The 227,779-nt window shown below is 62.5% G+C and carries 206 protein-coding genes, 3 tRNA genes, 6 rRNA genes and 4 pseudogenes (2 of these 219 cut by a window edge); 112 read left to right on the top strand and 107 right to left on the bottom strand.

Annotated features, from left to right (window positions below; translation table 11 throughout):
* Window positions 1-1,021, bottom strand: the 5' portion of a protein-coding gene (locus ACSSVG_RS10355; protein WP_492418759.1) for a bifunctional phosphatase PAP2/diacylglycerol kinase family protein. Its footprint begins 482 nt before the window's first position; the window shows 1,021 of its 1,503 coding nt (coding positions 1-1,021); the start codon lies at window positions 1,019-1,021; its stop codon lies off the left edge, out of view.
* Window positions 1,022-1,109: 88 nt separating this feature from the next.
* On the opposite strand from ACSSVG_RS10355, the gene ACSSVG_RS10350 reads away from it, so the two are divergent.
* Entirely contained in the window at window positions 1,110-1,814 is a 705-nt protein-coding gene (locus tag ACSSVG_RS10350) for a phosphatase PAP2 family protein (protein ID WP_492418757.1), read from the top strand.
* Here ACSSVG_RS10350 and ACSSVG_RS10345 read toward each other — a convergent pair.
* The 8 genes from ACSSVG_RS10345 to ACSSVG_RS10310 form a co-directional block, all read right to left on the bottom strand.
* Entirely contained in the window at window positions 1,759-2,946 is a 1,188-nt protein-coding gene (locus ACSSVG_RS10345) for an MFS transporter (protein WP_231338812.1), read from the bottom strand. The genes ACSSVG_RS10350 and ACSSVG_RS10345 overlap by 56 nt on opposite strands.
* Window positions 2,943-3,710, bottom strand: a complete 768-nt coding sequence (locus ACSSVG_RS10340) for a DeoR/GlpR family DNA-binding transcription regulator (protein WP_231338811.1) — start codon at window positions 3,708-3,710, stop codon at window positions 2,943-2,945. The genes ACSSVG_RS10345 and ACSSVG_RS10340 overlap by 4 nt, the downstream gene beginning before the upstream one ends.
* A 155-nt stretch (window positions 3,711-3,865) precedes the next feature.
* The gene (locus ACSSVG_RS10335; protein ID WP_231338810.1) at window positions 3,866-5,548 is read right to left on the bottom strand and encodes an ABC-F family ATP-binding cassette domain-containing protein; all 1,683 of its coding nucleotides are present in this window, start codon (window positions 5,546-5,548) and stop codon (window positions 3,866-3,868) included.
* Window positions 5,549-5,596: 48 nt separating this feature from the next.
* Window positions 5,597-6,853, bottom strand: coding sequence for an FAD-dependent oxidoreductase (locus ACSSVG_RS10330; RefSeq protein WP_492418754.1), 1,257 nt, complete (start codon window positions 6,851-6,853; stop codon window positions 5,597-5,599).
* Between the two features lie 14 nt (window positions 6,854-6,867).
* Window positions 6,868-8,856 carry a penicillin-binding transpeptidase domain-containing protein gene (locus ACSSVG_RS10325; RefSeq protein WP_492418752.1) on the bottom strand — a complete coding sequence of 663 codons (1,989 nt, stop codon included), beginning with the start codon at window positions 8,854-8,856 and terminating at the stop codon, window positions 6,868-6,870.
* Window positions 8,857-8,961: 105 nt separating this feature from the next.
* A complete protein-coding gene (locus ACSSVG_RS10320; RefSeq protein WP_492418750.1) occupies window positions 8,962-12,810 on the bottom strand; it encodes an NPCBM/NEW2 domain-containing protein in 3,849 nt (1,282 codons plus the stop codon).
* 116 nt (window positions 12,811-12,926) lie between these two features.
* The gene (locus ACSSVG_RS10315) at window positions 12,927-13,583 is read right to left on the bottom strand and encodes a response regulator (RefSeq protein WP_231338806.1); all 657 of its coding nucleotides are present in this window, start codon (window positions 13,581-13,583) and stop codon (window positions 12,927-12,929) included.
* The gene (locus tag ACSSVG_RS10310; RefSeq protein ID WP_231338805.1) at window positions 13,580-14,857 is read right to left on the bottom strand and encodes a sensor histidine kinase; all 1,278 of its coding nucleotides are present in this window, start codon (window positions 14,855-14,857) and stop codon (window positions 13,580-13,582) included. Before ACSSVG_RS10310 ends, ACSSVG_RS10315 begins: the two co-directional genes overlap by 4 nt.
* Window positions 14,858-15,052: 195 nt before the next feature.
* Between ACSSVG_RS10310 and ACSSVG_RS10305 the strand changes: the two genes are divergently transcribed.
* A complete protein-coding gene (locus ACSSVG_RS10305; RefSeq protein WP_492418749.1) occupies window positions 15,053-16,132 on the top strand; it encodes an ABC transporter permease in 1,080 nt (359 codons plus the stop codon).
* A 24-nt stretch (window positions 16,133-16,156) separates the two neighbouring features.
* Entirely contained in the window at window positions 16,157-16,858 is a 702-nt protein-coding gene (locus tag ACSSVG_RS10300) for an ABC transporter ATP-binding protein (protein WP_253465264.1), read from the top strand.
* Window positions 16,859-16,906: 48 nt separating this feature from the next.
* On the opposite strand, the gene ACSSVG_RS10295 is transcribed toward ACSSVG_RS10300, so the two are convergent.
* Window positions 16,907-17,305: a winged helix-turn-helix transcriptional regulator gene (locus ACSSVG_RS10295; RefSeq protein ID WP_253465267.1), complete on the bottom strand. Its 399-nt coding sequence runs from the start codon at window positions 17,303-17,305 to the stop codon at window positions 16,907-16,909.
* 95 nt (window positions 17,306-17,400) lie between these two features.
* Between ACSSVG_RS10295 and ACSSVG_RS10290 the strand changes: the two genes are divergently transcribed.
* Window positions 17,401-18,006 (top strand): NAD(P)-dependent oxidoreductase, encoded by a 606-nt coding sequence (locus tag ACSSVG_RS10290; RefSeq protein WP_231338801.1) that lies wholly within the window; start codon window positions 17,401-17,403, stop codon window positions 18,004-18,006.
* A 6-nt stretch (window positions 18,007-18,012) separates the two neighbouring features.
* Here ACSSVG_RS10290 and ACSSVG_RS10285 read toward each other — a convergent pair whose 3' ends face one another.
* The 5 genes from ACSSVG_RS10285 to ACSSVG_RS10265 all read right to left on the bottom strand — a co-directional run bounded on the left by ACSSVG_RS10285 (window position 18,013) and on the right by ACSSVG_RS10265 (window position 23,947).
* A complete protein-coding gene (locus ACSSVG_RS10285) occupies window positions 18,013-19,458 on the bottom strand; it encodes a phytoene desaturase family protein (RefSeq protein ID WP_231338800.1) in 1,446 nt (481 codons plus the stop codon).
* A 6-nt stretch (window positions 19,459-19,464) separates the two neighbouring features.
* The gene (locus ACSSVG_RS10280) at window positions 19,465-20,967 is read right to left on the bottom strand and encodes a glycosyltransferase family 87 protein (protein ID WP_231338799.1); all 1,503 of its coding nucleotides are present in this window, start codon (window positions 20,965-20,967) and stop codon (window positions 19,465-19,467) included.
* A 176-nt stretch (window positions 20,968-21,143) separates the two neighbouring features.
* A complete protein-coding gene (locus ACSSVG_RS10275; RefSeq protein WP_231338798.1) occupies window positions 21,144-21,284 on the bottom strand; it encodes a hypothetical protein in 141 nt (46 codons plus the stop codon).
* A gap of 615 nt (window positions 21,285-21,899) precedes the next feature.
* Window positions 21,900-22,481, bottom strand: a complete 582-nt coding sequence (locus ACSSVG_RS10270) for a histidine phosphatase family protein (protein ID WP_089597061.1) — start codon at window positions 22,479-22,481, stop codon at window positions 21,900-21,902.
* The gene (locus tag ACSSVG_RS10265) at window positions 22,478-23,947 is read right to left on the bottom strand and encodes a CCA tRNA nucleotidyltransferase (RefSeq protein ID WP_231338797.1); all 1,470 of its coding nucleotides are present in this window, start codon (window positions 23,945-23,947) and stop codon (window positions 22,478-22,480) included. Before ACSSVG_RS10265 ends, ACSSVG_RS10270 begins: the two co-directional genes overlap by 4 nt.
* Before the next feature lie 196 nt (window positions 23,948-24,143).
* Between ACSSVG_RS10265 and ACSSVG_RS10260 the strand changes: the two genes are divergently transcribed.
* The 5 genes from ACSSVG_RS10260 (at window position 24,144) to trxA (ending at window position 30,030) form a co-directional block, all read left to right on the top strand.
* Entirely contained in the window at window positions 24,144-24,647 is a 504-nt protein-coding gene (locus ACSSVG_RS10260; protein WP_026541026.1) for an NUDIX hydrolase, read from the top strand.
* A 26-nt stretch (window positions 24,648-24,673) separates the two neighbouring features.
* The gene (murJ, locus tag ACSSVG_RS10255; protein WP_231338796.1) at window positions 24,674-26,683 is read left to right on the top strand and encodes a murein biosynthesis integral membrane protein MurJ; all 2,010 of its coding nucleotides are present in this window, start codon (window positions 24,674-24,676) and stop codon (window positions 26,681-26,683) included.
* Between the two features lie 141 nt (window positions 26,684-26,824).
* Complete coding sequence (locus ACSSVG_RS10250) at window positions 26,825-28,510, top strand: ABC transporter substrate-binding protein (RefSeq protein WP_492418745.1); 1,686 nt, start codon at window positions 26,825-26,827, stop codon at window positions 28,508-28,510.
* A gap of 202 nt (window positions 28,511-28,712) precedes the next feature.
* Entirely contained in the window at window positions 28,713-29,669 is a 957-nt protein-coding gene (gene trxB, locus ACSSVG_RS10245) for a thioredoxin-disulfide reductase (protein ID WP_492418743.1), read from the top strand.
* Window positions 29,670-29,703: 34 nt separating this feature from the next.
* Window positions 29,704-30,030: a thioredoxin gene (trxA, locus tag ACSSVG_RS10240; RefSeq protein WP_014923339.1), complete on the top strand. Its 327-nt coding sequence runs from the start codon at window positions 29,704-29,706 to the stop codon at window positions 30,028-30,030.
* Between the two features lie 6,430 nt (window positions 30,031-36,460).
* On the opposite strand, the gene ACSSVG_RS10235 is transcribed toward trxA, so the two are convergent.
* The 8 genes from ACSSVG_RS10235 to rpmH all read right to left on the bottom strand — a co-directional run bounded on the left by ACSSVG_RS10235 (window position 36,461) and on the right by rpmH (window position 42,080).
* A complete protein-coding gene (locus tag ACSSVG_RS10235) occupies window positions 36,461-37,669 on the bottom strand; it encodes a ParB/RepB/Spo0J family partition protein (protein ID WP_492418742.1) in 1,209 nt (402 codons plus the stop codon).
* A 67-nt stretch (window positions 37,670-37,736) separates the two neighbouring features.
* Window positions 37,737-38,792: a ParA family protein gene (locus ACSSVG_RS10230; RefSeq protein WP_231338793.1), complete on the bottom strand. Its 1,056-nt coding sequence runs from the start codon at window positions 38,790-38,792 to the stop codon at window positions 37,737-37,739.
* An 87-nt stretch (window positions 38,793-38,879) separates the two neighbouring features.
* Window positions 38,880-39,530, bottom strand: a complete 651-nt coding sequence (gene rsmG, locus ACSSVG_RS10225) for a 16S rRNA (guanine(527)-N(7))-methyltransferase RsmG (protein ID WP_231338792.1) — start codon at window positions 39,528-39,530, stop codon at window positions 38,880-38,882.
* Between the two features lie 6 nt (window positions 39,531-39,536).
* The gene (locus tag ACSSVG_RS10220) at window positions 39,537-40,088 is read right to left on the bottom strand and encodes a Jag family protein (RefSeq protein WP_231338791.1); all 552 of its coding nucleotides are present in this window, start codon (window positions 40,086-40,088) and stop codon (window positions 39,537-39,539) included.
* A complete protein-coding gene (yidC, locus tag ACSSVG_RS10215) occupies window positions 40,088-41,059 on the bottom strand; it encodes a membrane protein insertase YidC (protein ID WP_231338790.1) in 972 nt (323 codons plus the stop codon). Before yidC ends, ACSSVG_RS10220 begins: the two co-directional genes overlap by 1 nt.
* Before the next feature lie 16 nt (window positions 41,060-41,075).
* Window positions 41,076-41,561, bottom strand: coding sequence for a membrane protein insertion efficiency factor YidD (yidD, locus tag ACSSVG_RS10210; RefSeq protein WP_492418740.1), 486 nt, complete (start codon window positions 41,559-41,561; stop codon window positions 41,076-41,078).
* A complete protein-coding gene (gene rnpA / locus ACSSVG_RS10205) occupies window positions 41,491-41,901 on the bottom strand; it encodes a ribonuclease P protein component (protein WP_231338789.1) in 411 nt (136 codons plus the stop codon). The genes yidD and rnpA overlap by 71 nt, the downstream gene beginning before the upstream one ends.
* 41 nt (window positions 41,902-41,942) lie before the next feature.
* Window positions 41,943-42,080, bottom strand: a complete 138-nt coding sequence (gene rpmH, locus ACSSVG_RS10200; RefSeq protein WP_011776797.1) for a 50S ribosomal protein L34 — start codon at window positions 42,078-42,080, stop codon at window positions 41,943-41,945.
* Window positions 42,081-42,545: 465 nt separating this feature from the next.
* On the opposite strand from rpmH, the gene dnaA reads away from it, so the two are divergent.
* The 11 genes from dnaA to ACSSVG_RS10145 all read left to right on the top strand — a co-directional run bounded on the left by dnaA (window position 42,546) and on the right by ACSSVG_RS10145 (window position 54,701).
* Window positions 42,546-43,964 (top strand): chromosomal replication initiator protein DnaA, encoded by a 1,419-nt coding sequence (gene dnaA / locus ACSSVG_RS10195; RefSeq protein ID WP_026541014.1) that lies wholly within the window; start codon window positions 42,546-42,548, stop codon window positions 43,962-43,964.
* 575 nt (window positions 43,965-44,539) lie between these two features.
* A complete protein-coding gene (gene dnaN, locus ACSSVG_RS10190; RefSeq protein WP_231338788.1) occupies window positions 44,540-45,664 on the top strand; it encodes a DNA polymerase III subunit beta in 1,125 nt (374 codons plus the stop codon).
* Window positions 45,665-45,705: 41 nt separating this feature from the next.
* Window positions 45,706-46,590 carry a phosphogluconate dehydrogenase (NAD(+)-dependent, decarboxylating) gene (gene gnd, locus ACSSVG_RS10185; RefSeq protein WP_231338787.1) on the top strand — a complete coding sequence of 295 codons (885 nt, stop codon included), beginning with the start codon at window positions 45,706-45,708 and terminating at the stop codon, window positions 46,588-46,590.
* A gap of 23 nt (window positions 46,591-46,613) precedes the next feature.
* Complete coding sequence (gene recF, locus ACSSVG_RS10180) at window positions 46,614-47,807, top strand: DNA replication/repair protein RecF (protein ID WP_231338786.1); 1,194 nt, start codon at window positions 46,614-46,616, stop codon at window positions 47,805-47,807.
* On the top strand, window positions 47,794-48,348 hold the full coding sequence (locus tag ACSSVG_RS10175; protein WP_231338785.1) for a DciA family protein: 555 nt from the start codon (window positions 47,794-47,796) through the stop codon (window positions 48,346-48,348). The genes recF and ACSSVG_RS10175 overlap by 14 nt, the downstream gene beginning before the upstream one ends.
* A gap of 337 nt (window positions 48,349-48,685) precedes the next feature.
* Entirely contained in the window at window positions 48,686-50,764 is a 2,079-nt protein-coding gene (gene gyrB, locus ACSSVG_RS10170) for a DNA topoisomerase (ATP-hydrolyzing) subunit B (RefSeq protein WP_492418734.1), read from the top strand.
* Between the two features lie 63 nt (window positions 50,765-50,827).
* Window positions 50,828-53,500, top strand: a complete 2,673-nt coding sequence (gene gyrA / locus ACSSVG_RS10165) for a DNA gyrase subunit A (protein ID WP_231338784.1) — start codon at window positions 50,828-50,830, stop codon at window positions 53,498-53,500.
* Window positions 53,497-54,201, top strand: coding sequence for a DUF3566 domain-containing protein (locus ACSSVG_RS10160; RefSeq protein ID WP_492418732.1), 705 nt, complete (start codon window positions 53,497-53,499; stop codon window positions 54,199-54,201). Before gyrA ends, ACSSVG_RS10160 begins: the two co-directional genes overlap by 4 nt.
* Window positions 54,202-54,314: 113 nt before the next feature.
* Window positions 54,315-54,388 (top strand) — tRNA-Ile (locus ACSSVG_RS10155).
* Window positions 54,389-54,435: 47 nt separating this feature from the next.
* Window positions 54,436-54,555 (top strand): DLW-39 family protein, encoded by a 120-nt coding sequence (locus ACSSVG_RS10150; RefSeq protein ID WP_235036161.1) that lies wholly within the window; start codon window positions 54,436-54,438, stop codon window positions 54,553-54,555.
* Window positions 54,556-54,625: 70 nt separating this feature from the next.
* A tRNA-Ala gene (locus tag ACSSVG_RS10145) sits at window positions 54,626-54,701 on the top strand.
* Window positions 54,702-54,825: 124 nt separating this feature from the next.
* On the opposite strand, the gene ACSSVG_RS10140 is transcribed toward ACSSVG_RS10145, so the two are convergent.
* Window positions 54,826-56,820 carry a glycoside hydrolase family 84 protein gene (locus tag ACSSVG_RS10140; protein WP_492418730.1) on the bottom strand — a complete coding sequence of 665 codons (1,995 nt, stop codon included), beginning with the start codon at window positions 56,818-56,820 and terminating at the stop codon, window positions 54,826-54,828.
* Between the two features lie 117 nt (window positions 56,821-56,937).
* On the opposite strand from ACSSVG_RS10140, the gene ACSSVG_RS10135 reads away from it, so the two are divergent.
* Complete coding sequence (locus ACSSVG_RS10135; protein ID WP_253465283.1) at window positions 56,938-57,846, top strand: DMT family transporter; 909 nt, start codon at window positions 56,938-56,940, stop codon at window positions 57,844-57,846.
* 39 nt (window positions 57,847-57,885) lie between these two features.
* On the opposite strand, the gene ACSSVG_RS10130 is transcribed toward ACSSVG_RS10135, so the two are convergent.
* Window positions 57,886-58,761 carry a glycosyltransferase family 2 protein gene (locus ACSSVG_RS10130; protein WP_231338779.1) on the bottom strand — a complete coding sequence of 292 codons (876 nt, stop codon included), beginning with the start codon at window positions 58,759-58,761 and terminating at the stop codon, window positions 57,886-57,888.
* A 140-nt stretch (window positions 58,762-58,901) separates the two neighbouring features.
* On the bottom strand, window positions 58,902-59,873 hold the full coding sequence (locus ACSSVG_RS10125) for a hypothetical protein (RefSeq protein WP_492418727.1): 972 nt from the start codon (window positions 59,871-59,873) through the stop codon (window positions 58,902-58,904).
* A 153-nt stretch (window positions 59,874-60,026) separates the two neighbouring features.
* Here ACSSVG_RS10125 and ACSSVG_RS10120 point away from each other — a divergent pair, with 153 nt between their 5' ends.
* Together ACSSVG_RS10120 and ACSSVG_RS10115 are read left to right on the top strand one after the other, a co-directional pair.
* Window positions 60,027-60,569: a peptidylprolyl isomerase gene (locus ACSSVG_RS10120; protein ID WP_026541003.1), complete on the top strand. Its 543-nt coding sequence runs from the start codon at window positions 60,027-60,029 to the stop codon at window positions 60,567-60,569.
* A gap of 21 nt (window positions 60,570-60,590) precedes the next feature.
* Window positions 60,591-61,445, top strand: coding sequence for a rhomboid family intramembrane serine protease (locus tag ACSSVG_RS10115; RefSeq protein ID WP_492418725.1), 855 nt, complete (start codon window positions 60,591-60,593; stop codon window positions 61,443-61,445).
* Between the two features lie 44 nt (window positions 61,446-61,489).
* Here ACSSVG_RS10115 and ACSSVG_RS10110 read toward each other — a convergent pair whose 3' ends face one another.
* The 7 genes from ACSSVG_RS10110 to ACSSVG_RS10080 form a co-directional block, all read right to left on the bottom strand.
* Window positions 61,490-62,110 carry a GyrI-like domain-containing protein gene (locus ACSSVG_RS10110; RefSeq protein ID WP_492418723.1) on the bottom strand — a complete coding sequence of 207 codons (621 nt, stop codon included), beginning with the start codon at window positions 62,108-62,110 and terminating at the stop codon, window positions 61,490-61,492.
* A 777-nt stretch (window positions 62,111-62,887) separates the two neighbouring features.
* Window positions 62,888-63,487 (bottom strand): DNA-3-methyladenine glycosylase I, encoded by a 600-nt coding sequence (locus ACSSVG_RS10105; RefSeq protein WP_492418721.1) that lies wholly within the window; start codon window positions 63,485-63,487, stop codon window positions 62,888-62,890.
* Between the two features lie 136 nt (window positions 63,488-63,623).
* Complete coding sequence (locus ACSSVG_RS10100; RefSeq protein ID WP_231338774.1) at window positions 63,624-64,340, bottom strand: alpha-ketoglutarate-dependent dioxygenase AlkB family protein; 717 nt, start codon at window positions 64,338-64,340, stop codon at window positions 63,624-63,626.
* A complete protein-coding gene (locus ACSSVG_RS10095) occupies window positions 64,337-64,966 on the bottom strand; it encodes a methylated-DNA--[protein]-cysteine S-methyltransferase (protein ID WP_492418719.1) in 630 nt (209 codons plus the stop codon). The genes ACSSVG_RS10100 and ACSSVG_RS10095 overlap by 4 nt, the downstream gene beginning before the upstream one ends.
* Complete coding sequence (locus ACSSVG_RS10090; RefSeq protein ID WP_492418717.1) at window positions 64,963-65,493, bottom strand: RNA polymerase sigma factor; 531 nt, start codon at window positions 65,491-65,493, stop codon at window positions 64,963-64,965. Before ACSSVG_RS10090 ends, ACSSVG_RS10095 begins: the two co-directional genes overlap by 4 nt.
* Complete coding sequence (locus ACSSVG_RS10085) at window positions 65,493-66,002, bottom strand: methylated-DNA--[protein]-cysteine S-methyltransferase (RefSeq protein ID WP_492418715.1); 510 nt, start codon at window positions 66,000-66,002, stop codon at window positions 65,493-65,495. Before ACSSVG_RS10085 ends, ACSSVG_RS10090 begins: the two co-directional genes overlap by 1 nt.
* A gap of 45 nt (window positions 66,003-66,047) precedes the next feature.
* On the bottom strand, window positions 66,048-66,302 hold the full coding sequence (locus ACSSVG_RS10080; RefSeq protein WP_159700295.1) for a cell division protein CrgA: 255 nt from the start codon (window positions 66,300-66,302) through the stop codon (window positions 66,048-66,050).
* Window positions 66,303-66,475: 173 nt separating this feature from the next.
* On the opposite strand from ACSSVG_RS10080, the gene ACSSVG_RS10075 reads away from it, so the two are divergent.
* Window positions 66,476-67,288 (top strand): class E sortase, encoded by an 813-nt coding sequence (locus tag ACSSVG_RS10075; RefSeq protein ID WP_374202210.1) that lies wholly within the window; start codon window positions 66,476-66,478, stop codon window positions 67,286-67,288.
* A 170-nt stretch (window positions 67,289-67,458) separates the two neighbouring features.
* Window positions 67,459-68,100 carry an aminodeoxychorismate/anthranilate synthase component II gene (locus tag ACSSVG_RS10070; protein WP_231338770.1) on the top strand — a complete coding sequence of 214 codons (642 nt, stop codon included), beginning with the start codon at window positions 67,459-67,461 and terminating at the stop codon, window positions 68,098-68,100.
* 48 nt (window positions 68,101-68,148) lie between these two features.
* Here ACSSVG_RS10070 and pknB read toward each other — a convergent pair whose 3' ends face one another.
* Genes pknB through ACSSVG_RS10035 form a run of 7 tightly spaced genes read right to left on the bottom strand, consistent with a single transcriptional unit; the run spans window position 68,149 to window position 77,691 of the window.
* Complete coding sequence (pknB, locus tag ACSSVG_RS10065; protein ID WP_492418713.1) at window positions 68,149-70,044, bottom strand: Stk1 family PASTA domain-containing Ser/Thr kinase; 1,896 nt, start codon at window positions 70,042-70,044, stop codon at window positions 68,149-68,151.
* A 10-nt stretch (window positions 70,045-70,054) separates the two neighbouring features.
* The gene (locus ACSSVG_RS10060; protein ID WP_492418711.1) at window positions 70,055-71,890 is read right to left on the bottom strand and encodes a protein kinase domain-containing protein; all 1,836 of its coding nucleotides are present in this window, start codon (window positions 71,888-71,890) and stop codon (window positions 70,055-70,057) included.
* Window positions 71,887-73,344, bottom strand: coding sequence for a penicillin-binding transpeptidase domain-containing protein (locus ACSSVG_RS10055; protein WP_231338767.1), 1,458 nt, complete (start codon window positions 73,342-73,344; stop codon window positions 71,887-71,889). The genes ACSSVG_RS10060 and ACSSVG_RS10055 overlap by 4 nt, the downstream gene beginning before the upstream one ends.
* Entirely contained in the window at window positions 73,341-74,771 is a 1,431-nt protein-coding gene (locus ACSSVG_RS10050) for an FtsW/RodA/SpoVE family cell cycle protein (protein WP_231338766.1), read from the bottom strand. The genes ACSSVG_RS10055 and ACSSVG_RS10050 overlap by 4 nt, the downstream gene beginning before the upstream one ends.
* Window positions 74,768-76,453 carry a PP2C family protein-serine/threonine phosphatase gene (locus tag ACSSVG_RS10045; protein WP_492418708.1) on the bottom strand — a complete coding sequence of 562 codons (1,686 nt, stop codon included), beginning with the start codon at window positions 76,451-76,453 and terminating at the stop codon, window positions 74,768-74,770. Before ACSSVG_RS10045 ends, ACSSVG_RS10050 begins: the two co-directional genes overlap by 4 nt.
* 3 nt (window positions 76,454-76,456) lie before the next feature.
* Window positions 76,457-76,936: an FHA domain-containing protein FhaB/FipA gene (locus ACSSVG_RS10040; protein WP_090822625.1), complete on the bottom strand. Its 480-nt coding sequence runs from the start codon at window positions 76,934-76,936 to the stop codon at window positions 76,457-76,459.
* A 5-nt stretch (window positions 76,937-76,941) separates the two neighbouring features.
* Window positions 76,942-77,691, bottom strand: a complete 750-nt coding sequence (locus tag ACSSVG_RS10035) for an FHA domain-containing protein (RefSeq protein WP_492418706.1) — start codon at window positions 77,689-77,691, stop codon at window positions 76,942-76,944.
* 385 nt (window positions 77,692-78,076) lie between these two features.
* Here ACSSVG_RS10035 and ACSSVG_RS10030 point away from each other — a divergent pair.
* A tRNA-Leu gene (locus ACSSVG_RS10030) sits at window positions 78,077-78,159 on the top strand.
* A gap of 139 nt (window positions 78,160-78,298) precedes the next feature.
* On the opposite strand, the gene ACSSVG_RS10025 is transcribed toward ACSSVG_RS10030, so the two are convergent.
* The 10 genes from ACSSVG_RS10025 to ACSSVG_RS09980 form a co-directional block, all read right to left on the bottom strand.
* On the bottom strand, window positions 78,299-78,997 hold the full coding sequence (locus ACSSVG_RS10025; RefSeq protein WP_492418704.1) for a FadR/GntR family transcriptional regulator: 699 nt from the start codon (window positions 78,995-78,997) through the stop codon (window positions 78,299-78,301).
* 10 nt (window positions 78,998-79,007) lie between these two features.
* Complete coding sequence (locus ACSSVG_RS10020) at window positions 79,008-80,135, bottom strand: L-talarate/galactarate dehydratase (protein ID WP_492418702.1); 1,128 nt, start codon at window positions 80,133-80,135, stop codon at window positions 79,008-79,010.
* A 240-nt stretch (window positions 80,136-80,375) separates the two neighbouring features.
* Window positions 80,376-81,536, bottom strand: a complete 1,161-nt coding sequence (locus ACSSVG_RS10015; RefSeq protein WP_492418700.1) for an MFS transporter — start codon at window positions 81,534-81,536, stop codon at window positions 80,376-80,378.
* The gene (locus ACSSVG_RS10010) at window positions 81,526-81,876 is read right to left on the bottom strand and encodes a hypothetical protein (RefSeq protein ID WP_231338760.1); all 351 of its coding nucleotides are present in this window, start codon (window positions 81,874-81,876) and stop codon (window positions 81,526-81,528) included. The genes ACSSVG_RS10015 and ACSSVG_RS10010 overlap by 11 nt, the downstream gene beginning before the upstream one ends.
* Window positions 81,873-82,595 (bottom strand): cupin domain-containing protein, encoded by a 723-nt coding sequence (locus ACSSVG_RS10005; RefSeq protein WP_492418698.1) that lies wholly within the window; start codon window positions 82,593-82,595, stop codon window positions 81,873-81,875. Before ACSSVG_RS10005 ends, ACSSVG_RS10010 begins: the two co-directional genes overlap by 4 nt.
* Window positions 82,592-83,737, bottom strand: a complete 1,146-nt coding sequence (locus ACSSVG_RS10000; RefSeq protein WP_231338758.1) for a sedoheptulose 7-phosphate cyclase — start codon at window positions 83,735-83,737, stop codon at window positions 82,592-82,594. Before ACSSVG_RS10000 ends, ACSSVG_RS10005 begins: the two co-directional genes overlap by 4 nt.
* Before the next feature lies 1 nt (window position 83,738).
* Window positions 83,739-84,908, bottom strand: coding sequence for an acyltransferase family protein (locus ACSSVG_RS09995; RefSeq protein WP_492418696.1), 1,170 nt, complete (start codon window positions 84,906-84,908; stop codon window positions 83,739-83,741).
* Complete coding sequence (locus tag ACSSVG_RS09990) at window positions 84,883-86,487, bottom strand: FAD-binding oxidoreductase (RefSeq protein WP_492418694.1); 1,605 nt, start codon at window positions 86,485-86,487, stop codon at window positions 84,883-84,885. The genes ACSSVG_RS09995 and ACSSVG_RS09990 overlap by 26 nt, the downstream gene beginning before the upstream one ends.
* Complete coding sequence (locus ACSSVG_RS09985; protein WP_492418692.1) at window positions 86,484-87,380, bottom strand: VOC family protein; 897 nt, start codon at window positions 87,378-87,380, stop codon at window positions 86,484-86,486. Before ACSSVG_RS09985 ends, ACSSVG_RS09990 begins: the two co-directional genes overlap by 4 nt.
* A 95-nt stretch (window positions 87,381-87,475) precedes the next feature.
* Entirely contained in the window at window positions 87,476-88,249 is a 774-nt protein-coding gene (locus ACSSVG_RS09980; protein WP_231338754.1) for an SDR family oxidoreductase, read from the bottom strand.
* 160 nt (window positions 88,250-88,409) lie between these two features.
* On the opposite strand from ACSSVG_RS09980, the gene ACSSVG_RS09975 reads away from it, so the two are divergent.
* Window positions 88,410-89,006 (top strand): TetR/AcrR family transcriptional regulator, encoded by a 597-nt coding sequence (locus ACSSVG_RS09975; protein WP_231338753.1) that lies wholly within the window; start codon window positions 88,410-88,412, stop codon window positions 89,004-89,006.
* Window positions 89,007-89,283: 277 nt separating this feature from the next.
* Here the strand turns inward: ACSSVG_RS09975 and ACSSVG_RS09970 are convergent, their stop codons facing one another.
* Window positions 89,284-90,000: a TetR/AcrR family transcriptional regulator gene (locus ACSSVG_RS09970; RefSeq protein WP_231338752.1), complete on the bottom strand. Its 717-nt coding sequence runs from the start codon at window positions 89,998-90,000 to the stop codon at window positions 89,284-89,286.
* A 106-nt stretch (window positions 90,001-90,106) separates the two neighbouring features.
* Here ACSSVG_RS09970 and ACSSVG_RS09965 point away from each other — a divergent pair, with 106 nt between their 5' ends.
* From ACSSVG_RS09965 to ACSSVG_RS09955, 3 genes are all read left to right on the top strand, one after another.
* Entirely contained in the window at window positions 90,107-91,483 is a 1,377-nt protein-coding gene (locus tag ACSSVG_RS09965) for a flavin monoamine oxidase family protein (protein ID WP_492418689.1), read from the top strand.
* 105 nt (window positions 91,484-91,588) lie between these two features.
* Entirely contained in the window at window positions 91,589-92,479 is an 891-nt protein-coding gene (locus tag ACSSVG_RS09960) for a universal stress protein (protein WP_231338750.1), read from the top strand.
* Between the two features lie 22 nt (window positions 92,480-92,501).
* The gene (locus ACSSVG_RS09955) at window positions 92,502-94,013 is read left to right on the top strand and encodes an APC family permease (protein WP_492418687.1); all 1,512 of its coding nucleotides are present in this window, start codon (window positions 92,502-92,504) and stop codon (window positions 94,011-94,013) included.
* Here ACSSVG_RS09955 and ACSSVG_RS09950 read toward each other — a convergent pair.
* On the bottom strand, window positions 93,985-94,563 hold the full coding sequence (locus tag ACSSVG_RS09950) for a hypothetical protein (protein WP_492418685.1): 579 nt from the start codon (window positions 94,561-94,563) through the stop codon (window positions 93,985-93,987). The two genes, ACSSVG_RS09955 and ACSSVG_RS09950, sit on opposite strands and share 29 nt — an antisense overlap.
* Before the next feature lie 106 nt (window positions 94,564-94,669).
* On the opposite strand from ACSSVG_RS09950, the gene ACSSVG_RS09945 reads away from it, so the two are divergent.
* Window positions 94,670-95,053, top strand: coding sequence for a VOC family protein (locus tag ACSSVG_RS09945; RefSeq protein ID WP_492418683.1), 384 nt, complete (start codon window positions 94,670-94,672; stop codon window positions 95,051-95,053).
* 66 nt (window positions 95,054-95,119) lie between these two features.
* Here ACSSVG_RS09945 and ACSSVG_RS09940 read toward each other — a convergent pair whose 3' ends face one another.
* A complete protein-coding gene (locus ACSSVG_RS09940) occupies window positions 95,120-95,569 on the bottom strand; it encodes a DUF5997 family protein (protein ID WP_492418681.1) in 450 nt (149 codons plus the stop codon).
* A gap of 33 nt (window positions 95,570-95,602) precedes the next feature.
* Here ACSSVG_RS09940 and ACSSVG_RS09935 point away from each other — a divergent pair, with 33 nt between their 5' ends.
* Window positions 95,603-96,328 carry a LysR family transcriptional regulator substrate-binding protein gene (locus ACSSVG_RS09935; protein ID WP_492418679.1) on the top strand — a complete coding sequence of 242 codons (726 nt, stop codon included), beginning with the start codon at window positions 95,603-95,605 and terminating at the stop codon, window positions 96,326-96,328.
* Window positions 96,329-96,342: 14 nt separating this feature from the next.
* Here the strand turns inward: ACSSVG_RS09935 and ACSSVG_RS09930 are convergent, their stop codons facing one another.
* A complete protein-coding gene (locus tag ACSSVG_RS09930; protein ID WP_231342321.1) occupies window positions 96,343-97,041 on the bottom strand; it encodes a GntR family transcriptional regulator in 699 nt (232 codons plus the stop codon).
* Window positions 97,042-97,150: 109 nt separating this feature from the next.
* Here ACSSVG_RS09930 and ACSSVG_RS09925 point away from each other — a divergent pair, with 109 nt between their 5' ends.
* From ACSSVG_RS09925 to ACSSVG_RS09910, 4 genes are read left to right on the top strand one after another with little or no spacing between them, the layout of a single operon-like run.
* A complete protein-coding gene (locus ACSSVG_RS09925; RefSeq protein WP_231342320.1) occupies window positions 97,151-97,909 on the top strand; it encodes a LamB/YcsF family protein in 759 nt (252 codons plus the stop codon).
* A gap of 47 nt (window positions 97,910-97,956) precedes the next feature.
* Window positions 97,957-99,306, top strand: coding sequence for an MFS transporter (locus tag ACSSVG_RS09920; protein ID WP_231342319.1), 1,350 nt, complete (start codon window positions 97,957-97,959; stop codon window positions 99,304-99,306).
* Between the two features lie 6 nt (window positions 99,307-99,312).
* A complete protein-coding gene (locus ACSSVG_RS09915) occupies window positions 99,313-100,977 on the top strand; it encodes a 5-oxoprolinase subunit B/C family protein (protein ID WP_492418676.1) in 1,665 nt (554 codons plus the stop codon).
* The gene (locus ACSSVG_RS09910) at window positions 100,977-102,734 is read left to right on the top strand and encodes an acetyl/propionyl/methylcrotonyl-CoA carboxylase subunit alpha (RefSeq protein ID WP_492418674.1); all 1,758 of its coding nucleotides are present in this window, start codon (window positions 100,977-100,979) and stop codon (window positions 102,732-102,734) included. Before ACSSVG_RS09915 ends, ACSSVG_RS09910 begins: the two co-directional genes overlap by 1 nt.
* Window positions 102,735-102,737: 3 nt before the next feature.
* On the opposite strand, the gene ACSSVG_RS09905 is transcribed toward ACSSVG_RS09910, so the two are convergent.
* Window positions 102,738-103,985, bottom strand: a complete 1,248-nt coding sequence (locus ACSSVG_RS09905; protein ID WP_492418673.1) for a D-arabinono-1,4-lactone oxidase — start codon at window positions 103,983-103,985, stop codon at window positions 102,738-102,740.
* Window positions 103,986-104,114: 129 nt separating this feature from the next.
* On the opposite strand from ACSSVG_RS09905, the gene ACSSVG_RS09900 reads away from it, so the two are divergent.
* Window positions 104,115-105,119 (top strand): LacI family DNA-binding transcriptional regulator, encoded by a 1,005-nt coding sequence (locus ACSSVG_RS09900; RefSeq protein WP_231342305.1) that lies wholly within the window; start codon window positions 104,115-104,117, stop codon window positions 105,117-105,119.
* Between the two features lie 3 nt (window positions 105,120-105,122).
* Here the strand turns inward: ACSSVG_RS09900 and ACSSVG_RS09895 are convergent, their stop codons facing one another.
* The 3 genes from ACSSVG_RS09895 to ACSSVG_RS09885 all read right to left on the bottom strand — a co-directional run bounded on the left by ACSSVG_RS09895 (window position 105,123) and on the right by ACSSVG_RS09885 (window position 108,833).
* Window positions 105,123-106,118 (bottom strand): bile acid:sodium symporter family protein, encoded by a 996-nt coding sequence (locus ACSSVG_RS09895; protein ID WP_492418671.1) that lies wholly within the window; start codon window positions 106,116-106,118, stop codon window positions 105,123-105,125.
* A 105-nt stretch (window positions 106,119-106,223) separates the two neighbouring features.
* Complete coding sequence (locus ACSSVG_RS09890) at window positions 106,224-107,720, bottom strand: SulP family inorganic anion transporter (RefSeq protein ID WP_253465337.1); 1,497 nt, start codon at window positions 107,718-107,720, stop codon at window positions 106,224-106,226.
* A gap of 6 nt (window positions 107,721-107,726) precedes the next feature.
* A complete protein-coding gene (locus tag ACSSVG_RS09885) occupies window positions 107,727-108,833 on the bottom strand; it encodes a GTP pyrophosphokinase (protein WP_159700193.1) in 1,107 nt (368 codons plus the stop codon).
* 110 nt (window positions 108,834-108,943) lie between these two features.
* On the opposite strand from ACSSVG_RS09885, the gene ACSSVG_RS09880 reads away from it, so the two are divergent.
* Window positions 108,944-109,765, top strand: a complete 822-nt coding sequence (locus tag ACSSVG_RS09880; RefSeq protein ID WP_492418669.1) for an alpha/beta hydrolase fold domain-containing protein — start codon at window positions 108,944-108,946, stop codon at window positions 109,763-109,765.
* Between the two features lie 39 nt (window positions 109,766-109,804).
* On the top strand, window positions 109,805-110,740 hold the full coding sequence (locus ACSSVG_RS09875) for a carbohydrate kinase family protein (protein ID WP_231342294.1): 936 nt from the start codon (window positions 109,805-109,807) through the stop codon (window positions 110,738-110,740).
* A 9-nt stretch (window positions 110,741-110,749) separates the two neighbouring features.
* Here the strand turns inward: ACSSVG_RS09875 and ACSSVG_RS09870 are convergent, their stop codons facing one another.
* A complete protein-coding gene (locus ACSSVG_RS09870; protein WP_492418667.1) occupies window positions 110,750-111,808 on the bottom strand; it encodes a glutathione S-transferase family protein in 1,059 nt (352 codons plus the stop codon).
* Between the two features lie 96 nt (window positions 111,809-111,904).
* On the opposite strand from ACSSVG_RS09870, the gene ACSSVG_RS09865 reads away from it, so the two are divergent.
* Window positions 111,905-112,714, top strand: coding sequence for an HAD family hydrolase (locus ACSSVG_RS09865; protein WP_231342288.1), 810 nt, complete (start codon window positions 111,905-111,907; stop codon window positions 112,712-112,714).
* Between the two features lie 18 nt (window positions 112,715-112,732).
* Window positions 112,733-113,602 (top strand): isocitrate lyase/PEP mutase family protein, encoded by an 870-nt coding sequence (locus tag ACSSVG_RS09860; protein ID WP_231342284.1) that lies wholly within the window; start codon window positions 112,733-112,735, stop codon window positions 113,600-113,602.
* Between the two features lie 33 nt (window positions 113,603-113,635).
* Here the strand turns inward: ACSSVG_RS09860 and ACSSVG_RS09855 are convergent, their stop codons facing one another.
* Together ACSSVG_RS09855 and ACSSVG_RS09850 are read right to left on the bottom strand one after the other, a co-directional pair.
* The gene (locus tag ACSSVG_RS09855) at window positions 113,636-114,487 is read right to left on the bottom strand and encodes an isoprenylcysteine carboxylmethyltransferase family protein (protein ID WP_492419180.1); all 852 of its coding nucleotides are present in this window, start codon (window positions 114,485-114,487) and stop codon (window positions 113,636-113,638) included.
* 68 nt (window positions 114,488-114,555) lie between these two features.
* Window positions 114,556-115,422: an SDR family oxidoreductase gene (locus tag ACSSVG_RS09850; protein WP_492418664.1), complete on the bottom strand. Its 867-nt coding sequence runs from the start codon at window positions 115,420-115,422 to the stop codon at window positions 114,556-114,558.
* A gap of 133 nt (window positions 115,423-115,555) precedes the next feature.
* On the opposite strand from ACSSVG_RS09850, the gene ACSSVG_RS09845 reads away from it, so the two are divergent.
* Both ACSSVG_RS09845 and ACSSVG_RS09840 read left to right on the top strand, forming a co-directional pair.
* On the top strand, window positions 115,556-115,825 hold the full coding sequence (locus tag ACSSVG_RS09845; RefSeq protein ID WP_159700177.1) for a hypothetical protein: 270 nt from the start codon (window positions 115,556-115,558) through the stop codon (window positions 115,823-115,825).
* Between the two features lie 13 nt (window positions 115,826-115,838).
* Complete coding sequence (locus ACSSVG_RS09840; protein WP_492419178.1) at window positions 115,839-116,636, top strand: glycerophosphodiester phosphodiesterase family protein; 798 nt, start codon at window positions 115,839-115,841, stop codon at window positions 116,634-116,636.
* 60 nt (window positions 116,637-116,696) lie between these two features.
* Here the strand turns inward: ACSSVG_RS09840 and ACSSVG_RS09835 are convergent, their stop codons facing one another.
* The gene (locus ACSSVG_RS09835) at window positions 116,697-118,523 is read right to left on the bottom strand and encodes a glycoside hydrolase family 2 protein (protein ID WP_492419176.1); all 1,827 of its coding nucleotides are present in this window, start codon (window positions 118,521-118,523) and stop codon (window positions 116,697-116,699) included.
* Window positions 118,524-118,597: 74 nt separating this feature from the next.
* Here ACSSVG_RS09835 and ACSSVG_RS09830 point away from each other — a divergent pair, with 74 nt between their 5' ends.
* Window positions 118,598-119,560: a D-2-hydroxyacid dehydrogenase family protein gene (locus ACSSVG_RS09830; RefSeq protein WP_492418663.1), complete on the top strand. Its 963-nt coding sequence runs from the start codon at window positions 118,598-118,600 to the stop codon at window positions 119,558-119,560.
* Between the two features lie 60 nt (window positions 119,561-119,620).
* A complete protein-coding gene (locus ACSSVG_RS09825; RefSeq protein WP_253465354.1) occupies window positions 119,621-120,763 on the top strand; it encodes a glycerate kinase in 1,143 nt (380 codons plus the stop codon).
* On the opposite strand, the gene ACSSVG_RS09820 is transcribed toward ACSSVG_RS09825, so the two are convergent.
* Window positions 120,764-121,000 (bottom strand): DUF2630 family protein, encoded by a 237-nt coding sequence (locus ACSSVG_RS09820; RefSeq protein ID WP_253465357.1) that lies wholly within the window; start codon window positions 120,998-121,000, stop codon window positions 120,764-120,766. It abuts the gene before it with no gap.
* A gap of 91 nt (window positions 121,001-121,091) precedes the next feature.
* Between ACSSVG_RS09820 and ACSSVG_RS09815 the strand changes: the two genes are divergently transcribed.
* The gene (locus ACSSVG_RS09815) at window positions 121,092-121,535 is read left to right on the top strand and encodes a YdeI/OmpD-associated family protein (protein WP_492418661.1); all 444 of its coding nucleotides are present in this window, start codon (window positions 121,092-121,094) and stop codon (window positions 121,533-121,535) included.
* A gap of 12 nt (window positions 121,536-121,547) precedes the next feature.
* On the opposite strand, the gene ACSSVG_RS09810 is transcribed toward ACSSVG_RS09815, so the two are convergent.
* From ACSSVG_RS09810 to ACSSVG_RS09785, 6 genes are all read right to left on the bottom strand, one after another.
* Window positions 121,548-123,092, bottom strand: a complete 1,545-nt coding sequence (locus tag ACSSVG_RS09810; RefSeq protein ID WP_492418659.1) for a PucR family transcriptional regulator — start codon at window positions 123,090-123,092, stop codon at window positions 121,548-121,550.
* Window positions 123,093-123,195: 103 nt separating this feature from the next.
* Window positions 123,196-124,338: an S-methyl thiohydantoin desulfurase family protein gene (locus ACSSVG_RS09805; RefSeq protein WP_231341717.1), complete on the bottom strand. Its 1,143-nt coding sequence runs from the start codon at window positions 124,336-124,338 to the stop codon at window positions 123,196-123,198.
* A gap of 1 nt (window position 124,339) precedes the next feature.
* A complete protein-coding gene (locus tag ACSSVG_RS09800) occupies window positions 124,340-125,896 on the bottom strand; it encodes a hydantoinase/oxoprolinase family protein (RefSeq protein WP_231341716.1) in 1,557 nt (518 codons plus the stop codon).
* Window positions 125,893-127,236 (bottom strand): purine-cytosine permease family protein, encoded by a 1,344-nt coding sequence (locus tag ACSSVG_RS09795; RefSeq protein WP_492418657.1) that lies wholly within the window; start codon window positions 127,234-127,236, stop codon window positions 125,893-125,895. Before ACSSVG_RS09795 ends, ACSSVG_RS09800 begins: the two co-directional genes overlap by 4 nt.
* A gap of 122 nt (window positions 127,237-127,358) precedes the next feature.
* Entirely contained in the window at window positions 127,359-128,480 is a 1,122-nt protein-coding gene (locus tag ACSSVG_RS09790; RefSeq protein ID WP_231341714.1) for a VanZ family protein, read from the bottom strand.
* 135 nt (window positions 128,481-128,615) lie between these two features.
* The gene (locus ACSSVG_RS09785) at window positions 128,616-129,881 is read right to left on the bottom strand and encodes an MFS transporter (protein WP_492418655.1); all 1,266 of its coding nucleotides are present in this window, start codon (window positions 129,879-129,881) and stop codon (window positions 128,616-128,618) included.
* 50 nt (window positions 129,882-129,931) lie between these two features.
* Here ACSSVG_RS09785 and ACSSVG_RS09780 point away from each other — a divergent pair, with 50 nt between their 5' ends.
* Entirely contained in the window at window positions 129,932-130,885 is a 954-nt protein-coding gene (locus ACSSVG_RS09780) for an ArsR/SmtB family transcription factor (RefSeq protein WP_492418653.1), read from the top strand.
* Window positions 130,886-130,932: 47 nt separating this feature from the next.
* Here ACSSVG_RS09780 and ACSSVG_RS09775 read toward each other — a convergent pair whose 3' ends face one another.
* Complete coding sequence (locus ACSSVG_RS09775) at window positions 130,933-131,484, bottom strand: dihydrofolate reductase family protein (RefSeq protein ID WP_492418651.1); 552 nt, start codon at window positions 131,482-131,484, stop codon at window positions 130,933-130,935.
* 20 nt (window positions 131,485-131,504) lie between these two features.
* Window positions 131,505-131,825 (bottom strand): hypothetical protein, encoded by a 321-nt coding sequence (locus ACSSVG_RS09770; protein ID WP_231341710.1) that lies wholly within the window; start codon window positions 131,823-131,825, stop codon window positions 131,505-131,507.
* Between the two features lie 579 nt (window positions 131,826-132,404).
* Here ACSSVG_RS09770 and ACSSVG_RS09765 point away from each other — a divergent pair.
* Both ACSSVG_RS09765 and ACSSVG_RS09760 read left to right on the top strand, forming a co-directional pair.
* On the top strand, window positions 132,405-132,803 hold the full coding sequence (locus ACSSVG_RS09765; protein WP_231341700.1) for a hypothetical protein: 399 nt from the start codon (window positions 132,405-132,407) through the stop codon (window positions 132,801-132,803).
* Window positions 132,804-132,843: 40 nt separating this feature from the next.
* Window positions 132,844-133,359, top strand: coding sequence for a hypothetical protein (locus tag ACSSVG_RS09760; RefSeq protein WP_492418649.1), 516 nt, complete (start codon window positions 132,844-132,846; stop codon window positions 133,357-133,359).
* A 66-nt stretch (window positions 133,360-133,425) separates the two neighbouring features.
* On the opposite strand, the gene ACSSVG_RS09755 is transcribed toward ACSSVG_RS09760, so the two are convergent.
* The 5 genes and pseudogenes from ACSSVG_RS09755 to ACSSVG_RS09735 form a co-directional block, all read right to left on the bottom strand.
* On the bottom strand, window positions 133,426-133,911 hold the full coding sequence (locus tag ACSSVG_RS09755) for a DUF6578 domain-containing protein (RefSeq protein ID WP_492418647.1): 486 nt from the start codon (window positions 133,909-133,911) through the stop codon (window positions 133,426-133,428).
* Window positions 133,912-134,260: 349 nt separating this feature from the next.
* Window positions 134,261-134,710, bottom strand: a complete 450-nt coding sequence (locus ACSSVG_RS09750) for a peptidase inhibitor family I36 protein (RefSeq protein ID WP_017197419.1) — start codon at window positions 134,708-134,710, stop codon at window positions 134,261-134,263.
* Window positions 134,711-134,840: 130 nt separating this feature from the next.
* A complete protein-coding gene (locus ACSSVG_RS09745; RefSeq protein WP_492418645.1) occupies window positions 134,841-135,362 on the bottom strand; it encodes an ATP-binding cassette domain-containing protein in 522 nt (173 codons plus the stop codon).
* A 49-nt stretch (window positions 135,363-135,411) separates the two neighbouring features.
* Window positions 135,412-135,720: a hypothetical protein gene (locus ACSSVG_RS09740; RefSeq protein ID WP_492419293.1), complete on the bottom strand. Its 309-nt coding sequence runs from the start codon at window positions 135,718-135,720 to the stop codon at window positions 135,412-135,414.
* 54 nt (window positions 135,721-135,774) lie between these two features.
* A pseudogene (locus ACSSVG_RS09735) lies at window positions 135,775-135,945 on the bottom strand (hypothetical protein); the annotation flags it as partial.
* 140 nt (window positions 135,946-136,085) lie between these two features.
* Between ACSSVG_RS09735 and ACSSVG_RS09730 the strand changes: the two are divergent.
* Complete coding sequence (locus tag ACSSVG_RS09730; RefSeq protein ID WP_231341697.1) at window positions 136,086-136,334, top strand: hypothetical protein; 249 nt, start codon at window positions 136,086-136,088, stop codon at window positions 136,332-136,334.
* Between the two features lie 106 nt (window positions 136,335-136,440).
* Here ACSSVG_RS09730 and ACSSVG_RS09725 read toward each other — a convergent pair whose 3' ends face one another.
* Window positions 136,441-137,007, bottom strand: coding sequence for a type 1 glutamine amidotransferase domain-containing protein (locus tag ACSSVG_RS09725; RefSeq protein WP_492418643.1), 567 nt, complete (start codon window positions 137,005-137,007; stop codon window positions 136,441-136,443).
* A 192-nt stretch (window positions 137,008-137,199) separates the two neighbouring features.
* On the opposite strand from ACSSVG_RS09725, the gene ACSSVG_RS09720 reads away from it, so the two are divergent.
* The 6 genes and pseudogenes from ACSSVG_RS09720 (at window position 137,200) to ACSSVG_RS09695 (ending at window position 140,963) form a co-directional block, all read left to right on the top strand.
* On the top strand, window positions 137,200-137,691 hold the full coding sequence (locus ACSSVG_RS09720) for a DUF2975 domain-containing protein (protein ID WP_492418641.1): 492 nt from the start codon (window positions 137,200-137,202) through the stop codon (window positions 137,689-137,691).
* Window positions 137,691-137,903: a helix-turn-helix domain-containing protein gene (locus tag ACSSVG_RS09715; RefSeq protein ID WP_492418639.1), complete on the top strand. Its 213-nt coding sequence runs from the start codon at window positions 137,691-137,693 to the stop codon at window positions 137,901-137,903. Before ACSSVG_RS09720 ends, ACSSVG_RS09715 begins: the two co-directional genes overlap by 1 nt.
* Window positions 137,904-137,963: 60 nt before the next feature.
* Window positions 137,964-138,695, top strand: a pseudogene (locus ACSSVG_RS09710) (GH25 family lysozyme); the annotation flags it as partial.
* A 126-nt stretch (window positions 138,696-138,821) separates the two neighbouring features.
* Window positions 138,822-139,394, top strand: a pseudogene (locus ACSSVG_RS09705) (GH25 family lysozyme); the annotation flags it as partial.
* A 43-nt stretch (window positions 139,395-139,437) separates the two neighbouring features.
* The gene (locus ACSSVG_RS09700) at window positions 139,438-140,250 is read left to right on the top strand and encodes an alpha/beta fold hydrolase (RefSeq protein WP_492418637.1); all 813 of its coding nucleotides are present in this window, start codon (window positions 139,438-139,440) and stop codon (window positions 140,248-140,250) included.
* A 482-nt stretch (window positions 140,251-140,732) separates the two neighbouring features.
* Entirely contained in the window at window positions 140,733-140,963 is a 231-nt protein-coding gene (locus tag ACSSVG_RS09695; protein WP_253465441.1) for a hypothetical protein, read from the top strand.
* Between the two features lie 281 nt (window positions 140,964-141,244).
* Here the strand turns inward: ACSSVG_RS09695 and ACSSVG_RS09690 are convergent, their stop codons facing one another.
* The gene (locus ACSSVG_RS09690; protein WP_492418635.1) at window positions 141,245-142,600 is read right to left on the bottom strand and encodes a uracil-xanthine permease family protein; all 1,356 of its coding nucleotides are present in this window, start codon (window positions 142,598-142,600) and stop codon (window positions 141,245-141,247) included.
* 255 nt (window positions 142,601-142,855) lie between these two features.
* Between ACSSVG_RS09690 and ACSSVG_RS09685 the strand changes: the two genes are divergently transcribed.
* Window positions 142,856-143,461: a malonic semialdehyde reductase gene (locus tag ACSSVG_RS09685; RefSeq protein ID WP_231343430.1), complete on the top strand. Its 606-nt coding sequence runs from the start codon at window positions 142,856-142,858 to the stop codon at window positions 143,459-143,461.
* Window positions 143,462-143,519: 58 nt separating this feature from the next.
* Here the strand turns inward: ACSSVG_RS09685 and ACSSVG_RS09680 are convergent, their stop codons facing one another.
* Window positions 143,520-144,992, bottom strand: coding sequence for an MFS transporter (locus ACSSVG_RS09680; RefSeq protein WP_492418633.1), 1,473 nt, complete (start codon window positions 144,990-144,992; stop codon window positions 143,520-143,522).
* Between the two features lie 105 nt (window positions 144,993-145,097).
* Between ACSSVG_RS09680 and ACSSVG_RS09675 the strand changes: the two genes are divergently transcribed.
* Together ACSSVG_RS09675 and ACSSVG_RS09670 are read left to right on the top strand one after the other, a co-directional pair.
* Entirely contained in the window at window positions 145,098-145,754 is a 657-nt protein-coding gene (locus ACSSVG_RS09675) for a TetR/AcrR family transcriptional regulator (RefSeq protein ID WP_253465449.1), read from the top strand.
* A 204-nt stretch (window positions 145,755-145,958) separates the two neighbouring features.
* A complete protein-coding gene (locus ACSSVG_RS09670; RefSeq protein ID WP_492418631.1) occupies window positions 145,959-146,459 on the top strand; it encodes a hypothetical protein in 501 nt (166 codons plus the stop codon).
* Window positions 146,460-146,464: 5 nt separating this feature from the next.
* On the opposite strand, the gene pgm is transcribed toward ACSSVG_RS09670, so the two are convergent.
* On the bottom strand, window positions 146,465-148,126 hold the full coding sequence (pgm, locus tag ACSSVG_RS09665; RefSeq protein ID WP_492418629.1) for a phosphoglucomutase (alpha-D-glucose-1,6-bisphosphate-dependent): 1,662 nt from the start codon (window positions 148,124-148,126) through the stop codon (window positions 146,465-146,467).
* A gap of 203 nt (window positions 148,127-148,329) precedes the next feature.
* Complete coding sequence (locus tag ACSSVG_RS09660) at window positions 148,330-149,085, bottom strand: SDR family NAD(P)-dependent oxidoreductase (protein WP_492418627.1); 756 nt, start codon at window positions 149,083-149,085, stop codon at window positions 148,330-148,332.
* Window positions 149,086-149,304: 219 nt separating this feature from the next.
* Here ACSSVG_RS09660 and ACSSVG_RS09655 point away from each other — a divergent pair, with 219 nt between their 5' ends.
* The gene (locus ACSSVG_RS09655; RefSeq protein WP_492418626.1) at window positions 149,305-150,006 is read left to right on the top strand and encodes a DUF4190 domain-containing protein; all 702 of its coding nucleotides are present in this window, start codon (window positions 149,305-149,307) and stop codon (window positions 150,004-150,006) included.
* A gap of 190 nt (window positions 150,007-150,196) precedes the next feature.
* Here the strand turns inward: ACSSVG_RS09655 and ACSSVG_RS09650 are convergent, their stop codons facing one another.
* The 3 genes from ACSSVG_RS09650 to ACSSVG_RS09640 are packed head-to-tail and all read right to left on the bottom strand — an operon-like array spanning window position 150,197 to window position 153,923.
* Window positions 150,197-151,696 (bottom strand): peptide MFS transporter, encoded by a 1,500-nt coding sequence (locus ACSSVG_RS09650; protein ID WP_492418624.1) that lies wholly within the window; start codon window positions 151,694-151,696, stop codon window positions 150,197-150,199.
* A gap of 54 nt (window positions 151,697-151,750) precedes the next feature.
* Window positions 151,751-153,187 carry an amidase gene (locus ACSSVG_RS09645; protein WP_492418623.1) on the bottom strand — a complete coding sequence of 479 codons (1,437 nt, stop codon included), beginning with the start codon at window positions 153,185-153,187 and terminating at the stop codon, window positions 151,751-151,753.
* On the bottom strand, window positions 153,180-153,923 hold the full coding sequence (locus ACSSVG_RS09640) for a Type 1 glutamine amidotransferase-like domain-containing protein (protein WP_231341176.1): 744 nt from the start codon (window positions 153,921-153,923) through the stop codon (window positions 153,180-153,182). Before ACSSVG_RS09640 ends, ACSSVG_RS09645 begins: the two co-directional genes overlap by 8 nt.
* A 142-nt stretch (window positions 153,924-154,065) precedes the next feature.
* Between ACSSVG_RS09640 and ACSSVG_RS09635 the strand changes: the two genes are divergently transcribed.
* From ACSSVG_RS09635 to ACSSVG_RS09625, 3 genes are all read left to right on the top strand, one after another.
* Complete coding sequence (locus ACSSVG_RS09635; protein ID WP_026540906.1) at window positions 154,066-154,392, top strand: rhodanese-like domain-containing protein; 327 nt, start codon at window positions 154,066-154,068, stop codon at window positions 154,390-154,392.
* 30 nt (window positions 154,393-154,422) lie between these two features.
* Window positions 154,423-155,355, top strand: coding sequence for a prephenate dehydratase (gene pheA / locus ACSSVG_RS09630; protein ID WP_492418620.1), 933 nt, complete (start codon window positions 154,423-154,425; stop codon window positions 155,353-155,355).
* 105 nt (window positions 155,356-155,460) lie between these two features.
* Window positions 155,461-155,691: a hypothetical protein gene (locus ACSSVG_RS09625; RefSeq protein WP_231341174.1), complete on the top strand. Its 231-nt coding sequence runs from the start codon at window positions 155,461-155,463 to the stop codon at window positions 155,689-155,691.
* On the opposite strand, the gene ACSSVG_RS09620 is transcribed toward ACSSVG_RS09625, so the two are convergent.
* A complete protein-coding gene (locus tag ACSSVG_RS09620) occupies window positions 155,688-156,749 on the bottom strand; it encodes a diacylglycerol/lipid kinase family protein (protein ID WP_231341173.1) in 1,062 nt (353 codons plus the stop codon). The two genes, ACSSVG_RS09625 and ACSSVG_RS09620, sit on opposite strands and share 4 nt — an antisense overlap.
* A gap of 112 nt (window positions 156,750-156,861) precedes the next feature.
* Here ACSSVG_RS09620 and serS point away from each other — a divergent pair, with 112 nt between their 5' ends.
* A complete protein-coding gene (gene serS, locus ACSSVG_RS09615) occupies window positions 156,862-158,142 on the top strand; it encodes a serine--tRNA ligase (protein WP_492418618.1) in 1,281 nt (426 codons plus the stop codon).
* On the opposite strand, the gene ACSSVG_RS09610 is transcribed toward serS, so the two are convergent.
* Window positions 158,139-158,876, bottom strand: a complete 738-nt coding sequence (locus ACSSVG_RS09610; RefSeq protein WP_492418616.1) for a class I SAM-dependent methyltransferase — start codon at window positions 158,874-158,876, stop codon at window positions 158,139-158,141. The genes serS and ACSSVG_RS09610 overlap by 4 nt on opposite strands.
* A gap of 176 nt (window positions 158,877-159,052) precedes the next feature.
* On the opposite strand from ACSSVG_RS09610, the gene helR reads away from it, so the two are divergent.
* The 4 genes from helR (at window position 159,053) to ACSSVG_RS09590 (ending at window position 163,557) form a co-directional block, all read left to right on the top strand.
* Entirely contained in the window at window positions 159,053-161,266 is a 2,214-nt protein-coding gene (helR, locus tag ACSSVG_RS09605; RefSeq protein ID WP_492418614.1) for an RNA polymerase recycling motor ATPase HelR, read from the top strand.
* A gap of 79 nt (window positions 161,267-161,345) precedes the next feature.
* Entirely contained in the window at window positions 161,346-162,191 is an 846-nt protein-coding gene (locus tag ACSSVG_RS09600) for an HAD family hydrolase (protein ID WP_231341169.1), read from the top strand.
* 50 nt (window positions 162,192-162,241) lie between these two features.
* Window positions 162,242-163,081 carry a DUF6597 domain-containing transcriptional factor gene (locus ACSSVG_RS09595; protein ID WP_492418612.1) on the top strand — a complete coding sequence of 280 codons (840 nt, stop codon included), beginning with the start codon at window positions 162,242-162,244 and terminating at the stop codon, window positions 163,079-163,081.
* Window positions 163,082-163,161: 80 nt separating this feature from the next.
* Entirely contained in the window at window positions 163,162-163,557 is a 396-nt protein-coding gene (locus tag ACSSVG_RS09590; RefSeq protein ID WP_231341167.1) for a DUF1761 domain-containing protein, read from the top strand.
* Between the two features lie 4 nt (window positions 163,558-163,561).
* Here ACSSVG_RS09590 and ACSSVG_RS09585 read toward each other — a convergent pair whose 3' ends face one another.
* Window positions 163,562-164,302, bottom strand: a complete 741-nt coding sequence (locus ACSSVG_RS09585) for a GAF and ANTAR domain-containing protein (RefSeq protein ID WP_231341188.1) — start codon at window positions 164,300-164,302, stop codon at window positions 163,562-163,564.
* Window positions 164,303-164,439: 137 nt separating this feature from the next.
* Here ACSSVG_RS09585 and ACSSVG_RS09580 point away from each other — a divergent pair, with 137 nt between their 5' ends.
* Entirely contained in the window at window positions 164,440-165,036 is a 597-nt protein-coding gene (locus tag ACSSVG_RS09580; protein WP_492419174.1) for a sigma-70 domain-containing protein, read from the top strand.
* Here ACSSVG_RS09580 and ACSSVG_RS09575 read toward each other — a convergent pair.
* A complete protein-coding gene (locus tag ACSSVG_RS09575; protein ID WP_231341166.1) occupies window positions 164,983-166,065 on the bottom strand; it encodes an FUSC family protein in 1,083 nt (360 codons plus the stop codon). The two genes, ACSSVG_RS09580 and ACSSVG_RS09575, sit on opposite strands and share 54 nt — an antisense overlap.
* 184 nt (window positions 166,066-166,249) lie before the next feature.
* Between ACSSVG_RS09575 and ACSSVG_RS09570 the strand changes: the two genes are divergently transcribed.
* The 3 genes and pseudogenes from ACSSVG_RS09570 (at window position 166,250) to ACSSVG_RS09560 (ending at window position 167,551) form a co-directional block, all read left to right on the top strand.
* Window positions 166,250-166,591 carry a hypothetical protein gene (locus ACSSVG_RS09570; RefSeq protein ID WP_492418611.1) on the top strand — a complete coding sequence of 114 codons (342 nt, stop codon included), beginning with the start codon at window positions 166,250-166,252 and terminating at the stop codon, window positions 166,589-166,591.
* A pseudogene (locus ACSSVG_RS09565) lies at window positions 166,567-166,979 on the top strand (phage holin family protein). The gene ACSSVG_RS09570 and the pseudogene ACSSVG_RS09565 overlap by 25 nt, the downstream one beginning before the upstream one ends.
* Window positions 166,976-167,551 (top strand): DUF3618 domain-containing protein, encoded by a 576-nt coding sequence (locus tag ACSSVG_RS09560; RefSeq protein ID WP_492418609.1) that lies wholly within the window; start codon window positions 166,976-166,978, stop codon window positions 167,549-167,551. The pseudogene ACSSVG_RS09565 and the gene ACSSVG_RS09560 overlap by 4 nt, the downstream one beginning before the upstream one ends.
* A gap of 70 nt (window positions 167,552-167,621) precedes the next feature.
* On the opposite strand, the gene ACSSVG_RS09555 is transcribed toward ACSSVG_RS09560, so the two are convergent.
* From ACSSVG_RS09555 to ACSSVG_RS09525, 7 genes are all read right to left on the bottom strand, one after another.
* The gene (locus ACSSVG_RS09555; RefSeq protein ID WP_492418608.1) at window positions 167,622-168,092 is read right to left on the bottom strand and encodes a DUF8821 family protein; all 471 of its coding nucleotides are present in this window, start codon (window positions 168,090-168,092) and stop codon (window positions 167,622-167,624) included.
* A gap of 39 nt (window positions 168,093-168,131) precedes the next feature.
* Window positions 168,132-168,731, bottom strand: coding sequence for a hypothetical protein (locus ACSSVG_RS09550; protein ID WP_231341161.1), 600 nt, complete (start codon window positions 168,729-168,731; stop codon window positions 168,132-168,134).
* A 71-nt stretch (window positions 168,732-168,802) separates the two neighbouring features.
* The gene (locus ACSSVG_RS09545; RefSeq protein WP_492418606.1) at window positions 168,803-169,453 is read right to left on the bottom strand and encodes a hypothetical protein; all 651 of its coding nucleotides are present in this window, start codon (window positions 169,451-169,453) and stop codon (window positions 168,803-168,805) included.
* Window positions 169,425-170,060: a hypothetical protein gene (locus ACSSVG_RS09540; protein ID WP_492418604.1), complete on the bottom strand. Its 636-nt coding sequence runs from the start codon at window positions 170,058-170,060 to the stop codon at window positions 169,425-169,427. Before ACSSVG_RS09540 ends, ACSSVG_RS09545 begins: the two co-directional genes overlap by 29 nt.
* 47 nt (window positions 170,061-170,107) lie before the next feature.
* A complete protein-coding gene (locus tag ACSSVG_RS09535; RefSeq protein ID WP_492418602.1) occupies window positions 170,108-170,884 on the bottom strand; it encodes a hypothetical protein in 777 nt (258 codons plus the stop codon).
* Window positions 170,881-171,861, bottom strand: a complete 981-nt coding sequence (locus tag ACSSVG_RS09530) for a hypothetical protein (RefSeq protein ID WP_231341157.1) — start codon at window positions 171,859-171,861, stop codon at window positions 170,881-170,883. Before ACSSVG_RS09530 ends, ACSSVG_RS09535 begins: the two co-directional genes overlap by 4 nt.
* Before the next feature lie 165 nt (window positions 171,862-172,026).
* Window positions 172,027-172,515 carry an inorganic diphosphatase gene (locus ACSSVG_RS09525; protein ID WP_024818962.1) on the bottom strand — a complete coding sequence of 163 codons (489 nt, stop codon included), beginning with the start codon at window positions 172,513-172,515 and terminating at the stop codon, window positions 172,027-172,029.
* Window positions 172,516-172,723: 208 nt separating this feature from the next.
* On the opposite strand from ACSSVG_RS09525, the gene dacB reads away from it, so the two are divergent.
* From dacB to rrf (ACSSVG_RS09430), 19 genes are all read left to right on the top strand, one after another.
* Window positions 172,724-174,169, top strand: a complete 1,446-nt coding sequence (dacB, locus tag ACSSVG_RS09520; RefSeq protein ID WP_492418599.1) for a D-alanyl-D-alanine carboxypeptidase/D-alanyl-D-alanine endopeptidase — start codon at window positions 172,724-172,726, stop codon at window positions 174,167-174,169.
* 61 nt (window positions 174,170-174,230) lie between these two features.
* On the top strand, window positions 174,231-175,352 hold the full coding sequence (locus ACSSVG_RS09515; protein WP_231341186.1) for a zinc-dependent metalloprotease: 1,122 nt from the start codon (window positions 174,231-174,233) through the stop codon (window positions 175,350-175,352).
* 152 nt (window positions 175,353-175,504) lie between these two features.
* A complete protein-coding gene (tilS, locus tag ACSSVG_RS09510; RefSeq protein WP_308102731.1) occupies window positions 175,505-176,575 on the top strand; it encodes a tRNA lysidine(34) synthetase TilS in 1,071 nt (356 codons plus the stop codon).
* A 31-nt stretch (window positions 176,576-176,606) separates the two neighbouring features.
* Window positions 176,607-177,158: a hypoxanthine phosphoribosyltransferase gene (hpt, locus tag ACSSVG_RS09505; protein WP_026540856.1), complete on the top strand. Its 552-nt coding sequence runs from the start codon at window positions 176,607-176,609 to the stop codon at window positions 177,156-177,158.
* Window positions 177,159-177,354: 196 nt separating this feature from the next.
* Window positions 177,355-178,173, top strand: coding sequence for a hypothetical protein (locus ACSSVG_RS09500; RefSeq protein WP_492418597.1), 819 nt, complete (start codon window positions 177,355-177,357; stop codon window positions 178,171-178,173).
* Window positions 178,174-178,370: 197 nt separating this feature from the next.
* Complete coding sequence (gene ftsH / locus ACSSVG_RS09495; protein WP_231341154.1) at window positions 178,371-180,440, top strand: ATP-dependent zinc metalloprotease FtsH; 2,070 nt, start codon at window positions 178,371-178,373, stop codon at window positions 180,438-180,440.
* Between the two features lie 10 nt (window positions 180,441-180,450).
* On the top strand, window positions 180,451-181,086 hold the full coding sequence (gene folE / locus ACSSVG_RS09490) for a GTP cyclohydrolase I FolE (protein WP_026005412.1): 636 nt from the start codon (window positions 180,451-180,453) through the stop codon (window positions 181,084-181,086).
* 5 nt (window positions 181,087-181,091) lie between these two features.
* Window positions 181,092-181,997: a dihydropteroate synthase gene (gene folP / locus ACSSVG_RS09485; protein ID WP_231341152.1), complete on the top strand. Its 906-nt coding sequence runs from the start codon at window positions 181,092-181,094 to the stop codon at window positions 181,995-181,997.
* 12 nt (window positions 181,998-182,009) lie between these two features.
* Window positions 182,010-182,369, top strand: a complete 360-nt coding sequence (folB, locus tag ACSSVG_RS09480; RefSeq protein WP_159699993.1) for a dihydroneopterin aldolase — start codon at window positions 182,010-182,012, stop codon at window positions 182,367-182,369.
* The gene (gene folK / locus ACSSVG_RS09475; RefSeq protein WP_231341151.1) at window positions 182,366-182,911 is read left to right on the top strand and encodes a 2-amino-4-hydroxy-6-hydroxymethyldihydropteridine diphosphokinase; all 546 of its coding nucleotides are present in this window, start codon (window positions 182,366-182,368) and stop codon (window positions 182,909-182,911) included. The genes folB and folK overlap by 4 nt, the downstream gene beginning before the upstream one ends.
* Window positions 182,908-183,429: a DUF3180 domain-containing protein gene (locus tag ACSSVG_RS09470; RefSeq protein ID WP_231341150.1), complete on the top strand. Its 522-nt coding sequence runs from the start codon at window positions 182,908-182,910 to the stop codon at window positions 183,427-183,429. The genes folK and ACSSVG_RS09470 overlap by 4 nt, the downstream gene beginning before the upstream one ends.
* The gene (locus ACSSVG_RS09465) at window positions 183,410-183,922 is read left to right on the top strand and encodes a PH domain-containing protein (protein ID WP_231341149.1); all 513 of its coding nucleotides are present in this window, start codon (window positions 183,410-183,412) and stop codon (window positions 183,920-183,922) included. Before ACSSVG_RS09470 ends, ACSSVG_RS09465 begins: the two co-directional genes overlap by 20 nt.
* Before the next feature lie 20 nt (window positions 183,923-183,942).
* Window positions 183,943-185,520, top strand: a complete 1,578-nt coding sequence (locus ACSSVG_RS09460; RefSeq protein ID WP_492418594.1) for a PH domain-containing protein — start codon at window positions 183,943-183,945, stop codon at window positions 185,518-185,520.
* On the top strand, window positions 185,513-186,421 hold the full coding sequence (locus ACSSVG_RS09455; RefSeq protein ID WP_231341147.1) for a Rossmann-like and DUF2520 domain-containing protein: 909 nt from the start codon (window positions 185,513-185,515) through the stop codon (window positions 186,419-186,421). Before ACSSVG_RS09460 ends, ACSSVG_RS09455 begins: the two co-directional genes overlap by 8 nt.
* A gap of 5 nt (window positions 186,422-186,426) precedes the next feature.
* Window positions 186,427-187,329: a pantoate--beta-alanine ligase gene (panC, locus tag ACSSVG_RS09450; protein WP_492418592.1), complete on the top strand. Its 903-nt coding sequence runs from the start codon at window positions 186,427-186,429 to the stop codon at window positions 187,327-187,329.
* A 105-nt stretch (window positions 187,330-187,434) separates the two neighbouring features.
* Complete coding sequence (locus ACSSVG_RS09445; RefSeq protein WP_492418590.1) at window positions 187,435-188,928, top strand: DHA2 family efflux MFS transporter permease subunit; 1,494 nt, start codon at window positions 187,435-187,437, stop codon at window positions 188,926-188,928.
* A 766-nt stretch (window positions 188,929-189,694) separates the two neighbouring features.
* A 16S ribosomal RNA gene (locus tag ACSSVG_RS09440) occupies window positions 189,695-191,214 on the top strand.
* Between the two features lie 550 nt (window positions 191,215-191,764).
* Window positions 191,765-194,909 (top strand): 23S ribosomal RNA (locus tag ACSSVG_RS09435).
* 145 nt (window positions 194,910-195,054) lie between these two features.
* Window positions 195,055-195,171 (top strand): 5S ribosomal RNA (gene rrf, locus ACSSVG_RS09430).
* The 16S, 23S and 5S rRNA genes sit together here, the layout of an rRNA operon.
* Before the next feature lie 400 nt (window positions 195,172-195,571).
* Here rrf (ACSSVG_RS09430) and ACSSVG_RS09425 read toward each other — a convergent pair.
* Both ACSSVG_RS09425 and ACSSVG_RS09420 read right to left on the bottom strand, forming a co-directional pair.
* A complete protein-coding gene (locus ACSSVG_RS09425) occupies window positions 195,572-196,969 on the bottom strand; it encodes an HNH endonuclease (RefSeq protein WP_492418588.1) in 1,398 nt (465 codons plus the stop codon).
* A 189-nt stretch (window positions 196,970-197,158) separates the two neighbouring features.
* On the bottom strand, window positions 197,159-197,743 hold the full coding sequence (locus ACSSVG_RS09420) for an HhH-GPD-type base excision DNA repair protein (RefSeq protein WP_253465522.1): 585 nt from the start codon (window positions 197,741-197,743) through the stop codon (window positions 197,159-197,161).
* Between the two features lie 515 nt (window positions 197,744-198,258).
* On the opposite strand from ACSSVG_RS09420, the gene ACSSVG_RS09415 reads away from it, so the two are divergent.
* The 3 genes from ACSSVG_RS09415 to rrf (ACSSVG_RS09405) all read left to right on the top strand — a co-directional run bounded on the left by ACSSVG_RS09415 (window position 198,259) and on the right by rrf (ACSSVG_RS09405) (window position 203,733).
* A 16S ribosomal RNA gene (locus tag ACSSVG_RS09415) occupies window positions 198,259-199,778 on the top strand.
* Window positions 199,779-200,328: 550 nt separating this feature from the next.
* Window positions 200,329-203,473 (top strand): 23S ribosomal RNA (locus ACSSVG_RS09410).
* A gap of 143 nt (window positions 203,474-203,616) precedes the next feature.
* Window positions 203,617-203,733 (top strand): 5S ribosomal RNA (rrf, locus tag ACSSVG_RS09405).
* 46 nt (window positions 203,734-203,779) lie between these two features.
* On the opposite strand, the gene ACSSVG_RS09400 is transcribed toward rrf (ACSSVG_RS09405), so the two are convergent.
* Entirely contained in the window at window positions 203,780-204,643 is an 864-nt protein-coding gene (locus ACSSVG_RS09400) for a LysR substrate-binding domain-containing protein (protein WP_231339713.1), read from the bottom strand.
* Window positions 204,644-204,714: 71 nt separating this feature from the next.
* On the opposite strand from ACSSVG_RS09400, the gene ACSSVG_RS09395 reads away from it, so the two are divergent.
* Together ACSSVG_RS09395 and ACSSVG_RS09390 are read left to right on the top strand one after the other, a co-directional pair.
* On the top strand, window positions 204,715-205,599 hold the full coding sequence (locus tag ACSSVG_RS09395) for an alkaline phosphatase family protein (RefSeq protein WP_492418587.1): 885 nt from the start codon (window positions 204,715-204,717) through the stop codon (window positions 205,597-205,599).
* A complete protein-coding gene (locus ACSSVG_RS09390) occupies window positions 205,596-206,447 on the top strand; it encodes an EamA family transporter (protein ID WP_492418585.1) in 852 nt (283 codons plus the stop codon). Before ACSSVG_RS09395 ends, ACSSVG_RS09390 begins: the two co-directional genes overlap by 4 nt.
* Here ACSSVG_RS09390 and ACSSVG_RS09385 read toward each other — a convergent pair.
* From ACSSVG_RS09385 to ACSSVG_RS09375, 3 genes are all read right to left on the bottom strand, one after another.
* Complete coding sequence (locus ACSSVG_RS09385; protein ID WP_231339710.1) at window positions 206,444-207,277, bottom strand: alpha/beta fold hydrolase; 834 nt, start codon at window positions 207,275-207,277, stop codon at window positions 206,444-206,446. The genes ACSSVG_RS09390 and ACSSVG_RS09385 overlap by 4 nt on opposite strands.
* A 63-nt stretch (window positions 207,278-207,340) precedes the next feature.
* Entirely contained in the window at window positions 207,341-208,195 is an 855-nt protein-coding gene (locus ACSSVG_RS09380) for an alpha/beta fold hydrolase (RefSeq protein WP_492418583.1), read from the bottom strand.
* Between the two features lie 9 nt (window positions 208,196-208,204).
* Complete coding sequence (locus ACSSVG_RS09375; RefSeq protein ID WP_231339708.1) at window positions 208,205-209,101, bottom strand: alpha/beta fold hydrolase; 897 nt, start codon at window positions 209,099-209,101, stop codon at window positions 208,205-208,207.
* Window positions 209,102-209,177: 76 nt separating this feature from the next.
* Between ACSSVG_RS09375 and lysS the strand changes: the two genes are divergently transcribed.
* The 4 genes from lysS to ACSSVG_RS09355 all read left to right on the top strand — a co-directional run bounded on the left by lysS (window position 209,178) and on the right by ACSSVG_RS09355 (window position 214,194).
* Window positions 209,178-210,707, top strand: a complete 1,530-nt coding sequence (gene lysS, locus ACSSVG_RS09370) for a lysine--tRNA ligase (RefSeq protein ID WP_253465532.1) — start codon at window positions 209,178-209,180, stop codon at window positions 210,705-210,707.
* A gap of 2 nt (window positions 210,708-210,709) precedes the next feature.
* The gene (locus ACSSVG_RS09365) at window positions 210,710-210,883 is read left to right on the top strand and encodes a hypothetical protein (protein WP_200846829.1); all 174 of its coding nucleotides are present in this window, start codon (window positions 210,710-210,712) and stop codon (window positions 210,881-210,883) included.
* A gap of 129 nt (window positions 210,884-211,012) precedes the next feature.
* Window positions 211,013-211,339, top strand: coding sequence for a histone-like nucleoid-structuring protein Lsr2 (locus ACSSVG_RS09360; protein WP_211711044.1), 327 nt, complete (start codon window positions 211,013-211,015; stop codon window positions 211,337-211,339).
* Between the two features lie 362 nt (window positions 211,340-211,701).
* Window positions 211,702-214,194, top strand: a complete 2,493-nt coding sequence (locus ACSSVG_RS09355; RefSeq protein ID WP_231339706.1) for an ATP-dependent Clp protease ATP-binding subunit — start codon at window positions 211,702-211,704, stop codon at window positions 214,192-214,194.
* Between the two features lie 88 nt (window positions 214,195-214,282).
* Here ACSSVG_RS09355 and ACSSVG_RS09350 read toward each other — a convergent pair whose 3' ends face one another.
* Window positions 214,283-214,969 (bottom strand): TetR/AcrR family transcriptional regulator, encoded by a 687-nt coding sequence (locus tag ACSSVG_RS09350; protein WP_253465535.1) that lies wholly within the window; start codon window positions 214,967-214,969, stop codon window positions 214,283-214,285.
* Between the two features lie 109 nt (window positions 214,970-215,078).
* Here ACSSVG_RS09350 and ACSSVG_RS09345 point away from each other — a divergent pair, with 109 nt between their 5' ends.
* A complete protein-coding gene (locus ACSSVG_RS09345; protein ID WP_492418579.1) occupies window positions 215,079-216,296 on the top strand; it encodes a glycosyltransferase in 1,218 nt (405 codons plus the stop codon).
* Window positions 216,297-216,428: 132 nt separating this feature from the next.
* Window positions 216,429-218,531: a S9 family peptidase gene (locus ACSSVG_RS09340; RefSeq protein ID WP_492418577.1), complete on the top strand. Its 2,103-nt coding sequence runs from the start codon at window positions 216,429-216,431 to the stop codon at window positions 218,529-218,531.
* A gap of 10 nt (window positions 218,532-218,541) precedes the next feature.
* Here ACSSVG_RS09340 and ACSSVG_RS09335 read toward each other — a convergent pair whose 3' ends face one another.
* The gene (locus tag ACSSVG_RS09335) at window positions 218,542-218,742 is read right to left on the bottom strand and encodes a hypothetical protein (protein ID WP_492418575.1); all 201 of its coding nucleotides are present in this window, start codon (window positions 218,740-218,742) and stop codon (window positions 218,542-218,544) included.
* A 95-nt stretch (window positions 218,743-218,837) separates the two neighbouring features.
* On the opposite strand from ACSSVG_RS09335, the gene ACSSVG_RS09330 reads away from it, so the two are divergent.
* The 9 genes from ACSSVG_RS09330 to ACSSVG_RS09290 all read left to right on the top strand — a co-directional run bounded on the left by ACSSVG_RS09330 (window position 218,838) and on the right by ACSSVG_RS09290 (window position 224,638).
* Entirely contained in the window at window positions 218,838-219,347 is a 510-nt protein-coding gene (locus ACSSVG_RS09330; protein WP_231339701.1) for an amino-acid N-acetyltransferase, read from the top strand.
* Between the two features lie 170 nt (window positions 219,348-219,517).
* Complete coding sequence (locus ACSSVG_RS09325) at window positions 219,518-220,966, top strand: FAD-binding oxidoreductase (RefSeq protein WP_253465545.1); 1,449 nt, start codon at window positions 219,518-219,520, stop codon at window positions 220,964-220,966.
* 12 nt (window positions 220,967-220,978) lie between these two features.
* Window positions 220,979-221,167, top strand: a complete 189-nt coding sequence (locus tag ACSSVG_RS09320; RefSeq protein WP_231339699.1) for a hypothetical protein — start codon at window positions 220,979-220,981, stop codon at window positions 221,165-221,167.
* Window positions 221,168-221,321: 154 nt separating this feature from the next.
* Window positions 221,322-222,323 (top strand): dihydroxyacetone kinase subunit DhaK, encoded by a 1,002-nt coding sequence (gene dhaK / locus ACSSVG_RS09315; protein ID WP_231339698.1) that lies wholly within the window; start codon window positions 221,322-221,324, stop codon window positions 222,321-222,323.
* A 2-nt stretch (window positions 222,324-222,325) separates the two neighbouring features.
* Window positions 222,326-222,982: a dihydroxyacetone kinase subunit DhaL gene (gene dhaL, locus ACSSVG_RS09310; protein WP_492418572.1), complete on the top strand. Its 657-nt coding sequence runs from the start codon at window positions 222,326-222,328 to the stop codon at window positions 222,980-222,982.
* Entirely contained in the window at window positions 222,979-223,656 is a 678-nt protein-coding gene (dhaM, locus tag ACSSVG_RS09305; RefSeq protein ID WP_492418570.1) for a dihydroxyacetone kinase phosphoryl donor subunit DhaM, read from the top strand. The genes dhaL and dhaM overlap by 4 nt, the downstream gene beginning before the upstream one ends.
* 89 nt (window positions 223,657-223,745) lie before the next feature.
* Complete coding sequence (locus tag ACSSVG_RS09300; RefSeq protein WP_144653226.1) at window positions 223,746-223,922, top strand: CsbD family protein; 177 nt, start codon at window positions 223,746-223,748, stop codon at window positions 223,920-223,922.
* A gap of 92 nt (window positions 223,923-224,014) precedes the next feature.
* Window positions 224,015-224,275: a DUF4235 domain-containing protein gene (locus tag ACSSVG_RS09295; RefSeq protein WP_024818999.1), complete on the top strand. Its 261-nt coding sequence runs from the start codon at window positions 224,015-224,017 to the stop codon at window positions 224,273-224,275.
* A gap of 3 nt (window positions 224,276-224,278) precedes the next feature.
* Window positions 224,279-224,638 (top strand): VOC family protein, encoded by a 360-nt coding sequence (locus ACSSVG_RS09290; RefSeq protein WP_492418567.1) that lies wholly within the window; start codon window positions 224,279-224,281, stop codon window positions 224,636-224,638.
* Window positions 224,639-224,671: 33 nt separating this feature from the next.
* Here ACSSVG_RS09290 and ACSSVG_RS09285 read toward each other — a convergent pair whose 3' ends face one another.
* A complete protein-coding gene (locus tag ACSSVG_RS09285) occupies window positions 224,672-225,184 on the bottom strand; it encodes a VOC family protein (RefSeq protein ID WP_492418565.1) in 513 nt (170 codons plus the stop codon).
* A 79-nt stretch (window positions 225,185-225,263) separates the two neighbouring features.
* Between ACSSVG_RS09285 and ACSSVG_RS09280 the strand changes: the two genes are divergently transcribed.
* Entirely contained in the window at window positions 225,264-226,076 is an 813-nt protein-coding gene (locus ACSSVG_RS09280) for a helix-turn-helix transcriptional regulator (RefSeq protein WP_492418563.1), read from the top strand.
* Window positions 226,077-226,093: 17 nt separating this feature from the next.
* On the opposite strand, the gene ACSSVG_RS09275 is transcribed toward ACSSVG_RS09280, so the two are convergent.
* The 3 genes from ACSSVG_RS09275 to ACSSVG_RS09265 all read right to left on the bottom strand — a co-directional run.
* Window positions 226,094-226,579, bottom strand: coding sequence for a MepB family protein (locus tag ACSSVG_RS09275; protein ID WP_492418561.1), 486 nt, complete (start codon window positions 226,577-226,579; stop codon window positions 226,094-226,096).
* A 52-nt stretch (window positions 226,580-226,631) separates the two neighbouring features.
* Window positions 226,632-227,114, bottom strand: a complete 483-nt coding sequence (locus ACSSVG_RS09270) for a hypothetical protein (RefSeq protein WP_492418559.1) — start codon at window positions 227,112-227,114, stop codon at window positions 226,632-226,634.
* A gap of 123 nt (window positions 227,115-227,237) precedes the next feature.
* Window positions 227,238-227,779: the 3' portion of an HhH-GPD family protein gene (locus ACSSVG_RS09265; RefSeq protein ID WP_492418557.1), read on the bottom strand. The gene runs 409 nt beyond the window's last position; the window shows 542 of its 951 coding nt (coding positions 410-951); its start codon lies beyond the right edge, outside the window; the stop codon is at window positions 227,238-227,240.

Raw genomic sequence — 227,779 nt, 5'->3', positions numbered from 1 at the left:
CGGTGTTCAGCATGGCCAGCTCGGTGATCTCCGGAGTCTCCGGCAACCCGCGCTGGACCACGACGTGCCCCAGGTCAACGGACGCTGCCTGCCCCTTGGTCACCGCTTCGATGGCGTCGTCGATCGAGCTGGTACCCACGTCGCGGGCAAAGTGGTTGAGGGTTCCGCCCGGCAGCACCAGGAGCGGGAGTGAATGTTCGACGGCGGCCGCAGCCGCAGTGCCAACCGTTCCGTCTCCGCCCCATACGCCCAGTGCAACGGTGCCTGGTCGGGTTGCTGCGGCCTCCATCCCGGCCGCAATGTCATCGCCCTCCGCCAATTCCCGAATATGCGCTTTCGGGAATATCTCCTTCAGGAGCTCTCCCGTCTCCGGCGTGTAGGAACCACCCATGACGTTGACCGCAATACTGAGCCCCTCGCCGTCGTGAATTGCGGGCGCCTCCACCGGCGTGCGGCGGGGAGTTGGCTCCGGCGGCCGGGCTGGCCACCAGTTGCGTGTCACCAACGCGGCGCCGGCGCCGAGAGCCGAACCCAGCACCACATCGGAGGGCCAATGAGCACCGGTGTGCACGCGGGAGTAAGCCACCCCTGCTGCAATAGGGGCCAGGGCAAGTCCGATGGCCGGGGACACTATTCCGGCGCCCACAGCGAAGGCAACCGCAGATGCAGAATGGCCCGAAGGCATGGACGAACTTGTCGGCTGGGGATTCACGAAGCGGAACAGCGGAAGGTGCTCGGGAAGAGGCCTGGACCGGGGGAGTGCCCGCTTGAAGATGACGTTGGTGACGCCGGAGGCAACGCCCAAAGCCAGGAGGCCGTGAAGGGCTGCCCTGCGTGGCTTGCCGGGGAAAGCTGCCATGACTCCCGCGACACCAAACCACAGCTTCCCTTTGGTGGCAACGGCAGAGAGCCTGCGAAAGAAGACGTCGTGATCGCCCTGGGGTTGCCGGGACACCGCCCTCACCAGGAAATGGTCAAGCCGTGCAACCCGTTTGGGGCCCTTGCCCACGAAACCTCGCATCCCAACACAGTAACCCTTGTGGCCTGCCCTAGTGGCGTGAAGCCGATGTACGCAGCCTTGCATTGGCGGCCATGGCTACGATGTAGTGATGGTTCGCGACATCCTTCGGCGTCAACGGCCCGAGTGGCAGTTGGTGACTCCCGGCCTGCTCCTGCTGTGCGCTTTTGCGGTCCCGGCCGGGATGTTGCTGGCCGGGCAAGGCGAGCCGGCCTTCAACGGCGTGGACACCATGTGGCAGGCCTACTCATTCACCTTGCACTCGCCGTTCTGGGATGCCGTGAATGCGGTGCTCAATTGGGCCGGATATGTGGGTGTACTGATTTTCCACACGATGCTCGCAGTTGCGCTTGTTGTGGCGCGCCGACCCATGACCTCGATCTTCGTCGCCGCTTCCGGCATCTCCGCGCTGGCGCTCACGCAACTGACCAAAACAGTCGTGGGGCGAAGCCGGCCTGAAGGCGCAAAGGTTTTGACCGACACCGGTTCATACCCTTCAGGGCATGTATCGGCCACCACTGCTTTCCTGATGGTGCTGGTGGTACTCATCGCCCGCTGGTGGATGACTGCGATCGCCACCCTTGGAGTCATCGCCATGATGATCAGCAGGACCTATCTTTCGGCCCACTGGCTGAGCGATGTCCTCGGTGGCGCCTGCCTGGCTGCCGGCGTCGTCCTGCTCCTGTGGTGGCGCTTCCGGGATATATGCACCGAGGAGAACGCCAAAGCCGGCGGAAGAACTATTTGGGCGGCAAAGGCTTCGCGACCCCTGCAAGCAGAAGAGCGAGCAGAATAGGCGCTCCGATGGCCAGCAAGGCCAGGTGGATCCCGGTGTGGTCGCCCAGGTAGCCCAGAAGCGGCGGGCCTGCCAGGAAGGCGATATAGCCGATGGTGGAAACAACGGACACCCGGGCTGCGGCGTGCTTGGGGTCGTCCGCTGCGGCTGACATGCCCATGGGGAAGGCCAGGGCCGCCCCGATGCCCCACAGCGCGGCGCCGATCCCTGCCAGAACGACGTTGCCGGCAAAGACGAACAATGCCAGGCCAGCTGCGGCCGCTGCCATGCTGGCCCGGAGTACCGTCACACGGCCGAACCTGTCGATCGCCTTGCCACCGAGGAACCGCATGACCGTCATCGCCAGGACGAAGAGGGCGAACAGCAACGCACCCGTGGATTCGGAGGCGCCAAGACCATCAACGGCCGCCTTTGCGATCCAGTCGTTGCCCGCACCTTCGGTGAGGGTGGCACCCAGGACCACGACGCCGATGAGCAGCGTCCTGCCATCGCGCCAAGCCGAGGGGCCCTTCTCAGCCGGCACGCCGCCGTCGTGAATTTCCGTTGACTCGTGCGGCAGGAAGTATCTGGGGACCGTCAGCGCGAGGGCGACGGCAATGGCGGCGATGACCAGCAGGTGCTCTGGCAAACCAACGCCGAGCTGGGACAGTCCGGCGCCGATCAGCGCGCCCAGGAAGGCGCCACCGGAGAAGGCCGCGTGGAACTGGGGCATGATGGTGCGCTTGAGCCGGTGCTCAACGTCAGCTCCCTCGATGTTCTGCGCGACATCCCACAGGCCGATTCCGATGCCGAAGAAGAACAGCGCGATTGCCGTGGCCGGAACTGACGCGGCCATCAGCGAGAAGGCAATGGCTGCACCGGCAGCACCGGCAACGATCCCCGCAACGCGAACCGTGTTTGCTGTGCCGATCCTGCCAACCACCCAGCCGGCCGATGGCAGGGCAAGCAAGGACCCTACCGCTGTACAGAGCAGCAGGGTGCCCATCTGGCCTGACGTAAGGCTGAGGGCCTCGGTAACGGCCGGAATGCGGGCAGCCCAGCTGGCGAACACCAGACCGTTCATGCCGAAGATCAGGAAGGTCGCCACCGCCGCTGCATTGACGTTGGTGGTGCTTCTGGTGTTGGTGGTCATGCAATCACAACTTCCACGGAGAGTTTGTTGAGCCGGGCAAGATCTTCTGGGGATGGTTCCTGGTCTGTCACGATGACGTCCACGGCCTCCATGGCGGTAACCAGGGCCACGGCGCTGGCATTCCATTTACTGCCTGCGGACGCCACAATGACGCGCGCCGCCGATTCGAGGCCGGCGCGTTTCACTGCCGCATCATCAAGGTCGTGGGCCAGGAGGCCGTCCTTGAGGTTGAGGGCGCAGGGAGTTACGACGGCGGTGTCGAACCTTAGTGAGCGGATGTTGGCTTCCGCCATGGGTCCCCGGAATGATTGTTCGCCTTGGACAAGCCTGCCACCGGGGAGGATGAGTTCAGGTGCCCTGCCAGCCGTCTTTCCTGTCAAAGCCTCGACGCCGTGGAGGGACATGGGCATAACCGTGAGTTCCCGTGTGGCAAGCCTGCGGGCGATCTCCGTTGCGGTTGAGCCGCTGTCCAGCCACACGTGCTCCCGGTCCCTGATGAGGTCGTCAACGGCCGCCGCTATGCGGATCTTGGCGTCGTGGTCTTCCAGCTCGCGCTGCCCGTAGCCTGGGTTTTCTCCCCGGGCCAACAAGCTTCGTGCACCACCGTGGACGCGCTTCAGCACCCCGTTGGCTGCAAGGATTTCAAGGTCCCGGCGGATCGTGGCACCGGAAGCCCCCGTGGCATCCACCAGTTCATCCACAGTGGCTTGTTCGCGCGTGCGCAGCAGCTCGCCTATGAGCCGGTGGCGGTCAGCAGTTCCCATTCTCCAACCGTAGCAAGCTCTGCGCATTTAATCATGCGTTGTGATCATTTACGCACAGACGTTCTCTCACCTCCCGTCGCTTAAAGCGGAACGCTCTCGCAGCCAGTGCAAGAGCGTCCGCGGAAAATCGCCGATAGGTGAGAGTGGATCCGTGGTTAGCGGGCGCGCTCCACCCGTTTCTCGTCCCACACGGGCTCTTCGGATTCATAGACTTTGCCATCGGAACCGAAGATCAGGAAACGGTCAAAGGACTTGGCGAACCAGCGGTCGTGGGTCACGGCCAGGACGGTGCCCTCGAAAGCGTCGATCGCCCGCTCCAAGGCCTCGCCCGAGTGCAGGTCCAGGTTGTCCGTCGGCTCGTCGAGCAGCAGGAGCGTAGCCCCAGAGAGCTGAAGAAGCAGAATCTGGAAACGTGCCTGCTGACCACCCGACAAAGACTCGTACTTCTGCTCGGACTGACCGGCCAGCCCGTAAGAGTCCAGCGCTCCGGCAGCGGCCTCGCGGGGGAGACCCGAGCGGTGTTCGTCACCGCGGTGCAGGATCTCCAGCAAGGTCCGGCCCAGAAGATCCGGACGCACATGGGTCTGGGCGAAGAACCCGGGCCTGATGCGGGCGCCAAGCTTCACGGCCCCTTCGTGCGGCACTTCAGCAATAACGACGTCGGACACGGGCAGGTGCTCCCGCTCCGGGTCGGTGCCGCCGGTGGCGAGCAGCCGCAGGAAGTGGCTCTTGCCCGATCCGTTGGAACCCAGCACGCCCACGCGGTCACCGAACCAGATCTCGGTGGAGAACGGCTTCATGAGCCCGGTCAGTTCGAGTTTCTCCGCCACCACGGCGCGCTTGGCAGTGCGACCACCCTTGAGGCGCATCTTCACGTTCTGCTCGATGGGCAGCGCCTCGGGCGGTCCCGCCTCCAGGAACTTGGCCAGGCGGGTCTGCGCTGCCTGGTACCTGTTGGCCATGTCAGAGCGGAACGCGGCCTTGTTCTTGTACATGTTGACGAGTTCCTTGAGCTTGATGTGCTCCTCGTCCCAGCGCTTGCGGAGTTCCTCGAACCGGGCGTTGCGGTCGGCGCGGGCCTCGACATAGGAGCCGAAGCCCCCACCGTGGATCCATGCGCCGGCACCGTTGATGCCTGGCTCGAGCGTGACGATACGTCCGGCCGCGTTGTTGAGCAGCTCTCGGTCGTGGCTGATGAACAGCACAGTCTTCTTGGACTCATTGAGCTTGCCCTCCAACCAACGCTTGCCGGGGACATCCAGGTAGTTGTCCGGTTCGTCCAGGAGCAGGAGCTCGTCCGGGCCGGCAAAGAGCGCTTCCAGCACCAAGCGCTTCTGTTCGCCACCGGACAGGGTGGAGGCGCGGCGGAACTGCGCTTTGTCGAAGGAAATCCCCAACGCGGCCATGCAGACTTCGTCCCAGACGGTCTCGACGTCGTACCCGCCGGCATCGCCCCAGTCCACGATCGCCTGGGCGTACTTCATCTGCGTGGGCTCGTCGTCGTGCTCCATCATGGCGAGCTCTGCGTCCTCCACCGCCTTTGCAGCGGCAGCAAGCCCGGCCTGGGCCGTGGAAACCAAAAGGTCGCGGACGGTTGATTCGTCGCGGACCTGGCCCACGAACTGCCGCATGATGCCCATGTTGCCTGAACGGCCCACAACACCTTCGTCCGGCGTGAGGTCGCCGGAGATGATCTTGAACAGGGTGGTCTTACCGGTGCCATTCGGTCCGATGAGAGCGGTCTTGGTGCCGTCGGGGACCTTGAAGGTCACTCCGTTGAGCAGCTGGGTGCCGTCGGAGAGGAAGTAGTCGATGCCGGAAACGTCAATATGGGCCACGTTTCAATCCTCCCACGGCACGGGATAAGGCTCGACGGCGGTACTCGGCTACGGCTTCCGGCGGGCAAATTCCGGCGCGTGTTCTGGTCGCGGACCGAAGGCAATCATTCGCGCCGGCAGCTTCCCGAAGGAAGGCAAGTTCCTCGCCACGAAGACCAAGGGCTTGGGAGGCTTCGGTTGCTTGCCGGCCATGACCTGCGCGAACACCACTCGATGCAGGACCCGCTGGAAGGTCTGGACGATGACGGTGGGAAGCCAGCGCCGCTTTTGGACCGCGGCGAGGTGTCCGTCGTCGAGCGTTTCACCCAGCAAAGGCGACGCGAGCACGCGCGCTGCCGCCACCGCGTCCTGCACCGCAAGGTTGATCCCCACGCCGCCGGCTGGGGACATCGCATGCGCGGCATCCCCAATGAGCAATAGCCCCGGCCGGTGCCATCGGGACAGGCGGTTGAGTTTCACGTCCAGGAGGTGGAGGTCGTCCGTGGATTCGATGGTGTCCACTCGGTCGGCGAGATCCGGCCGCAGGCTGGCAACCTTGTCGCGAAAGGCCTGCACCCCAGCAGCCCGCAGTTGTGGGTCCGAGCCTTTAGCGGCCAAGTACGCGATCTGGTGATAATCCTTGCGGGTCAGGCTCAGCAGTACGTCAGAGGCGCCAAAACGCGGCGAGATGGAGGACATTGGTTCGTCCTCGCCCGCGGTTCGCGGCAGCCTGAACCACCACGTATCGAACGGCACGGGAAATTCATGCGGCACCAGCCCGGCCTTGGTACGGAGCACCGAGCCGCGTCCATCGCATGCCACCGTCAAAGGCGCCTTCAGTTCGGCGGTTGCTACAACAGAACCGGTCAGGGGATCGCGGGTTTGGTATGCCACTCCCGCAACAGCGCCCGAGGAATGGCGCAGCAAGTCCGTGGCCTCAGTGTTCATCAGCAACGTGAACGCAGGTTCCTGTCGAGCTGCTTCCACCAGGAAGTTGAGCAGGTCCCACTGCGGCACCATGGCCACGTAATTGTAGGGGGCCTTCAAGCGTCCAAAATCAGCGAGGACCACTGAGTCGCCTGGCCCGGTCGGTAGCCGGAAATTGCCCAGTTTGCTCTGGGGAAGGGCGCGGAATCCTTCTCCGAGGCCCAGCTCGTCCAAGAGCCGAATGGTTGAGGCGTGGACGGTATCACCCCGAAAATCACGCAGGAAGTCGGCGTGCTTCTCCAGCACAGTGACCCTGACGCCGGCACGGGCAAGCAGCAGCCCCAGTACGATCCCTGCCGGCCCTCCGCCGACCACCACACACTGGGTACCTGCCGTCATAGTCTGCCTCCGAATCAGCCCGCCGCAGTAAGGAACGACTTCAACAACGGCCCGCTGGTGGTAGCGCCAAGCCCGCCGTCTTCAACGAACACGGCGACTGCGAGGTCGCCGTGGGTAGCCACGATCCACGCGTGTGTCTTCGGCGGGTTGTCGTTGCCGAATTCCGCGGTACCGGTCTTGGCTCCTACGGGTGCCCCGGGCACCTCCGCCAGGAAGCCGGCGTGGCCGGATGTCACCACGGCGCGCATCATGTCCGCCAGTGCAGCGGCTTCTTCCTTGGTGATCGGCTTGGTGGACGCTGGCGCAGCGCTTGCTGTTGCGGAAGCGGACGACGGCGATGCGGAGCCACTTTCAGAGGGGGTCGAAGCTGCGCTGGGGTCCTGTGCTGCATCGGCGTTCAGCACCAGCTGCGGTGAAACCGGGGCGCCGTTGGCTACGGACGCGGCCATGACGGCTGCCGAGAGTGGCGAGAAGAGGACTTTGCCCTGGCCGATCATGGAAGCGGCGTGCTCGGTGCCTTCTGCGGCGCCGGGAACCGAGCCAAGGAACGCGTCAGCGCCCAGCTTGGGGGCTTCAACGGCCACACCCAAGGCCTGTGCAGCGGATTCGAGTTGGTCCTGGCTGACGGTTTCGCGGGCGTTGATGAAGGCAGTGTTGCAGGAGTGCGCAAACGCATCCCGCAGAGCCACGGAGCCCAGCGAGGTTTCGGGGTAGCCCTCGGCGTTCTTGAAGGTTCGGCCATCGACAGTCAGCGTGGAGGGGCATTCCACGGTGGAATCCGGGGTGGCTCCGTTGCGGAACATGGCCAACGAATCAACGATCTTGAATGTGGACCCGGGAGCGTACTGCCCCAGAAGTGCGGTGTTGTAGCCGTTGCTGCCCGGTCCGGACGCTGCGGCAAGAAGGGCGCCTGTGGATGGTCTGAGGGCCACAATGGCAGACGCCGGCTCGACTCCTGCCAATGTTTCCTCCGCCAGCTGCTGAAGCTTCAGGTCCAGGGTGGTCTTGAGGGTGGTGCCCGGCGAGGGAAGGGACGAGAAGAACACCTTGGTACCGGGGGTCTCTCCTTCGGCCTTTTCAGCCGGGGTGGCCACGACTTCCACGCCGTCCTTGCCGCGCAGCAACGAGTCGTATTTCTGCTGCAGGCCGCCGGTTCCCGTGGTGTCTCCGGCTCGCAGGACGCCATTGGATTTCTCGATCTGCTCTGCGCTGGCTTGCCCAACGCTGCCCAACAGCGCGCGGGCAAAGGTCCTGGTGGGAGCCAGGGCCATGGAGTCCAGGATGCTGACACCGCCAGGGATGGCTTTGATCCTGGCTTCAGTGATGTCCGCCGTATAGGCACGGAGTACAAGGCCTTCCACAAAAGCCTGGGGTCCCGAAGCAGCAACCTGCTTGGCGTACTCCTCGGCGTCCAGTCCCAGAAGGGCTGCCATGGCACGCGCAGAAGCATCGGCCTGTTCGGCGGGAACCTTGGTCTTGTCGATGCCTACCCGGAAGACAGGCCTGTCCTCAACAATCGGGGCGTCGCCGGCACCAAGGATCTGGCCGCGCTGGGCGGCAACGGTCTTGACCGACAAAGTTTCACCGTCGGAGAGCTGCGGCGCAAGCAGGGCAGGGTTCCATTGGACCGCCCACTTGTCGCCCGACTTCCTCAGCGTGGCTTCGGAGCTGTACTCCCACTTGGCCGAGCCAATGTTCCAACTGTAATTAAGGGGGAAAGTGGCGGTGTCGCCGTCGAGCTTGACGTCCCCGGACGCAACCGACGGCTTGGCGTCGAGGCCCTCGAAGACGGCTTTGAGTTCATCGTTGGCCGCGGCAGCGTCCTTGCCCTCCACGGCCAGCGAACCGACGTCGAGCGCTGACAGTGAGGAGGCCAGCTGCTTGGCTGCTCCCTCCGCACCGGCCCGTCCGTCGTCACAGGCGGTCAGTGAACCAACCATGACAAGAGTTACGAGACCAAGGACAAAACCCTGCTGCATTTTCAGTTTCCCCATTTGCGACATTATGCCCCGTTCCCCTGACAGTTTCTTGTCGTGCCCGGGAAGCGGACAGCCGCCGCCTGCCATCCCCGGGAAGAGGCGGCAAGCGGCGGCTGTCTGGAAATCAACCTAGGGAGCGCACGTGAACTTGGCATCACCCCAGACACCATGCGCGCCGTTGATGGAACCGGACGGGTCCACCACCAATTCCACGTAGGCCACGCCTGTCAGGTCAACAGACACCGATTCCGGAGCGAATCCGGGGGTGTACGTGCGCGACTGGTACTTGTTCACGCCGTCTGCGTTGACCTTGAAGATGATGTTGCCGCCGAAACCGCTCTCAAGGCCCACCTGCGAGGTGAATGTCGAACACTTGCCGCCCAGGTAGTACGTGATCTTCGAGGCAGCGTGGACGCCAAGACCCTTGGTGAACACGGGCTGCTGCCCGGTTGCGGGGTCCGTGTAATTGATGGCCAGGGGCTTGTCCGGGGACGACGCCGAGTCCTTGTTGGCCACGTTCTTGCCGATCACGCCGTAGCCGTTCAGGGCCTGGACCCAAGGTGTCTCGGAGGCATATACGGAGCCAACCGGGACGTTCGGCAGTGGCTGGGAGGTCACCTTCCAGTCGAAGAACTTCACCCGCGTATCGGTAGGCAGCGTCACGGACGCCAACTCCTTGGTGGGGTTCAACCGGACAGTGTTGGAGAACGCCTGGTACTTGTACTGCGTGTACTCCGGCGACGGGCCGTTGGCGTTGTTGCGGCCCTGTTCGGACACCGCCAACACTGCCCCGTTCAGCACGGACGGCTGCAACCAGTTGGGGAAGAAGATCGATTGCTTTTCCATGCTTCCATCGGCATATGTCAGGGTGAGCTCGGGACTGGTGCCGTTCCCAACGGCTGCGGATCCGAGGACAGCCAAGTGGGTTCCCTTGCCCTTGACGGCGATCGTTTGCGCGGACAATGCCACCGAGTTGGCTACGTCCGGCCCGACGGCCGGCCACGTGTAGTCCACCTGCGTAGGCTTCCCGGCGTCCACCGTTACCGTGCTGCCCGGTCGGACACCGCCAGCCGGTACCGTAGCGGCAGCCAGCTGCTCGGCCGCGAAGGTGGCCCCTCCGCCGTCGAAGTTTCCGAGTGCCTTACCTGCCACGGTGGTGACTGAAACGGTGTTGTACGCGGCGGCCAAGGAACCGTAAGCGACGTAGATCTGGTTGCCGCCGGTCACTGACTGGGCGGAGCCCGAAGCAGTGTACGACGCCGAAACCCGCACGGTCTGTTGGCCCGCCTTGGCGCTGGAGCCGGGTTTGATGACGAATGTTGCCGTCGTTGTCCCGCCGCCGTTGACCTTCGCCGCAGTTGCGCCGGTGGAAGAGACCACGGTCCACCCCTCAGGGAGAACCGGCGTCAGGACCACGTTGGTCTTGGCTTTGGTTCCGGTGTTCACGAAGGCCGCGGTGACGGTGGTTTCCTGGTCCTGGAAGACCTGCTGGCCAGTGGTCACGCGAACTTCGGCCGCCGTGTCTTCCTGGCTCTTGCCACCCAGCGGACCTGCTTGCTGGAGCTGAACCGTTGCGGACTGGTTAGAAGCGATGGAACCCGTCTTCACCCAGATGGTGCCGTTGTTGGCCTCATCGAAGTACCAGCCGGTTGTTGCTGAGGCGTAGGCGGCTTGGGTGGAGTGCTGCGTGAGCTTGGTTCCACCGATCTTGACGTCCTTGGGAGCTGCGCCAGCGTGGACTTTCAGCTCATACGGTCGGGCAGCGGCCTTGCCGGTGTACTCGCCCTTCCGTTCACCGATGGACACCTTGACGCTGCTGTTGCCCTTGCCCGGAGCGTCCACTGCGAACAGCTGGCTGGAGGACTTTCCGTCCTTGAATTCGCGGGTGACTTTGTCATCCTCGTAGAGCGTGAACGTGTCCTGGCCCTGGGCGTAAACGTCCAGGGTGATCATGGAATCTTCCGGAACCAAGGAGGCGTTGCGGGCCACGATGCCTTGCGGGATCACCGCTCCGGCACGAACGAACACAGGCAGCTTGTCCAAGGGTGCGTTATAGCCGTTGAGGATCTGGCCGCCCTGGTAAAGCTTGCCGGTCCAGTAATCCACCCACTGCTGGCCTGCCGGAAGAAATATGCCGTTACGGACATCTGTCTGGGTGAAGACCGGTGCCACCAGGAAGTCGGAGCCAAGCATGAACTGGTTGTTCGCCTCGGCACCGTAGGACCACTGCTGGTCAGGGAATTCGAGGGCCATGGAGCGCATCATCGATACGCCCGTGGTGGAGGATTCCTGCGCCAACGAGTAGATGAAGGGCATGAGCTGCTGGCGGAGCTGGAGGTATTGGCGGTTGATGGCCGTGGCTTCATCGCCGTAGAGCCATGGACGCTTATCCGTAGCCGCCCAGCCGGACATGGAGTAGAGCGCCGGCGCGAAGGCCTTCCACTGAAGGTCGCGGACATACGACTCCGCAGAGCCGCCAAAGATGCCGTCGACGTCACCCGTAGTGAACGCCAAACCCGAGTTGCCGGCGCCGGTGAGGGCCGAGACCTGCCAGCGGACGGCGTCGAGGTTTCCTGAATGGTCACCCGTCCACTGCATGCCGCAACGCTGGGAGCCGGCCCAACCTTCCACCATCAGCGAGGTGCCGCGGGCATTCGAGTACTGCTCGATGCCGCCGTGTGCTGCCTCGCAACCGGTGAGGGCCTGGCGGTAGCCCTGCCCCACCCACGCAACGTCAAGCTTGCGGAGCCGGACCCCGGCCTCACCTACTTCGTACTCCTGGTTGGTCAGGGAACGCTGGGTCCACAGGCCAACCTTGAGATCGGTTTCTTCCTCGATGTTGCTGACGGTTTCCGGGAGTTGCTGATATTCGCAGCCGTATCCGTCGTTGACCAGCATCCAGCCCGCGGGCATGTCGTTCTCGACGAACTTCCGCGCGGTCTTGATGGCGTCGGGCGTGCGCTGCTTGGCGCCGTCGGGATCGCCGTAGCCTGAGGATGAATAACCCGGGTTGGAGCGGTTGTAGCAGTCGGCATCGCCGTATTCCAGGGCGTAGACCGGAGGCATCATCGGCTTGCCGGTCAGCGTGGTGTAGGCGCCCAGGGACTGCTTGTAATCGCCCACGAAGTAGTAGGCGTCGAAGCGCTTTTCCTCATGCGTGGTGGTGGGCTGGCCGCCGAAGTTGTAGGAACCGCGGGCAAAGGTGTCGCGGAGGACGCCGTAGCCCTTGGAGGACATGTAATAGGGCACGGCGTTGGGGTAGCCGTCGTCGTCCCAGTCGAAGTTCTTGGCGATGTTGATGAGGGCGCCGGTGTGGACGGAGCGGCCGTTCTGCATGCCGCCGCCGATGAACTGCTCGCCATCCTGCTGCGCGAGGTGCTGCGTGGTGGAGTTCGCCCCAAAGGTGATGGGCGCGGACTCTTCCAGGACCAAGGAACCGTCAGCCCTGAGAACCCGGAGCTGGGTGGTGGCTTTGTTGATCTCAACGGTGATCTTCGCGGTCTTCAGGACCAGCCAGTCGCCATCCGTGACGGTTGGGGTGGTCCCGGCGAACTTGTCCTTGCCCACCACGATGTTGGCGGTCCTGGCCGGGTCGCCTTGGTCCGTGTTGGCGGGGTCCGTGAACTTTCCGCTGGGGTCCGCTTCAAGGCGGAAGTTGCCGTCGTCCAGGAACGTGACGCGAATGGCGCCGTTCCCGGTGGAAAGGTCGACGACGTTGCCGGACTGGGTAAAGCCTGTCACCGCACCAAGGGGTACTCCAGCTGCATCGACAGGTACTTCGGGGGTGACGGCTTTAGTGGCGGCGGGGTCGCCGGGCGCGGCATTGGCGGCCGCGGCAAACGTGAGCGCAGGGATGGCACCTGCGAGGAGGAGGGAGGCGAGGCCGAGTGACGCGGCCTTTCTGGCTAACGAACCTTTTTTGGCGCGTCCGGAGCTGCTGGGGGCAGCGCCGGACAGGCCCAAGGAGGGTGCGGACATGTGGGGCCAACTTTCGACGAGTGACTTTTTGTGATCTAACTCATAGCGAAACGTGCACTAATCGTCACTGCAAAAGAGCAAAAGGTCAACCGTTTCACCAAAATTGCCGACCCAACTTAGTGTCCGCGGATGATCCTGCGCTGCGTCGCAACCGAGATGGCCGCCGTGCGGTTGTCCACCCCGAGCTTGGCGTAAATGTGCACCAGGTGGGTCTTTACAGTCGCCTCGGAAATGAAGAGTTGCTTGGCCATGGCACGGTTGCTCATGCCCGTCGCGAGCAGTTCCAGTAACTGGACTTCCCGGGCACTCAACGCCGGCGCAGGATTCCGGATCCGCCCCATGAGCCGGGCCGCGACCTCAGGTGCCAGCGCAGTCTGACCGGCAGCTGCCGACAGCACAGCTTGGCGGATCTGCTCAGGCGGAGCGTCCTTCAGCATGTAGCCACTCGCGCCTGCCTCCACCGCGTTGAGGATGTCCGCGTCGGTGTCGTAAGTGGTCAGAATCAGCACGGGCGGCGGGGGAGTCCCGGCCTCACCCGCTTTGATCTTCCCGGTGGCCGTGACCCCATCCATGCCGGCCCCCATCTGGAGGTCCATAAGGACCAGGTCCACGGGCTCGCCGAGTGCATGCAGCTTGCTGAGCTCAGCCAGTGCAGCATCGCCGTCAGACGCTTCGGCAACTACCGTGACGCCCGGGAACTCAGCCAACATTGCGCGGAGGCCGGCACGGACCACGGGATGGTCGTCCACCAACAGGACACGGATTTCACTCATGCCACACCTTCATCTACCGGCAGCGGTACCCGAACGGCCACCACGGTTCCTTCGCCCGGAGCCGACTCGATCTCCAGGCTGCCTTCCAGCGCGGCAAGCCGCTCGCGCAAACTCATAAGTCCGACGCCGGTGCCGTCGCCCCGCGCCGTACGGGCCGCCGTCGAGGGCTCGAAACCTATCCCGTCGTCGAAAACGTCCAGTGTCACCTCGGCGCCAAGAAAGGACAAAGTCACGACGGCGGCACGTGCGTGGGCGTGCGCCCACACGTTCGCGAGGGAGGCCTGAGCGGCCCGGAGCAAGGTGGTCTGGTACGTGTTGGGCAGCTCCACGGGCGTGCCCACCAGTGCGAAACGGCACCGCAAGGCCGTTCCACGGGCAGCGGCCTCGGTCTCCGTCTTTCCACAGAGCCTGCGCAGGCTGTCCACCAAGCCAGACTGTTCCAAGGCAGGTGAACGCAGGCCCCGGACAAAGCTCCTGGCCTCCGCAAGGTTCGTCGACGCTGTGTCCTGCACGATCCTCAACCGCTCCTTGGCCGCCTGCGCGTCCCCATCGTCCAAGGCCTTCTCCGCGGACCTTCCCATCAGGATGATGCTGGAGAATCCCTGAGCCAGGGTGTCGTGGATTTCGCGGGCCAGCCGCTCACGCTCAGCCAGCATGCCGGCGTCGTGCTGGGTTTGGGCGAGTTCGGCGCGCGTCCGCCGGAGATCGTCGGCCACAACGCGTTGATTCTCGGCCTCCAGGAACAAAGCTCTGTACGCCAGCCCGGTCACCACTGCGAAGCCCGCCCCGAACACCGGTCCCAGGACCATGGCGAGCTGCAATCCGCCGTCGGCCGAACCCCGGCTATGGAACCACAAAGCACCAACCAACAGTGCCGTGCTGAGCGCAATAGCGGGCAACGACAAGCGCCGGGGCAACAGATGAAGCTGGAGGAAGAACAGGGGAAAGGCCACCCACGCGAAGTCGCTGCTGACCAGCAGGAGCAGCAACCAAAGCAGCATGACAGCGGCCAGCCACCACCGCGCATAGGGAGTGGGGTCGAACCGGCCGGCATCGCCTGAGTGGCGCTTCTCCAGGATGGTTCCGGCGAGGTAAACGAGGGCCAGCACGGCGGACAAGCCCAATCCACCCACCACAGCCACGGGAGAAGGCGCCCCGGCAGATCCGACACCAGTCAGCAAGCGCCCAATCGCAACCAGAAGGAGAATTGCGAAACCCACGTGCAGGCAGACGCGCAGGACACGGAGGATGGTGGCGGCACCGGTGGACTGCATGCCTCCCAGCGTATCCCTGGCGCTCCCTTTCAAGGCCCGGATTCGGCGCCGCGACGCGCGAATCAACCATTCGGATGATCGCCGGCTCAACCCCTCGGATCGCGCCAATCCATCCACCTCACGATGTCCCGGCGCGCCATCGCCGGAAGAGTGGAAAGAGCCGGGATCAAGCCCGCAATCAAGCAAAGGACTCTGATGTTTCTCGCCATCCGCGACATTCGTTTCGCCAAGGGCCGCTTCGCGCTCATGGGCAGCGTCGTCGCCCTGATCACCTTGCTGCTCGTCATGCTTTCCGGGCTGACGGCAGGCCTGGGCAATCAGTCGACGTCGGCCATTGCGGCCCTGCCCGTTCAGCAAATCGTGTTCGGCGCGCCTGCAGGCGGTGAGCCCAAGGCGTCGTATACCGAGTCGGAAGTCTCCGGCCAGCAGCTCGAGGCGTGGCGGGAACAGCCCGGCGTTGCTTCCGCCCAGGCAGTGGGAATCAGCCAATCCCGGCTTCAGCCCGTGAGCGATGGCGGCGCGCCGGGCGGCACAGCGAACGTCGCAGTCTTTGGCGGCTCCTTGGCACCGTCCACTGTGGAGGACGGGACCGTTGTGGTCGGCGAATCCTTGGCCAAGGACCTGTCGTTGGAGGCCGGCGGCCGCGTTCGTGTCGGCGGAACTGATCTGACCGTCTCGGCAGTTGTTGAGGACCAGTGGTATTCACACACGGGTGTCGTCTGGACCACCCTGGAAACCTGGCGAACCATCGCCCACGCCACCCCCGGCACCGCTACCGTGCTCGCGGTAACGCACGACGCCGGCACCTCCTTGGACCTCGACGCCGCCAATGCGGCGGCCGGCACAGTGAGCATGGATCCTGTGGGTTCGTTCCAGGCCTTGGCCTCGTACAAAAGTGAAAACGGATCACTCATGCTCATGCAGGCATTTCTCTACGGAATTTCCGCGCTGGTCATTGTTGCCTTCCTGACGGTCTGGACAGTCCAAAGGACGCGCGACATCGCAGTGCTCAAGGCGCTGGGCGCCTCCTCCTCGTACGTATTGAAGGATGCTTTGGCCCAGGCAGCCATGGTCCTGCTGGCAGGCGCCGCAGTGGGTGGTGCCATGGGCCTCGCCGGGGGACTCTTCGCGGCCCAGGCCGCTCCGTTCCTGATCACTCCCCTCACCACATTGCTGCCGGTTGCCGGGATCGTCATCCTTGGCCTGGCTGGCGCCGTCCTCGCCGTTCGCAAAGTCACCAAGGTGGACCCCTTGGTGGCCCTCGGCGGCAACTAATACTTTCTTCGAAAGGAATACATCATGACCACCGCTCTCAACCTCGTCAACATATCCCTCGAATATCCGGACGGCGGATCCACTCTCAAGGCCCTGGACTCTGTGGATCTCGCCGTGCAGCAAGGGGAGTTCCTGTCCCTGGTGGGCCCTTCCGGGTCTGGTAAATCCTCGCTGCTCGCTGTGGCCGCTACCCTCGTCAAGGCCACTGCGGGGCTGGTCGTCATCGATGGGCAGGACGTCTCCGCGCTCAAGGAGGCCGAACGCACAGAGTTGCGCCGCGACAAGGTGGGAATCATCTTCCAGCAACCGAACCTGCTGCCTGCGCTGACCGCCGTCGAGCAGCTACTCATCTGCGAGCATCTGCGCGGCAATCCGTTGAAGGAGGCGCGCCGCAAAGCGGTTGAGCTGCTGGAGGTCGTAGGCCTGTCCGGGGCCGCGCACAAGCGTCCGCACCAGTTGTCCGGCGGTCAACGTCAGAGGGTGAACATTGCCCGGGCCCTCATGGGCAGTCCCACTGTCCTGCTGGTGGACGAACCGACCGCTGCCCTCGACCACGAACGGAGCGAGTCAATTGTCCGGCTTTTGCGCAGCGTCACCGATGAGTTCCAAACGGCTACCGTGATGGTCACGCACGACACCGAATTCCTGCCCCTGACGGATTCAGTCGCGACCATGCGGGACGGGCGGATCAGCCGCGCGTTGGTCCCGTCCGCCCAGCCCAAGTAGGTAGCAGCAGACGCTCTATTGAGCCACCATAAGGGCATTTGCTGCTACTCAGTTGGGGGAGCCGAGGAGGGCTTCGTCCTGTGCGTCGTCGTAGGCATCGCGGGCCTCAAGGATGGTGGGGACGTGGCTCTCCGCCCACTCGCGAAGCATGGACAGGGGCTGCAGCAGGGACTCACCCACCGCCGTCAGTTCGTAGTCCACCCGCGGCGGTACCTGGGCGTGAACGGTCCGGGTGATGAGTCCGTCGCGTTCCAGTGCCCGCAGCGTTTGCGTCAGGACCTTAGGGGTGACCACGCTGACCATCTTGCGAAGCTCGGAGAAGCGCACCGGCCCATCGCCGAGTACCTGGATCACCAGGGACGCCCACTTGTCCCCGATGCGCTGGAAGATCACGCGGGACGGGCAGTTGGGGTCCAGGATGTTGGCCGGGAGGTCTTTCGGTTCCATTGTCAGTATCCCTGAGGTAACTAGGTTTCTTTGAAGCTATCAGTATCCGTTGGATACCTTTGACTTATTCGAGGATACCAACCCCAAGGAGAGCTATGAAAATCGCAGTCTACGGCGCAACGGGCATGGTCGGCAGCCAGATCGTCAACGAGTCCCTCACCCGCGGCCACCAGGTCACGGCCATCTCCCGGAAGGGCGCAGAGGTAACCGGCGCCGCAGCGCAGGCCGCTGATCTGGCTGACGGCCAGGCCTTCGCCTCCATCGCAAAGGATCACGACGTCGTTGTGTTGGCGACGGGCCCCAGCCGCACCGGCGGCGACCACGGAGAATGGCTCGACGCCATGGCTGCCGCTTACAGCAACGCCGAAGGAACCCGCCTCATGATCGTTGGCGGTGCCGGAACCCTGGAAATCGATGGTGTCCGCTTGCTCGATTCCCCGGACTTCCCGGAGGCGTACAAAGCTGAGGCCACCACCGCTGCCAAGGCCTTCGAAGCCGTCAAGCAGACCCCGGAGAACATCGACTGGACCGTTCTGGCTCCGGCACCCGTGATCCAGCCGGGTGAGCGCACCGGGGAGTACAACGTAGCCAAGGACTCGCCGGCAGGCAACAGCATTTCCACGCAGGACTATGCCGTCGCGATGTTGGATGAGATCGAACGCCCGGCCTACCGCCGCGCCCGTTTCACCGCCGCCAACTAACGTCAGCTAAAGCCCCAGGCCCAGCCCGGGTACCCGCATCTTGAATATGTCCTTAAGGGCATGTTTTGCCGCGTGGTACCCGGGCATCCCTGTCACACCCGGCCCGGGCGGTGTTGACGACGAACAGAGATACACGCCCGGCATCGGAGTCCTCCACGGCACGTTGGAAACCACTGGCCGTTGCACCAACCCACGCAGGTCCAGGATCCCGGCGCTGAAGTCGCCCCCAACGTAGTTTTCGTTGTACGCAGACAGTTCTGCCGCCGTCGTGGTCTGCGACGCAACCACAACATCCCGGAAGCCCGGCGCGTACCGCTCGATGCGGGCGGTGACGGCTTCCGCCATGTCCACCGTGGAATTGGCAGGTACATGGCAGTAGGACCACAGGACGTGGCGTCCCTCCGGCGCCCGGGTCGGGTCCACCACGGATGGCTGGGACACCAGGACGTAGGGCTCGGAGGGGTGCTTACCCATGGCCACGAGGTTCTCGGATTCGGCCATGGCAAGCCGCGACCCGCCCACATGGACCGTTCCTGCCACCGCCAGGCCAGGGTCCAGCCAAGGAACCGGACCCGACAGGATGAAGTCCACTTTGCACGCTGCATTCCCAAAGCGGAATGTTTCCAGTGCGCGCCGGTACCGGTCGGGTACTTCTGTTCTGCCCAGCCTGGCAAGCGTAGGCGGAGCGACATCCAACAAAATGGCTTTCGATGGCCGGACCTGGTCCAGTGAATCGACGCGTTCTCCAACGTGGATGGTTCCGCCGTGGGCTGTCAGGTCATCTGCCATGGCCGCTGCAATGGAGATCGAACCACCAACGGGTATTGCCCAGCCGCCTGCATGGGCCAGGACGCTGAGCAGAAGCCCAGCCCCGGTTGAGCTCAGCGCTGGCTGCGAACCAAGGGCATGCGACATGACGCCCGTCAGCAACGCAGGAGCGGCATCTTCCCGGAAGCGGCGCCCCCACAGAGGTGTGCCTTGGTCCAGGGTGGCAAGCCCGAACATCATGGCCGCCAAAGGGTCTTTCGGGACCCTCAGCAGCTGGTTGGAGGTGAAGTCCACCACGCCATTCACCCGGGCCAGGAGGGGCTCCAGCAGCCGTCCGTAAGCCGGACCGTCCACACCTAACCCGAGGACTGTCCGCTCCAGCGACTGATACGCCAACGCCGCCCCGCCCGAGTCCAGGGGAGTACCGTGCTGGACTTCGGGAAGCCGGAGATCTATGCGGCGGGATAGCTCGAAGGCACGGAAGAACGGTGATGCCAGGGCCATGGGATGAACTGCGGAACAAACGTCGTACAGGTAGCCCGGTTCGATCAACTCGCTGGTGCGCGAACCTCCGCCGATCATGTCAGCGGCCTCATAAAGATGCACGTCCAGGCCTGCGCGGGCCATCACTACTGCGGCGGCCAGGCCGTTGGGACCAGCCCCGACGACGGCGACATCAGCCATCGCTGCCTACCTCCGCTCGCTGGGCTGCTTGGAGTCATCAGTATTCACAGCAGTTCCGGGCTGCCATGGAAAGACGGACCGCGAGGGACGGAAGAGGTCGATTCTCAGCCAGTCCCTGGCTCCGTTGAAAGGCCCGCCATGGGGATCGTCCTCGTCATGGATGCGCAGCGGGTCCTGGGCAGGATCCCATATGTCCATGACCACTCGTGCCATCAGATAAGCGGTCGCCATCATGTGCAGGCCAACGGCCAGGACGTAGTAGGACATATCTATGTTGTGCTGGACGGAGCCGCCACTGGTCGCTTGGCCCAGGTACATCCAGATGGCGGCCCAGTGCAGACCCTCGGCGGCCTGCCAGATGAGGAAGTCACGCCACTTGGGCCGGGCAAGAGCCAGCAGCGGGATGAGCCAAATAACAAACTGTGGTGAGTACACCTTGTTGGTGAGGATGAACGCGGCCACAATCAGGAAAACCAGCTGGGCGATCCGGGGCCGCCGGGGGGCACATAACGCCAGGGCACCAATGAGGGCACAGGCCAGGATGAACAGGTACAGGGCCAGCGAGTTGATGGTTGCAGCATTCATTTGCGTCCACTGAAGCCGGTCAGCCACAAGGTTGTAGGCAAACCATGGCGAGCTGTAACCCGCGGGACGTTCCTGTGTGAATTCGAAGAAATAGCGCCAGCCAGGGGGATTCATCGCTGCGATGGGCAGGTTCACTGCCAGCCACGAAGCCAGGGCTGACCCGGCGGTGATGAAGAATGTCCGCAGCTTGCCGCTGCGGAGGGCAAGAACCAGCACAGCACCGAGTATCAGCACGGGGTACAGCTTGGTCGCCGTCCCCAGACCGATGCACACGCCGGCAAGGATCAGCTTGTCCCGCGAGAAGAAGTACATCCCCAAGGCAAGCAACCCAACGGCCCACATGTCCCAGTTGATGAATCCGGCCAGGATGATCCCTGGTGCGACTGCCACCATGGCGGCGTCCCAAGGGCGTCGCTTGTTGATACGTGCCGTCAAAAGGACCGTGACGATCCAGACCGCCACGATCAGCGTGGCGTTGATATCGAAGTAACCCAGAATCCGTTCATTGCCCACGCCTTGGCCGGGAACCAACAAAGCTGTGATGCCCGCGATGATCCCCATCAGGACGGGGTATTCGAACAGGCTGCCTTGGGTGAAGAAGGGGAACACGCCATCGCCCAAGCCGCGGTTCTTGAAGAGCTCGGGGAAATCGGAGTAGCAGGTGGCGTAGAACTGGCCGGGAGTCTGCCAACCGTTGACGCGGCAATAGTCCTTGGCGAGCACGGCAAGGACCGCGGCAATCACGGTGAGGATAATGAGGACCCGTTCAACGGTGAAGGGGCCGGAGGAGGCCATTCCCGGTGCCGAGTGCTTCCCCAAGGGGCCGCCGATGAGCTCCGTAAAGTTCCGAAGCAGGGAGTCGCTGCGGCTGGGAACCACAAAGCGGGCACGTTTTTGCTGCCGGTGCGGCTTCGTCTCCTGCATGGATCGAGCTTACAGTCATGCCTTGAAGTACAGCAGCACACGCAGCAGTGCGGCACCCACATCCAGGCCGGTAAGAAGCACTGTTAAAGGGGGGAGCCCACGCGCAGCCGCGTGGGCTCCCTGAGGGTCAGCATGAATGTGTTGCATCTGAACTCCCTTCGGGGTCGCTCAGGACATCAACGGATGAGTCCCATTTGGTGCAGGACAACGTAGACATCTTCACGACGTTGGTCGAGGAGTTGGCCGTTGAACAGCGTGCGGTCCTTGGGAGCATCGCTGCTCTTGAAGAAGCGCATTTCTTCGGGGCGCTTTAACATGGTTCACCTCCTTTCGGGAGAATATGCTCCGGGATTTGTGCACAACAAATAGAGCCAATTGAATTCATGAGAAATCAAGGCCTGAAAAGGGCACAAAAAGCCGACGCTAATAAGGGGGATAAAGCGGACCGAATCGGGAAACCCCGAATCGTCGTGCATAATTGCGCGTGCTTCCGGCAGTCGACCCAACAAGAAGCTGGTTCCGAACTTTGGGGGAAACTGCGCACCCGCGGCATGCTGCGTGGAGTCCGCGCCTACAACTGACTACTCAGAAGGCCAACCACGGAGTGTGGCCGACCATGAAAATCCGCCGGCGTCAGGGCCGGTCCGGATGGTTCAGGAGTGGGTCAGAGAGCAAAAGTGGCGTCGATCATCAGCAGAGGCCGGGGTAGCAGTGACGGTCAACTTCCGTCCGCTAGTCAAAGTAATCATTTTCCCAACCTCCTTTTCCCGGCCATTACAGCCTGCTGTGGCATTGTCCCAGCTGACTGAACCGAGAATGCGCGCCTGGTTCCCGGCGAGTCGCTCTGGGAACAAGATATAAGCTACCCCATCAAGACGGAGTTTGACCAGCGCAATTGGCTAATTTGCCAAAAGTTTTTCTAAATTCTTTCCTTAGAGGCCCCAGCGCACAATTGCCGGCGTGCGCTTATCCCAACCAAGCGTGCAGACCTTGGCTGTCCCAAGAATGAAATGACGGCCTTCGCGGGCGTCCATTTCCAGCCAGCGGGCGGTAAGGATCCGGGAGAAATGACCATGCGCAACCACAAGGACATTGTCCATCCCGGATTCCAGGACGCGCCCGATGATCTTGTCGGCCCGGGCAGCAACTTCGTCCAGTGTTTCGCCGTTGGGCACGCCGTCGGTCCAGATGAGGTAGTCCGGGTTGTCCTTGCGAATGAGGTCGGAGCTGATGCCCTCGTAGTCGCCGTAGTTCCACTCAACAGCCAGCGGCTCATGGACTGCCTCCGGGTAGCCTGCAAGTTCCGCCGTGCGGCGGGCGCGGCGCAGCGGCGAGGTCAGGACGAGGTCGAAGTCGATGCCTTCCAGGACCTTGCGCGCCTCGACGGCCTGCTGCTCTCCCTCAACAGTGAGGGGGAGATCCGTCAGGCCGGTGTACTGGCCGCTCTTGGACCACTCCGTCTCGCCATGGCGAAGGATCCAGAGTTGCGGACGCGGGGAAGTCGCAGCGTTCATGATGGCTCCTCAGTTTCGGTCAAAGGCTCGACGACGGCGGACTCGGGTTGCGCTTGCCACCAGGCCAAGAGCTTCTGCTCGGCTTCCTCCGGGGACAGTGGTCCGTGTTCCATGCGTTCCTCGAGAAGGAACTTGTAGGCCTTGCCCACTACGGGGCCGGGCTTGAGTCCCAGGAGTGCCATGATCTGCGCTCCATCGAGGTCCGGCCGGACGGCCGCCAGCGATTCCTGTTCCAAGAGCGCCGAGATGCGTCGTTCAAGGTCATCGTAGGCGAACGACAGGCGGTCGGCCTTGCGCTGGTTACGCGTGGTGACGTCGGATCGGGTGAGGCGGTGCAGGCGTTCGAGCAGGGGACCGGCGTCGGTCACGTAGCGGCGGACCGCCGAATCGCTCCAGCCGGCATCGCCGTAGCCGTAGAAGCGCATATGCAGTTCGACGAGGCGCGATACGGCTTTGATCGACTCATTGTCGAAACGCAGCGCCTTCATCCGTTTGGCCGTCAGCTTGGAGCCCACAACATCGTGGTGGCGGAAGCTGACCGCACCGCCCGGTTCGAAACGGCGCGTAGCCGGCTTGCCGACGTCGTGCATCAAGGCCGCGAACCGCAGCACAAAGTCGGGGCCTGGCACCGGACCGTCAGGACCTGTTTCCAGCGCGGCGGCCTGCTCCAGAACCTGCAGCGAGTGCTGGTACACGTCCTTGTGGCGGTGGTGCTCGTCGGCTTCCAGGCGCAAGGCTGAAACCTCCGGGAGCACGAACTCAGCGAGCCCCGTGTCCACCAGGAGGTCTATGCCTACGCGGGGGTGGGCTCCGTTGATGAGCTTGACCAGTTCTTCCCGGACGCGCTCCGCGGAAATGATCTTGATGCGGTCCGCCATTTGGGACATGGCGAGCCGGACGTCGTCATGAACCGACACGCCGAGCTGGGAAGCGAAACGCGCCGCGCGCATCATGCGCAGGGGGTCGTCCGAGAAGGAGGCCTCCGGGGCGCCCGGCGTGGCGAGCTCCGAGGCGTGAAGGTCGCGGACGCCGCCGAAGGGGTCCACGAGCTCCAGGCTGGGCAGCCGCAGCGCCATGGCGTTGATGGTGAAGTCGCGGCGGAGGAGGTCTTCGGTCAGTGAGTTGCCGAACGCCACTACCGGCTTGCGTGAATCGGGGTCGTAGGCCTCAGCGCGGTAGGTGGTGATCTCGATCTGGAAACCACTCTTTTTCATGCCGATCGTGCCGAACGCGCGGCCGATTTCCCAGAAGTTGTCCGCCCACTTCTTGATGACGGCAATGGTCTGGTCCGGCGTGGCGTCGGTAGTGAAGTCGAGGTCCGGGGATGTCCTCCCCAAGAAGAGGTCGCGCACGGGCCCACCGACCAGGGACAGCTCATAGCCGGCATCGACAAAGCGCTGCCCAAGGTCGAGCACCACCGGATCGATGGTGAAGTTAACAGAAGAGCTGTCCAATACGTGCGCCATAGTTCCTTAAGCTTGGCAGATTTTTGCGCAGCAGTGGGCCACTGTTCCATGCGAAATCAGGCATGTGTCCGCGGAGCGTCTCCCGCAGTCCATCTTGTGGCCATGTCCCGGTCATCACTCCGGGGCAAGAGTCGTTAGAGTGGACCACATGGCCAACCCGATCCCGAGCGCTCCTGGCAGGAGGACAAACGCACCGTTGCCGTCGGCAATCGGTGCGCACGTCGCGCCTGCCCAGCAGCATCCGGTCCAGGCCTCGCTTCCCACCGTGGAGGAAGTGTCGGCGGGCGGCGTTGTAGTAGACACGTCCGACGGCGAACTCCGGGTTGCGATCATCGCCCGCCTTAATAGGGGTGGCCGGCTTGAGTGGTGCCTGCCGAAGGGCCACCCAGAGGGCCGGGAGAACAATGAGGAAGCTGCTGTTCGCGAGATCGCCGAGGAAACGGGCATCGAAGGCAGCATTCTGGCACCCCTGGGCAGCATCGATTACTGGTTCACGGTGAGCGGCCATCGCGTCCATAAAACCGTGCACCATTTCCTGCTCCAGGCGACGGGCGGCGAGCTGACCATCGAGAACGATCCCGATCAGGAAGCCGTGGACGCCGCGTGGGTTCCCATCCAGGAACTGGCCCGCAAACTGTCCTTCCCGAACGAACGCCGCATCGCCGACCTGGCACGGGAAGTGCTGCCAGAACACCTCTGACCCGGGTACGTGGGACGATAAAGGCGATGTCTGAAGCCAAAACCACCCAGTCCGTTCAATCCGGAGAAGCACGTTCCAGCGCCATCATGGCCGCAGGAACGCTCGTTTCCCGGTTCCTTGGCTTCGCAAAAACGTGGATGCTCGGCGCCGCCCTTGGCCTGGGTTCCACGGTCAATGACACCTTCATCAACGCCAACAACCTGCCCAACCTGATCTTCCTGCTGGTGGCCGGTGGCGTGTTCAACGCTGTGCTTGTCCCGCAGATCATCAAGGCAAGCAAGGCCCCGGACCGCGGCGCGGACTACATCAGCCGCCTGCTGACCCTGGCCGTGCTGGTCCTGCTGGCGTTGACCGCCCTGGTGACGCTCGCGGCGCCTCTGGTCATTGACCTCACCACCCAGGGTTACTCCGAGCAACAAAAGGCCTTGGCCGTCACGTTCGCGTTCTGGTGCCTCCCGCAGATCTTCTTCTACGGCCTCTACGCCATGCTCACCCAGGTGCTGAACGCCCACGGCGCGTTCGGCCCGGCTATGTGGGCGCCTATCCTGAACAACCTTGTGGCCATCGCCGGCCTGGGCATGTTCATCTGGATCCTGGGCGCCAACATCACCAACCCACACACCGTGGATAACTGGGGCCCAACCCAGACATTCCTGATTGCCGGGTTCTCTACCTTCGGCGTGATCGCCCAGACGGCCATCCTGCTCGTCCCCGTCTTCCGGCTTCGCCTTGGCCTTCGTCCCCGCTTCGGGTGGCGCGGGGTTGGACTTGGCCAGGCTGCCAAGCTGAGCGTCTGGACCTTGGCGACTGCCGCCGTCGGACAGTTGGCGTTCCTTTACGTCATGAGGATCGCCACCATTCCCGGTGCTGAGCGCCTCCGCCTGAGCAATGCAGGGAATACTGTTGCCGCGGCTGTGTTGCCCGGCAACGCCGTCCTCGAGGTCGCAAGCCAGCTGTACCTTCTGCCGCACTCGATCATCGCGTTGTCCCTGGCGACTGTCCTCTTTAACCGCATGACACGCGCGTCCCAGGATGGCAACAAGGGCGAGCTGCGCGATGCCCTGTCCCATGGCCTTCGCACCATGGCCGTTGCCACGGTTTTCGGTGCCTTGGCATTGTTCGCCCTGGCGGGTCCGCTGGGCATGTTCTTCTCGGGTGGCGAAAAGCAGGATGGCGTCATGCTGGCCCAGACGCTCACCATCCTTGCCCTCAGTACACCGTTCCTGAGCGCCAACTTCATGATGTCCCGCGTGTTCTATGCCAACGAGGACGCCCGCACGCCCTTGTACGTCCAGTTGTGGCTGGCGGTCATCTACGTGGTGGGCGCGTTCTTCATCCAGTTCCTGCCCGTTGGGCAGATCATTTACGCGATCGCGATCCTCTACACCCTGGGCAACATTCTTTCCGTGGTGATCAGCGTGGTGTTCCTTCGCCGCATGCTGGGCCACCTGGACGGCCCTCGTATCGCCAATTCGTACATCCGCATGGGCTACGCCGGCTTGGGCTCCGCGTTGGCCGGTGCGGCTGCGCTGTGGCTCCTCGGCAGCTACCGTGCCGACGGTTTCGCCTGGAGCAGCCGCCCGGCCGCTCTGGTGACCGTGGTCGTCGTCGGGCCCGTCATGTTGGTCGCCTACCTGGTCCTGCTGCGCGTCTTCCACGTCACCGAACTTCGCGACCTCCTGCGCCCGCTGATGGGGCGCTTGGGACGCGCTCCCGCACCGGTGACGGGCGCCGTTGCAGAACCCACGACGGCGGCCCGCGCCACGGTTTCAGACGATACAGGTTTGATTCCCCGTATCTCGGGCGAGTTCGACGCGGCGTCCTACCGGGCCGGCCCTGCTGTGGAACGCGTTGCTCCGTTGTCCAGTACGGAGGCTCCGGATGCGCCGAAAACCTATCTGCCGGAAGAGGACGCGCCCAGCACGGCCCGGGGCGGCAGGTTCAGGCCTCAGGTCCCGTTGCCGGGTCGGCGTACCTATCAAGGCGACGCCGGACGCAATCCCTACTTCCCAACGCGCGGAAACCACCGGAAGTGAGCCGGTGCCGTCAACGTGGGCGCAGGGCATCAATCGGCTAGGCTAGAAAACGAATACAGGTAGTTGCAAAAGCGGTTGAACCGGCTCGCCGGGCCGGCCGCGTGCAGGACCCGCAGCTCCCGGACAGCCTAGGAGGAACACGTGTCCCACCCGATCGACGTCGGATCAGTACTTGGCGGCCGCTACAAGGTCACGGCCAATGTGTTGACCTCGCATGACCAAGATCAGGTGCTCGACGGCGTGGACCAGGTCCTCAACCGTCCCGTGAGCATCCTTGTCGCCGGTCCCGGAAACGCGGAACAGGTAGCTCAGAGCGCCCGTGAAGTGGCCACAGGGGAGCGGCCGGGCCACGTTCAGATCCTGGACCTCGGCGTCAGCGACAACACCACCTACCTCATCACCAACCACAGCACCGCGCCTGACTTGCTGGATCTGGTGGTTGCCACCAACCCGCCCTACATCGAGCCCTTCTTCACTGAGACGCTCGGCAGCGAGATCTTCGGCCAGGCACGCACCTACGAGCCCGAAACGTACGACGGCCTGTACGAGGACGATGAGCACGACGCCGAGTACATCCAGTACGACGAAAACGGCTACCCGATCCCATCCGATGACGACACCCAGCAGGACGCCACCGGATCCCAGGCCGGCAATGTGCCTCCCATGCCTTCTTCCAGCCCGTCGTCGTCCAAGAGCGGCATCGCCGGAAAGCTGGCTGCTGCTGCGGGTGCCGGAGCAGCCGGACTCGCCGCGCTGAAGAACTCGGCTTCCAAGAATCACGACGCCGGTGCAGCTGCCGGCCCTGGTGCCGCTGCCCCCGGAGCCGCTGCCTCCGGTGCCGGCGCGGCTACAGCCGGTGTCCAGGCCCAGCCGCCCACCCAGGCCGTGACGTCCCAGCCGGCTCCGTCGGCTCCACCCGCACCGACCCAGCCCCCGACCCAGGCCGTCAATGCGCAGCCGGCAGCGGCACGTGAACCGGCTGAGCCCAAGGTTTCGCTGTGGTCCGAAGAGGACTACGGCTTTGCCGGGGGAGGTGCCGCGGCTGCTGCTGGAGGCACTGCGGCCGCTGCGCGAGGTACCTCAGACGCCGGTTACGACCGTGCCCCCACCAGTTTCCCGGCGTCGGCCGCTGTCCAGGAAGATTACGACGACGAGGAAGTTTACGAGGACGACGCTCCGGAGAAGGAGCCCCGTTCGCTGCGCTGGCTCGTCGGCGGCTTGCTGGCTGCCGTGCTGATCGTGGGACTCGTCCTCGCAGTCACCAACCTGGGCAGCCTCTTTCCCAGCGGTACGCCCGCAGCCACGCAGAACACGACTGCGCCTCAGACCAACAGCACGCAATCAGAGGAACCCACGCCTTCGGAGACTGCGCCTCCTGCCGTGCCGCCTGCCATCGCTGGAATTACGCGTCTTGGTGATTTCCCCTTCGCTGCAGAGTACGACAAGGACCTCACCAGGGCTTTTGACGGCAACGCGGCAAGCTACTGGTCAGACATGGAGTTTGCTACAGCCGACTGGGGTGGACTCGTCACCAACATGCCGCTGGTCATTGAGCTCAAGGAAAAAACTGAGGTCAAGTCCATTGTGTTGAACCAATTGGGTGGATCCGGCGGCAGCATAAATGTTTACACCAACGACCGTCCGGCCATGGACGGCGCCAAGCTGGTAGGCACCAACAGCTTCACTTCTCCGGAGCTGACCATGCCCCTGGCTGCGCCGACCCAGACGCAGTACGTCATCGTGGATATCAAAACGCTCCCCAAGCTGGCCGCACCGAAGACCCGTTTCGGCTTCGGCCTGCGCCTGGCTGAGGTAACTGTTCAGTAGTTCGATTCTCATTCTTTCGCCCAGTGGGGGCTCCCGGTCACGGGAGTCCCCACTTCGATTTGCCGTGTCTCCAGACGGTACCCTGAATGATGGTGGCTTTTAGGGTCCCCAACTCCAACGGAATATTTGGGGCGTAACCGGGGTTGAGTCAGGTGGCTGCCCCGAAAGCCGCAGCATCGACTAAGGAAGAGGTTCACGCCACGTGAGCATTGCAGAAAACAGCGCATCGCAGGTGCGTGACGTCATCATCGTAGGTTCAGGCCCAGCCGGCTACACCGCCGCTGTTTATACCGCCCGTGCCAACATGAAGCCTCTGCTCATTGCCGGTTCGGTCACCGCTGGTGGCGAACTGATGAACACCACGGACGTAGAGAACTACCCGGGCTTCCCCGAGGGCATCATGGGTCCGGACCTCATGGAGAACTTCGAAAAGCAGGCCGCGCGATTCGGCACCGAGATCCAGTTCGAGGACGTCACCGAACTCGATCTCGACGGCGACATCAAGACCGTGACCATCGGAACGGGGGAGACCTTCCAAGCGAAGGCCATCATCCTGTCCACTGGCTCTGCCTACCGCGAGCTCGGCTTGGCGAACGAAAAGCGCCTCTCCGGCCACGGTGTTAGCTGGTGTGCAACCTGCGACGGTTTCTTCTTCAAGGACCAGGACATCGCCGTCATTGGCGGTGGCGACTCCGCAATGGAGGAAGCACTGTTCCTCACCAAGTTCGCAAAGTCTGTCACTGTTATCCACCGCCGCGATACGCTCAAGGCTTCCAAGATCATGGGCGACCGCGCGCAGGCACACGAGAAAATCAATTTCGTCTGGAACACGGCCGTCGAGGACGTTCTTGGCGGAGACAAAGTCACTGGCCTGAAGCTGAAGAACCTGGTGGATGGCACCGAGTCCGAACTCGCGGTCACTGGCGTCTTTGTCGCTATCGGCAACGATCCCCGCACGGACCTCATCAAGGGCAAGATTGACCTGACGCCCGAGGGAACCATCGCCGTCGAGGGCCGTAGCTCCCGTACCAACATTAAGGGTGTCTTCGCTGCAGGCGACGTCATCGATCCCACCTACCGCCAGGCCATCACGGCTTCGGGCTCCGGTTGTGTGGCTGCACTCGATGTTGAGCACTACCTTGCAGACCTGAACTCCTAAGCTGCATCCAAGCAACCATACGAAGGGAAAAGTTATGAGCAACGCAAAAGACGTAACTGACGCAAGCTTCAGCACGGATGTCCTGGCTTCCGAGAAGCCGGTCATCGTAGACTTCTGGGCAGAGTGGTGCGGCCCCTGCCGCAAGCTTGGCCCGATCCTCGACGAAATCTCCGTTGAGTACAGCGAGAAGGTTGACGTTGTAAAACTCAATGTCGACGACAACCCCGCAATCGCGGCCGAGTACGGCATCACGTCCATCCCGGCCGTGTACCTGTTCAGCGGGGGAGAAGTTAAGAGCACTGTCATTGGCGCCAAGCCGAAGCAGTTCTTCGAGAAGGAATTTGCGGACGTTCTGTCCTAGGTTCACTTCCGTATCCTGATTCGTCGAAAGCCGGCGGTTGCCGCTCCTGAGGGGGTGGGAACCGCCGGTTTTTTCCGTTTTTCAAGGAAATGAACCAAATTCGGTCTCTTTCCCGTGGCTGGTTGCCGTAGTGGGCTTCGTTCGCGACCGCTTCGTGCATTTCACTTCTCCCTACCTGGGGTAGGCCGAAATTCGCGCCGACCGGCCAAACCCACTCTCACCCACCGGGCCGACCAGCCCAACCCACTCTCACCCACCGGGCCGACCAGCCCAACCCACTCTCACCCACCGGGCCGACCAGCCCAACCCACTCTCACCCACCGGGCCGACCAGCCCAACCCACTCTCACCCACCGGGCCGACCAGCCAAACCCACTCTCACCCACCGGGCCGACCAGCCCAACCCACTCTCACCCACCGGGCCGACCAGCCCAACCCACTCTCACCCACCGGGCCGACCAGCCCAACCCACTCTCACCCACCGGGCCGACCAGCCAAACCCACTCTCACCCACCGGGCCGACCAGCCCAACCCACTCTCACCCACCGGGCCGACCAGCCCAACCCACTCTCACCCACCGGGCCGACCAGCCCAACCCACTCTCACCCACCGGGCCGACCAGCCCAACCCACTCTCACCCACCGGGCCGACCAGCCCAACCCACTCTCACCCACCGGGCCGACCAGCCCAACCCACTCTCACCCACCTCCAGTGCGACCGAGGACCGGGTGCTGATTCCAGGGAGCCCTCATGTCGACGCCCCCAACCGTCTCTGACATACCGGCCCCGAACAGAGATGCCATGAGCTGAGTCCGGCCTCTCTCTCAAAAGCCAGGAATCCTTCAGGTTGATTCGCTGGGGAGCTGGCTGCTCGCTAGGATGATCGTCACCCATGGGAAATGGATGGCGGAGGCTGCACCGGCGGGTAAGGTCTTCTCTACGTTTGCGCCGGTTCCAACGGACCACCTTCAGTTCCCTGATCGTCAGAAGCATTGAGAGTAAGGGGTACTCAGAAGCGCTCGGTTCTAGCCATAGCAGTCCGAGCAATGCAAGCGTAGACGGCTGAGCTATGGTTCCGTGTGTTTTCCCAGCACCGGTAGCACGCGCCGAGCAAAGAACTGCTGTCGAAGGAATTGCATCCTTGTCGAGCCTGGGAAGGGTTGCAATGAATCCGAACTCGAACTGAAGATCGGAGAGGCCCCATTCAGAGGATCTTGCCTAGACAAGACCAAGTGGGGGAAACTGTCCGCTTTTCGTTGCCAGGAAATGTCCTTGGTTCCGCAACTGTAGACAAGTGCTAGGTCCCAAATTTGGTGAAATAACACGTGCTCAGGTGAAGCCGGCGCAGCATGGAGGTTCGATGTGTGGGAGAAATGCATCGAATGTGCGAGTGTTTCACGTGAAACACTCGGCCTGACTTCGAACCCAGGGCTTGGGAGGTCGGTGTACCCCAGTTGGGGAGTGCCTGCACTCATTACCGGCGCAGGGGTGCAAAGGGGAAGAGTCAGTCTACGGCCCGCCAGAGTACTTCGTAACGCCATGGAAGTAGTCACAGCACTCGACCACTCAGCCCCTCGTGGATGCCTGGTGTTTGAACGGTCCCATTGCAGGTATCGGTGGAATCCGACCGGCTGAAGGCGCTCTCAGAGCCTCCTGAGAGCCCTGGCATGCATCCACACCAAAGAAGGTCAGGAACTCAGCGTTGGTGCGCTCTGATTGGAATTCAAGCAACCGAGTCCCTACCGCTGGATGGCAGGTAGCTGAGCAAACGAACCCAATAATAGTTTTGGGAATTATCCACCGACAGACTCCAGGTGCGCCAGCAACGACTATGGGTCCATCGCGGGCTTGGATAGATCAGAGCGACAATCAAATCGTCGTGATTGACGCCTCTCAACAGGTATAGAAGCCACGACACCGAAAGGATCACTTGTTGGGCATGAGCGCTCCAGCAAGGAAGCGTGACGTATCGCCTTCGCTCTGCTGCCTCCGGGCTGCCCACGAACAGAAAGAGTCCAAATCCTGTGTCACCGCACCACTTGAGTGACCGCCTTCCGCATCCTGATGATTAGTCGTCCCGCCAACGCTGCAGCTCGCAACCACGCTCAGATCAGAGTCTTCGGTGCGGTCTTGCGGTGTTTCACGTGAAACACACCCGAACATTCCGCAGCTGTGGCGCCCCCGCACGGTCTCCCAAGGGCCACGGATGCCACAACCGTGCCTGGGTAAGGCCCTGGGTAAGAAGGTCGTCCTCTCCTCAACGGAACACCTACCAGCGCATACGGTTCTGGTGCTGCAGGGTCCGGCGGTTCCCAGTATTATGCCCCCCCCCGCAGTGCCTCGTCCTGCCAAGTGCTGCTGACCTACTCAAGGCCTATCGCTTGAGCCGCGTTCCAGTCCACCAACCGATGACGGGAGCACGCCACCTGCAAAGGTCCAAGTGCCCCAGACGTGACGATTGAGCCCCCTAACGCGTCTCGCGCAGGAATGGGGCGCAGCACACAGAAGGGCCGGCAGGAACCCAGCGAGCTCACCTATAGAGCCGTCGCCACTGCCCGGAGGAAGCCTGCTAGAGGATTCACCCGACCGGCAGAATGAAAGCTCCAGAAACGCACCAGGCGTGCTCGAAAGTGCACTCACACACTGGCCCCTCCATCACCGGAGACTCACACAGTGGTCAATCGATCCTGCGATGTTTCACGTGAAACTGTGGCCACCTGAGCACGCCTTGTTTCACGTGAAACGTCGCAGCACTCGTATCCAGCACATGGCGTAGCGCTGTGCCATAGACGGGTGCAGCAAACTGGAGTAGACACTGACGGCTACGGACGACTTGGCCACGCTCCTCCATGGATGCTTCGGCGTCCACACTCGTAGCCGGCAGTTCACGACTGGACCAAGTCTGGCCATTCAAAACGCCAACCAAGACCCGGGGGAGGTGAGCAATGACCACCCTGCGGCGGAACTGCGGAGCGCACCGCAGATTGTGCGGGAGGTCGAACGCTGACGTTGCCAGCACTTGCGACCAACTGACCTCTAGGACTCAGCCCTCGACCCTATCCTGATGCTTCAGGATAGGGTAGGGGGACACCGCCACGGGAAACCACCGAGTAGCTGGCCGCAGCAGACATCTGCTCTAGACATCGGATGAATGTGCATCCTCGAAGAAGCTGGCCACTGTTACCGATCTGCGAAGTGGCGCTCAGATGGCAACTAGAACCGCTGTTGGTCCGCAAAGAAGTGGCGGCTATTCCAACACGGCAACATGAACGCGAGCAACCCCTACACTGAGCCACTATTCGGGAGGCTGGGTCAGACCGTCGGAGCGAGCTAAACCGCGGACGTTACGACGAATGCACGGGTCAACGCAGGCACTTGTCCACCGATGCACCTAACCCGACATTGAAGTTGTACACACTCTTATCCACAGGCTTATCCACTGCCCATGACATTATTCACAGAGCCCTACGTCGTCCGTGGTGGGTCAATGAAGACCCTACCGAATTCACCGCCTTCAAGCCGCCGCATGGCACGGCTCTGCGAGCTCGTCGGGCTCAAGTGAAAGTACGCCAAAATCAAAGGAATATGGCGTTAAACACAATCAAAAAGGCCCGCGGCGTCTGCCGCCCGGAACCGCCGCATACGCAGTGCTCCTAGCGACGGATAGCAACCAGGCGAGAACCCTGGGGCAAACCGCATTGCGCTCCGAAGGTGGGAGGAAAACCGAAACTTGCACACAGAGTTATCCCCAGTGTTATCCACAGAGATATCCACCGCGGTATGCACAGTCGCGAGGCACCCATGACAGTGCTTCTGCAGCGTGAGGCCGGTCGTCTGTTTCACGTGAAACATGTAACAACTATGAGGATCAAGAGAGATGACAAGGCGACCCCTAGCAAGGGCAACCCTTCCTTTCTCAGGCGCAGGGAGAGTGTTGCTCTGTCGTGACGGGCGGTCAAGAGGTGAGACCCTGTAGCGGCACAAACGACATCAGACCATTCCGAGGCCGTTCCTAAGTGCGCCTGCGCCGAACCCACAGTTGCGCGCGTCCTTGGAAGGTGTTCTTTGAAGGCGCTGCACTGAAACGTTGAGACGGCCCATGCTGCACTGCAGCTGTCACCTCGAGGGGGAGACCCCGTATGCTCTAGAGTTCCACGTATCAGTTCGGCGTGATGCTTCAGCAGCCCGGATCGACGCCTGCGCCCATAGCCACCTGCAGGGAGACAAGACAGCGGTGATGCCCAAAGCCCCTACGCCTGATGCGTCTCCACGCGTGCACAACTCAAGCCCACCGCAGCCAAGCACACACACCTGTCCACGACGCCAGGAGCACTCGGAAATTCCGGCCACCATAGCTCTCCGGCGAGGAGCGGCCAGCGCCCTCTATCGAATGTTCGGTGGCCTCTCCCCAGAACGGTGAGCGCGGGGACTTCGGCACGTGGTCCAGTCTCCGAAACGACTACGTTTGCCCTGGTGCCTCTGCCTTCAGACCTCCACGTGCTTGGCTCAGTTCAGCACCGAGGTTAGCCGAAGTTAGACTTCCACCGCCTAGCCCGGATAGGAACGACACCGTCTCCAACACAACAAGATGCCGGGGGACTGGCCACGCGTTAGTCAATGATCCAACCTGTCACTTTCCCAGATGCGCATGGGCCATTCTCAGCCCATCCGGCACGCCAACGTCGAAGTACGCAGCGTACGTCTTCCAAGGTCCTCTGCCAGTCGACGGAGAGGCACTGATCGTACTATGTCCATCACATTCCGAGTACGGCACGGATCGCAGTGAGTTGCGGAGGGCATTGTCACAGCACCATCCGGAGCGGGCCTGATATGGCGATGGAAATCATGCCGTCCAGCCGCTGGGGTCCTGGAGGGCATCCAGCCAGGGGACTGATCTTCGCGACCCAATCACGACTGAAGTGACCCCGACTGCACTCCTCACAACTGGACCTCATTCCAAACAGACAGGGGAGCGGTCCAGTATGGTCGCGAAGCACAATGCCGCGCACCACAGCCCGCACCCCTACATCACTCAGCTGCCCCCCCTACATCCCGATGCCCGAGAATCGCGGAACTGCACAATAGGGCCGCTGAGGTTTCATCATTGGATTTGCCGAGACACCTGTTTCACGTGAAACATCCAAGGAGCCGGGGGAATTGGTGAATGACATGCACCGAGACTCTAATGCGGAGTTCCAGGTTGGTTCATATCGGCAACCGCGCGTTAGGCGGCTTGGGGACTGAAGCAGGGATCCAAACCCTATTCATCCACTGACTCAGATCGAACCCTAACCAACATGACTCCCATCATCTATTGAGTGATTCGTAACCCCCTTTACCGACACGCGAGTGGCACCGTTTCTCGTGAAACGTCGGCACGTGATCCTAGAACGCACACAGGCAGAGAGCTCGTACCAGCCGGCTAGGCAGCCACAGCTCAAGAAGACAACCTACGGAGTCCGTTGCCCGCCACCATCATTCAAGTTTTGCCGGCACTACCGGTGCAATGGGTCAGAAACCGAGTACCTTGACGCCATCCAACCGAGGCATGGAGCTACTTCATTGTTCACGACAGGCAGCTATCGAGCCGAACGACTGCAGAAAGCGAGTCTCCCGCCTCTCATAGTTGGGCGGACGGGCGGCCACCCGCCAAAATGTTCGCCCACGGTTCTGAGTCTGAGGCACTCTGCCTATTGGTACGAGAGCAGCGCAGGCCCCAGGACAGACCGCAATCTTATCGATACTCCCACGCCAGAGACTTTCCATGGCAGTTTCACGTGGAACATCCCAAAGAGTGATCCTTCTGCTCGTTCAAGTCCAACGAGACCGATCAAGCGATGGAGCTGCCTACCCTCATGAGTCGCTACCGCCACCACTCAAGGTGTTCCGCAGCAGCGAATACTCATTCCGGACGCAAAGGAGTGTGCACTCTTCCAATGGGACGGCACCCTCCAACTGCCTCCCAGTCAGCGTCAAACCGCCACAATCGTGCCTACTCCTCGGCGTATGCGCATTCTTAGCCGCGCAGGCACGAGCCTATCAACCAAGCGACACAGTCGCCTGACCACCCAGGGGTGCAGCATTTCGACAATGGACTCGGCAATAGCCATTCAGCGACCGGTTCCAAGCGCAAACTGACCAAATTCATCGGAGACCTGGAGCCGTAATTCCTGCGCTGCAAACCTACTAGGCGCATTCTCACCACGCGGCTTCCCTCAGAATGGCGGCCTGGCTGCAATCGCCAGTTTCACGTGAAACATTGCGCCGGGACCATCCACTCACAAAACCAATGCACACACTTCCGGCAGGAACAGTCTTGAGCCACGCGGGCAGATTAGCCACCCGCTCTAAATGGGCCATTCCTACTGAGTTATGGCACAAAAATGGGACTCACTCGAAGAGTAAGCCCCATTCAGTTGAATCAATATGAACTAGTCTTCGGCACCAGGTCCAAGTACATCCATGATGCGGTTGAGATCCTCGACGCTGGCGAACTCAATGCTCACGCGTCCTTTACGTGCGCCAAGGGTAATCTTCACGTTAGTATCCAAACGATCCGAAAGGGATGACGCCAAGTAGTCCAAGCGCTCATGGCGCGCGTTGGCCTTTGGGATGCTGCTCTTGGCAGGAGTAGTGGGATCCTGATACAGAGCCACTGCCTCCTCCGTAGCTCTCACAGACATACCCTCAGCCACAATCTTCTGTGCCAAGCGTTCCATCGCAGCTGCATCAGGAAGTGCGAGGAGAGCACGTGCATGGCCGGCAGACAACACACTGGCGGCCACCCGACGCTGCACCAACGGCGGAAGCTTCAGGAGGCGGAGAGTGTTGGACACCTGGGGGCGTGATCGACCGATACGGTCCGCAAGCTGCTCGTGAGTGGTCCCGAAGTCTTCAAGGAGCTGCTGATAGGCCGCGGCCTCTTCCAAAGGGTTCAGCTGGCTGCGGTGCAGGTTCTCCAGCAGAGCGTCGCGCAGCAGGTCGTCGTCGGTGGTGTCGCGGACAATTGCAGGAATGGTTTCCAGTCCCGCGGCCTGTACTGCACGCCAGCGGCGCTCACCCATAACCAATTCATACGGTTCTCCACCCTTTTCGGTTGAAGTACGTACAACAATTGGCTGGAGGACTCCAATTTCCCGGACAGAGTGCACCAGCTCGGCCATGTCGTCTTCATCGAAGACCGAACGGGGCTGTTTGCGGTTCGGGTGAATGTCGCCCACGGGAATCTCGGCAAATCGAGCACCGGGAACCTCCACCAACTCCACGTCCGCAGCAGAGCGAGTGGACGACGTCGTTGCAGCCTCAGCGGATTCCGAGTCATCCACCGTCAGATCAGCGGACGCGGCAGCTCGCTTAGTAGCAGGCTTCGCTGGCGATGACTTCGCGGTGGACTTGACCGGGGCCTTGGCAGCCGCAGTTTTGGTCTTTGGCGCTGCAGCCCTGCCAGCGGCCGGCTTGGACTCCGCCTCAGGCGTTGATTCGTGAATCGGAGCTTCTACGGCCTGCTCTTCTGTCTTCCTTGCTTCCGGAAAGAACAGGTCCACTGGGCGGGATGGTGCGGCGCCGTTTCCCTGGGCCGCGGCCGAGCTAGGAATGAGAGCCCCAAGACCCCTGCCGAGGCCCCTTCGCTTTTCGCTCATTGATTCATCCCTCCGATGAAATAGCCGAGCACGGAACTGCTCAGGCTGTTGCAGTGTTTCAAGAATTCTAGCGTTCAGCGATTTCGGCAGCGGCTTCCATGTAGGACAGCGCGCCGCTCGACGAAGGATCGTAGGTCATGACCGTTTGCTGGTAGCTCGGCGCTTCAGAGATGCGCACGGAGCGCGGAACCACAGCTCCCAAAACTTGCTCGGGGAAGTGCTGACGGACCTCGGACGCCACCTGCGCAGCCAAGTTTGTCCGACCGTCGTACATCGTCAGCAGAATCGTGGAGACCACCAGGTCAGCGTTGAGGTGCTTCTGGATCATCTCGATGTTCTTGAGAAGCTGGCTCAGGCCTTCAAGTGCGTAGTACTCGCACTGAATGGGAATGAGCACTTCACTCGCGGCACAGAACGCATTGACTGTCAGCAGTCCCAGACTCGGTGGGCAGTCAATGAAAATGAAGTCCAGGCGGCCTTCGCCGTTCTTCTCCCGCTCCTTGGCATAAACGTCAATGGCGCGTCGAAGCCTCTGCTCGCGGGCCACCAGGGAAACCAGCTCAATCTCTGCGCCGGCGAGGTGAATAGTCGCGGGTGCACAAATCAGGTTCGGAATGTCTGGGCACGGAGCCACAACGTCCTTCAACGGAAGGTCATTGATCAGGACGTCATAGATGCTGTCGACGTCGGCATGGTGCTCAATGCCCAAAGCCGTCGATGCATTGCCTTGGGGATCGATGTCGATCACCAGCACGTTGAGGCCAGCAGAGGCCAGGGCAGCGGCGATGTTCACCGTAGTAGTCGTCTTACCGACCCCACCCTTCTGATTGGAAACCGTGAAGATGCGGGTCTTGTCCGGCTTGGGCAGTTCCCTGCCAATCAACCGTTCGCGCCGACGGGTCTCGTTGGCCAATTGGCGGGCGATGGGACTCGAATCGTCAATGGAATCCATCACGTTATGCACTCCATCAGATACGGTTTCACGTGAAACAGCAGCATTATCAACCGAATCAGTGCGCACTATCGCCGACTGAAGAGACGCAGAGGGTGTGGCCATGGCCCGCGCGGACCCCAAAGACATAAACGGGGGGATTCGCTGCGTGGAGGTTTCACTACTGCCCACTGGTCACACTCTCACTCTCATTCGGCGCTTGCTGCCGTTCTCTAGCCTAACTGCTCAGCCGCCGACACGCGGGAAACCGAGCGGGTCTCAGACTGTCTTTCCGGGCTTATTGACGATAATCCTCACCACGGTGGTGGGTTCCTCCAAAAGCTCCTGTCCACAAACCACAACGGACGTTTCCACGCCGCCAAGTTTGCGGATGACCTTCTTTGCCTTCTCAATCTCCTCGGCGGCACTGCGACCCTTGATGGCCACCACTTCACCACGGCCGTTCAACAGCGGAATCGTGAGGCCTGCCAGGTTGGACAGAGCAGAAACTGCCCGGGCGGTAACAACATCTGCGTCAACCATTCCGACAGCGAGCTCAGCACGCGTCCTCATGATGGTGACGTTGTCCAGGCCGAGGTCATCAACGACTTCCTGGAGCCAGATGACTCGACGTTCCAGCGGCTCAATCAACGTCAGCTCAAGGTCCGGACGGGCAATCGCCAGGCAGAGACCCGGCAAGCCTGCGCCGGAACCAACGTCGGCCACATGGCTGTCCATGGCAATGGCGGATTCAATGACTGCACAGTTAAGAACGTGCCGGCTCCACAATCGCGGAATCTCGCGAGGGCCAATCAGTCCGCGCTCAGTTCCTGACGTCGCCAGGTGTTCCACATAGCGCTTGGCGAGATCCAAGCGCTCCCCAAAGATCTTCTCTGCCGCTTCCAATTCAGCTGCGGTGATGTCAACCATGAGCTGTTAGTCAGCCGAGACGACGATGTGGCGGCCAGCGCCTTCGCCTTCGGACTCGGAAACAAATCCGAGGTCGGCGACAGCATCGTGCACGATCTTGCGTTCGTAAGCGCTCATCGGCTCAAGGGCGACGGTTCCGCCGTCGGACTTGACCTTGGCAACGGCGTCTTCGGCGATCTGCTGAAGGACGCCGGCGCGCTCCTTGCGGTACCCGTTGATGTCCAGCACCAGGCGCGAACGGTTTTCGGTGGCAGAAAGAACAGACAGGCGGGCCAGCTCCTGCAGTGCTTCCAGGACCTCACCGTCGCGTCCTACGAGGCTGTCCAAGGCTGCGGACTCTTCATCGGCGCCGATGGAGATGTACGTGCGTCCATTGCGAACCTCGATGTCGATGTCGCCATCGATATCGGCAATATCAAGAAGTTCTTCGAGGTAGTCGGCAGCAATGTCGCCTTCCTCTTCCAAACGGCTGGCCGTCTTGGACTGCGTCTCTTCCGTGGAGACTTCCTGGTCTTCAGTCACAGCGGCGATAACTTCTTCAGTGCTCTCGGCAGACATTACTTCTTCTTCCTGTTCTTACGTTGTGGCTGGACGCGCTGGGCACGGATTTCGGCTGCTGCAGCGGCAGCAGCTTCGGCTTCAGCAGCAGCGTCCGCGGTCTTCTTGCCACCCAGCAGCGGCGGCAGGCCCTTCGCAGCGCGTCGCTCCTCCAGTGCCTTGGCGGCAGGTGAGCCCGGGGTGGGCATACGACGGATGACGAAGAACTGCTGGCCCATGGTCCAGAGGTTGGTGGTGGTCCAGTAGATAAGGACACCGATCGGGAAGTTGATGCCGCCGATACCGAACACGAGCGGCAGGATGTAGAGCATCATCTTCTGCTGGCGCATGAACGGGCTGGCCATGGCCTCTTCGGACATGTTCTTGGCCATGATCTGCTTCTGGGTGATGAACTGCGAGGCCGTCATGGCGACGATCATCACGATAGAGAGAACTACCACCGAGACGTTTCCAGCCCCGCCGTGCAACAGCGCAGAAGAAAGTGGTGCGCCGAAGATGCTGGATTCGTCGAACTCAACTACCTGCTGGGCACTCATGGCACCGATGCCATTGCCCGCGTTCTTGGCGTTGGAGATACCCGACAGCACCTGGAACAGCGCGAAGAAGAACGGCATCTGAATCAGCATCGGCAAACAGGCCGAGAACGGGTTGGTGCCGTGCTTCTTGTACAGCGCCATCTGCTCCTGCGCCATGGCCTGGCGGGAGAGCTGATCGGTCTTGCCCTTGTACTTGGTCTGAAGCTTCTTCAGGTCCGGCTGCAGCAGCTGCATGCCGCGCTGCGCTTTGATCTGCTTGACGAAGACTGGAATCAGGGCGGCACGGATCACCAACACGAGGCCGATGATGGACAGAGTCCACGTCCAGCCGTTCGCGGCGGGCAGGCCAATGAAGCTCAGTCCCTCGTGGAAGCCAACCATGATGATTGACACCAGCCACTTGAACGGAAACATGATTGTTTCAAAGAAGTCCATACGATATCCCTATTCGTTAGGCCGCCGAGCGGCCTTCTTCATCAGCCTGAGCAGCCAGGAACTGGTCCGGATTGTTCAGTACAACAATTGTGGGCGTCCGGCCTTCGGGCCAGTGACGGTGACCGGCGGGGACGTGGTCCACTCCACCGGCGTTCCAAGGGTGGCATTTGGCGAGCCTTTTGGCTGCGAGCCAGCTACCCTTTACGGCGCCATGCACCGTTACTGCTTCCAGGGCGTACGCCGAGCAGGAGGGAAAGAAACGGCAAACCTGGCCGTACAGGGGCGAGATGACCTTGCGGTACGTCTTCAGCAAGAGAATGAGAATGTTGCGCGGCAACTCCCAGAGGAAGGTGCCCACCGCAGCGGACAGATTCCTGGAGGGAACCTGTCCGGAGGGCGCGCTTGAAGAAGGAACGACGGCGGTGCTTATGTCATGCACGCGGTGTCCCTTCCGTTGTGGTGCCGTTGTGTTCAGTCGAAGCGTTGCGTGGAACTGAGCCACCCAATCGCTTCGTCGTCACTGCCAGTGCGGCGTTGTAGTCAGAGAGCAGTTGCTCCCAGCTGGCAGATGCAGCTGCAGGCAATGCCCGGACCACGACCGCCAGACCCGTTCCATGCGTGTGCAAGGACAGTCCGCCTATTTCTCTCAGTCTCCTCTTAACGAGGTTCCTGGTCACGGCGTTCCCGACGGCTTTGGAGACAATGAAGCCGATTCGACTCGGCTCCCCGGCCCCGATAGAGGCCGTATATAACACTAAGTTCCGGCGTCCATTGCGGACGCCGGAACGTACAGTTGTTGAAAAGTCGGTAGACGTCCGCAGACGGTTAGGGGTGGCTAGCACCGTAAAACCCGCAAAAAGACCCTGACCGACAAGTCAGTTATTTACGCCGACAGTTCGACGCGGCCCTTGCCGCGACGGGCAGCCAGGATGGCGCGGCCGGCACGGGTGCGCATACGAAGGCGGAAGCCATGCTTCTTGGCCCGACGGCGGTTATTCGGCTGAAAAGTCCGCTTGCTCACGTTAGTTACTCCAGTGGATCAAAGGTGCGCCCACCCGATCAAAAAAGGGGAAGAACTGGCCGACGCTAAGTTTTGTATGTGCCTGCCGCCGTTGCCTTCCATACGGTGAACGTACGGAGTTACAACTGATCTCAAAAGCGGACACAAAGGACTTCACAACGTTAGGGCAAAAAGGCACCCACAGTCAAACCGGGAGCCTGCCGCGGAGCTATCCACAGCTGTGCCCAACCACCGTTCCCAGCCTGTGGATGAAGTGGCTCACAGGCCTGATTCCAGAACCACAACGGTGTAATTATCCACAGGCAACTTCCCAGCTATCTTCTAGCGATTCCATCCCCTAGAGTGGCTCAGTAGCCCAATGTCCACCCGCTGTGTATAACTCTGTGGATTATCGCCCAGAACAGCGCCGCCGGAGAGACTTCGGCTGCCAGTAACGCCGGCAAGCAAGTATTTAGGAACTGATTGATGACAGTAGACGAAGCCAACCACGCCAACACTGTCGGAAGTTCCTGGCGCAGGGTGCTGAGCCTCATGGAACAGGACGACCGGGTTTCACCCCGTCAGCGCGGTTTCGTCATCCTCGCCCAGGCACAGGGCCTTATCGGTTCCACCTTGCTGGTGGCCGTTCCCAATGAACTCACCCGCGAAGTCCTGCAGACGCAGGTCAAGGATGCCCTGGACGATGCCCTCCGCAGCGTCTTCTCGGATGACATCCGCTGCGCCATCGACGTAGACACCGATCTGGTGCCCGTCCATGCAGAGCCGGAACCCGTCGTCGAGCTGTCCGCAGTGTCCGACTTCGCCGAGCCGAAGCCGCAGCCTACTCCGCCCAGCACCTCGCATGAGTTTGGTCGCCTGAATCCGAAGTACATCTTCGATACCTTCGTCATCGGTTCCTCGAACCGCTTTGCGCACGCGGCCGCCGTCGCCGTCGCCGAAGCGCCTGCCAAGGCGTACAACCCGCTGTTCATCTACGGTGACTCGGGGCTCGGCAAGACCCACCTGCTGCACGCAATCGGACACTACGCCCGCCGGCTCTACAGCGGCATCCGGGTCCGGTACGTGAACTCCGAAGAGTTCACCAACGACTTCATCAACTCCATCCGTGATGATGAGGGCACCAGCTTCAAGACCACGTACCGCAACGTGGACGTGCTTTTGATTGATGACATCCAGTTCCTGGCGGGCAAGGACCGGACCCAGGAAGAGTTCTTCCACACGTTCAACGCCCTGCACAACGCCAATAAGCAGGTTGTCATCACCTCCGACCAGCCGCCCAAGATGCTCGCCGGCTTCGAGGACCGCATGACGTCCCGCTTCGAGTGGGGCCTGCTGACGGACATCCAGCCGCCCGAACTCGAAACCCGCATCGCCATCCTCCGCAAGAAGGGCCTGAGCGAAGGCCTTTCGGCGCCGGACGATGCCCTGGAATACATCGCGTCAAAGATCTCCAGCAACATCCGCGAACTCGAAGGCGCCCTCATCCGCGTCACCGCATTCGCAAGCCTCAACCGCCAGCCGGTGGACGTTGCCCTGGCTGAAATGGTTCTCAAGGACCTCATCACCGACGACGGTGCCCAGGAAATCACGGCGAAGCAGATCCTTGACCAGACGGCTGACTACTTCAAGCTCAGCATGGAAGAGCTCTGCAGCAAGTCCCGAACCCGCACGTTGGTGACAGCGCGACAGATCGCTATGTACCTGTGCCGCGAACTGACGGATATGTCCTTGCCGAAGATCGGGCAGGAGCTCGGCGGGCGCGATCACACCACCGTCATCCACGCTGACCGCAAGATCCGCGAGCTGATGGCAGAGCGTCGTGTGATTTACAACCAGGTCACCGAGCTGACCAACCGGATCAAACAGCAGCAGCGGGACTCCTGAATTCCACATCGCTCCCGGCACTACATACCTTATTAACAGGCGCATGTGGATAAGCCTGTGGATACTTAAGGGGACAAGCGCGGTTAATGGGCTTAAAACCCTTAAGCCGTCTGTGGATCGTTAAAAACGGGCCTGGGAGTTGTCCCCATCCACACCCTGTTTAAAACCCAGTTAACACACAATCCGTGAACAGGGCTTAACCGCGGAACGACGCGGTGGGATCGGGTTATCCACAGTTTCCACAGCAGTTATTAACACTACGAATCCCAAAAAATTGAAATCCCTCAAATAACAATCTCGTTCTGCCACCCACCCGACCATCCCGAGGACAGACCAACGGCCTGGCCAATGCCACCCTCCGGCTGTCCACAGAGGAGGGCTCCGCCCGGTCGGGGATGGGTTAATCGCGGATCTTCCGGCTAAGCTGTCAGCAGCGCTCCCATCCCTGGGTCTGTTTGTAGTTCGCTCAGCGCGGACCATGCAGGTTCCGGTGCCGGACTGCGAAGATTTAGCGGCTTCCAAGCAGGAATCCGCAGCTACTACATGGCAGCAGCAATGAAAGGCGGCACCCCTCCGTGAAGTTCAGAGTCGACCGCGACGTCCTGGCAGAAGCCGTTACGTGGACCGCGCGGTCGTTGTCTCCGCGGCCGCCCGTACCTGTGCTTTCCGGCCTCCTCCTCAAAGCCGAGGCAGGAACGGTCAGCCTCTCAAGCTTCGATTACGAGACTTCCGCACGCCTGGAAATTCCGGCGGATATCGCCGTTGAGGGCACAATCCTCGTTTCCGGACGCCTGTTGGCAGATATCTGCCGCAGCCTTCCCTCCGCTCCCGTCGAAGTCGAGACTGATGGCAGCAAAGTCACTCTCACGTGCCGTCGAAGCAGCTTCCACCTGGCCACCATGCCCGAGGCCGAATACCCGGCACTGCCGGCATTGCCTGCCATCAGTGGCACGTTGCCCGGGGATGCTTTCGCGCAGGCCGTGTCCCAGGTGATCATCGCAGCGAGCAAGGACGACACCTTGCCGATCCTCACCGGTGTGCGCATGGAGATCGAGGACGACCTCATTACGCTCCTGGCAACGGACCGTTACCGTCTGGCCATGCGTGAAGTCCCTTGGAAGCCTGTCACTCCCGGCATTTCGACAAGTGCCCTGGTCAAGTCCAAGACGTTGAACGAAGTAGCCAAGACCCTTGGTGGCAGCGGCGACATCAACCTTGCCCTCGCAGACGACGACAGCAGGCTCATCGGCTTCGAGAGTGGCGGACGCACCACCACCTCGCTCCTGGTGGACGGCGACTACCCCAAGATCCGCTCCCTGTTCCCGGACTCCACCCCGATCCATGCAACTGTTCAGACCCAGGAATTGGTCGAAGCAGTACGTCGTGTTTCGCTTGTTGCCGAGCGGAACACCCCGGTCCGTCTCGCCTTCACCCAAGGACTTCTGAACCTCGACGCCGGTACTGGTGAAGACGCGCAGGCTTCCGAAGAACTTGAAGCACAGCTTTCCGGTGAAGACATCACCGTGGCCTTCAACCCGCATTACCTCGTTGAGGGCTTGAGCGTCATCGAAACCAAATTCGTTCGATTCTCCTTCACCACTGCCCCCAAGCCCGCCATGATCACGGCCCAGGCTGAAGCGGACGGCGAAGACCAGGACGACTACCGCTACCTCGTGATGCCGGTCCGCCTCCCCAACTAGCCGAAACGTACCCGCCACCTTCGCAGAAAAGAGTTCACACTGTGCACATCGGTCTGATCGGCCTCGGAAAAATGGGTTTCAACATGCGCCAGCGCATGCGGAACGGCGGCATCGAAGTCACTGGTTTCGACCGCAATCCGGACGTCACTGATGTTGCTTCCGTAGATGAACTCATCGCGGCCCTTCCCACTCCCCGACTGGTCTGGGTCATGGTGCCGTCAGGCGCGATCACCGACGCCGTAGTGACCGAACTGGGTGAGAAACTGAGCCCTGGCGACTTGGTGATCGATGGCGGGAACTCGCGTTTCACCGAAGACCAGAAGCACGCTGCAGCACTTGCCGAAAAGAACATCCGATTCGCGGATTGTGGTGTTTCCGGCGGTGTTTGGGGCCTCGAAAATGGTTACGGCCTGATGGCCGGCGGCGCCGATGAAGACATCGAACTGGCTCTGCCGGTGTTCGATGCCCTCCGGCCTGAAGGCGAACGCGCCGACAGCTTCGTCCACGTTGGCGGTGTCGGTGCAGGCCACTACGCGAAGATGGTCCACAACGGCATCGAATACGGCCTTATGCAGGCGTACGCAGAGGGTTACGAACTGCTGGCGGCAAAGGACATCGTGAAGGACCTTCCGGGAACTTTCCGGGCCTGGCAAAAAGGCACCGTTGTGCGCTCATGGCTCTTGGACCTCATGGTCAAGGCACTCGATGAGGATCCGGGCCTGGCCTCGATCGACGACTACGTCGAGGATTCCGGCGAGGGTCGCTGGACCGTGGAGGAAGCGATCGCCAACGCAGTGCCGGCTCCGGCCATCACCGCCGCGCTCTTCGCTCGGTTTGCTTCCCGTGAGGACAACTCGCCGGCCATGAAGATGGTCTCTGCCTTGCGCCACCAGTTCGGCGGACACGCCACCCGTCCGGCCAACTAGGCCGCAGGAGTCCTGCAAACGGCGTGTACCTCGAACATCTTTCGCTGACGGATTTCCGCAGCTACGCACAGGTTGACCTGAAGCTCGGCCCCGGCGTGACGGTCCTGGTCGGTTCCAACGGGATTGGCAAGACCAACCTGATGGAAGCCATCGGGTACCTTGCCACGCTGAGTTCACATCGGGTGAGCACAGATGCGCCCCTGCTCCGGTTCGGCGCCGAGCGCGCGATGATCCGCGCCAGGCTTGTCCGTGGAGAGCAATCAACGGTCATTGAGCTTGAAATCAATGCCGGCCGGGCTAACCGGGGCCGTATCAACCGCAGCAATCCGGTCCGGGCAAGGGACATCCTGGGCATCTGCCAAACTGTTTTGTTCGCACCCGAAGATCTGGCGTTGGTCAAGGGAGACCCTTCGAACCGCAGGCGCTTCCTGGATGAACTGTTGGTCAGCCTTGTTCCGCGGCATGCTGCAACCCGCAGCGACTATGATCGCGTCCTGAAGCAACGTAATGCCCTGCTGAAATCGGCGCGGGCCGGGAAATTCACGGCAGGCCATGAAGCAACCCTGGACGTTTGGGACCAGCACATGGCCCGCGCCGGCGCGGAACTACTCCACGCCCGGCTCGAACTCGTGGAAAGATTGCGTCCCCATCTGAACAGCGCCTACGCACAGCTCACCGACGGATCCAAAGAGGCGGGTGCAGTCTACCGCTCAACCATCCAGGGCGTCCTGGACGACGACGGCGGCCCGGCGGACCACGGAACGGAACCTTCGCCGTCGGTTGACGACCTTCGGCTCCTGTCCGTGGATGAACTCACTGAACGCTACATCCAGGCCTTCGCAGCATCACGGAAGAAGGAACTGGAACGGGGCATCTCCCTGGTGGGCCCGCATCGTGACGAACTGGAGCTCACTTTGGGCCAAGCTCCTGCCAAGGGCTATGCATCCCACGGTGAAACATGGTCCATGTGCTTGTCCCTCCGGCTCGCTTCCTACTACGTGATGTTGGACGATGCCCGCACCGGAGGCACCGCTCCGATCCTCATCCTCGATGACGTTTTCGCCGAACTCGATGTCCAGCGCCGGCGTAAACTGGCTGCAATAGTGGCTGGCGCCGAGCAGGTGTTGGTGACTGCCGCCGTCGATGCCGATATCCCTGAGGAGCTGGCCGGACGGCGCGTAACCGTTGTTCCGGGAGGCATCGATGGCGAAGGATAGCCGCGACGGACTTCAACCCGGACGCGATCCGGACGAGATCGATGCTGCCCAAGCGGCGCTGAACCGGATGCGGGAGGCTGCTGCCGCCCGCGGTGAAGTGAGGCAACGGGCCCCCAGACCCGGGTCTGCCCCGAAGCGTAAGGGCATCCGGGATACCAGGGGATTCGCGCAATTCCACGGCAGCGGACGGGACCCCTTAGGCCTCGGAAATGTCGTTGGCCGATTGGTGGCCGAACGCGGGTGGACATCGCCTGTGGCCGTGGGCTCGGTGATGGCGGAATGGGAAACCTTGGTTGGAGGGGACATCTCGGCACATTGCACGCCGGAGAGCTTCACGGACACCACTCTCCATGTCCGTTGCGATTCAACGGCTTGGGCCACCCAACTGCGTTTGCTGAGCACGAGCCTCCTGGAGATGTTCCGCAATGAGCTTGGAGAAGGCGTGGTCACCAGTATCCAGGTGCTGGGCCCGTCGGCTCCAAGTTGGCGAAAAGGCGGGCGCAGCGTCAACGGTCGGGGCCCGAGGGATACTTACGGCTAAACGGCGTGCAGGGCGAATCAACGCCCCTGAGTCGTATAGGCCCCCATCGGGACCACCGTAGGGCGATTGCAGATAGGGCCAGTGGCCTCCTACGGCCATATTCAGCTCTCGGCTGCCCCCGTATTTGCAAGGATTCGAGCGTATCCACGATAGAATTGGCGTAGATCACTGAGCGCCGGTGAAACGTCGTTGGGGTACTGGATCCACTCGCGTGGCATAGGGACCCCCTTCGTCGGAGTAATCGGCGCAATCAGTCACGTGCCCGTTGGCGGCCGCGGTTCGCCGTGGGCAACACCGGGAACGGCCGACATCGAGTACAGAGGAGTCGAAAGCGCCTGTGGCTAACGACAATGCAGAGACCTTGGCAGTAGAGCCCGAAGAGGAGACTGTTCCCAAGCCTGACACGCCCACTGAGGCGCCCAGGGAGTACGGTGCCAGCGACATCACCGTGCTGGAGGGCCTCGAAGCCGTGCGCAAACGCCCCGGCATGTACATCGGTTCCACCGGTCCTCGTGGCTTGCACCACCTGGTCTATGAAGTGGTGGACAACTCTGTTGATGAGGCACTGGCTGGTTACTGCAGCCACATCGAAATCACTCTCCGTGCCGATGGCGGCGTCCGCGTTGTTGATGATGGCCGCGGTATTCCCGTAGACATTCACCCGACCGAAGGCAAGACAACGGTTGAAGTGGTCATGACCATCCTTCACGCCGGCGGTAAGTTCGGCGGCGGCGGCTACGCGGTTTCCGGCGGCCTCCACGGTGTGGGTATCTCCGTGGTCAACGCCTTGTCCCGCCGCGTGGACACGGAAGTCCGCCGGCAAGGCCACGTTTGGCGTATGACCTTCGCCGACGGCGGCAAGCCCCAGGGCGAACTCGTCAAGGGTGAAGCCACTGACGTCACCGGTACGTCCCAGACGTTCTACCCGGACGGGACTATCTTCGAGTCCACTGAGTTCGATTTCGAGACGCTTCGTGCGCGCTTCCAGCAGATGGCCTTCCTCAACAAGGGCCTGCGGATCACCCTGACGGACGAGCGTCCGGTGAACCGCGACGGTGATGATGACCTCGACCTCGACGCCGTTGCCACCGAAGGCGAAGTCGCCGCCGAGCACCGCACAGTGGTGTACCAATACCCGGACGGCCTGCTGGACTACGTCAAGCACCTGAACTCGAACAAGAAGGTCGAAATCGTCCACGAGGACGTCATCGCCTTCGAAACCGAAGACACGGAGCGGCACATCGCCGTCGAGGTCGCCATGCAGTGGACCACCGCGTACTCCGAAAGCGTCCACACATACGCAAACACGATCAACACCCATGAGGGCGGAACGCACGAAGAAGGCTTCCGCGCCGCGATGACCTCGCTGATCAACCGCTATGCGCGCGAGAAGAGCATCATCAAGGAAAAGGAAGACAACCTCACCGGTGATGACATTCGTGAAGGCCTGACGGCCGTTATTTCCGTCAAGCTTTCCGAGCCTCAGTTCGAAGGCCAGACCAAAACCAAGCTGGGCAACTCCGAGGTGAAGGGCTTCGTCCAGCGCGTTGTCACGGATCAGCTGGGCGACTGGCTGGAACGCAACCCCGGCCCCGCACGTGATGTGATCCGCAAGGCCATTTCCGCTGCCCAGGCACGCATGGCGGCCCGCAAGGCCCGCGATAACGCCCGCCGGAAGAGCCCCCTGGAATCCTTCGGTATGCCCGGCAAGCTCTCCGACTGCTCCTCGAAGGATCCTTCGCGTTGCGAGGTTTACCTGGTGGAGGGTGACTCCGCAGGTGGTTCGGCCAAGCGTGGACGCAACCCGGAGACCCAGGCCATCCTGCCACTGCGCGGCAAGATCCTGAATGTTGAGCGGGCCCGCCTGGACAAGGCCCTCGGCAACGCCGAAGTCCAGTCGATGATTACCGCCTTCGGTACAGGCATCGGCGAAGACTTCGACATTTCCAAGCTGCGGTACCACAAGATCGTCCTCATGGCCGATGCTGACGTTGACGGCCAGCACATCACCACGTTGTTGATGACTCTGCTGTTCCGCTACATGCGTCCGCTCATCGAGAACGGCTACGTCTACCTGGCCCAACCCCCGCTGTACAGGATCAAGTGGTCCAACGCGGCCCACGATTACGTCTACAGCGACCGCGAACGAGATGAAACCATCCGCAAGGGTGCTTCCATGAATAAGCGACTCCCCAAGGACAACGGCATCCAGCGCTACAAGGGCCTGGGCGAGATGGACTACACGGAACTGTGGGATACCACCATGGACCCCGATCGCCGCACCCTGTTGCAGGTCACCATGGATGATGCACTGGCCGCTGACCAGACCTTCTCTGTCTTGATGGGCGAGGACGTTGAATCGCGCCGTAACTTCATCCAGCAGAACGCCAAGGACGTCAGGTTCCTCGATATCTAGGGCTCCACAAGGGCATCTGAATATTCCAGAACTGACATATACCTGAAACGGAAACCTTAGATTATGAGTGACGAAACTCCCGAAGTCCCGGCGGAATCGAATGACGCAGAGGATGTTGTTCTTGAGGGTGATGTGCTGACCGACCGCGTGGAGCAGGTGGACCTGCAGACGGAAATGCAGAGGTCCTACCTGGACTACGCCATGGCCGTTATTGTGGGCCGCGCCCTCCCTGACGTCCGTGACGGACTGAAGCCGGTGCACCGCCGCGTTTTGTACGCAATGTTCGACGGCGGCTACCGCCCCGACCGCTCTTTCAACAAGTGCGCCCGCGTGGTGGGCGATGTCATGGGTACCTATCACCCGCACGGTGACATGGCGATCTACGATGCTTTGGTCCGCCTGATCCAGGACTGGACCATGCGGTACCCGCTGGCACTTGGCCAGGGCAACTTCGGTTCGCCCGGTAACGACGGCGCTGCCGCACCGCGTTACACCGAAACCAAGATGGCCCAACTGGCCATGGAAATGGTCCGCGATATCGACGAGGAAACCGTCGACTTCCAGGACAACTATGACGGCAAGAACCAGGAACCGACCATCCTGCCGGCGCGTTTCCCCAACCTGCTGGTCAACGGCTCCTCAGGCATCGCCGTCGGCATGGCCACCAACATTCCACCGCACAACCTTCGCGAGGTCGCAGAGGGTGTGCAGTGGGCGCTTGAGAACCCCACCGCCACCCGCGAGGAGCTCCTCGAAGCACTGTTGCTGCGCATCAAGGGACCCGACTTCCCAACTGGTGCCACCATCCTTGGCCACAAGGGCATCGAAGATGCGTACCGTACCGGCCGTGGCTCCATCACCATGCGCGCCGTGGTCAATGTCGAGGAACTCCAGGGCCGCACCTGCTTGGTGGTCACCGAACTTCCTTACCAGGCCAACCCGGACAACCTTGCCATCAAGATTGCTGAACTGGTCAAGGACGGCAAGATCCAGGGCATCGCAGACCTCCGCGATGAAACCTCCGGCCGTACAGGCCAACGCCTGGTGATCGTGCTCAAGCGCGACGCCGTGGCGAAGGTGGTCTTGAACAACCTCTACAAGCACACGCAGCTGCAGGACAACTTCTCGGCGAACATGCTGGCAATTGTCGACGGCGTCCCGCGCACCTTAAGCCTGGATGCTTTCATCCGCCACTGGGTTGCGCACCAGATGGACGTCATTGCACGCCGCACCCGCTACCGCCTGCGCAAGGCCGAGGAAGAAGCGCACATTCTGCGTGCACTCCTCAAGGCCCTGGACATGCTGGACGAGGTCATTGCCCTCATCCGCGCTTCCAACACCACAGAAGCTGCCCGCGAAGGCCTCATGGGGTTGCTGGAGATCGATGAACTCCAGGCCCGCGCCATCCTGGACATGCAGTTGCGCCGACTGGCCGCCCTGGAACGCCAGAAGATCCAGGATCGTCACTCCGAGCTCGAAGCGATGATCGAGGAGTACAACGCGATCCTGGCTTCCGAGGAACGCCAGCGCCAGATCATCAGCGAGGAACTCGCGGAGATCGTCGCCAAGCACGGAGATGACCGCCGGACGCACATCCTGATGGGCTTCGACGGCGACATGTCCATGGAAGACCTGATTCCCGAAGAGGAAATGGTCGTCACCATTACGCGCGGTGGGTACGTCAAGCGCACCCGCAGCGACAACTACCGTTCCCAGCAGCGTGGCGGCAAGGGTATCAAGGGTGCGCAGTTGCGAGGCGACGATGTCGTTGAGCACTTCTTCGTCACCACTACCCACCACTGGCTGCTGTTCTTCACCAACTTGGGTCGCGTCTACCGTGCCAAGGCTTACGAGCTCGCTGAAGCCGGCCGTGATGCCAAGGGCCAGCACGTCGCCAACCTGTTGGCCTTCCAGCCGGATGAGCACATCGCCCAGGTTCTTGACCTAAGGGACTACCAGCAGGCTCCGTACTTGGTGCTCGCCACCAAGAACGGACTGGTCAAGAAGACGAGGTTGGAGGACTATGACACCAACCGCACCGCCGGTGTCATCGCGATCAACCTGCGCGACGAGGACGAGTTGGTCTCCGCCCAGCTGGTCAGCGAGACCGATGACCTGCTTCTGGTTTCACGCAAGGGCCAGTCGATCCGATTCACAGCCACCGATGACGCACTGCGCCCCATGGGCCGGGCTACCTCGGGTGTAACCGGTATGAAGTTCCGTGAAGACGACGAACTGCTTGCCGCAGATGTGGTCCAGGACGGCTCCTTCGTCTTCATCGTTACTGAGGGTGGCTATGCCAAGCGGACCGCAGTGGACGAATACCGCCTGCAGGGCCGTGGCGGCCTGGGCATCAAGGTAGCCAAGCTTGCTGAAGACCGCGGTGACCTTGTGGGCGCCTTGATCGTGCAGGAAGAGGACGAAGTCCTGGTAGTCATGGAAGGCGGCAAGGTGGTCCGCTCGGCAGTGACCGGCGTCCCTGCCAAGGGCCGTGACACCATGGGCGTCATCTTCGCCAAGCCGGACAAGAATGACCGCATTATTGAGGTTGCACGCAACAGCGAACGCGGCCTGGAAGGCGAAGAGTCCGAAGACGGACTCGACGATGACGTAACGTTGGCTGCAAACGACGGCGCCTCCGAGGCGACCGTGACGGCCGAAACGGAAAACGACGCAGACCCGGATATCGAAACGGGCGCGGAGCTGAACGAAGACAACACCGGAGGTAACGAGTGAGTAATTCCGACTCATATCCCAAGCCGAGCACAGGTGTCCCCGGCGGACTCCGGCAGCCCTCGGGCAGCGCACAGGCAGGAACCCCTGCACGGCCCCAGCAGCGTCCCGGAACCGGGTCCACCGGTTCCGGTGCCACAGGAGCACGACCCGCTAACGGGACCAACTCCGCTCAGCGGCCCGCCGGCGCTCCGGGACAGCGACCCGCGCAGGCAGGTCAGCGTCCTGCCGGCGCCCCCGGGCAACGACCGGCTCAGCCCGGCCAGCGCCCCGCGGGTTCCGCGGCCCAGCGCCCCGCCCAGGGCGCTCCCGGCCTGGTGAAGCCTGCTCCCAAGGCCAAGGTTCGTCGCGCACGCCTCTTGGTCAGCAAGGTGGACCCGTGGTCAGTCCTGAAGATGGCATTCCTGCTTTCTGTTGCGCTGGGCATCGTCACCGTAGTTGCTGCCATCGTGCTCTGGACGGTGCTGGATCTCACGGGCATCTTCAACCAGGTGGATAGCCTTCTGGGCACCCTGGCGGGATCGGAGGGCAGTGGATTCGAGCTGAAGAAGATTGCCTCGCTGGGCCAAGTTGCATCCTTCGCCACCATTATTGCCGTGGTGAACGTGGTCTTGCTGACCGCACTGTCCATGCTCTCAGCGGTTCTGTATAACATTTCCGCAACGTTGGTTGGCGGCGTCGGCGTCACGCTGACCGACGACTAGCAAAAACCCGCGGAATGACGCCGAAATCGGCGGAAAACCTCCGCGGAAAAGCCTCGATTTGAGATCGGGCCGGGATGTGCTGTACAGTCATATCTCGGCCCGATGAGGCATCGGGGCGTATAGCTCAGGCGGTTAGAGCGCTTCGCTGATAACGAAGAGGTCCCAGGTTCAAGTCCTGGTACGCCCACGGAACCGAAAGAGGTTCAGGTAAAACTGAACCGGAATGAGGTACTTGTGAAGAAGTTGCTGGTAGTAGTGGCAGCGGCAATCGCAGGTGTCCTGGTCTATAAAAAGGCCCAGGAATCCGAAGCCCGGAAGGATGTCTGGAGCAAGTCAACCGACAAGGTCGACTAGCCGAAGGGCCCGATTCGAACTGGTAATTGCCAGCCCGGACATGGGGTATGATTGACGGGTTGCTTCTTATGGGGGCATGGCGCAATTGGTAGCGCACCTGCTTTGCAAGCAGGGGGTTCGGGGTTCGAGTCCCCGTGCCTCCACCATAAGAAAAGTCCCGGTCAGAAATGACCGGGACTTTTGCCTTTAATGCCCGATGCCCGGGGATAACATTCGGCCTCCCTCAGCATCATTCCGACGGCGCTGGTCGCCTCGCGCACACAACGGTTCCTAGCTGGGCGGTACAGTCTGCAGTGCCCGCTCGAGGAATACGGTCAGTTCGCCATTGCCCAGGACGGGCGTCACCACGCCAAGTTCCAACGTTGGCTGCGTCTTTGCCCCGGCTGTCTTCAGGGCGCCCTGCACGTTGATGCGGGCTGCGGCGGCGGCCTGTGCATCGCCACGCTTGGCGGCCTTCAGCATGTTCAGGGCAGCCTCCACGCCACGTCCGTACTCTGCCGCCGCTGCAACCCACGTGGAGCCGTCCTGGGCGAAACCGGGCATCGCCATGCGTGGCAGGAGTTCGGGAAGCCGTTGAAGCAGCCCAGCGCGACTCCGCAATGCCTCCGATGGTGACTTGCCGGCGTCGTAATCCGTCCAGAACTGGTCAATATCGCGTTGCAGCTCCGGGGCGGATGGTGTGAGGTCGTCGTCCTGCCAGTCTTGGTTCAGGTCCACGAAAGCCCGCACCGCGGCTTGGACTTCCGGGTCGGGTCCGGAGAGCAGGGACAAGGCCGCGTTCATGGATTTGGCGGGGTCGTATGCCGGGCCGTTCCAGGAGAGGTCTGCGTAGTTGAAGATGGCCGGCAAGGACAGATAGGGCTGAATCATGGGGTTGGTGACAATGCCCTGGATGGACTGATGGAGGTTGGCGTCCCTCCCGATCACGGGGGCCAGGAAGAGATGATCCTGGGAAAAGTCGTTGACAGGATAGTTGTCCCAAATGACGATGGGCCGGGAGTCGCCGGGGCTCCCGTAGGTCCCGGCGGCCGTTTCCGCTGATTTCAGGGTGATCCGGTGTGAGACCACATCCTCACCCGTCCACTGCACCACGATCCCGGGATTCAACGCCTGGCCAAGTTCCCGCTTATAGGGAGTGCTCGCGGAGCCGTTGTAGAAGGTGGGAACCGTTTCCAGTGGGAGGACGCCGTCCTTGGCAGAGATGAACTTGGCATTCACGTCGTTGAGGAAGGATGCCTGTGCCTTTGCCAGGTTGGCCTGACCCGAACCAAACTCCCGGAGATCGTCGGCACATTGGACTTTCGTGGCGATGTCATCGAGGGGAATCACGAAGGAACGGACACCCAGCGAGTACAGGGATTCAAGCTTGGCCACCGCGTCATCGAGGTCAGCCTCGCGCGAATAGCAAATGTCGATTCCCGGTGAGAGGGCGTAGCTGAAACGGATATGGTTGGCCGCTGCTGTGTCGATGAGCTCCCGCAGCTCCTCAAGCTCCTGATTCGTGTAAAGGTCCCGCCATCGTTCCCTCAACAAGGGATCGTCCTTCGGCGAATAGATGTAAGTGTTCATCTTCTGCCTGCCCGCGAATTCGATGACATCCAGGCGGGCCTGATGGGACCAGGGGGTGCCGTAGAAGCCCTCGATGACACCGCGGGTTTCCATCAGCGGCCAGTCACCCACCAGGACCGGAACCACTGAACCGTCCCTGAGCACCTGCCGTAGGGTCTGGACGGCGTGGAAGACGCCGTCGTTGTCCCGTCCTGCCAGCACGGCCGTCGGAATCCCGCCGGGCTGTCCTGTGGCAACCACATAGCCTTCTGCGTGCCCAAGAGCGTCCCGGAGAGTGGCATCGCTGTCCAGCTGCAAATCGCTGAGAACCGGAGCTACGGCTGAGTCCACGCCCAAATGGATGGCAGATGACCCTTCGCGTGGGTTCGCAAGCGCTGTCACCACCTCCGACGTGCCCCCGGCGCCTGCCACAAGGTCCTGCACTGCGGCGGTGGAGGCTTGATCCGTTCCAGCGGGGGCAACCACGTACACGTGGCCGTTCAAGGGAACAGGGCTGCCCGTTCCGGCCTTGGCGTGCTGCGGCACGGGGAAGATACTTGGAACGCCCGCCCTGTTTCCTTCGGGCTCGTCAGGGCGGTCACGTGGAACAGCGAACCACCCGGCAACAACGAGCGCGGCCGTCAGCACCCCGGCCGCGACCAGCAGCAGAACAGATCGCCGACGCTTGGTGCCGGTGCCGACGGGTGCCGTGTTCAATCAGATAACCCCTTGGGTACGCCGTGACCGGCTCACTGGAATGCTGAGTCAAGACAACCACACTGTTGGAGCATCAGATAGGGCTGGAGCGCTCCCCCGCCCCACTAGGGTTAATCCGTGACCCTTCTCATTGCTGCCCTCGGCGTACTGGGTGTTGCCTCTTCCGGACCACTCATCGCAGGAACCCTTGGAGCCACCTCCGTTACGGCCTTGGCCATCGCCTTTTGGCGGAATGCGATAGGTGCGGTGGTGATGGCTGCTCCCGTCGCTATCCGTGAGCCAAAAGCATTCGGCAGGATCACCCGGCGCGAGTTTGGCTGGTCCGCCCTGGCCGCTATTGCACTTGCGTTCCACTTCGCCTGCTTCATCACCGCGCTTCAGCTCACGTCCGTTGCGGCCGCTACGGCCTTGGTGTGCCTGCAATCGGCATGGATAGCGGTGTTCCAGATGTTCCGGGGTACACGGCACCGCTGGCCGGTGTTGTTGGGCCTTGGGATCGCTTTTGGCGGCGTGGTTGCCATCACCGGATTCGACATGGGGTCATCTCCTGAGGCCCTGCTGGGCGATCTGCTGGCGCTGGCCGGCGGCGCGCTGGCTGGCCTCTATACCCTTGCGGGAGGGAAAGCCCGTCAATCCATGGGAACCGGGACCTACACGACTCTTTGCTACGGCATGTGCGCGGCGATCGTGGCGGTACTCGCCTTGTTCAGCGCGCAGCCACTGACAGGGTTCGACGCCGGAGGCTGGCTTGGCATTATCGCCATCACCGTTTGCGCCCAGCTGGTGGGGCACACGGCCTTCAACCATCTGCTTGCCACGATGAGCCCTTTGTTGGTGTCCATGATCATCCTGCTGGAAATCCCGGGTGCAGCAATCCTGGCAGCCATTTTCCTGAATGAGACCTTGCCGGCGGGCACCTATGCGGGATTGGCGCTGATTCTTGTTGGCCTGGCCGTGGTCGTTGCCGGGCAGCGGCGTGGCCGGACTGAAGCAGACCGGCGCGAACCCGAGCTTGGCGCTGACTGACGTTCCGGCGTCGTGCGTATGCCATGGGGCGCAGGGCGCCTAAACACCACCGCGGCGGGCGCCCTGGGCGGTGTTGGCCGTATGGATGGCCCGTAGCAACTTTGCCGGGAAGTACACAGAGAAGAACACCACCATGGGCGCTTTCAATGCCATCTTCTTGACGTTGTGGGCCTTGTACGTCCGGTCGAAACGTTGGACGTAGTAGCGGTAATCGCGAGGTGAGTCCTCGAGGCGGCGGGCAGACATGCCGGACACCATCTGGGGCAGGTACTGCACTTTGAGGTCGTGTTCGAAGAGGTGCAGCGAGAGATCGATGTCCTCGTGCATCTCGTCCCTGGGGTCCAGGCACGCTTCGTCGCGGATGGTCTCCCATGCGGTGCGACGCAGGGCCATGTTGGAACCGAAAAGGAAGTGGTACTGGTGCTTGGCCAGCCGCAACATGAGTTGGCGCATCTTGTCGTCGGCCTTGAGCCCGAAGCGGCGCATGGGCATGTCGTAGTAGACCACTGGTCCTGTGGCGGCGGCGACCGAGGGATCCATGAATGCCTTTTGGACCTGCTCCACCCAGTCGGGTTCCAGAACGGAGTCGGCGTCGATCCGGCCAACAACGTCGCCCGTGGCGTTGTTCAGCCCGTGATTCCGGGTGGGAATCAGGCCCTGCGCGGCTTCCTGCCGCAGGAGGATGATGGGGCTTTCCGGATATTCCTGCTGCATCTGCCGCACAATTTTGGCCGTGCGGTCCGTGGACAGATTGTCCACCACGATGATCTCATCGGCAGGTACGGACTGGTAGATGGCCGCGATGAGGCACTGGCGAATGACGCTTTCCTCGTTATACGCCGGGATGACAATGGACACGCCCGGGAGCACCGGACCATCCTGAAGGGCACCCGCAGAGGGTCTATCGGCTGACATCACTCCAAATCTAACACCCGTGGCAGTGCGTCCGATGGAGGCTTTGGTTACAAGCCGGCAAACACTGAAGGGACCCCGGCCGAGGCCGGGATCCCTTCAATTGCCTGACTTGATGCCCTGGTGGGGCGGTTCGTCAGGTGTTAGTTCTGTGTACCTTTGGCAGCGGAGTCCGTGCCTTCGGTGTCCTTGTGCAGGCTGGCAGCGATGTTCTTGACGGCAGTCTTGGCGTCGGTGGCCACCTTGGCAGTGGACTCTTCAACGTTCTTGAAGGCGTCCTTGGTTGCCTGCTCAGCCTCAGCTGCTGCTTCTTCCGGAGTGATGTCCGAGGTGCCGGACGCTGTGGCTGCTGCCGTGGCTGACGCAGCAGCATCGGTCGGAGCCGGAGCTGCCGACGTTGCCGGTACCGGAGCGGGCGTCGGTGTGACCGGGGAAGGCGTCTTCCACGGATCCTCCACCGGCTTGGAAGCCTTCCATGCGGCAACACCGGCGGCAGCGGCTGCGGCGATAACAGTCACGATCAGCCAGCCGCGCTTCTTGGGCTTCGGTTCTTTGCCCAGCTTGGAGGAGACGGCCTTGGTCGCATCCTCCGCCACTGCCTTGATCTGCTTGCCGGTGGCCTGCGCCTGCTCCTGGACGCTGTGCACGACGCCGGAATCGACCAGCTTCTGCGCTACGGCGTCAACCTGGGCCGGCGCGTTCTCCAAGGCGTGGTGGACTGCTACCGATGCCTGGCCCAATTGCTCGGACAGCTTGGGCAGGTATTCGTCCACTACTTTGTCCCGGGCGTGGCCAAGCGCCGGAGTTGCCTTGTTGAGCGTCTCCTGGATCCTGGGTGTTGCGTCCTCCACTGCGTCATGGATCTTCGGCGCGAGGTGCGCCAGTCCATCCTGAATCCTCGGCGTAACCACTGCAACGCCGTCGGCGAGGTTGTGCGCAGCGGACTTCAGCCCCTCTTGGATCTTAGGGGAAGCGGTGTCAATGCCGTGCTGGATACGCGGAACAGCCCAGTTGACGGCTGCTTCCACACGGGGCGCAGCCCAGTCGCGGGCGTTATCCACGCCGGTCACAACGGATTGTTCGAGGTCGCGGGCAATACGGTCTGATTTCTTCACAACTACCTCCCGATACACATGCTCGTTTGTTGCTAGCCTACGTCGCTTGGGGAACACCGGCTATTCATCTGCCGGATTCGTCCCGGATTTCACCGAGCGCGGAACCGGCTTTACAACAGCACCGGCGTTGACCCTGCATGAAACAATGGGGCCATGACCATCGCAACCGCAAAAGCAACGATCCACACGACCCTCGGCGACATCAAGGTTGACCTCTTCGGCAACCACGCGCCCAAGACGGTCGCCAACTTCATTGGCTTGGCCACGGGCGAAAAGTCCTGGAACCACCCTGAAACGGGCGAAGACAAGACCGGGACGCCGCTGTATGACGGCACCATTTTCCACCGGATCATCAAGGACTTCATGATCCAGGGTGGCGATCCCCTGGGTCGCGGCGTTGGCGGACCGGGTTACCAGTTCGACGACGAAATCCACCCGGAACTGACCTTCAACGCTCCTTACAAGCTGGCCATGGCCAATGCGGGTATCCAGATGGGCAAGGGCACCAACGGGTCACAGTTCTTCATCACCACCGTGAACACCGACTGGCTGTTCGGCAAGCACAGCATCTTCGGTGAAGTCACTGACGAGGAATCCCGCAAGGTTGTGGACTCGATCGAGGCTGTCCGCACCGGCATGGGTGACCGCCCCGTTGAGGACGTCGTCATCAACAGCATCGACATCGAACAGCTCTAGTCACAACCTGAACCTGAGCTCATGAGTTACGGAATTCCGTCGGCAGAGCCGTCCGCTGATATTCCGGTGTGCCCAAGGCACCCGGACAGGCCCTCCTATGTGCGGTGCCAGCGCTGCGGGCGCCCTGCGTGCCCCGAGTGCCAGCGGGCGGCCGCCGTCGGGTTCCAATGCGTTGACTGCGTCAACGAACAAAAACGTACGACGCCGACATACCGGTCGCCGTACGGCGGCGCCTTGGCCGTGGGACGGCCGTTGGTGACGTACGTGATCATCGGCTTGTGCCTGCTGATCTTCGTCCTTCAGTGGATTGTGCCAGGGGACTTCGTCTTCCAGAACTTCGCCTTCGCGAATATCTTCGCCGATAGCCAACCGTGGCGCATGCTCACCGCAGCCTTCCTGCATTCGCAGGGATTCCTGCTTCATATTGTCTTGAACATGTACACGCTGTGGATCTTCGGACAAGCCCTGGAGCCGTTGCTCGGGCGGATCCGCTTCCTCGCTTTGTACCTGGTCTCTGCCATCGGCGGATCGGTGGGCTACTTGGCCCTCACCCCGATGTTGCCGCCCGTAGCCGTCGTTGGCGCTTCCGGTGCCATCTTCGGTCTCTTCGGCGCCATGCTGGTGGTACAACGTCATCGCGGCGGTGAAACCAAGCAACTCTGGGTCCTGATAGCCATCAATGGCGCGATCGGGTTCTTTGTCCCCAGCATTGCCTGGCAGGCCCACCTGGGAGGTCTGATCACCGGCGGCCTCGCGGCCGCCGTCATCGCCTATGCCCCGCGCGGCAAGAACCAGGCCTTGCTGCAGGCCGGGGGGCTCATCCTCGTGGCCGGCCTCTTGGCTATAGTTACCGTGTTCCGCGTCACCGCTGGATAGCGGGCTTCCCGTGCTCCATCTTTCTTAGACCACCGCAGGCTTCTTTAGAACACCGCAGGCTTGACCGGCTGGCGGAGGATGGTCTTCAGCTTTTCCGGTGCCGTCCGGCGCACATCGCCGAGGTAGATTTCATGGTGCTTCCCGGTCATCGCCAGGGAGTTCCCGGGGATAAAGCTGCTGTGCATCTCCTCGAGGACCGGTCCCTCAGCGTCGTATGGCCCTATATGGAGCGTCTGCACGCTCAACCCCTCTTCAAGCGTCTCCAAGCGGAGCGCCTCCAATGCCGGGGCCTCCCCCTTCTTGGCAACCACTTCGCGCGCAGCGTCGAAATGCTCAGACGTGATCCAGCCCGGAACCATGTTCATCAGCGTCCAGTCCCACTGTGACTTGTCCCGGGCGCTGGTGAACGCCTCCATGTCATCAGCCCACCAGAGGCCCTCCAAGGGCATCACACCGTAATCCTTGTCGAGTTCGTTCTTGCTGAAGAACTTCAGCTTGTAGGCGACTGGATACAGCGTGGCCAGTGCGTCCTTATAGGCCTCGGAGGTGTTGGGATTCCCGTGGCCGTCGATCATCAGAAACTGCAGGGGTGGGACGGTCACCAAGGAGAACTCACCGTGCTTGGCACTGTAAGTCCGGATCTCTTTCTTGAAGTCGCTCTTCATGGCACCACGGTACGCCCAGGGAAATCCGCCACGGTACTCGATCCCGGCACCCACCTAGGACAAGTTATCCACAGCTGTTATCCACACTGTGCGTAACTTACATGGGTGTAGTTAGAGCTTCATTGTGTCGGTGGGGCCGTCAGATCGGCAGATATCCCCGGAAAGGCATGAATTTCTCCACACCTGTGGATAACTTTGTCCCCGCCCAGGCCGGATATGTGGATAAAGAGGGCCAAATGCCTGCACATGTGGACAACCCTGTTAATTACGCCCTGCAGCAGTAGCTATCAACAGGCTTATCAACATTGTTAATAACTTACACGCGTGTAGTTCACGCTAGGTCCGGAGCTCTGAGCCCCGGCATCGCAGGGATTCGCGCAGGGAAACCCACACGTTATCCCCACCTGTGGATAACGTGTGGGTAGGTGGTTGTTATTAAGTGGGTAACTTTCAGACCAGGTTGCCCTTGCTCAGGGAAACGTGTCCGCAGAGGGGCATAGGGCCGAGACCCTCCGGAATGACTCCAAGCAAATCCGGCAATGCCGCGATGTTGAACTTTCGATGAAGTTTGGAGCACTATCCACAGCGCAGTACACAGTGGGTATAACTGTCCCCACCCGGACGGCACGATCAAAATCTGCGCCAGTGCACCGATTTCGAGCCAATATGCATGGATGTCCACAGAGTTTATCCACGCCTGTGGATAAAGTTGCCCACTTCTGTGGACAAGGGTTGGGGATTACCGAGGCAAAGAATCATCACGGGTGGGCCCGCAGTTCAGGACCATACCCCCGACGACCCGCGGCGATGGCTGTCCATCAGGTGGGTGTCAATGATTCCAATTGCTTCCATCAAGGCATACATGGTGGTGGGCCCGACGAATGCGAAACCCTTCTTCCTGAGTGCCTTGGATAGGGCAATTGACTCAGGGGACGTTGTGGGGATGTCGGCGAAGGTGTGGGGCGCCGGCGTGGAGGCGGGCTGGAAAGACCACACGAAGTCAACCAGGCCTCCTTCGTCGCGCAGGGCGATGGTGGCTTTGGCATTGGTGATGGCGGCGCGGATTTTGAGGCGGTTGCGGACGATCCCGGCATCGAGCATGAGCCGCTCAACGTCGTCTTCGGTGAAGGCGGCAACGCTTTCCGGGTGGAAGTCCAGGAACGCCTTCCTGAAAGCCTCCCGTTTTCGGAGGATGGTGGCCCACGAAAGACCCGCTTGGAACGCCTCGAGGCTAATGCGTTCGTACATGCCCTGCTCGTCGCGGACAGGCATGCCCCATTCGTGATCGTAATAGGCCTGCATGAGGGGATCCGAAGCAGCCCACAGGGGACGGGCAAGGCCGTCCTCACCGATGGTGGTGCCGTTGTCCGGGGTCATTCATGCTCCTCCGCGGCCGGATCTCCAGGGGCTCCGGCCAGTTGTTTGGCTTCTGGGGATATTCTGCCGGGTGCCTCCGACATTCAATGCCTCTGGTGCTGGATGCTCCAACGCTCGGTGCCTTGGAATTACCGCCTCAAGACAATCCGGTGACCCGCATGGTGATGTTGATCCGTCCGTGCGACAGGCCGCTTTCCTCTGGAGCCGTTCCGGGGAGCACCTTGGGTATGCCGTGATACGCGAACCGGGACGGCCCACCGAATACGAAAAGGTCTCCGGAGCGGAGTTCAACGTCTGTGTACGGCTTGTTTCGGGTCTTGGTGTTACCGAACCGGAAAACGCACGTCTCACCGATGCTGAGGGACACTACTGGGGCGCTGGAACGTTCATCCTTGTCCTGGTGCATCCCCATGGCCGCGCCGTTGTCGTAGAAGTTCACCAAGGCGGCATCGGGTGTGTAGTCACTAACGGAGAGGGCCAAGGCGCCATCTGATTCGCCTCCGGAAGGAAAGGCTGCGGCGACGGCTTTACGGCCCAGGCGGACCATCCAGTCAGGGAAATCGAGCACAGGCCGACCGTTGACGTCGGTGGCTTCCCGGGTGTACTTGTAGGGCTGCCAATGCCAGCCGAGGCACACGGTGCGCACCGACATCTTGTGCCCACCAGGAAGAGTCGCTGCGCGGAGCGGCACGGGTCCTTGTGTCCACTCGCCAAATCGTTCCACTATCCACCGTTGCTGCTCCAGGCTCAGCCAGCCGGGCACGTGAACCGCGCCTGGAGCAACCAGGCGAGGACCGGCGTCGTGGTTTTCCGGCTGAACCAACTGCAGCGGAAACAGTGCATCTTCGCTCAAGCGGCTGCCTCCAGGGTGAGAAGCGCTCGTTTTGCATCCGCCCCGCCGAGATAGCCGCCGAAGTTGCCGTCCGACTTCACTACGCGGTGGCATGGGACGATGACGGGCAGTGGGTTGGTGGCACAGGCGCTTCCGACGGCGCGGACTGCGTTGGGGCTGCCGGCGGCCAAAGCGACCTCCGCATAGCTTTCGGTGTGGCCATAGGCGATGCGGGGCAAATGCTGCAGCACATTCAGGCGGAAGCCGCGGGACAACCGGAAATCCAGGATGAGATCGAACTCCGTCCGGGTGCCGTTGAAGTACTCGTCGAGTTGGCGCGCAGCATCATCCAAACGCGCAGGCGCCTGGAGGATGCGGGGGCTGACGGTGTTGGCAAGAACTTGCAGGACGTCGCCGTGGTCTTCCACTTCAAAGGCGACGCGGACTATTCCACGGTCTGTGGCGGCCAGAAGGAGTTTCCCCACGGGTGAGTCCACCACCCGGTATGCAACGTCCAAAGTGTGGGTCAGTTGCGCGTCGCTGGCCAGACGGGCGCGAAGGCTGGCGAGGGCAAGTTCAAGTCCAGCATCGAGGGGTTCCAGGAGCGAGATTACATCGCCGTGGTCCAGGCTTTGTTCGATGGTCAACGGATCTCTCCTTTCGAAGATGAATGTGCCAGAGCTGGAAGATCAGCCAGAGCACTGCGGAGGGCTTTGACGCCGTCTGATCCGGCTCGTCTGGCAGCCTCGGGGGTTCCTCCAAGAATCGCCGCCACGTCCACGTAGGGAAGCCCCGCAAGGTAGTGGTACGCCACGGCCTGTCTTTGTTTCGGTGGAAGGTGCGCGACGGCGTCCACGAGGTCGGCATGCCCCTCACCGGGGATGCCAAGCCGGGAGGGTTGCTCCGGCGGTGAGTCCACCGGGAGGGCACGGCGACTTCCGGCACGCACATGGTCGATGCATTTACGGTGTGCGATGGTGACAAGCCAAGCTTGCACGTTGGCCTCCGGAGGGAGGTCGGGATAGGACTGAAGAGCCGCAAGGAAGGTATCGGACCAGGCGTCGTCGGCATCGTGCACGCCGAGGACTGCACGGCACACTCGAAGCACGGTGACGCCATTTTCTTGGACCACTGCTTCGAAGGGTCTTTTGGTGATCAACTGCCCGGCCTTCATCAGAAAAGTTTGCCCTCTCTCACGGCGGCTGGCTCTTCCAACTCCAAGAGGAAGCGCTTGTTCCGAAGCCCACCGGCGTATCCGGTCAATTGACCCTTGCGTCCCACCACGCGGTGGCACGGGATGATGATGCTGATGGGGTTGCGGCCCACCGCCGACCCAACGGCCTGGGCAAGATGCGGATCGCCCAGTTCAGTGGCCAACTCGCCGTAACTGACGGTTTCTCCAAAGGGAATATCTTGCAGCCGCAACCAGACCTTCTCCTGGAAGGTGTTTCCACGCGCTTCAAAAGGAACATCGAAAACGGTGCGGTGTCCGCCCAGATACTCATCGAGCTCAATCCTGGTCAGTGCGAATACCGGATCCTCGATCCCTGCGTGGACCCCGAAGTAGTCGGGTGGCGGCAGGTGCCAGTGGCCCTCATAGAAGATGCCCGTCAAAAATTCCCCGTTGGCAGTCAGCGTCAACTGCCCCAACGGGGAATCCATGGTGGTGTGCCGGATGCTCATACCTTGTAGACGTTCACGGGCACGGAATTGTGAGGTGCGGGTTTCCTAGGAGCGCCAACGGGTGGTCATCAGGAAGCCGACAATCGCGATGCCGAAGCCCGCAACAATGTTCCATGATGCCCAGTCGCGGACGGGGAACTGGCCTTCTGTGATGTAGAACGTGATGATCCAGATCAGGCCGAGGATCATGAGGCCGAACATGACGGCTTTGTACCAAACCGGGTTGGGCTTGTACTGCTGCGCGGCGGAAGTCTGCTGGGCCTGACGGGCAGGCCGCTTGCGGGGCTTGGACTCGGGCACGGATCCTCCTTGGCTGTAGGTTCATACCGGTTCCGGCCAGCCTTGATATCCTGCAGGAAGGAAATTTCCAGCGGTTAACGGCCACGCGGCGTTCCGGGTTGGTTCTAGCTGTCAAGTCTAGCCGCAACTCGGGGTCCGCCCGCCCGCGCCCGTGCCCGAATCGAGGAGACCCCGTGGCGCACCAGCAGACGACGGCGGCTTCTGCCGTGCCGTCGGGCCGGCGAGGGCAGGAGCAGGAACCGCGCAGGCAACTCCGCGCGTCCGATGTCATCCGCAAGATCAGCCAGATCCTGGGTGAACTCCTCATTACGGCAGGTATTGTGCTGTTGCTCTTCGTGGGCTGGGAACTGTGGTGGACCAACGTTGAAGCCAATGCCAAGCAGAATGAGGCAGTCCAGAGCTTCGCGCAGGACCTCACCGGACCCGTAACTCCGGCAGCACCGGCTAATCAGGCAGATTTTGGACCTCCGGTGGTGGGAACGGCTCCTGCAAACGGGGAAACGATCGGGATTATGTACATCCCCCGCTTCGGCGCGGACTACACGAGGCCCATCATCGAGGGCACCGGTGCGGACGTCCTGGATACGTTGGGACTTGGCCGCTACGGGAGTACCAGCATGCCCGGAGCCATCGGCAACTTCGCGGTTGCGGGCCATAGGCAAACGCATGGAGCAGTCCTGGACAGCATCCATACGCTGGTTCCCGGGGACAAGATCTACGTTCAGACAGCGGACGGCTTTTACACCTATGTCTTCCGCAACAACCAGATCGTGCTTCCCAACCGCACTGACGTCCTCATGCCAGTACCAACGCAACCGGGCATCGTGCCGAAGGAACGCATTCTGACCATGACCAGTTGCAACCCGCGGTTTGGGTCGCAGGAACGGATCATTGCCTACTCCGTGATGGAGGGTTGGCAACCGGCCTCTGCAGGACCGCCGTCGGAAATCGCCACCCAAGTAGCCAAGGTACAAGGAAAGGGGTAACGGATGTACTCGTGGATTTTCCGCAACTTGCCCGGACCCGTGTGGGTGAGGATCCTGACGTGCTTGGTACTGGTGGCGGTAGCACTGATACTGATGGTCCAGTTCCTCTTCCCCTGGTTCTCCCAATTCACCACTTTGACTGACTCGACGATTGGTTTAGTGCAGCAACCATGAGCACAACAAGAATTCTTGTAGTAGATAACTACGACAGCTTCGTTTACACCCTGGTGGGATACCTCCAGGAACTCGGCGCCGAGACAACCGTGGTCCGCAACGACGATGTGACTCTTGCCGAGGCCACGGAGCTCGCAGCAGCCCGCGATGGCGTCCTCGTTTCGCCCGGTCCTGGAACCCCTGCCGAAGCCGGCGTGTGCATCGAGCTCATCAAGTGGTGCGGCGAGAACAGCAAACCCATGTTCGGCGTCTGCCTGGGGCACCAAGCCCTCGCTGAGGCGTACGGTGGCGTGGTAACCCACGCGCCCGAACTCATGCACGGCAAGACGTCCCCTGTCCGGCACGAAGGTAAGAGCGTCTTCGCAGGCCTCCCCTCGCCTGTGACGGCCACGCGCTACCACTCACTCGCAGCGGTGCGCGATTCCATTCCGGACGTCCTGGAGATCACCGCAGAGACCACCAACGGCGTGGTGATGGGATTGCAGCACAAGACCGCACCACTGTGCGGTGTGCAGTTCCACCCGGAATCGGTCCTGACAGAGGGTGGCTACCAGATGCTCGGCAACTGGTTGGAGTCCCTGGGGATGGCCGGAGCGGCTGAACGCGCATCCAAGCTGAGCCCGCTCATCAAGCAGTAGGCCAACGGAAGCCCGACCTGCTGCGGGCCGGTGAGCGGTAGCAGGCCGCTACTTCTTGGTGGCCGTCGGCTTAGGGGTCGGCTTGTCTGTGGGCGTCGGGGTTGGCGTGGGGCTCGGAGCAGGAGCCTTCGCAACCGTGATGGTGACCGACTTTCCCTGATCCACTTCGGTGTTGAACGTCTCGCTCTGGGCCGTCACTGTGCCCGGCGCGACTTCCGAGTTTTCCTGCTCCACAACCACCATGGGCAGGCCGTTGGTCTTGAGTGAAGCTTCCGCTTCGGCCAGGGGCAGCCCAATCAGCTGCGGCATGAGGACCTTGCCAGAGGAAACCTGAAGTTCCACCTTGGTGCTGATGGCGATTGCGCCGCCCGGGGCCGGGCCAGTGTTGATGACCAGGCCGATCGGAACCGTAGCGCTGTGGGTTCGGACGGTCACGATGTCACCAGTGATGCCCAGCCTGCGCAAGGCGTCCCTCGCATCCGACTCCGTGCGGCCCACGATGTCGGCGGGGATGGTCACCGAGTTGGGTCCGCTGGATATTTTCAGGACAACCTCGGCGTCCTGGTCCAGCATGGACCCCGCGGTGGGAGACGTGCCGATGGTCATGTCCTTGGCCACCGAGTCGCTGGCCTCGCGCACGGATTTAGGTACCAACTTGGCTGAATACAGTTCCTGGATGGCCTGGGATTCAGACATGTTGGCCACCACGGGCACGGCGATCTTTGCAGGGGGCGGTGGCTGCAGGTTCATGAGGCTGTAAAGCCAGAATCCGCCACCGGCCAGCACTATCAGCGTGAAGATCACCAAGGTTGCTATCCACGTACGACGGCGTTTGTTCTGGCCCGCGGTCCGCTCGCGTTCCGGTGGGAGGCCCAAGGGAAGGGGTTCTTCCTGGGGCTGGTCAGCGGGTTCGTCCCTGGCCTGATCGGCGGCCAGGAATCCCACGGCGGTGGAGCTCAGGATCTGGGTGGCCGGGTCGTCCTGGTCCACGAGGTCGTTCGGATCGGTCGGTGCCTCGCTGGGTGGCATTGCGGGGACAGGAATGCCGTTGCTTGCCGCGCGCAGTGCGCGGCGGAAGGACGCAGCGTCCTGGAAACGGTCTGTCCGGCTCTTCTGCAGGGCTTTGGCAAGGACAGAATCGAGGGCCTCGGAAACATCGGGGTTGTGGGCGCTGGGCATGTCCGGAATTTCGCGGACGTGCTGGTAGGCCACCGAGACCGGGCTGTCCCCCACAAAAGGTGGACGGCTGGTCAGCAATTCGTACAGGAGGCAGCCGGCTGAGTAGAGGTCGCTGCGTGCGTCCACGGTTTCACCGCGGGCCTGCTCCGGTGAAAGGTACTGTGCCGTGCCGACGACGGCCTGTGTTTGGGTCATGGTGGCAGCGGAATCGGCCATGGCACGTGCGATGCCAAAGTCCATGACTTTGACGTCCCCGGTGTCGGCGCAAACCATGACGTTGGCCGGCTTGATATCGCGGTGGACAATACCTGCCCGGTGGCTGTACTCCAGTGCGGCAAGGACACCCAGGGTGAAGCCGATGGAATTCTCCACACCCAATTCGTTCGCCTTGATCATGTCCCGCAGGGTACGGCCGGCGACGTATTCCATGACGATGTACGGCACGCGGACATCCTCGCCGGGACCCCCCGGTACGGAGTATTCGCCGGTATCGAAGATGGCCACGATGGACGGATGGTTTAACGCCGCGACGGCCTGGGCCTCGCGTTTGAACCGGGCTTGGAACTGCGGATCGCGGGCGAGGTCCGCGCGCAGGACCTTGACAGCGATGGTCCGCCCCAGCAAAGTATCCGTTCCGCGGTATACGTCCGCCATGCCGCCACGACCGATCAGCTCACCAAGTTCGTAGCGGGCATTGAGGATGCGCTGTGAAGACACAGGTGTGCTCTCCTCTCGATGCGCGGGACCGTGGCGTGGCGTAGACATGGCGGATCAGTTAGTTGCTCGGGCTGCCGCTGGGGCTGGCGCTCGGGGAACCGGAATTGGTGGGGGCAGCGGCCCTGGACAGGAAGTAGGTGACAGTGGAGCCTGCGGCAACCTCGGCTCCAGCGGCCGGCGAGGACCTCACGAACGTGCCAGGCTGCTGGCCCACGGCACCGTTCACGGGATCTCCAGCTACCCAACGCAACCCGGCGCCCTCAATGGCCGCCCGGACCGATGACTCGCTGGCTCCGACGCTGATGGTGGGGACGGCAACGGCTTCAGGACCCTTGGAGTACTGAACCGTGATGGTTTGTCCCGGATCAACAGGTCCGGTGGGGTTGAGATCCACCACGGTCCCTGGAACGGCCGGGTTGAAGACCTCCACACCGTTGACGCCAAGGCCCAGGTCGCGGAGTTGCGCACTGACGGTCTGGAACGGCTGGCCAAGGTACTGCTCAGGGATGACGTTGATCTTCTCCGGCGTGGTCTGCGTGGGCGTCGGAGATGGTGACTCCGAGGTCGGCGTAGGCGTCGGCGTGGCGGACGTCGACGTCGGGCTGGCGCTCCGGCTGGTGCTGGCAGTGGTGGACTGGCTCGGGCTGGGGCTCGGCGAGAAGAATCCGGACTGGGTGATCAGGAAACCAACCAGCGCGAACAGCACCAGCAGGATCAAGGCAACCATCGGCCAGGTCCAGGGGCTGCGCTTCTTGCGTTCCGGCTCGCGATCGTCGAAGTTCTCGTCGTCGCTGTAGGCAACTTCCTCTTCGTCGTTCAGTTGGCGTTCTGCCTCCAGGGCATTCGCGCGTGACAGAGGGTTGTCGGATGCGGCTGCAGCCGCCCCAACAGCAGCCCCGGCCGCACCGGCACCCAGCACCGGAAGTGCGGAGGTCGCCGTCGACGACTGCTCCTTACCGTAAGGCGAGGTGACGACGCCGGTGGGTGCCGTTGCGGTGTCCACCGGCGCTGTGATGGGTCCGGTAGTGGATTCGAAAAGCAACATGCCGGGTACGGCGGCGTGGGCCGTAGCGATGTCTCCGTTGCGGATGGCGTCGGCGGCTTCGGCCAGCTTGATGGCGTTGGCGGGACGGTTCTTGGGATCCTTGGCCAGCATGGACATCAAGAGGGCACGGACAGGCGTGGGAAGGGTTTCCGGGAGGGGCGGCGGCGCGTCGTTCACCTGCGCCAGGGCAATGGCAATCTGCGATTCGCCGGAGAACGGACGGTGGCCGGTGAGGCATTCGTAGCCGATGACACCCAGTGAGTAGATGTCCGAGGAACCCGTGGCGGTCTGGCCGGTGGCCTGCTCAGGAGCCAAGTACTGGGCAGTGCCCATGACCTGGCCGGTCTGTGTCAGCGGAACCTGGTCCGCCAGGCGGGCGATGCCGAAGTCGGTGACCTTGACGCGGTTGTCCGGCGTGATCAGCAGGTTGCCCGGCTTGATGTCGCGGTGGACCAGGCCCTGTGCGTGCGCAACGGCAAGGGCGCGGGCAGTCTGCGCGAGGATGGAGAGCGTCATGTCCGGGGACAGCACCTGCTCTCGCTCAAGGATTCCGCTCAAAGGGTGTCCCGGAACGAGCTCCATGACCAAATAGGCCGAGCCGGCTTCTTCGCCGTAGTCGAAGACGTTGGCAATGCCCACGTGGTTGAGCAGGGCGGTGTGACGCGCCTCGGCACGGAACCTCTGGAGGAAGCCGGGGTCCCCCGTGTATTCCTCCTTGAGCACCTTGATGGCAACGATCCGGCCGAGGATCTGGTCCTTGGCCTTCCAGACCTCGCCCATGCCGCCAATCGCAATGCGACTGGTCAGCTGGAACCTGCCGCCGAGTGTGATTCCCGAAGTAGGCCTCACTTATTCAACACCGCCTCAAAAATCTTCTTTGCGTTCGGACTGGTTAGCTGGGCACCGCTGAGCACATCCACACCTTCCATGACGATGGTGACGGCTACTTGCGGGTCGTTTGCCGGGGCGAACCCGGTAAACCATGAGTTGTTCAAACCTGAATCGCCGAGTTCCGCGGTACCGGTCTTGCCGGCCACCTTGACGCCGGAAACGGCTGCTCCCTTGGCAATGCCGTTGTCCACGGCGCTGGTCATCCACTCGGTGATTTGCGCTGCGATGGGCTGGGTGGTGCTGGTGCGGAGGGCCTCGGGCCTGAGTTCGCTGATGACGCGGAGGTCAGGAGCGCGGACGGTCTCCACCAAATTCGGCTTCATCTGCACACCGCCGTTGGCAATGGCCGCCGTCATCATGTTGATCTGGAGCGGAGTGGCCTTGACGTCCCGCTGACCTACGGAAGACTGGGCCAACTGGGCCTGGTCCAGGTCCTCGGGGAAGATGCTTTTTGCCTGCTGGAGCTTGAGCTGATCGCCGAAGGTCTCGCCGAAGCCGAACTTCTGTGCCTGATCGCGGATGGCATCCTGTCCCAGGTCCAGGGCAATGCTGGCGAACGGAGTGTTGCACGACTGCTCCAGGGCAAAGACGAAGGTTGCCGTTTCACGGACGTTGCAATTGCCGCCGGCGTAGTTTGGCAGGCTGGCACTGGATCCGGGCAACGGCAAGCTGCTGGGATTCGGCAACTCGCTGTCCTTGTTGTACTTGCCTGAATTCAGCGCGGCAGCGGTGTCGATGAGCTTGAAGACCGAGCCAGGTGACAGCAGGTTCCCTGTTGGGCCGCTGACGTTCTGGTTCAGGTTAATGCCCGGAACCTGGTTCAGTTCGTTGTAGTTGGCATCTGCGGCGGCACGGTCATGGGTGGCGATCAGATTGGGATCGTAGGAGGGCTTGGAGACCATAGCCAGAATAGCCCCGGTCCTGGGATTGGTAACCACGATGGATCCACGCTGGCCGTCGGGGATGAGATCGAACGCCAACTTCTGGATTTCAGGATCCAGCGTCAGCTCCACCGAAGCACCCTTGGGCTCATTGCCCAGGAACATCTGGCTCATTCGATCCAGGAACAGTTGGTCGGAGTTGCCCGCAAGGGTCTCTCCCATGGACTGTTCCAAACCTGTGGACCCAAAGAACTTGGAGAAGTAGCCGGTGACGCCGGCGTACAGCTCGGGTTGGTTGTACTTGCGCTGGAAGGCGCAGGACTCGGTTCCGGGGACAGACTCCGCGACTGGTTTGCCGCCCACGATGATTGAGCCGCGCTCGTTGCAGAACGACGCCAGGACGGCCCGCTGGTTCCAGGGGTTGTCGTTGAGGTCGTCAGCGCCAATGACCTGGACATAGCTGATAGCGCCGAAGATCAACGCAAACATGGCCACTGCGGCCATCCAGGAGCTACGAATAGCCTGGTTCATTGTTGCTTCACCGCCTCTGTTGGTGCGCTTGGTGTCTGTCCTGTGGCCGGTTTACGCGTGCCCGGCGTGCTGCTGCTGGCCGGAGGTTTACCGACCATGGGGGTTGTGTCCACGGGTCCGCGGGCCGTGTTGGAGATCATGAGCAGCAGGCCGACGATTATCCAGTTGGCCAGGAGCGACGAGCCACCGGCCGCCAGGAACGGTGTAGTCAGGCCCGTCAGCGGAATGAGCCGCGTGACGCCGCCGATGACCACGAAGCACTGCAGGGCAATGGCAAAGGACAAACCGCACGCCAGCAGCTTGCCGAATGCGTCACGGGTTCCCAAGGCAGCGCGGAAGCCGCGGGTAAACAGAAGCAGGTAGAGCATCACCACGGCGAAGAGGCCGATCAGGCCGAGTTCCTCGCCAATGAGGGCCACGATCATGTCGCTGTTGGCAAAGGGCACCAGATCCGGCCGGCCTTGGCCCAAGCCGGTTCCTACCAGCCCGCCGTCGGCCATTCCGAACAAGCCCTCGACGATCTGTCCACTGCCACCGGGTGACCTGCCGAAGACCTCCGGTGTGAACGCGTTGATCCAGCTGTCGATTCGGAAGGCTACGTGGGAGAAGATCTGCGAGGCAATGAAGCCGCCACCAAGAATCAGCAGCAAGCCAATGACAACCCAGGAGATACGGCTGGTGGCCACGTAGATCATCACGATGAACAGGCCGAAGAAGAGGATGGATGAGCCGAGGTCGCGCTGGAAGACCAGGACGCCGATGCTCACCAACCAGGCGGTGATCATGGGCCCGAGGTCCTTGAACCGCGGGAACTGCATGGGGCCGATCTTCCGACCGGCCAGGAGGATGAGATCCCGGTTGGAGGAAAGGTACCCGGCGAAGAATATTGCCAGCGTGATTTTGGCGATTTCACCGGGTTGGAACGTCATGGGTCCCACTCGGATCCACACGCGGGCTCCAAGGATTTCGCCGGCCGAAATGCCCGGAATCAAGGGCAGGAGCAGCAGGAACGCACTGACGGCCAGGGAAATGTAGGTGAAACGGCGAAGGATCCGGTGGTCCTTGAGGAACCAGATCACGGCGATGGAAACTGCCATGGCGATCAGCGTCCACCGGAGCTGGTTGTTGCCGGTGTCGTCGCCGGGGCCGTCCATTCTGTGGATCAGCGCCAAACCCAAGCCGTTCAAGGCTACGACGATGGGAAGTATTACCGGATCGGCATATTTGGCCCGGAGCCTGAGGACCACATGGAAGGCAAAGGCGGCAACTGCGAGCAGGCTCGACTGGAACCAGAAGTCCCGGTCCAACCCGACATCGGAGTTGATGCTCACCAAGGCACTCGCGCCGACACCGACGGCAAGGGCCAGCACGATGAGGACAAGCTCAACGTTGCGGCGCGGTTTAGGTGCAGTTTCAGTCTGTATCACTTGGCCGCCCCACAGGGAGTCGGTACGGGCGAAGGCGAGGCAACGGCCGCAGTACTAGGCACGGGCACGGTGGTGGTGGGAGATGGCGTCGATGTGGCCGAAGTCGTGGGGCAGTTGGCTGAAGCGCTGCCCGTGTTCTTCAGGTTCTCCACAATGCTCTGGGCGTCGTCGAGGTCACCCGCCGGAACTGTCTGGCGTACGCTCTGCTGGCCGTATTCCGGCAATGAATCCACCCTGATGTCGGTTACGGCTTCAAGCCGGGAAAGCTGAATGGGACCGAGGCGCTGCGAAATTCCGTTGAAGATGGCAACGCGCTGATCGTATTCGCCCACGTAGTAACGGGTTTGGGTCCAGGCGTAGCCAAGCCACAGGCCAACCACGACACCCACCACAACAACAGCTGCGACGGCCGGCATCAGCCAGCGGATGCGGCGCCGCGTGGGCTCCTCGACGTCCAGCCGGTCCTGCTCGGCCTTGTGCGTGAGGACCGTGGCAGCCCTGCGGGCGACTGTCCTGCCGGCAACAGTCGGTATGGATCCTGTCTCTGCAGCTGTGGCCGCTGCGCCAACCAGTTCATGGGGACGGCTGGCCAATTCTTCGCGCAAAACCTCTGCGGAGAGGTGCTCACCGAGGTGCGGGTCGGTGGTGGTGGGCGGTTCCTTGGAATCGTCCGGGGATTTGGACGCCTCGACGGATTCGTCCGCGTCGCTGGTCGGGTCACCCGCGCTGAACGATGATCCAGCGTCAGCCTCCAGCGCGGCTTTTGCCTTGGACCCGGACTTCGCATCCTCAGCCGGCTTGGTCGCGGAGGGACCCTCGGGAGACTTGGACGCCGTGACTGCTTGAGGTTCGTCCAACGCGGCAAGCGCTGCGGCCGGAACGACGTCGACGGCGGCCGTGTTGACGTCGTCGTCGGTCTCTTCGGCAATCTCCAGCATCACCACGGTGACGTTGTCCGGGGCGCCGGCTTCCAGCGTCAGATCCACCAGTATTTCCGCACATTCGCGCAGGTCCTTGGTCTCGCGCACCATGCGTTCAACGACGTGTCCCGCAACGTAGTTGAGGCCGTCGGAGCAGAGCAGCCAGCGTTCGCCGGGTTCGACGTCCAGGATGTCCAGATCCAGCTCTGGACTGGCATCAACGTCTCCGAGGACTCGCATCAGGACGTTTTTGTGCGGATGCGTCTCGGCTTCCTCCGGACGGAGGCGTCCCTCATCTATCAGGCGCTGCACAAAGGTGTGGTCCACGCTGACTTGTTCAAACTTCTTGTTGCGCAGGCGGTAGGCGCGCGAGTCGCCGATGTGCGCGAAGTGGAGCTTGCGGTCTTCAAGCAGGAGGGCGGTCACCGTGGTACCCATGCCGGAGAGCTTTGGGTTCTGGTGAACAAGCTCGGAAAGAAGGGAGTTGGCGGTCTGGATTTCGTCCGCAAGGACTGTCTCTGCGCCATCCGGATAGTCGTCATGGTCCAGGTGGATCATGTCCAGCACCGTTGATGCAGAGGCGACATCGCCGCCGGCGTGACCACCCATGCCGTCGGCCACGACTGCAAGATGGCGGCCCACGTATGCGGAGTCGTCATTCTTGGAGCGGATCCGTCCGACGTCGGAGCGGGCCGCGTAGCGCATGATGAGTGGGCGCTCCGCGGGCTTCTCCTTGCCTTCGGGGGTCTCGGGGGAGGCCATGGACTACGGCCTCAATTCAATGACCGTCTTGCCGATTCTCACGGGGACGCCAAGCTCAACCGGCAATGCGCGGGTGAGCTGTTGATCGGCCAAGTAGGTGCCGTTGGTGGAGCCGAGGTCCTCGATGAACCACCGGCTGCCTTGCGGGAACAGCCGGGCGTGCCGGCCGGAAGCGTAATCGTCCTCCAGGACAAGGGTGGCTTCCTGGGCACGGCCAAGCAGGATGGGGCTGGCAGCGAGGGGGACCGTGGTGCCCTTGAGGGGGCCCTCGGTGACCACCAGCGTGCGCGCATGCTGGATGGCTGGCGGCGGTGACGCGGCCAGTTCTGGATGCTTGCGAACTTCGCGGGCCGTAGGAGCTCCGGTGACGGCCTTGCGGCCGATCTGGAGATCACGGCGCATGGTGGTCACGATGCTGAAGATCAGGACCCACAGCAACAGGAGGAAACCGAAGCGAAGCGCTGTGATGGTCAGTTCGCTGATGTCGTTCACGCGTTGCCACCCTGGTTTTGGGGGAGGAGGCGGAAAATGATCTTGGTACGTCCCATCGTGATGGTCGAGCCGTCTGTGAGCTCTACGCTGCCGTTCACTTTATGGCCGTTGACGTAGCTTCCGTTGGTGGAGCCAAGGTCAACAGCCCAGGTGCTGCCATTCTCCGTGCGTACTTCAAGGTGCTTCCGGGAGACGCCTGTGTCATCCACAAGGATGTCGGCTTCCGAGGAGCGGCCCAGCACTACGGAGCGGGCGTTGAGGGAATATCGTTGGCCGCCGATGTCCAGAACGGGCTGGAGGCGGGTGGGCTGCCGTGCCGGGGCTGCCGGGACGTGGGCCCGCGGGGCTTGGTGAGCGGGGGCAGCGTCATCGGAAGATTTCTCGGTCCGGGACGTGATCTCAAAATGTCCTGCCCGCTCTTCGTCATTCCGACGGAACGAGATCCGGACAGCGCCCTGAAGGGTGTAGCCCTGGCTGCGGACATGCTGGATGACGACGTCGCACAACTCCTCGGCGAGGGGTGTTCCCCATTCCTGGGCCCTGGCAAAATCCTCGTCACTGAGCAGGACATCGAAAACATTGGGAGCGAGCGTACGGCCGGCAGCGATGGTGATGGACTTGTTGTCCAACTCGCGCCTCAGCTTGCTCGCAATCTCCACCGGCTCAACACGTGCACGCGACCCCGTGGAGAAGACGTTGCGAACGGCCTTTTCAATGCCGCGCTCGACTTTGTCCAGCAAACCCATGTCCTTCTCCTTTCCTTGCCGCGGCACCCGATGCGCCTGGTCCGATAGTCCATCGTTTGGTCCGTCTGCGCACACAGCGAAGTACGCGCCTGACGGCCCTTCCACTTCCCGATACTACTGGGACTGACTGGGAATGGCCTTAATCCACAACGCCTTGCGACCCGGAAAAGTTCGCGCCCGGCGCTTGCTGGCGCGGGAGTGGGGGCATGAAAATTTCGTGGAAATCAACCCTTGTCGGCGGCCTTTCCGGGGGCTCTTCTGCCTCCCGGGGGGGCCCTCCTGGCCTCGATTGGTGTTTTGCCGGGAATGTCCGTTATGCTTGATCTCGCTGCTTTTGAAGGAAACGAAGCTGGGAAACCGGCAAAAGTCCAGAAAAAGAAGTTGCGCGCGAGTGGCGGAACGGCAGACGCGCTGGCTTCAGGTGCCAGTATCCGAAAGGGTGTGGGGGTTCAAATCCCCCCTCGCGCACGCAATTGAAAGAGCCCCAGTCTTAGGACTGGGGCTCTTTTGTTTTATACGGGATCCCAACTGGGTGACAGATAACGCTCCATTGGCGCTTCGTAGGAGCGAGGTGCTGTTACCTGGTTGGGTGAGGCGCGCGTGACCGTCAGCCGCGCGCAGAACCTGTGAACCGGCGTCGTGAGTTGCTCAGGTGCAGGCGCATCGCTGCCGCGGCAGCCACTTGGTCGCCCTCCGCGATTGCTGCGTATATAGAGGAGTGTTCGTGGACCACCTGCGCAAAGCGTTCCGGGGATTCTTGATCTTCGCTGGCGACCAAGCGCGGGCGGGGCATGGTGATCATGGTTTGGCCAAGGGCGGAGATGCAGTCCGTATAGAAGGGATTGCCGGACGCCGCAGCAACGGCCCGGTGGAACTCGAAGTCCGCTTTCATGGAGTGGGCGGGGTGGCCTGAACTCGCGGTGAACTGCTCCAAGGCGCCGTGGACGGCCTTGAGCTGGTGTTCGGTGTGGTTGCGCGCGGCCAAAGCCGCGGCTTCGGTCTCGACGCCGATCCTGAAATCGAGCATCTGCAGCCGGTCTTCCATGCTGGAAACGGGCCGTGATCCAGGCGCCGCAGCGGGTCCTTCCGCCGGCGGAGTCAGCGCGAAGCTGCCCCGCCCACGTTCGGTTTCCACGAGACCCTCGGCCTGCAAGCGGGTCAGCGCCGAGCGGACCACGGTCCGGCTCACCCCGAACTCGCTGATGAGGGTGTTTTCGCTGGGGAGCTTCTCACCTGGCTGGATGGCGCCGTCGACGATGCGGTTGCGAAGGTCGGCGGCGAGATCCGCGGTCAGGTTTCGGCTCATGGGTTCAAGATTACGCGCCGAACTCCACTGACTCCGTGGTCCAGGCGCGGGCCTGCCCGCTGAGGGTGACGCCCAGTCCGGGGCGGTCCGGGACGATCATGCGGCCGTTCTTGGTCTCCAGGCGTTCCTCGAACAGGGGGTCCAGCCAGTCGAAGTGCTCCACCCAGGGCTCACGCGGGTAAGCGGCAGCCAAGTGGAGGTGGATTTCCATGGCGAAGTGCGGTGCCAGGCCGAGTCCGCGTTCATCCGCCAGGGCCGCGAGCCGCAGGAACTGGGTGATACCGCCAACGCGCGGAGCATCCGGCTGGATGATGTCGCAGCTGTTGGCGTTGATGAGGCCCTTGTGTTCCGCGACGGACGCGAGCATCTCACCGGTGGCGATGGGCGTATCCAGGACCTGGGCCAGGTGCGCGTGGCCTTCGAAGTCGTAGGCGTCCAAAGGTTCTTCGATCCAGACGAGGTTGAATTCCTCGAGCTGGCGGCCCATGCGCAGCGCTGTGGCGCGGTCCCATTGCTGGTTTGCGTCCACCATGAGCGGGACGTCCCAGCCGATGTGCTCGCGGACTCCGGCCACTCGGCGCAGGTCCTCCTTGGAGTCGGGCAGGCCAACCTTGATCTTGATGCCGCCGATGCCGTCGTTGATGGACTGAGTGGCGCGTTCCTTGACCTCTTCCAGGGTGGCGTTGAGGAAGCCGCCTGAGGTGTTGTAGGTCTGCACGGAGTCGCGGTAGGAACCCAACAGCTTGGCAAGAGGGAGCCCGGCACGCTTGGCCTTGAGGTCGTAGAGCGCGATGTCGATGGCCGCCAGGGCCTGGGTTGCCACGCCGGACCGGCCCACGGAGGCACCGGCCCAGAGGAGCTTGGTATAGATCTTGCCGATGTCATTGGGATCCTCGCCGATGATGCCCTCTGCGACTTCCTTGGCATGGGCGTACTGCGCGGGCCCGCCAGCGCGCTTGGAGTAGCTGAAGCCGATGCCGCTGTGGCCCTGTTCCGTGGTGATCTCGGCGAACAGGAACACCACTTCGGTCATGGGCTTCTGCCTGCCGGTGAAGACTTTCGCATCGCTGATAGGTACGGTGAGGGGCAAACGTGCCGTGGACAGCTTGACGTGGCGGATCAGATCTACGGTGCTCATGGTTCTCCTCGTGGGTGCGGCATCCTTGCCTGCCACTTAGGATACAAGTTATGCACTTGTACTACAAGAGTGTGGGGGTTGTGGTGGCGACTGCCGAGGCTTCGCAGACCCATCTGTTCCCCGGGGCCGTTCTCGTTATTGCTGGGAGGGGCCCTTCGATTTGAGGAAAGTGGTCCGGGGCTTTCGTCCGTGCCAGCGGACGCGGCTGCCCCACAACTAAGGAAGTGGGACACGAGGCGATCAGTGAACGGCTGCTTTAGGCAAAGTCTCCGGCTGTTTTGCCCTAAATCTGTTGTGGACGAAGGCCAGCATGATGGCGGCGAAGCCGAGAAGGCATGAGCCGACGAGCGCGGGGGACTGGACGGAGGTGCCCACCAGTGCTGCTCCGCCGGCGGATCCGGCGGCGATTCCTGCGTTGAACGCGACTACTGCGGCTCCGGAGGCCATGGTCTGGTTTCCGCGCGAGCGGTCGAGGATTTCTGACTGCATGAGGGTGGGTAGCAAACCGAAGCAGGTTCCTGCCATGGCTGCAGTTGTGAACACCAGGACGGGTCCTGCGAGCAGGGCGGCACCAGCGAGGATGGCAGCTTCGGCAACCATGACGATAAACGCTCGTTGCAGTCGTCTTTTCCCGGCCAGGCGCCCGGAGAGTGCTGTCGCGATGATGACGGCTCCTCCGTAAACCGCAAGGACAAGGGACGGTTGGGTTCCCGCGTGGGTGGCCATGGGTGCGAGGAACGTGTAGTACGAGAAGTGTCCAGCCAGTGCCACGGCAAGGATGAGAGCTATGGGCACAAAACTGCCCTTCGATCCTGCCTTCATGGCGAGCTCTGCCTGTGGAGGACTTGGTTGTGGTCGGGGCGCGCAGATCATGGCTGCGAAGACGCCGCAGGACGCCAAGGCAAGGGGGATCCGCCAGTCGATGGAGCTTAGCGCCTCGGCAGCCGGTACGCCGAGGGCGAGGGCACAGCCGTTACCCAGGAGTACCCTGGCGGTTGCTTTGCCGGTGTTGGTTGGTGAGGCCGCGGCTGCCAGGGCCAGGACCAGGGGGAAGAACGCGCCGTGGGCGGCTCCTTGGATTGTTCGGAGGACCAGATAAGTGGACATGTCAGGGGCAGCGCTGGTGGCGAGGCCTAGGACTGCGAAGATGCCGGCGGTGAGGATTGCTGTCTTGCGGAGATTGAATCGTTGGGCCAGGGCTGAAAGCGGAAGCGCAAACAGCGCGGTGCTGAAGGCGTAGAGACTCGAACCGGCGGCGGCCGTTCCAATGTCTGAACCAAAGGCCCTGGCGATGTGTTCCAGCGCACCGGTGGGGGCCATCTCGACTGTGACGGCGAAAAAGAGTGCGAAGGGCAGGGCCCAGGCGGTGAGCTGCCCTGCCCTTCGCGTTTCAGATGGCACGTTCACTTTCGGGTAGCTCGGGAACTCTGGGCGGGAGGTTGCTGGTGACCGTCTGAGGGTAGGTCCTGACGCTTAGCAGGATAGTTTCCGTCTCGGCCCGCAGCGTTCCCTGCTCTTGAGCTGGCGCAAGCAGCACGGACCCCGCTGACAGCTTCCTGCCTTCGATGTCCGCCTGACCTGAGAGAATGATGAACGCTTCGTGCACGCCTTGCTCGCCCAGGGCCAGGCTTTGCTGAGGGGCCAGCCTCCAGTGCTCGATGGCTTCCGTTTCGCTGTGAAGCATTCCGCGGCGGATCAAGCAGCTCCAGTAATCTGCCGGGTCCGGTGTGGTGATGATCATGAGCCGGGGGTCCTGAGCTCTACGGCAAACAATTCCACGTTGGAGGTTGCTGTCAGCACGGCAGGCGATCCGTTGGGCACCAGGAACGATGCTGGTGCATCGATGGTGGCGGTCGTGTCAGCGAATGAAAGTGTGGCACTGCCGGTGTTCAGGAAGCCAGCGATTTCGGCGCCGGGCTTTCCGAACTTCATGTTTTGTTCTGGAGTGAGGGTGTGCCGTTCGATGGCGGCCAATGGCCCGTCAAAGGTCCCTTGTGTGTCGACGCTGGGGGTTGCATGGAGGTCATGGATCCGGGCAGGCATGGGCGGCCTTTCTGTGCGGTGGCTGCCTTCGAGGCAGCTCTGGGTGTGTGGTGTGAGGGTTTCAATGACCCACCAGTTCAGCGTCGTCGAGCCGGTGTTTCGCAGGCCGTGGGTGTTCCCCGGTGTCGTCAAGGCGAGGGTCCCGGGGCTGACCTTATGCGCTGTGCCATTAAGGAAAAACTCACCCGTTCCCTCCAGAATCAAATAGATTTCCTCGGTACGCGTGTGGCGGTGTTCACCGCTGACCCCACCCGGCGGGAGAGTAGCCCATTCCACGGCTTCTGTCGCTGATTCGAGCTCGCGTCGGGTATAGAAGGCCTTCCATCCGGTGGTGCCTGCGGCGCCGTGGACGCCAAGGACCGTGGCGTGGCCGTGGGGGGTGCGGGGCCGTGGAGGCGCTTTGGTGGGGGTGTTCATGCCGCCGACCTTTCCAGGTCCCTGTTATCGGCGCCGGTGAGGATGTTTAGTGCTGCTTCGATGTCGAGGGGTGTGAGGTCGTTGACGAAGATAGCCGCGCCGATCCCGGTGGGCAGAGGCAGGCGCTGGAGTCCATTGCGGTGGCGGGTTGTATCGATGAGTGCCTGGACCAGGACATCGACACTCATGGAGGGGTGGGTGACAGGCAAACCAAGTGTGCGCATGACCCTGAATATCCGGCTGGCTTCGTCCGGGGTTACCAGACCCCGGTGGACGCTGATGGCGGTGGTGAGGGCCATGTCCAGGCAGACGGCTTCACCGTGAAGCAGTTCAGGTAAGGCGGTCATTTCCACGGTGGGGGAGAAGGTGTGGCCGTAGTCGACCAAACGTTCCAGGGTCTGTTCCCAGAGGTTGGGTTCCAGCTCTTCCAGCATCCCGCTGATGGCTTTGTCGATGATTTGTTGTTGGGCCTCGGTGTGCTGTTGGAACCGGCCGGCCAGTGCAGCCGCGCCGTGCTCTTCGAGCAGGGCGAACAGTTCTTCGTCCTTAACCAGAGCGATTTTGAGAATCTCCGCGAGTCCGTTGGAGACGTGGCGCTGCTCGAGGGAGCTGAGGAAGGAGGTGTCGAGGAGGTTGCGGGACGCGGCGAAGTAGGTGCCGATTTTGTTTTTGCCGGTCTGGAAGTTCACTCCGGTCTTGACTCCGACGCTTGCATCAACGATTCCGATCAGAGTGGTGGGGACTCTGACGAAAGGGGTGTTGCGGCGGTAAATGCTGCAGGCGAATCCTACGATGTCGGTGAGGACTCCGCCCCCGATGGCGATCACGGGTTCACGACGGCGGTCGAGCTTGAAGGTTTCGATGGCTTCGAGGACGGTTTCTACTGCGCTCCAGCGTTTGTTCGTTTCGCCATGGGGCAATACCAGGATCTTGTATTCGGAGAGGTTCGCTGCGGCGTAGGCGCGGATCCTCTCGCCGTAGAGATCATTGACGGTGGTGTCGGTGACGATGAGTCGTCGTGAGCCGTGCTCTCCATCGACCAAAGTCGGGTTGGCCGGGTCAAGGATGTCAAAGGTGGTTTCTACCCGGTATTGGACGTCCTGCTGGGCGGAGACGGTCCATGCGCGGTTGATGGTAGTCATTTCAGGCCTCTCGGGAGATGGTGGGTCGTGCGGAGAAGGGGTTGCGGGAACGCAGTGCGTTGTTGGCCGGGACTTCAACCAGCCGCCAGAGCAGGTAGGCGCAGCCGAGGCTGAGCACGAAGGCGGCAAGAATGGTTAAGGCTGCCGGCAAGGGCTGCAGCGCCGCCGACCCGACGATGGAGCGGGTCAGGGTCAGGACGATGTCGTGGACCATGTAGAACGCGAAGGACAATTCGCCCAGGCGGACCGCTGCGGGGGAAGCGAAGATCCCCGGTGGGGAGGTATCTTGCGCTGCGGCGATGACAAGCAGCAGCACGGGAATGACGTAGGCGGCGTCCATTTGCCAGGTAATGGGGAGGAAGAGGGACCCCCCGTAGCCGAGCGCCGCGACCAGAAGGGCTGGCCCCAGCGGGATGGTAGGAAGGATTCTCTCGCGGACGGTCCGGGCTGCGAGCATGCCCAGGGCGAATTCGAGGAGCCTGACCGGTGGCAGTGCGTAGACGGCCCAGATTTGCGGGATGGATGCGCCGAACAGTGGCGATTGGGCATGGTTGGGACCGAAGAGTTCCCCGGCGGGGAGCAGCCCGGCGGCCAGCGGTGCCAGAGTGATCAGTCCTATCAGTGCGGTGCCGATGAGGACGAGGCTGTGCCGTGGGATGCGGTTCACCAGTGGCAGCACAAAAGGGAACGCGAGGTAGAAGAAAAGTTCGGCTGAGAGCGACCAGCTGGGGTGGTTGATGCTGAAGAAGGCGGTGTCGGCCGGTATCCAGGCGTGGATCAGCAGGAGGTTGGCGACCGCTTCACCGATCGTGGAGGCCCCGAGCCCTCCGATGGCCAGAGCGAGGAAGAAGGTCACGGCATGGTTCGGGACGATCTTGGCGATTCGTCGCCAGATGAACCGTCCGGGAGTGTCCCCGGCGCGGGCAGACCACATGAGGACGAACCCGGAGAGAATGAAGAAGAACGTGACGCCGAACCATCCACCGTTCTTGAGGATGAACTGCAGCGGTTCAACTATGTCCGAATCGCCGAGGTAAAAGCGACTCAGGCTGATGTGGAAGGCGAAAACGAGCAGCGCGGCGTAGAAGCGGAGTCCCGTCAGGGCGTCAAGGCGGCGTGCAGTTACCGGAAGCGTGCCGGTTGGTTCAGGCAAGAGGGATGCTTTGGGCATGGGAGAACACTCCCTTCGGGTCGTAGGCGGCGCGTGCGTGTTTGAGGCGTGGCAGGTTGCCCTTGTAGTAAAGGTCGAACGAAGTTAGTCCGGAGGTGTTCCAGGCGCTGTCGTCCAGGTCCGTGTCTGCGTAATTTACGAAGGCACCATCTGCTGTGGAGTTCAGGGGAGGGACTCCTCCGGTGGAGGCGAACATGCCCTGGTAGGTGTTGCGGGTCCAGGTGACGTTGGCTTGGTCATCTTCGGGGTTGTCCCAGATGGAGACCACTTGGAATTTGATGATGGAGTCCCGTTGGGGGACGGCTGTCGCGTCCGGGGCGACGCTGTTAACGGCACCTCCGTAGGAGGCAATCATCAGCAGCGCTCCCGGGTTGGCGATCCTTGGATCGTTCAGGCCGCGGTAGGCAGCGGCGATCGCCTCGGGTGTGAATGTACGACGCAGGTACGCTGACTTACCTTTGAACCGGCGGGTGGAGTCGGGTCCGGTGAACCCGGTCCATTGCGTGGCCTGCATCCACGGCACGATTCGGCGCTGGGTGACATTCGCCGCGGGCACTCCCTCCGACACGGCTGTCAGGTAGCGGTCCAGGACACCTTCAGCATCAGGGGTTGCTGCGTCAACGATGGTGTCCATGGTGATAAAACCGTTGGAACGGTGCCAGGTTTTCAGTTGGGCGAAAAGGTTTGCTTCCGGGGTTCCGGGGGCTGCGTTTCTTTCGTGCCATTGGCCGTGGTTGTTCAGCAGCCGGGTAAATGCTGCTTCATCGATGTCAGCCCAGGACCAGGACACAGTGCTGAGCCAGACATGACGCGGAGGTGAAGGCAAGGCCTTTTCCGGCCGGTTCTCCGTGGCTGAGGGGCTGCGAAGCCAGTACCGGGTCGCGATGCCAAAGTTCCCGCCCCCACCGCCCGTGTAGGCCCACCACAGTTCGTGGTGTCGGTCCTTCGGGTCCCGGGTGCCGCGACTGATCGCGACGGAACCGTCCTTGCGGACGTGAACGGCTTCAACGGCGAGGAGGTGGTCAACGACGAGGCCGTCGCGGCGGTTCATTGATCCGTAACCGCCGCCGGCGATGTGGCCGCCGGCAGCAACAGTGGGGCAGTTCCCTGCGGGAACGTAGACGCCCCATTGCTTGTAGAGCAGTTGATAGACCAGCCCGAGTTGCGCGCCGGCTCCTACCTCGAAGGCATTCATCTCCGGGTCCCAGCGGACTTGGTCCATGGCGGAAAGGTCGATGATGGATTTCACGGCCGGGTTGGCGACGAATCCTTCGTAGCAGTGCCCTCCGCTGCGGGCAGAAGGACGCAGTCCCAGCCGCAGGACGGCGCGAAGTTCTTCGGCGACCTCGGCTGCCGTGCGTGGGAAGGCGATGCGCTCGGCTTCACCTTTCCACCTCAGGTTCGTGCCTTGTTGCAGGGCATCGAACTGTTCGGAGACAGAGGTGATGACTTGATAGCCCCTGGTACGGGTTTGGGGCTCGGCGGCTTGGGCGCGCGCTGGCACACCGCTCAGGGCGATAGCGCCCAGCAGTGCGCCGCTTGCGCTGAGCATCGACCGGCGGGAGGCGGTGTGGCTCAAGAGAACGCTCCGATCGCGATGGGGGTCCGGAGCGCAGCAGCGTCCCTTTCATAGGGCAGGGTGCCGTCGGGCATGTTGATGATCTCGAGTTGGAGCCCGAATGGAGAGTTGAGGTACACCCACCTGTCTCCTGCGATGGGTCCGTCAATGATGGTCTCGGGTTCACCCAAAGTGGTGTAGCCGCTGATGTTCCGAATGGAGTTGACCGTCTTGTCCACGTGGTCGGCGTGGAACGCTACGTGATGGCCGCCCAGGTCGCTGTTGGCTGGCCGGGGTGAAGGAGAGTTCCCATGGAGTACTGCGACTGGCAGTCCATGGTCGCTGGCGAAGAGGTAACCGGTGGCCCCGAATGCGGTGGTGGCCTCCTGTTGGCTGAAACCGAGCGTGGATGTGAGTTCGTGCTGGGCCGTCGCGAAGTCGTACCGGCTCAGCGCAACTGCTCCGAGGAGACGCTGCACTGGTCTGTACTGGATTGCCAGATTGATCCCGGAAGGCAGTGCTACCTCATACCCGTTGATCGGGTGCTCGATGGGGCGGATTGTCGCGTTCTCGTTGTAAAGCCTGGCGATCACGCGGTCAGGGTTCGGGGTCTGGAAAATGAGGAAGAAGCTGCCCGCCGCTCCCGGAGGAGTGTCCCAGGAGCGGCGTTCGGCGCCGACGTATTCGAAAAGTTCGAGGTTGATACCGCGAACATTCATTGCGGCCACCGTCAATGAGCAGGTTCCCCGGGCTCCCAGTTTCGCCGCCATCCAACCGGGTTCCCGATCAGTGATCGGGCCCTCTACGTAGCAGACCTCAGCGCCAAGGGCGTTCCGAAGGTCGTGGATCGCTTGGCGAAGCGATCTGATAGTGAGACCGAAATGGTCAATGCCACGAATTTGGGCACTGTTCATGATTCCCCCTGGATGTGATGCGAGTCAGGCCTAGGTTGGGCCCTGTGCGGATGTGACGCTTCAGGACGCGGTAAGCGTCCAGATAGTGCGGTGAGTTAGAGGTTGGTGCCACCGGTGGCATCGATCTTCTGCCCCGTGATCCAACGCGCTTCGTCGGAGGCAAGGAAAGTCACGATGCTCGCAATATCGTCGGGCTGGCCCACGCGGCCCAGGGCACTGCTGGCAGCTACCCCGGCCTGGGCTTCTTCGTTGCCGCGGAGCCAACCAGCATTGATGTCGGTGTCAACGACACCCGGGGCGACCGAGTTCACGGTGATTTCCCTGGGCCCGAGGTGTTTGGCGAGGGTCAGGGTGAAGGCTTCAATGGCGCCCTTAGTGAGGGCGTATCCAATGATTTCCGGAAAAGCTATGCGGGTGACGCCGGAGGAGATGTTGATGATGCGTCCCCCGTCTGCGATCCGGGGCAGCCCTTCCTTGACGATGAAGTAGGGCGCATTGACGTTGATGGCCTGCTGGGTAAGGAAATCTTCCCGGCTAAAGTCCTCGATGGCCCCCCGCAAGGTGACCCCGGCATTGTTCACGAGAACGTGAATGGGCTGGTTCAAGACACCGGCTTCGGCAGCGGCTTTGTCATAGGAGGCCCAAAAATCCTGGGCCGCGGTATCGGTCCCGAGATCTGCCTGGAAAGGGAAAGCCTTTCCTCCGGCGGCTTCGATGGAGGCCGCTACTTCCGCAGCCGCCTTCCCGTCCTGTCCGTAGTGGACAGCAATAGTCAAGCCTGCGGTGGCAAGGCGGGAGGAGATTGCCGCGCCGATCCCTCGGCTGGCTCCGGTCACGACGGCGATGTGGTCTTTGTGTGTTTCGCTCATGAATGAGATACTTACATACGTTTAGCGATCACTACAAGAAAGATTTCGAAAACATATGTGTGGCGCTGACCACATTATGAAAAACCACTCTCGTGGAGGCGGCGGGAATAGATGCCTGCTGCTGGGGGCTCTTCTTGAGAGGAACGACGAGAGGACGACGATGTCAGGAAAAGCAGGCCAAGGGCGGAAATTCAATATCGATGATGCCTTGGAAGCCGCCACTTTGGTCTTCTGGGACAGCGGATACGAGGGCACCTCACTTGCGGAGCTCACGAAGGCCATGGGCATCAATCCGCCCAGCCTTTATAAGGCCTTTGGCTCCAAGGAAGACCTCTTCTTCTCCGTTGTGGATCACTACAACGCCACCCACGGAAGCTTCATGTCCATCGCCTTCGCAGAAGAAGACTCCGGGCTGAAACTTATGCGGCGGCTGCTCATGGAAGCCGCCGACCACTACCCGTCCAAGACGTTCCCGGGCGGCTGTCTGGTGATCAGCTCCGCCGTCGCGGTGACCTCCGCGAACCGCCACGTCGCAGAACGGCTGTCCAAAATGCGCAACGACAACATCCTGGCCATGGCAGAGGCACTGACCGGGGATCGCGAAGCAGGCCGGATCCCCCAAAGCACCGACACCCACGCAATGGCAGCCTTCGTCGGAGCGACACTACAAGGAATGAGCCAGCAAGCCCGCGACGGCGCCAGCAAAGAGGACCTCCTCCGCATCGCCCACTACGCCATCGCCGCTATCGGGGCCTGACAAACGACACGGCCGGACACAATGAAGACCAAGTTCAGGCCGCCGTGGTGCAACAGGGGCGGGGCAGCCAATCCAACCCACCATCGCTCCGAAGAACTCCGGCAATAGGCGAATGGAAAAAGCCGGTCAGCGCCCGTTGGGCGGTGGCCCTCAACTTCGGTGGGAGCGTCTACGACCCGCACGATCCGGTGGGAAAGCTGCTGTTCAACGTCTGGGCATGGTGGCCGAGTTCGAAGCCACATGCACCACCGATTCCACAGCCTCGAACCAAAGGCAACTACCCCCGCAGCGCCCCGAACCCCGTAATCAGCGCCTCAAGTCCCAAGCTGAACGCGACGTCAGTCGGGCGCGCATGCCGTTCAAGAGCCAACCGGTCCACAGCGGCCGTGAAGTTGGGGACCCGATCGGCGAGGCTGCCGGCGTCGAAGATGTCATCCGGCGCGGTGACGTCGTAGGCCGCCCCGAAAACAAATGCCTCCAAAGCGACGATTGCCGAGATGATTTTCTCTTCCGGGAACCCGGCGTCGCGGAAGCCTGCGGTCACGGCCTCGTACATCGCCAAAGTCTTGGGCGCATTTGCCACCGGAAGTACTGCAATGACGGGGATCAGCGGCGTATGCTCCGAGAAAACGTCGCGGTAGGACCAGGCCCAGCGACGTACAGCGGCATCCCACGGCTCCACCCCGAAAGCAGTCACATCCACCATTGCTGCCAAGTGGTCCTCCACCAACAGCAAAACGTCATCCTTGGAGGCCACATGGTTGTAGAGGGCGGAAGGCGCGACGCCGAGGGAGCGTGCCAGGGCAGCCATGGTGAGTCCGTCGTAACCCTTGCTGCTGATCAACTCAAGCGCCGCCGTCGTGATGCCGTCCTGGTCAAGGATCGCCGCAGTCGGCCTGCCGGCGCGGCGGCGTACCGGGCCGGCGGAAGTGGCCGAAGGGGCGGGGGTCGGTTCGGGCATCGGAGGCCTTTCTGCTGCCTGTGTCCCCAGCATTATTCCACCGGGCCTTCACACCGGCCGACTCCAACGCTAGTATGGATATAAATGAACGCCATTCATTTACTGGTCAGCCACCACGGACGGCCACGGAGAGGACATCATGCAGAATCTTGATCGCGACGTTGTGATCGTCGGTGCCGGGCCGTCAGGGTTGACGGCGGCACGCGAATTGAAAAAGGCCGGACTCAGCGTTGCTGTGCTCGAAGCACGCGACCGCGTGGGCGGCCGCACCTGGACCGACACCATCGACGGTGCAATGCTGGAGATCGGCGGCCAATGGGTTTCTCCGGACCAGACGGTCCTCATGGAGCTGCTGGACGAGCTCGGACTGAAAATGTACTCGCGCTACCGCGACGGTGAATCCGTCTACATCGGCGAAGACGGCAAGCGCACGCAGTACACCGGTGACACTTTCCCGGTGAACGAGACCACCAAAGCCGAGATGGATAAGCTCGTCGCCATCCTGGACGGACTCGCCGCCGAGATTGGACCGACCGAGCCCTGGGCACACCCCAAGGCCCGGGAGCTGGACACCATCTCCTTCCACCACTGGCTCCGCCAGAACTCCAACGACGAGGAAGCCTGCAACAACATTGGCCTCTTCATCGCCGGTGGCATGCTCACCAAGCCTGCACACGCATTCTCCGCACTCCAGGCAGTGCTCATGGCCGCCTCCGCCGGATCCTTCAGCCACCTGACCGACGAAGACTTCATCCTGGACAAGCGCGTCATCGGCGGCATGCAGCAGGTTTCGTTGCTGCAGGCAGCTGAGCTGGGCGACGACGTCGTCCTTAACAGCCCGGTTCGCACCATCAAGTGGTCCGACAACAACGTCACGGTCATCTCAGAGCAGGCAACCGTCAACGCGCGCTTCGTGATCATGGCCGTCCCGCCGAACCTGTACTCCCGTGTCTCCTTCGAACCGCCGCTGCCCCGCCGCCAGCACCAGATGCACCAGCACCAGTCCCTGGGCCTGGTTATCAAGGTCCACGCCGTTTACGACACGCCGTTCTGGCGCGAAGAAGGCCTCTCCGGCACGGGCTTCAGCGCGGGCGCACTGGTCCAGGAGGTCTACGACAACACCAACCACGGCGATTCCCGCGGCACCCTGGTGGGCTTCGTCTCCGACGAAAAGGCCGACGCCGTCTTCGAGCTCAGCGCCGAGGACCGCAAGAAGGCCATCCTTGAGTCCATCGCCGGCTTCCTGGGTGAGAAGGCCCTCACTCCCGAGGTCTACTACGAGTCCGACTGGGGTTCCGAAGAATGGACCCGCGGCGCCTACGCATCCAGCTACGACCTCGGCGGACTGCACCGCTACGGCAAGGACCAGCACGCGAACGTTGGACCGATCTACTGGTCCTCGTCCGACCTCGCAGCCGAGGGCTACCAGCACGTGGATGGCGCGGTCCGCATGGGCCAGGCAACCGCCGCCCGCATTGTTGAGGCTAACAAGCTGACTGCTGTACCTGTCGCCTAACGCGATCAGCACCAAACCGGCAGGCCGGGGGAGCTCCATCCCCGGCCTGCCGGCTCCACTGTTTAAGCACCAAGCCGGTTTCAGCACCACCAGGAAAGGACCACCATGCGCTACGTAGTGGGCTACACCGCCAATGCGAGGGGGCACGACGCCGTTCACCTTGCCGTCGCGCTGGCCCGGAACCACGATGTCAGCCTGGACCTGGTCCTGGTGGTCCCGGAAGACTCCCCATTCAACGCCGTCTACCCGCCTGAGGCCGGCTACAACGACATCCTCAACGAGCAAGCACAGCGCTGGCTGGACGAGGGACTCGCGCTGGTTCCGGACGACGTCACTGCACGCGCCCACATCCGCCGCGGCGATTCAGAGGCGCAGGCCCTGATCGATGCCGCCGTGGAAATGGACGCCGCGGTGCTGGTGATTGGCGCCACCAACAGCGGTCTTTTCAAGCGCTTCACGATCGGTTCCGTGGCAGGTTCGCTGCTCCATTCGTCGCCCGTTCCGGTCGCTTTGGCGCCCCAGGGTTACCACCGCACGGAGCCGATCACCCGCTTGAGCTGCGGTTTCGGGACGCGCCCGGGCGCTGACGAACTGCTCGACGTCGCCGTCGAGTCAGCCCGCGACCGGGGCCTCCCGCTGCGGCTCGTCTCCCTGTTGGCGCTCGACGGCGGTAACTCGCCTGGGTTGGCCGACGCCGCCTGGGTGCATGCCGCCGACCGGCTTGCCGCCGTCGGAAGTTCCGGTTCCGCCGATGCGACCGGTTCCGCTGACGCGGCAGATGTGCCTGAACCGGAGATCGTCGTCGCGCAGGGCCGCACCATCGAAGAAGCCGTTGACCGACTCGACTGGGAAGACGGCGAAATCCTGCTGATCGGATCCAGCCGCCTGGCCCAGCAGCGGGCCACCTTCCTGGGCACCACCGCAAACCGGATCCTGCGTGCCCTTCCCGTTCCCATGATCGTGGTCCCCCGCGACTACACGCGACAAAGCTCCTAGAAATCGCCTGAGAGGCAAAACCATGTCAACTGCACCAAAGACGGTCCAGTCGAAAGAATCATCCCTAAGTGAAAAGGGGCTGAAAGCCGGATCGGTGGGCCTGATCGGCGCCGTCGTGATCGGCGTTTCCTGCATCGCTCCCGCCTATACCCTTACCGCGGCCCTTGGCCCCACAGTGTCCGAGGTAGGCGTGCACCTGCCTGCCATCTTCCTGGTGGGATTCATCCCGATGTTGCTGGTGGCACTTGGCTACCGCGAACTGAACAACGCAATGCCCGACGCCGGCACCTCCTTCACGTGGGCGACGCGCGCCTTTGGTCCTTGGATTGGTTGGATGGGTGGTTGGGGGCTGATCGCGGCCACGATCATTGTGCTCTCCAACCTTGCGGCCGTGGCGGTGGACTTCTTCTACTTGATGCTCGCCCAGATTTTCAGCAACCCGGAGTTGGGTGAGCTCAGCAAGATCCTGCCGCTGAACATCGCCACCACGCTGGTGTTCATTGCCCTGGCCTGTTGGATTTCCTACCGCGGCATGGAAACAACCAAGGGCGTCCAGTACGTGCTGGTGGCCTTCCAACTGTTGGTCCTGGGCTGGTTCGCGGTCTCAGCATTCGCCCACGTGGCAAACGGGACGGCTTTCGATGCCACCGCCATCTCGCCCGACTGGTTCAACCCCTTCGCGGTGGACTCGTTCTCGCAGTTCGCCGCGGGTGTATCGCTCTCGATCTTCATTTACTGGGGCTGGGACGTCACCCTGACCATGAACGAGGAAACCAAGAACCCGGAGAAGACCCCGGGCCGCGCAGCGACCATCACCGTGCTGGTCATCGTGATCATCTACATGACTGTCGCGCTGGCCACCCTGTCCTTCGCCGGTGTTGGCGAGACGGGGCTGGGTGCCGGCAACCCGGAGAACCAGTCCAGCATCTTCGCCGTGCTGGCAGGTCCGGTGATGGGCCCGTTCGCGATTCTCATGTCGCTGGCCATCCTGAGCAGCTCGGCCGCATCGTTGCAGTCGACGTTCGTTTCCCCCGCCCGCACCATGCTGGCCATGGGTCACTACCGCGCCATCTCGCCCAAGTTCGGCAAGATCAGCCCCACCTACAAGTCGCCCAGCTTCGCCACGATCGCCGCCGCGATTGCCGCTGCCGCCTTCTATGTGATCACCCGGACCGTCTCCGAGAATGCACTGTGGGACACCATCACCGCCCTGGGCATGATGATCTGCTTCTACTACGGCATCACCGCGCTGGCCTGCGTCTGGTTCTTCCGGGCCGAGGCTTTCCGCGGTGCGCGGGCGTTCTTCTTCAAGTTCCTTGCACCGCTCGTTGGCGGTGTGATCCTGCTGGTCATGTTCGTGAAGACGGCTCTCGATTCCATGGACCCGGAGTACGGCTCGGGCTCGTCCGTGGGCGGCGTGGGCCTGGTGTTCGTCCTGGGAATGGGCGTGATCCTGCTGGGCGTAGTGGTCATGCTGGTGATGTACCGGCTGCGGCCCGAGTTCTTCAAGGGCAAGGTGCTGACCCGGGCGTAGCCAGTGCCGCCGTGGGGACGCCTGCGGCCCGCTCGGCCTCAACCAGGGCCTGGGCAAGGTGCTCGACGGCGGCCCGGTAGTCAGTTCCAGCTGTCACCCTGCAGTATTCGGCTTCCCGCATGGCCCGGGTGAGCGCCGCCGTTTCCGCGGTCCGAACGTCCGTCATGGCCGGAAAATCGATGGCCTGCGCTGGGTCCAGTTCGTAGCGACGCCAGTGCGCCAGGACGTTTTCGTGGCGGGCGGCATCGTCCGCAAAACCTGCACGACGCCGGGGCTCGGCTGCGTGGATCCGTTCCACCTTGCGGATACTTCCCAAGGTTCCTGCCGCAGTAACGATGGCGACCAGGACCATGATGAGCCCGGCCGGAGGCCATTGCACTGTTGGGACCAAAATGGCGGGTGCAATCACCACCAAGCCGCCGAACAAATCCCAGAAGACGCCGTCCGGCTCCGGGCCACGGCCGTAGGTCATTTTCCTGTGCAGGACATACGTCGTAGCCGCGGTTGCGAGAACCAGAGCTACACCCCACAGAAGCATCATGGCGGGCATCGGACCACCTCCAGGCGACATCACGCTGCTTTGAATTCAGTATGCGCCAGCCCCGGCGAACGCGCGAGGGGTCACCCTGTCATACCGTCGGCGTAGCCTTGGCATCATGAGACTGAAAATGTGCAGCATCCACGTCAAGGACCCAGCGGCGGCCCACGTCTTCTATACGGAGACCCTTGGCTTCGAGACCTTGATGGCCATGCCTGAGTACAACCTGTTCATCATCAAGGATCCCGGCGCGGAGAACAGCACTTCGCCCGGTCTGCTGCTGGAACCAAGTGACAACCCCATCGCCTCGAACTACATGAACGCCCTTCATGAGTCCGGCCTGGCTGCCATCACCTTCGGCGTGCCCGATGTCCAGGCCGAGTATGAGCGCTTGCTGGCCGCCGGCGTGACGTTCCAAGGTGAACCCTCCGAGGATCCCTCCGGCGTCAGCGCAGTCTTCGACGACGGTTGCGGCAACTTCATTCAGCTCCACCAGGACTAGCCAGGCAGCGGGACTGGTTAAACAACTGTGGCCGGGACGAAGGTCCCGGCCACAGCTCAGTTATAGCTACGCGTGGTCCCGCTTGGACGTCTTCGGGGCGTCGCGCTTGGCGGCGGCGTTGTCCTTGGCTTCCTTGGTGGCGGCCTTCTTGGCAGCTTCATCCTTGACGCGCTGCGCTTCAGACCGGACCGCCGCGTGTGTGGCGCGCTCGGTGACCAGCCACTGCGGGGGAGCCTGCAGCAGTTCGGTGATTTCCGCCGTCGTGAGTGCATCCTCAACGCCGCCGCGGGCGAGGCCGCTGATGGAGACGTTCAGTTTCTGCGCTACGACGGGGCGCGGGTGCGGGCCGTTGCGGCGCAGTTCAGCGAGCCACTCCGGCGGGTTGGCCTGGAGTTCGGCGAATTCGTCGCGGGAGATGGACGAATCCTGGAACTCCTGGGGTGTCGCGGGCAGGTAGATGCCGAGTTTCTTGGCAACTGTTGCCGGCTTCATGGACTGGGAGTTCGAGGACGTCATGCTTCAAGGGTATCTGGCCGGTACTGTGAGTGTGTGCCAGCCGCAGAAGAATCCACCGAATCAACCGAACCCCTAGCCGGCCTCCGCTTCGCCTATGTTGCGGGTGTGACGCCTGGGAAATGGATCCGGCGGTGGGAAGAACGGATGCCGGACTATCCGTTGCACTCCTTCATGTCCGACGACGACGCGCAGGTCTCGGTGCTACGTGACGGTTCCGCCGACCTGAGTTTTGTCCGGTTGCCCGTGGACCGCGAAGGCTTAAACGTCATCCCCCTCTACGAAGAGCAGCCCGTGGTGGTTGCTCCCAAAGGCCACGAGATCTCGGTGTTTGAAGAGGTGGCCCTCGAGGACCTGTCCGAGGAAAACTTCCTCGACATCGAGGAAATGGGTGGGCCGGACATGGCCCTCCAGGTGGTTGCCTCCGGTGCAGGGCTGGCGATTCTGCCGATGTCCGTAGCGCGGCACCTGAATGCCAAAGACACTGTCATGCGGCGCCTGACCGGTGCTCCTACGACTCAGATTGGCTTGGCGTGGCTTGTTGGCACGGACAGTCCCGTGATGGAGGAATTCATCGGGATCGTGCGTGGGCGGACGGCGCAGAGTTCACGCCAGCCCTCGGCCCAGCAGGAGAAGCCGAAAAAGGCGCCCAAGCCTGATCGTCGCGGCGGTGGCCCCAAGAAGCCTGCCGTTGCGCAACGCTACGCGCCGAATCCGGACAAGGGCCGCGGGAAGGGCTCGCGCAAGAAGGGCAAGCGGTAACGGCTGGTCCAGGCCTACGCGCCGTGGATGGCGGTCTGCTGCTGCTCGGAACGGTTGAGGTAGGCCAGGAGAAGGTCCCCGGCGCGTTCAAGTTTGCCGGCTTCCAACGCTGAGCAGATCTGCTCGTTTTCCGTGAGCCAGTCGCTGTAAAAGTGCGCGTTCATGGTGGCCTTGTGGAAGTACAGCCGCATCTCGGCCAGGACCTGCGCCATGATCGTGTCCAGCCGGTTGCTCTCGGCCAGGGCAACGATTGCTCCGTGGAAATGCTGGTTGGCGCTGCCCAATCCTTCGTTGTCGTCGGCGGCTGCTGCGCGTTTGCCCTCTTCGACGGCGGCCCTGACGGCGGCGATGCGCTCGGGTGAACCTCCTGCGCGGATCGAACTGACCTCGATGGCCCGGCGGACGGTGTAGACGTCGTGGATGTCGCCGGCTTCAAGGGTGGCCACGTAGACACCTTTGTTGGGCTGACGGAGGAGGAGCCGTTCGCCGGCCAGTTCTGCGAAGGCCTCCCGGACGGTGTTCCGGGAGACGCCCAGATCCTCGGCGATGGTGGCCTCGGTCAGTTTGGCACCGGGAACCAGGAATCCCTCGGCCAGTTGGTAGCGCAGTTCCTCGGCAACCCTCTCGGCAACCGATGGGACTCTCAGGCGGACCCGTGCGCGTGCGCCATCAAAGCCAGGGTGTTCGCTTTTTTCCTGATCTGCACTGGCCATGACACCAAAAGTACACGATTGCCGGAAATCGGTATCGCTGGATCGTTGAACAATCCTGCGAAATAGTGCATGCTGGATGTAACGCACATCACGAGGCAGGGATCACATCATGGCAATCATCGATTTGAACAGCGACGTCGGAGAGTCATTCGGACGCTGGACGCTCGGCGATGACGCTGCCATGTTTGAGTCCGTCTCCAGCGCAAATGTTGCGTGTGGATTCCACGCCGGCGACCCCAGCGTCATCCGCAGCACCTGCGCTAAGGCGGTACAGGCCGGCGTCGTGATTGGTGCCCATGTTGGCTACCGCGACCTCGCCGGATTCGGCCGCCGCTTCATGGACATCGATCCCCATGAACTGGCCGATGACGTGGTGTACCAAATCGGTGCGCTGCAGGCGTTGGCGGCCACCACAGGTGCGCGCGTCCAGTACGTGAAGCCGCACGGCGGCCTCTACAACGCGATCGTCAAGCACACCGCTCAGGCGCGTGCCGTCGTCGATGCCGTGAAATCGGTGGACCCCAACCTTCCGATCCTCGGCCTCCCAGGTTCCGAAGTCCTGCGTCTTGCTGAAGAAGCCGGTCTTCGGGGCGTTGCCGAGGCATTTGCTGACCGCGCCTACAACCCTGATGGAACACTCGTCTCCCGCTCACAACCAGGTGCCGTGCTTCACGATCCTGCTGAAGTGGCGGAGCACGTCCTGCGGATGGCCACCGAACAGTCCGTGAGGACCATTGACGGTTCCATCCTGAATATCCGCGCGGAAAGCATCTGCGTGCATGGTGACTCACCCGGAGCCGTTGCTATGGCTACCGCCGTGAAGTCCGCTCTGGGCGCTGCCGGCGTAACTGTCGGCTCGTTCCTCTAGCCCATCCCGGGCGCCCCGCACCATCCCTCATCCCCCCGGAGGACATCATGACCAGCACCAACAATGCAGCCAAGGCAGTGACAAGGAAGCCACCGCCCGGCGCGCTCAAGGCGTACGTTGCCAGCCTCACCGGCACCTCGCTGGAGTACTACGACTTCGCCATCTACTCGGTGGCCTCGGCCCTCGTGTTCCCCAAGATCTTCTTCCCGGGCAATGACGAGTTTGTTGCACTGCTTCTCTCGTTCTCAGCTTTCGCGGTGGGCTACCTGGCCCGTCCGATCGGTGGCGTCATCTTTGGTCGCCTCGGTGACAAGATCGGCCGCAAGTACGTCCTGGTCTTCACGCTCGTCCTCATCGGCGTGGCAACAGTGCTCATCGGCGCCCTGCCCGACTACTCCGTCATCGGGGTGGCGGCTCCAACAATCCTTGTGCTGCTGCGTCTGGCGCAGGGCATCGGCGTCGGCGGCGAGTGGGGCGGCGCAGTGCTGCTGTCCAGCGAATTCGGTGACCCGAACAAGCGCGGCTTCTGGTCTTCTGCCGCCCAGATCGGCCCGCCCGCCGGCAACCTCATGGCCAACGGCGTCCTTGCCATTCTCGCCGCGTCCCTCAGCGACGAAGCATTCCTCTCCTGGGGCTGGCGCGTAGCCTTCCTCGCTTCCGCTCTCCTGGTGGTCTTCGGCCTGGTCATCCGCCTCAAGCTGGAAGAAACCCCGGTGTTCAAGGCCATCCAGGCCCAGGGCGACCGTCCCAAGGCTCCCATCAAGGAAGTCTTCACCACGCAACCCAAGGCGTTGGTGGCCGCGGCTCTCTCCCGCGTTTGCCCCGACATCCTGTACGCCCTGTTCACTGTGTTCGTCGCCGTTTACGCCACCAAGCAATTGGGCATGACCACGGGCAATGTCCTCTCCGCCATCCTGATCGGTTCAGCCTTCCAGCTGTTCCTGATCCCGCTGGCCGGAGCGCTGACTGACCGCTTCAACCGTCGCTGGGTCTACGGCATCGCTGCAGCAGCCACCGCTGCCTACATCCCGCTGTTCTTCCTGATGATCCAGGGCAAGTCAGTGGCCATGCTGACCGTGGGCACCGTCATTGGCCTGGCGCTCCACGCCTTCATGTACGGCCCGCAGGCCGCTTTCATCACTGAGCAGTTCCCGGCGCGACTCCGGTACGCCGGCAGCTCGCTGGCCTACACCCTGGCCGGTGTGATCGGTGGAGCTGTTGCACCCATCATCTTCACGGCCCTCTACGGCGCCGCTGGCGGTGGCTGGTACCTGATTGCCGTGTACATCCTCGTCGCGGCTGTTGTCACGATCGTGGGCATGCTCCTCGGCCGTGACCCCGAGCCGGAGGAAGATATCCGGTTGATGCAGGGGACACACGCTCAGCCGGCGGCGTAGCTAAAAATGGAAACCGTGATGCAAACGACCACCGCTAAAAGGGTTCGCTCCGTCAGGCCCGTCGGCACCCGTGCCGTTCTGGCCGAATTGGACGGCCTGCAGGACGTGCTCGCCCTGCAGGACATGCTCTATAAGTCCCCGCTTCCCGGCCAGGTAGATGTACTCGCCGCCGCGGAAACGGTCATGGTGGTGGGTGAGTCAGCGGCAGCCACACGTGCCATCGGTGCGCGGCTGCTGGAGCTGGAACTCACCACGCCGGAGGTCACCGACTCCGGGCTGGTAGTCATCGACACCGTGTACGACGGCGACGATCTCGCTGACGTCGCGGAGCTGACCGGACTGAGCGTGGATGGCGTTGTTGCCGCGCACACAGGCCAGATCTGGACCGTCGCCTTCGCTGGCTTCGCGCCCGGTTTCGGCTACATGGTGGGCGAGAACGAAGCCCTCACGGTCCCTCGCCGGTCTTCCCCGCGCACGGCAGTTCCCGCCGGATCCGTTGCTCTCGGTGGTCAGTACTCAGCCGTTTACCCCCGCCGTTCACCGGGCGGTTGGCAGTTGATTGGCCGGACCGGCGCACGGATGTGGGACCTGGACCGCGCGCAGCCAGCGCTTGTGAGGCCCGGCGACCGGGTTCAGTACCGGGCCGTCCGCGACGTCGTGACCACTGGAGCTTCGGTGGCGCGCGAACCTGAAACGGAGCACCACCCTGAGTCCGGAGTGAGGATCCTCAACCCGGGCGCACAGAGCCTCATCCAGGATCTCGGCCGTCGAGGCTTTGGCCCGCTGGGTGTCTCTGCCGCTGGTGCCCTGGACCGGGCGTCGCTGCGACGGGCCAACCGGCTGGTAGGCAATGGCTCCTCGGTCGCCGCCATTGAGACCGTCAATGGCGGGCTCACGGTTGAGGCCATCGGCGACCAAGTGATTGCCGTGGCAGGTGCGCCGACCACCCTGACTGTCCAGCCGCCGTCGTTGGTTGAGTCCGACGACGACTCCGCGCCGGGCGCGCCGCGGACCGTTCCGATGGCTACAGCTTTCGCGCTGCTCGACGGCGAAGTGCTAACCCTGGGTGCGCCCGAGTCCGGGTTCCGAAACTACGTGGCAATCCGTGGCGGAGTGGACGTTCCCGAGGTTCTGGGCAGCCGCTCGGCGGACACGATGTCAGGGATTGGACCGGCCCCACTGGCGGTTGGGCAGGAGCTCCCGATCGGCGAGGCCACGGTCTCCACCGCGGTTGGCAGCCCCGAACTGCAACCGGATTTCCCCGGCGCCGGCGTCACGGTATTGGACGTAGTTCCAGGGCCACGCGCCGACTGGTTCGGCCAGGAAGCCCTGGATTCATTGTGCAGCCAGGAATGGTTGGTCACGCCGCAGTCCAACAGGGTGGGCATGCGTTTGGACGGAGCACCGCTCCAACGCACGCGCGAAGGTGAGCTTCCCAGTGAAGGGACCATGGCCGGAGCACTCCAGATCCCACCCGCTGGGCTCCCCGTGTTGTTCCTTGCGGACCACCCCATCACTGGCGGCTATCCGGTAATCGGAGTGGTTTGCGATGAACACCTGGACCGTGCCGCCCAAGTCCCTATTGGCGGGCGTATCCGCTTCCGGTTCGTACCGGATTCACTGGACGCCACCACACCCTTCACCACGACTCCGGAAGAAGTGAGTATTTGATGCGCAAGGTCCTGATCGCGAACCGCGGCGAAATTGCCGTCCGCGTCGCCCGAGCCTGCGACGACGCCGGCATTGCCTCGGTGGCCGTTTACGCCGACATTGACGCCGACGCCATGCATGTTGGCGCCGCCGACGAAGCCTACAGCCTGGACGGAAACTCGCCCGCTGAGACGTACTTGAACATCGGGAAGCTGCTCGCCGTTGCCGCGCAGTCCGGTGCAGACGCCGTCCACCCCGGATACGGCTTCCTGTCGGAGAACGCCGAATTCGCGCAGGCAGTGCTCGACGCCGGACTTGAGTGGATAGGCCCCTCGCCGGAGTCGATCCGTCAGTTGGGCAACAAGATCACCGCCCGCGAGATCGCCGTCCGTGCCGGAGCGCCCCTGGTGGCAGGCAGCGACGGACCGGTGTCATCTGCCGCTGAAGCCCGTGCTTTTGCCGAGCAACATGGCCTTCCGCTTGCCATCAAGGCTGCTTTTGGCGGTGGTGGGCGCGGGCTGAAGGTAGTCCGCGAACTCGCCGAGGTGGAGGAAGCCTTCGACTCGGCAGTTCGTGAGGCTGTGGCCGCATTCGGTCGGGGCGAGTGCTTCGTGGAACAGTACCTGGACCGGCCCCGTCACGTAGAGGCCCAGATCATCGCGGATGTCCATGGCAACGTGGTTGTGGTGGGAACGCGTGACTGCTCGCTGCAGCGCCGCCACCAGAAACTCGTGGAAGAAGCTCCGGCTCCCTTCCTGAGCGACGCCCAGCGCCAGCAGATCTATGACGGCTCCAAGGCAATCGTCCGCGAGGCCGGTTACTACGGTGCCGGAACAGTAGAGTTCCTGGTCTCCGCCGATGGTGCCGTGGCCTTCCTTGAGGTCAACACACGCCTCCAGGTTGAGCACCCCATCACGGAGGAAACCGCCGGAATCGACCTTGTGCAGGAGCAGTTCCGAATCGCGGCCGGGTTGCCGCTGAGCATCACCGAGGATCCCACACCACGTGGGCACTCCTTCGAGTTCCGCATCAACGCCGAAGACGTTGGCCGCGGATTCCTGCCGTCACCGGGCACAGTGTCTTCCTTCGAATCACCCACCGGGCCGGGCATCCGCTTGGACACCGGCGTGCGTTCGGGTTCGTTCGTCGCCCCGCAGTTCGACTCTCTGTTGGCCAAGCTCATTGTCACTGGAGCCGACCGACAGCAGGCACTCCGCCGTGCGCGCCGTGCCCTCGCCGAAATCAACATCACGGGCCTGCCCACGGTGCTGCCATTCCACCGGGCGGTCCTGGAGTCCGAGGATTTCACCTCCGTTGCCGGCCTGAACATTCACACGCGGTGGATCGAAACCGACTTCGCCGACCAGATCCCCGTGGACCCCGAGTACAACGTGGTGGCACCGGAGGGAGAACGGCGAACCATCACCATTGACGTCGACGGCAAACGGCTGGCTGTTGGGCTTCCGGCGGACCTGCTGGACGGCTGGGCACGCTCAGGGCAGGGCCTCCCTGCCGCCGCCGACGTGACGGGCCTGCCGGACTCCGGGGCCGGCGACTCTCCCGCGGAATCGGCACTTGTCTCGAGCATGGCCGGAACAGTGGTTAAGTGGCTCGTTGAACCTGGCACCGACGTAGCCGCCGGGGACCCTTTGGTGGTCCTGGAAGCCATGAAGATGGAAACCCAGGTGTCAGCGCACCGTACCGGAAAGCTCTCCGAAGTACTCTCGGCACCCGGCGGAGTTGTCACTGCCGGCGCGGTGCTGGCACACATCGAGTAGCCGCTAGGACGTAACGGCAACGCCCAGCACGCTGTCCAACAAGCTGTTGCGGAACTTGCCCGAGGGATCGTGCGCCTGGACCAGTGCACGGAAGTCCTCGAATCGTGGGTACAGCGCGGGGAAGTCGTAGCCGCTGGGCGTGAAGAGCTTTCCCCAGTGCGGGCGGGCTCCGAACGGCCGCAGGGCTTCCTCGAGCGCGGGGAGGACTGCTTCCACATCGCTCTGCAGTGGCTTCCACGTGAAATGCAGCGCGACACTCTGCTGCTGGTAGAAAGGGCTGAGCCAGAATTCGTCAGCGGCTACAGTCCGGATTTCCGAGATGAACAGCAGTGGAGCCAACTTGTCGGCGAGTCCACGGACTGCTTGCAATGCAGCAGGTGCCTGATCCAGGGGTAGCAGGAACTCGCTCTGCAGCTCTTCTCCGTTGCTCGGCGTAAATTCGTGGCGGAAGTGCGGCAAACGGTCCAGCCACTTTCCCGCGACGTCCAGCTGCTCGGTGCAGTTCTCCGCAGACATATCCGGCAAGGGGTGCATCGCCGCCGTCGCAGCTGTCGCTCCAAAAAGGTCCGGCAAGGGCGCCTCGGTGTCCAGTGCCTTGAGCCAGACCTGCGGGATGGTGTCGCCGGTGTAATCGGTGAAGAAGCTGACGCTGTAGGCACTGGAAGCGATGCCCTGGAAATTCGCCAAAGCACCCTCCCACGACAAACCGGTGAGCACGCGCTGCCGGACCTCGAAGCTCGGCCGCACGGCGAGCTCCAGCCCGGTCACGATGCCCAGGGCTCCCACGCCCACCACGCTGGCGAGGAATTCGTCGTCGTCCGCTGTGAGCGTCACCAGCTCGCCGGAGGCGCGCACCAGATCAATACCCACGACGGCGGCTGCCAAGGCGGGATTCTTGACTCCACTGCCGTGCGTGCCGGTTTGGATGGCACCTGCGACGGAGATGTGGGGGAGTGAAGCGAGGTTATGGATGGCGAAGCCCTGCTCCTCGAGGGCGCGGCCCAAGGCTCCGTAGCTGATGCCGGCGCTGACCTTGACTGTGCTCTTAGCGGCGTCCACCACGAGCGACTGGGGCAACGCGTCAAGGAGGATGTGGACGCAGTCGGTGTCGGCCACAGTGTTGAAGGAGTGCCGGGAACCCAGTGCCTTGATCCGCGTTGCGCTTGCTGCCAGCTCCTGCAACTCCTCCACCGCCGTCGGGCGGTGGACTTCCGCGGACGAGTACTCAAGGTTTCCTGCCCAGTTCTTCATCGAATGATCTTCCCGCTCGGATACTTAGTGGCTCCCGTAATTGTTAAGGTTCACAACTAATATCGTCAAGGGGTGTCCACGCCATTGCGGCTAGAGTTCAAGAAACCCGCTGTCTATCAGGAGTGCCACGTGAGCAAGGGATCCAAGCCCACAATCCGGGATGTAGCGAAGGCGGCTGAGGTCTCGCTGACCACCGTCTCCTACGTACTTTCCGGCCGGCACGGTGGAACCACTCGGATCAGCCAGCCCACGCAGGACCGCGTCCTGGCTGCGGTGAAGGAACTGGGCTATGTACCCAACCAGGCGGCCCGGGGGATGCGCCGGGGCAAAACGGACGTGGTGGCCGTGGCGATCGGAAACCTCGATTGGCCATGGGACAGGGCCCTCGCCACTGCGGCGGCCCGGATCCTCCCGGAGCACGGGTATCAGCCGGTGATCCTGTTGGGCGACGACTGGCGGAAGTTCATGATGTCCGGCGGTGCGGATGGCGTCATCATTGGCTACTTCCCTGAGGCGAAGTCCGAGGACGAAAGCGTCACGGAGCTCGCCCGCCGCGGTGTCGCCCAGGTGGTGATCTCAGGAACTATGAAGCCCGCTGGGTTCGATGTCCTGGCGCCTGAGGCTGACGCCGGGCTCAAGGAGTGCATGGATTTCCTCACCGCGTCCCACCGCAGGATCGCCTGCATCCGGAGGGCGGACCCGGCCGGCCGTCCCAAGAGCCGTTTCGCCGCCTACGCGGCTGGCCTCGAGAAGGCGGGCATCCCCCTCGACGAGTCCTTGGTGAGAACGTCGCAGCACCGTCCGGCTACCGCCTATCAGTCCGCGATTGAGTTGCTCCAGCTACCTGACCGGCCCACGGCCATCCTGTGCACGGACGACATGGAGGCGCTGCAGGCCATTCGCGCGGCTTATCGTCTGGGGCTTCGGGTGCCCGAGGACGTCCAGATTGTCGGCGTCGGGAATTCTACCGAAGGCCGGGACTACGATCCCGCACTGACAACAGTGGGCCCGGAACCGATCTTTGAGCAAGTGGTCCGTATGCTCCTCGATCGCTTGGCCGGGACCACGCCGACGGAGGGCATCCGGATTGCATCGCCGTGGAAGTTGCACCACCGGGGAACCACGCAGCGCTAGGCGTTAGTCCTTGAGCGGGCGGCGAGCAAGCCAGGCCGCAACGATGGCACCCGAGACGTTGTGCCACAGCGAGAACACGGCGGAGGGCAGCGCAGCCAAAGCGCCGAAGTGTGCAGTCGCCAGAGTCGCGGCCAGTCCGGAATTCTGCATGCCCACCTCGAACGCCAGGGCGCGGCGCGCCTTGTCGTCCAGACGGCCGAGCTTGCCGGCCAGGTAGCCGAGTCCCAGGCCAAAGCCGTTGTGGAGGACCACTGCAAGGAACACGATCGCGCCCGCTGCAACGATCTTGCTGGCACTGCCGGCTACGACAATCGCCACGATCAGTGAAATCACGACGGCGGATGCCCACGGAAGTGCCGGAAGAACCTTCGCGACGAGCTTCGAGAGGAACAAGCGGGCCAAGAGCCCTGCGATAACTGGCAGGAGCACGGTCTTCACGATGTCCATCACCATGGCTCCGGCATCGATGTGCAGGAAGGAGCCAGCCAGGAAGAGCGTCAATGCGGGGGTCACGATAGGTGCGATCAACGTGGAAACCGAGGCGACAGCTACGGAGAGCGCAACGTCTCCCTTGGCCAGGAACGCCATGACGTTCGATGCAGTACCCGACGGCGCGCAACCCACCAGGATCAGTCCGACCGCCAGTTCCGGTGGCAACTGCAGGAGTACGGCAATGAGCCAGCCGGCGCCGGGCATGATGACGTAGTGGGCCACGATGCCCAGAGCTACGGCCCATGGGCGGCGGGCCACGGAGGCGAAGTCAGGCGGGGTGAGCGTCAGGCCCATGCAGAACATGATGATGCCGAGCAGGTACGGGACTGCGACGCCCATCGGTTTGAAAAGGTCCGGAAGCAGGAATCCCACGACGCCGGCAACAACTACCAGAAGGGGGAACACTGTGACGGCAATGCGCGCAATCTTGGCTTCAGCGGCAAGGGCGGCGTTCACTCGCGCAGCAGGTTCTTCGGTTTTCGACGGTGTATTGGTTGCCTCAAGCATTCATCCATGCTCACACTCGGCGACCAAACCGAACGACTTCTTTACATCCACGCAGGGGAATATGTCAGACAACCGCTGTTCCGCACTCAGTTGGGCAGGGTGAGGTTAGGAGTTGAGCTTGCCGGCCAGTCGCTCGCGCATGCGGACGCTGGCTTCGTTGAGTCCGATGAACTCCACTTCGCGCCCGTGATTCCGGTACTTCTCCGTGACTGAATCGAGTACGGCGACGGTGGATGCGTCCCAGATGTGGGAGCCGTGCAGGTCGATGATCACCCGATCTATGCCTTCTGAGGAATCCTTCGCATAGTCGAACTGCGTATAGAGGTCGTTGGATGAGGCAAAGAAGAGCTCACCGTCCACCGTGTACGTCGCAACGTTCTGGCCATTGAGTTCCAGCTCCGTCCGCTCGACCGTCGCGAAATGGGCCACCCGGCGTGCGAACAGGACCATGGCGGTCAAGACCCCGACGCCGACACCCACCGCAAGATTGTGGGTCGCCACGACGGCGGCAACCGTAATCAGCATGACTGCGGTTTCAGACTTGGGCAGCCGCTTGAGCGTGGACAGACGAATCGAATGCCAGTCAAAGGTAATCAGCGAAACGAAGATCATCACGGCTACCAGGGCCGCCATGGGGATCATGCCCACAACGTCCCCCAGTACTACCACCAGGATGAGCAGGAAAACCCCGGCAAGGAAGGTCGAGAGCCGGCTCCGTGCACCTGAGCCCTTCACGTTGATCATGGTCTGCCCGATGACAGCACAACCCCCCAAACCGCCCAGGAAGCCCGTGACGATGTTGGCAGCGCCCTGGCCCCAGGACACGCGCGTCTTGTTGGAGCGGGTATCCGTGATGTCGTCCACCAGTTTGGCGGTCATCAGGGATTCCAGCAGGCCCACCAGCGCCATCGATAGCGCGAAGGGTGCGATGATCTGGAACGTCTCCAGGTTCAAGGGAACGTTGGGCAGGAAGAGGCCGGGCAGGCTGTCCGGGAGTTCGCCCTTGTCGCTGACGGTGGGGACGTCGATGCCACCCACTACAGTCACCAAGGTGATGGCCGCGATCGCCACCAAGGGTGCGGGGATGGCGGTGGTCAGACGGGGCAACCCGAAAACGATGACAAGACCAACAATGACAATCGGGTAGACCATCCACGGCACGTTGAAGAGCTCGGGCATTTGGGACATGAACACCAGGATGGCCAGAGCATTCACGAAGCCGATCATTACCGAGCGCGGGATGAACCGCATCAGTTTGGTGACGCCAAGGACGGCCAGGACGATCTGGAAAACGCCCGCCAGGATGATCGTGGCGATCAGGTAGTCGAGCCCGTGTTCCTTCATTACCGGGGCAATCACCAGGGCCACGGCGCCGGTCGCCGCGGAAATCATGGCAGGGCGGCCGCCCACAAGCGCGGTGACTACGCCCATGGTGAAGGAAGCGAACAGTCCGATGCGGGGATCAACCCCCGCAATCACCGAGAATGCGATGGCCTCCGGGATGAGCGCCAGAGCCACTACGAGTCCCGCGAGGGATTCCGTCAGAAGGCGGCGCGGTGAGCGGAAAGTCGCCCGCAGTGACATGAGTTGCTCGGGAGTCATGGGTCCTTAGAGTGCAGTCTGGCGGTATCGCTCAATCTGCTTAAGACGCCGCTGGAGGCTGTCGCGCCGCGGGTGCGGAACGACGTCGGGCGCCTCAGCGGTGAGATCAACGTGTTCGGTTCCGTACTGCCACAGCAGGAGGTCATCCAGGAGGCGGTCGGGACCGGGGGAGTAGCGGTGGTCCAGGGCCTTGCGGACCTCCGTGATCCGGTTGGCGCTGAGCAACCCGGCAAGCTCCACGGTCTTGGTGAGTCCGTGGGCGGCGAGAAGTTCGGCAGCCCAGCCCCAGTCGTCATCAACTTTACGGTCAACGTGCGGCAGCAGCGTACGCCAGACGTCACGAACACGGTTGGGAGTCAGCGGTGAGCCGCCCTCGCCCTCGAGGTCCCAATAGCTGCGGACTTCCTCGTACCGCTCGTGCAGGTCGGCAAATGCGCTCTCCACGGTCTCCAGCATGGCCGCTGTCGCAGTGAACTGGCGGTCAAAGTGCGGCGTCCAGGCACGAGGATCTTCGGCCTTGAAGCGGATATCGTGCTCGATCTCGCTCCAGGCATGGGCGAATACAGTACGGATCTGGCATTCGAAGAAGTAGCTGCCATTGGCAGGCATGTCCGGGTTGAACGCCTGCTGGTATTCCTTGACGGCCTCGTTTTGGATCGTGCGCAGAATGAGATGCCGGCTGGAGTACCCGTACGTGCCCGACTCGATGGAGCCGATGTCCTTCTCGCGGTCGCCACGGCAATCGAAGAGTTGACGCTGGCGCTTGATGATGTTGGCAACGGCCGCGTTTTCCGCCGGCAGCTTGGTGATGACACGGATGCCCACCATGTCGTTCAACGTGCGGAAGGGGTCCGGGAATTTCAGGACCCGGGGCCCGCCTGGTTCCAGCGGATCATCGGTGCGGGAAATCTTTTCGCGGAAAGACTCCACGGTTTTGGTCCGTCCGGTGACGAACAAGGGAGTGACCTCGGCGTCGTTCAGCATGTCCCGCAAGGTCAGCAGGACATCCCGCGTGACCCGCTTCAGGGCAGGGCGGACACGCTCATAGAGCGCCACGTTCGCGTCTACTGCGTCGCGCTGATCCTGGTCCAGGCTGTCCCAATTGCTTGCCATGCCCCCAGCTTACGGGGCGGGTCCGACACTGAACCGAGCCACTCGCCGTCGGGGTGCCTCTAGCCAAACTAACGAACCGTCACGATAGGCTCAGTACAAAGGAGGGCGCAATGTTGCGGCACAAGTACAGCTACGGCGAACACCCCAGTCAATGGGGCGAACTCTTCATACCTGAACCGAGTAACGGCAACCATCGCGGCGTATCAGCCGTGGCCGGTGGAATCGCCGTTGTGATCCATGGCGGCTACTGGCGATCACAGTACGGCGCTGAGTTGGGTGAGCCCCTTGCCCGGGACCTCGCAGCGCACGGCATCACTGCGTGGAACCTCGAATACCGGCGGGCCGGCAACGGCGGTGGTTGGCCCCATACTTTCGAGGACATCCTGGCCGGCATCGACCATTTGTCCGCCATTGCCGGAGACCATGATCTTCAGCTCGGCAAAGTGGTGGCCCTGGGCCACTCAGCCGGCGGCCACTTGGCTGTTTGGGCTGCGGGCCGGGAGCGGCTTTCGGCCATTGGCACGCCCGACGCCGACCGCCAGCTCCAGCGCAGCCCCGAGGATAACGCCGTGCACCTGACCGGCGTCGTCAGTCAGTCCGGCCTCTTGAATCTTGCCGCGGCAGAGAAGCTGAACCTCAGCAACGGCGCCGTCTGCAACCTCATGGGTGGGGACTCCCATAGATTCCCCAAGCGGCATAAGTATGCGGACCCCATGAGTTCGCTGCCGCTCGACGTACCGATATATGCCGTCCACGCCACGGATGACGAAGACGTCCCCGCCAGCCAGTCCGAGGCATACGTAGCTGCGGCTACGGCGGCCGGTAGTGCGGCCCAGCTGCTGCGCGTCCCCGGAGACCATTTTGACCTGATCGATCCCAAAGCCGTCGCTTACAAGAAGTGCCGCGAGCTGGTGCAGCGACTGCTCTCGTAATCTGTGGTTCGCGGGGTCCGCCTCTGGCAGAGTGGTCCCATGCTGACAGTCATTGGTGAGGCCCTGGTCGACGTCGTTCAACGCCCTTCGGGAATCGAGGCGCACGTTGGTGGGAGCCCGCTCAACGTTGCCGTCGGATTGGCGCGCCTGGATCACCCGGTGCAGTTCATCGGTCGTTATGGCCGCGACGCCTACGGTGATTCCGTGGCGGCACACCTGCGCTCAAGCTCAGTGATGGTGCCGCTTCCGCCGGACGAGAAGCCCACCAGTGTGGCCACTGCGCAGATCGACGACGACGGCGCCGCCACCTACGTGTTCGACCTCGCCTGGGAACTGCCCGGACTCGCCGCACGGTTGCCGCTGATGCTGCAGGGCGCCACTTTGCTGCACACAGGTTCCATTGCCACCGCTTTGGAGCCTGGCGCCGCAGACGTGCTTGCCGCCGTCGAGCATGCCCACCCGAGCAGCACTATCAGCTTCGATCCCAACTGCCGCCCCAGCATCATTACGGACGTTGAGTACGCGCGGGCGCAGGCCGAGCGCTTTGTGGTGCTGTCCGACGTCGTGAAGGCTTCGGACGAGGACCTCGAATGGCTGTATCCCGGTGTTGATCCGACCGAATCCGCACGTCGGTGGCTGTCCCTGGGCGGCGAGGAAGGCCCTGCTTTGGTGGTGGTGACCCGCGGTTCACGTGGCCCCTGGGGTGTCACCAGGTCAGGCGAAACACAGATTCCGGCGCCTTCGGTGACCGTAGTGGACACGGTGGGTGCGGGAGATTCATTTATGGCAGGGTTGTTGTCCGCAATTGTGGACCACGGGCTGGATGGCGCGCAGAACCGCGGCGCTCTGAGGGCCATGCCGGCAGAAACACTGGCCTCGATCATGGATCACGCCGCCCGTGCCGCCGCAGTCACGGTCTCGCGCGCGGGAGCCAACCCGCCCACGCGGGCCGAGCTCAACCACGGGGCTGCGTGAACGGAACCACTAGGAGGCCCCGTGTCCGGCGGCCACTTCCTCTCCTGCCTTCACCGGCCCTGGCGCAGTGCCATCCCCGAAGGGGCTGCCGCCCAACGCTTCCCGCCCGTGAGGGGCGAGCCAGCCTGACAGATCCGGGCCCGCAGGGACAATCTGCGTGGGATTAATGTCCTCGTGGACGATGTAGTAGTGCTGCTTGATCTGCACGAAGTCGGTGGTGTCTCCGAAGCCGGGTGTCTGGAACAAGTCCCGGGCGTAGGCCCATAGTGCCGGCATTTCGCTGAGCTTGTTCCGGTTGCACTTGAAATGCCCGTGGTACACGGCGTCAAAGCGCGCCAAAGTGGTGAAGAGCCGGACATCGGCCTCGGTGATGGAGTCACCCACGAGGTATCTCTGCCCGGTCAGCCGCTCCTCGAGCCAGTCCAACGCGTTCCAGAGCCGGGTGTAGGCGGCATCGTAGGCTTCCTGGGATCCGGCGAAGCCGCACCTGTAAACGCCGTTGTTGACTTCGGTGAACACCCGCTTGTTGACCAGGTCGATTTCCTCACGCAGGTGCTCCGGATACAGCTGGGGCGCACCTGGACGGTGGAACTCCGTCCATTCCGTGGAGAAGTCCAGGGTGATCTGGGGGAAGTTGTTGGTCACCACTTCGCCGCTGCGGATGTCCACCATGGCCGGAACAGTGATTCCGCGGGGGTAGTCCGGGAAACGGCGGAAGAACGCCTCCTGCAGCCGCTCGATGCCCAGCACGGGGTCCTTGCCGTCGGCGTCGAGGTCGAAGGTCCAGGACCGGGCATCGTGGGTGGGGCCGGGCTGGCCGAGGCTGATGACGTCCTCGAGCCCCAGGAGCCTGCGGACGATGACGGTGCGGTTGGCCCACGGGCAAGCCCGGGCAGCTATCAGCCGGTACCGTCCGGGTTCCACCGGCCAACCCGGTTCGCCGTTTGGTCCCGGAGTGCCATCGCGGGTGATGCGGTCCTCGATGTAGTTGGTGTCGCGGTTGAACTCACTGCCAGTGACGTACGCGCCGCGTGTGCTGTGCTCTTCGCTTGTTGTCTGGTCACTCATTGACCCAGCCTATGCTTCGGGGGTGGCGTTGCATGGGTTCGATCGCGCTCGATCAAAAGGGAATGCGCCTTGGTGGCACCCACGTAGACTGGCATGATGCGGCTCGTAGCAAGCGATATTGACGGCACCATCCTCGGTCACGACGGCAAAATCAGTGACCGGACCATCAAGGCATTCCAGGCATGCCGCGACGCAGGGGTGGAACTCGTCTTTGTCACCGGCCGCCCGCCGCGCTGGTTGTATCCGCTGCAGGAGCAGTTGGGGCACAGCGGAATCGTGATCTGTTCCAACGGTGCCGTGGTGTGGGATCTCGAAACCGAAAAGGCCCTTTCCTCATCTGTCCTGGACGCTGAGTCCGTCTTCGATGCCCGCCGGATCATCAAATCGCTCAGGCCGGACGCCCTCTTCGCTGTTGAGACCCTCACGGGTTTCCAGCTTGAACCGGGCTTCATCGAGAACGAAACCAGCGAGCTTCTCGCCGAGTTCACGCCCGCACCGCTGGCGGACACGCTCACGGCGGATGACGCCGTCGTCAAGTTCCTGGCGATCACCCGCAAAGGAACCCCGGACGAGTTCCTGGCCGAAGTGCAGCCGGCCGTAGCCCACCTTGTGTCCACAACCCACTCGGCACCCCGGACGGCGATGCTGGAGATGTCCGTGCCGGGCATCAACAAGGCCGTCACGCTCGCCAAGTACGCCGAGTCGCTGGGCATTGAGGCCGCCGACGTGGTGGCGTTCGGGGACATGCCCAACGACATCGAAATGCTCCGCTGGGCAGGCCACGGTTATGCCATGGCCAGTGGACACCCGGAGGCCATCCTCGCCGCCGGACAGCAAGCGCCGCACTTCGACGACGACGGCGTGGCCCAGATTCTCGAGGCAAAGCTGACAGGGCAGCGGGTCTAGTTACGTCAACAACTGGTTATGTCCGATTTCCGCCAGATATCCAAAGTCGCAGCTGGTGGAATGGACTCCATGAACCCGGAACAGAACCGAACCGCAGCCCACTTCAGGTCCCTCCATACCAGCCAAAAACCGTTGGCGTTGAGCAACGCCTGGGACGTCGCCAGCGCCGTCATCACTGAGGCGGCAGGCGCGCCCGCTGTGGCCACAACGAGCGCCGGAGTTGCCTGGTCTCTGGGTCTTCCCGACGGGGATCGGCTGGAGAGGGAGCGCGTCGTGGCCGTGGTGGCCAGCATCGTTAACGCCGTCAAGGTGCCCGTGACAGCTGACATAGAGGGCGGCTACTCAGAAACGCTGGAAGGGATCGCCAGGACGGTCGCCGACATTCTTGAGGCCGGCGCTGTCGGGATCAACATGGAAGACGGCTCCCGTGACCCCCTGGACTTCTGCGCACGGATCTCAGCAGCCCGCGCAGCTGCCCTGAAGGCGGGACAGGACTTGTTCATCAACGCACGCACCGATGTGTTCCTGGCAGGTTTTGGAACATTGGAGCAGCAGATCGCCGAGGTTGTTGCACGGGCGGAGAAGTATGTGGAGGCCGGCGCCGACGGCATCTTTGTTCCGGGAGCATCGGATGCAGACACCGTTGCCGCGTTGACCGCTGGGATCTCCGTCCCCGTCAACGTCATGGTGGGGGCAGGCTCGCTGAGCGTCAGCGAACTCGGAAGGCTTGGCGTCTCCAGGGTCAGCCTCGGGTCCAGCATTGCCCAGGCCGCCTACGCCGTGGCCCATCGCGCCGCGGAAGAGCTGAACACCGAGGGCACGTACAAGGCCGTCAGCGAAGCCATCGACTACGGCACCCTCAACGGGCTGTTCGCCACCACGCACTGAAGCCGGGGGACCTCCGGCCTTGGCCGAGGTTCCTCACCATCGGGGAATCCAGCAGCGCACTGAATCGCGGTACTGCCGGAATTCAGCGCCAAACCGGTCTTCCAGGTCTGCTTCCTCCAGCGGCCGGACGGCGTAATTCCACAGCAGCGAGCCGATTACCGCGTACACGATCACAAGCCAAGAGCCCAGAATGAGCCCCACGGCGAGCCCTTGAGCGATGCCCGCGACCGCCATCGGATTGCGGACCCAGCGATACGGGCCGGCGATGACAAGGTGGTTGGGCATTGCAGAGGGCAATGGCGTGCCGCTCCCGCGGGATGACATGGTTACCGCGGAAGCGACCCCCAGGGCGCTGGCAAGCAGCAGAACCACCACGCCGGCAGGAGCTGTCATAGGGTGGAATGGCAGGGACACCGCCCAGCGCTGTTCCAGCCAAACCAGGGCAAAGGGGAGCAGCCCCAGGAAGAAGCCCCAAAAGAGTGCCATCTGACCCAAGGTTGCACCTACATGGGCTGCAGTGTGGCGGCGGGCCGGTGCTGGACGGAAGGCAAACGGTCCCCTCACGATCAACTCGGTGGGGACACGTCCCAGCATGACGAAGCAGAGCGCTACGCCCGAACACGCCGTCGCGGCAAGCATGGTCAGGACACCCCAGCCTGCCTCGGCAGTGATTGTTGCGTAGCCGGCCAAGGCAACGGCAACGATTCCAGTCCAGCCGGCAGCGACCACCGCTGCTGCCCCCATGCCGAAGGCGGCGACGGCCGAGCCGATGACGAACAGGGGAACGTCGAAGGCTGCCACGGCGATGGGGTCCAGGCTTCCGAGGGTGGCTGTGCGCACCGCAGGTGACAAGAAAACCGCAATCCACCACGCGAGCCCAGCCACGGCTTGGACCGCGAAGTAGGCCCGCCCCCACCTCTGCGGGTTGGTTCGGACAGGAGAAGCCCCCTCTTTCAAGGGTGCCGTACGCCCTCGCCGGCCAACAGCGCGCGGTAGCCCTCCTTGAACGTGGGAAAGATGGGCTCGAAGCCCGTCGCCCGGAGGCGCTCGTTGGAGCAGCGCTTGTCGCCGGGGCCGGCGTCGGACGCGCCGCCAGGTGCCGCCGTCGGGGGTTCCGGGCACCCAAGTTCTGCCGCGAGGAAGCGCAGGACGTCGCCCATTTCCGCCGCGTGGTCGTCAACACCGACATACACGGGACCTGGGTCCTGGTCCATGGTGGTGAGGTGGACGATCATGGCTGCGGCGTCGTCCCTGTGGACGCGATTCGTGTGCCGGGGTTGGGCAGGAATGACCGCCTGGCCGCTGCGGACCTGGTCGATCAGCCGGGTTCGGCCCGGCCCGTAGATTCCGCCAAGCCGGAGGGAAATGGGCTGGGTCCCGGTTCCATGCGTCCTGGCGAACAGCAAATCCTCGGCCTCCACCAGGACTTTGCCGCTGAAGCGCGTGGGTTCCGTGGGCGTCGACTCGTCCACCACAGCCCCGCCGGAGTCCTTATACACAGCCGTGGAGGAGACGAAAAGGATCCGCCGCGGGGTGATGGCCTGGCGTTCCAGTGCGTCCAGGACGTTTTTGACGCCGTTCACGTACGCAGCCCGGTATGCCTCTTCGGTGGAGGAATCGGCCGCAATAGCCACCACGACGATGTCCACGTCTGCGGGCAGCGCGGGCACTTCTTGGGAGAGGTCCGCATATACACCGCGGATTCCGGATGGCAACTTACCGGGGGACCGACGCAGGCCCACAACGTCATGGCCCGCAGCGACGAAGCGAAGCCCTGCTTCAGTTCCGAGGTCGCCGCATCCGGCAATCAACACAGTCATGCCCCCAGTTTGCCAGCCCCAAGTGTCACCTGTTTCCCAGCCTCCATACAACCGGCGTTCAACTTGGCTCCGTAGGCTTCCAGCCAAGGACCCGTTCGCATCGTGTCTACCAGTCGGATTCGCAGGGGGAAACATGGCCAAGCGCAGGATCAACAACGTCAATACCGCGCCATTGCGGCGGATTGAGCCGGATCACCACTGGCGTTCACTTCGCCAGGGCGACCGCGTCAACGTCACCTTGACGCCAGGCTACGAATCGGCCGGTGTGGTGGACGCCGTTACCGGCGATGCCACCGCGGTTTGGGTGGAGCTCGACGGCGGTCGCGGCCGAACGCTGGTGCACGTCAGTGACGGCGTGGCGGTCGTTCCACAGCCGACGGCGGCCCTCCCGCAGGAGTCCTAGCCGCACCTTGGCAATGGGCTACGCTACGGGTGTGACGCTGCCGTATTTCCTCCGCAAGGACGGTTCAGTGGGCCCTTTGGCCTTCGCCCACCGAGGTTTCTCCCTGGATGAGCTGGAGAATTCCATGGCCGCGTTCAAAGCTGCAGTGGAACTCGGGACCGTGCACCTTGAAACGGATGTCCACACCACCTCGGACGGCGTGCTCCTGGTCTTCCACGATTCATCGCTGGACCGCGTGACTGATTCGGTGGGAGATATTGCATCATTGACTGCCTCGGAAGTCTCCGTGGCGCGGATCGGCGGGGTGGAGCCGGTGCCAACGTTTGATGAGCTGGTTTCAGCGCTGCCCGGTGCCCGGCTGAACCTGGACGTCAAGGATTGGAACTCCGTGGGTCCCATGGCGGAGGCCATTGAGAAACACGGAATCCATGATCTGGTCCTGGTCACAAGCTTCTCGGACAAGCGGCGTCGGGCGGTCCTGTCGCGACTCTCCCGCCGCGTTGCTTCCTCCGCCGGAAGCTCACTGACGGCGCTCTTCGTCCTCGTGGGCCCCGTGCTGCCGGCACGTTTGGCACGCAAGCTGCTTGCCGGCGTCGACGTTTTCCAAGTTCCCGTCCGTTACGGCCGGCTGCCGGTGGTGACGCCGGGATTCATCCGCCGCGCTCACCGGTTGGGCAGGCAGGTGCACGTGTGGACCATCAACGAACCCGCGGAGATGGAGCGCCTGCTGGACCTCGGCGTCGATGGAATTGTGTCCGACCGCCTGGACCTCCTCAAGGAAGTCCTGGTGCGCCGGGGCCAGTGGGTCTAAAAGCCTCCCAAACCCCCGCGATATGCCATTTGATGACAGTCCCACGCCGAAACATGGGCATTAAATGCCATCTCGGCGGGTTTCGATCGCCGCCGGGCGCACTTGGCTCGCGCGGATCCTGTCGAGGTCGAACTTTGTGCCGCGATCAAAGGTGAAGATGCCGTTCTTCTCTTGGAAAACGTCCGTCAGTTGGGTGTAGCAGTAGCCGAACATGTCCGGGTTATCCAGCAGGACTGAGCAGAGCCCGTCGAAGCGGGTGTAGAACTCTTCTTCCGAGCTGACGCGCTGGCCATACCCCCACGAGGAGGCGACGTCGGTCCCTTCCACGGCCTGACGGGCTTCGGCTTCGTTCCACCAGATGCCGCCGAACTCCGAAACGAAGTAGGGCTGGCCGGCGTAGGGCACCGAGTATTCCTCGCCGTCCGCCTTGCGGTTGATGTACGGCTTCCCGTCCGCCAGGCCTTGCTGTTCGATGGCGAAGCGGTCCGGGTCCTGCTCGTAGGAGTGGGAATCGTAGATGTCCGTCTCCCGGATCCGGTGCGCGTAACCGGAAGCATCGATCACTGGCCGGGTGGGATCGGCAAGTTTGGTGGCGAGGAACATGGCCTCGGTGACGTCGTCCAGCACCGTCAGGCGGTCGTGCAGGATCTGGTGTGTCTCGTTGAGGGGGCACCAGCCGATGATGGAGGGGTGGTTGAAGTCGCGTTTGAGCACTTCGAGCCACTGGGCTACGAAGCTGGCGGTCGGCTTCTGGTTGTGGCCGATGGTGCCGCCGCCGGAGACGCCCCAGTCGCCGAACTCGCCCCACACGAGATACCCGAGACGGTCCGCGTGAAAAAGGAAACGCTCCTCGAACACCTTCTGGTGCAGGCGGGCGCCGTTGAATCCCGCAGCCATGGACAGTTCGATGTCCTTGATCAGTGCTGATTCGTCCGGGGAGGTCATGAGCGATTCCGGCCAGTAGCCCTGGTCCAGGACCAGGCGCTGGAAAACCGGCTTCCCGTTGATGCGGACCACTTTTCCGTCCAAGGCGATGGACCGGACTGCCGCATAGCTGCTGGCCTGATCAACTATTCCGCCGGACCCGTCCCGCACGCTGACATCAAGGTCGTAGAGGAACGGATCCTCAATGGACCAGGGGCGCAGGGCCTCGGCAGGGATGTTCAGCCGAAGTGAGGGGGTGAGGTCCAGATCCGCCCGCGCAGAGGCCTCAATGCGAATCCCCGAGCCGTCAGTCAGCACCGCGGAAACCGTGTGCCCCGTCCGGTTCTGGCTGATGGGCACCTCCACAGAGATGCTTGAGTCCGCCAGGTTGGGAGTCATGCGGAGTCGTTTGATGTAGACCTCGGGCACGGCTTCCATCCACACCGTCTGCCAAATTCCCGTGGTCCGGGTGTACTGGCAGTGGGTGTTGTTGTACCAGGTGGCCTGCTTGCCGCGGGCTTGCATCTCGTGGCGGGAATCCCGGGCACGGACCACGATCACCGCGTCTGCGCCGGCCTCCACCACGCCGCCCAAGTCCGCGGTAAAGGGCGTGAACCCGCCCCGGTGCCGGGCAACTTCTACCCCGTTCACCCACACCGTGGCGTCGTGATCCACGGCGCCGAAGTGCAGCAGCACATTCTGACCGGCCCATTCCTGTGGGATGGATACCGTTCGCCGATACCAAACGGCCTCCATGAAGTCGACGTGCTCGATCCCCGAAAGCGCTGATTCCGGCGCGAACGGAACCAAGATCTCCCCGGCGAGTTCGCGGGTGGTGAGGCCGCGCTCCACACCGGAATCACCGGCGTCGATCTCAAATCCCCAGGTTCCGTTGAGGTTTATCCACTTCTCGCGGATCAGTTGTGGGCGGGGGTGCTCGGGCTTGGGCATGGCGGAGGTCACATTTTGGCTCACACTCAAAAACCTAACGTGAGATGGGGTTGAGTACCACCGGCCGCCGCGCGAGGATAAGGGACGTGACCCGATTCCGTTTAGCCATCCTGGACGATTACCAGCAGGTCTCCGGCGATTACGCGCCGTGGGATTCATTGCTCGACGACGGCGTGAAGGTGAGCGTTTTCAGCGCGCCTTTTGTATCGGAAGAGCAAGCGTTGGCCGCCTTGGAGCCGTTCGACATCATTGTGGCGATGCGCGAACGCACGCGTTTTCCACAGCACGTCCTTGAGTCGTTGCCGAACCTGAAGCTGTTGGTGACCACTGGCATGGCGAACGCCGCCATTGACCTTGAAACCGCCTCCGAGCGCGGGATTGTGGTGTGCGGGACCAGTGGCTCGCCGGCTGCGGCGCCCGAGCTGACGTGGGCACTCCTGCTGGCTTTCGCAAGGAACCTGGTTGTGGAGGAGAACTCGCTTCGAGCAGGCGACTGGCAGGCCGGCGTCGGGTTTGAACTGGAAGGCAAGACACTGGGAATCGTTGGCCTGGGCAAGATCGGCAAGCGAATCGCGGGCTATGCCAAGGCTTTCGGTATGGATGTCCTGGCCTGGAGCCAAAATCTCACTGCCGACGACGCCAAGGCCGCCGGCGTCCGGAAGGTCAGCAAAGAGGAGTTGTTCCGTGAGTCTGACGTTGTGACCTTGCACCTCCGTTTGTCCGAGCGGACGGAGGGGATCGTCGGTGCAAAAGAGTTGCGTCTCCTGGGCCCGGAGGGCGTGCTGGTCAACACCGCTCGGGGACCTTTGGTGGATGAGGCCGCGTTGATCCAGGCCTTGGAAGAGGGATGGATCCGCGGCGCCGCGCTGGATGTGTTCGACGACGAACCCCTTCCGGCCAGCCACGCATTGCTGCATTCTTCGCGGACAGCGCTCTCGCCGCATGTCGGGTACGTGACGCATGAGAGTTACCGGCAGTTCTATGGTGGAGCGTTCGAGGACGTGAAGGCGTGGCTGGGCGGGGCTCCTGTTCGGGTGCTCAGCGCGTAAACTGACCGCTACATTACGCGTGGGCAAGCGCTTTCCGAGCGAAGCTGGCAAGATGGACCCATGCGTATCCTCATCGCCCCTGACAAGTTCAAGGGATCCCTGACCGCCGCCGAAGCCGCGTCAGCCATGGCCGAAGGTGCCCTCCGTGTCTACCCGGATGCCGTGACCACCCAGTTCCCGGTTGCCGACGGCGGCGAAGGAACTCTGGATGCCGCGATCGCCGCGGGCTACGAGGAGCGGAACAACGCAGTTGTCGGACCGATCCTCAAGCCTGTGGGAGCCTCATGGGCGATCCGCAAGGATTCCTTGGGTGGAGCCAGCGCCGTCATCGAGACCGCGATGGCTTCCGGCCTGGCACACATGGAGCCGACGCCTGAGAACTCACTGCGCGCCCACAGCTACGGCTGCGGCCAGCTGATCGCCGCCGCCCTCGATGCCGGGGCCACGGAGATCGTGCTCGGCTTGGGTGGCTCGGCAATGTCCGACGCCGGTAGTGGCGCCCTGCGTGCACTGGGGCTCAAGCCCCTTGATGCGGCTGGGAATGTGGTGCCGCTAGGTGGAGGTTCCCTCATCGACGTCGTCGCCTTGGATGTCTCCGAGCTGGATCCGCGGCTATCGTCCGTGAAGTTCCGCATCGCCGTCGACGTCCAGAACCCGCTGTACGGTCCGGAGGGTGCCGCGCATGTTTTCGGTCCGCAAAAGGGTGCCGATGAGGACGCCGTTGAGAAGCTCGACGCCGGTCTCCGCAACTGGGCTTCGCTGCTTCGGGAAGCCACGGGCCGGGACGTGAACGTTCCGGGGGCCGGGGCGGCAGGCGGGTTCCCGGCGTCGTTCCTGGCTTTCACTGACGCTGCGCTGGAAGGCGGCTTCGCGCTGGTGGCCGGACTCACGGGCCTCGCCTCACACTTGAGCGGGGCGGACCTGGTGATCACCGGCGAGGGCTCCATGGACGAGCAGTCACTTACTGGCAAGGCGCCGATCGCCCTCGCCGACGCCGCGAGCTTGCACGGAATTCCCGTCATCGCTGTCGCTGGGCGCATCACCGTGACACCTGAAGACCTGGCCAAGCATGGGATTGTGGCTGCTGCGCAGTTGTTGGACGTTGCCCAGCGCAAGGATGGTGTCCCGGATGTAGCCGACGCCGTTGCCAACGCCGCCAAGTACCTTGCATGGGCTACCAGCCAGGTCCTCGAGGGAGCGTAGTTACTGCCGGTAGCCTTCGACTTCGTTGACGCTTCGGGCCGAGGCGTCGTCCGGGTTCCCGCCGGCGTCCTTCTTGGCGCGGCGTTGGCGCAGCAGGTCCCAGCATTGGTCGAGCTGGGCTTCCAGCTGGGCCAGGCGTCCTGTGTCATCTCCCATTCCTGAGGTGGCGGAGTCGCGCAGGCGGTGCTCTTCTTCGACCAGCGACTGAATGCGTTCCAAGAGATCCTGGTTGTCCATGGGTGTCTCCTTTGGTGGGGGATTGCGGTTATTTCGAAAGTAGTCCTGTCGGTGCAGTGCGTCTACCAATGGCCGACGGCATACTTGGGACATGAAATTCACAACCACCATCATTGGCGAGGGCAACAAGGCCGGCATCGAAGTTCCCGACGAGATCGTTGACGGGCTGGGTGCCGGCAAGCGGCCTCCAGTGGTGGTGACCATCAACGGCCAGAGCTACCGCAGCAGCATCGCCGTGATGGGCGGCAAATACATGGTGGGCGTCAGCGCCGCCAGCCGCGAACTCACCGGCGCGGCTGCAGGCGACACCGTCGAGGTGGGCCTTGAAGTGGACACCCAGCCGCGCGTTATTGAGGTGCCCGCGGACTTGGGTGCCGCGCTGGATGCCGAACCGGAGGCGAAGGCCTTCTACGGGACCCTGAATTACAGCAGCCAGCGGCGGTACGTGGAGCCGATCGCGGACGCCAAGACGGAGGAAACGCGTGCCCGGCGGATCGCGAAGGTGGTTGCGGACCTGAAAGCCGGGAAGAAGTAGCTTCCTGCCGCCCTACTCCGGCTTATCCATCAACAAGCTCCGGCATGCGAGCTGCAGCGCCAGCCGGGCTTCGGGGTCCTCCAGATTGATGGCGATGAGTGACTGAATCCGCCTGATGCGATCACTGACAGTGTTGCGGTGGACGTTCAGGATCGCAGCTGTTTCGGTCAGCGAAGACTCACAGTCCAGGAACGTGGTGAGGGTTTGCAGGAGTTCGGGTCCGGCTTTGAGGAGTGGCGCCAGGAGCTCCCGGGCGGCGGGGCGGAACGTGTCGGTGCGGGTCCAGATCAGCAGCAGCTGGGCCATATCCAATCGGTCCACGTGCACAAAGTAGCCGGAGTTCTCCCTTGCCCCGGCGATGCGCGCGGCATCATTGGCTTCCTCAAGTGAACGGACGATTCCTTCCGGCTGCGCCTGCATCCTCCCCACCCCGAATTGAGTGGCAATGGTAGGCGCCAAGTCCCGTTGTGCCCTGCGGAGGGCGTTGCTGATTTTGCTCACCTCGGCCGGATCCGGTTTGGAGGGGAAGGAGATCCATCCTGCCCAGCCGTCGGACTGCTCCACCGTTGCAGCATCGATCTTTTCGCGTAGGAGGGCACGGTCCAGATCCGGCTTTCGGGCCACCAGGTCCACCGGCTGGCGGGTGATCACCCGGAAAGCTATGTGAAAGCCGTCCAAGGTCCAGCCCAGCTCCAATGCCCTGGCCCTGAAGGATGGGCTGACGGTCCCGGCGTTGTCGATCAGTTCGCCCAACAGGGCAATCCGGTGCCGGGCATCGCGCTCCCTTTCAAGGCGCTGCCGGGACAGCAGCTCGGAAACCGCGATGGCTGCCACTTCCAAAGCCGCCCGGACGGCGGCCCGTTCCTGATCCGGTGCGGGACCAAGCATCACCCTCAGCCGGGGACTGTTGTCCTGCTCCCGATGAACAGGGGCGAGAATCTCCGTGCCACCGGACTGCGTATCTCCGTCGGCGCGCGGACCGCTGTCTTCAGCGGAAATCAGTTTCCCGGAAGGATCCACCAGCATCACCTCATGCCCGATCGCCACTCCCAATCGCTGTAACAGTTGGCTGAGCGAGCCGTACGGCATCCGGCACTCGGCCGCAACGCGGGAGATCAACTGCCCCTGACGATGCGCGGCGCCGGACAGAAGCTCCTGTGCAGCCATCCCGAACTGCCACGTGTTGTGGACGGCCAACACCACCAGCCCCAAGCGTTCGGCGAGCCTTGTCACGTTGGGCGGCAACGCGCCGTCGTCGTTCTGCAGTTTTACGGCAAGGGCCACGACGCCGGACGTGGACGCCAGCGCCAACAGCGCCTCCGCGTCCCAGGAGACGCCGGATGGCAACGGCTCAAGGGGTAGCAGGATGCAGCTGCGGAGGGTGAGGGGGTCGCCGTCGAGGTTCCGCTGTTCGCGGACCTGGCGATTGACCTCGGCCAGGTTCCCCGTCAAGGCCACCAGCGACGAAACCGTTGCGATACCAGGTTCCCCGACGCTCTCCATCACGCCCGCCGGGAGGTGAGTCGTGACGGACCACAGCGGGATCGGAGGGATCATTCAGCTTCTCCGGTTCTCCTCGATGGTTACCTTCCCATAATGCCACCGCCGCGCCGCCAACTGTCGTTGGGGACGCGGCGGCGGGCCAAACGTTCGACGGCGGTCAGCTGCGGTAACGCTCGATGGACTCGGTGTGTTCTTCGGGCGTCCCGTCCCATCTGTGGGAAGGGACGCCGTACCCGAAGTACTCCGGTCCGGCCAATGCCAGTCCCTCAGTGGTGTGCCAGCGAGGGTCACTGGGCGCAGTCAGGATGCACAAGCGCTGCCCATAGCGCAGGTTCTCCGTGGTGACCGGTTCGGCGGATTCGGCGTCCACCACGATGATGAGGTCCGGCGTCGTGGTCACCACGGTTCCGTCCTTGGTGGCGAGCAGGTGCTCGTTCTGGAAATGCAACGAAAGAACGGATCCGGCGTCCGCGCCCATGCCCTCGATCATGGCCTGGCCCTTGGCGAACCCGCCGGTCGTCTGGCGCTGCAGGTCCGTGACCTTGCCCAGATGAACAATGCGCCCCCTCAGCGTTTCCGCCAACACGTCGCAGGGGTTGAGGTTGTGGTGTTGGGCGTTGGCAACGGCGTCTCCGATGGCGATGGCGAAGGACATGGAGCCGGCCACGAAGCTCTCACGGGCCTGCGCGCCGGTCATGGCATAGGTGCTGTTGAAGGCGTTGCATCCCATTTCGATGGAGGCCTGCCGGGCAAAGCGCTCAGCCCAGAACGAGTCGATCGCCTCGATGACAAGCGTGTTGCCCTTCTCATCAGCGAGTGCCATGGGAGTGGCATGGATTCCATACAGCGGTGCCATTCCCATTTGTATTTCAGGGAAGGCCCGGCCGATCAGGTCACCGTCGATCAGGGGGATTCCCAGTTGCGCTGCCGCCACGATGGGCAGCAGGGAGTTTGATCCGCCGATCTCCAGGCAGGCGGTGTGGGTCGCGGTCCGGTTCAAGGACGCCGCCAGCTTCTGGATAGTCAGATGCAGGTTTTCCACCGTGTCGAGCTTCTCCACGGCTACCGTGGGAGCGCCAATCGCAGCAATGGGAACGATAAAAGCATCATCTGCCAGGTCCTCAACGGAGACGAGTTCCACGGGGCCGAACTCCTCGATGGCCTGTTTCGCCAGGAGGGCCCCAATGTAAGGGTCGCCACCTCCACCCGTGCCAAGGATGGCCGCCCCGCGCGCCAGGGAATCAATATCGTCCACGGTGATCTTCTTCAGTTTGCGGCCGTGTGCCACTTCCAAGGTCATCTCATTTTCCTAACGTGAGGTTGCCGGCTGCCTTGACCCGAACGCGCATGGCGTTTCCGGGAAGGTAGGGGATGGGAATGGCTTCCTGCTCAACAATCGTCACCGTGTCCGGGTTGGCACCGGCGGCAACGGCGCGGTCAACAGCCTCCTGCCGGGCGGATTCCATGGCGCGCTTCTGATCCCCGTCCGCAATGGATGACACACGGTCCACCTCCCCGCTGATCTGGGCGATGGCGGCCCCGTACGCGTTGGCGACGTCGAAATTCCCGGGGCGGTGGATGGTGCCCAGGCCGTCCAGTTTTTCTGCCAGCAGGATGGACCCGCCGCCGACGGCGACAACCGGCAGTTCAGCGGACGAAGTCCGGATCCGGTCCGCAATATCGGCGATGGTGCGGTCGATCTGTTCCAGGGCTGACCTGACCACAGAGTCGCTGATGTGGCTCACCAAAGACGCGTCTCCGACGTCGGCCCTTCCGCTGCGGACAGCGATGTCAGTTGCCGTCAGGACAGACCCGCCAAAGACCAGCGACTCGTCGGTGAGGCGGTAGCCCACCGAATCCGGGCCCACGGTGCCCTGATCGGTCCGGACGCGGGACCCACCTCCGAGGCCTGCGGAGAGGACGTCAGGCATCCGGAAGTTGGTGCGGAGCCCTGCGAGCCTCACGTGGGTGCTGGACTCACGGGGAAAACCGTTCACCAGGACGCCGACGTCCGTGGTGGTGCCGCCGATGTCCACGATCAGGCAGTCGGAGAATCCGGAGAGCGCAGCGGCCCCGCGCATGGAGTTGGTGGGACCTGAAGCGAACGTGGCTACGGGGTAGCGCCGCGTGTATTCAATGTCCATGAGCGTGCCATCGTTCTGGCTGACGTACAGAGGCGCCGTGATGCCCTGCTCCAGCACAGCTTTGGCCAGGCCATCAACAATCCGGTTCGCCATTTCGGCGAGGGATGCGTTGACGATGGTTGCGTTCTCCCGTTCCAGGAGGCCCACCCTGCCGATCTCGTGTGACAGGGACACGGGGAACTCCGGGCCCAGCTCTTCGCGGAGGATGGCCAGGGTGCGCTGCTCGAATTCGTCGTTGACGGGCGAGAAGACGCTGGACACCGCCACGGAGCGGATGCCGTGTGCGGCGATGTCGGCTGCGTGGCGCCTTATTTCGTCCGGATCGAAGGGGCTGATGGGGCGGCCGTCGAACTCGTGGCCCCCGTGGGCCATGTAGGCGCGGCCCTTGACGGCAGTGGTGAGGGTGTCAGGCCAATCCGTGAACGGCGGCAGGGAAGCGGTGGCGGGAAGTCCCAGCCGGATGGCCGCCGTCGGGCTGAGGTCCCGTGCTTCAATGAGGGCATTGATGAAATGGGTGGTCCCGATCATCACACCGCGGATATGGTCCGGGCTGAAGCCGTTCAGTTCCTTCAGCGCCGTGAGGACTTGGGTGATGCCGCTGGTGACGTCCCTGGTGGTGGGGACTTTGGTGGAGGCGAGCACCTGCGCGCCATCCAGCAGCACGGCGTCTGTGTTGGTGCCGCCGACGTCAATGCCGATTCTCAGGCTACTCATGGTGCGGTTACCGATTCTTCCTTTGTGGTGGTTTCGCTGGTGGGTTGGTTGTCGCCGTAGGACCGCAGGAGGTTTAGTTTCCCGGCGACGACGTAGAGGACGAATGCCGCGGCGAGCGAGGTGAAGGCAGGGAGCCCGAAGGTGACGAAGTAGCCCAGTGCCGCAGAGATCGCCCAAATGACGAAGGTTGCAGGGATCCAGTTGGGTGATTTGGCTGGTGGGAGTTCGGAATCGCGGCTTGCCTCCAACAGGGGCCGCCACTTCTTGACCACGAAATACTCGGCCATGATGATGCCGGCTACCGGCGGGAAGACGACGCCCAGGACCATGAGGATGTCGATGAACTTGTCCAGGATGCCGATCGCGGCGAGGACACTTCCGAAAACGCCGAGCAGCAGCGTCACGTGCCCACGGTTCAAGCGCTTGTTCATGGCGCTGTTGAAGAAGGACACCACGCCTAGCCCGGCGCTGTAGAGGTTCCAGTCGTTGATCTTGGATGTGCCCAGGACAATGATCAGGATGCCCACCCAGCCCACGGAGGAGAAGATGATCTGGGTGACGTCTGCCGTTTTGACGGCGTGGGCCAGCAGGACACCGATCATGCCGATGCTGTAGTTGCCCAGGGTCATCCCGACGACGGTTTGCTTGACGACGTCGCCGGCGCTCCTGTTGTAGCGGGTCATGTCGGGCGTGATGACTGCTCCGAGCACGGCACTTCCAGCAACGATGGTGGTAGCCGTGACGAAATCCAGTTGTGGGCCCGGAGGGGCATCGGTGATGAGCTGGCTGATGGAGTGGTTGCTGAGCTCGGCCCATGCTGCCCAAGCGATCAGGATCATGAACAGCGGCACGGTGATGTTGGCCAACCACTGCATTGATTCAAATCCGCGGACCACGATCAGCGTGACCACCAAGCCAAAGACCAAGGACCACGCCCACGTGGGAATTTCGGGCACGATTTGGTTCAGTCCAGCGCCGGAAATCCCTGACTGGATACCGAACCAGCCGATGAGGCTGATGCAGATGGCCAGGCCAAGCACCGAGGCGCCGCCCCGGCCGAAGCCGGTCCAGCGGGCAAGCATGGAAGTTGTGAGCCCCTGGCGCATGCCGGCGATGCCGACGAAAATCATGAGTGCTTCGACGATCAATGCGCCTACCGTGAATGCCCAGAAGGCGTCCCAGAAGGTCATGCCGAAGCCAAAGGTTGCCCCGAGAAGAAACTGGCTCAGGTCAGAAGTCTGGCCAAAGCGTTGGACCGCGATGCCGAACCAGTGCTTCCGCTTCGTTGCGGGAACCCTGGTGATGGGGTAGTCATCGTGCCCTGTGTCGGAGGTGGACATGACATACATTCCTTTCGAGTGATTCACTTCACAGTATCTGCGGGTCACTCGAAGGTCATTGGGCAATGTGCAGTGCTTGGTGACGCTGGATATGCGAAGTGCACAGAAGCGTTGCTCGGCCTCTAGTCCGCCCGCGTCGCTGAACCGGCCACCCGCCGTCGTTCGCTTTCGCGTGCGTCAACCATCTGCGCACCAGTCAGAACCCCGGAAAGTCCCCGCGACTTTGTGAGCGGAACCGCCACGAAGGCTGCCAGAAGGACCAGGCCCGTGAGTGGGCCGAACGCGGAGGTAGGCAGCAATGCGCCAAGGAACGACAACACCACATAGAGCCCGCCGGTGACGCTCGCCCGGAGCAATGTCCGACGGCGGGTGGCCGGCCACTGCGGTTGCAGCCACACCGCGCGCTGGCCGAGGGAGGCCCCCGGGCCTACGAGCGCCGGAAGATAGAACACCAGGAACCCGGGGACGAGATGCATCAAGACGAGGGAGGTGGCGTCGTCGTCGCCGGGGAGCTCCGCGCCGATCGCAAGCAACCCGATCCTGTACGTGACGACGAAGGCGAAGCCGAGGAACGCGAGCGACACGTAGTCGATGACCATTCCCAACCAGCGCCGCCAAACGGTGACGGGACGGCTCTGGCCGCGGGCCGCGCGGAGTTCGCGTCGTTGCGGCATGAACCAGAGGACGAGGGGTGCGATGAGCGCGCCGATCAAGGCGCCCAGGGTGTTGGTGACGAGGTCGTCGACGTCGGCCAGGCGGTAGGCGCAATCGTAGATACCCCACAGCCCGGTGAACTGTGTGGCTTCGATGAGCCCGGAGGCCAGGGCGCCGGTCAGCGTTGAAACTGCGATGTTCCACGAAAGGTAGCGCCGCGCGATGACGCCCCACGGAATGAACAGCACCACGTTGAACACCACTTGCAGTGTTGCGCGGCTGGTCAGCGTGCCGGTGATCCCAAGGCCTGACGTTTCACGGTGGATGTCGTCCAGGAATTGGAACGGGATCGCTTGGAACGTGCTTCCACCCGGGCCGCACTTCAGCAGGCTGGGGTCGGGAAGCGGCAGCAGCGTGTAGGCCACCAGGGCCACGCCGTAGACGCTCAGCCCGGCAGCGCCCAGGAACCGACGCCAGGTGAATCTGCCGAACATCCTGTACTGGACCGCAACGATCGGCACCATGAACACGCCAAAGAGGAGCACCCCTCCCAGCACACCCACGTACGCGGGCCACACCCATTCCCCCATGGTTCCCTTTCGCTTGTTAACTCCATGGTTTCAGGATGGGGGGTTCAATTCCTCCGTCTGGGTGGTGATGTTGCTCGCGGCGGGCTGGTACCGGGGGTGGAGCCTCGCGGTGGCTTGGGCGCTCGCTCGGCCCGCCTAGGTGAGTACCGCCGTCGTCGAGGCTTTCCGCGCTATCAGCGCGACACCCGCCGCCGACGCAATGAAGACCGCACCCAGGATTGCCCAACCCAGCGTGCCATGTTCGACGACGGTAGCGGTCACCACCAGCGGTGCCAGCATGGCCCCCAGGGCGGAGCCCATGCCGAACATCCCTTGGTAAGCGCCGGCTTGGAGGGGATTGGCGAGTTCGAAGCTCAGCCCCCAGGCTCCCGCTTGCGAAAGGATTTCCGCCAACGAGTGCAGCAGCGCCGCTCCGCACAGGAGCGTGATGGCGGCGATGACCGGCAGGCCGCCCGCCATTGCGTAGAGTGCGCAGGCTGCGGCCATGAGCACGCCACCTGTCATCACGATCCTTCCTGCACGGCGAGGCTGGTCGGTGCCGCGGGAGAGCGGGACTTGCAGCAGGACGACACACACGGTGTTGATCACCAGGACCACGGATATGAGCACATCGGGCGCGCTGGTGTCCTGTGAAATCCACAGCGGGACGCCCATCTCGGCGAGACCGAACTGCATGCCGAAAATGCCTGAGAGCACGGTCAGCAGTATGTACCGGCGGTCCCGGAAGGGGGAGATGCCCCGCGTGGGAGCAGGGTTGGCGGGATCGTGGCGCGGTGCATCAACGCGGTTGGGGAGCCGGCGGAGATGCAGCGCGCTCAGGATGTAGACCACACCGGCGCTGATCATCATCCACCGGAACGCGTCGGCGGTTCCGGCCAGCAGTGCGAGTCCGGCGATCATGCCTCCCACCGCGATGCCCACGTTGGTGATGGTGCGGAGGACTGCGCGGGCATTCACGCGGTTCGGCCCGTCAAAGGCCCGGGCGATGATCGAGGAGCGCGTGGCGTTGGCGCCCCGGTCCACGCCTACCGTAATGCAGGCAATCACGACGGCGGTGCTGAAGTTCCCGGCGAAGGTATAGCTCGCGATCGCGAGACCTTGGACGGCCACCATCCCCACCAGGAGCCGACGCGCGGAAAAGCGATCGGCAAGGCGACCGCCGATGTACGACGTCGCGACGCCAACACCGCTGGAAACCGAGAGGATCACTGCGATTTCAACGGCGCTTAGCCCGACGAAGCGGCTGAAGTACAGCACAGTGAGGGTGAGGAAGATGCCCCGTCCCAAGGTGGAGACGAGGATGGCCGAAGCCAAGATCTTGAGAGTGGGATCTGAGAGCGCGACCCGGAGGGTGTGCTGTGGAGCGGGGGCCGTGTCTGCGGGGGATTTAGTCACACACATAGTTCTGTCACCCGCGGAAGACGGCCGGTATTGATGTAGCGTAGTGCTTCATGTTGAAGTACGAGTTGTCAGAAGCAGATCTGGGCGGCGTGCGCTTTGGCATCTCCCCTTTGTGTGAACTCGGACTTTCCCTCAGGGCTATTCGCGATCCCAGCCAGTATCCACTCCAGCTGCCGTGGTTGCGTCGGACCGAAGAGGCCCGCTCACGCTTGGACCTCGACGGATTGCTGGCCCTGGTTGATGACAGGCTGTGGACGCCGGACTTCCTGAACCCCCGGCCTGAGTCCCCACTCACCCGGATTGATGACGAGTTCGCGGCTCTGGAGCGGATTTCCGCCGAGCAGTTTCACGGCGACCTGATCCGGGTGCACGGCGCTGTCCCGACTGTCTTTTCCGGCCCTGTTGGACCAGCCATACAGCGGATGGTCCGCATCCTCCGGGAATTCTGGGACACCTGCTTCGCGCCGCACTGGCTTCGCATGCGCACCATCCTGGAGGCGGATATTGTCTACCGTGGCCGGCAGATCGCGCAGGGCGGCCTGGTCACGATGCTCAACGATTTGTCCGGCGCCGTGGAATTCGACGGCCGCGTCATTTCCGTGCGGCTCAAGAACCCGGCGTCGCGGACCGAGAAGACTGACGGCTTGGGGCTGACCCTGGTTCCCACCATGTTCACCCGAAGGGCCTCTGCCCCTGTGAACCATGGCGATCCGCCGCTGCTGATGTACCCGGCCCGCGGGCAGGGGGCCATGTGGGAGGCCGAGCAGGTGCGGAACCCTGCCGCTGTTGTGGCGGTGCTCGGCGAGGTCCGGACCAGCTTGCTAACTGCCTTGGCCGCGCCGGCGTCATCCACCGAGCTCGGTGTGCGCTTTGGCGTCACGACTTCCGCTGTGAATCAACACCTTCGGGTGCTTCGAGACGCCGGCCTGGTGACGTCCACCCGCTACGGCCGCAGCGTCCTGTACTTCAGAAGCGAGCTGGGTGCCGCGTTGCTGCTGGGGTGATCGCCGTCGGGGGTGGCCGCACGAGCTGAGTCCCGCCGTCGTACGTTTTAGTCTTTGCGGAGGCTGTACGTGCTGATCACGTTGCCCTTGCTGGTGGCGTACTGGTCCTCCAGTACGAGCCGGTTCTGTGGGTCGCCGTCCTCGAACAACCGGCGCCCACTGCCCGCCACGACGGGGTGGGTCATGAGTGTCAGCTCGTCGAGCACGCCGGCGAACAGCAGTTGGCGAACCAGGGAGATGCTGCCGCAGACGGCGATCTCGCCGCCGTCGCGGTTCTTCAGCTCGGTGACGAATTGCTCCACGTCACCCTTGATCAGGTGCGAGTTCTCCCATTCAAGCGGCTCGGTCAAAGTGCGGGATGCGACGAACTTCTCCACGGGATTGATGAAGGCCGCAAAGTCATCATCCTGTGAAGCATTCGGCCAATACCCGGCCCACTCCTGATAGCTGACACGACCCAAAACCACGGTATCCACCGTGTTGATCATCTTGGTCAGTCCCTTGCCCAGCTCGTCGTCGAAGCTGTCGAACTGGAACTTGAACGGATCCTGGACCACGCCGTCAACGGAGTGGAACAGTCCGGCGGTGACTTTGCGCATGGGTTCTCCTGTTAGGTGGCTTAGGCGGCGCGGCTGGTTGTCTGAAGTTCGCGTGACGGCAGGGCCGTCACATTGTTGTTTTGAAGGCGGACTGGGACCTCGTAAAGCTCGGCGAACACCTGGAGCTGTTGCAACGCGTCCGCATCAACGGTCGCTTCCGTCAGGTCCATTTCGACGCCGAGGCCGCCGCCCAGGCTCCGGGTGCGTTGGACCACCGGGTAGAGGCCTTGAAGGCTGGTTGCGGTCACATGACCGGTCGCTGCGATCTGGATCTGTTCGCCGTCAACATCGACGCGAACAACTACGGAGAGCTTGTCGCTGGACAATGTGTTGCCTTTCATCAGGTTGCTGCCACGCTGCAGCGACCCCCAGCGTATGTGTCCGATGTGACCTACGCAACATTACGACGGCGGGGCTGGCATGGGTGCGGCCACCCGTTTCGCAAGGTGGGCGGGTGCAAGCGGCCACCAGCCGGGCCGCTGTGTACGCAGCATGGATGCGGGCTCGTGGGCCACAAGCCCAGCTGTCCCGGAAGTTGTCTTTGTGACAGCTGTTGAAAGGGATGTTTTGGGACAACATACGGGACGGCTTCCTTGGACAAAGGTTCATCGAACACGATCTCTAGTGTTGAATCTGCGGCTGGAGTGGTGACATTTACGACGAGGACCTGGGAGTCCTGAGTGGTGGCGGCTTGGGCGCTGGGCGCCACTCCTAGAAGCAACAAGCCCGGCGCCGTCACAACGCCTATGATTGCTTGCTTGAATTTGGTGCCGTGATGGCGCATATTTCCCCCATAAGACCGATTGTTGATTACCGGCGTACCGTTACGTCGACGTTGTGGTTCCGGTCGGAGGTAATCCAGCAAATAAACAGGCCTTTACGTCGGAAGCGGTCACAAGGCGGTAGTGAGAGAGGCTTCCATGGCGGCAGAGATTGTAGAGATTATCGGTCACGTCTTGCGGGATGTGAGTTCCAGCGGGCTGAGTGAACCCCGCATTGAAGAAAGCGACTGGGACGACGATCCTCAGGTGCTCTCGGCGATGATCTACAGCACCCGCGATTCCACCGGACAAGGCGTGTCGGTCAGGGGCGACCTCGCACGGGCCAACCAGCTGGTGTCAGTGGCGGACCAGGTTCAAGAATGGGTTATCGAAGAAAACGGCCCCACCAACAGCAACTGGCCCCAGTGCCCCTGGCATCCCAACAATCACCCACTGGCCGCCCATATGGTCGGCGACCAAGGCGTTTGGGCCTGCCCTGTACTAAACACCCCTGTAGCCGTAATCGGAGAGCTCAGCGTAAAAAGACCGGACGGATAGGCCTGCCCGATCGTGAGCTGGACATCCAACGACTACCAACATGAGGGCTGGGTCGCTGCGGTTGCGCCAGACGGACGGGCTCTCAAGGTCTTCGACCAGCGCAGGAATGCTGGTCCACGGGATCACTGGACACTACGAACCAGCAGGGGAATTCCACCCCGAGGAGGAGATCGTTCCTGACGACCTGATTTTGAGCTGGCGTGGTGCTTGCACGTGTGGGTGGCAGGGAGAGCTGTGGCAAAGAGTGCTCACGCCTGCAGAGGCTGATTTCGCGGCCCGCAGAGAAATACTGGCCGCCGGGGACGGAGCTTTCGTTTCCGAACCCGTGGAGGACGCCGTTCAGGATGAGTGGATGATCCATATCGCCCCGTTCGAAGCGATCCTGGGTGTGGAGGCCGCCGCCAGCGAATACCGACAGGCGGGGCATCGGCTCGATAAGACTGCCGCGGCCCCGGAAGATGCAGGTGCTTGCTGGGCCGATATTGGCCGCGCCGCTGGGATCAGCCGCCAAGCAGCGCATGAACGCTGGGCCGATAAGAAGCCCTTCCGGTCGTAGCGCTGCTAGTGTGCGGATAGCGATCACCTAGCGGGACGCTGGTGCAGTATTGGGACTTGCTGCGTGTCACTGTCTCGTCGATTCGCTGGCGCTATTCTCTTCGTCGCAGTATGCAAGTGATAGGACATAGCCGTAGAGATAGTCGTCCTCGACACTGTCAAAGGGCCTTGTGTACGAGAACGTGTACATTTTCTGGCCAGTGCCGGTGTTGGCGACGCTTTCCTCATGAGCGGTATCGCGCATCCATGAACCGGGTGTGTCCGCTACCGGCTCCAAGATTGCCTCGCCAGTCACGGGTACGAAGCCTTCGCGTGTCCGGGTCTGACGACAGCGCACGCTGCACAGCTCAGCTACTTCTCCCGAGACCCGACGCGAGGGTTGGTGCACCGCATCGCCGTACGAATCGAACTGCCAATCGATCACCAGACGATCACCGAACAATCGCCAAACCCAATCTCGGTCGGCCGGATACACTGTCCAATCCACGGTGTCACCCACTCTAATGAGCAGGTGATCTTCCGCGATTTGCCAGTCCGTAAGCCATACAAGCATGCGACCATCGTCGCAGACCCTGCATTCGGCATGAGGGGGACATGACGCTGGCCATCCCTGGCGTCCGCTAGGGGATCCTTGAGCGCACCCTATTTGGCGTTGGAGTAACGTGTTTCATGCACGTGAAATCCGTCAGGGCTCTACCGGTCGGAGGTGGACGGCGTAGTGCGGTTTGGCGTCTGCGACCAGGTCCGGACCGGCGTATCCGGGCAAATTACTTTGGCTAGAAGTTGAGTTGCGTTTCTTCAGGGGGACCCTTGCATCCAAGCGAATACCCCGTGCTGGGTGGATCGACGGGAGTGGCCTTGCCTCAAGAGCGTGGCAGGGCCACCACCCGCTTACTGCAGGGCTAAGCCCAGGACTGGTCCCGAGAGATGCAGGCCCCGCCGTTGTAGGCCACGTAGATTGAGCTGACCCTGTTTTTCATCTCGCCCAGGTTGAGACGGTCCCCCGGTTGGATGTACCAGGCGTAGCCGACGCAGTCGGGGCTGTCGTAGATGGTGATGTATGCGTGCGTGTTGTTGATTAGGGAGGCTGAGTTGTTGTTGACTTGGACGCCCCATCCGTTCCGTCCAGCCGGGCCGTCGGTGAACAGCTCGTTTCCCATGCCGGCGTCGCTGTTGGCGTAGTCGGCCCGAGCACCTTGGAAATCGGAATTGAAGTAGAAACACGCCCGTCCTGACGGACACGCCGTCCCTGAGCCTGAAGCATTGGCAGCGGGCGCGCCCGCCAGAAATGCACCAGCACCCAAAGCCAGCACAGCGCCTGCAGTAGCCGTCTTACGCATCGCGAGTTTCATGAAGTTCCCCAGTCATTTTTGTTCGCGGACTCATCATCCGGGCGCCCACCGGAGGCGTCTCCATGATTCTCCGGCACCTCCGTATCACGCGCCATGGGGACATCTGCCCTAACGCGCGGCTGGTGTCCAATCAATGGCGTTCCGTTCCAAGAGCCTCTCGGGGGGCGGTGATGCGGCGATGCAGACGGTCGACATCGCCGAAGGGCCCCGCCGAACACCTGACCGACACACGGAGAGAACCCTGGTCGGTGTAAGCCTCTGCTCCACGTAGAAGATGGGTCGATATCAACACGGCTTTGGCAAGCCTTATTCTCATGCCCAACGACAGGTGTCTAATCTTCTTCCGTGATGCCGCCTGGAGCCCTGTGACGGAAAGAGTCTCTGGGATCATGTTTGGCGGAAGATCCGCGGCGTCGGCATTCATCTTGAGGAACTTTTGCGCGCTGCATGACGCAGGCAAATGGTTTGGACCAAGCATGAAAGACGCGACACTGCTCGGCCGGGCGTGAGAAGCGAGCGGGCGGCCGTCGTAGAGTGCCTTGCCCCGGTCCGGCACGGCGAGGCCGGCCATCATCCGCATTACCGTTGATTTACCGGCCCCATTCGGGCCCAAGAGGGTCGTGACCGAGGACTCCGGGCATCCGAAAGACACGTCCGAAACGACTGGTTTACCCCCCTAGGACTTTGAAAGAAGCTCAACCTCAGCCTTCATATGGACTGCTGCCTTCATCGCTGCGGACAGCCGGAGTCTTGTAACTAAGTCCCCAGCCGACAAAGGTGACCACCACAAGGGCGCCCACGGTTCCCCACAGACCCACGGATGTACCCAGATCGACCGCCGGCCACAGCAGCCGGGCGATGAAGTACAAGGCAGCCAATGCAAAGACGAGCCCATATGCCACATTCAGATTACGACGGAACGGGCTCGTCTTGGGCTTCTTCTCGAACCCAGCCGTGTACTCGAACGCAGTCCCGAAATCCTTCTCAGGCGGCTGGCTGGAGGCGGCCACATGAGCTCGTCCCTCATCGGTCAGGCTAAAGATCTTCCTAGCCGGCCCAGTCGTAGGGTGCTCCCAATGCGCAGCGGCCAGACCCTGGTCAGAGAGCCGCTGCAGTAACGGATACAGCGTCCCTCCCTGAAAGGTCCCAATATTTGACGCCTGGCCGCCCACTACGCCATCACCGCCATCGAGGCCAAACAACGACCCCGCCAGATTTGATGCGGCCTCGTGCATGCAGGCGGGAGCATGTGGGGCCGCGAAGCCAATAGGTCACAGCCCGGCGCATCGCCATCATGGGCACTCCTGCCCATTTTGGCCCCTTGTCTGCGCTGATAGTTTGGCCATGTTCGTTCAGGCCTATGTGGGGAGAGACCATGAAGTATCAAAAGACGATTACCCGTGTTGCGGCAGCGATCGCACTTGCCGCCGGAGGCCTCGCGGTTGCGGCGCCGGCGCAGGCTGCGGGCTACACCTACCTGTACCCGACCGACTTCAGCACACAGTCCGCGTGTAACACGAAGCGCCTCACGATGAACTCCTCCTGGACCCGCGCGAGTCAGTGCTTCATCATGACCGACACCGGGAAGGTCGTGTGGAAGTTCTCCGTCACTGTGCGTGGATAGTCTCGCTACCAATGGGTTAGGTCAGTGAAACGGCGAGTGCCGCCGTCGTGCTTCATGTGAAGTACGACGGCGGCGCTCGGCTTTTGGTGCTGCGCTGCGGTGACCGCTAAGCGGTCTGGCCGGCGTGCTGCCCCTCGGAGATTTCCTCCACGAGCTTGCTATTGAATGCCGGGAGGTCGTCCGGGTTGCGGCTGGTGACCAGGCCTTGATCGCACACCACTTCTTCGTCGGTCCAGTTGGCGCCGGCGTTCTTCAGGTCCGATTGGAGCGTGTGGTACGACGTGACGTTGCGGCCCTTGATCACGCCGGCGTCGATGAAGATCCACGGTCCGTGGCAGATCGAAGCCACGGGCTTGTGCTGATCAAAGAAGGCCCGCGTGAAGTTCTGCGCGTCCTTGTCCACGCGGAGGTTGTCCGCGTTCACGACGCCACCCGGGAGTACCAGTGCGTCAAAGTCGGAGGCGTTGGCGTCGGCCACTGCGAGGTCGACGTCGAACGTGTCGCCCTTCTCCACGCCGTTGAAGCCCTGGAGCTTTCCTGTGGAAAGCGCTACCAGCGTGGGGTCGCCACCGGCATCCTTCACGGCCTGCCAGGGGCTGGTGAGCTCAACCTGCTCCACGCCGTCTGTCAGGAGAAATGCGACCTTCTTGCCTGCGATGTTGTGTTCTGACATTGTTCCTCCTCGTTGCGCAGCGGGGTGCTTTTTGGGCGAGACCGCCGCTGTGAGAGTTGTTTGTCTGACCTGTTCCAGCCTAGGGAACCCTGCTTTAGTAAGCAAGCTGACTAATTGTGTCACGGGACCTGGTCGCTTGCTAAGTGATCGAATATCGATAGAATCAGGTTGTTGTTCGATAAAGGAGTTCCGATGGGTAAGCTGACGATCCTCGCATTGCGGGTTGTGATCGCGATGGTGCTGGCAGGATCGCTGTTCGTCCAGGTGTGGATGGTGCCGCTGCTTTCTACGGACCTTGTTGAGGCCGGTGCGCCCGACGGTCCGCGGATTATGCTGCTGGTGATTATCGTTCTGGGAATCCTCTGCGTGCAGGTAGTTGCGGTCTGCGTGTGGAGGTTGCTGACGATGGTGCGCCGCGGGACGGTGTTCTCCCACAGGGCTTTCCGGTTTGTGGACATCATCTTCGGGGCTGTATCTGTGGCCGCACTGCTGATGTTTACGATTGCGGCGCTGCTGGCTCCGGGCGACATTGCGCCCGGCGTTGTTCTGCTCATTTGCGGCGCTGCGTTGATGATCGGGGGAGTGGCTCTTCTGGTGCTGATCTTGCGTACGCTGCTGGCCCAGGCCGTTGCGCGGGACGTTGAGGCTGCTGGCTTGCGGGCCGAGCTCGACGAGGTGATCTGATGCCGATCATCGTGGACATCGACGTCATGCTGGCCAAGCGCAAGATGCCGGTGGGTGTGCTTGCCGAGCGAGTGGGGATCACGCCGGCCAACTTGGCTGTGCTCAAGAACGGGCGGGCGAAGGCGGTTCGGTTTACGACGCTGGAGGCGTTGTGCGAGGTGCTCGAGTGCCAGCCCGGCGACCTGCTGCGCTGGGAGGCTCACGGGGAATAGTAGGCTGTGCTGAATGACGTGGGGGCGCCGGTTCCTCCCGCACTCCTAAGGAATCGTCGAATGAAGTTCTCCATGTCCCGCTGCTCAAGTCGCCTGAAAGCCTCGGCTGTACTACTAGCCACCATTGCTCTTACCGCGTCGGGGGCAGTGGCGGCCACCGCGTCCGACGAACCGCCCGCAGCCCAGAACGACCACGCCATGGGATCGACACTTCGTGATCATGAAAGAGCGGACCAGAAGTTGTTTTCCATCCAAGGCACGGAGTCCGCTTTAGCAGTGCCGTCGGGCGTTCGCGGGATGGACGTCAGCAGCCACCAAGGCGTTGTGGACTGGACCAAGGCAGCAGCGAACGGCGCCAAGTTTGCGTACGTCAAAGCCAGCGAGGGGACCGCCTACCGCAATCCCTACTTCCAGGCCCAATACTCGGGGGCTGCTTCTGCCGGCATGCTGCACGGCGCCTACCATTTCGCCCTCCCCAATGCATCGTCCGGTGCAGCGCAAGCCAACTATTTCCTCCAGAGCGGTGCAGCCTGGACGCCTGATGGGAAAACACTGCCTGCCCTGCTGGACCTGGAATACAGCCCCTATGGCGACGGCGCCTGCTATGGAATGACCCCGGGCCAGATGATTTCGTGGATCTCCGACTTTTCCACCACCATCCTGTCGCGAACCGGACGCCTTCCGGCCATCTACACGACTACCGACTGGTGGAATAGGTGCACAGGTAAGGCCAACGGTTTCGGGAACCATCCGCTCCACATCGCGAGCTGGGCGTCGACGCCCGGAGCGATGCCGGCCGGTTGGAAAAACTACACCTTGTGGCAGCACGCCGAGTCCGGAGTGTTCCCGGGGGACCAGAACGTCTTCAGGGGTTCGCTCACCGAGTTGACCGCGTTCGCCAAGAACCCGGGATCCATCTTCTCTGATATCTCCGGCGGCCAATTCACTGCCGAAGTCAACTGGCTCGGGTCCCGCGGCATTTCGACAGGGTGGACCGAGGCCAACGGTGCCAGGACCTACCGACCTCTTGCCCCTGTAGCCCGTGATGCGATGGCCGCGTTCATGTACCGTTTGGCCGGCTCGCCCGCCTTCACGGCCCCTGCCAAGTCGCCGTTTGCCGATGTTGCCACGGATAACCCGTTCTACAAGCAGATCACCTGGCTTGCCAGCAAGGGCATCAGTACCGGTTGGACTGAGGCCAATGGGACCAAGACGTACCGGCCTTTGGCCCCTGTTGCGCGTGATGCGATGGCCGCGTTCATGTATCGGCTGGCTGGCTCGCCCGCTTTCACCGCTCCCGCGAAGTCGCCGTTTGCCGACGTTGCCACGAACAACCCGTTCTACAAACAGATCACCTGGCTCGCGAGCAGCGGCATCAGTACCGGGTGGGCCGAGGCTAACGGGACTAAGACGTATCGGCCGCTTGAGCCGGTTGCCCGTGATGCCATGGCCGCGTTTATGAGCCGTTTCGACACCAAGTTCGGGAGCTAGCGGGGCCGCCGCTTCAGCACCAGCGCGGTGTTAGCGTTCGAGAGTGCATTCTGTTGAATTTGGGGCGGGGACCCCAGTCCTGGTCATCCACGGATTCTGCGTCGATCATCGACTCTTGCTTGGCCTCGACCCGGTGTTCGATGCTCACGGTCAATGGCGGCGGGTCTATGTCGACTTGCCAGGTATGGGCCAAACCGCGGCGGGGCCTGAGATCGACAGCACAGATGCTGTCGCAAACGCCGTTGTCTCGTTCACGCGGGAGACTTTCGGCGATGCGGAGTTTGCCATCCTCGGAAACTCCTTCGGTGGCATGATCGCCCGTCACTTGGTAGCCGAATTCGGGGATCAAGTGCTGGGCGTTGCACTCCTCTGCCCGGTGGTCCTTGCGGATCACGGGTCACGAGCCGTGCCCAAGCGAACGGTGATCCAAAAAGACCCTGCGCTGTTAGCAGCCTTGGATCCCCTGGATGCTGCGGATTACGAAGCGATGGCCGTGGTCCAATCTGTCGAGAACTGGTCCAGTTTCCGGGATGCTGCGCTGCCAGGGTTGCGGATCTTCGACCCGGCCGCCATCGAGCGAATTTCGAAGAACTATGCGCTCAGTGAAGAGCCGGAGGGGCGGTTCGCCGCCTTCCAAGGACCCACTCTGATCCTGGCCGGGCGCCAAGACCATGTGGTCGGGTTTCAGGATCAGATTGCTCTGGCCAATAGTTACCCGCAGTCCACGATCGTGGTCCTCGATCACGCTGGCCATAACGCACATTTGGACCAGCCTGTGCTGACAGCGGCCCTCGTCAAAGATTGGCTAACCCGCGTCAAAGCCTGGAAGAAGTCCTCGAACGTCAGTAAGACTTGAAATCCATCAGGAGATCACCGTTGGAACTGCACGACACGCCCAGGGTGACACTAACGTTCGCATCCCTCGGTCCGCGACCCAACCATAGAGACATAGAGCATTTCCTCCGTGAAAATGGCTGGGCGTCTTGCGGCGCTGGAGACTGGGCGATTGCGCTCCGCTCGCCGAATGGCGCCGTTGTAGCGCGAATCAGCCCATTCGATCCAGTGGGTCCCTTCACAGCAGAGTTCTACCGTGAAGCAGCCGGCACTCGTCAGGTCCCGGAACTCCATGATCATCGCCGTTTGGACGGGGGAGGTGACCTGCAGATCATGGAATGGCTTCTCCCGGTATCAGAGGAGGAGGCAAAGGGGTTCTTGCTGAAAATAGCGAAGGGGAGCCCTGAAATGGAGGTCCTTGCCGGCATATTGCGAGGCGTCCACGAGCAGGCCAGAAACAGCTTGCCTTGGTGCGGGCCTCTGGACGAAAATCCACACAACGTCATGCGCACCCGCGACGGACGCCTGGTCCTCACCGATCCCTTTTACGCCGACGGACCCAACCTGTACGCCGCTGCTGCGTCCACGCCCGATCTCGTTGCTGCCCGGATTCCGAAGGAACAGAGAAAGTACATCACCGAAATCCCCCTCGCCGGTTCAGGCGGCTGGGACGAGGGGGGTCAGGAAAAGATCCGGCAAGGTCTTAGGGCGGCCGACGCAGAGGTACGTCGCTGAGCCAAGCCCGACGGCGGTCCTCGCCTTAGGCCGAGGTGAGGACCGCCGTCGTGGTTCAGCTAGCCACGGGCATCCCGCGTGCTGAACTTGAATCCTGCAAAGGCCACGAGACCGGCTGTCCAGGTAAAAGTTACTATCGCAGCGGTGAGGGCACCCAGGTCCGAGTCCGGGTAGGACCCTGTAACCAAGCATTGATGGGACGCATGATTCAGCATCAACCGAAGTTCTCCAGGTGACTAGTTCAAAGGAGTGGATTCCTCATCCGGAGATCACTCCCACCCCTACTTCCCCTTCTTCCCGCCCCGCTTGGCCGCCGCATTCATCGCCGACTTCACCGCAGGTGGCAGCCCCGCCGTCTCGGTCTCCGGCTCGGCCACGGTCCCGCGCCAGCGAGCCAGACCCTTCATGCCGTGGTAGATCACCAGGGCAGCAGCGGAACCAAGGGCAATGCCCGTGAACTTCAGCTCGCCGATGGTCCACGTGTAGTCGGCGATGCCAATAATCAAAGCCACAGCGGCCGTCGTCAGGTTGATCGGGTTGGAGAAGTTGACCTTGTTCTGCACCCAGATCTTAACGCCGAGCACGCCGATCATGCCGTAGAGCATCGTCGCGGCACCGCCCAGCACACCAGCCGGCACGGTCGCGATCAGTTCGCCGAATTTCGGGGAGAAGCTCAGCAGGATGGCGAAAATACCGGCCACCCAGTAGGCCGCCGTCGAATACACCTTGGTGGCGGCCATGACGCCGATGTTCTCCGCGTACGTCGTGGTACCGGAACCGCCGCCGAAGCCGGCAAGTACCGTCGCGGCGCCGTCGGCCATCAGCGCGCGGCCGGAGACGCCGTCGAGGTTCTGCCCCGTCATCGCAGCTACGGACTTCACGTGCCCCACGTTCTCAGCCACCAGCACCAGCACCACCGGAACAAACAACCCCACCACGCCGATGTGGAACTCGGGCGTCTGGAAGAAGGGCAGTCCAATCCACGCGGCGGCGTCCATCTTTTCGTAGGAAACCTCGCCACGCATCATCGCCACGAGGTACCCCACCACGACGCCCACCAGAATGCTCAAGCGTCCAAGGATCCCCCTGAACAGAACAGAAACCAGGATGATCGTGACCAACGTGATCAGCGCGGTAACCGGTGCGAGGTCGAAGTTCGCCTTGGCAGCCGGGGCCAGGTTCAGGCCGATCAGCGCCACGATGGCGCCGGTGACGATCGGGGGCATCAGCCGGTTGATCCACTCGGCGCCGAACTTCTGGACCACCGCACCAATAAGCGCCAGTACGACGCCGGCAAGCACCACGCCGCCCAAAGCGCCACCGACGCCATACTGCTGCTGGGACGCCATGATCGGGGCGATGAACGCGAAGCTTGAACCCAGGTAGCTGGGCACGCGGCCCTTGGTGATCACCAGGAACAGCAGGGTGCCGATGCCGGAGAAGAAGAGGGTGGTGGCCGGCGGCATGCCCGTGATGATGGGGACCAGGAAGGTCGCGCCGAACATGGCCACCACGTGCTGCATGCCGATGCCGATGGTCAAAGGCCAGGCGAGCCGCTCGTCGGGTGCCACCACGTGGCCGGGGCGAATGGACTTGCCGTTGCCGTGGAGCTTCCATTTCATGCCGAGCATGCTCATGGCGGGCCTTCCTCAGAAAAGTGTTGGGATTCGGTGCAACATTACCGCCATTGCGGGGCCTGCTCTACGCGCCTCGCGCGCTCGGGAGCGCGCTCAACAGGCCTCACAACTCAAAGAAACGACACGCGAAGTCACGCTGTGTGCCCAACGTCACGGGCCGTCACGGGAAGAGGACAACGGAAGTTGAAGTTGCAACCATGGAAAGCAGAAGTGCCCGGCCGCCTGTAAGGCCAGGGCCCAGCGAAAGGTTTACGAATGACGATCGCCCACGAAGAAGCAGTCATTGACGCCGCAGCAGTCGACGCCATTTTTGCCGAAGCCCGCACCGCCAACAGCTTCGCCGGTGAGGTCACCGACGAACAGGCCCGCGCCATCTACGAGCTCACCAAGTTCGGCCCCACCGCCTTCAACTCCCAGCCGCTCCGCGTGACCTATGTCCGCTCGGACGAAGCCCGCGCCAAGCTGGTGGACACCCTTTCCAACGGCAACAAGGCCAAGACCGCGTCGGCCCCGCTGGTCGCCGTCCTCTCCTACGACACTGACTGGCAGGGTCAGTGGGACAAGTTCCTGCCCGCCTACGGCGCGCCGAAGGCAATGTACGACGCCGATCCCGCCTTCGCCGCTGCTACTGGAAACAACAACGCTCATTTGCAGGCCGGCTACTTCATCCTGGCCGTGCGCTCCCTCGGTTTCGCCGCCGGCCCGATGACCGGCGCTGACTTCTCCGCCATCGACGCCGAGTTCTTCCCGGCCGGTGACCAGAAGAGCTTCCTGGTGGTCAACATCGGCCAGCCCGGTCCGGACGCCTGGGGCGAAGCAAAGCCGAAGTTCGCTTACGACGACGTTGTTCGCACCGTCTAAGACTCCACAAAAAACGCCCGCTCACCATAGGTGAGCGGGCGTTTTGCGTTCGTGGCGGTCAGGCAGCTTCGTCGAAGTCGTCGATCCCCGCAGCTTCCGCATTGCGGCGCCGTTGCACCCGGGACGGAACAACGAGCGCAGCGAGGAGCGCCAGCACGCCAACCCCGGCGGATACCCAGAAGCCGATGGTGAACGCATCGTCCGAAGGCGCGCCCTGCGGGGTGATGTTTGAGGAGATGAGCGCGGCAATGACGGCCGTACCAATGCTGCTGCCGACGGTGCGCAGCACGGTGTTGGCGCTGATGGCCTCGCCGGTCTGGGTCGCAGGAACACTTTCGACAATCGCATTTGATGTCGCGGCCAGTGCCATCCCAATGCCGATGCCGGTGAGGATGCCCGAGACCACAATCTGCCACTCTTCACCGTGTCCCAATGCCGGAATGATGAACGCGACGGTGACGGCCACAGCGCCGAGGATCATCGGAATCTTGGGCCCCACCTTGCGGATGAGGGCGCCAGCAATGACGCCGGAGATCACCATAGCGACGACGGTCGGCAGCAGGTAGATGCCAGCTTCGCTGACGGTCTTGCCGAACCCGTAGCCAAGGACCGTTGGCAGTTGAAGGATCGTGGGAACCAGGACGAAGGTTCCAAACATTGCGAAGCCGAAGGCCAACGCCACGATGTGCGCGGTCCACACGCCACGGTTGCGGAACAGCCGCACGTCAATCAGCGGTTCTGCCACGCGCAATTCCACGAACACGAACACGATCAGCGCGATGCCGCCACCGAGGAGCAGGCTGATGGTTTTGCCGTCGCCCCAGCCCCAGGTCTGGCCCTCGCTGATGGCCAGCAGCACGGCTACAAGGCCGACGGAAAGAATGCCGGTGCCCAGGAGATCGAGCTTGCCGGGGGTTTTGACGGGAGATTCGGGCATTCCGAAGATAGCTCCGAGGAGGGCAATCAGTACGAGCCCGGCCGGTAACCAGAACAGCCAGTGCCAGGACAGTGCCTCAACAATCGGACCAGCAGCGACAATTCCAACACCGGCGCCGATGCCGAAGATCGCGGACAGCAGGCCGATGGTGACGCTGACGCGTTCCTTCGGAAGCTCGTCGCGGACGATGCCGATGGATAGTGGCATCACCGCACCCGCGGCGCCTTGAAGCACGCGGCCAATGATCAGGACCGTCAGGTTGGGCGCAATAGCGGCGAGAACCGCGCCGACCAGAAGCAGGGAGAGCACCACGATCAGGACCTTGCGCTTGCCCACCATGTCGCCGAGGCGCCCAAGGATCGGAGTCAGCACGGAAGCGGAGAGCAGGTAAGCCGTCAGCACCCAGCTTGCGTCGCTTGTTGCTACGCCAAGGTCCTTCCCGATGGTGCCCAGGGCGGGTGCGACCAAGGACTGCAGGACCGCGAATGAAAGGCCGCCGAGGGAGAGATAGGCGATGATCGCCGTGCCGCGTTTGCGGTGAGCCTCCGTACCCGGTGCCGGTGCGCTTGTCGGGCGCTCAATGGTGCTGGACATGGTTCTCCTCGGCATGTAAACGATTGATTACTTAGAGCGTAAGTCAATTTAGTTACCTATGTCAACAATCGTTTACTTGCGGGTTTGCCGGGCTAGAGTGGGGGAGTGGGCAACGAAGTGCAGGAACCAAAACATCTCGACGGCGGGGCAGCTTTGGCGGACGACGAATTGATTCGTTCGGGTCGGGACGCGGACGTCACCCGGCGGGCGCTGGTTCGCGCCGCCCGCAGGCGCTTCGCAACCGAGGGCTATCGCGCCACCACTGTTCGCCATATCGCAGCGGATGCGGGCGTCAACGTAGCCCTCATCAACCGGTATTTCGGCTCCAAAGAGGGCCTCTTCGAAGCGTGCATGAACCGCACTGTGGATGAGCTGGATCCCCAAACCCGGGCTCGCGCGGCCAGCGTTGACGAGGTGATCGCCCGGCTCCTGGCGCACGTCGTCGAGGCTCCCAACGCCGACGACCCCCTGCAACTCCTGCTCCTGCTCCGTTCATCCGGCGACGAGAACGCCGATGCGATCCGCCGCAGGACCTTGGAGCGCTTCACCGAACAACTCGCCGCAGCCGCAGGTTGGAGTGCGGATGACTCCGCCTCGCAGCCGCTTCTCCTTCGAGCCCAAATGGCTATCGCGCTGATGCTGGGATTGGTGATGCTGCGGACGGCCACGGAAGTGCAGCCCCTCGTCTCAGCTTCCGCCGATCAACTGACGGAGCCCCTCGAGCAAGTCCTCCGAGTCCTGCTCGACTCCCGAGGTGCGTAGGTAAAGAGAGCATCCGCCCTTCCGACGCTCTCTCACCTTTCGTCGCCTTTCCGGAAACGCTCGATCACTTCCGGCGTGCGAACGCGGGCGGATCTTGGTCGTTCAGATTTCGCCTGCCCCGACCCTGGAGGGAGGTGGGAGAGGATCCGGGAAATTGCCGCGGGAGGTGAGAGGGCGATGAAGCCGGGGTGGCAAACTATGCCTATGCGGAACCTCATCTGGGTGGCGTTCACGGAGCCCGTGCAGCCGGGGCTGGTTTTTCCGCGCAGCGACTGGCCGCTTCACATCACCCTGTTAAGGTTCGACGTCGGCACTGAGGTGAGTGCCGACGTCGCCGATGTCCTGGCGGACTTGGCGGCAGCGCCAGTCAAGGGAGCCCTCGGAACGAGGCTAACCGTGGGTGAAGAGGCGGGGTTTGGGCACATGGGGTCCATCCCGGTGAGCTTGATCCACCACAACCCGTTGCTGCAGGGACTGCACGAAGAGATGGTGGATGCCGTGACCAGCATCGGCGGGAGGATCGCTACGCCGAACTACATCCTTGACCACTATCGGCCGCACATCTCGCACCATGACGGCAGGCGCCCCAAGTCAGGAGACGTCGTCGTGCTTGACCACATAGCCCTGGTGGACATGGCGCCGGAGGGCGACCACACCATCCGGCGCATCCTCAAGCTCTGGACGCGGGACGCCCAGAGCCACTGAGGAACCTACGCGATGACTCCGTCCACCAGCGCCTTGGCCTCTTCCTGCACCTGCTTCAAGTGGTCCGCGCCCTTGAACGACTCGGCGTAGATCTTGTACACGTCCTCGGTGCCTGAGGGGCGGGCTGCGAACCAGGCATTCTCGGTGACAACCTTCAGGCCGCCGATCGAAGCGCCATTGCCCGGAGCCTCAGTGAGCTTGGCCGTGATCTCTTCGCCGGCCAAGGAGGTAGCGGTGACGTCGGCGGCGGAGAGCTTGCCCAATTTGGACTTCTGCTCGCGGGTGGCGGCAGCGTCGATGCGGGCGTAAACGGGTGCGCCGAACTGGTCAGTGAGTCCCTTGTAGAGCTGCGACGGAGACTGACCCGTAACGGCCGTGATCTCGGACGCCAGCAGCGCCAGCAGAATGCCGTCCTTGTCCGTGGTCCACACGCTGCCGTCCAGCTTGTTGAAGGAAGCGCCGGCAGATTCCTCGCCACCGAATGCGCCCTCGCCGGAGAGCAGGCCAGGGACGAACCACTTGAAGCCAACGGGAACCTCCACCAGCTTGCGGCCCAGACCGGCTGCGACGCGGTCGATGATCGAGGAAGATACCAGGGTCTTGCCAACCACGGACTCCGGGTTCCAGCCGCTGCGGTTCCGGTAAAGGTAGTCGATGGCGACGGCGAGGTAATGGTTCGGGTTCATCAGGCCGCCATCGGGTGTGACAATGCCATGCCGGTCGGCGTCGGCGTCGTTTCCCGTGGCGACGTCATAAGCAGTGGTGCCGTCGGCGCCCGCAGCCATCCGCTTGATCAGCGACGCCATGGCCGACGGCGACGAGCAATCCATGCGGATCTTCTCATCCCAGTCGAGCGTCATGAAGGCCCACTGCGGATCAACGGTGGGGTTCACAACCGTGAGGTTGAGCTGGTGGCGCTCGCCGATCTCGCCCCAGTAGTCAACGGAGGCACCACCCATGGGGTCGGCGCCGATGCGTACGCCGGCGTTGCGGATCGCGTCCAGGTTGAGAACGGAGGGGAGGTCGTCGACGTAGCTGCTGAGGAAGTCGAACTTGCCCGTTGTGTCGGCGGCGAGAGCATCGTTCAAGGGGATGCGCTTGACGCCACGGAGGCCGTTTTCGAGGAGCTGGTTGGCGCGGTCGGCGATCCAACCGGTGGCATCCGTATCGGCGGGTCCGCCGTGCGGAGGGTTGTACTTGAAGCCACCGTCGCCTGGCGGGTTGTGGCTGGGGGTGACCACAATGCCGTCGGCCTGGGGAGTGCCGGGCGCGGCTTCGCGGTTGTACTTGAGGATCGCGTGGCTCAATGCCGGTGTCGGGGTGTAGCCGTGGCGTGCGTCCACCAGGACAGTCACGCCGTTGGCAGCCAGCACCTCCAAAGCGGAGTTCTGCGCCGGCTCGCTGAGGGCGTGGGTATCGCGGCCAATAAACAGCGGCCCGGTGATGCCCTGGCGTCCGCGGTATTCAACGATTGCCTGCGTGATCGCAAGGATGTGCGGCTCGTTGAACGACGCTTTCAAGCTGGAGCCGCGGTGTCCCGACGTTCCAAACGCCACGCGCTGCGCGGGATCGCCCAAATCCGGAGCTACGTCGAAATACGCGTCCAGCAGGGCTGTGATGTCAACAAGGTCCTGGGGAAGGGCAACTGTGCCCGCTCGGCTAGCCATGGGGTCCAGCATGCCAGACCACACGGCCCGCTGACAGGAAATGTCCGGGATCTGGCCCCTGTGACGCTGGAAGGCGGAAGGGCACGGCATGAACAGGCAGGTTTCACGTCACGTTCAGGAACAGGTGCTAGTGAAAAAGAGCGCTCCGCCCCGGTTGTCGAAAACCGGGTCGGAGCGAAATTCAATAGCAAGGGTGCCAAAGGCTAGACGGCGGTGTACCCGCCATCGACCAGCACATACGAGCCGGTCATGAAGCTGGCTTTGTCGGAGAGGAGGAACGTAGTGACGTTGGCGATCTCCTCCGCCTTGCCCAGCCGGCCCAGCGAGTGCTTGGCCTCAAGCCCGTTAATCACTTCTTTCGGTGCAGCTGACAGCAGGGGAGTATCGATGTAGCCGGGTCCAATCGCGTTGACGCGGAGACCCTGCACGCCGTATTCGGCCGCTGCGTTCTTGGTCAGGCCCACCACGCCGTGCTTGGCAGCTGTATAGGCGGCGTTGCCGGGGGCGGCGACAGCTCCATGGATTGAGGCCATGTTCACAATGGCACCTTCGGAAGCGCCGGCGGCAAGGATGGCCGGGATCTGATAGCGCATTCCATAGAGGACGCCGCTCAAGTTGATGGCGATGACCCGGTCCCAGTCCTCGATGTCGACGTCGCCCACAGGTGCGCTGGCCCCGCCGATGCCCGCGTTGTTCACGGCGTAGTTGAGGGCGCCATAGGTCTCCACGGCGAAGTCGACGGCCTTCTTGCTGTCCTCGGCCACAGCCGTGTTGCCTTGGAACGCAACTGCCGTGCCGCCGTCGGCCGTGATCTGATCGGCCACGCGCGTGGCGGCGTCGAGGTTGACGTCCGCAACCACGACGTTGACGCCGTTCTTTGCGAGGTCCTTGCTGATCGCTTCCCCGAGTCCTGAGCCACCGCCGGTGACGAGCGCGGTCTTGCCTTCGAAGTTACCCATGATTCCTCCTTCGCGGGACGGATCCCGCAGATTTCTGTGGTGAGCGCTGTTTAAGTCGCTGTTGACGTAAACCGAGTCAGACTCGGAAAAATTCCATGCTTATGCATGAATCTTTCCGGATGGGCCCTTGTGCCCATGTCTTCAGCCCTGCGCTACCTTCTGTGGCACCGCGGACGGCGGTAGTGTTGGGATCAAAGACCAAATTCAGGGGGATTTTCCATGTCAGATCAGCCAGCCAAGGGCAACGAAGACAAGCCGGCGGGTTACGAACCGCCGCAGTACGTCCCGCCCGCACAGTTCAGCGCACCCGAACCGGCCGCGCAGAGTGCCCCTGAGCCCGGGGCGCCCGAGCCCGGCGCCCCCGTGCCGCCGCCATTCGAGCAGGGTGCCAACCCAACGCAGCCGCTCCCGTCCTATGAGCAGAGCGCGCACGGGCAGGACGCTTACACGCACAACGCCCAGGGCCAGAGCGACTTCTACACCCAGCCTCAGCCGCCCGGCAGCCAGAGTGCGTACACCCCGGGCGACTACAGCCAGCAGCCGCCGTCGCCGTACGGACAGCCGCCCAGCCCGTACCAACAGCAGCAGGCATTCGGTCAGCAGCCCTATGGGCAGCAGCCGTACGGCCAGCCCAGCCCCTACGGACAGCCCGCGTACTACGCCATGCAGGCCGAGCCCAAGGGCCTGAGCATCGCCAGCATGTGCTGCGGTATCGCCATCTTTGTTGGCTTCGGGTTCTTCATCCTTCCGCAGATCGCCGCCGTGATTCTGGGCCACCTCGCCCTCAAGCGTGAACCTGCGGGCAGGGGCATGGCAATCGCCGGACTCGTGATGGGATACATCGGCGTGGCGCTGACGGTGATCTTCGGCATTATCTTCTTCGCGGCCATTGGGGCCTCGTCCACGAGGTTGAACTACTAAGCAAACACGCACGACGGCGACCCTTGCGTCAGGTGGGAATCCCACCGAACGCAAGGGTCGCCGTCGTTGATAAGGCCCATCGGCGCGACCCAAACCCGCGGCCGACACAGAAACGGACCAGCGCCACCTGAATATAGGCAACGCTGGTCCGTTTGCGTGGCGTCAGGCGCTGTGCGCCGCGTCAGCCGAGCTAGCGAACGCCACCCATCAACTTCTTGATCGCCGGCGAAGCAGCTGCAAGGCCAACGGCAAGGACCATTGCCACGCCGCCGATGCCCAGGAAGTACGGGAGCTCGTCGTCGGGGTTGTACAGGCCAGCCAGGATGCCCGCCAAGGTCGTACCGAGCGAGACCGACAGGAAGAACAGTGCCACCATCTGCGTGTGGAACGCCTGCGGGGCGAGCTTGGTGCTCACGGACAGGCCGATGGGGGACAAGAACAGCTCCGCCAGGGTGAACATGAACAGGATGCCCACCAGTGCCAGCAGCGGGGTCTTGCCGTCGCCGGCCAGCGGGATGAACGCCAGGAATGCCAGGCCCATGATGAAGAGGCCGGCCGAGAACTTCAGCGGCGAACTGGGCTGCTTGGAGCCGAGCTTGGTCCAGAGGGCAGCCATGACGCCGGCGAAAATGATGATGAACACCGGGTTGATGGACTGGACCCAGGCGGCCGGCATTTCCCAGCCGAACAGGTTACGGTCCAGTTTCTCCTGCGAGTAGACAGCGATGAACGTGAACTGCTGCTGGAACAGCGCCCAGAAAGCAGCCGATGCGATGTACAGCGGGATGAACGCGACCACGCGCTTACGCTCCACACTGGTGACCAGGGGGCTGCGGAAGATCAGGAACAGGTAGATCACCGAGGCCGCGATGGCGGCGTACGCCATGCTGCGGGCCAGGTTGTTTGCGTTGACGAAGCCCGTGCCGAGCAGGACGCCGATGACAATCAGGATGCCCAGGAAGATCAGGCCGTAACGGGTGCGGTCCTTCGCGGGGAGCGGGTTCGGCACGCGGTGTGCTTCCTCGGGGAGCCGTTTGCGGCCCAGCGAGTAGATGACCAGGCCGATCGCCATGCCCACGGCCGCGGCGCCGAAGCCGATGTGGAAGCCGTAGCTCGTCTGCAGGAAACCGGTGACCAGTGGACCGATGAGCCCACCGATGTTGATGCCCATGTAGAAGATGGAGAAGCCGGCGTCGCGGCGCTCGTCCTTCTCGCCGTACAAGGTTCCCACCAGGGCGGTGGCGTTGGCTTTCAGGCCACCGGAACCGATGCCCACCAGTACCAGGCCGGCGATCAAGCCCGGAATTCCGGGAAGAAGCGCCAGCGCTATGTGGCCGGCCATGATCATGATGGCCGAGCCGAACAGGACCTTTTCGGAGCCGAAGAGACGGTCGGCGAGCCAGGCGCCGAGGATCGTCGACAGGTAAACGCCACCACCGTATGCACCCACCAAACCAGCGGCGAGGCCCTGGTCAATGGAAAGACCGCCCTGCTCAGCGGTGAAGTACATGTAGTAGAGCAGAATTCCCTGCATGCCGTAGAAGGAGAATCGCTCCCACATTTCCACGGAGAAGAGGCTGGCCAACATCTTTGGATGGCCGAAGAATGACGTATCGCCCGCTGGCTTTGCGGACTCAGCCGTGGTTTGAGGTGTGCTCATTTTCTCAATGCTGGCACTGACTGCGGGCATTGTCACATCGATATATGCCCGGGGCAACCACTTTCCATATGTTAGACGCCCCTGTTACCTGGCCTCGAGGGCGGCTGCGAGCTGGAGAAGCAACAGCTCAGATCCCATGCGGCCAATGAGCTGAATTCCCATCGGCAGGCCAGCGGCAGTTGCGTGCACAGGAACGCTGATCGCCGGAAGCCCGCACACGTTCACCATGGATGACCACGGCGCGTATTCGCACTGCCGCTTGTAGTCCTCGTCAGCGTCGCCGGCCCACTCACTCGGCCACGGCTCGCCGCTGTGTCCGCCGCCCGTGAACCAGCCGATGGGACGAGGTGTCTGCGCGAGCGTTGGCATGAGGATGACATCCCATTCCGCGTATTGCGCGATGGTGTCGTGCTCGAATTGCCGCAGGAATCCGAGTGCCTCATTCACCTTGAAAGCGCTCCGCTGTTGCGCCCGACGGCGGAATGTCCGGGTCAGCGGGGTCAGCAGTGCTTCGCGCTGGGGTGCTATCCGGGCACTCCCGACGCCGGCAGTCCAGGCTGCTGTGAACGCTTCGGGATAGCGGTTGTCGTACCGGATTTCGGCTTCGCCAACGCTGTGGCCGGCGTTTCCCAGGAGCTTGGTCCCCAGCGTGAGGGCGTCCATGGCTTCTTGCTCGATCCCAAACGGATAGGCACCTGCCCACGGGCTGTCCAGGCTCACGCCGATCCTGAGGGGCTCCGGCGCCCGGCCAACATTGGCGAGATATCCGCCGTCGGGCGCTTCATCCCGGGGGACCAGCGCGTCCAACACCAGCGCAGCGTCCGCGGCTGTTCGCGCCAGCGGTCCGGCGACCACCAACTTGGCAGTGTCCCCGGCGCTTGCACCTGACGGCACCACGCCCCGGCCCGGCTTCAACCCGACCAGTCCGCAGGCGCCGGCGGGAATCCGAATGGACCCGCCTCCGTCTGTTCCGGGCGCGAATGGAACCAGGCCAGCTGCCACGGCTGCCGCTGTGCCGCCTGACGAACCGCCGGAGCTTCGCCCCAAGGAATGGGGATTGCGCGACGGCGGTGCGATGCGGTTCTCGCTGTACGCGGTCAGCCCAAACTCCGGAACCTGGGTTTTGCCCAGCGAGATGACGCCTTGACCCTTCAGGGTTGCTGCGAGGGCGCCGTCCTCGGGCGCGGGTTTATGCTCCAGGGCAGCGCTGCCGTGGGTTGTCGGTACCCCGGCGACGTCGGTGAGGTCCTTGAATGCGGTGGGCATGCCGTGAAGCAGGGGCAGCTCATCGCGGCGGCCCTCGCGGACCACGATGGCGTGCCGTCGATCCGCCGCGGCGGCGTCCCTGAGAGCCTGTTCTGCTGTGACTGTGACAAAGGCACCCAGTTGCTTGTTCCGGGATTCGATTGCCGAGAGGAAGTGGGTGGTGGCCTCCCGGGCGGACAGGTCGCCCGAAGCCAGGGCATCGCGGAGTTCAACAGCGGTCAGTCGTGAAAGGGCCTGCAGCGAAGGATCAACCAAGGAAACGCGACTCCAACCGTTCCTCCACAGCAACGGCATCCACACTTTCGCCGGCACCGGCGGTGACCCGGAAGGCTGCCTTGTTCTTCACTTCGGACACCACCTCCACAAGTTCCGTTCCCTGGTAAACCAGCCCCACGCCGTCGTCCGTGCAGTGCGTTTCGCCGAGCGTGCCGTTGGCCACCAATTTGTGGATGGCAGGAGCGCGGCGGGGTTCGGAGTCATAGTGGACACCGCTGGCGTAGGGAAGGAAGCCGAGGGCGTTGGTGACGGGCCTGAGCTCCGGGCCGAACGAATCGGTGACGCCGCCCTGGTACCAACAGATGGATCCTGCTGAGACGCCAGCCAGCACCACGCCGCCTTCCCACGCTTTCCGGAGGATCCGGTCCAGTCCGTGGGCACGCCAAACGGCCAGCAAGTTCACCACTGAACCGCCGTTGACCCACACCACGTCCTGTTCCAGGAGATGGGCTTCCGGGTCCTCGATATTGGGCATGGGGAAGAGGGTGAGGTGGCTGAAATCGAACCCCGCAATACGTGCGGCCTGATCCATTTCCGCGGCCCACCAACGCTGATCCCCGGATGCCGTCCCGATGTGTGTCACGCGTGGCGGGCGGCCGCTCACCCCGGAGAGCTCCACGGCATAGTGCATCAAGTGGTTGAACTCTATCCGGGTGCGTTCGCCTGGTTTGTAGCCACCGGATGTCGCCAGAATGGTGGGTTGCCCAGCAGCCATGGAGTACTCCTAACGGGCCAATGTTCGGGGAGGGCTTGGGTCCCAGTCTTAGCGTCCGGACCTCGTGACGCAAGCGACGTTCTGGCCGCACGCCGCTGCGACTAGGCTGGATGCTGGACTAATCGAATGGGAAGGGACCGCAATGAGCGACTTCGATACCGTGCCTGTGGGCGATATTCCGGCTGACGCCAGCATTCTGGACGTCCGCGAAGACTACGAGTGGGTGGCAGGGCACGCTGAAGGTGCACGCCACATCCCCCTGGACCAGCTGCCGGCACGACTGGACGAGCTCGATCCCGACGACGACCTCTTCGTCATCTGCCGCACCGGTGGCCGTTCCTTCCGCGCTGTCCAGTGGCTGGTGGGCCAGGGGTATTCGGCGGTGAACGTGGCCGGGGGCATGGATATGTGGTTCGAGGCAGGCAAGCCGATGGTGTCCGACAACGGTCTCAAGCCGGTAGTCCTCTAAACCGCGCATATAACCAGCAAGGAATATTCGATGTCAGCGCTCACCTACACGTTCCTTGGCCCCGAGGGCACCTTCACCGAGGCCGCCCTCATGCAGGTACCAGGTGCTGCTGACGCCATGAGAATTCCCTGTACCAACGTGAATACGGCACTGGAACGTGTACGTGAAGGCCAAGCTGATGCTGCCATGGTTCCCATCGAGAACTCGGTGGAGGGCGGAGTTACGGCCACGCTGGATGCGATCGCCACAGGCCAGGAGCTCCGGATCATCCGTGAGGCCCTTGTTCCCATCACCTTCGTGCTCGTGGCGAGGCCCGGCGTCGAACTTTCCGACATCAAAAGGATCTCGACGCACGGCCACGCGTGGGCGCAATGCCGGCTCTGGGTGGACGAGCACCTTCCGAACGCTGACTACGTTCCCGGATCCTCGACGGCCGCTTCCGCCATGGGGCTGCTGGAGGAGGATGCTCCTTACGAAGCGGCCATTTGTGCGCCGCTGATCGCTTCCGAGCAACCCGGCCTCAACATCCTGGGCCAGAACATTGGCGACAACCCGGATGCGGTCACACGGTTCATCCTGGTGAGCCGGCCCGGACCCTTGCCGGAGCGCACAGGTGCTGACAAGACCACCGTGGTTGTGCCGCTGCCGGAGGATCACCCGGGCGCCCTCATGGAGATCCTGGACCAGTTCGCCTCCCGCGGAGTGAACCTGAGCCGCATCGAATCACGCCCCACTGGTCAGTACCTGGGCCACTATTTCTTCAGCATCGACGCCGATGGACACGCCACCGATTCACGGGTGGCCGATGCCCTTGCCGGCCTCCACCGGATCAGCCCGGCAACCCGGTTCCTGGGCTCCTACGCACGGGCTGACCAGCAGCCGGCCGTGGTCGCTCCGCATACGTCAGACGCGGCTTTTGCCTCGGCACACGCGTGGGTTGATTCGATTCTGAAGGGCTCCTAGCCGCAGTCCACAGGGCATGCCATTCCCCTTTCGCACTGATGCTTCTGTGCGTATGCTTGCCTGATCCATAAACGATGGATGAATAGCAAACGAAAGGGATGGGTCATGACTGTCCACAGCGATGACAAAGACGGCCAGGGCATGATCGTCAATCCCAAGCCGTCAATCGATAACAAAGATGACTGGGACGGCGACGATGCTGATCGGGCGGATCGTCTGCGTTTTGAAGAAGAGCAAGCCATGATCAAGGAGCAGTCCGAGGCCCGGGCTGCCGCCAAGGCCGCGGCTGAAGAGGCCGAAAGAAACACAGCCCAACCCGAAAAGGGCGCTGTCTAAACGGTCTTGGCTTTCGGCACGCGCACCAGCAAGGAACCTGGTGCCACTTGGACGGTGACTGTTGTCGCTTCGCCCGAGGGGTCGCCGTCGAGCTGTGTCGCCATCGGTTCCTGACTGCGGATGGTGACTTTCCCGGAACGGTAGAAGCTCATCATCGGCAGGTTCGCGTTGTGCTTGAACAGGACCTTTGTGTACATGGCCAGCCAGCCGAAGGCGCTGCGCGGGCTCATCACCACGATGTCCAGCATGCCGTCGTCGATCATGGCCTGCGGGATGAAGTCGATACCGCCGGGGATCAATCCACAGTTGGCAAACAGCACGCTGCGGATTTTGCGCGCCTGTTCGGGCTGGTCATCCATGGTGATGGTGACCCGTTTTCGGCGCCCAGGCAGGTGGCGGACGCCGGCCTCGGTATAGGCGAGCCAGCCGACGCTCTTTTTGAGGTTGTCCTTGGTGTCGCCAACAACCTCGGCATCCAAGCCCATGCCGGCGATCACCAGGAAGGTATGTTCTGCGGACTCGCCGGTAATTTCGTTGTCGATCCCCATGGTGGCGGTATCGATGAAGCGCTGATGGCCGAACAGGGCGGTCTGGATGCAGCCAGCGAGGTCCGTGACGTCCAGGTCCACGTTTCGTGCCAGCAGGTTTCCGGTGCCCAAAGGGATGAGGCCCATGGCCACGTTCTTATGCGCCAGTGACTCAGCCACCACGCGCACGGTCCCGTCGCCACCGCACGCCAGAACGACGTCGGCTCCGTAGGCCAGCGCCTGGCGCGACTGCCCGTAACCGGGGTCCTCGGGGGTGGTTTCAAAGAATTTGGGGGCGTCCCATCCGGCGAGGTCACAGGCGTCGGTAATGGCCTGACGGGCTACGGCGGCGTTGTTTTTCACGGGGTTAAGGATGACTGCAACGCGTTGGTCCCCGGGGCCGGGCTTGTGGGCGTCCTCCCGAACCGCGCTCCTGGTGTGCCGGGCTTTCAATCGGCGCACACCCCACCAACTGGAGACGGCAAACGCCACGCCCCCAGCGAGAATCACGTACAGGATCCAGTCGCTCATGGTGCTCCAACACTATCCTCCTGGGCACTCCTCTCTTTGCCTCGCCCCCGGGACGGCCGGCCTTTGCCCACTACGGACCGGTAATCCGTGGCGGATTCGATACTCTTGTCTGGTGATCGACGTAAAAGACCTCAGCGAAAATCCGGACAAGTTCCGTGCCAGCCAGCGCGCCCGTGGCGCCGACGAGTCCGTTGTGGACGCGATCATCTCCGCTGACTCCGATCGCCGTGCCGCGCTGATCCGCCATGAAACCCTCCGCGCAGAGCAGAACGCTTTCGGCAAGAAGGTGGCGCAGGCCAAGGGCGAGGAGAAGCAGGCTCTTTTGGCCGAGGTCAAGGAACTGGCCAACTCGGTCAAGGCCGCAGCCGCTGAAGCCTCTGTCGCTCAAGCGAAGCAGGAGGAACTGCTCCGCGTCATCCCCAACCTCGTCGTGGACGGTGTCCCGGAGGGCGGCGAGGACGACTTCGTGGTGGTCAAGACCGTGGGTACCCCCCGCGAATTCAAGGATTTTGAGCCGAAAGACCACCTGGAAATCGGTGAACTGATCGGCGCCATCGACATGGAGCGCGGTGCCAAGGTTTCCGGCTCGCGCTTCTACTTCCTTCGCGGCGTTGGTGCCCGCTTGGAGATGGCACTGCTGCAGATGGCCATGGAGCAGGCCATCGATGCCGGTTTCGTCCCGATGATTACCCCCACTTTGGTGCGTCCCGAGACCATGCAGGGCACCGGTTTCGACGTAAAGCACGACGCCGAGATCTACCGCCTCGCGGAAGACGACCTTTACCTTGTGGGAACCTCGGAGGTGGCCCTCGCCGGCTACCACGCAGATGAGATCCTGGATCTCTCCGCAGGCCCCATCCGATACGCCGGCCAGAGCTCCTGCTACCGCCGCGAGGCCGGTTCGCACGGCAAGGACACCCGCGGCATCATCCGCGTGCACCAGTTCAACAAGGTGGAGATGTTCATCTACACCACCGTTGAAGAGGCCGCTGCAGAACACGAGCGACTGCTGGCTTGGGAAGAGGAAATGCTGGCCAAGTGCGAGCTGCCCTACCGCGTGATCGACACCGCAGCAGGAGACCTCGGCATGTCCGCGGCCCGCAAGTTCGACTGCGAAGCCTGGGTCCCCACGCAGAACGCCTACCGCGAGCTCACCTCGACGTCCAACTGCACCACGTTCCAGGCGCGCCGCCTCAACATCCGCGAGCGTGCGGTCAATGAGGAAGGCGTTGCCAAGGGAACCCGCGCTGTTGCAACACTGAATGGCACCCTGGCCACCACACGCTGGATCGTTGCCATTCTTGAACACCACCAGAACCCGGACGGCTCCGTCAACGTTCCCAAGGCGCTGCAGAAGTACCTTGGCGGACTTGAGGTTTTGCCGGTTCTCTAGCGGGGCTTGCGGGCAAGCGCGATCAGTTCGCCTTGCCCGCTGCCCACGTCCTCGCCGGCCCAGCCACCGAGAATGTGCTCCACCTCGAAGCCCGCGAGGCCCAGGTCTTGGCGCAGCTGGTCCTCGCTGCGGAACGCCAGGACCGACGACTCTGTTTCATCGATGCTTCCGTCAAGGAGCCGGTGCTCGGTTAGCGCAACAAGCCCGCCGGGCAGCAGGACACTCTCCATCCACGTTTCCAAGGCGGAGCCATCGGGGAGCGTGTGCGTGCGTCGCGTCGTCGGCGGATTCCAGCCTTCCCATGCCTTGGCCGCCGGGTCGCGGGTATCGAACGCCAAACGCCCGCCGGGTGCCAGCGCGCGGTGAACGTCGGCCAGCGTTCGCGACCAGTCGCCGTCGTCGTTGATTGCCTGGGCCACGTGCGCCGTCATGATCGCGACGTCAAAGGTCCCTTCAGGGATTTGCGTTGACGTACCTTCGATCCACGTCACGTGGTCGGCGCCGCGCTTCCCACGAGCGGCCGCAAGGGAGTGGGGGTTTGGGTCGATGCCAACAACGGCATGACCATCCGCAGCAACCGCAAGGGTCATCCTGCCCGTGCCGCAGCCCAGATCCAACACCCGGCTGTTCGACCGCTCATTCACGAACGCCAGGAAGAAGTCGTCATCCGCGGCCCACATGTTCTCTGCGTCGTAGAGGGCTGACAGCCGGGCACCGGTCATTCGGGAAGACATCCGACTACCCTACAGTTCCGGGGTTGCCTTTCGGCGGGCATTTGCGCACAAAAAAAGAAGGGAATGATCCCTTCCATATTCAATTTATAACGCACATGGGGGCTTGCGGCAAGGCCCCCCTGATGCCGAACAATTGATCCACGAACCCCACAACAAACGGAAAAGGGAGTCGTGGAATGCCCGAAATCAGCCCCTTGAAATCCAGTGCATTTGCCCTGCCGGAACAGCGTGCACGTAAGGCCGATCCGCAGCTGATAGGCAGCGACGAGCGGCAATTCGAAGCCATCGCCAAGAACCTGTCGGAATCCATTGCGGACTTGTCGGGCCGCCTCGACCTCACGCGAAAGCAGCCAGGGGGTCGTGGCCAAGCTGCCTTGGACCGTGACCAGGAGATTCATCGGATCACCGCGAGGCTTAGGGCCCTGCGGCGCTTCGGTCTGGACCTTTGCTTGGGCCGTATGGTGAGCGCGGACAGTCCGGATCCTGTGTACGTTGGCCGGCTGGGACTCAATGACAGCCAAGGGCACAGGCTCCTGATCGACTGGCGCTCGCCTGCTGCCGAGCCGTTCTTTGGTGCAACCCACGCCAATCCGATGGGCTTGGTGAGCCGGCGCCGGTACCGCTGGACACAGGGCCGGATCAGTGACTATTGGGACGAAGTGTTCACCGCTGACGGGCTGCAGGGAAATGCGGCCCTTGATGACCAGTCTGCCTTCATCGCCAGCCTGGGAAGCACCCGCTCACCACGGATGCGCGACGTTTTGGGCACCATCCAGGCGGACCAGGACCAGATCATTCGCGCGGGCTCGCGCGGGGCTTTAGTGCTCGACGGCGGTCCAGGTACCGGAAAGACTGTGGTTGCGTTGCACCGGACGGCTTATCTGCTCTATTCGGATCCCCGACTCAGCCACCGCGGCAGCCATCGAAAGAGTGATGTTCTGTTTGTTGGCCCCCACCAGCCCTACCTCGCCTACGTTGCCGATGTTCTTCCCAGCCTGGGTGAGGAGGGTGTGCAGACCTGCACGTTACGGGATCTGGTCCCCGAAGGTGCCACGGCCGCCGTCGAAAGCGATCCGGAGGTGGTTCGCCTCAAGTCGTCCGTGGACATGGTCACGGCGGTGGAGCGCGCGGTGAAGTTCTACGAGGAGCCGCCGGCCAAGGGTATGGAGGTCGAGACCCCCTACGCCGACGTCTGGCTCAGCGCCGAGGACTGGGCCGAGGCTTTTGATGCCGCAGAACCAGGGACCCCGCACAATGAAGCGCGTGATGATGTGTGGGAGGCGCTGCTGGAAATCCTCATGGATAAGCTGGCCGGGCACGATCTTCCGGAGAGTTTGCTCCGCAGGGCGTTCACCCATAACGCTGGGCTGCACACGAATTTCAACCGTGCGTGGCCGCTGCTCGACTACAAAGGGTTGGTGGCCGAGCTGTGGCGGGTGCCGGCGTACCTGCGCCTGTGCGCACCATGGCTGCAGCCTGATGAAAGAACCACGCTGCAGCGTGAATTCCCCGACGCGTGGACGGTCGAGGACCTGCCACTCCTGGACGCAGCCCGGCAACGGCTCGGTGACCCTGAAGCCGCGCGGCGAAGGCGAAGCCAGGAGGCAACACTCGCCGCTGAACGGGAGCTCATGGATCGGGTGGTGGATGACCTGATTGCAGCGGACGACTCCGAGAACATGGAGATGTACATGCTGCGCGGCGATGACATGCGGGACAAACTGGTGGACCTGGACGCCTTGCCCACCCCGGATCCGGATGTCCTCGCAGGACCGTTCGCGCACATTGTGGTGGATGAGGCACAGGAACTGACGGACGCGGAGTGGCGCATGTTGCTGCTTCGCTGCCCGTCACGAAGCTTCACGGTGGTGGGGGACCGTGCCCAGGCCAGGCACGGCTTCACTGAGTCGTGGGAAGAACGCCTGGAACGCGTGGGCCTGGGCAACGTGACGTTGGCCAGCCTGAGCATCAACTACCGCACGCCTGAGGAGGTCATGGCGGAAGCGGAGCCGGTCATCAGGGCAGCCCTCCCGGACGCCAACGTTCCCACCTCGGTCCGCAGCAGTGGCCTCCCCGTGGTCCATGGAAAAACGCAGGAGCTCAGCTCCTTCCTGGAAACCTGGCTCGCCGAAAACCCGGAGGGCACGGCTTGTGTCATCAGCCGGCGGGACGACGTAGCACCCAAAGCGACATTGAACCGCGTCAGCTGGCTCACCCCTGAATTATGCAAGGGCCTGGAGTTCGACCTCGTGGTCCTGCTGGACCCGGAGGAATTCGGGGATGGCCACGAAGGCGCCGGCGTAGAGGGCGCCGTGGACCGGTATGTCGCCATGACCCGGGCCACCCAGCAGCTTGTGATTCTCCGGAGCGGCGGGCAAGCATCCACATGACCACTGTTCATCGTCCGTTAATCCCCCGCTGTGGCGCCGGTCCTAGTTCAGTGTCGGAGGTGTCTGCTCTACTGTAAGCATGACTATTTTGACTGATACTCCAGTTGCTGGCATCGATGACCAGCCAAATAACAACAACAACCTCATGGTCGCCTTGGACGTTGACGGCACGCTCGTTGACCACGATGGCCACATGTCACCGGGCGTTCGCTCCGCTGCCCAGGCTGTGGTTGCCAGCGGACACGACGTCATGATCGCTACCGGCCGTTCGCTCAATGCGACGCTCCCGATCATCGAGCAGATCGGCCTTGAACGAGGCTACGCCGTTTGCTGCAATGGCGGCGTGACACTTCGACTGGATCCTTCGCTGGACAAGGGTTACGAGATCATCCACAAGGCCACCTTCGATCCCGCGCCAGCTCTGAGGGCCCTGCGCGAGCGGCTGCCCAATGCCAAGTACGCGCTGGAGGACGAGGACGGAAACTTCCTCTCCACCGAGCGCTTCCAGGACGCCAGCTTTGGCGTGGAGTCCATCGGCGTCGATTTCCAGACCATGCTGGATGCTACGGCGGTACGCGTGGTGGTCTTCAGCAGCGAGAACACCTCTGACGAATTCAACGAGGCCATTAAGCACATCGGGCTTTCCGGCGTGACCTACTCGGTGGGCTGGACGGCATGGCTGGACATTGCCGCTGAGGGAGTCACCAAGGCCAGCGCCCTGGAGGCACTGCGGCGGAAACTGGGTACTGACCAAGCCAACACAGTAGCCGTGGGTGATGGGCGCAACGACATTGAGATGCTCACCTGGGCGGGTCGCGGTGTCGCCATGGGTCAGGCTCCGGACGAGGTACTCGCCGTTGCGGATGAGGTCACTGCGTCAGTGCTCGACGACGGCGCGGCGCAGGTGTTGCGCAGCCTGCTGTAACTGTCGCGGGCCCCGGCGGGATTTGTCGCGGAGCTACCTAGACTGGGGCTGTGTTCTACGAAGAGTGTCCCGCGCCGCCGGGTTTGCAGCCGTTCGTCACCTCCCTTTGGTTTGTCCGCGCCCAGCCTCAGGCCCGGTACGAGAAAATCCTCCCCGGGCCGGAATCGCACCTGATTCTCAACCTCTCGGAGCCGTACCGTCTGATCAGGCCGTCCGGAAACGCCAGCGAACCCACGGCAACGGAAGTTGCCACAGGTTTCTATGCCGGCCTGCAGCGCAGCTACGTCATCAGCGAGAACCCGGATCAGCTCTTCAACGTTGGTGCCCGCCTGACTCCCTACGGCCTTGCGGCGTTCACCAGCCAACCGCCGTCGGGGTTTCAGAACCGCGTGGTGGATGCCGAGGTCATCTTCCCGGGCTTTACGGACCTGCGCTCGCATCTTGGGGAGGCCGAGCCCGGGCAAGCATTCGCGGCCCTGGCAGGGTTCATGCAGCAACAGATCAGGCCCGGCTACCGAGCGGACCCGAGAACCGTGCAGGCTGTCGAAACCCTCGCCAAGGAAGACGTGGAGATCAGCGTCCTTGCGGCAGGGTTGGGGGTCAGCTCCTCCACCTTGGAGCGGGTCATGATGCGGGACTGCGGGACCACCGCCAAGGCCTACTCGGACGTGTGCAGATTCAACCGGATCGTCAACCAGGCGGCAGCGCTGCCCCAAGGCTCGGTGCCGGGCCGTGAACTTCTGCACCTGGCCGATTACTACGATCAGCCGCACCTGATCCGGGCCTTTAGGCGCTTCAGCGGCTTTACGCCCACCGAGTACCTTGAGGTGGTGCGGAGTTACGGCGCTGAATACGCCACTTTTGTTCCGCTGGAGGAAGTCTCCCGATAACGTGCGGGTTTTATACAAGCCCCCTCACCTTCCCGGGCGTACTGTGCATTCAGGAACTGCACACCTTGGAGAGGACCCCCATGGAGATTCAGATCAATTGGCTTGCGGTGCTGTTGGCTGCCTTGGCGACATTCGTGGTGGGTGGGCTCTGGTATTCGTTGCTCTTCGCCAAGCCGTGGCAGAAAGCCGCCGGCGTGAGCGATGAGCAGTTGAAGTCCGGAACTGCGCGGGTCTTTGTGGGTTCATTCATCCTCGCCGTGGTGATGGCCGTCTTCCTGGCGGCGTTCATTGGCCGTGGCGGCTTCGCGTTCGGGACCTTTGCAGGGCTGGCTGCCGGTTTGGGATGGGTGGCCACGGCGCTTGGCGTGAACTATCTGTTCGAGCGCCGCAGCTTGACGCTGTTTGCCATCAATGGCAGCTACAACGTGGTCACTTTCACGGCCATGGGCGCCATCATCGGTGCCATGCAGGGGTAGCGACCTACTTGAAGACAGTCTGGATCGGCCCTCCGCCGGCCGACTCAACGATGGCCTGCGCCACCACCCGCAGTTTGACGTTGCGGTTGCTGGAGGCCCTTTTAATAAGCTCGATGGCCTCCACCTGGGTGCACCGGTTCTGGGCGATGATGATGCCTGTGGCTACGTCGATCACCGTCCTGGACTCCATGGCAGCCCGCAGATTGGCGGCTGTTTGGCTGTGCTGTGCGATCAGGACTGCCAGCTGAAGACCCTTGGACGCCTGCTCCACGTAGTCGTTGGCGCGCTGCACGGCTGCTTGGTCAAAGGCGTTGGGACGATCTGAGTACAGATTGAGGCCGGCCATCGAGGCGTTGTCCGGGAGCGGGAAAGGAACCGCCAACACGGAACGGAGCCCATGGCCTGTGATGGCCTCGTTGTAGTCCGGCCACGTGTTGTCTTTCTCAAAGTCGGGGATGTGGACCTGGGTGCCTTCGCGGCAAGCATGGAGGCAAGGACCGTCCGGGTAAGCGTACTGGACCTCGTCCAATTGCCGTGCACGTTCGCTGCTGCTCGCCACGGTGCCGGCTGTGCGGTGGCGCATCAGTGTGATCCCGCAGTAAACCTCTGCGTCAGGGCTGCTGAACATGGTTGCCGAGTGGCGGGCCAGCTCTTCAAGAAACGCTTCGACATCCGGAGTGCTGAGCAACAGATCCTGAATATCGGACAGCACCGTAGTCGGCTCTGCGAGCTGTGGGTCTTCCATGGAGATCTCCGATCCGGTGGACATGGCTACCTTGTGAGCCTAACCCGGTTGTATGCCAATAGTAAGTATGCTTTCCTTTTGGTGGAGTCTATGACGAGTCAAAGGGCGCAAGCTTCCCTGCTTACGCGGCGCCCACTATCGCAGGGGAGGTCAAGAGATACCTTCGTGATCACTGCTGGGTAGTACGCCCGCCGCGGACCATCCAGGACCTTAGGCGCCAAGTGCTGGCGCGGACCGAAGAGCTGACGCAGACTCTCCAGAGGACTCCGACGCCGGACGAAGTTGCGGCAGACCTGCGTCTGGATCCCGGTCAGGTTCGTGAAGCCCTGATGGCTGGTACCAGCAAGCGGCCCGACTCCCTGGATGCCCCGGCATCCGAGGGGCGTGAAGGCCTTCAGGGCACCCTTTCGGCCCTGGGGTGCCCGACTGACCGGATTGAGGATGTGTTGGCACTGCGAAATGCCATGCGGGAATTGAGCGCAGAGGACAGGCACCTGCTCTATCGGCGTTACTACCGCGAGGAAACGCAGTCCACCATCGCTGGAGCTCTCGGGATGTCCCAAATGCAGGTCTCACGCAGCTCTCGAGAATCCTCGGGGACCTCCAGGCCCGGTTGCTGGACGGAATGGGTGCCGGAGGGGCCGGGATTCCTCCCCGGCGCTCGAACCTCGGTGACGGCATTAGTCCACGGACAAGACAACCGTAAGGATCCGGCGCAGGCTCATGGCCACTGACGCCGGTGCGTTGACAGGGGACTGATTTGCAGCGGCCTCGGCCACGGCATCGCTGAGGGCGGTGATGCCGTCCTTGGCCTCCGCCAAGCGGCTGGCCAATTCGCCGGATTCCGCATCCCGCCAGTGGTCAATGACGGCCGCAACGGCATTCAGGGACTCGGCCAGATTGCCCACCACGGCATCGGGGACGACTGTCCCGGCGCCTTCCTCCCAGATGGCGCTCGCAAGGACGTCGGTGATGTCCTGGACATGGAACGTGAGCCGTTCAAGCGTCCGCAGTTCAGCCAAATCGCCCGGAAGGCGGGTGGCTCGACGGCGGGACCTGGGGTTCGCTTTGGCGCTCAGCTCAGCTTGGTGCACCGCAGTCCGCACGGCTGCGGCAGTGAGGGACAGCTCGTCGCTGCGGGTGGCCCATGCCTCATGGTTGGGCGGCCATGACTCCTGCATTGCCTTGGCCATGTCCTTGAGCTGGCGGGACAATGCGCCTTGGTGGCCGGCGATTGCGGGGTCGATGTCGTCGAGGTGCAAAGGCGGGAAAACCAGCCAGTTCACGGCGAAGCCTACGGCAACGCCCAGGGCCATCTGGAGGACGTACGCAAAGGAGAAGCCTTCGGCATTTGAGTCTCCCAACACCAGCACGAACAGGGCTGCCATGGGAATCCATTCGGACGCAGTGCCCAGCCGGGGAAGACCGCCGATCAGAACGCCTAGTCCCACCACCAAAGCGACAGCGAGGGCCGTTGGAGCTGCCACGGTGGTGATGGCAAAAGCCATGCCGATGCCCAGGACCAATCCGGCCAGGCTTTGCAGCCCATGCTTGGCGGAGTCCGCCACGGTGGGGTGCATGCTGACCAAGGCGCCCAGCGGGGCGTAGTACGGATAGGCGGCCGCGGACCCGGGCATGAAGGGTGCGAGGTACCAGGCGAGTCCGGCTGCAACGGCTGTTTTGGCCGCGAAGAGGAGTCGGTGGCGTGTGACGGTTTTTCGAAGCGCGGGGATCAGCCGCCGCCTGCTTGGCAGTTGGCTCATCAAGCCAACGTTCGCAGGTATGTCGTCACCTGTCGAGCCGAAAGTGTTGAACGTGAGCGAAGCATCAATTTCCTCTGTGGTTGTGATTGGAACCGCCGCAAGCGGGTACACAACCATTGATAGTAACGATACTTACTATCCCGGCTGCTGTCCGCAGCCTGCCAACTGTGGAAAGAGAGCGACAATGGCTGAGAGCCAATCTCCGCAGGACGGAAGCTTCGCAGCGCCAAGGGGTGGGGCCCACGCCGGGACCCAGCCCTTCACCGGAAGCTACCTGGACTCGCCGGACGTTGAAACTGGTCACGTGGCCCACGAGGTCAAGGTGAACGCCCGCCAGCTGCTCACTCAAACCAAAGGCGAGCTGTCCGAGCAAGCCCAAGCCCAGCAGCAAAGGGTTGCCGAGGGTATGCGGTCAATCTCTGATGAGCTGTCCACCATGGCCAATTCAACGGAGGACGGCGGCGTCGCAACGGACTTGGTCCAGCAGGCAGTCACGCCAATCTGCCACCCACAGAGGCCCATGTGAAGGCGGAAACCCTTCCCCTCGGCGAGCTGTTGGGCGACCTGACGCGGGACGTTTCAACGTTGATGCGCCAGGAAGTGGAGCTGGCCAAGGTCGAACTCAAGGAGTCTGCCACCAAAGCAGGCAAAGGCGCGGGAATGCTGGGCGGAGCGGCCTGTGCGGGCCACATCACCGTGCTGTTCCTGTCCATCGCCCTTGTTGGGCCTTGGGCCAGCTTGTTGGCCCTGGGTGGTCCGCCGTCATAGTTGGGGTCATCTGGGGAATCATCGCTGCGGTCCTGGCCACGCTGGGCCGCAAGGAACTGAACACCATCAAGGGCATGCCCCGGACCGCCCAGACGGTCAAGGAAATACCCCCGGCTTTGAAACCGAACATTGAGGAGTCACGATGACGCAGAACCCCGACGCCCTGCGCGCCGACATCGAAGAAACACGCCGGCGGCTGAGCACCAACGTTGATGCGGTAGCTGACAGGGTCACGCCGTCGCACATCGTCAACCGCCGTGTGGACAAGGTCAAGACTGCAGTCTTCGGCGCTCGCGATGACGTGCAGGACAGGGCCGGCGACGCCGCGCACCAAGCACATGATGCCGTTTCCGGGGTTGTTTCCGACATTGGCGACGCACCGCAGGCAATCACCCGCAAGGCACAAGGCAGCCCGATCGCAGCTGGCCTGATCGCGTTCGGAGCGGGCTTGTTGGTGGCCTCCCTGTTCCCGGCCTCAGAGAAGGAACGCGAAGCTGCCCAAGCAATTAAGGACGCTGCCCAGCCGCTGACCGATGAGCTGAGCCACGCTGCCCAGGAAGTTGCCGAGCACCTGCGCGAGCCCGCGCAGGATGCGATGCAGAACGTCAAAGACAGCGCCACGGACGCCGCAGCCAACGTCAAGGACGAGGGCCAGGCAGCAGCCGCCGACGTCCAGGACCGCGCGCAGACGGCCAGGGACAACGTCAGCAACCAGTAGAGTGTCCCGCTGACCCAGCTGAGTCGCAGCAGATGCCCTTCTGAGCCCCTAAAACGGCATTAAATGCGACTCAGTTGGGCGGGTACTCGCCCTTGATCAGGAAGAAGGAGCCGCGGATAACCCCGGCCAGCTTGGATTTCTGTCGGGCAAACTTGAACTTGGCTTCCAACTCGGCCGGGATGTCCATCCCCTCGGCCAACTTCAGACCAACGGCCCGCTTCCCGTCGTCGAGGCTGTACATCACGTTGATCGACAGCCCTGATTCGTAGAACACGTAAGCCATGTGCAGGTCTTCGACCTGGAAGGCGGTGGCTTGCAGCGGACGGGACTCAATGACGATGTCGCGCTCTTCCCGAAGGATCCGGCTTACGCGCTCCACCACCGCGGGGACTTCCTCCGCAGGGCTTACCGTGAAGATGTGCTTGTATTTGGTCCAGAAATAGCGGGCTTCGTTGGCGCGCAATCCTGCGGCGGTCTCCGCCACGGGGGACGATTCCAAACCGACGGTCGAAACTGCCTCGAAGTCAACGGTGTACGGCATAAGCCCTCCTGGTGGGGTGCGGTCAGGCACGGAAATGATTCAGCGTACTTCGAGGATCAGCTGCAGGAGGCGCGCTGCGGCCGGACGGGCGGCGTGTTCTTCCGCCCACTGAGCCCGTGCCAGCGCCTTGCTGACGGCTTGGGTGGTGATGCCGAGCTCCTGCGCCACCGTCTTTTGCTGGCCCCGGACCCCGGGTGTGAGCAGGTCAAGGACCCGCCATTCCGCCGCGCTGCGGTGTTGGACAATGTGTCCCAGGAGCCGCAGTACAGCCTCGGCTTCCGAGGCCAACGCGGACAACGGCCCGTCCACGGCGACGGGGATCCGCTCTTTGCCGTTGCGCAGCCTGTCGACGGCCCGGCGCGCGTACACTAAGCCGTGGCCCGAGGCATCCTTGACCAGGTTGGGCAGCGGCTCATTGATGGGTCCCACGCCGATTCCCACGTACCACTGGCTGGACCTGAGGGCGATCAACGCAGTCTCCACGGCCTGGTGGCCGGACTCTACGATTCCCTGCACCTCATCCTCAACGGAGCGGTCAAAGTCGAGCCGGGCAGGAATATGCCGCAGGTCCTTGAGCAGCTGCGGCACAAGATCGCCGTCGCGGCGACTGTCGCGTTGGTTGATGGTGAGAGTGAACATAGTGGATCACATGCTACCGGCTGGTAGACGGTCTGCAAGGGCCAAATTTGCCCTTTGCCGGGCAAAGCTTGTCAGTCGAGCGTCATTCGCCCGGTCAGTACGACGGCGGGCAGCGCACCTGCCGCTGCCTGCGCGGCGCCCGGTGTTCCGGCGTCGTTCATGGCCCCGTGGATGGCTGTGACCAAAGGGGCGGGATCCTGGTTTGACGCGAATATCCAGAAAGTGTCGCGGGCCTGGAAAACCACTGCGTTACTGCCTCCGGCACCCAAGGAAACTTTTCGACGTGCCACCAGCCGGCGCTCGGGATCGGTGCCGTCGGCAGTGGTCACGGCTTTGAGGGTCCCGGGGACAATCTCGGCCCAGGGGATTACCAAACGGGTGTGTTTCTGCGAGTACTTGGCCACGATTCCGCCATCGAGGACCAAGAGTTTCCGGAAGCTGCCCAGGAAGGTCATTGCCCACAGTACGAGGCCTGTCAGCAGGCTGGTGATCACAAAGAAAGCGGGATCGTTGAAGTGTCCGGCTTCCCTGGTGGAACGGATGGGGCTGACAAACTCTGCAATGGCCCCGAAGGCGAAGCCGATTAGCAAGCAGGGGGCCAGGACGTTCCAATAGATGCGCCGGGAAAATGCTACATAGCGGAGCTGCCCCAGCTGGGGACCCAACTCGCGCTCAACGCGGCGAACCAGCCAATTACGGCCGCGCATCCGGACGCCGGCCATAGAGGTTGGGTAGGTCCTGACGCTCCCCGGCCGCGGCGTTTTCAGCTGCCACAACTTTGGGATCGGGAACCGGCTGCTGGCCGCGGGCAATGCCTGAACGACGATCAATGGCAGCAAACTTCGGGTCCCAAGTGTCGCCGCCCCCACCGCTGAGCGCTGAGGCGATGACCATCACCACGAAGAACGGGAAGAAGGACCAGCAGATGGCGCGCCATCCGCCCAACCAGGCTCCCGCCGTCGTGCCGTCCTTGATCCGCACGGAGCGCATGCCCGCGGCCGCGTCTCCAACGCTGCCGGCGGTGCCCCAGATCATGCCGTAGACCAACAGGCCCGCAAACCACAGGACAATGTAGAGGGTCAGCCAGAAACCGTCGTTGTATCCCAGCAGGGATCCGTTGGTCATCATCGACTCACGCACCACTGCGGCGATCGCAGCCAGGATGACGTAGCCCGCCAGGAACACCACTGCATCCAATACGCGGCCCCAGAAGTGGGCGGTTCCGGATGCCTTGACGAAGTACGCGCCGGTGTCGGTGTGGCGGCGAACAGCGCGTCCGGTGACTGGATCGACCAAGCCGGTGGAGGTTGTGGATTTAGGAGTGCTCATGAGTGGCTTTCAGCTCGACGGCGATGGGGGGGCTTTGCGAGCGGACGTCAGCTCAGTCCGGCCAACCCGCCCAGGATCCGGGCCAAGGAAGCTGCGGAGGTTTCCTGGAGCTCAAACGACACGGAATCGCCGGCTACCTGAGGCGTCAGCACGCTAACGCCGGACGGGCCGGTGTACACGGTGACCGTCGGGAATTCATCGGTGTCGGAGTTGAAAGCCACCACGTTGCTGGCGGCCTGGGTGTCGGCAAGTGCTGTGGCGGCGTGTGCCTCGAATTGGGCCTCTGTGTAGAGTGCGGGGTCGGTGTCCTTGGCGGCAGCCTTCTCAGGATCTACGAAGTCGGCCAGGCGGGGAACCAGCTGATCCCGGGTGACCACGGTGAAGCCGTGCAGGCCACCTTCGTCCACTTCCTCCAAAAGGACACCGTCGTCGTGGACGTAGCCGTAGAGCCAGCGCTTGCCAGTGGAGACTGTGCGTTCCACGGAAACAACGCTGCTTCCGCTGCGGCGCAGGGTGAGCGCACCGGTTATTTCTTCGGTGGCGTGCAGACGGGAAGGTTCGGTTTCACCCTCGAAAACCACCGGATACACCAGCTCTTTGGCGAGTAGTCCGCGCAAGGCGACGGCGCACATCAGTTCCTTGCTTCCGTCCTGGGCCGAAAGCCAAGGCAGGGCCACCAACTGTTCGTGCTGGACGCCGTCCAGCGCCACCACTTCTTCATCAGTCAGCGTGGGCAGCGCGGCCCCTGTTGCGCTGGCTGATGCCAGGACCTTGGCCGCGGCCTCGATGTCCCGCTGGGTCCATTTCATGGTGCTGGTGGTCATCCGAATATCCCTCCGACAAAGTTTCCGACTGACTTGGCGGCGTCACTGACCCCGTCTGCCACCTTACTGCCTACGTCCTTGGCGAAGCCCGCCACCTCCTTGGCGCCATCGGCGATGTAGCTGCCCGGGTTGCGGGCGAAGTTGCTGATGGAGTCCCAGTTATCGGCCACGAGGTTGCCCAAGGCCCAAGCCCCGGCAACCAGTCCGGCGCCGATGACGATCGGCGCCCCAATGGGTCCAAGCAGCGCGGCGCCACCGGCTGTCATGAGCATGATGCTGCCCACGCCACCCACCACGGACAACCCACCGGCAACGCGGTCGCCGGTGCCGCGCCAGCCGTCGTGCTCGGGGTTGATCATGTCGCTGATGCCACCAACAATGTTCAAAGGAGCGGCCACGGCTCCGGCAATGCGCAGTCCCTTGGAGAATTTGCTGGCATCCTGGAACGCCTGGCTGTAGGGGATATTGGCCTTGAGGTCTGTGATGACGTCGGTGACCTTCTCGCCGTTGCGGAGCGCGGTCAGGGCATCGCGGACCACGGTGCCGCCGGCGCGCCAGTTGGTGAGCACCTCACGGGTCTTGACCCATTCCGCATGGCCGAGCTTGCCGTACTTGTAAGCGGTCCATAGCTGGGCGCCGAGTTCCTTGACGCCCATTCCGGTGTCGTAGACGTCCTTCAGGACGCCCACCGACGTCCCCGAGCCGTCATTGTGGCTGGCGAACTCCTGCTGGTTGGCGTGCTTCTTCAGTTGGCTCGCGTTTTCGCGCAACATGTTGGCGGCCTTCACCAGGCTTTGCCGGTGCTGTGAATTCCAATCGCCCTTGAACACAGTGGCGTCCCTGCCCTGCCACGCCGTCGTCGAATTAATGGCGTTGGACAGCTGCGAGCTCTCCAGATTGATGGCATCGGCAGCCTTGCCCATCACGCCGGCCAGACTGCGAAGCTGCGCGATGTCTGCGCCGTAGAACCCAGCCATGTGGAACCCCCTGTGTACAAGCGTCGAAAAGTCTCGTCCCAGCCTAGGCCGACCTGCAAGCTGCCGCGATGGGGAGACATGCCCATGTGCACAAAATCAGGACGTTAAAGCACGACGGCGGCTGGTGCGGTTCGCAGTGAACCGCACCAGCCGCCGTCGGGCGGACTAGTGTGCTGCCGGAACGTAGCGCTTGATGGAAGCTTCCAGCTCTGCTTCGGCGGCGGCGCGGTCGCCCCAGCCTTCGGCCTTGACCCACTTGCCGGGCTCCAGGTCCTTGTAGCGAGTGAAGAAGTGCTCGATTTCCTTGATCAGGAATTCGCTGACGTCGCTGACTTCCTGGATGTGGTCGAAGCGGGCGTCAACGGGGACGCAGAGGACCTTGGCATCTCCGCCGCCGTCGTCGGTCATGTTGAAGACGCCGATGGGGCGGGATTCAACAATGACGCCCGGGTGGAGGTCGAAATCCTGCAGGAGCACCAGTGCGTCCAGCGGGTCGCCGTCCTCGCCCAGGGTGTTCTCGAAGAAACCGTAGTGCGTGGGGTACTGCATGGAGGTGAACAGGACGCGGTCCAGGCGGACACGGCCGGTTTCGTGGTCAACTTCGTACTTGACGCGCGATCCCTTGGGGATCTCGATGGTCACGTCGTGCTTCATGGAATGCTCCTTGACGGGTGTGGGTGGGGCGTCGCCCCGCCGAAGCGGCCGTCACGGGTGACGGTGCCTCAGGCAGGCTGCTAAACCCGGGGCTGGCGGCAGGCAAAAGGACAGCCGGTGCCGCCGACTACTATTGAGGATATAGCGAGAGGCCCGGGTTTCTTGAACCGGCGGGGACATTTCAGGACTGACAGGACCAAGCAACTGCATGAAGGGCGTTAAAAACGGGGGTGCCCGCTGGGTATCTTCGGCGTGGGGGCGCTTGAAATGGCCGGTGCTGTTGGCCACGGTCCTGCTGTGCCTCGGTGCGGTGGTGGTGGTTGGCATGGTGCCGGGCCTGCTCGCCGCGCCCAAGCCGTCACCTTCGGTCCCATCATGGCAGCAGGAGCCTGACCGCCTGGCCGACGCCAGCGGTGTGCTTCCCTTGAACGCTGACGCCCCTGTTCCGGTGCCCGCTGAAGTTGCCCGCTTGCTGGACGCCACGCTGAAACCCGCTGGCGGCGGCAGCATCAGCGGTGTGGTGATGGACGCCTCCACCGGCCAGGTCCTTTTCGACCGCGACGCCGACGCCAACCGGATTCCGGCCTCCAACATGAAGTTGCTGACCGCCGTCGCTGCTTTGAAGGCGCTCGGTCCGGAATCCCGCTTCACCACGCGCGTGCTCGCCGGTGAGGATCCCTCAACAGTGGTGCTGACCGGGGGAGGGGACGTCCTGCTGGGTGCCTCCGCGTCCGATCCGTCTGCAGTCATGGGCCGCGCCGGCTTGGCTTCCCTGGCCGCCGATACCGCCGCTGCCTTGGCTGAAGCCGGAGTCAAGGGCCCTGTTACTGTCCAGGTGGACGACTCCCTCTTCACCGGTGCGCCCCTCAACCCGGCCTGGAGCCTGGATGACGTGGCCGCCGGCGAGACCGCTCCGTTGTTCTCCCTTGCGTTGAACTCGGGGCGCTACTCGGCCGATGTCCTGACGGGGCCGAGGCCCCAGGATTCCACCGCCACTACGGCCCAGGCCTTCGCCGAGCAGTTGGCGGCGGCCGGCGTGGCGGTAAGTCCCGGCGTCGAACGCGGCAAAGGCATCCCCGCCAAGGTGCTGGCGGCCGCGGAATCGGCCACAGTCAGCGAGCAGGTGGACCTCATGCTTGAGTCCTCGGACAACTTCCTGGCCGAGGCATTGGGACGGATGACTGCCTTGGCCTCCGGTCAAAAGGCCACGTACGACGGCGCCACCGCAGCCGTGCGGCAACGGCTGGGGGAGTTGGGGATCACCACGGATTCGATGCAGTTGGCCGATGTTTCCGGGCTTGCCTTGGAAAACCAGGTCAGCGCCCGCCAGTTTGCCGAGGTCGTCCGAGCCATCACCAGCGGACCGGACCTGGCGCTTCGGACGGCGCTCGATGGCTTCCCGGTAGCCGGGCTGACCGGCACCCTGGATGACAGGTACGTGGACGCCAGCACCGCCGAGGGAGCCGGACTGGTCCGGGCCAAGACCGGAACGCTGAATACGGTGATCGCATTGAGTGGCTACGTTGTGGACGCCGACGGACGGCTGTTGGTGTTCTCCTTCATCGGCAACGGCCTTGAACCCGGTGCGGCCGCAAACAAGGTGGCAATGGACCGTTCAGCGTCGGTGCTGGCATCATGCGGATGCCAGGGCTAGGTGCTCCGCGTGGAGCGAACTTAAGAGCCCACTGTCAGTCTGGTGTGGTGTGATGGTCCGTATGGTGTCATCTGCCCGCGATTCGTCAGCAGGGGCCCCGTCCCTGATCAATTGGGACCTGGCCGCCTCTACGGCTGCCCGGCTTGCCCCTCCCGGTCCGGAGCTTAGTGCCGGGGAGATCGGCAAGGCGGTGGAGAACCTCCGCTTCAACGCGGATATCTCCGTCCCGCACGTCCACGACATCACCGGCCTGGACGCTGCCCGGGACCTGCGGGATTCGCACGTCCTGGTGGTGGACCGTGCCTCGTGGTCCAAGGCAAATACGCAGAGCTTCTCGGTGATGCTCCAACCCGCGCTGAAGAAGATGCTGGAGAGCCGCAGCGGCGTGGCCATGACCCCTGCCGCGGCCGCCGCCAGCGGTGCCATCACGGGGACGCAGCTCGGCGCTGTTCTCGCGTTCCTTTCCAGCAAAGTCCTTGGCCAGTACGACCCCTTTGCTGCCCTGGCCCCAGACTCCAACGTTCCACCGGGCGGCAGGCTGCTGCTCGTGGCCCCCAACATCATGTCCGTGGAGCGCGAACTCAACGTCCACCCGGACGACTTCCGCCTCTGGGTCTGCCTGCACGAGCAAACGCACCGGGTGCAGTTCGCCGCCGCGCCATGGCTCAGGCACCACATGCTGGATGAAATCGAGAAGCTCAGCGGCAACCTCCTGGGCAATATGGATTCCTTGGTGGAACGCGCCGGCGCGGTGGCCAAGTCCCTGCGCGACCGCAACCCCTCCGAGAAAGCCCCAGGCCGCGGCGCCATCCTGGATCTCCTGCAGAACCCCGAAGAAAAGGCATCGCTGTCCCACATCACAGCGGTCATGAGCCTCCTTGAGGGCCACGCCAACGTGGTCATGGACGCCGTGGATGCCAGCATCGTCCCTTCGGTAAGGACCATCCGCCAGCGCTTCAACGAGCGCGGCAAGGACCGCGGCGTGGTGGAGAAGTTCATCCGCAACCTCCTGGGCCTCGATGCCAAGATGCGCCAGTACACCGATGGCGCCAAATTCGTGCGCGAAGTGGTTGCCGTAGCGGGCATGGAGGGCTTCAACAAGGTTTGGGAGGCCGCCGAATACCTCCCCACCGAAGAAGAGATCCACAACTCCAAGCTGTGGCTTGAGCGGATGGGGCTTTGAGCGTTCCCTCGGGTTCCGCTGCCGGGTCCGGCGTCGGTTCCGCCGCCGGTCCCGCTGCCGGTCCCGCCGCCGGTCCCGCTGCCGGTCCCGACGGTAAGGGTCGACGGCGGCCTGGGCGTTTGGCTCCTGTCGTAGGCAAGGCGCGGAAGCAGTTGCAGAACGCATTGGCCGCCGCGGGGTATCCGCAGCGTGTGCTTGTCGCCTGCAGTGGAGGGCCGGATTCCTTGGCGCTCGCAGCCATTGCGGCTTACTTTGGCAGGCGCGGGCACGTTGATGGACATCCAGTAACCGTTGCCGCCGTGGTGGTGGATCACCAGCTGCAGCCCGGCTCCGCGGAGGTCGCAGCCAGGACTGCCGCCGTTCTGCGTGAACTGGGACTGTCGCCGGTGCAAGTGCGCGCCGTGGACGTTGCGGCCACAGGGTTTGGCCCCGAAGCCGCTGCAAGGGACGCCCGCCATTCCGCGTTGGAGTCCGCTGCAGATGACCTCGACTGTGAGGCGATCCTGCTGGGACACACGTTGGACGATCAGGCCGAACAGGTCCTCCTCGGCCTGGCCCGCGGCTCCGGAACACGTTCCCTGGCTGGAATGAGGCCTGCCCGCGGACGCCTGCTCCGCCCTTTCCTGGGCCTGCGCCGCGACGAGACCCACGAAATCTGCGAGGTTGAGGAACTGGATCCTTGGCACGACCCGAGTAACGCCGATCCTGCTTTCGCGAGATCCCGGACCCGTGTGGAAGTCATGCCCGTCCTGGAAGAAAAGCTCGGCCCGGGTGTCGCTGAATCCCTCGCCCGGACCGCCGCAATCCTGCAGCAGGACGCCGATTTCCTTGAGGACTTGGCCAACGAGACCTATCTCTCACTTGTCCAGCGGGAAGACGGCGATGCGTGGCTTCCTGAAGATGCCGTCCGTGAGTTGCCCGCAGCGCTCAGGTTTCGCGTGATCGCCAAGGCAGCGGCCGACGTCGGGGGTCAACAACCCGGCTACGGCCGCCTCCAAGCCGCGGAAGCGTTGCTCCGGCGCCAGGGTTCGGCGGGACCCGTGGAGCTTCCCGGTCACGTCAGTGTGTACCGTTTGTCCCTCAGCGATTTGGAGCAGGAACGGGCTGCTCTCACGCATGCTTCGACCACCGGTGCGGCGGGTGACCCTGCCGACGCCGGTCCCCGCGAAGCCGCGCGCTGTGGGAAGCTAGTATTCCGGCATCAGAAACCGTCCCAACAGTAGCCGCACCCGAGCATCAAAACAGGAGCCATTGGTGGATTCAAACGACGTCCAGGCAGATCTCAAGCACGTTCTTTACACCAAAGAGCAGATCCAAACGCGTATCGCAGAACTCGCGGCGCAGATCGACAAGGACTACGAGGGCCGCGATATCTTGGTCGTCGGCGTCCTCAAGGGCGCCGTCATGGTCATGGCGGACCTTGCCCGTGCGCTGCACAGCCACGTGAGCATGGACTGGATGGCCGTCTCGTCCTATGGCTCGGGTACCCAGTCCTCCGGCGTTGTCCGGATCCTCAAGGACCTCGATACCGACCTCATGGGCAAAGACGTGCTCATTGTTGAGGACATCATCGATTCCGGGCTGACCCTTTCCTGGCTTAAGTCCAACCTCGAGTCCCGCGGCACGGCCAGCGTCGAGATCTGCACGGCCTTCCGCAAGCCGACCGCTGCCAAGGTGGAAATCGACGTCAAGTACGTCGGCTATGACATCCCCAACGAATTCGTGGTTGGCTATGGCCTCGACTACGCCGAGAAGTACCGCAACCTGGACTTCGTGGGCACCCTTGCCCCGCACGTCTACGAGTAAGCGCCCTTCTTAACTCCACGCCGCCGCGCCCTTTTCCGCCGTTCGCGCCCGTAACCTCAGGTGCGTGTGGCGGGTGTGGGTGCGGCGTTTGTGTATAACGCGGCGTTGGTGCTTAAGGGGTGCGATGGGCGGTCGTGGGTGCAGATATCGGGCCCTGAACCTGCCGCCGCGCCAAACCCTCGCGCTAAACTGGACCATGACCGGTGCTCCTGCCCGTCTTCTGGCGTGGCTCGCCGTCATGGCGACCCTTCTCACGGCCTGCACTCCTGCGGTCGATCCCACTGAGCCCGGTTCCGGTCAACCAATGGCGTCCGCATCTGCTGCGCCAGCGACGGGTGACCTTGAAGCGGTTCCGTCCACGAACGCCACGCAGGCTCCCGCGCCACCGCAGCCCGCACCTCTACCCGCTGTGCCTCAGGCTTTTGCCCTGAACCTCTACCAAGACGGGGACTTCGTCCCCCAGTACACCTTTGACTGGTGTGTGGCCGCGAGCATCCAAATGGCACACAACCTCATCGATGACACCGGAGGCGGAACCTGGGCATCCTCCGCACAGCAAAGCGAGCTGTGGGAGATGGCCCGTGCGCGGTCATCGAATTCATTCAACGGTGCCAACCCCCGGGGCTGGGCGCAGGTGCTGACCGAGGTTGGAATGGGCCCATACGCGGTAGTCAGCGTCGCAAACTACGAGGACACGCTGCAGACGGCGGCGCGTGCCATCGCCGAGACCGGCCGGCCGGTGGGGTTGGTTATGTGGAGCGGACGACATGCCTGGGTCATGAGCGGCTTTGAATCCGTGGGTGATCCCGCCCAGTTCCAGGAGTTCCAGGTAACGGGGGTTCGCGTTCTGGATCCGCTCTATCCTCACGGCAGCGGGCAGTGGGGTCCCTCGCCGGAGCCCAACAGCCTGCTTACTCCCGAGCAGTTGGCCACGCAGTTCGTGGTCCGTGAGCCCCGGCGTTGGAGCACGGACCTGCCCACCGGTTACTTGCTGGTGCTCCCGGTCGCGGCCTGACGCACCGCAAGAGCAATAAACCCTGTTCCAGCGCTCCCGACGCGAGTATCCTGTGTACGCCCAGAGGGAACTTTTGGACTTTCCGATGCGTGAATTACTGGGAACGGTGTATAGCTTGAAACTGAAGCAGCACCACTCGCGCGCAGAAGTTGCGCCTTGCAGCACTACCAGGAGGGACGGGGCAAAACCCCGATCAGATGAAAGCTAAGAGTTTCTTCAAGGGCCCGGGCATCTGGATTGTTGTCGTCGTTGGCTTGCTCCTGGTGGCATTCGCAACACTGGCTCCGGGCGGTTCAACGCGCATTGACACCAAGGATGGCCTCGAACTCCTTTCCCAGAGCGGGAAGGTTGAGCAGGCCAAGATTTTCGACGCCGAGAATCGCGTTGACCTGGTGCTCAAGGACAACCTGAACCTGGACGGCCAGGACAAAGGCAAGAACGTTCAGTTCTTCTACGTCACGGACCGCGGTCCGGATGTAGTTAAGGCTGTCACCAACGCCAACCCGGACAAGGGCTTCACTGACCAGCCGGTCGAGAACAACTGGTTCTCCGGCCTGTTCTCGCTGCTTATCCCGGTACTGCTCCTCGGTGTCCTGTTCTGGTTCCTGCTTTCCCGCATGCAGGGCGGCGGTTCCAAGGTGATGCAGTTCGGCAAGTCCAAGGCCAAGCTGGTCAACAAGGACATGCCGCAGGTGACCTTCTCCGATGTCGCCGGTGCGGACGAAGCTGTGGAAGAGCTCCAGGAAATCAAGGAATTCCTCCAGGAACCCGCAAAGTTCCAGGCCGTCGGTGCCAAGATCCCCAAGGGCGTGCTGCTTTACGGCCCTCCAGGTACCGGTAAGACGCTGCTTGCCCGTGCTGTTGCCGGTGAAGCCGGCGTCCCCTTCTTCTCCATCTCCGGCTCGGACTTCGTTGAAATGTTCGTCGGTGTTGGTGCTTCCCGTGTCCGCGACCTTTTCGAACAGGCCAAGGCAAGTTCCCCGGCCATCATCTTCGTGGATGAAATCGACGCCGTGGGCCGTCACCGTGGCGCCGGCATCGGCGGCGGTAATGACGAGCGCGAGCAGACTTTGAACCAGCTCCTCGTGGAGATGGACGGCTTCGACGTCAAGACCAACGTCATCCTGATCGCCGCAACCAACCGCCCGGACGTCCTGGATCCCGCCCTGCTGCGCCCGGGACGTTTCGACCGCCAGATCACCGTGGAAGCCCCGGACATGATCGGCCGCGAACAGATCCTGAACGTCCACGCCAAAGGCAAGCCGATGGCCCAGGGCATCGACCTCAAGGCCGTGGCCAAGAAGACGCCAGGTTACACGGGTGCCGACCTGGCAAACGTCCTGAACGAGGCCGCGCTGCTGACCGCTCGTTCCAACGCCAACCTCATTGACGACCGTGCTCTGGACGAGGCAATCGACCGTGTCATGGCCGGCCCGCAGAAGCGCAGCCGTGTCATGAAGGAACTTGAGCGCAAGATCACCGCGTACCACGAAGGCGGCCACGCATTGGTTGCCGCTGCCCTGCGCAACTCGGCACCGGTCACCAAGATCACCATCCTGCCCCGCGGCCGTGCCCTCGGCTACACCATGGTGATTCCCGAGGACGACAAGTACTCGGTCACCCGCAACGAACTGCTGGACCAGATGGCCTACGCCATGGGCGGCCGCGTGGCGGAGGAAATCGTGTTCCACGACCCCTCCACCGGCGCTTCCAATGACATCGAGAAGGCCACCTCCACGGCCCGCAAGATGGTCACGCAGTACGGCATGAGCGAACGCGTCGGCGCTGTGAAGCTGGGCCAGGGTGGCGGCGAGCCGTTCCTCGGCCGCGACGCCGCGCAGGAGCGCAACTTCTCTGACCAGATTGCCTACGTCGTGGACGAGGAAGTGCGCCGCCTGATCGATCAGGCACATGACGAGGCCTACGCCATCCTTACGGAAAACCGCGACGTCCTGGATCGACTGGCGCTGGAACTGCTGGAACGGGAAACCCTGAACCAGGCCGAGATCGCCGAGATTTTCCATGACATCCGGAAGCGCGATTTCCGCGAGATCTGGCTGTCCAAGGAATCGCGTCCGGTCCAGTCGATTCCGCCTGTGGAGAGCCGCGCCGAAAAGGCTGAGCGCCAGGCCCAGGAAGAGGCCAAGAAGGCCCGTTTGGACGAGCCGCTGGACGTCGTAGCCCCGCATGCCCAAGGAGTAAGCAGCCAGGATTCGTTCCAGGCCCCGCGACCTGACGGCGGCAACGACCACCCGCATCACGGCTAAGCTATCTGCCGTGACTCATTTCGACGACGACGACGACCTCGCCGCCGCCCACGGTTCCGCCGCGGGCTCCAAGCACGGCCATAAAGTGGATCGCCCGCGTATTGAAGCGGCCGTCCGTGAGATCCTCCTGGCTATCGGTGAGGACCCTGACCGTGGCGGCCTCCTGGACACGCCCAAGCGCGTGGCCAAGGCCTACGCCGAGGTTTTTGCGGGACTCCACCAGCACCCGGCAGACGTCCTGTCCACTACGTTCGACCTCGACCATGAAGAGCTTGTCCTCGTGAAGGACATCCCCTTCTACTCAACGTGCGAACACCATTTGGTGCCGTTCCACGGCGTCGCGCATGTCGGTTACATTCCGTCACATGACGGCAAGGTGACCGGGCTCAGCAAGCTGGCCAGGTTGGTGGATATCTATGCGCGGCGGCCCCAGGTGCAGGAGCGCCTCACCACCCAGATCGTGGAGGCGCTCGTGAAGCACCTCAACCCGCGTGGGGCGATTGTCGTCGTCGAATGTGAACACATGTGTATGTCCATGCGTGGCATCCGCAAGCCCGGCGCGAAGACCGTCACCAGTGCGGTGCGCGGTCAACTCCATGACCCGGCCACCCGCGCCGAGGCCATGAGCCTCATACTCGGAAGGTAAGCATTATGGACTCCCTCGCTGCAGCACCCGGAACCGGCCCGGCCACAAGCCCGCTGCCGGTTCTCCGCAAGCCGCGGCCCGCGGCCAGGTTCGAGGACCTGCCAACGGACCGCACGCTGGTCATGGGAATCCTCAACGTCACCCCGGATTCCTTCAGCGACGGCGGCACCCACCGTACGCCGGACACAGCAATCGCGCTTGGCCTGCGTATGTTCTACGCCGGCGCGGACATCATCGACGTCGGAGGCGAATCCACGCGCTCAGGTGCCGAACCGGTTTCCCCCGAGGAAGAACAGCGCCGGGTCATTCCGGTGATCCAGGCACTGGTCAAAGCCGGTGCGCTGGTCAGCATCGACACGATGCACACGTCCACAGCCGCCGCAGCGGTAGAGGCCGGGGCAGCCATCATCAACGATGTGTCCGGCCTGACCATCGAGCCGGACATGCCCGAGCTCGTAGCCCGCACCAAGGTCCCGTACATCCTCACGCACCGCCGCGGGGACGCCCTGACCATGGACAGCCTCACGGACTACAACAATGTCACTGAGGACGTCGTGGCTGAGCTCAGCGGAGTCCGCGACAAGCTCTACGCAGCGGGCGTGGCTCCTGAGCAGATCATCATCGATCCCGGCGTGGGGTTCTCCAAGAACGAGGACCAGAACTGGGAGATCCTCAAGAACCTGGACCAGCTCTTCACGCTGGGCCACAAGGTGATGGTGGCTGCTTCCCGCAAGAGGTTCCTCGGCTCACTCCTGACCGTGTCCGGGAAGTCGGCCGCGCCTTTGGAACGCGATGCCGCTACTGCAGCCATCACCGCTTTGAGCGCCACCAAGGGCGCCTGGGCTGTTCGCGTCCACGACGTCGGACCCAGCCTTGACGCCGTCAAGGTCGCCGCCCGTATCGCCCGCTGATAGGAAAACGCTGTGGACAGGATCACGCTGACCGGCGTCACCGCCGTCGGTTATCACGGAGTGTTCGATTTCGAGCGCCGTGACGGCCAGCCTTTTGTGGTGGACGCCGTGCTGCACACGGATTTCACCAAGGCTGCCGAGACCGATGACCTGCAGTACACAGCGCATTACGGCGAAGTCGCTGAACTGATCACCAAGCACATCGAGGGTGAGCCCTTGAACCTCATCGAGGCCCTGGCTGTCAGGATTGCCGAGGGCATCCTGGCGAACTACAGCGTGGCCGCCGTCGATGTCACCATCCACAAGCCCAAGGCTCCTATCGAGGTACCGTTCGGCGACGTCACGGTCAGCGTCCACCGGGAGCGATCATGACGTCCGGCTATACCAAAGCCATCCTGGCGCTTGGCAGCAACCTGGGCGAACGCAACGACACACTTTCCACGGCTGTGGCCGCCCTGGTGGACCCTCCCGAGGTTCGGCTCCTGGGCGTCTCGCCTGTGGTGCAAACGAAGGCAGTCGGCGGTCCGGAAGGACAGCCGGACTTCCTGAACATGGTCATGGCCATCGAAACCATGTTGTCGCCGTTGGAGCTCTTGAAGCATTGCCACGAGGTTGAACAGCAACACCACCGCACCCGTGAGGTGCGCTGGGGGCCCAGGACTCTGGACGTTGACGTTATTGTGTTTGGCGACACCGTCAGTGACGATCCCATCCTCACCATTCCGCACCCCCGGGCTGCTGAGCGGGCTTTTGTGCTTTACCCGTGGTCCCTGCTGGAACCGCACGCGCAGTTGAACGGGCAGAGCGTTGCCGATCTGGCTGCCGTCGCCGCTGATATGCCGGACATCCGGCGTTTCGACGGCTACGGCGACGTCGCCGGAGTGCCCGCGACAGGGGCAGTGGAGCAACCATGAAAGCAATGCGCCCCGTGGTTCTGGTGCTCATCGCAGTCATCGCTGCCATCATCGGTTGGTTGGCCACTGCCACCACCAACCGCTTCAGTATGCCGACGCCTGTTTTGCCGGTGTCTGCGCTGGTGACCATGGGCGTCATCGTCGGGCTCACACTCGTCATGGGCGTGCGCGTCCTGCGCTGGCGCAATGGCAAGAAGAAGAACATGCTCAACCCCATCCTGGCGGCAAGGACCCTGATCCTGGCCCAGGCCTGCGCCTACGCAGGGACACTGCTCCTTGGCTGGCATGCCGGAATCTCGGTTGACCTCCTCCGCATCGGCAGCTTGCGGAGCGGCGAAGGAATCCTGTGGAACGCCCTGCTGATGGGCGGCGGTGGCGTGGTGATGGTGGTCGTCGGGCTCGTGGTTGAGCGCTTCTGCCGTATCCCACCCGAAGATCTTGAAGGTGGCACCGCCGGACCGGAAACCCGCCGCGGCGAAACTAAAGGTGAAGGCGAATATGCGTACCGAGGCGATTGATCCTCCCGGCGTTCAGTGGCTGCGGGTTTCCCCGAAATACGTCACGGTCCGCTTGGTGGAGTGGGCAATCGGCAACGTCTTGATGCTGGTGGTCCTGAGTTTGCCGCTCATTTTCGTGCTTCTGGGTTGGTGGCGTTGGCCGCCGTTGTGGCTTGCCATCACCGTTCCCGCAGTGATGTTCGTCCTTGCACTATGGCGGCTGGTGCTGATCCCGCGGCAGGTACGCGCCATCGGATACGCAGAACGCGACGACGACCTCCTCATCCGCCGCGGCATCTTCTTTCAGCGCACCATGGTGGTTCCGTACGGCCGCATGCAGTACGTGGACGTTGCCGTTGGGCCCGTGGAACGTGGCCTGGGACTTTGCACCTTGAAGCTGCACACGGCGTCCGCCGGAACCAACGCGCACCTCCCAGGACTTCCCGCCGAGGAAGGCGCACGGTTGCGCGAACAACTGTCGGCCCGTGGAGAAGCCAGGCTGGCCGGGCTGTGAGCCCGGCGGATAGTGCTGCGGTGAGCCTGCCGGACAAACCCGAAGCATCGGTGGAAAGCGAATGGAAGCGTGTCCATCCAGCGTCACCGTTCGTTCGCGGCTGGGTGGCGCTTGCCGCCGTCGGATTCTTCTTTGGCCGCGACGCTTTCGAGCGGATGCTGCAGGGCCGGGATTTCCTGGACGCAAACCTTAACGGCAGGGTGCTGTGGCTTTTGGCCGGCGGTGCCGTGGTGCTGCTTCTGACCGTCGGCGGGTTCATCCTCAGCTGGTACTTCACGCGCTACCAGGTTGCTGAGGGGTATGTCCGCGTCAACACCGGATTCCTGTTCAAGCAGCAACGGCAGGCACGTTTGGACCGCGTTCAGGCCATCGACATTGTGCAGCCGCTTTTGGCCCGGATTTTCGGGCTTGCTGAACTCAAGTTTGAAGTGGCCGACGCCGGAGAGTCGGCAGTGCGGTTGGCTTACCTTCCGCTCGGCCAAGCCAAGCAGCTGCGCGCCACGATCCTGGCGCGGGCGGCCGGGGTGGTCAGCGAGTCCGGGACGACAGAAGATATTCCAGAGGCTCCGGAGCTTGTGGTGCTGTCTGTGCCCCCGGCGCGGCTCATCGGTTCGCTGCTGCTGAGCGAGCAAACCATCGGAATTCTGATCGGTGCTGCAGTAGTTGTCGCCACCTCCGTCATCTTCGAAAACAATGCGATCTTCCTGGCCCTGATCCCCGGCATCCTGGGTATTGGCGCCGCTTATTGGAGTTCGTTCAACAAGGGCTACAACTTCACCGCTGCCATCTCCCCGGATGGCATCCGCCTTCGCTATGGCCTTCTGGATACCCAGGCCCAGACGGTGCCGCCGGGACGTATCCAGGCCCTCATGGTCACCCAGCCGCCCCTGTGGAGGATCTTCGGTTGGTACCGGATGCACGTCAATGTCGCAGGCTACGGTGTTTCTGCGAGCTCTGAGGGTGCTGCCCGCACCATGCTTCTTCCCGTTGGGTTGAAATCGGATGTCATGCGGATGATGTCATTGGTACTGCCCGATCCGGGAACTGAGGATCCGGAGCGGGTATTCACGGCGGGGCTGGACGGGTTGGCGCCGGCCGGGCCTGAATCCGCCCCGGACGATGGCTTCATCACCACTCCCCGCCGCGCACGGCTGCTGGCGCCGCTTGGCCGGAGGCGCAACGGATTCTTCGCCACCCGCACTGCTTTGCTGATCCGATCAGGCCGGTGGTGGCACACGCTGGTCCTCGTTCCGCACCAGCGGACGCAGTCCATGGCGCTCCACCAGGGTCCGTTGGCCAGGCGTTTCGGCGTGGCTGATCTGGTCCTCCACACCACGGCCGGACCGGTTTCGCCCCGGGTGTTCCAAGCGGGAGTGGAGCAGGCAGTGGAGCTCTTCGACCAGCAGGCAGCCCGTGCCCGGGAAGCAAGGAAGAGGCAAACCAGCGAGCAATGGCTGGCACAGGTAGCCCCGCAGGCTCCGGAACCCGCGGCCGGGGTCAGCCCGGAAGAAGCAACTCCGGCGGTAGGACCAACCCCGCCGGAACGGCCGGAACAACCCCAAACTTCACCACAACAGGAGGACCGCCACGATGGCTAGGCCAGGACGACTCGGAGTCGGGATCATCGGCGCCGGCAAGGTGGGTGCCGTGCTGGGTGCCGCATTGCGTGCGGCCGAGCACGCCGTCGTCGGGGTTTCTGCTGTGTCCGAGGCCAGCCGTGAGCGGGCCGGGACCCTGCTGCCCGGTGTTCCCATCCTTGAAATCCAGGACATCGTGGAGCGCTCGGAACTGGTGCTGTTGGCAGTTCCCGACGACGCCCTTGGCGAGCTCGTGGCGGGACTGGCCAAGCTGGGAGCCTGGCAGCCCGGCCAATTGGTGGCGCATACGTCAGGCCGGTTCGGCGTCGGAATCCTCAATCCGGTCCGCGCGGCTGGGGCGATCCCGCTGGCACTGCACCCGGCCATGACCTTCACCGGCATGAGCCTGGACCTGACCCGGCTCATGGACTGCACGTTCGGGGTCACAGCCGATGCTGCGATGCTGCCGATCGCCCAAGCGTTGGTGGTGGAGATGGGCGCCGAACCGGTGGCTATTGCCGAAGCCGACCGCACGCTTTATCACGCTTCCCTCGCGCACAGCTCGAACCACATGGTGACCTTGGTGGCGCAGGCGTCGCAGATGCTGCGGGAGATCGGCGTCGAAACCCCGGAGTCCATGCTCGGTCCGCTGCTGCGCGCAACGCTTGAAAACGCCCTCGCCTCCGGCGAATCGGCGTTGACGGGTCCCGTGGCGCGCGGGGATGTAGGCACCGTTTCTGCCCACGCCCAGGCGCTGGCGGAATACGACGGCGGTGCGGGCGGCGATGTCCTCGCGGCCTACCGGGCCATGGCGCAGGCAACTGCCCGCCGGGCGGTAAACCGCGGACTGCTGCGCCCGGAACAACTGAACGAGATTGACGAGGCTTTGGGCGCCGAGCCCAAGGCGCCGGAAGGAAACTGAACAGCATGGCCATCAAACTCGTGACCACTGCGGCGGACCTGCGCGCCGAAAGCGCCCGGCTCCTGGCCATGAAAGGCGGACACTCCCAAGGCTTGGTGCCCACCATGGGCGCGCTGCACTCGGGCCACGCCGCACTGGCCCGGACTGCCGTGGCCGGGAACGACGTCGTTGTGGCCACCATCTTCGTGAACCCGCTGCAGTTCGGCGATGCTGTGGACCTCGACCGCTACCCACGCACGCTCGACGCGGACATGGCCTTGCTTGATGCCGAAGGCGTCGACCTGGTTTTCGCCCCGTCCGTGGAGGAGGTATATCCCGGCGGCCAGCCCTTGGTGCGGGTGACATCCGGCGCGCTTGGCGAGAAGTGGGAAGGCGCCTCGCGCCCTGGCCACTTCGATGGCGCCCTCACCGTAGTGGCCAAGCTGTTGCACTACGGACTCCCCGGAGGTGCTGCAGCGGACGGCACGACCGCAACCTACCGTGCTTACTTCGGCCAGAAAGATGCGCAGCAGTTGGCCTTGGTGAAGCGGATGGTCTCGGACCTGAACTTCCCCGTGGAGATTGTTCCAGTGGCCACCGTCCGCAGTGAGGACGGCCTGGCACTCTCGAGCCGCAACCGCTTCCTTTCCGATGAGGAACGCGAAGCGGCGTTGGTGCTGTCGCGGGCTTTGCGCCTTATTGAGTCCCGCGCAAACGCGAACGAACCGCTCGACCTTGATTCCGCCGTCGCGCTTGTCGAATCCCAGCCGCTGGTGGAGCTGGACTATTTCGACGTCGTGGATCCCGCCACGTTGGAGCCGCTGGCGGAGAACTGCAAGGAGACGCCGTTCCGCGGCGAAGGGCTGGCGATCATCGCGGCCAAGGTGGGGCCGGTGCGCCTCATCGACAACGTTCCGTTGTTCTCCTAACGTTTGGAATTTTTCTGCTGACGGGAATTGGATGGGCGTTTAGACTGTTTTAGTCTTCACCGGCACAGCTCGCCGGACACCAAATCCAAACCTTGGGGAACCCTCATGTCTACCGACGTCACGTCCGACGCCAACGGCAAGCCCGAATCCGGCGCTTCCGGCACTGCCGCCTCCACAGAGGCGGCACCGCGGGTGCACCAGACGCCTGTGTCCGGGAAGATGTCACGTGAATCCGTGACTGTCATTGTCACGTTGCTGGTGGCCACGTTCGTGGTGATCCTGAACGAAACCATCATGAACGTCGCCCTGCAGCGGCTCATGACGGACCTTCAGGTGAGTGCTTCCACTGTCCAGTGGCTGGCCACTGGATTCATGTTGACCATGGCTGTCGTCATCCCTACCACCGGTTTCATCCTGCAGAGGATGAGCACGCGCGGGGCCTTCATGCTTGCGATGGGACTCTTCAGCGGCGGAACGTTGCTGGCCGCTCTGGCGCCAGGGTTCCTGGTGCTGCTGCTGGCACGAATCGTCCAAGCTGGTGGTACCGCCATCATGCTGCCGCTGCTGATGACCACCATCCTTACGCTGGTGCCGATGTCCAAGCGCGGGGCCGTCATGGGCAACGTCAGCATTGCAATTTCCGTTGCACCTGCCATGGGACCCACCGTTTCCGGCATCATCCTTGACAACTTCTCGTGGCGCTTCATGTTCGTGTTCGTCCTGCCGGTAGCCTTGGCAGCCTTCGCGATTGGTGCGAAGTACCTGACCAACGTGGGGGAGCGCGAGAAGACTACCCTTGACGTCGCATCCGTGATCCTCACGGTGCCCGCCTTCGGTGGCCTGGTATACGGCCTGAGCCAAATTGGTGGCGCCGACGCCGGAGTTGTTCCAGTGATCGCCCTGGTTGTTGGTCTCGTCAGCCTGGCATTATTCGTTTTCCGGCAGCTGAAGCTCCAGAAGTCCGACTCCCCGTTGCTGGACCTGCGTGCCTTCAAGTTCCGTATGTTCACGGTGTCCACGCTGCTGATGGTCGTCGCCATGATGGCCCTGTTCGGTGGCGTGATCCTGTTGCCTCTGTACCTGCAGAACACCCTGCACCTGCAGCCGCTGGAAACCGGGTTGGCGTTGTTGCCCGGTGGTTTGGCCATGGGTTTGTTGGGTCCGGTTATCGGCAGGATCTTCGACAAGGTGGGTCCCCTGCCGCTGACCGTGTCCGGCTCGGTGCTCATGGTCCTGACCCTCTGGCAGTTCTCACGGCTTGACGAGGCCAGTGCGCTTGGATGGGTGATCGCGCTTCACGTCACCCTGAGCCTCGGCTTGGCGCTGTTGTTCACCCCCGCCTTCACCACGGGCCTGAACCCGCTGCCGCCGCACCTCTACTCACATGGCTCGGCGATCATCAGCACCGCGCAGCAGGTTTCAGGTGCAGCCGGCACAGCGCTGCTCGTGTCCATTTACGCGGTGGTCTCTGCCTCGTCCGGCCTGGTGGCCGGTATGCAGGCTGCGTTCCTGGCTGCGACTGTCATTGCGGTTGCCGCGGTTGTCCTCGGCGCCATGATGCGCAAGACCGACGGCGCCGGAGGCCCCGGAGGTCACTGAGCTTCTGTTGGTTGGCATTAGTCACCCGCCTCCTCCTTCCGACGCCATCTCACCTTTTCGCCGTTTTCAAGCATCGTTCTCTCACATATCCGCTGGATATGAACAACGCTCTCTCACTTTGCTGGGGGAGCGTTGTTGTTTAACGGCTGAGTGCCGGCTGCCTAGTTCGGTTGAGGGCCCGACGGCGGTGGTTGGCGTTTGGGGTTGGGCTTGGATTGGGGGCTGCTGGCCGGGATTCGCAGGTGTGACGGGCTTCACCTGGTCGGTTTTTGGGCTGGTTGGCGTGTTTTTGGGGTTGTTTTCCTTGTGTTTGCGGGGTTTTTGGGTGGTGTTGGGGTGGATTTGGTGTGGGGGTGGGGCGCGTGTAAAGTTATTCGAGTCGCCGCCGCTGTTGCGGACTGATGGTGACAATCTCCCTTCAAATTGCCGGTTTCGGTGGTGCTTTGGTGCGCTGCTGGTTGGTGTGGGAGGCCCGGGTTCTGGTTTGCTTTGTGCGGCTGGTTCGGGTAAGTTTGAAAAGTTGCTCCGGAGCGATCCTGGACCCTGTGGGGTGTGGGTGGTGCCGGTTGTGTCTGTTGTTTGAGAACTCAATAGTGTGCCAAGTTTGTTGATACCGATTGTTTTATTGATTGGTTGAAATTTATGCCAGTTCTGTCATGCACCCCCGTGTGTGGTGGGCTGGTTTTCAGCTGGTTTCGAATTTTGTGCAGCCGTGTTCGCCGTTATTTCCGGTGGGTGTGGTTGTGTCTGTTTGATTTGTTTTACTTCAACGGAGAGTTTGATCCTGGCTCAGGATGAACGCTGGCGGCGTGCTTAACACATGCAAGTCGAACGATGATCCCAGCTTGCTGGGGGATTAGTGGCGAACGGGTGAGTAACACGTGAGTAACCTGCCCTTGACTCTGGGATAAGCCTGGGAAACTGGGTCTAATACCGGATATGACTCCTCATCGCATGGTGGGGGGTGGAAAGCTTTTGTGGTTTTGGATGGACTCGCGGCCTATCAGCTTGTTGGTGGGGTAATGGCCTACCAAGGCGACGACGGGTAGCCGGCCTGAGAGGGTGACCGGCCACACTGGGACTGAGACACGGCCCAGACTCCTACGGGAGGCAGCAGTGGGGAATATTGCACAATGGGCGCAAGCCTGATGCAGCGACGCCGCGTGAGGGATGACGGCCTTCGGGTTGTAAACCTCTTTCAGTAGGGAAGAAGCGAAAGTGACGGTACCTGCAGAAGAAGCGCCGGCTAACTACGTGCCAGCAGCCGCGGTAATACGTAGGGCGCAAGCGTTATCCGGAATTATTGGGCGTAAAGAGCTCGTAGGCGGTTTGTCGCGTCTGCTGTGAAAGACCGGGGCTCAACTCCGGTTCTGCAGTGGGTACGGGCAGACTAGAGTGATGTAGGGGAGACTGGAATTCCTGGTGTAGCGGTGAAATGCGCAGATATCAGGAGGAACACCGATGGCGAAGGCAGGTCTCTGGGCATTAACTGACGCTGAGGAGCGAAAGCATGGGGAGCGAACAGGATTAGATACCCTGGTAGTCCATGCCGTAAACGTTGGGCACTAGGTGTGGGGGACATTCCACGTTTTCCGCGCCGTAGCTAACGCATTAAGTGCCCCGCCTGGGGAGTACGGCCGCAAGGCTAAAACTCAAAGGAATTGACGGGGGCCCGCACAAGCGGCGGAGCATGCGGATTAATTCGATGCAACGCGAAGAACCTTACCAAGGCTTGACATGAACCGGTAATACCTGGAAACAGGTGCCCCGCTTGCGGTCGGTTTACAGGTGGTGCATGGTTGTCGTCAGCTCGTGTCGTGAGATGTTGGGTTAAGTCCCGCAACGAGCGCAACCCTCGTTCTATGTTGCCAGCGCGTTATGGCGGGGACTCATAGGAGACTGCCGGGGTCAACTCGGAGGAAGGTGGGGACGACGTCAAATCATCATGCCCCTTATGTCTTGGGCTTCACGCATGCTACAATGGCCGGTACAAAGGGTTGCGATACTGTGAGGTGGAGCTAATCCCAAAAAGCCGGTCTCAGTTCGGATTGGGGTCTGCAACTCGACCCCATGAAGTCGGAGTCGCTAGTAATCGCAGATCAGCAACGCTGCGGTGAATACGTTCCCGGGCCTTGTACACACCGCCCGTCAAGTCACGAAAGTTGGTAACACCCGAAGCCGGTGGCCTAACCCTTGTGGGGGGAGCCGTCGAAGGTGGGACCGGCGATTGGGACTAAGTCGTAACAAGGTAGCCGTACCGGAAGGTGCGGCTGGATCACCTCCTTTCTAAGGAGCTGCTTGCAACTGGTTGCTGTGCCTGCATGGGTGTGGTGGTGGTTGTCAGTGTTGCCCATTGCGCAGGCGTCTGTTCTGCGGTGGGTGCTCATGGGTGGAATATCAACGAATCAAACTTGTTTGGCATGGCCTTTACCGGTTGTGTCCTGGTGCCAGTACGGCGACCTGTGCCTCTTTGGGGTGTGGTGTTGTTTGGAACGTGGCCGGGGCGTGCGGTTTGTGGGGGTTGTGTTTGGCGCACTGTTGGGTCCTGAGGCAACAGGACCTTTTTGCAGCAATGCAGGGGGGCACTTCTGGTGTTTCTTTTGTTCCTGCTTCCGGTACTGCTGGTCACTGTTTTCAGCCCTGTGTGGGTTGTGGTGGGTGGTGGTCTGGTTGATGGGGTTGTTGTTTGAGAACTACATAGTGGACGCGAGCATCTAGAGCACGCACGTGGCTGATCCTTTTGGGGGTTGGTGTGTGTGTTCTTACAGCAATTTCTTATGAATGAACCTGGCCCTTGTGGTCGTGGTTCTCTCGAGTAAGTTTTTGATCTTTGTGTGGTCAAGTTTTTAAGGGCACACGGTGGATGCCTTGGCATTAGGAGCCGAAGAAGGACGTAGGAATCTGCGATAAGCCTGGGGGAGTTGATAACCGAGCGTTGATCCCAGGATGTCCGAATGGGGAAACCCCGCACAACGCTGTCATGGTGATTGTGTGACCCGCATCTGAACACATAGGGTGCGTGGGGGGAACGCGGGGAAGTGAAACATCTCAGTACCCGCAGGAAGAGAAAACAAGAGTGATTCCGTTAGTAGTGGCGAGCGAACGCGGATGAGGCTAAACCGTTCCATGTGTGATAGCCGGCGGGCGTTGCATGGGCGGGGTTGTGGGACTTTCCGTTTTGGTTCTGCCGGACCAATGGGGTGAGAGCATGAGCATAGGTGAACGGTCTTGAAAGGCCGGCCAGAGAGGGTGTGAGCCCCGTAACCGTAATGTTGTGTGCCGCCTGGAGAGGATCCCAAGTAGCACGGGGCCCGAGAAATCCCGTGCGAATCTGTCAGGACCACCTGATAAGCCTAAATACTTCCTAATGACCGATAGCGGACCAGTACCGTGAGGGAAAGGTGAAAAGTACCCCGGGAGGGGAGTGAAACAGTACCTGAAACCGTGTGCTTACAATCCGTCGGAGCCAGTCTGATTCTGGTGACGGCGTGCCTTTTGAAGAATGAGCCTGCGAGTTAGTGTTACGTCGCGAGGTTAACCCGTGTGGGGTAGCCGTAGCGAAAGCGAGTCTGAATAGGGCGAGTGTAGTGGCGTGATCTAGACCCGAAGCGGAGTGATCTACCCATGGCCAGGTTGAAGCGACGGTAAGACGTCGTGGAGGACCGAACCCACTTCAGTTGAAAATGGAGGGGATGAGCTGTGGGTAGGGGTGAAAGGCCAATCAAACTCCGTGATAGCTGGTTCTCCCCGAAATGCATTTAGGTGCAGCGTTGCGTGTTTCTTGCCGGAGGTAGAGCTACTGGATGGCCGATGGGCCCTACAAGGTTACTGACGTCAGCCAAACTCCGAATGCCGGTAAGTGAGAGCGCAGCAGTGAGACTGTGGGGGATAAGCTTCATAGTCGAGAGGGAAACAGCCCAGACCACCAACTAAGGCCCCTAAGCGTGTGCTAAGTGGGAAAGGATGTGGAGTTGCGAAGACAACCAGGAGGTTGGCTTAGAAGCAGCCATCCTTGAAAGAGTGCGTAATAGCTCACTGGTCAAGTGATTCCGCGCCGACAATGTAGCGGGGCTCAAGTACACCGCCGAAGTTGTGGATTTCACACATTGCCCTAGCCTTCGTGGTTCAGGGGTGTGGAGTGGTAGGGGAGCGTCGTGTGGGCAGTGAAGTCGCGGTGGAAACCAGCGGTGGAGCCTACACGAGTGAGAATGCAGGCATGAGTAGCGAAAGACGGGTGAGAAACCCGTCCGCCGAATGATCAAGGGTTCCAGGGTCAAGCTAATCTGCCCTGGGTAAGTCGGGACCTAAGGCGAGGCCGACAGGCGTAGTCGATGGACAACGGGTTGATATTCCCGTACCGGCGAAAAACCGCCCATGCCAAGCGGGGGATACTAACCGCCCGGAGCCTGCCCGCTCACCCTTGTGGTGTTGTGGGTTTTGGCCGAGCGCGGGACCTGATCCCGGGAGGTAAGCGTATTAACAGGTGTGACGCAGGAAGGTAGCCGGGCCGGGCGATGGTTGCCCCGGTCTAAGGATGTAGGGTCAGGGATAGGCAAATCCGTTCCTGTGTGTTTCGAGCACAATCCTGAGATCTGATGGGACTCCCGTTTGGGGGGATCCGGTGATCCTATGCTGCCAAGAAAAGCATCGACGCGAGGTTTTAGCCGCCCGTACCCCAAACCGACACAGGTGATCAGGTAGAGAATACCAAGGCGATCGAGAGAATTATGGTTAAGGAACTCGGCAAAATGCCCCCGTAACTTCGGGAGAAGGGGGGCCTGCCCCGTGATGGAGACTTGCTCTCCGTGAGCGGGTGTGGGCCGCAGAGACCAGGGGGAAGCGACTGTTTACTAAAAACACAGGTCCGTGCGAAGTCGCAAGACGATGTATACGGACTGACTCCTGCCCGGTGCTGGAAGGTTAAGAGGACCGGTTAGCCACTTGTGGCGAAGCTGAGAATTTAAGCCCCAGTAAACGGCGGTGGTAACTATAACCATCCTAAGGTAGCGAAATTCCTTGTCGGGTAAGTTCCGACCTGCACGAATGGAGTAACGACTTCCCCGCTGTCTCAACCATAAACTCGGCGAAATTGCAGTACGAGTAAAGATGCTCGTTACGCGCAGCAGGACGGAAAGACCCCGAGACCTTTACTATAGTTTGGTATTGGTGTTCGGAGTGGCTTGTGTAGGATAGGTGGGAGACGTTGAAACCCGGACGCCAGTTCGGGTGGAGTCATCGTTGAAATACCACTCTGGTCACTTTGGACATCTAACTTCGGCCCGTGATCCGGGTCAGGGACAGTGCCTGATGGGTAGTTTAACTGGGGCGGTTGCCTCCTAAAAAGTAACGGAGGCGCCCAAAGGTTCCCTCAGCCTGGTTGGCAATCAGGTGTCGAGTGTAAGTGCACAAGGGAGCTTGACTGTGAGAGAGACATCTCAAGCAGGGACGAAAGTCGGGACTAGTGATCCGGCGGTACATTGTGGAATGGCCGTCGCTCAACGGATAAAAGGTACCTCGGGGATAACAGGCTGATCTTGCCCAAGAGTCCATATCGACGGCATGGTTTGGCACCTCGATGTCGGCTCGTCGCATCCTGGGGCTGGAGTAGGTCCCAAGGGTTGGGCTGTTCGCCCATTAAAGCGGTACGCGAGCTGGGTTTAGAACGTCGTGAGACAGTTCGGTCCCTATCCGCTGCGCGCGCAGGAAATTTGAGAAGGGCTGTCCTTAGTACGAGAGGACCGGGACGGACGAACCTCTGGTGTGTCAGTTGTACTGCCAAGTGCATCGCTGATTAGCTACGTTCGGATGGGATAACCGCTGAAAGCATCTAAGCGGGAAGCTCGCTTCAAGATGAGATTTCCATACACATTTATGTGTGAGAGGCCCCCAGCCAGACCACTGGGTTGATAGGCCGGATGTGGAAGCGAGGACTAAAGACTCGTGAAGCTGACCGGTACTAATAGGCCAACAACTTACACCACACAACACACTGCACGCGTCCACTATGTGGTTCCCGAACAACAACCCGCTTGTTCCAGGAACAAAAACACAACAAAATAACAACACCACAGTTGTAACCACACTTCCCACCCACCCCACCACCGGGGTGCGGACGGGTAACAAAGTTACGGCGGTCATAGCGTGGGGGAAACGCCCGGTCCCATTCCGAACCCGGAAGCTAAGACCCACAGCGCCGATGGTACTGCACCCGGGAGGGTGTGGGAGAGTAGGACACCGCCGGACAACCATTAAGGTCGAGACCCCCCAACCCATCACCGGGTCGGGGGGTCTCCCACTTTAACCACCAACACACCACGTTGGCAGCGATAGTGCTTCCATGCGGGTGTCTGTCTATCCGACGTTGGCATTTCGTCGCCAGCAAAGGGCCTTCACTAAGTGGAGGCCCTTTTGTCGTTAACCGCGAATTCTGGTCAACCGCGAACGGTGCCTGGCGCCCTGTCCAGCGGAACCCGTGGCTGCCCAAGTATCCCTCCGCGGCATTACCATTTCGCTCTTCGCCGGAACCTTCGTCTGGTGCGTACCAGCGGGTTGGGCCGCCTCGGGGTCCCGGGAAGGGCACGCTCACGGTTTCCGCCGGAGGTTCCGGAGGGGATGGTGCCAACAGGGCCGGTATAGCTATCTATCAGCCCGGCATCGGCGGGGCTTTGGAGCGGTAGGCGTGTCCCGTGGGCGTGCGGATTTCCAGGGTGTGGATGTCCCCGTTGATGGTGTTGGCGCTCCAGCCGGGGTTTTCTTTGGTGTGGTTGCAGGCTTCGCAGAGTCCGGCCCCGTTGGCCAGGGTGGTGGTGCCGCCGGCGTGCCAGGGCACGATGTGGTCGATGTGGCGGATGGGCGCGTCGCAGTAGGGGGTGCGGCAGGTGTCATCGCGGGTTTCGATGAAGCGTCTGAGTCGTGGTGGGAAGAGTCTGGCTTTGGAATCCATGGTCAGGAGATCTCCTGTGGCCGGTGCAGTGTAGAGCCGGCGGACCCAGACCTGGAGCTCAGGATTCCGCGGAGAACCGGAGTCGCTGCCAGCCGCGGGATCCTGCCCCGCTGGAATCTCCCTGCCTGCGCCGCCTGCACCGCCTGCGCCGACCAGTTTCCGGGCCCACCCTGCTGGGACGATTCCGTAGCCCTTCACGCGTGCGGGTTCGGCATCGCCCTGGAAGAGGGTTCGGTCGGTCATGACGAGGTCCAGGTTGATCCCTGAGATCCCTCCCGGCGTGCCGGTGATGCGCTCGACGAGGGTGTCGGCCATGACCTGGCGCCGGTTCCGGGGATCACCGGCCGAACGGGCAGAATCAGCCCGACGCGTGAGCGCGGCATAGACCGCGACCCCTTGCGCGACGGGCAGCAGCGCGGTCAGGTACGTCATGGTGTCCGGCGCTGGACGCAGACTCACGGTCCGCTCGGTGACAGCGTGGGAGGCACGCTTCACCACCGACCGCGGATCACGCCGGTACGCGGCCGCTTTCGCCGCGGCAATGATCGCTTGATCCCCAACGCCGTCGAAAGTTCCGGTGTCGGGGGCGAGTTCTTCATCCACCGCGCACCTGTCCTCCACCGACAGGCACGCCGTTTCCCTGACCAGCAGCGTCGCCCGCCACTCATTCAACTGGCCCGTGTTCAACGCGGCCAAGGTTCGTGGCATCTCCATGACCAGGGCTTTGGCCATCCCCAGGAGTCGGGAGCCACGATTCGGGGACTCCCGCCGAGCCAACGCCACCTGCGCCCCAACACCCTTACCCCGCTCGGACACGGGCACACCAGCCTCTGCCTGCTCCTGCCGCTGGGTCAGATCCAACGCCACCGCGATCCTCGCCTGCAAAGCAACGATCGCCGACTTTAGGTCTTCCAGATCACGTAACTGGTCAATCAGCCCGTTGCTGTCCCAGGCGGGCTGGAGGGAGGTCACGGCGGTTTTGAGATCCTTCACCAAGCCACCGCGGGGCTGTGGGCGGCGACCGGATGCGACACGTGTAGCAGCGGTGGGCGCGGCTGTGACCGCACTGTTCCCGCGCCTTTCCCGAATCCGCTCCATGAACCTACTCTTCCCCTCAGGCTGCGGAGCCCATAAGGCCCCAACCTCCGTATGTGGAAACCAGGCTCTATATGGAAATCAGGCAAGCTTCGGCAAGCGGTCGCCTTCTGCCAGGTTCGCCCTTTGGCATGAGGAGGTCACCCGCTCTACGTGCCGCGAGGGCACTCGGGAATGAAGCGCTTGGCGGAACTAGGCGCTTGGCGACTTTGCAGCTTTGGCGGCCGCCTTGGCCGCCTGCTTGCTGGCGCGTACCTTGACCAGGGAATCCGCGTCCACAATATCGGCGACAGATAGGTAGGAGCCCTCAACGCCGTAATGCCCGGCGGCTTCCCGCCATCCCTGCGCTTGCAGGTTGCACTGTTTCCCCAAGAGGGCCAGGAAGATCTTGGCTTTCTGTTCGCCGAAGCCAGGCAGGGACTTGAGCCGACGCAGCACCTCTGGGCCGTCGGGGGTTCCATTGGTCCAGATGGCAGCAGCGTCTCCATCCCAATCATTGTGGACCGTCTCCGCGAGGGCTTGGACTCTACCGGCCATGGAACCCGGGAATCGGTGGACCGCCGGCCGCTCCTTGAAGACTTCCACGAAGCTGGCGGGATCTTGTTCTGCGATCATGCCCGGATCCAGGGAACCAAGACGGGTGCGGATCTTCTCCGGACCGGCAAAGGCCGACTCCATGGTGACTTGTTGGTCGAGCAGCATGCCCGTCAACAACGCAAAGGCGTCGTCGCTGAGCAGCTGGTCCGCGGCGGCATCTCCTGTGATGTGCAGTTCCATGAGTCCAATCCTCCCACCCTGCCGCTCCCTCGTCATTCGGTAACGCCCCCGGCCACTTCATTCAGTACCTGCTGTGCTGGCTTCACGATCACGTACGACGGCGTGCTGTCGCTTGGTTTTGGGGTGGCGTGGGGTGGGGGTTTGGGGTGGATTTGCGTTGGGGGTTGGGGGCGTGTATTGTTTTCTGAGTCGCCGGGTGCGAAACGGAAAGCCGGAAGGTGTGTACGGTTCGGTAGGCGGCCAAAAATAACTCTTCTTTTCCAATGGCCTTTGTTGGTGTGCTGCTTTTGTGGTGTGCTGTGGGGTGATGTTTTGGGGGGTCTGTTGTTTGAGAACTCAATAGTGTGCCAAGTTTGTTGATACCGATTGTTTTATTGATTGGTTGAAATTTATGCCAGTTCTGTCATGCACCCCCGTGTGTGGTGGGCTGGTTTTCAGCTGGTTTCGAATTTTGTGCAGCCGTGTTCGCCGTTATTTCCGGTGGGTGTGGTTGTGTCTGTTTGATTTGTTTTACTTCAACGGAGAGTTTGATCCTGGCTCAGGATGAACGCTGGCGGCGTGCTTAACACATGCAAGTCGAACGATGATCCCAGCTTGCTGGGGGATTAGTGGCGAACGGGTGAGTAACACGTGAGTAACCTGCCCTTGACTCTGGGATAAGCCTGGGAAACTGGGTCTAATACCGGATATGACTCCTCATCGCATGGTGGGGGGTGGAAAGCTTTTGTGGTTTTGGATGGACTCGCGGCCTATCAGCTTGTTGGTGGGGTAATGGCCTACCAAGGCGACGACGGGTAGCCGGCCTGAGAGGGTGACCGGCCACACTGGGACTGAGACACGGCCCAGACTCCTACGGGAGGCAGCAGTGGGGAATATTGCACAATGGGCGCAAGCCTGATGCAGCGACGCCGCGTGAGGGATGACGGCCTTCGGGTTGTAAACCTCTTTCAGTAGGGAAGAAGCGAAAGTGACGGTACCTGCAGAAGAAGCGCCGGCTAACTACGTGCCAGCAGCCGCGGTAATACGTAGGGCGCAAGCGTTATCCGGAATTATTGGGCGTAAAGAGCTCGTAGGCGGTTTGTCGCGTCTGCTGTGAAAGACCGGGGCTCAACTCCGGTTCTGCAGTGGGTACGGGCAGACTAGAGTGATGTAGGGGAGACTGGAATTCCTGGTGTAGCGGTGAAATGCGCAGATATCAGGAGGAACACCGATGGCGAAGGCAGGTCTCTGGGCATTAACTGACGCTGAGGAGCGAAAGCATGGGGAGCGAACAGGATTAGATACCCTGGTAGTCCATGCCGTAAACGTTGGGCACTAGGTGTGGGGGACATTCCACGTTTTCCGCGCCGTAGCTAACGCATTAAGTGCCCCGCCTGGGGAGTACGGCCGCAAGGCTAAAACTCAAAGGAATTGACGGGGGCCCGCACAAGCGGCGGAGCATGCGGATTAATTCGATGCAACGCGAAGAACCTTACCAAGGCTTGACATGAACCGGTAATACCTGGAAACAGGTGCCCCGCTTGCGGTCGGTTTACAGGTGGTGCATGGTTGTCGTCAGCTCGTGTCGTGAGATGTTGGGTTAAGTCCCGCAACGAGCGCAACCCTCGTTCTATGTTGCCAGCGCGTTATGGCGGGGACTCATAGGAGACTGCCGGGGTCAACTCGGAGGAAGGTGGGGACGACGTCAAATCATCATGCCCCTTATGTCTTGGGCTTCACGCATGCTACAATGGCCGGTACAAAGGGTTGCGATACTGTGAGGTGGAGCTAATCCCAAAAAGCCGGTCTCAGTTCGGATTGGGGTCTGCAACTCGACCCCATGAAGTCGGAGTCGCTAGTAATCGCAGATCAGCAACGCTGCGGTGAATACGTTCCCGGGCCTTGTACACACCGCCCGTCAAGTCACGAAAGTTGGTAACACCCGAAGCCGGTGGCCTAACCCTTGTGGGGGGAGCCGTCGAAGGTGGGACCGGCGATTGGGACTAAGTCGTAACAAGGTAGCCGTACCGGAAGGTGCGGCTGGATCACCTCCTTTCTAAGGAGCTGCTTGCAACTGGTTGCTGTGCCTGCATGGGTGTGGTGGTGGTTGTCAGTGTTGCCCATTGCGCAGGCGTCTGTTCTGCGGTGGGTGCTCATGGGTGGAATATCAACGAATCAAACTTGTTTGGCATGGCCTTTACCGGTTGTGTCCTGGTGCCAGTACGGCGACCTGTGCCTCTTTGGGGTGTGGTGTTGTTTGGAACGTGGCCGGGGCGTGCGGTTTGTGGGGGTTGTGTTTGGCGCACTGTTGGGTCCTGAGGCAACAGGACCTTTTTGCAGCAATGCAGGGGGGCACTTCTGGTGTTTCTTTTGTTCCTGCTTCCGGTACTGCTGGTCACTGTTTTCAGCCCTGTGTGGGTTGTGGTGGGTGGTGGTCTGGTTGATGGGGTTGTTGTTTGAGAACTACATAGTGGACGCGAGCATCTAGAGCACGCACGTGGCTGATCCTTTTGGGGGTTGGTGTGTGTGTTCTTACAGCAATTTCTTATGAATGAACCTGGCCCTTGTGGTCGTGGTTCTCTCGAGTAAGTTTTTGATCTTTGTGTGGTCAAGTTTTTAAGGGCACACGGTGGATGCCTTGGCATTAGGAGCCGAAGAAGGACGTAGGAATCTGCGATAAGCCTGGGGGAGTTGATAACCGAGCGTTGATCCCAGGATGTCCGAATGGGGAAACCCCGCACAACGCTGTCATGGTGATTGTGTGACCCGCATCTGAACACATAGGGTGCGTGGGGGGAACGCGGGGAAGTGAAACATCTCAGTACCCGCAGGAAGAGAAAACAAGAGTGATTCCGTTAGTAGTGGCGAGCGAACGCGGATGAGGCTAAACCGTTCCATGTGTGATAGCCGGCGGGCGTTGCATGGGCGGGGTTGTGGGACTTTCCGTTTTGGTTCTGCCGGACCAATGGGGTGAGAGCATGAGCATAGGTGAACGGTCTTGAAAGGCCGGCCAGAGAGGGTGTGAGCCCCGTAACCGTAATGTTGTGTGCCGCCTGGAGAGGATCCCAAGTAGCACGGGGCCCGAGAAATCCCGTGCGAATCTGTCAGGACCACCTGATAAGCCTAAATACTTCCTAATGACCGATAGCGGACCAGTACCGTGAGGGAAAGGTGAAAAGTACCCCGGGAGGGGAGTGAAACAGTACCTGAAACCGTGTGCTTACAATCCGTCGGAGCCAGTCTGATTCTGGTGACGGCGTGCCTTTTGAAGAATGAGCCTGCGAGTTAGTGTTACGTCGCGAGGTTAACCCGTGTGGGGTAGCCGTAGCGAAAGCGAGTCTGAATAGGGCGAGTGTAGTGGCGTGATCTAGACCCGAAGCGGAGTGATCTACCCATGGCCAGGTTGAAGCGACGGTAAGACGTCGTGGAGGACCGAACCCACTTCAGTTGAAAATGGAGGGGATGAGCTGTGGGTAGGGGTGAAAGGCCAATCAAACTCCGTGATAGCTGGTTCTCCCCGAAATGCATTTAGGTGCAGCGTTGCGTGTTTCTTGCCGGAGGTAGAGCTACTGGATGGCCGATGGGCCCTACAAGGTTACTGACGTCAGCCAAACTCCGAATGCCGGTAAGTGAGAGCGCAGCAGTGAGACTGTGGGGGATAAGCTTCATAGTCGAGAGGGAAACAGCCCAGACCACCAACTAAGGCCCCTAAGCGTGTGCTAAGTGGGAAAGGATGTGGAGTTGCGAAGACAACCAGGAGGTTGGCTTAGAAGCAGCCATCCTTGAAAGAGTGCGTAATAGCTCACTGGTCAAGTGATTCCGCGCCGACAATGTAGCGGGGCTCAAGTACACCGCCGAAGTTGTGGATTTCACACATTGCCCTAGCCTTCGTGGTTCAGGGGTGTGGAGTGGTAGGGGAGCGTCGTGTGGGCAGTGAAGTCGCGGTGGAAACCAGCGGTGGAGCCTACACGAGTGAGAATGCAGGCATGAGTAGCGAAAGACGGGTGAGAAACCCGTCCGCCGAATGATCAAGGGTTCCAGGGTCAAGCTAATCTGCCCTGGGTAAGTCGGGACCTAAGGCGAGGCCGACAGGCGTAGTCGATGGACAACGGGTTGATATTCCCGTACCGGCGAAAAACCGCCCATGCCAAGCGGGGGATACTAACCGCCCGGAGCCTGCCCGCTCACCCTTGTGGTGTTGTGGGTTTTGGCCGAGCGCGGGACCTGATCCCGGGAGGTAAGCGTATTAACAGGTGTGACGCAGGAAGGTAGCCGGGCCGGGCGATGGTTGCCCCGGTCTAAGGATGTAGGGTCAGGGATAGGCAAATCCGTTCCTGTGTGTTTCGAGCACAATCCTGAGATCTGATGGGACTCCCGTTTGGGGGGATCCGGTGATCCTATGCTGCCAAGAAAAGCATCGACGCGAGGTTTTAGCCGCCCGTACCCCAAACCGACACAGGTGATCAGGTAGAGAATACCAAGGCGATCGAGAGAATTATGGTTAAGGAACTCGGCAAAATGCCCCCGTAACTTCGGGAGAAGGGGGGCCTGCCCCGTGATGGAGACTTGCTCTCCGTGAGCGGGTGTGGGCCGCAGAGACCAGGGGGAAGCGACTGTTTACTAAAAACACAGGTCCGTGCGAAGTCGCAAGACGATGTATACGGACTGACTCCTGCCCGGTGCTGGAAGGTTAAGAGGACCGGTTAGCCACTTGTGGCGAAGCTGAGAATTTAAGCCCCAGTAAACGGCGGTGGTAACTATAACCATCCTAAGGTAGCGAAATTCCTTGTCGGGTAAGTTCCGACCTGCACGAATGGAGTAACGACTTCCCCGCTGTCTCAACCATAAACTCGGCGAAATTGCAGTACGAGTAAAGATGCTCGTTACGCGCAGCAGGACGGAAAGACCCCGAGACCTTTACTATAGTTTGGTATTGGTGTTCGGAGTGGCTTGTGTAGGATAGGTGGGAGACGTTGAAACCCGGACGCCAGTTCGGGTGGAGTCATCGTTGAAATACCACTCTGGTCACTTTGGACATCTAACTTCGGCCCGTGATCCGGGTCAGGGACAGTGCCTGATGGGTAGTTTAACTGGGGCGGTTGCCTCCTAAAAAGTAACGGAGGCGCCCAAAGGTTCCCTCAGCCTGGTTGGCAATCAGGTGTCGAGTGTAAGTGCACAAGGGAGCTTGACTGTGAGAGAGACATCTCAAGCAGGGACGAAAGTCGGGACTAGTGATCCGGCGGTACATTGTGGAATGGCCGTCGCTCAACGGATAAAAGGTACCTCGGGGATAACAGGCTGATCTTGCCCAAGAGTCCATATCGACGGCATGGTTTGGCACCTCGATGTCGGCTCGTCGCATCCTGGGGCTGGAGTAGGTCCCAAGGGTTGGGCTGTTCGCCCATTAAAGCGGTACGCGAGCTGGGTTTAGAACGTCGTGAGACAGTTCGGTCCCTATCCGCTGCGCGCGCAGGAAATTTGAGAAGGGCTGTCCTTAGTACGAGAGGACCGGGACGGACGAACCTCTGGTGTGTCAGTTGTACTGCCAAGTGCATCGCTGATTAGCTACGTTCGGATGGGATAACCGCTGAAAGCATCTAAGCGGGAAGCTCGCTTCAAGATGAGATTTCCATACACATTTATGTGTGAGAGGCCCCCAGCCAGACCACTGGGTTGATAGGCCGGATGTGGAAGCGAGGACTAAAGACTCGTGAAGCTGACCGGTACTAATAGGCCAACAACTTACACCACACAACACACTGCACGCGTCCACTATGTGGTTCCCGAACAACAACCCGCTTGTTCCAGGAACAAAAACACAACAAAATAACAACACCACAGTTGTAACCACACTTCCCACCCACCCCACCCGGGGTGCGGACGGGTAACAAAGTTACGGCGGTCATAGCGTGGGGGAAACGCCCGGTCCCATTCCGAACCCGGAAGCTAAGACCCACAGCGCCGATGGTACTGCACCCGGGAGGGTGTGGGAGAGTAGGACACCGCCGGACAACCATTAAGAAGAGCCCCGACCACGACGGTCGGGGCTCTTCACATTTAACCACCCACACACCCCAACACAGCGTCCACTACATGGCTTCGTTGATTATCTGCCCGATAGACCAGATACTCCGTGATGGGCGGTATCCGATCGCCGAAGTCGAGCAGGACCAGGCGGGGATCATCGTTGAATTCGTCCTCGGCGATCACGCCAACGCCGAGGCCGGCGATCACCGCAGCATGGACTGCTTCCCTGCTGTCCGTTTCAAGGAGCTCGGTGGGCTTGAGGTGAGCTGCCTGGAGCGCGGTCTCGATGGACCTCCGGGTGATCGAGCCGGGCTCGCGGATGATCAACGGGTGATGTACCAAATCACGGAGCTTGATCACTTTGGCTCCAGCCAGGGCATGGTCGTGCCGTACGAACGCTACAAGGTCCTGGGTGCCCAGGGTGCGGCCGATCAGGTCCGGGTGGGGTGTTTCGTCCGCGATGATGCCGACGTCCACCGTGCCGGCCAATACTCGTTTGCGTATCTCTGCGGAGTTGCCGCTGACGAGTTGGATGCTGACGCCGGGATTCCGGCGTCGGAACGCGCTGAGGACACCCACTGCGTTGATAGGTGCATCGGTGCCGAACCGCAGTTCTCCTTGCATCACCTGACGAGCTTTGGCCAGTACCGCTTCGGCTTCCATTTCCGCTGCAAACAGCTTGGACGTGACTGCGAACAGTTTTTGCCCCAACACTGTCAGTTCCACGGAACGTCCGGCCCGCTGCAACAGACGTACCTCGTGCTGCCCCTCCAAGAGGCGGACCTGCTCTGAAAGGGTCGGTTGGCTGACGCCTGCCGATGCGGCCGCTGCCACATAACTTCCATGTGTAGCGACGTAGTGGAACGCCCGGAGATGTGTCAGATTCATAGGCATGACCTAAGTCTGCTATAGATGTCAACGGTCGTTTCAATACGTAGCTGACTAATCCACGTACCGTCGTGGGTGTGAAGAATGAACCCCACATCTTGGTAGTAGGCATCGACGGCGTCCGCTACGACTCGCTCAGGTCCGCGGCCACTCCCGCGTTGGACCGGATTGCCGATCAAGGATTTCTGGTCCCTGTGCGCGTCCACCACAAGAATGCCACCATCTCCGGTCCGGTGTGGGCCACAGTTGCAACGGGTGTCTACGCGGATCGGCACAAGGTGACAGGCAATAGCCACCACCCGGCCGAGCTCGACTCCCTCCCGGACTTCACGGCGGCACTTCGCGCCGCCCGTCCGGAATTGCAAACGATGATCGCCGTCAGTTGGCATCCGCTGGCGATTCGAAGCGAATGTGGACCTATCTTCACCTCCCGGGGCTGGGTGCCGACGCCCGACCCTGAAGAAGCGAACGACGCCGACAGTTGGACAAGTGCCGATGACGCCGTTGCAGAGTACGCGTCGGCGCGCATAAGGCACGAGGACCTCGCGGCATCCTTCGTATATTTTGGCGAGGCCGACGTCGAGGCCCACAACCACGGAACGGGCGATGGATACATTGCAGCCATTCAACGCTGCGATGCTCGCCTTAACACCCTGCTCGACGCGATTGCGGCGAGGCCCAACCGGGCAGTCGAAGACTGGACGGTCATTGTCGTTACCGACCACGGCCACCTCGACGCCGGCGGCCATGGCGGAGAAACCGAAGCAGAGCGCACCGCCTGGATCGGGGCTGACGGCGCAGCCCTGCCCCGGCATGTCACAACCGTGGATCACGCGGACATCTTTCCCCAGGTCCTTGCCACTTTCGGCGTGGCCGCAGATGACACTGAAGGCGTCATCTTCGGTGCCCGACAGGAGACTCCGCCCGGGGCGATGGTCCCGGTTACGGCAGCTCACCGTTGACCCTCACGGTGACGGCGGCCGTCCTCCTGGCAGCGGTCCTGCACAGTGTCTGGAATGCGCTGGCCAAGGCCATCCCGGACCGCCTTGCGTCGTCCACCATGATTGCCCTGGCCTACTTGGTGTCAGGCATCGTGGGGGCAGCGATCTTCGGAGTTCCCCTGCAACAGTCGTGGCCCTTCGTCCTCGCCTCGGCGGCCCTGCAGACCTGTTACCTCATCCTCTTGACCACGTCCTACAGGCACGGCGACTTCTCCAAGGTCTATCCATTGGCCCGTGGCCTCGCCGTCCTTCTGGTGACGGCAGTCGCCACCACTTTCCTGGCGGAGCACCTGAGCCTGTGGCAGCTGGCCGGAGTGGCAGTCGTCGCGGGTTCGCTGCTGGGCTTGGCTGCCACCGGCCACGGCAAGGAGGCCACCACACACCGCAAGGGCACCCTTTTCGCTGTGCTCACGGGTGCGGCCATAGCGGCCTATACATTGGTGGATGGCGTCGGAGTCCGCCAGTCCGGTGACCCGATGGCCTACATCTCGTGGCTGTTCCTGTTGCAGGGTTTGCTGATCCCCGTGGTCTGTTGGCGCATGGCATCGGACCGCCGTTCATTCCCGCGACGAGTGGCACGGTACTGGAAGCCGGGATTCATTGGCGGGCTGGTGTCCATGCTGGCCTACGGGATCGTGGTGTGGGCTCAGAGCCTGGCACCCCTGGCCTTGGTGTCGGCTTTACGCGAGACCAGCGTGCTGTTGGCAGGGGTTATTGGAGCGGTGTTCTTCAACGAAAGATTCAGCCGGCTCAGGCTGGGCCTGACGGTCGTTGCTGTGGCCGGTATCGCGGCCATTCAACTCGGCTAGCCCGAGAAGAACTCCGACAACTCCGAGACCAGCTTGTCCGGCGCCTTGATCGGGCCATCGTGCCCGAAGCCGGGGAGAATGCTGTAGCTGGAACCGGACAGGACGTCGTGGATCTGGCCGCACGCGACTCCGAAATAAGAGGGGCTCTTTTCGCCTACCACGATCAGCGTTTCCAGCGGCAGGTCCAGGAAGGGCTCGGCGGGCATGTCGGCTGCGATGACCGCCTTTATTTCACGCACACCGCAGGTCATCAGCTCCCGCATCTGCTTGCCCAGGGGCGTACCGGCCGCCAGTTTGTTCGCCAGGGTCAACATGGACAACGGCATGCGCGCGAAGGCGCCGCCGGTTTCCACTCCCTTGATCAGGACGGCGAGGGCGCGATCGTAGTCTCCCGCCGCCGTCGCGCGTTCGTAATCGGGTGTCCAGTCGGCCTTGACGCTGTGGTTGACGGAAACGGCGGGGTCGTAGACGGCCAATCGCTCCACCGGGAGGGTCCGCGCCGCGTGCAGTGCCACAGCGCCGCCGAAGCTATGCCCAAAGACGTCCGTGCTGGACGTGTGCTTCATGACGGCGTCGAGGTCGCGGATGTCCGCTTCCAGCGTGTAATCCTCCGCTTGGGGGGAAGAATCGCCGCGCCCGCGTCGGTTGAAGGTATGGACTGGACGGCCAAGGGCTTCGCTCAATTTCTGGGCGAAACGCGTGTAATCGGAGGCCGTCACCATGGAGGCAGGAACGACGACGACGCCGGAACCTGCCGCTGCCAGCCCACCACCGGTGGTGAGTACTTCGAGGTGTCCGCCGTCGGCTGTGATGATGATGTCGCGCGTCATGACTCGAGCCTAACCGAGCGACCTGAATGCGGGCAGCATGCCCGTCCCTGATGTGGACAGCAGTCAGCCCTTGAAGTAGTCCGAGATATCAGAGACGAGCTCATTGACGGCCGCGGGAATGGAGCCATGGAACCCTTTCGGAGAGACCTCCAAAGTGCTGCCATGGACGGCCCTGTTCAGCCGCGCGGCGGTGACTTTGTAGAACTGCGGGCTCTTCTTACCCACCATGAAATGCGTGCTGGAGGGGAGGCCTGAGAAGTCCCGGGGTGTTTCGGCTTCTTCAAAAGCAGCCTTGAGCTCGCCGACTCCGGAGGGCATGAGTTCCCGGAAGAGCTTGTTGACTTTGGTCCGCGAAACCACTGCCATGAGGCCCACCAGGATGGGCTCCGGGACCCGGGCAAGGGCAGTTCCGGGATGCATGCCCCGTTTCATCCGGGCCATTGCGCGGTTGATGTCGCCCTTGTTGACGGAATCCGCGAATCCGGCCAGCCAGTCCGTATCCATGCTTCCGTCGATATTCACGGCGGCGTCGTAAACAGCGAGCTTGTCCGGCTGGTGGTACGTTCCGGCGAAGGCCTGGGCCGCGTTCAAGGCAACTGATCCCCCCAGGCTGTGGCCGAAGATATTCCGGGCCCCGGTGGCGTCCATGATGGTCCGGACGTCCGCGATCTCCGTAGCCATGGAGTAGTTGTGCGGCTGATCGGTGGACTTGCCCCGGCCCCGGCGGTCGTAGACGTCAACGGCCCAGCCATCACCCAGGCCTTTTGCCAACGCTATGGAGAACGGCCGATAAATGAGCGCCGTGAGGAACGCGCCGCCGATGAGCACCACCCGACGCTCCCCGGGTGCGTCTTCCGTGCCGTAGCTGTACAAGGCGAGCCTGCCGCCGTCGTGCGTCTTGATATCGCGTTCCCTCACCGGAACATCCTAGGCGGCCCCGGCTGGTTCCCCGTGGAGTTGGTTCCCGGAAAGGAATCTCGCGATGCGGGCCGCGAGCCGCCTGCCGGGCCGCAACGGACCTTCGTGGAACTGCAACGGCACAACGGCGAAGTCAATCGCGGGCACGGCTCCGGCCAGGGTGCGCCCGGTCTCTGCGAAGTACGAAGGACTCCAACCACCGCTGAGCATCAGCGTGGGGGTAGAGAGTTTCAAAAAGTCGTGAAGGTTCGCATCGGCATCGAGGACCGCCCGCATCTCGGTGACGGCGGTGGGAAGCAGCGAACGCATCTCCAAGCCCAGCCGGGTCCTGGCGGAGAGGACGCTGAGCGTGCGCAGCGCGCCCATGGGCAGGTAGGAAATCGGCCCCGCGGTTCCCAAGCCCTGGACCAGGTGCGCCCACGCATGATCCAGTTGTCCGGCCGTTACAGCTTCTTCGAGCTCGGGCCGCCAGCGGCTGCTGAGGTTGCCGGACAGTGACACCGCGGCGTCGTAGGTCACCAGCTTGCTGATCCTGGCCTGCCTCGCAGCTTGCAGCGCCACGAATCCGCCGTAGCTGTGCGCCACAACATCGGTTGAGCCACTCTTCTCCATCACCGCGTGGAGGTCCGCGATCTCGGTTTCAACCGAATAGCCGGGCGGCTGCGGCGCGGACTGTCCCCGGCCGCGCCGGTTGTAGCTGTGAACCGGCCGGTCCAGCAGGACGCCCAACGTCCGCGCGAACGGCCAGTACAAGGAATCGGTCACCAAGGTGCCGTGGACAAGGACGACGCCGGGCCTTTCGGCGGGTGCCTTCGAGCCGGGAATGGAAGCAGCCGACGCCGGCCGGAACGTGTGCACCTCAAGCTGGCCGCCGCCGTCGTCCGTTTCCACCGTCCATGTCTCCACAGCCCCGAGTCTATGCGTTTGCTTGATCCGGAGGCCCGGAAGTAAAGGCCCGTAATCACCGGTAAACTTAAGGACTGTGACTTCCGCAAACACCTCAGCCCTGAACACCTCCGCAGAGCCCATCGACGCCAGCGAGCAAATGCGCATCCGTATGGAGAAGCGCGCCAAGCTGATCGAGCGCGGCACTGAGGCGTATCCGGTGGGTGTTGAACGGACCCATTCCCTCAGCGAAATCCGCGGGAAGTACGCGCACCTGGAAGCCGATGAGACCACCGGCGATATCGTGGGCGTCACCGGCCGCGTGGTGTTCGTACGCAACACCGGCAAGCTGTGCTTCGCCACCCTCCAGGAGGGCGGCGTGGACGGCAAGGGCGTACGCCTTCAGGCAATGCTGAGCCTCGCGAACGTCGGTGAGGAAGCACTCGCCGAGTGGAAGGCTCTGGTTGACCTGGGCGACCACGTGTTCATCAAGGGCGAGGTCATCTCTTCCCGCCGCGGTGAGCTGTCCGTCATGGCCGACTCGTGGTCCATGGCCTCCAAAGCCCTCCGTCCCCTCCCGGTCCTGCACGCGGAACTGAACGAGGAAACCCGCGTTCGCCAACGCTACGTGGACCTTATGGTCCGCGACGAAGCCCGCGAAATGGTCTACAAACGCGCTGCCATCACCCGCTCTGTGCGCGACACCCTGGACCGCCACGGCTACGTGGAGGTCGAAACCCCCATCCTGCAGCTGGTCCATGGCGGTGCCACGGCCCGCCCGTTCGAAACGCATATGAATGCCTTCGACCAGAAGATGACGCTGCGCATCGCTACCGAACTCTTCCTCAAGCGCGCCGTCGTTGGTGGCATTGACCGCGTGTATGACATGGGCAGGGTCTTCCGCAACGAAGGCGTGGACTCCACGCACAGCCCCGAATTCACCACCCTTGAATGCTACGAAGCGTGGGCGGACCAGTTCGTCATGGCTGAGCGCATGAAGGAAATCATCTTGAATGTGGCCGACGTGGTTGGCACGCGCACTATTCAGACTGACGCCGGCGAGATCAACCTCGACGGCGAATGGGCCTGGGTTTCGGTGTACCCGGGTATTTCCGAAGCAGTAGGCGTGGAAATTACTCCCGACACCACGGTGGAGGAACTGCTGGCCATTGCCGCCAAGCATGAGGTCAAAGTGGACCCCAAGTGGGATGCCGAGAAGATCGTGGTTGAGCTGTTCGGCGAGATCGTGGAACCCACCCTCCTGAACCCCACGTTCGTCTATGACTACCCGCCCTCTGCCCAGCCGCTGGCCCGCCCGCACCGTGAAGACGGCCGGCTCATCGAAGCCTGGGACCTGATCATTGGTGGCATGGAGCGCGGCACCGCTTTCTCGGAACTCATTGACCCCGTGATCCAGCGTGAGCGCCTCACGGAGCAGTCCCGCCGCTCCGCCGCAGGGGATGAGGAAGCCATGCAGCTGGACGAGGACTTCCTCCGCGCCCTCGAATACGGTGCGCCGCCCATGGGTGGCATCGGGCTCGGCATAGACCGCTTGGTCATGTTGTTCACGGGTGCCGGCATCCGCGAAACCATCCTCTTCCCCTTGCTGAAGCCTGAAGGACACTGACCATGGAGTACATCGCAGTCCTTGCGCCGTCAATCGTTGTGGGATTGATCTTCTGGTTTGCCATGAAGTCGATCTTCAATGCGGACAAATCGGAACGCCAGGCGGAAGCCCGTGCCCAGGCCGAAGCGAATTCGAAAAATTCCGGTCCGGCATCCGAAGGACCAGCCACTAAATAGGCTCCTAAATGGGCCCCACTTACAGGGGAATCCATTTGTGCTTTGACGTGCATGCTTGCCGTGAACGATAATCAACAAAGGAATCCGGGGAATTTCTGATTATCCAACCCTCCAAAAGAGAGGCAACTCATGGCACAGAAAGTAAAAATCATCCTCGTCGATGACCTGGATGAAGGGGCTGCGGACGAGACTGTCCGCTTCGGCCTGGATGGCGTGAGCTACGAGATGGACTTGTCCACCGCCAACGCAGCTTCGCTTCGGAAGGCCCTGGAACCGTACGTTGCCAAGGCCCGGAAGACTTCTTCCGGCCGAGCCACACGGGGTCGGGCGACAGCTGCCCGAAGCCAGGATTCCGCACAGATACGGCAGTGGGCCCGCGACAACGGGTACACAGTCAACAGCCGCGGACGTATTCAGGCTGAAATTCAGGAAGCCTACCAAAAGGCCAATTCCTGATTCACCGCTTCAATGCCCCGGCAGTCGCTGCCGGGGCATTGGTTGTTTAACGGATGTAGTTTGTTGGGGTTCCGGCGTCGTCCGCGGGGTGGGATATTCCGGGAATCACGCGCTCCCTCGACCGCCCGAATACCAGCCCTATTGGGGTTATCGCAAAGCCATGCCGCGAAATAGTCCTGCACTGATACTCCTGGAAGTGGCCAAGCGGCGGTTGGCAGCATGTCACCGTCGTCCGCCGGGGTCAAGGGGAAGCGTCCGATTTATTCCACCGCAGCGTCATGTTTCCCCTGTGGCGAACACGCTCCAAAAGTGTTGCTCCGGCACGTAGCATCAAAGTACGTCGTAGCTAGGAGTGTGGCGAAATGTTTGAGAGATTTACGGACCGTGCCCGTCGCGTGGTCGTCCTTGCCCAAGAAGAGGCACGGATGCTCAACCACAATTACATCGGTACCGAGCACATCCTCTTGGGTCTGATCCACGAGGGTGAAGGCGTTGCTGCCAAGGCGCTCGAGTCCCTGAGCATTTCGCTCGATGGCGTTCGCGAGCAGGTACAGGAGATCATCGGCCAGGGCCAGCAAGCCCCGTCCGGTCACATCCCCTTTACTCCGCGCGCCAAGAAGGTGCTTGAGCTTTCCCTTCGCGAAGCACTGCAGCTCGGCCACAACTACATCGGTACTGAGCACATCCTGCTCGGCCTCATTCGCGAAGGCGAAGGCGTGGCCGCCCAGGTGCTGGTCAAGCTTGGCGCAGACCTGAACCGGGTCCGCCAGCAGGTTATCCAGCTGCTCTCCGGTTACCAGGGCAAGGAGACCGCTGGCAGCGGCTCCGGCCAGGGCCAGCCGGAAGGTACTCCTGCCGGTTCGGTGGTGCTTGACCAGTTCGGACGCAACCTCACCCAGGCTGCCCGCGAGAACAAGCTCGATCCTGTAATCGGCCGCGAGCAGGAGATGGAACGCGTCATGCAGGTCCTCTCCCGCCGTACCAAGAACAACCCCGTACTGATCGGTGAGCCTGGCGTCGGTAAGACTGCCGTCGTCGAAGGCCTCGCCCAGGCGATTGTGCGCGGCGATGTCCCGGAGACCATCAAGGACAAGCAGCTGTACACGCTTGACCTTGGTTCCCTGGTGGCTGGTTCCCGCTACCGCGGCGATTTCGAAGAGCGCCTGAAGAAGGTCCTCAAGGAAATCCGCACGCGCGGCGACATCATCCTCTTCATCGACGAGATCCACACCCTCGTTGGTGCAGGTGCTGCCGAAGGTGCCATTGATGCTGCGTCCATCCTGAAGCCGATGCTCGCCCGTGGTGAACTCCAGACCATTGGTGCCACCACGCTGGATGAGTACCGCAAGCACATTGAGAAGGACGCTGCTCTTGAGCGCCGCTTCCAGCCGATCCAGGTCAAGGAACCCTCTGTCGCGCACGCGATCGAGATCCTCAAGGGCCTCCGGGACCGTTACGAGGCACACCACCGCGTCACGATTACCGACGGCGCCCTCGCCTCGGCTGCGCAGCTGGCCGAACGCTACATCTCGGACCGCTTCCTGCCGGACAAGGCGATCGACCTCATCGATGAAGCCGGTGCGCGCCTGCGCATCCGTCGCATGACCGCTCCGCCGGAGCTCAAGGCCATGGATGAGCGTATTGCCGACGTGAAGATGGAGAAGGAATCCGCCATCGACGCCCAGGACTTTGAGGGTGCTGCCTCTCTGCGTGACAAGGAGCAGAAGCTCATTGCCGAACGCGCGGAGAAGGAACGCAACTGGAAGTCCGGCGGCATGGACGACATCTCCGAGGTTGACGAAGACCTGATTGCCGAAGTTCTTGCGAACTCCACCGGCATCCCGGTCTTCAAGCTCACCGAGGAAGAGTCCTCGCGCTTGCTCAAGATGGAAGACGAACTGCACAAGCGCGTCGTAGGCCAGAACGAGGCCATCAAGGCCCTGTCGCAGGCCATCCGCCGCACCCGTGCAGGCCTGAAGGACCCCAAGCGCCCCGGTGGCTCGTTCATCTTCGCCGGCCCAACGGGCGTCGGCAAGACCGAGCTTGCCAAGGCCCTCGCCGAGTTCCTGTTCGGTGAAGAGGACGCCCTCATCACGCTGGACATGTCCGAGTACTCCGAGAAGCACACTGTTTCACGTCTCTTCGGTGCACCTCCGGGCTATGTCGGCTACGAAGAAGGCGGCCAGCTGACCGAGAAAGTTCGTCGTCGTCCGTTCTCCGTGGTCCTGTTCGACGAAGTGGAAAAGGCCCACGCGGACCTGTTCAACTCCCTGCTGCAGATTCTGGAAGACGGTCGCCTGACCGACTCCCAGGGCCGCGTGGTGGACTTCAAGAACACCGTGATCATCATGACCACCAACCTTGGTACCCGCGACATCTCCAAGAGCGTGGCCACGGGCTTCCAGTCCGGCACGGACACCCAGACCGGCTACAACCGCATGCGGGCACGGGTCACGGAGGAGCTCAAGCAGCACTTCCGCCCCGAGTTCCTCAACCGTGTTGACGACGTCGTGGTGTTCCCGCAGCTGACGCAGGACGAGATCATCGAGATCGTGGACCTGTTCGTGACCCGCCTCGAGCGCCGCCTCAAGGACAAGGACATGGGCATCGAGCTCACCCCCGCAGCCAAGGTCCTCCTGGCCACGCGTGGTTACGATCCCGCCATGGGTGCCCGGCCGCTGCGCCGCACCATCCAGCGCGAGATCGAGGACCAGCTGTCCGAGAAGATCCTGTTCGGCGAACTCCACTCCGGCGACATCGTTGTGGTGGACGTTGACGGCGAAGGTGACGAGGCCAAGTTCACGTTCGAAGGCAACGCCAAGCCGCGCATCCCGGAGATTGCTCCCACCGCGTAAGTTGCACGCTTTATCGCAAAAAGCCCCATCCGCTCCGCAAGGAGTTGGTGGGGCTTTTGTGTTGCGGTGGGTCCAGGCGGGCGGCACGCTAAGCCGGGATGCCTGCGCCTGCCAGATAGTTGGAGAGGACGGCTGCGAATTGCTCGTCAGGGTGGCCGGGTTTGACCCGCTCAGTCATGGCTTCAGCCAAGTGCGGGTAGTCCCCGGTATTCAGGGCCTCCACGAGGTACAGGACACGACCGGCTGCGGTGCTAACGCGGCCGGGGCCGGACGCGAGCTCGTTCTGCACAAAGGCTGAGGTGAGGGCGGACATCATGGCCACCGTCTGCAGTTTGGCTGGACCAGGGAGATCCACCGTCGCCAAAGCGGATACTGCAGCTTCCAGGTACCGCAATGAGTTGGGGCCCATCGACGGCCGCGTCAACAGCAAAGGTGCCAGCCACGGGTGGCGGTGCATGATGTCGCGTCCTTGGTGGGCAAGGTCCAGCAATTGGCCACGGGCGTGCCCGCTGTTGCCTGTAAGCCGGTACTCTCCGGCCACCGTGTCCATCATGAGCTCCACAAGTTCATCGTGTGATTTCACGTACCGGTAGAGGGACGCGGCGCCGGCGCCGATACCGGCGGCAACGCGTCGAATGGACACCGCTGTCAGGCCTTCTTCGTCCGCGATGCTGACGGCCGCCGTCGCTATTCCGTTCCGCGAATGCTCCGGCTTGGGTCCGACGGTTGAACGTTCCGGGCGCCGCCAGACGTCCGTGGGATCGTGATCAGGCAATCCAGCACCGCCTTTCATCCGGTTGGAGTGATTTGTTCCTGGTCCCATTCCACTATATTCTTAATTGCGAACGGTGATCGCAATTTACGAAGTTTGGGAAAGGGATGGCATGCGGGTACTCATGGTGGCTCCGGGGACACGAGGGGACGTGGCGCCCATGGCCGGGTTGGGAAGCCGCCTGCAGGACCTGGGGTACGAGGTCGCCATTGCCGCCAACCCCGCCTACATGCCTCTAGTTGTTGAGTCCGGCTGTGAGTTCAGGCTGCTGCCCGGGGACCTGACGGAGCTGATCAAGCAGCCCGCTCCCGGCGCGAAGGCCTCGCCCGGGAGCCTGCGTGGCTTTTGGCGGAAGCTCAGTGCTTACATGGACGACGCCGCCACGGGGACCCTGGCTGCTGCGGAGGCCGGCGCGGACGTGATCCTGGCCAATTCGGTGGCGCCCTATGCCTATGACATCGCCGAGGCCTTCGGCATCCCGGCCATGGGGGCCCACCTTCAGCCGACGGAGCCGAGCGCAGCATATCCGCCGGTGTTGATGAATTCGGCCCGAAGCCTGGGGGCGTGGGGAAACAAGATCATAGGTGAGCGCGCAGCTGCTGGTCCGGCTCCCTACGACGCCCCCAGCGCGCGCCTCCGCAAGTCGCTGGGGCTGGGCAAGGAAAGCCGGGCAGCCGGTGAGCGCCGTCGTCGCAAAGCGCAGGCGACTATTCTCCACGGCATCAGTCCCTCTGTTCTGCCCAGGCCCGCTGATTGGCATGCGGGATTGGTGATGGCCGGATATTGGTGGCCGCCGGAGCGTTCAGGCTGGGAGCCCTCCGCGGACCTGGTGGACTTTCTCGCAGACGGTCCAGCACCCGTCTTCGTTGGTTTCGGCAGCAGTGCGCACATTGACCCCGGTTTCATCCTCGAGGCCACGCGTCGCGCCGGAGTTCGGGCTGTTGTGCAGGGCGCGGATGGTGTGCTGGGCGATGATGCCATGGGCGTTGGAACTCTCCCGCACGAGTGGCTGTTCCCCCGCATGGCTGCTGTTGTTCACCATGCCGGCGCTGGAACCACTGCCGCCGGCCTGCGTGCGGGAGTGCCGTCGGTAGGCGTTCCCGTGTATACGGACCAGCCGCTCTGGGCCTCGCGGATCGCGACCCTGGGCGCCGGTCCCCAGCCGCTTCCGTACAAGAAGCTGACCCCGGCGCGCCTTGGTGACGCCATCGCCGAAGCCGTGACAACGCCGTCGTACGCGCAGCGGGCAGCTGAGGTGGCGTCCTCCATTGCGCTGGAGGATGGAACCGTGCCGGTGGTCGAAGCCCTGCGGACACTCCCATCCAAGTAGCAGTACAGTGTGTCTTGAGCGCTCATAAGGCACTGTGCTGAGACTTAGTTGGGTGCGGGATATGTGAAAGTACTGTTTCACTGTGAGTGAACCACTCTGTGATCGGCAGCACAATGCGTGTTGAATCGGATGATGGACTCTGCTGACACTCACGCCCAGGGCGAACAGCCCGAAACTCCCTTTCACGATCTTGACCACTACCTCGCCATCCCGCGGGTTGGCGGACTCACCCTCAGCCCCGATGGCAAGCGACTGGTAACCACCGTTACGACGCTGAACGGCAAGGGAACCGAGTTTGCCACTGCGCTCTGGGAGCTGGACCCCAGCGGCCGGAACCACGCACGCCGTATCACCCGCAGTTCCAAGGGCGAGGCCGACGCCGTCTTTGCTGCCAACGGCGACCTCTACTTCACCTCCGCGCGCCCTGACCCGGACAGCCCCGACGCCGACCCCGTGAACGCGTTGTGGCTGCTGCCCGCCGATGGGGGAGAAGCCCGAGCGGTGCACTCCCGGGCCGGCGGCATCGGTTCCGTCATGGCTGCGAAGGATGCCGACGCGACGTTTATCAACGCCGAGGTCCTGGCGGGATCCGCGGACGAAGAAAACGACGAGGAACGCCGCAAGGCCCGCAAGGACAACAAGGTCTCGGCCATCCTGCACAGCGGCTACCCGGTCCGGTACTGGGATGCCGACCTTGGCCCCGCTGAACCGCGGCTCTTCGCCGTGGAGCAGGGCGAAGAGAAGGACCCTGGAAAGCCTTCCACCGTGGACGCCGCGGCACCGCTCCAGCTGCGGAACCTGACGCCCGGCGTCGGCAGTTCCCTGCGCGAGGCCAAAACAGTGGTGAGCCCGGACGGCAAAACCATCTACACGAGCATGACGAAAGCGCTCGCGAAAGCCGACAGCCGCGAGGTGCTCGCCGCCGTCGACGTGGCCACCGGCAACGTCAAGGTGCTGCTGGACCACGAGGGCATGAGCTACTTCCCGGGACCAGTAAGCCCGGATAACAGCACGCTGGTTGTTGAAAGCGAAAGCGATACGACGCCCACCCAGGCTCCTGAAGTGAAGCTTCATCTCCTCAATGTCGCAGGCGGCGAGACCGCGGACCTGGAGCCGTTGGCACATCAGTGGGACCGCTGGGCTACCGTGCTCGCCTGGCTCCCTGACGGCAGTGCGGTTCTGGCGAAAGCGGACGACGACGGCGCGTCGCCGGTTTTCCGGATAAACGTCGCGGATGGCGCGGTCACGCGGGTGACGCAAGACGCCTCCGCCTATTCCGACGTCGTGGTTTCTCCTGACGGAACCACCGCGTACGCGCTGCGAAGCTCGTACGAGTTCCCTGCCGAAGCCGTGCGAATCGACCTCTCCAGCGGTGAAGTCCTCCGCTTGCAGGCGCCAGCGGAGCGGCCCGCATACAAGGGCCGGTTGGAGCGGGTGGAGACCACTGCGGAGGACGGCGCGCGGGTGCCCGCATACCTCGCCCTCCCGGAAGGTGCGTCCGCGGAGGCCCCTGCTCCGCTCCTGCTGTGGATCCACGGTGGACCGCTGGGCTCGTGGAATGCGTGGACGTGGCGTTGGAACCCCTGGCTGCTGGTGGCTAAGGGTTACGCCGTGCTCCTGCCCGATCCCGCGCTTTCCACCGGATACGGCCAGGAGTTTATCCAGCGCGGATGGGGTGAGTGGGGCAAGAAGCCGTACACGGACCTCATGGCCATCACTGATGCAGTGGTGGAGCGGGCGGACATTGACCAGACCCGGACTGCGGCCATGGGTGGGTCCTTCGGCGGCTACATGGCCAACTGGGTTGCCGGGCAAACCGACCGCTTCAAGGCCATCGTCACCCATGCCAGCCTGTGGGCGTTGGACCAGTTCGGCCCCACCACGGACGCGGCCCAGTACTGGCTCAAGGAAATGACTGCCGAGATGGCGATGGCGAACTCGCCGCACCTGAACGTGGGCAACATCAAGACGCCAATGCTGGTGATCCACGGCGACAAGGATTACCGGGTGCCGATCGGCGAAGGCCTGCGTCTTTGGTATGAACTGCTCTCCTCATCGCAGCTGCCAGCTGACGAGAATGGCCAGAGTCCGCACCGTTTCCTCTACTTCCCGGACGAGAACCACTGGATCCTGCAACCGCAGCATGCCAAGGTTTGGTACGGCGTGGTGGAGCACTTCCTGGCGAAGCAGGTGCTCGGCGAGGACCTGCCGGTTCCTGAGGAGCTGGGGCTGTAGAAGGCCTTCGTCAGCCCGCCGACATCCGGCGGATTGCGGCGGCGTAGGCGTCGAGGACTTCGAAGATGCCGCGGTGCTGCCACACGCGGTTACGGCCGCGGCCTGACGATTCGGTCAGTACGCCGCGGTCCGTGAGGGCATCGAGTGCACGCAGTGCCGCCATCTCACCGAGCCCGGCCTTACCAACATTTACTGGGATAAGTGTTGGCAAGGATGACGATGTGTATGACCTTGCGAACTGCCGGGCTATGGTCACGCAGCGGAGCTGATGGCTCCGACGCGTGGCTGCCTCGTTAGGATGGGGGAGTGAATTCGACCTTTAGCCTCCGCCCTGCCCGCACCAGCGATGTGGCGGCTATCAAGAGGCTTGTGGCGCCCTTGGCCGAGGAGCGGATCCTCATGGCCAAGGAGACTGTGGCGTATTACGAGAGTCTCCAGGAATTCAGGATCGCCGAGTCTGATGCCGGTGAGGTCATTGGCTGTGGAGCCCTGCATGTGATGTGGGAGGATCTTGCGGAAATCCGTACCCTGGCTGCCGCGGACTCCTGGCGTGGGCGGGGCGTGGGGCACGTCCTTGTGGAGAACCTGCTGGAAGAGGCGCGGTTGCTTGGCGTGAGCCGGGTGTTCTGCCTGACGTTTGAAGTGGACTTCTTCAAGCGCCACGGATTCGAGGTCATGGCGGACCAGTCGGCTGTGGACCCGCAGGTGTACTCCGAGCTGCTGCGCTCGCATGACGAGGGTGTGGCCGAGTTCCTGGATCTTGCCCGGGTAAAGCCGAATACCCTGGGCAACACCCGCATGATCAAGCAGCTCTAACGCCCTCATTCCGCACTCCCGGTAGCTGATTTCCCGCTGGAATGGCGTGTTGATCAACCCTGCCCGATTATGAGTGATTTAATACCTCTTTTCTTATCTAAAGTTGATGGATAAACTGGTCAAGGCTTGCTGGGGAAGCTTCCACCACATCGGTCAATTGAGAGAAGATCATGCAGTCCCACGCGTCCTTTTCAGATGTTTCAGAACTCCAACTCAGCGTGCGCGGTCCAGTGTTCACGCCTGCCGATCCCGGCTTCGCCGCCGAAGTAGCGGCATTCAATTTGTCCACTCAGCACCAGCCGGACCTCGCCTTCGGCGCCCTCGACGCAGAGGATGTCTCGGCGGCCGTTCGCTGGGCAGCCGAACGCGGTTTGCCCGTGTCCGTGCAGTCCACCGGGCACGGTGCCACCAACGCTATTGAAGGCGGCCTGCTGATCAGCACCCGCCGCATGCTCGAGCTCAGTATCGATCCCCTGGAGAAGACGGCCCGCGTGGGTGCGGGCGTGCGCTGGAAGGCTGTGGTGGAACTCGCCGGGACCTTCGGCCTGATGGGGCTATGCGGTTCAACCACTGATGTTGGTGTGGTGGGATACACCCTGGGCGGCGGATTGCCCATACTGGGCCGTAAATACGGCTTCGCCTCGGATCACGTGATCGCGTTCGAGATCGTCACGGCGGACGGCGCCCAGCGTCGGGTGACCAAGGACGAGAATTCGGAGCTGTTCTCCCTCCTGCGCGGCGGCAAGGGAAACCTTGGCATCGTCACCGCCATGGAATTCCACTTGTTCCCGGCGGCTGATCTCTATGCCGGTGGGATGTACTTCGACGGCGGGTACGCCCCGGAAGTCCTGCGCGCATTCAGGGATTGGGTGCCGTCGCTGCCAGTGGAAGCATCGGCGTCCATGGCGTTCCTTCGACTTCCGGACATGGACATGATTCCGGAGCCGTTGCGCGGAAAATTCGTCATCCATCTCCGCTACGCCTACCAGGGCGACCTGGCAACGGCAGCGGAAGTCCTTGACCCCATGCGTCATTGTGCCCCGTTCATGATGGACGCCACAGGGCCCCTGGACGCCACCCAATTCGACACGATCCACCAGGATCCGGATCAGCCGGTTCCGGTGCGGGAGCACGGTTTCCTGCTGGATCGGCTGGACGACCAAGCCGCAGACACCTTGTTGCGGCACTTTGGCCCCGGCGTCGAAAGTCCTGTGTTGCTGGCAGAACTCCGTCTCCTGGGTGGGGCGCTGGCCAGGAGCGGAGACGGGGAGGACATCGTGGGTGGGCGCGACGCAGCGTTCAGCTTCTTCATGGGTGCGATCGCCGTTCCGCCGGTTATCGACATACTGCCGTCAGTCTTCAATGCCGTCCATGAAGACCTTCGACCCGCTGCGAACGCGGGGACCTTCGTGAACCTGCATGGCCACTTTGTGGACGCCGAAGACAGGGAGCGGCCGTGGCTGCCCAGCGCGCGGGAACGGCTCCGCAAGGCAAAGGCTGAGCTGGATCCGAAGAACATGTTCAGCTTCGGGCACGTGGTGGGGCTTCCGGTGATCGACCAGACGGTACTGCTTGAAGACGTAGTGACTGCCGGTGGCGACGCCGTCCTGAACAGCTAAGCGGTGCGGACAATGAACAACCGCATTACGTTCCCCGACTTCTCCGCTTTTCAGATCGACATCCCGCATGGTTCATGGCCGCATGAGGCATCGTGGACGGGCGACCGCCATTCCGACCCCGACCTGTACTCGGCCTTTTGGTCCGAATTCCATGCGAGGCAGGAAACGGAGGCGGTGACCGCGCCACGGGCCGAGGAGTAGGACCGTGACCGGGAACTAGGAAGGACGGAAGGGGTGGCTCCTGGAAGCTGCCCCTTCCGCTATTTAAGCCCTGCGACCGCCTCAGGGCCTACCGTGGCCCGGGCCGCCGGTAGTAGGGTCAGAGCACCAGCCACAGCACGCCCAGGAGCATCCCATGAAAAAGCTCATCAATGATCCACGCGCAGTGGTGGACGAATCCGTCGAAGGCTTCGGCATGGCACATGCCGACATCGTGGACGTCCATCCCGAGCCCAAATACGTCATTCGCAAAGGTGCGCCGATAGCGGGCAAGGTCGCCTTGGTATCCGGTGGGGGCAGCGGTCACGAGCCGCTGCACGCAGGTTTCGTTGGGCTCGGAATGCTCGACGCCGCTGTCCCCGGCGCTGTTTTCACCTCGCCCACACCCGACCAGATCATTCCGGCGACCGTCGCGGTGGACTCAGGTGCCGGCGTCGTCCATATCGTGAAGAACTACACCGGCGACGTCCTGAACTTCGAAACCGCTGCCGAGATGGCGCAAGCCGAAGGGGTGCACGTGCGTTCGGTCCTGGTGAACGACGACGTCGCGGTGGAAGATTCGCTGTACACGGCGGGCAGGCGAGGGGTTGGCGGAACTGTCATGGTCGAGAAGATCGCCGGTGCCTCCGCCCAGCGTGGCGACGACCTTGATACGGTCACCGCCATTGCCGAGCGAGTGGTGGCAAACGTTCGGACCATGGGCGTCGCCCTGTCCGGATGCACGGTGCCGCACGCCGGGACGCCGAGCTTTGAGCTTGCGGACGACGAGATCGAGATTGGCATTGGCATTCACGGCGAACCGGGCCGGCACAAGATCGCGATGGAAAGCGCAGATGCCATCACGGACCGGCTGCTGGAGCCCGTCCTGGAGGACCTCGCCTTGGCCTCCGGGGAGAAGGTTCTGCTGTTCGTCAACGGCATGGGCGGAACACCACAAAGCGAGCTGTACATCGTCTACCGACGCGCAGCCCAGGTCCTCGCCGAACGCGGCGCCATCGTGGAGCGTTCCTTGGTGGGTAACTACGTGACGTCCTTGGAGATGCAGGGCTGCTCCGTATCCGTGCTCCGCCTCGACGACGAGCTCACCAGGCTGTGGGACGCCCCCGTCCACACCGCGGCGCTGCGGTGGGGAGCTTGAGCGTGGGCTTGAACGTTGATTGGGCACTCGACTGGTTGAAGCTCTCCGCCAAAGCCATGTCGGAGCACCGCGTGGAGCTGATTGAACTGGATCGGGCCATCGGCGACTCGGACCATGGCGAGAACATGGACCGCGGGTTCCAGGCCGTCCTCCAAAAACTCGATGAGACCCCGCCGGAGACACCTGGAGCGGCGCTCAAGGTCGCGGCGATGGCTCTTATGTCCAAGGTTGGCGGAGCGGCAGGACCGCTCTACGGCACGGCGTACTTGAGGGCAGCCACCTCGCTGGGGGAAGCCGCCGATATTGGTGCCGAGGCTTTGGCGGAGGCCCTTGCCGCCGCGCGCGATGGCGTAGTGGCCCGGGGCAAAGCCGAGCTTGGCGACAAGACCATGATCGATGCGTGGACGCCCGCAGTTGAAGCGGCCCGGAAAGCGGTGGCAGGAGGTGCCGACCCGGTAGGCGTGCTGGAAGCGGCCGCAGAAGCTGCGGAGACCGGCGCCATGGCGACGGATCCCCTGGTGGCACGCAAAGGCCGGGCCAGCTATCTGGGGGAGCGCAGTGCAGGTCATCGCGACCCTGGCGCTGCTTCGACGGCGCTGCTTCTTCGCGCTGCCGCCGCCGCGGCTGGTTCCAGCGATACAGGAACAGACGCCGTATGACCGTTGGGATTGTGGTGGTCTCGCACAGCAGCAAGATCGCCGAAGGCGCAGTGGAACTCGCCGCCCAGATGGCGCCCGACGTCGACCTCGTCGCCGCCGGGGGCACGGACGACGACCGGATCGGAACCAGCCTTGAGAAGGTGCTGGCCGCCGTCGAGCAGTCCCTGGTTGATTCCGGCGGCGACGGGGTGGTGGTGCTGACGGACCTGGGTTCCGCAGTGATGACGGCAGAGTCAGCCATGGAGTTCGCCAGTGAACCCGACTCCGTGCTGCTGGCCGATGCGCCCCTGGTGGAGGGACTCGTGGCCGCGGCCGTCGCAGCGCAGGGCGGTGCCGGCGTCGAGGATGTGCGAAAGGCGGCAGAGGCCGTGGGCTTCCGGGCCGCTGGGCCGACTGAGGTCGCTGATGCGGGCAAGCCTGACGCGAGCGGCGGGTTCGAGCTCATCAACCCCCTTGGCATGCACGCGCGGCCGGCCGCGAAGATCGCCGGTGGCCTGTCCGGACTGGATGCGGAGGTGACGGTCAACGGCGTCGACGGCATGTCCATCATGGCGCTCATGGCGCTCGCCGCGGGCAAGGGCTCCACTCTCAGGGTCGAAGCTCGTGGCAAGGACGCGGTGAAGGCTGTTGACTATGTTGGGCGGCTGGTGGCGGAAGGGTTCGGCGAGCTCTAGACGCGCCGATTTTCTGCCAAATATTGCTAAGTATGCTGATTAGTGGTGTTGTAGAGGTACAAGGTTCCTACTACGAAAGAGGTGCGACCATGGGTGCCGACGACAAGATGGAGAATGCCGGCGAGAAGCTTGGCGGCAAGGCCAAGGAAGCTGCAGGCAAGCTGACGGACGACAAGGGCCTCGAAGCAGAAGGCAAGGGCGACCAGGTCAAAGCAGACCTCAAGGGCGCCGGCGAGAAGCTGAAGGACGCGTTCAAGAAGGACTAGGAATGTGGACAGGGCCGCTGCGATTGCAGTGGCCCTGTCTTGTTGTGTGGGGCCTCGATACGGGGCCTGCTATCTGATGGAGGATCTTTTTCGTGAACATACTGGTAAAAGTGTTTGGCCTGGCAATTGGCCTCGGCGCCGGCGCGCTCGCAAACAAGACGCTGGAAGGCCTCTGGGAGAAGAAGACCGGCAAGCCTGCCCCCAAAGACAGCACGGACCTCAGTGACTCACTCCCGGGCGTGTTGGTCTTCGCGGTAGTTTCCGCAGGTGTCGGCGCCATAGTTCACGTCCTCACCCAGCGGGGCACCAAGAGCGCCCTGGCCCGTATGAAGAAGACTGCAGACGAGGTTTAACACATGGCTATAGCTAAATACCCGAGTGTCGTTATCGATTGTCCTGACGCTGCTGCCTTGGCCGCCTTCTACGGCGAGCTCTTCGGCTGGGAAGTAGAGGATAAAGGCGACTGGTTTGATATCCGGCCCGCCGACGGCAGCAACTGCATATCCTTCCAGCAAGTTGAGGTGTACCAAGCGCCCAAATGGCCGGGGCAGACCATCCCGCAGCAAATGCACCTGGACATGATCGTGGAGGATTTGGACAAGGGCGAGGAAGTTGCGCTTTCCCTTGGCGCGAGCAAAGCCGACCACCAGCCAGGCGAAACGTTCAGGGTGCTCCTTGACCCGGCCGGACATCCATTCTGCCTCTGCCTCACGTAGCGGAGGCCCGCAGGGCTTGGCCCCGCAGGGAATTCAGCCCTGCTGGGCGGCCCACTCATCAACGCGGCGGTTGCTCTCTTCTTCAGAAAGGTCCTCGACGCGCGTCATGATGGACCAGCGGACGCCGAACGGATCGCGAATGCTCGCATAACGGTCACCCGAAACAAACGTGGACAGCGGCTCGCGGATGGTGGCTCCGGCCTGCTCCGCCTTCTTGACCAGCCCGTCCGCGTCCTGGCAGTACAGGCCAAGGGAGTAGCAATCATCCTCGCCACTGGGCGGAGGAACCAGGTGGTATTCCGGATTGGGCTCGCCAAGTTGCAGATGGCCATTGCCGAAATCGAGTTCAGCATGGACCACAACCCCTCCCATCTCGGTCTCACCCACAACCCGGGCTCCGAACACCTCGCGATAGAACGCAATGGCCTCCCTGGCGTTGGGCACCGCGAGGAACGGTGTGAGGCTGGTCAGGCCGTTCGGGATGCCATGAGTGGTGTGTTCACCGTTGGCTGCTGTGAAGGACTCTGTGCTTGTAGTATCTGTCATGGTCATGACGCTACGGGGACCTTGCCCCGTAGCGCTTGGAGATTCGCGACAGCTTTAATCCTCAAGGGGAAAGGCTCCAATGGAAGGTTCGTTTAAGGGCATCCTCTATCCGGCGAGGCTGCCCACCTTCCACCGATTTCCCGCCCCCGCTTCCGTAGCCCAACTGGTGCAGTGGTTCTGGATTCCGGAGTGGAACATCGAGCCCGGGCGCTCATCACGTCAACACGTGATCGCGTACCCAACATCCAACCTGGTGGTGCAGGGCGATGCGGTGGAGTTCTCCGGCCCTACAACCCGGGCCGCTTACCGGGACCTGACGGGCCAGGGTTGGGCTGTGGGCGCACTGCTGCGCCCCGCCGCAGTGCCACTGTTCACCGACAATCCGGCAGCCCTCCGCGATCAGGAAGTGGTGTTGGATCTCGCGGACCTTCATGCGGCCGTGACGGCGGCCATGAATACGCCTTCCGGTGACATCACGCACGACGACGGCGCTCGCCGCGAGCGGGCAGTGGAAGCCTTCGCCGCGTGGCTGGTTTCCCTGGAATGTGTTGCTTCCGAGGAGGCCTTGCTGGCCAATCGCATGATGGACGTGATCGCGGCCGAGCCCGACATGTTCTTGATGGAGGACGTCGCGTCCCGTCTTGCAGTGTCGCCGAGAACCCTCCAGAGAATTGCCGGAAAGTACGTCGGCTTGAGTCCTTCTGCCCTCATACGGCGCCGGAGGCTGCAGGATGCCGCCGAGCTTGCCCGGTCCAACCCAACAGCGGACCTTGCCGCGATCGCCGTCGAACTTGGCTATGCAGACCATGCGCACCTGACCAACGATTTCCGCAAGTATCTGGGGTTCACGCCGAGTTCGTACCGACGGTCGATGGGTGAAAACCCGGGCTAGCCTGGAACCGGATCCGCTCAGTTCGCCGGTGCTTTAGGTGCCGTTGCTCCAGGAGAGAAATAGGCGCACTGCCATTGCTGGGTTCGGGTGGCCTGCCGGTTGCTCACCGCCGACCACGGTGGATACACCCGGAAGCCGCGCTTCCCACCAGCGCCGTTCACGGACACGATCCCGTGCTTGACCAGCACGGATGTTGGGAAGGCGAAATGCCCCGCCCTGGTTCCTTCGCGGACTGTAATCACCATCAGGTGGGTGCCGTCTTCGGCGGGGAAGGGTTCGGTGGAACCGTCCTGAGCACGCCGCCAAACAGCGACGAACAAGCCCACCTTCGTGGGGGTGAGCTTTCCCACCCGGAACCGGATCCGTTCTTGCCCGAGACTGGCGACAGCCGCACCGTACTCCCGATTGTCGGCCTCCGGCTCCGGTATTGAGGAGTACCCCGACGACGGACTGAGGGCCTGCAGTGCCTCGGCTACGTCTGGGTGGACATCGTGGTGGGGCACGCTCCCATCCTAAGTCGCTGCCGCTGCCGCTGCCGCTGCCGCTGCCGCAGCCCTACCGCTGCCGCAAACCCTCGCCGTCCAGCATCACGCCCGCGGAAATCACCCGTCCACACTGTTCGCCGTAAGGGTACTCGCCCTTGGGTGTGAACGTCACTGTGCGTACTGGCAGTGCGATACCAGCCGGGGAAGTTCCTGTCACGGTTGCCTCAAGGGGACTCTCACTGAGGGCTGGAAGCTCAAGGAAGCCCTGGAGAGTCCCATCCGGCGACGATGTTGCTGAGCACACGCCGTCCGGTGTGCAGCCTTGATCCACGGAGGTGGCCCCGGGGTTCAGCATCAGTTCCTTTTCAGTGCAGATGCCATCCTGGCATGTCTTCAACCGAAGCGAAGCAACGTCAGGAGCATAATCGGCGGCCACGGTCAGGGAAACGCCGGCCACGTGTCCGATCGCCGGACAACCCACGGGTTCGGCGAGGCAGCCCGGGAGAAGCGCCGCGGTCCCAACAATAGTTAAAGCCAGCCCGATTCTGCCCATGCTTCAGAGTAGGACTTCGGGCCGTCGGTGTCGCTGAAATGCCGCTGGGGCAGGGCAAAAGGGGGCTGCATCGTTACTACCCCCTGATGTCCGTTGCCCAACCGATACCGCACCTGGCAGAAGCTACGCCGGAAGCCGCAAACCGCCGTCGTGCATCTCTGCCAGGCCGTCCATCAGCAGACCTTCAAGGGCCCGCTCGAGTTGTTCTGGCGCGGAGTTAAGCCGGTGCAGTGCGGCGAGCGGGATTCCGACACCGGACGGAGCGAAGCCAAGATCGGCCGGCGCTCGCTCGAACATCTCGCGGGGCACCGGGGTTGCAGCTTCGCGGAGGACGGCCATCACAGCGCCGCGCACCTGGCGGTCCGTGCCGTGCCAGGACTGGCCCTTTGGGGTGTACGACGGCGGCGGCTCACCGGCCGCGAGCCATGCGCAACTTGAGCGAACCGGGCAGTCTGCGCACTTGGGACTGCGGGCGGTGCACACCATGGCGCCCAGTTCCATGACCGACGCATTCCAGCGCACGGACAACTCCTGGTCCTCGGGCAGGAGGGCGTCGGCCAACCGCATTTCGGCGGCGGTCAAAGCAGGAGCCGGGAGTGCGCTGCCGGAGATGAGCCGCGCGTGGACGCGCCGGATGTTGGTATCCACCACTGTTTCGCGCTGGC

The sequence above is a fragment of the Paenarthrobacter sp. E2MeOHC11 genome, from assembly GCF_058744955.1.
The sequence above is the reverse complement of the archived record's forward strand: the minus strand, read 5'-3'. Positions and strand labels throughout refer to the sequence as shown.

What these genes read in the sequence shown, in the direction of transcription:
- ACSSVG_RS09805 (WP_231341717.1), bottom strand. Translation starts at nt 124,338, where the DNA reads ATGACCTTGGAAGTGGCACACGGCCGCAAACTGAAGAAGATCACCGTG.
- ACSSVG_RS10350 (WP_492418757.1), top strand. Translation starts at nt 1,110, where the DNA reads ATGGTTCGCGACATCCTTCGGCGTCAACGGCCCGAGTGGCAGTTGGTG.
- ACSSVG_RS10025 (WP_492418704.1), bottom strand. Translation starts at nt 78,997, where the DNA reads ATGAGCCGAAACCTGACCGCGGATCTCGCCGCCGACCTTCGCAACCGC.
- ACSSVG_RS09360 (WP_211711044.1), top strand. Translation starts at nt 211,013, where the DNA reads ATGGCACAGAAAGTAAAAATCATCCTCGTCGATGACCTGGATGAAGGG.
- ACSSVG_RS09535 (WP_492418602.1), bottom strand. Translation starts at nt 170,884, where the DNA reads ATGACCACCAGCACCATGAAATGGACCCAGCGGGACATCGAGGCCGCG.
- ACSSVG_RS09685 (WP_231343430.1), top strand. Translation starts at nt 142,856, where the DNA reads ATGACGATCGCCCACGAAGAAGCAGTCATTGACGCCGCAGCAGTCGAC.
- ACSSVG_RS10070 (WP_231338770.1), top strand. Translation starts at nt 67,459, where the DNA reads ATGAGCACAACAAGAATTCTTGTAGTAGATAACTACGACAGCTTCGTT.
- ACSSVG_RS09760 (WP_492418649.1), top strand. Translation starts at nt 132,844, where the DNA reads ATGAGGGCTGGGTCGCTGCGGTTGCGCCAGACGGACGGGCTCTCAAGG.
- ACSSVG_RS09895 (WP_492418671.1), bottom strand. Translation starts at nt 106,118, where the DNA reads ATGCTTGAGGCAACCAATACACCGTCGAAAACCGAAGAACCTGCTGCG.
- ACSSVG_RS09500 (WP_492418597.1), top strand. Translation starts at nt 177,355, where the DNA reads ATGACCGGTGCTCCTGCCCGTCTTCTGGCGTGGCTCGCCGTCATGGCG.
- ACSSVG_RS09920 (WP_231342319.1), top strand. Translation starts at nt 97,957, where the DNA reads ATGACCAGCACCAACAATGCAGCCAAGGCAGTGACAAGGAAGCCACCG.
- ACSSVG_RS09655 (WP_492418626.1), top strand. Translation starts at nt 149,305, where the DNA reads ATGTCAGATCAGCCAGCCAAGGGCAACGAAGACAAGCCGGCGGGTTAC.
- ACSSVG_RS10010 (WP_231338760.1), bottom strand. Translation starts at nt 81,876, where the DNA reads ATGATCATCACCACACCGGACCCGGCAGATTACTGGAGCTGCTTGATC.
- ACSSVG_RS09815 (WP_492418661.1), top strand. Translation starts at nt 121,092, where the DNA reads ATGAAATTCACAACCACCATCATTGGCGAGGGCAACAAGGCCGGCATC.
- ACSSVG_RS10305 (WP_492418749.1), top strand. Translation starts at nt 15,053, where the DNA reads ATGTTTCTCGCCATCCGCGACATTCGTTTCGCCAAGGGCCGCTTCGCG.
- ACSSVG_RS09540 (WP_492418604.1), bottom strand. Translation starts at nt 170,060, where the DNA reads ATGAGCACTCCTAAATCCACAACCTCCACCGGCTTGGTCGATCCAGTC.
- ACSSVG_RS09960 (WP_231338750.1), top strand. Translation starts at nt 91,589, where the DNA reads ATGCGCTACGTAGTGGGCTACACCGCCAATGCGAGGGGGCACGACGCC.
- ACSSVG_RS09570 (WP_492418611.1), top strand. Translation starts at nt 166,250, where the DNA reads ATGGCTGAGAGCCAATCTCCGCAGGACGGAAGCTTCGCAGCGCCAAGG.
- yidC (WP_231338790.1), bottom strand. Translation starts at nt 41,059, where the DNA reads ATGGACTTCTTTGAAACAATCATGTTTCCGTTCAAGTGGCTGGTGTCA.
- ACSSVG_RS09890 (WP_253465337.1), bottom strand. Translation starts at nt 107,720, where the DNA reads ATGACTCCCGAGCAACTCATGTCACTGCGGGCGACTTTCCGCTCACCG.
- ACSSVG_RS09980 (WP_231338754.1), bottom strand. Translation starts at nt 88,249, where the DNA reads ATGAGCGAAACACACAAAGACCACATCGCCGTCGTGACCGGAGCCAGC.
- dnaA (WP_026541014.1), top strand. Translation starts at nt 42,546, where the DNA reads ATGACAGTAGACGAAGCCAACCACGCCAACACTGTCGGAAGTTCCTGG.
- ACSSVG_RS10035 (WP_492418706.1), bottom strand. Translation starts at nt 77,691, where the DNA reads ATGGGTTTGCTGGACAAAGTCGAGCGCGGCATTGAAAAGGCCGTTCGC.
- ACSSVG_RS09945 (WP_492418683.1), top strand. Translation starts at nt 94,670, where the DNA reads ATGAGACTGAAAATGTGCAGCATCCACGTCAAGGACCCAGCGGCGGCC.
- ACSSVG_RS09515 (WP_231341186.1), top strand. Translation starts at nt 174,231, where the DNA reads ATGGTGTCATCTGCCCGCGATTCGTCAGCAGGGGCCCCGTCCCTGATC.
- ACSSVG_RS09635 (WP_026540906.1), top strand. Translation starts at nt 154,066, where the DNA reads ATGAGCGACTTCGATACCGTGCCTGTGGGCGATATTCCGGCTGACGCC.
- ACSSVG_RS10055 (WP_231338767.1), bottom strand. Translation starts at nt 73,344, where the DNA reads ATGAACCAGGCTATTCGTAGCTCCTGGATGGCCGCAGTGGCCATGTTT.
- gyrA (WP_231338784.1), top strand. Translation starts at nt 50,828, where the DNA reads ATGAGTGACGAAACTCCCGAAGTCCCGGCGGAATCGAATGACGCAGAG.
- ACSSVG_RS09750 (WP_017197419.1), bottom strand. Translation starts at nt 134,710, where the DNA reads ATGAAACTCGCGATGCGTAAGACGGCTACTGCAGGCGCTGTGCTGGCT.
- ACSSVG_RS10085 (WP_492418715.1), bottom strand. Translation starts at nt 66,002, where the DNA reads ATGAGCATCCGGCACACCACCATGGATTCCCCGTTGGGGCAGTTGACG.
- ACSSVG_RS09545 (WP_492418606.1), bottom strand. Translation starts at nt 169,453, where the DNA reads ATGGCCGGCGTCCGGATGCGCGGCCGTAATTGGCTGGTTCGCCGCGTT.
- ACSSVG_RS09465 (WP_231341149.1), top strand. Translation starts at nt 183,410, where the DNA reads ATGCGTACCGAGGCGATTGATCCTCCCGGCGTTCAGTGGCTGCGGGTT.
- ACSSVG_RS09965 (WP_492418689.1), top strand. Translation starts at nt 90,107, where the DNA reads ATGCAGAATCTTGATCGCGACGTTGTGATCGTCGGTGCCGGGCCGTCA.
- ACSSVG_RS09930 (WP_231342321.1), bottom strand. Translation starts at nt 97,041, where the DNA reads ATGGCCAGTGCAGATCAGGAAAAAAGCGAACACCCTGGCTTTGATGGC.
- ACSSVG_RS09345 (WP_492418579.1), top strand. Translation starts at nt 215,079, where the DNA reads ATGCGGGTACTCATGGTGGCTCCGGGGACACGAGGGGACGTGGCGCCC.
- ACSSVG_RS09970 (WP_231338752.1), bottom strand. Translation starts at nt 90,000, where the DNA reads ATGCTGGGGACACAGGCAGCAGAAAGGCCTCCGATGCCCGAACCGACC.
- ACSSVG_RS09865 (WP_231342288.1), top strand. Translation starts at nt 111,905, where the DNA reads ATGCGGCTCGTAGCAAGCGATATTGACGGCACCATCCTCGGTCACGAC.
- dhaM (WP_492418570.1), top strand. Translation starts at nt 222,979, where the DNA reads ATGACCGTTGGGATTGTGGTGGTCTCGCACAGCAGCAAGATCGCCGAA.
- ACSSVG_RS09985 (WP_492418692.1), bottom strand. Translation starts at nt 87,380, where the DNA reads ATGAACAGTGCCCAAATTCGTGGCATTGACCATTTCGGTCTCACTATC.
- ACSSVG_RS09560 (WP_492418609.1), top strand. Translation starts at nt 166,976, where the DNA reads ATGACGCAGAACCCCGACGCCCTGCGCGCCGACATCGAAGAAACACGC.
- ACSSVG_RS09445 (WP_492418590.1), top strand. Translation starts at nt 187,435, where the DNA reads ATGTCTACCGACGTCACGTCCGACGCCAACGGCAAGCCCGAATCCGGC.
- ACSSVG_RS09915 (WP_492418676.1), top strand. Translation starts at nt 99,313, where the DNA reads ATGGAAACCGTGATGCAAACGACCACCGCTAAAAGGGTTCGCTCCGTC.
- ACSSVG_RS10000 (WP_231338758.1), bottom strand. Translation starts at nt 83,737, where the DNA reads ATGACTACCATCAACCGCGCATGGACCGTCTCCGCCCAGCAGGACGTC.
- ACSSVG_RS10045 (WP_492418708.1), bottom strand. Translation starts at nt 76,453, where the DNA reads ATGGCCTCCCCCGAGACCCCCGAAGGCAAGGAGAAGCCCGCGGAGCGC.
- ftsH (WP_231341154.1), top strand. Translation starts at nt 178,371, where the DNA reads ATGAAAGCTAAGAGTTTCTTCAAGGGCCCGGGCATCTGGATTGTTGTC.
- ACSSVG_RS09385 (WP_231339710.1), bottom strand. Translation starts at nt 207,277, where the DNA reads ATGACGCGCGACATCATCATCACAGCCGACGGCGGACACCTCGAAGTA.
- ACSSVG_RS09585 (WP_231341188.1), bottom strand. Translation starts at nt 164,302, where the DNA reads ATGGAAGACCCACAGCTCGCAGAGCCGACTACGGTGCTGTCCGATATT.
- ACSSVG_RS09470 (WP_231341150.1), top strand. Translation starts at nt 182,908, where the DNA reads ATGAAAGCAATGCGCCCCGTGGTTCTGGTGCTCATCGCAGTCATCGCT.
- ACSSVG_RS09625 (WP_231341174.1), top strand. Translation starts at nt 155,461, where the DNA reads ATGACTGTCCACAGCGATGACAAAGACGGCCAGGGCATGATCGTCAAT.
- pheA (WP_492418620.1), top strand. Translation starts at nt 154,423, where the DNA reads ATGTCAGCGCTCACCTACACGTTCCTTGGCCCCGAGGGCACCTTCACC.
- ACSSVG_RS10315 (WP_231338806.1), bottom strand. Translation starts at nt 13,583, where the DNA reads ATGAGTGAAATCCGTGTCCTGTTGGTGGACGACCATCCCGTGGTCCGT.
- ACSSVG_RS09300 (WP_144653226.1), top strand. Translation starts at nt 223,746, where the DNA reads ATGGGTGCCGACGACAAGATGGAGAATGCCGGCGAGAAGCTTGGCGGC.
- ACSSVG_RS10345 (WP_231338812.1), bottom strand. Translation starts at nt 2,946, where the DNA reads ATGACCACCAACACCAGAAGCACCACCAACGTCAATGCAGCGGCGGTG.
- ACSSVG_RS09690 (WP_492418635.1), bottom strand. Translation starts at nt 142,600, where the DNA reads ATGAGCATGCTCGGCATGAAATGGAAGCTCCACGGCAACGGCAAGTCC.
- ACSSVG_RS09340 (WP_492418577.1), top strand. Translation starts at nt 216,429, where the DNA reads ATGGACTCTGCTGACACTCACGCCCAGGGCGAACAGCCCGAAACTCCC.
- ACSSVG_RS09720 (WP_492418641.1), top strand. Translation starts at nt 137,200, where the DNA reads ATGGGTAAGCTGACGATCCTCGCATTGCGGGTTGTGATCGCGATGGTG.
- ACSSVG_RS09725 (WP_492418643.1), bottom strand. Translation starts at nt 137,007, where the DNA reads ATGTCAGAACACAACATCGCAGGCAAGAAGGTCGCATTTCTCCTGACA.
- ACSSVG_RS10300 (WP_253465264.1), top strand. Translation starts at nt 16,157, where the DNA reads ATGACCACCGCTCTCAACCTCGTCAACATATCCCTCGAATATCCGGAC.
- dhaK (WP_231339698.1), top strand. Translation starts at nt 221,322, where the DNA reads ATGAAAAAGCTCATCAATGATCCACGCGCAGTGGTGGACGAATCCGTC.
- ACSSVG_RS10220 (WP_231338791.1), bottom strand. Translation starts at nt 40,088, where the DNA reads ATGTCTGCCGAGAGCACTGAAGAAGTTATCGCCGCTGTGACTGAAGAC.
- rsmG (WP_231338792.1), bottom strand. Translation starts at nt 39,530, where the DNA reads ATGGTTGACATCACCGCAGCTGAATTGGAAGCGGCAGAGAAGATCTTT.
- ACSSVG_RS09800 (WP_231341716.1), bottom strand. Translation starts at nt 125,896, where the DNA reads ATGAGTAGCCTGAGAATCGGCATTGACGTCGGCGGCACCAACACAGAC.
- ACSSVG_RS09640 (WP_231341176.1), bottom strand. Translation starts at nt 153,923, where the DNA reads ATGGCTGCTGGGCAACCCACCATTCTGGCGACATCCGGTGGCTACAAA.
- ACSSVG_RS09420 (WP_253465522.1), bottom strand. Translation starts at nt 197,743, where the DNA reads ATGGAACTGCACATCACAGGAGATGCCGCCGCGGACCAGCTGCTCAGC.
- ACSSVG_RS09730 (WP_231341697.1), top strand. Translation starts at nt 136,086, where the DNA reads ATGAAGTATCAAAAGACGATTACCCGTGTTGCGGCAGCGATCGCACTT.
- ACSSVG_RS09870 (WP_492418667.1), bottom strand. Translation starts at nt 111,808, where the DNA reads ATGAGTGACCAGACAACAAGCGAAGAGCACAGCACACGCGGCGCGTAC.
- ACSSVG_RS10235 (WP_492418742.1), bottom strand. Translation starts at nt 37,669, where the DNA reads ATGAGCGAAAAGCGAAGGGGCCTCGGCAGGGGTCTTGGGGCTCTCATT.
- ACSSVG_RS09925 (WP_231342320.1), top strand. Translation starts at nt 97,151, where the DNA reads ATGGCAATCATCGATTTGAACAGCGACGTCGGAGAGTCATTCGGACGC.
- ACSSVG_RS10020 (WP_492418702.1), bottom strand. Translation starts at nt 80,135, where the DNA reads ATGAGCACCGTAGATCTGATCCGCCACGTCAAGCTGTCCACGGCACGT.
- ACSSVG_RS10340 (WP_231338811.1), bottom strand. Translation starts at nt 3,710, where the DNA reads ATGGGAACTGCTGACCGCCACCGGCTCATAGGCGAGCTGCTGCGCACG.
- ACSSVG_RS10280 (WP_231338799.1), bottom strand. Translation starts at nt 20,967, where the DNA reads ATGCAGGAGACGAAGCCGCACCGGCAGCAAAAACGTGCCCGCTTTGTG.
- folP (WP_231341152.1), top strand. Translation starts at nt 181,092, where the DNA reads ATGGACTCCCTCGCTGCAGCACCCGGAACCGGCCCGGCCACAAGCCCG.
- ACSSVG_RS09575 (WP_231341166.1), bottom strand. Translation starts at nt 166,065, where the DNA reads ATGAGCCAACTGCCAAGCAGGCGGCGGCTGATCCCCGCGCTTCGAAAA.
- pknB (WP_492418713.1), bottom strand. Translation starts at nt 70,044, where the DNA reads ATGTCTACGCCACGCCACGGTCCCGCGCATCGAGAGGAGAGCACACCT.
- ACSSVG_RS09600 (WP_231341169.1), top strand. Translation starts at nt 161,346, where the DNA reads ATGACTATTTTGACTGATACTCCAGTTGCTGGCATCGATGACCAGCCA.
- ACSSVG_RS09555 (WP_492418608.1), bottom strand. Translation starts at nt 168,092, where the DNA reads ATGCCGTACACCGTTGACTTCGAGGCAGTTTCGACCGTCGGTTTGGAA.
- ACSSVG_RS09365 (WP_200846829.1), top strand. Translation starts at nt 210,710, where the DNA reads ATGGAGTACATCGCAGTCCTTGCGCCGTCAATCGTTGTGGGATTGATC.
- ACSSVG_RS09680 (WP_492418633.1), bottom strand. Translation starts at nt 144,992, where the DNA reads ATGTCCAGCACCATTGAGCGCCCGACAAGCGCACCGGCACCGGGTACG.
- ACSSVG_RS10090 (WP_492418717.1), bottom strand. Translation starts at nt 65,493, where the DNA reads ATGAAGGCCGGGCAGTTGATCACCAAAAGACCCTTCGAAGCAGTGGTC.
- ACSSVG_RS09905 (WP_492418673.1), bottom strand. Translation starts at nt 103,985, where the DNA reads ATGAAGAACTGGGCAGGAAACCTTGAGTACTCGTCCGCGGAAGTCCAC.
- ACSSVG_RS10270 (WP_089597061.1), bottom strand. Translation starts at nt 22,481, where the DNA reads ATGAACGCTGCGACTTCCCCGCGTCCGCAACTCTGGATCCTTCGCCAT.
- ACSSVG_RS09955 (WP_492418687.1), top strand. Translation starts at nt 92,502, where the DNA reads ATGTCAACTGCACCAAAGACGGTCCAGTCGAAAGAATCATCCCTAAGT.
- ACSSVG_RS09525 (WP_024818962.1), bottom strand. Translation starts at nt 172,515, where the DNA reads ATGAAGCACGACGTGACCATCGAGATCCCCAAGGGATCGCGCGTCAAG.
- helR (WP_492418614.1), top strand. Translation starts at nt 159,053, where the DNA reads ATGCCCGAAATCAGCCCCTTGAAATCCAGTGCATTTGCCCTGCCGGAA.
- ACSSVG_RS09850 (WP_492418664.1), bottom strand. Translation starts at nt 115,422, where the DNA reads ATGACTGTGTTGATTGCCGGATGCGGCGACCTCGGAACTGAAGCAGGG.
- trxA (WP_014923339.1), top strand. Translation starts at nt 29,704, where the DNA reads ATGAGCAACGCAAAAGACGTAACTGACGCAAGCTTCAGCACGGATGTC.
- ACSSVG_RS09810 (WP_492418659.1), bottom strand. Translation starts at nt 123,092, where the DNA reads ATGATCCCTCCGATCCCGCTGTGGTCCGTCACGACTCACCTCCCGGCG.
- ACSSVG_RS09770 (WP_231341710.1), bottom strand. Translation starts at nt 131,825, where the DNA reads ATGAAAGGCAACACATTGTCCAGCGACAAGCTCTCCGTAGTTGTTCGC.
- ACSSVG_RS09650 (WP_492418624.1), bottom strand. Translation starts at nt 151,696, where the DNA reads ATGCCCGCAGTCAGTGCCAGCATTGAGAAAATGAGCACACCTCAAACC.
- ACSSVG_RS09845 (WP_159700177.1), top strand. Translation starts at nt 115,556, where the DNA reads ATGGCCAAGCGCAGGATCAACAACGTCAATACCGCGCCATTGCGGCGG.
- ACSSVG_RS09290 (WP_492418567.1), top strand. Translation starts at nt 224,279, where the DNA reads ATGGCTATAGCTAAATACCCGAGTGTCGTTATCGATTGTCCTGACGCT.
- ACSSVG_RS09860 (WP_231342284.1), top strand. Translation starts at nt 112,733, where the DNA reads ATGTCCGATTTCCGCCAGATATCCAAAGTCGCAGCTGGTGGAATGGAC.
- ACSSVG_RS09715 (WP_492418639.1), top strand. Translation starts at nt 137,691, where the DNA reads ATGCCGATCATCGTGGACATCGACGTCATGCTGGCCAAGCGCAAGATG.
- ACSSVG_RS09610 (WP_492418616.1), bottom strand. Translation starts at nt 158,876, where the DNA reads ATGTCTTCCCGAATGACCGGTGCCCGGCTGTCAGCCCTCTACGACGCA.
- ACSSVG_RS09550 (WP_231341161.1), bottom strand. Translation starts at nt 168,731, where the DNA reads ATGTTCACTCTCACCATCAACCAACGCGACAGTCGCCGCGACGGCGAT.
- ACSSVG_RS09285 (WP_492418565.1), bottom strand. Translation starts at nt 225,184, where the DNA reads ATGACAGATACTACAAGCACAGAGTCCTTCACAGCAGCCAACGGTGAA.
- ACSSVG_RS09325 (WP_253465545.1), top strand. Translation starts at nt 219,518, where the DNA reads ATGCAGTCCCACGCGTCCTTTTCAGATGTTTCAGAACTCCAACTCAGC.
- ACSSVG_RS09820 (WP_253465357.1), bottom strand. Translation starts at nt 121,000, where the DNA reads ATGGACAACCAGGATCTCTTGGAACGCATTCAGTCGCTGGTCGAAGAA.
- ACSSVG_RS10330 (WP_492418754.1), bottom strand. Translation starts at nt 6,853, where the DNA reads ATGACGGCAGGTACCCAGTGTGTGGTGGTCGGCGGAGGGCCGGCAGGG.
- ACSSVG_RS09880 (WP_492418669.1), top strand. Translation starts at nt 108,944, where the DNA reads ATGTTGCGGCACAAGTACAGCTACGGCGAACACCCCAGTCAATGGGGC.
- ACSSVG_RS10285 (WP_231338800.1), bottom strand. Translation starts at nt 19,458, where the DNA reads ATGGCTGATGTCGCCGTCGTCGGGGCTGGTCCCAACGGCCTGGCCGCC.
- panC (WP_492418592.1), top strand. Translation starts at nt 186,427, where the DNA reads ATGGCCATCAAACTCGTGACCACTGCGGCGGACCTGCGCGCCGAAAGC.
- ACSSVG_RS09995 (WP_492418696.1), bottom strand. Translation starts at nt 84,908, where the DNA reads ATGCCCAAAGCATCCCTCTTGCCTGAACCAACCGGCACGCTTCCGGTA.
- dacB (WP_492418599.1), top strand. Translation starts at nt 172,724, where the DNA reads ATGAAGGGCGTTAAAAACGGGGGTGCCCGCTGGGTATCTTCGGCGTGG.
- pgm (WP_492418629.1), bottom strand. Translation starts at nt 148,126, where the DNA reads ATGGCTAGCCGAGCGGGCACAGTTGCCCTTCCCCAGGACCTTGTTGAC.
- ACSSVG_RS09775 (WP_492418651.1), bottom strand. Translation starts at nt 131,484, where the DNA reads ATGCGCAAAGTCACCGCCGGACTGTTCCACTCCGTTGACGGCGTGGTC.
- ACSSVG_RS09950 (WP_492418685.1), bottom strand. Translation starts at nt 94,563, where the DNA reads ATGCCCGCCATGATGCTTCTGTGGGGTGTAGCTCTGGTTCTCGCAACC.
- ACSSVG_RS09270 (WP_492418559.1), bottom strand. Translation starts at nt 227,114, where the DNA reads ATGGGCAGAATCGGGCTGGCTTTAACTATTGTTGGGACCGCGGCGCTT.
- ACSSVG_RS10310 (WP_231338805.1), bottom strand. Translation starts at nt 14,857, where the DNA reads ATGCAGTCCACCGGTGCCGCCACCATCCTCCGTGTCCTGCGCGTCTGC.
- ACSSVG_RS09400 (WP_231339713.1), bottom strand. Translation starts at nt 204,643, where the DNA reads ATGCCTATGAATCTGACACATCTCCGGGCGTTCCACTACGTCGCTACA.
- ACSSVG_RS10005 (WP_492418698.1), bottom strand. Translation starts at nt 82,595, where the DNA reads ATGAACACCCCCACCAAAGCGCCTCCACGGCCCCGCACCCCCCACGGC.
- ACSSVG_RS09785 (WP_492418655.1), bottom strand. Translation starts at nt 129,881, where the DNA reads ATGTGTGTGACTAAATCCCCCGCAGACACGGCCCCCGCTCCACAGCAC.
- ACSSVG_RS09455 (WP_231341147.1), top strand. Translation starts at nt 185,513, where the DNA reads ATGGCTAGGCCAGGACGACTCGGAGTCGGGATCATCGGCGCCGGCAAG.
- ACSSVG_RS09670 (WP_492418631.1), top strand. Translation starts at nt 145,959, where the DNA reads ATGCGGAACCTCATCTGGGTGGCGTTCACGGAGCCCGTGCAGCCGGGG.
- ACSSVG_RS10110 (WP_492418723.1), bottom strand. Translation starts at nt 62,110, where the DNA reads ATGAAGAGCGACTTCAAGAAAGAGATCCGGACTTACAGTGCCAAGCAC.
- ACSSVG_RS10325 (WP_492418752.1), bottom strand. Translation starts at nt 8,856, where the DNA reads ATGTCGCAAATGGGGAAACTGAAAATGCAGCAGGGTTTTGTCCTTGGT.
- ACSSVG_RS09695 (WP_253465441.1), top strand. Translation starts at nt 140,733, where the DNA reads ATGCGCACCCGCGACGGACGCCTGGTCCTCACCGATCCCTTTTACGCC.
- ACSSVG_RS09840 (WP_492419178.1), top strand. Translation starts at nt 115,839, where the DNA reads ATGGGCTACGCTACGGGTGTGACGCTGCCGTATTTCCTCCGCAAGGAC.
- ACSSVG_RS09875 (WP_231342294.1), top strand. Translation starts at nt 109,805, where the DNA reads ATGCTGACAGTCATTGGTGAGGCCCTGGTCGACGTCGTTCAACGCCCT.
- ACSSVG_RS09530 (WP_231341157.1), bottom strand. Translation starts at nt 171,861, where the DNA reads ATGGCTGGGTTCTACGGCGCAGACATCGCGCAGCTTCGCAGTCTGGCC.
- ACSSVG_RS10275 (WP_231338798.1), bottom strand. Translation starts at nt 21,284, where the DNA reads ATGTTAAAGCGCCCCGAAGAAATGCGCTTCTTCAAGAGCAGCGATGCT.
- ACSSVG_RS10105 (WP_492418721.1), bottom strand. Translation starts at nt 63,487, where the DNA reads ATGACCCCGGACAACGGCACCACCATCGGTGAGGACGGCCTTGCCCGT.
- ACSSVG_RS09280 (WP_492418563.1), top strand. Translation starts at nt 225,264, where the DNA reads ATGGAAGGTTCGTTTAAGGGCATCCTCTATCCGGCGAGGCTGCCCACC.
- ACSSVG_RS09780 (WP_492418653.1), top strand. Translation starts at nt 129,932, where the DNA reads ATGTTGAAGTACGAGTTGTCAGAAGCAGATCTGGGCGGCGTGCGCTTT.
- ACSSVG_RS09755 (WP_492418647.1), bottom strand. Translation starts at nt 133,911, where the DNA reads ATGCTTGTATGGCTTACGGACTGGCAAATCGCGGAAGATCACCTGCTC.
- ACSSVG_RS09620 (WP_231341173.1), bottom strand. Translation starts at nt 156,749, where the DNA reads ATGAGCGACTGGATCCTGTACGTGATTCTCGCTGGGGGCGTGGCGTTT.
- ACSSVG_RS10115 (WP_492418725.1), top strand. Translation starts at nt 60,591, where the DNA reads ATGAGTTACGGAATTCCGTCGGCAGAGCCGTCCGCTGATATTCCGGTG.
- murJ (WP_231338796.1), top strand. Translation starts at nt 24,674, where the DNA reads ATGTCTGAAGCCAAAACCACCCAGTCCGTTCAATCCGGAGAAGCACGT.
- ACSSVG_RS10295 (WP_253465267.1), bottom strand. Translation starts at nt 17,305, where the DNA reads ATGGAACCGAAAGACCTCCCGGCCAACATCCTGGACCCCAACTGCCCG.
- ACSSVG_RS09825 (WP_253465354.1), top strand. Translation starts at nt 119,621, where the DNA reads ATGCGTATCCTCATCGCCCCTGACAAGTTCAAGGGATCCCTGACCGCC.
- ACSSVG_RS09765 (WP_231341700.1), top strand. Translation starts at nt 132,405, where the DNA reads ATGGCGGCAGAGATTGTAGAGATTATCGGTCACGTCTTGCGGGATGTG.
- ACSSVG_RS10290 (WP_231338801.1), top strand. Translation starts at nt 17,401, where the DNA reads ATGAAAATCGCAGTCTACGGCGCAACGGGCATGGTCGGCAGCCAGATC.
- ACSSVG_RS09940 (WP_492418681.1), bottom strand. Translation starts at nt 95,569, where the DNA reads ATGACGTCCTCGAACTCCCAGTCCATGAAGCCGGCAACAGTTGCCAAG.
- ACSSVG_RS10175 (WP_231338785.1), top strand. Translation starts at nt 47,794, where the DNA reads ATGGCGAAGGATAGCCGCGACGGACTTCAACCCGGACGCGATCCGGAC.
- ACSSVG_RS09320 (WP_231339699.1), top strand. Translation starts at nt 220,979, where the DNA reads ATGAACAACCGCATTACGTTCCCCGACTTCTCCGCTTTTCAGATCGAC.
- ACSSVG_RS09790 (WP_231341714.1), bottom strand. Translation starts at nt 128,480, where the DNA reads ATGGGGGAATGGGTGTGGCCCGCGTACGTGGGTGTGCTGGGAGGGGTG.
- ACSSVG_RS09590 (WP_231341167.1), top strand. Translation starts at nt 163,162, where the DNA reads ATGGAGATTCAGATCAATTGGCTTGCGGTGCTGTTGGCTGCCTTGGCG.
- ACSSVG_RS09975 (WP_231338753.1), top strand. Translation starts at nt 88,410, where the DNA reads ATGTCAGGAAAAGCAGGCCAAGGGCGGAAATTCAATATCGATGATGCC.
- ACSSVG_RS10265 (WP_231338797.1), bottom strand. Translation starts at nt 23,947, where the DNA reads ATGGCGCACGTATTGGACAGCTCTTCTGTTAACTTCACCATCGATCCG.
- ACSSVG_RS10120 (WP_026541003.1), top strand. Translation starts at nt 60,027, where the DNA reads ATGACCATCGCAACCGCAAAAGCAACGATCCACACGACCCTCGGCGAC.
- ACSSVG_RS09660 (WP_492418627.1), bottom strand. Translation starts at nt 149,085, where the DNA reads ATGGGTAACTTCGAAGGCAAGACCGCGCTCGTCACCGGCGGTGGCTCA.
- ACSSVG_RS10130 (WP_231338779.1), bottom strand. Translation starts at nt 58,761, where the DNA reads ATGTCAGCCGATAGACCCTCTGCGGGTGCCCTTCAGGATGGTCCGGTG.
- folK (WP_231341151.1), top strand. Translation starts at nt 182,366, where the DNA reads ATGACGTCCGGCTATACCAAAGCCATCCTGGCGCTTGGCAGCAACCTG.
- ACSSVG_RS10320 (WP_492418750.1), bottom strand. Translation starts at nt 12,810, where the DNA reads ATGTCCGCACCCTCCTTGGGCCTGTCCGGCGCTGCCCCCAGCAGCTCC.
- ACSSVG_RS09885 (WP_159700193.1), bottom strand. Translation starts at nt 108,833, where the DNA reads ATGGCAAGCAATTGGGACAGCCTGGACCAGGATCAGCGCGACGCAGTA.
- ACSSVG_RS09425 (WP_492418588.1), bottom strand. Translation starts at nt 196,969, where the DNA reads ATGGAGCGGATTCGGGAAAGGCGCGGGAACAGTGCGGTCACAGCCGCG.
- ACSSVG_RS09355 (WP_231339706.1), top strand. Translation starts at nt 211,702, where the DNA reads ATGTTTGAGAGATTTACGGACCGTGCCCGTCGCGTGGTCGTCCTTGCC.
- ACSSVG_RS09795 (WP_492418657.1), bottom strand. Translation starts at nt 127,236, where the DNA reads ATGTCCACCTCCGACACAGGGCACGATGACTACCCCATCACCAGGGTT.
- ACSSVG_RS09910 (WP_492418674.1), top strand. Translation starts at nt 100,977, where the DNA reads ATGCGCAAGGTCCTGATCGCGAACCGCGGCGAAATTGCCGTCCGCGTC.